Origin of the sequence: Sphingomonas sp. CARO-RG-8B-R24-01 (genome assembly GCF_022662295.1) — a bacterium.
Taxonomy (GTDB): domain Bacteria; phylum Pseudomonadota; class Alphaproteobacteria; order Sphingomonadales; family Sphingomonadaceae; genus Sphingomonas.
Window position 1 is genome coordinate 1 of record NZ_JAKNQI010000011.1, and the last position, 181,020, is coordinate 181,020.

153 protein-coding genes and 3 pseudogenes are annotated in these 181,020 nt (G+C 65.4%); 81 read left to right on the forward strand and 75 right to left on the reverse strand.

Going from position 1 to position 181,020, the window contains the following annotated elements; translation table 11 throughout:
• The first annotated feature begins 111 nt into the window (after nt 1-111).
• The 3 genes from L8G49_RS18475 to L8G49_RS18485 all read left to right on the forward strand — a co-directional run bounded on the left by L8G49_RS18475 (nt 112) and on the right by L8G49_RS18485 (nt 3,642).
• The gene (locus L8G49_RS18475) at nt 112-1,086 is read left to right on the forward strand and encodes a toll/interleukin-1 receptor domain-containing protein (protein WP_242187249.1); all 975 of its coding nucleotides are present in this window, start codon (nt 112-114) and stop codon (nt 1,084-1,086) included.
• Nucleotides 1,087-1,562: 476 nt separating this feature from the next.
• Entirely contained in the window at nt 1,563-2,282 is a 720-nt protein-coding gene (locus L8G49_RS18480; RefSeq protein ID WP_242187250.1) for a serine protease, read from the forward strand.
• A 49-nt stretch (nt 2,283-2,331) separates the two neighbouring features.
• On the forward strand, nt 2,332-3,642 hold the full coding sequence (locus L8G49_RS18485; protein WP_242187252.1) for a hypothetical protein: 1,311 nt from the start codon (nt 2,332-2,334) through the stop codon (nt 3,640-3,642).
• A 186-nt stretch (nt 3,643-3,828) separates the two neighbouring features.
• Here the strand turns inward: L8G49_RS18485 and L8G49_RS18490 are convergent, their stop codons facing one another.
• A complete protein-coding gene (locus L8G49_RS18490) occupies nt 3,829-4,032 on the reverse strand; it encodes a hypothetical protein (protein WP_242187254.1) in 204 nt (67 codons plus the stop codon).
• A 19-nt stretch (nt 4,033-4,051) separates the two neighbouring features.
• Between L8G49_RS18490 and L8G49_RS18495 the strand changes: the two genes are divergently transcribed.
• The gene (locus tag L8G49_RS18495) at nt 4,052-4,318 is read left to right on the forward strand and encodes an RNA 3'-terminal phosphate cyclase (RefSeq protein WP_242187256.1); all 267 of its coding nucleotides are present in this window, start codon (nt 4,052-4,054) and stop codon (nt 4,316-4,318) included.
• A gap of 25 nt (nt 4,319-4,343) precedes the next feature.
• A complete protein-coding gene (locus tag L8G49_RS18500; RefSeq protein WP_242187258.1) occupies nt 4,344-4,568 on the forward strand; it encodes a hypothetical protein in 225 nt (74 codons plus the stop codon).
• 304 nt (nt 4,569-4,872) lie between these two features.
• On the opposite strand, the gene L8G49_RS18505 is transcribed toward L8G49_RS18500, so the two are convergent.
• From L8G49_RS18505 to L8G49_RS18530, 6 genes are all read right to left on the reverse strand, one after another.
• Nucleotides 4,873-5,406 (reverse strand): hypothetical protein, encoded by a 534-nt coding sequence (locus L8G49_RS18505; protein ID WP_242187260.1) that lies wholly within the window; start codon nt 5,404-5,406, stop codon nt 4,873-4,875.
• On the reverse strand, nt 5,407-6,552 hold the full coding sequence (locus L8G49_RS18510) for a patatin-like phospholipase family protein (RefSeq protein WP_242187261.1): 1,146 nt from the start codon (nt 6,550-6,552) through the stop codon (nt 5,407-5,409).
• On the reverse strand, nt 6,549-7,037 hold the full coding sequence (locus L8G49_RS18515; RefSeq protein ID WP_242187263.1) for a hypothetical protein: 489 nt from the start codon (nt 7,035-7,037) through the stop codon (nt 6,549-6,551). The genes L8G49_RS18510 and L8G49_RS18515 overlap by 4 nt, the downstream gene beginning before the upstream one ends.
• Nucleotides 7,038-7,157: 120 nt before the next feature.
• Nucleotides 7,158-9,149: a hypothetical protein gene (locus L8G49_RS18520; RefSeq protein ID WP_242187265.1), complete on the reverse strand. Its 1,992-nt coding sequence runs from the start codon at nt 9,147-9,149 to the stop codon at nt 7,158-7,160.
• Complete coding sequence (locus L8G49_RS18525; protein WP_242187266.1) at nt 9,146-10,552, reverse strand: TIR domain-containing protein; 1,407 nt, start codon at nt 10,550-10,552, stop codon at nt 9,146-9,148. The genes L8G49_RS18520 and L8G49_RS18525 overlap by 4 nt, the downstream gene beginning before the upstream one ends.
• Nucleotides 10,553-11,036: 484 nt before the next feature.
• Nucleotides 11,037-12,407 (reverse strand): molybdopterin-dependent oxidoreductase, encoded by a 1,371-nt coding sequence (locus L8G49_RS18530; protein ID WP_242187267.1) that lies wholly within the window; start codon nt 12,405-12,407, stop codon nt 11,037-11,039.
• An 11-nt stretch (nt 12,408-12,418) separates the two neighbouring features.
• On the opposite strand from L8G49_RS18530, the gene L8G49_RS18535 reads away from it, so the two are divergent.
• From L8G49_RS18535 to L8G49_RS18550, 4 genes are all read left to right on the forward strand, one after another.
• A complete protein-coding gene (locus tag L8G49_RS18535) occupies nt 12,419-12,733 on the forward strand; it encodes a hypothetical protein (RefSeq protein ID WP_086011714.1) in 315 nt (104 codons plus the stop codon).
• A gap of 57 nt (nt 12,734-12,790) precedes the next feature.
• Entirely contained in the window at nt 12,791-14,308 is a 1,518-nt protein-coding gene (locus tag L8G49_RS18540) for a sulfatase (RefSeq protein ID WP_242187268.1), read from the forward strand.
• Between the two features lie 93 nt (nt 14,309-14,401).
• Nucleotides 14,402-15,244 carry a formylglycine-generating enzyme family protein gene (locus L8G49_RS18545; RefSeq protein ID WP_242187269.1) on the forward strand — a complete coding sequence of 281 codons (843 nt, stop codon included), beginning with the start codon at nt 14,402-14,404 and terminating at the stop codon, nt 15,242-15,244.
• Nucleotides 15,245-15,338: 94 nt separating this feature from the next.
• Nucleotides 15,339-15,587 (forward strand): hypothetical protein, encoded by a 249-nt coding sequence (locus L8G49_RS18550; RefSeq protein ID WP_242187270.1) that lies wholly within the window; start codon nt 15,339-15,341, stop codon nt 15,585-15,587.
• A 37-nt stretch (nt 15,588-15,624) separates the two neighbouring features.
• Here L8G49_RS18550 and L8G49_RS18555 read toward each other — a convergent pair whose 3' ends face one another.
• The 5 genes from L8G49_RS18555 to L8G49_RS18575 all read right to left on the reverse strand — a co-directional run bounded on the left by L8G49_RS18555 (nt 15,625) and on the right by L8G49_RS18575 (nt 18,611).
• Nucleotides 15,625-16,806, reverse strand: a complete 1,182-nt coding sequence (locus tag L8G49_RS18555; RefSeq protein WP_242187271.1) for a cellulase family glycosylhydrolase — start codon at nt 16,804-16,806, stop codon at nt 15,625-15,627.
• Between the two features lie 109 nt (nt 16,807-16,915).
• Nucleotides 16,916-17,329 (reverse strand): periplasmic heavy metal sensor, encoded by a 414-nt coding sequence (locus L8G49_RS18560; protein WP_242187272.1) that lies wholly within the window; start codon nt 17,327-17,329, stop codon nt 16,916-16,918.
• Between the two features lie 16 nt (nt 17,330-17,345).
• On the reverse strand, nt 17,346-17,750 hold the full coding sequence (locus tag L8G49_RS18565) for a hypothetical protein (protein ID WP_242187274.1): 405 nt from the start codon (nt 17,748-17,750) through the stop codon (nt 17,346-17,348).
• Complete coding sequence (locus L8G49_RS18570) at nt 17,740-18,297, reverse strand: RNA polymerase sigma factor (protein WP_242187276.1); 558 nt, start codon at nt 18,295-18,297, stop codon at nt 17,740-17,742. The genes L8G49_RS18565 and L8G49_RS18570 overlap by 11 nt, the downstream gene beginning before the upstream one ends.
• Before the next feature lie 38 nt (nt 18,298-18,335).
• Nucleotides 18,336-18,611 (reverse strand): EF-hand domain-containing protein, encoded by a 276-nt coding sequence (locus tag L8G49_RS18575; protein WP_242187278.1) that lies wholly within the window; start codon nt 18,609-18,611, stop codon nt 18,336-18,338.
• A 587-nt stretch (nt 18,612-19,198) separates the two neighbouring features.
• On the opposite strand from L8G49_RS18575, the gene L8G49_RS18580 reads away from it, so the two are divergent.
• From L8G49_RS18580 to L8G49_RS18605, 6 genes are all read left to right on the forward strand, one after another.
• On the forward strand, nt 19,199-19,867 hold the full coding sequence (locus L8G49_RS18580; protein WP_242187279.1) for a MucR family transcriptional regulator: 669 nt from the start codon (nt 19,199-19,201) through the stop codon (nt 19,865-19,867).
• Nucleotides 19,868-20,508: 641 nt separating this feature from the next.
• On the forward strand, nt 20,509-21,993 hold the full coding sequence (locus tag L8G49_RS18585; RefSeq protein ID WP_242187280.1) for a DUF4173 domain-containing protein: 1,485 nt from the start codon (nt 20,509-20,511) through the stop codon (nt 21,991-21,993).
• A 32-nt stretch (nt 21,994-22,025) separates the two neighbouring features.
• A complete protein-coding gene (locus tag L8G49_RS18590) occupies nt 22,026-22,727 on the forward strand; it encodes a response regulator transcription factor (protein WP_242187281.1) in 702 nt (233 codons plus the stop codon).
• 59 nt (nt 22,728-22,786) lie between these two features.
• Nucleotides 22,787-24,304 (forward strand): HAMP domain-containing sensor histidine kinase, encoded by a 1,518-nt coding sequence (locus L8G49_RS18595; protein WP_242187282.1) that lies wholly within the window; start codon nt 22,787-22,789, stop codon nt 24,302-24,304.
• Between the two features lie 91 nt (nt 24,305-24,395).
• A complete protein-coding gene (locus L8G49_RS18600; RefSeq protein WP_242187283.1) occupies nt 24,396-24,707 on the forward strand; it encodes a DUF2809 domain-containing protein in 312 nt (103 codons plus the stop codon).
• Between the two features lie 188 nt (nt 24,708-24,895).
• Nucleotides 24,896-26,061 (forward strand): IS3 family transposase gene (locus tag L8G49_RS18605; RefSeq protein ID WP_242187284.1). Its coding sequence is split into 2 segments (ribosomal slippage): nt 24,896-25,157 and nt 25,157-26,061, totalling 1,167 coding nucleotides; the frame shifts between segments, so codons are not numbered across the junction.
• 170 nt (nt 26,062-26,231) lie between these two features.
• On the opposite strand, the gene L8G49_RS21050 is transcribed toward L8G49_RS18605, so the two are convergent.
• Entirely contained in the window at nt 26,232-26,366 is a 135-nt protein-coding gene (locus L8G49_RS21050) for a hypothetical protein (protein WP_277923370.1), read from the reverse strand.
• Nucleotides 26,367-26,660: 294 nt separating this feature from the next.
• Here L8G49_RS21050 and L8G49_RS18610 point away from each other — a divergent pair, with 294 nt between their 5' ends.
• A complete protein-coding gene (locus L8G49_RS18610) occupies nt 26,661-26,912 on the forward strand; it encodes a peptidase S24 (protein ID WP_242187285.1) in 252 nt (83 codons plus the stop codon).
• 1,686 nt (nt 26,913-28,598) lie between these two features.
• Here the strand turns inward: L8G49_RS18610 and L8G49_RS21055 are convergent.
• The 6 genes from L8G49_RS21055 to L8G49_RS18635 all read right to left on the reverse strand — a co-directional run bounded on the left by L8G49_RS21055 (nt 28,599) and on the right by L8G49_RS18635 (nt 32,278).
• Nucleotides 28,599-29,009: a diguanylate cyclase gene (locus L8G49_RS21055; protein WP_277923371.1), complete on the reverse strand. Its 411-nt coding sequence runs from the start codon at nt 29,007-29,009 to the stop codon at nt 28,599-28,601.
• A 38-nt stretch (nt 29,010-29,047) separates the two neighbouring features.
• Nucleotides 29,048-29,251 (reverse strand): diguanylate cyclase, encoded by a 204-nt coding sequence (locus L8G49_RS21060; protein ID WP_277923375.1) that lies wholly within the window; start codon nt 29,249-29,251, stop codon nt 29,048-29,050.
• A 30-nt stretch (nt 29,252-29,281) separates the two neighbouring features.
• Nucleotides 29,282-29,494, reverse strand: a complete 213-nt coding sequence (locus tag L8G49_RS18620) for a hypothetical protein (RefSeq protein WP_242187287.1) — start codon at nt 29,492-29,494, stop codon at nt 29,282-29,284.
• Between the two features lie 105 nt (nt 29,495-29,599).
• Nucleotides 29,600-30,253 carry a Fic family protein gene (locus L8G49_RS18625; protein WP_242187289.1) on the reverse strand — a complete coding sequence of 218 codons (654 nt, stop codon included), beginning with the start codon at nt 30,251-30,253 and terminating at the stop codon, nt 29,600-29,602.
• A 249-nt stretch (nt 30,254-30,502) separates the two neighbouring features.
• Nucleotides 30,503-31,432, reverse strand: a complete 930-nt coding sequence (locus L8G49_RS18630; protein WP_242187291.1) for a LysR family transcriptional regulator — start codon at nt 31,430-31,432, stop codon at nt 30,503-30,505.
• Nucleotides 31,433-31,528: 96 nt separating this feature from the next.
• Nucleotides 31,529-32,278 (reverse strand): LuxR family transcriptional regulator, encoded by a 750-nt coding sequence (locus L8G49_RS18635; protein WP_277923376.1) that lies wholly within the window; start codon nt 32,276-32,278, stop codon nt 31,529-31,531.
• A gap of 1,101 nt (nt 32,279-33,379) precedes the next feature.
• On the opposite strand from L8G49_RS18635, the gene L8G49_RS18640 reads away from it, so the two are divergent.
• The 3 genes from L8G49_RS18640 to L8G49_RS18650 all read left to right on the forward strand — a co-directional run bounded on the left by L8G49_RS18640 (nt 33,380) and on the right by L8G49_RS18650 (nt 35,543).
• On the forward strand, nt 33,380-34,405 hold the full coding sequence (locus L8G49_RS18640) for a hypothetical protein (RefSeq protein WP_242187293.1): 1,026 nt from the start codon (nt 33,380-33,382) through the stop codon (nt 34,403-34,405).
• Nucleotides 34,381-34,785, forward strand: coding sequence for a hypothetical protein (locus tag L8G49_RS18645; protein ID WP_242187294.1), 405 nt, complete (start codon nt 34,381-34,383; stop codon nt 34,783-34,785). The genes L8G49_RS18640 and L8G49_RS18645 overlap by 25 nt, the downstream gene beginning before the upstream one ends.
• Before the next feature lie 254 nt (nt 34,786-35,039).
• Nucleotides 35,040-35,543 (forward strand): hypothetical protein, encoded by a 504-nt coding sequence (locus L8G49_RS18650; protein ID WP_242187295.1) that lies wholly within the window; start codon nt 35,040-35,042, stop codon nt 35,541-35,543.
• On the opposite strand, the gene L8G49_RS18655 is transcribed toward L8G49_RS18650, so the two are convergent.
• Complete coding sequence (locus L8G49_RS18655; RefSeq protein ID WP_242187296.1) at nt 35,481-37,223, reverse strand: adenylyl cyclase; 1,743 nt, start codon at nt 37,221-37,223, stop codon at nt 35,481-35,483. The genes L8G49_RS18650 and L8G49_RS18655 overlap by 63 nt on opposite strands.
• Nucleotides 37,224-37,402: 179 nt before the next feature.
• On the opposite strand from L8G49_RS18655, the gene L8G49_RS18660 reads away from it, so the two are divergent.
• Both L8G49_RS18660 and L8G49_RS18665 read left to right on the forward strand, forming a co-directional pair.
• Entirely contained in the window at nt 37,403-38,215 is an 813-nt protein-coding gene (locus L8G49_RS18660) for a glycoside hydrolase family 16 protein (RefSeq protein WP_242141166.1), read from the forward strand.
• On the forward strand, nt 38,212-38,892 hold the full coding sequence (locus L8G49_RS18665) for a DUF6445 family protein (protein WP_242187297.1): 681 nt from the start codon (nt 38,212-38,214) through the stop codon (nt 38,890-38,892). The genes L8G49_RS18660 and L8G49_RS18665 overlap by 4 nt, the downstream gene beginning before the upstream one ends.
• Here L8G49_RS18665 and L8G49_RS18670 read toward each other — a convergent pair.
• Nucleotides 38,889-41,141 (reverse strand): glycoside hydrolase family 3 protein, encoded by a 2,253-nt coding sequence (locus L8G49_RS18670; protein WP_242187299.1) that lies wholly within the window; start codon nt 41,139-41,141, stop codon nt 38,889-38,891. The two genes, L8G49_RS18665 and L8G49_RS18670, sit on opposite strands and share 4 nt — an antisense overlap.
• Nucleotides 41,142-41,361: 220 nt before the next feature.
• On the opposite strand from L8G49_RS18670, the gene L8G49_RS18675 reads away from it, so the two are divergent.
• From L8G49_RS18675 to L8G49_RS18700, 6 genes are all read left to right on the forward strand, one after another.
• Complete coding sequence (locus L8G49_RS18675; protein WP_242187300.1) at nt 41,362-44,427, forward strand: TonB-dependent receptor; 3,066 nt, start codon at nt 41,362-41,364, stop codon at nt 44,425-44,427.
• Between the two features lie 112 nt (nt 44,428-44,539).
• A complete protein-coding gene (locus L8G49_RS18680; protein ID WP_242187302.1) occupies nt 44,540-46,063 on the forward strand; it encodes a tryptophan 7-halogenase in 1,524 nt (507 codons plus the stop codon).
• The gene (locus tag L8G49_RS18685) at nt 46,063-46,785 is read left to right on the forward strand and encodes a SapC family protein (RefSeq protein WP_242187304.1); all 723 of its coding nucleotides are present in this window, start codon (nt 46,063-46,065) and stop codon (nt 46,783-46,785) included. The genes L8G49_RS18680 and L8G49_RS18685 overlap by 1 nt, the downstream gene beginning before the upstream one ends.
• Entirely contained in the window at nt 46,778-47,809 is a 1,032-nt protein-coding gene (locus L8G49_RS18690) for a cupin-like domain-containing protein (protein ID WP_242187306.1), read from the forward strand. The genes L8G49_RS18685 and L8G49_RS18690 overlap by 8 nt, the downstream gene beginning before the upstream one ends.
• The gene (locus L8G49_RS18695) at nt 47,806-49,284 is read left to right on the forward strand and encodes a tryptophan halogenase family protein (protein WP_242187307.1); all 1,479 of its coding nucleotides are present in this window, start codon (nt 47,806-47,808) and stop codon (nt 49,282-49,284) included. Before L8G49_RS18690 ends, L8G49_RS18695 begins: the two co-directional genes overlap by 4 nt.
• A gap of 5 nt (nt 49,285-49,289) precedes the next feature.
• Nucleotides 49,290-50,336, forward strand: a complete 1,047-nt coding sequence (locus L8G49_RS18700; protein ID WP_242187309.1) for a LacI family DNA-binding transcriptional regulator — start codon at nt 49,290-49,292, stop codon at nt 50,334-50,336.
• Between the two features lie 234 nt (nt 50,337-50,570).
• On the opposite strand, the gene L8G49_RS18705 is transcribed toward L8G49_RS18700, so the two are convergent.
• The gene (locus tag L8G49_RS18705) at nt 50,571-51,398 is read right to left on the reverse strand and encodes a DUF5694 domain-containing protein (protein ID WP_242187311.1); all 828 of its coding nucleotides are present in this window, start codon (nt 51,396-51,398) and stop codon (nt 50,571-50,573) included.
• Between the two features lie 255 nt (nt 51,399-51,653).
• Nucleotides 51,654-52,559 carry a subclass B3 metallo-beta-lactamase gene (gene bla / locus L8G49_RS18710; RefSeq protein ID WP_242187314.1) on the reverse strand — a complete coding sequence of 302 codons (906 nt, stop codon included), beginning with the start codon at nt 52,557-52,559 and terminating at the stop codon, nt 51,654-51,656.
• Between the two features lie 101 nt (nt 52,560-52,660).
• On the opposite strand from bla, the gene L8G49_RS18715 reads away from it, so the two are divergent.
• Together L8G49_RS18715 and L8G49_RS18720 are read left to right on the forward strand one after the other, a co-directional pair.
• Nucleotides 52,661-53,527 carry a LysR family transcriptional regulator gene (locus L8G49_RS18715; protein WP_242141155.1) on the forward strand — a complete coding sequence of 289 codons (867 nt, stop codon included), beginning with the start codon at nt 52,661-52,663 and terminating at the stop codon, nt 53,525-53,527.
• Between the two features lie 426 nt (nt 53,528-53,953).
• A complete protein-coding gene (locus tag L8G49_RS18720; protein ID WP_242187315.1) occupies nt 53,954-54,730 on the forward strand; it encodes a glycoside hydrolase family 3 C-terminal domain-containing protein in 777 nt (258 codons plus the stop codon).
• A 700-nt stretch (nt 54,731-55,430) separates the two neighbouring features.
• Here L8G49_RS18720 and L8G49_RS18725 read toward each other — a convergent pair.
• Entirely contained in the window at nt 55,431-58,358 is a 2,928-nt protein-coding gene (locus tag L8G49_RS18725; RefSeq protein WP_242187317.1) for a TonB-dependent receptor, read from the reverse strand.
• Nucleotides 58,359-58,883: 525 nt separating this feature from the next.
• On the opposite strand from L8G49_RS18725, the gene agaR reads away from it, so the two are divergent.
• Complete coding sequence (gene agaR, locus L8G49_RS18730) at nt 58,884-59,657, forward strand: transcriptional repressor AgaR (RefSeq protein WP_242140195.1); 774 nt, start codon at nt 58,884-58,886, stop codon at nt 59,655-59,657.
• Nucleotides 59,658-59,710: 53 nt separating this feature from the next.
• Here the strand turns inward: agaR and L8G49_RS18735 are convergent, their stop codons facing one another.
• A complete protein-coding gene (locus L8G49_RS18735; RefSeq protein WP_242187318.1) occupies nt 59,711-60,820 on the reverse strand; it encodes an amidohydrolase family protein in 1,110 nt (369 codons plus the stop codon).
• A gap of 146 nt (nt 60,821-60,966) precedes the next feature.
• Between L8G49_RS18735 and L8G49_RS18740 the strand changes: the two genes are divergently transcribed.
• From L8G49_RS18740 to L8G49_RS18765, 6 genes and pseudogenes are all read left to right on the forward strand, one after another.
• Nucleotides 60,967-63,048, forward strand: coding sequence for a glycoside hydrolase family 36 protein (locus L8G49_RS18740; protein WP_242187320.1), 2,082 nt, complete (start codon nt 60,967-60,969; stop codon nt 63,046-63,048).
• Nucleotides 63,045-63,974: a DMT family transporter gene (locus L8G49_RS18745; protein ID WP_242187321.1), complete on the forward strand. Its 930-nt coding sequence runs from the start codon at nt 63,045-63,047 to the stop codon at nt 63,972-63,974. Before L8G49_RS18740 ends, L8G49_RS18745 begins: the two co-directional genes overlap by 4 nt.
• Nucleotides 63,975-64,043: 69 nt before the next feature.
• Nucleotides 64,044-65,327: a D-tagatose-bisphosphate aldolase, class II, non-catalytic subunit gene (locus tag L8G49_RS18750; protein WP_242140199.1), complete on the forward strand. Its 1,284-nt coding sequence runs from the start codon at nt 64,044-64,046 to the stop codon at nt 65,325-65,327.
• Nucleotides 65,320-66,459, forward strand: coding sequence for an SIS domain-containing protein (locus L8G49_RS18755; RefSeq protein WP_242187323.1), 1,140 nt, complete (start codon nt 65,320-65,322; stop codon nt 66,457-66,459). Before L8G49_RS18750 ends, L8G49_RS18755 begins: the two co-directional genes overlap by 8 nt.
• Nucleotides 66,456-67,394 (forward strand): BadF/BadG/BcrA/BcrD ATPase family protein, encoded by a 939-nt coding sequence (locus L8G49_RS18760; RefSeq protein WP_242187325.1) that lies wholly within the window; start codon nt 66,456-66,458, stop codon nt 67,392-67,394. The genes L8G49_RS18755 and L8G49_RS18760 overlap by 4 nt, the downstream gene beginning before the upstream one ends.
• A 331-nt stretch (nt 67,395-67,725) precedes the next feature.
• A pseudogene (locus L8G49_RS18765) lies at nt 67,726-68,140 on the forward strand (transposase); the annotation flags it as partial.
• A gap of 126 nt (nt 68,141-68,266) precedes the next feature.
• Here L8G49_RS18765 and L8G49_RS21130 read toward each other — a convergent pair.
• Nucleotides 68,267-68,593: pseudogene (locus L8G49_RS21130) on the reverse strand (biotin/lipoyl-binding protein); the annotation flags it as partial.
• Nucleotides 68,594-68,786: 193 nt separating this feature from the next.
• Between L8G49_RS21130 and L8G49_RS18775 the strand changes: the two are divergent.
• Together L8G49_RS18775 and L8G49_RS18780 are read left to right on the forward strand one after the other, a co-directional pair.
• Nucleotides 68,787-69,515 carry a response regulator transcription factor gene (locus tag L8G49_RS18775; protein WP_242187327.1) on the forward strand — a complete coding sequence of 243 codons (729 nt, stop codon included), beginning with the start codon at nt 68,787-68,789 and terminating at the stop codon, nt 69,513-69,515.
• A complete protein-coding gene (locus L8G49_RS18780) occupies nt 69,499-70,893 on the forward strand; it encodes an ATP-binding protein (RefSeq protein ID WP_242187328.1) in 1,395 nt (464 codons plus the stop codon). The genes L8G49_RS18775 and L8G49_RS18780 overlap by 17 nt, the downstream gene beginning before the upstream one ends.
• Nucleotides 70,894-71,006: 113 nt before the next feature.
• Here the strand turns inward: L8G49_RS18780 and L8G49_RS18785 are convergent, their stop codons facing one another.
• The 5 genes and pseudogenes from L8G49_RS18785 to L8G49_RS18805 form a co-directional block, all read right to left on the reverse strand.
• Complete coding sequence (locus tag L8G49_RS18785) at nt 71,007-71,669, reverse strand: GNAT family N-acetyltransferase (protein WP_242187329.1); 663 nt, start codon at nt 71,667-71,669, stop codon at nt 71,007-71,009.
• A gap of 77 nt (nt 71,670-71,746) precedes the next feature.
• Nucleotides 71,747-72,961: a hypothetical protein gene (locus L8G49_RS18790; RefSeq protein ID WP_347272084.1), complete on the reverse strand. Its 1,215-nt coding sequence runs from the start codon at nt 72,959-72,961 to the stop codon at nt 71,747-71,749.
• 54 nt (nt 72,962-73,015) lie between these two features.
• Nucleotides 73,016-73,873: pseudogene (locus L8G49_RS18795) on the reverse strand (hypothetical protein); the annotation flags it as partial.
• Between the two features lie 2 nt (nt 73,874-73,875).
• Nucleotides 73,876-74,769: an AraC family transcriptional regulator gene (locus L8G49_RS18800; RefSeq protein WP_242187330.1), complete on the reverse strand. Its 894-nt coding sequence runs from the start codon at nt 74,767-74,769 to the stop codon at nt 73,876-73,878.
• Between the two features lie 154 nt (nt 74,770-74,923).
• Nucleotides 74,924-75,148, reverse strand: coding sequence for a hypothetical protein (locus tag L8G49_RS18805; protein ID WP_242140237.1), 225 nt, complete (start codon nt 75,146-75,148; stop codon nt 74,924-74,926).
• 138 nt (nt 75,149-75,286) lie between these two features.
• Here L8G49_RS18805 and L8G49_RS18810 point away from each other — a divergent pair, with 138 nt between their 5' ends.
• The 4 genes from L8G49_RS18810 (at nt 75,287) to L8G49_RS18825 (ending at nt 79,259) form a co-directional block, all read left to right on the forward strand.
• A complete protein-coding gene (locus L8G49_RS18810) occupies nt 75,287-75,676 on the forward strand; it encodes a DUF1622 domain-containing protein (protein ID WP_242187331.1) in 390 nt (129 codons plus the stop codon).
• A gap of 155 nt (nt 75,677-75,831) precedes the next feature.
• A complete protein-coding gene (locus L8G49_RS18815) occupies nt 75,832-76,833 on the forward strand; it encodes a LacI family DNA-binding transcriptional regulator (protein ID WP_242187332.1) in 1,002 nt (333 codons plus the stop codon).
• Between the two features lie 252 nt (nt 76,834-77,085).
• On the forward strand, nt 77,086-78,585 hold the full coding sequence (locus tag L8G49_RS18820) for a tryptophan halogenase family protein (protein WP_242187333.1): 1,500 nt from the start codon (nt 77,086-77,088) through the stop codon (nt 78,583-78,585).
• Nucleotides 78,582-79,259, forward strand: coding sequence for a DUF6445 family protein (locus L8G49_RS18825; protein ID WP_242187334.1), 678 nt, complete (start codon nt 78,582-78,584; stop codon nt 79,257-79,259). The genes L8G49_RS18820 and L8G49_RS18825 overlap by 4 nt, the downstream gene beginning before the upstream one ends.
• Nucleotides 79,260-79,359: 100 nt before the next feature.
• Here the strand turns inward: L8G49_RS18825 and L8G49_RS18830 are convergent, their stop codons facing one another.
• The 3 genes from L8G49_RS18830 to L8G49_RS18840 all read right to left on the reverse strand — a co-directional run bounded on the left by L8G49_RS18830 (nt 79,360) and on the right by L8G49_RS18840 (nt 85,165).
• Nucleotides 79,360-81,381: a hypothetical protein gene (locus tag L8G49_RS18830; protein ID WP_242187335.1), complete on the reverse strand. Its 2,022-nt coding sequence runs from the start codon at nt 81,379-81,381 to the stop codon at nt 79,360-79,362.
• 71 nt (nt 81,382-81,452) lie between these two features.
• Nucleotides 81,453-83,984 (reverse strand): TonB-dependent receptor, encoded by a 2,532-nt coding sequence (locus tag L8G49_RS18835; RefSeq protein WP_242187336.1) that lies wholly within the window; start codon nt 83,982-83,984, stop codon nt 81,453-81,455.
• Nucleotides 83,985-84,247: 263 nt separating this feature from the next.
• Nucleotides 84,248-85,165: a LysR substrate-binding domain-containing protein gene (locus L8G49_RS18840; RefSeq protein ID WP_242187337.1), complete on the reverse strand. Its 918-nt coding sequence runs from the start codon at nt 85,163-85,165 to the stop codon at nt 84,248-84,250.
• Nucleotides 85,166-85,350: 185 nt separating this feature from the next.
• On the opposite strand from L8G49_RS18840, the gene L8G49_RS18845 reads away from it, so the two are divergent.
• Genes L8G49_RS18845 through L8G49_RS18855 form a run of 3 tightly spaced genes read left to right on the forward strand, consistent with a single transcriptional unit; the run spans nt 85,351 to nt 91,103 of the window.
• A complete protein-coding gene (locus L8G49_RS18845) occupies nt 85,351-88,542 on the forward strand; it encodes an efflux RND transporter permease subunit (RefSeq protein ID WP_242140245.1) in 3,192 nt (1,063 codons plus the stop codon).
• A complete protein-coding gene (locus L8G49_RS18850) occupies nt 88,535-89,698 on the forward strand; it encodes an efflux RND transporter periplasmic adaptor subunit (RefSeq protein WP_242140246.1) in 1,164 nt (387 codons plus the stop codon). Before L8G49_RS18845 ends, L8G49_RS18850 begins: the two co-directional genes overlap by 8 nt.
• Nucleotides 89,685-91,103 (forward strand): efflux transporter outer membrane subunit, encoded by a 1,419-nt coding sequence (locus L8G49_RS18855; RefSeq protein WP_242140247.1) that lies wholly within the window; start codon nt 89,685-89,687, stop codon nt 91,101-91,103. Before L8G49_RS18850 ends, L8G49_RS18855 begins: the two co-directional genes overlap by 14 nt.
• Nucleotides 91,104-91,127: 24 nt before the next feature.
• On the opposite strand, the gene L8G49_RS18860 is transcribed toward L8G49_RS18855, so the two are convergent.
• Together L8G49_RS18860 and L8G49_RS18865 are read right to left on the reverse strand one after the other, a co-directional pair.
• The gene (locus L8G49_RS18860; RefSeq protein ID WP_242187338.1) at nt 91,128-91,937 is read right to left on the reverse strand and encodes a PhnD/SsuA/transferrin family substrate-binding protein; all 810 of its coding nucleotides are present in this window, start codon (nt 91,935-91,937) and stop codon (nt 91,128-91,130) included.
• Nucleotides 91,934-92,806: a fatty acid desaturase gene (locus L8G49_RS18865; protein ID WP_242187339.1), complete on the reverse strand. Its 873-nt coding sequence runs from the start codon at nt 92,804-92,806 to the stop codon at nt 91,934-91,936. Before L8G49_RS18865 ends, L8G49_RS18860 begins: the two co-directional genes overlap by 4 nt.
• A gap of 283 nt (nt 92,807-93,089) precedes the next feature.
• Between L8G49_RS18865 and L8G49_RS18870 the strand changes: the two genes are divergently transcribed.
• From L8G49_RS18870 to L8G49_RS18900, 7 genes are all read left to right on the forward strand, one after another.
• Entirely contained in the window at nt 93,090-94,463 is a 1,374-nt protein-coding gene (locus tag L8G49_RS18870; RefSeq protein WP_242187340.1) for an FAD/NAD(P)-binding protein, read from the forward strand.
• A gap of 117 nt (nt 94,464-94,580) precedes the next feature.
• The gene (locus L8G49_RS18875; protein ID WP_242187341.1) at nt 94,581-95,486 is read left to right on the forward strand and encodes an alpha-L-glutamate ligase; all 906 of its coding nucleotides are present in this window, start codon (nt 94,581-94,583) and stop codon (nt 95,484-95,486) included.
• Nucleotides 95,486-96,502, forward strand: a complete 1,017-nt coding sequence (locus tag L8G49_RS18880; protein ID WP_242187342.1) for an LLM class flavin-dependent oxidoreductase — start codon at nt 95,486-95,488, stop codon at nt 96,500-96,502. The genes L8G49_RS18875 and L8G49_RS18880 overlap by 1 nt, the downstream gene beginning before the upstream one ends.
• Nucleotides 96,499-97,233 (forward strand): ATP-binding cassette domain-containing protein, encoded by a 735-nt coding sequence (locus tag L8G49_RS18885; RefSeq protein WP_347272083.1) that lies wholly within the window; start codon nt 96,499-96,501, stop codon nt 97,231-97,233. The genes L8G49_RS18880 and L8G49_RS18885 overlap by 4 nt, the downstream gene beginning before the upstream one ends.
• Complete coding sequence (locus tag L8G49_RS18890; RefSeq protein WP_242187343.1) at nt 97,230-97,895, forward strand: methionine ABC transporter permease; 666 nt, start codon at nt 97,230-97,232, stop codon at nt 97,893-97,895. Before L8G49_RS18885 ends, L8G49_RS18890 begins: the two co-directional genes overlap by 4 nt.
• 16 nt (nt 97,896-97,911) lie before the next feature.
• The gene (locus L8G49_RS18895; RefSeq protein ID WP_242187345.1) at nt 97,912-98,709 is read left to right on the forward strand and encodes a MetQ/NlpA family ABC transporter substrate-binding protein; all 798 of its coding nucleotides are present in this window, start codon (nt 97,912-97,914) and stop codon (nt 98,707-98,709) included.
• A gap of 341 nt (nt 98,710-99,050) precedes the next feature.
• Nucleotides 99,051-99,950, forward strand: a complete 900-nt coding sequence (locus L8G49_RS18900) for an amidohydrolase family protein (RefSeq protein WP_242187346.1) — start codon at nt 99,051-99,053, stop codon at nt 99,948-99,950.
• Here L8G49_RS18900 and L8G49_RS18905 read toward each other — a convergent pair.
• Both L8G49_RS18905 and L8G49_RS18910 read right to left on the reverse strand, forming a co-directional pair.
• Entirely contained in the window at nt 99,923-100,309 is a 387-nt protein-coding gene (locus tag L8G49_RS18905) for a PAS domain-containing protein (RefSeq protein ID WP_242140256.1), read from the reverse strand. The genes L8G49_RS18900 and L8G49_RS18905 overlap by 28 nt on opposite strands.
• Nucleotides 100,306-102,858, reverse strand: coding sequence for an ATP-binding protein (locus L8G49_RS18910; RefSeq protein ID WP_242187347.1), 2,553 nt, complete (start codon nt 102,856-102,858; stop codon nt 100,306-100,308). The genes L8G49_RS18905 and L8G49_RS18910 overlap by 4 nt, the downstream gene beginning before the upstream one ends.
• 263 nt (nt 102,859-103,121) lie before the next feature.
• Here L8G49_RS18910 and L8G49_RS18915 point away from each other — a divergent pair, with 263 nt between their 5' ends.
• Both L8G49_RS18915 and L8G49_RS18920 read left to right on the forward strand, forming a co-directional pair.
• The gene (locus L8G49_RS18915) at nt 103,122-103,616 is read left to right on the forward strand and encodes a DUF427 domain-containing protein (protein ID WP_242187348.1); all 495 of its coding nucleotides are present in this window, start codon (nt 103,122-103,124) and stop codon (nt 103,614-103,616) included.
• A 94-nt stretch (nt 103,617-103,710) separates the two neighbouring features.
• Nucleotides 103,711-104,646: an FAD-dependent oxidoreductase gene (locus L8G49_RS18920; RefSeq protein ID WP_242187349.1), complete on the forward strand. Its 936-nt coding sequence runs from the start codon at nt 103,711-103,713 to the stop codon at nt 104,644-104,646.
• A gap of 33 nt (nt 104,647-104,679) precedes the next feature.
• Here the strand turns inward: L8G49_RS18920 and crtI are convergent, their stop codons facing one another.
• Nucleotides 104,680-106,299, reverse strand: coding sequence for a phytoene desaturase family protein (crtI, locus tag L8G49_RS18925; protein WP_242187350.1), 1,620 nt, complete (start codon nt 106,297-106,299; stop codon nt 104,680-104,682).
• A gap of 382 nt (nt 106,300-106,681) precedes the next feature.
• Between crtI and L8G49_RS18930 the strand changes: the two genes are divergently transcribed.
• The 4 genes from L8G49_RS18930 (at nt 106,682) to L8G49_RS18945 (ending at nt 110,254) form a co-directional block, all read left to right on the forward strand.
• Nucleotides 106,682-106,996 (forward strand): PAS domain-containing protein, encoded by a 315-nt coding sequence (locus tag L8G49_RS18930; protein WP_242187351.1) that lies wholly within the window; start codon nt 106,682-106,684, stop codon nt 106,994-106,996.
• Between the two features lie 8 nt (nt 106,997-107,004).
• Nucleotides 107,005-108,306 (forward strand): sensor domain-containing diguanylate cyclase, encoded by a 1,302-nt coding sequence (locus tag L8G49_RS18935; RefSeq protein ID WP_242187352.1) that lies wholly within the window; start codon nt 107,005-107,007, stop codon nt 108,304-108,306.
• Entirely contained in the window at nt 108,303-109,487 is a 1,185-nt protein-coding gene (locus L8G49_RS18940) for an AMP-binding protein (RefSeq protein ID WP_242187354.1), read from the forward strand. The genes L8G49_RS18935 and L8G49_RS18940 overlap by 4 nt, the downstream gene beginning before the upstream one ends.
• 95 nt (nt 109,488-109,582) lie before the next feature.
• Entirely contained in the window at nt 109,583-110,254 is a 672-nt protein-coding gene (locus L8G49_RS18945) for an EAL domain-containing protein (RefSeq protein WP_242187355.1), read from the forward strand.
• 4 nt (nt 110,255-110,258) lie between these two features.
• Here L8G49_RS18945 and L8G49_RS18950 read toward each other — a convergent pair whose 3' ends face one another.
• The 15 genes from L8G49_RS18950 to rimP all read right to left on the reverse strand — a co-directional run bounded on the left by L8G49_RS18950 (nt 110,259) and on the right by rimP (nt 126,609).
• Nucleotides 110,259-111,497 carry a histidine-type phosphatase gene (locus L8G49_RS18950; protein ID WP_242187356.1) on the reverse strand — a complete coding sequence of 413 codons (1,239 nt, stop codon included), beginning with the start codon at nt 111,495-111,497 and terminating at the stop codon, nt 110,259-110,261.
• A gap of 101 nt (nt 111,498-111,598) precedes the next feature.
• Nucleotides 111,599-113,737: a PAS domain-containing sensor histidine kinase gene (locus L8G49_RS18955; protein ID WP_242187357.1), complete on the reverse strand. Its 2,139-nt coding sequence runs from the start codon at nt 113,735-113,737 to the stop codon at nt 111,599-111,601.
• 169 nt (nt 113,738-113,906) lie between these two features.
• On the reverse strand, nt 113,907-116,303 hold the full coding sequence (gene pnp, locus L8G49_RS18960; RefSeq protein ID WP_242187358.1) for a polyribonucleotide nucleotidyltransferase: 2,397 nt from the start codon (nt 116,301-116,303) through the stop codon (nt 113,907-113,909).
• A gap of 247 nt (nt 116,304-116,550) precedes the next feature.
• The gene (gene rpsO, locus L8G49_RS18965) at nt 116,551-116,820 is read right to left on the reverse strand and encodes a 30S ribosomal protein S15 (protein ID WP_010160983.1); all 270 of its coding nucleotides are present in this window, start codon (nt 116,818-116,820) and stop codon (nt 116,551-116,553) included.
• Nucleotides 116,821-116,841: 21 nt separating this feature from the next.
• Nucleotides 116,842-117,810, reverse strand: a complete 969-nt coding sequence (gene truB, locus L8G49_RS18970; protein ID WP_242187359.1) for a tRNA pseudouridine(55) synthase TruB — start codon at nt 117,808-117,810, stop codon at nt 116,842-116,844.
• Nucleotides 117,807-118,511 (reverse strand): site-2 protease family protein, encoded by a 705-nt coding sequence (locus tag L8G49_RS18975; protein ID WP_242187360.1) that lies wholly within the window; start codon nt 118,509-118,511, stop codon nt 117,807-117,809. Before L8G49_RS18975 ends, truB begins: the two co-directional genes overlap by 4 nt.
• Before the next feature lie 15 nt (nt 118,512-118,526).
• Nucleotides 118,527-119,105 (reverse strand): thymidine kinase, encoded by a 579-nt coding sequence (locus L8G49_RS18980; protein ID WP_242187361.1) that lies wholly within the window; start codon nt 119,103-119,105, stop codon nt 118,527-118,529.
• Entirely contained in the window at nt 119,105-119,497 is a 393-nt protein-coding gene (locus L8G49_RS18985) for a type II toxin-antitoxin system VapC family toxin (protein ID WP_242187362.1), read from the reverse strand. Before L8G49_RS18985 ends, L8G49_RS18980 begins: the two co-directional genes overlap by 1 nt.
• Complete coding sequence (locus L8G49_RS18990; RefSeq protein WP_242140272.1) at nt 119,494-119,757, reverse strand: AbrB/MazE/SpoVT family DNA-binding domain-containing protein; 264 nt, start codon at nt 119,755-119,757, stop codon at nt 119,494-119,496. The genes L8G49_RS18985 and L8G49_RS18990 overlap by 4 nt, the downstream gene beginning before the upstream one ends.
• Nucleotides 119,758-119,788: 31 nt before the next feature.
• Nucleotides 119,789-120,190, reverse strand: coding sequence for a 30S ribosome-binding factor RbfA (gene rbfA, locus L8G49_RS18995; RefSeq protein ID WP_242140273.1), 402 nt, complete (start codon nt 120,188-120,190; stop codon nt 119,789-119,791).
• Nucleotides 120,191-120,330: 140 nt separating this feature from the next.
• On the reverse strand, nt 120,331-123,189 hold the full coding sequence (infB, locus tag L8G49_RS19000) for a translation initiation factor IF-2 (RefSeq protein WP_242187363.1): 2,859 nt from the start codon (nt 123,187-123,189) through the stop codon (nt 120,331-120,333).
• Nucleotides 123,186-123,935 (reverse strand): DUF448 domain-containing protein, encoded by a 750-nt coding sequence (locus tag L8G49_RS19005; protein ID WP_242187364.1) that lies wholly within the window; start codon nt 123,933-123,935, stop codon nt 123,186-123,188. The genes infB and L8G49_RS19005 overlap by 4 nt, the downstream gene beginning before the upstream one ends.
• 204 nt (nt 123,936-124,139) lie before the next feature.
• Nucleotides 124,140-124,370 carry a 4-oxalocrotonate tautomerase family protein gene (locus tag L8G49_RS19010; RefSeq protein ID WP_242187365.1) on the reverse strand — a complete coding sequence of 77 codons (231 nt, stop codon included), beginning with the start codon at nt 124,368-124,370 and terminating at the stop codon, nt 124,140-124,142.
• Nucleotides 124,370-126,016: a transcription termination factor NusA gene (nusA, locus tag L8G49_RS19015; protein WP_242187366.1), complete on the reverse strand. Its 1,647-nt coding sequence runs from the start codon at nt 126,014-126,016 to the stop codon at nt 124,370-124,372. The genes L8G49_RS19010 and nusA overlap by 1 nt, the downstream gene beginning before the upstream one ends.
• Nucleotides 126,016-126,609, reverse strand: a complete 594-nt coding sequence (gene rimP, locus L8G49_RS19020) for a ribosome maturation protein RimP (RefSeq protein WP_242187367.1) — start codon at nt 126,607-126,609, stop codon at nt 126,016-126,018. Before rimP ends, nusA begins: the two co-directional genes overlap by 1 nt.
• A 298-nt stretch (nt 126,610-126,907) precedes the next feature.
• On the opposite strand from rimP, the gene L8G49_RS19025 reads away from it, so the two are divergent.
• The gene (locus L8G49_RS19025; protein ID WP_242187368.1) at nt 126,908-128,155 is read left to right on the forward strand and encodes a PQQ-dependent sugar dehydrogenase; all 1,248 of its coding nucleotides are present in this window, start codon (nt 126,908-126,910) and stop codon (nt 128,153-128,155) included.
• Between the two features lie 4 nt (nt 128,156-128,159).
• Here L8G49_RS19025 and L8G49_RS19030 read toward each other — a convergent pair whose 3' ends face one another.
• The 3 genes from L8G49_RS19030 to L8G49_RS19040 form a co-directional block, all read right to left on the reverse strand.
• Nucleotides 128,160-128,537: a PaaI family thioesterase gene (locus tag L8G49_RS19030; protein ID WP_242187369.1), complete on the reverse strand. Its 378-nt coding sequence runs from the start codon at nt 128,535-128,537 to the stop codon at nt 128,160-128,162.
• Nucleotides 128,537-128,974: a PaaI family thioesterase gene (locus tag L8G49_RS19035; protein WP_242187370.1), complete on the reverse strand. Its 438-nt coding sequence runs from the start codon at nt 128,972-128,974 to the stop codon at nt 128,537-128,539. The genes L8G49_RS19030 and L8G49_RS19035 overlap by 1 nt, the downstream gene beginning before the upstream one ends.
• A 250-nt stretch (nt 128,975-129,224) precedes the next feature.
• The gene (locus L8G49_RS19040; protein WP_242187372.1) at nt 129,225-129,890 is read right to left on the reverse strand and encodes a nitroreductase; all 666 of its coding nucleotides are present in this window, start codon (nt 129,888-129,890) and stop codon (nt 129,225-129,227) included.
• A gap of 103 nt (nt 129,891-129,993) precedes the next feature.
• On the opposite strand from L8G49_RS19040, the gene L8G49_RS19045 reads away from it, so the two are divergent.
• From L8G49_RS19045 to L8G49_RS19070, 6 genes are all read left to right on the forward strand, one after another.
• On the forward strand, nt 129,994-131,166 hold the full coding sequence (locus L8G49_RS19045) for an acetyl-CoA C-acetyltransferase (RefSeq protein WP_242187374.1): 1,173 nt from the start codon (nt 129,994-129,996) through the stop codon (nt 131,164-131,166).
• A gap of 360 nt (nt 131,167-131,526) precedes the next feature.
• Complete coding sequence (locus tag L8G49_RS19050; RefSeq protein ID WP_242187376.1) at nt 131,527-132,309, forward strand: SDR family NAD(P)-dependent oxidoreductase; 783 nt, start codon at nt 131,527-131,529, stop codon at nt 132,307-132,309.
• The gene (locus L8G49_RS19055; RefSeq protein ID WP_242187382.1) at nt 132,310-132,735 is read left to right on the forward strand and encodes an acyl-CoA thioesterase; all 426 of its coding nucleotides are present in this window, start codon (nt 132,310-132,312) and stop codon (nt 132,733-132,735) included.
• A 330-nt stretch (nt 132,736-133,065) separates the two neighbouring features.
• The gene (locus L8G49_RS19060; RefSeq protein WP_242187383.1) at nt 133,066-134,502 is read left to right on the forward strand and encodes a DEAD/DEAH box helicase; all 1,437 of its coding nucleotides are present in this window, start codon (nt 133,066-133,068) and stop codon (nt 134,500-134,502) included.
• A 311-nt stretch (nt 134,503-134,813) separates the two neighbouring features.
• Complete coding sequence (locus tag L8G49_RS19065) at nt 134,814-136,349, forward strand: acyl-CoA synthetase (RefSeq protein ID WP_242187384.1); 1,536 nt, start codon at nt 134,814-134,816, stop codon at nt 136,347-136,349.
• Nucleotides 136,350-136,360: 11 nt separating this feature from the next.
• A complete protein-coding gene (locus L8G49_RS19070; protein ID WP_242187386.1) occupies nt 136,361-137,149 on the forward strand; it encodes a crotonase/enoyl-CoA hydratase family protein in 789 nt (262 codons plus the stop codon).
• A 127-nt stretch (nt 137,150-137,276) separates the two neighbouring features.
• On the opposite strand, the gene L8G49_RS19075 is transcribed toward L8G49_RS19070, so the two are convergent.
• Nucleotides 137,277-138,575: an amidohydrolase family protein gene (locus L8G49_RS19075; RefSeq protein WP_242140289.1), complete on the reverse strand. Its 1,299-nt coding sequence runs from the start codon at nt 138,573-138,575 to the stop codon at nt 137,277-137,279.
• Nucleotides 138,572-140,011: an amidohydrolase gene (locus tag L8G49_RS19080; RefSeq protein WP_242140290.1), complete on the reverse strand. Its 1,440-nt coding sequence runs from the start codon at nt 140,009-140,011 to the stop codon at nt 138,572-138,574. Before L8G49_RS19080 ends, L8G49_RS19075 begins: the two co-directional genes overlap by 4 nt.
• 298 nt (nt 140,012-140,309) lie before the next feature.
• On the opposite strand from L8G49_RS19080, the gene L8G49_RS19085 reads away from it, so the two are divergent.
• Nucleotides 140,310-140,747 (forward strand): c-type cytochrome, encoded by a 438-nt coding sequence (locus L8G49_RS19085; RefSeq protein WP_242140327.1) that lies wholly within the window; start codon nt 140,310-140,312, stop codon nt 140,745-140,747.
• A 51-nt stretch (nt 140,748-140,798) separates the two neighbouring features.
• On the opposite strand, the gene L8G49_RS19090 is transcribed toward L8G49_RS19085, so the two are convergent.
• Entirely contained in the window at nt 140,799-141,953 is a 1,155-nt protein-coding gene (locus L8G49_RS19090) for an acyl-CoA dehydrogenase family protein (RefSeq protein ID WP_242140291.1), read from the reverse strand.
• 137 nt (nt 141,954-142,090) lie between these two features.
• Between L8G49_RS19090 and L8G49_RS19095 the strand changes: the two genes are divergently transcribed.
• The 4 genes from L8G49_RS19095 (at nt 142,091) to L8G49_RS19110 (ending at nt 147,249) form a co-directional block, all read left to right on the forward strand.
• Nucleotides 142,091-143,092, forward strand: a complete 1,002-nt coding sequence (locus tag L8G49_RS19095) for a fumarylacetoacetate hydrolase family protein (RefSeq protein ID WP_242140292.1) — start codon at nt 142,091-142,093, stop codon at nt 143,090-143,092.
• Nucleotides 143,093-143,397: 305 nt separating this feature from the next.
• Entirely contained in the window at nt 143,398-144,696 is a 1,299-nt protein-coding gene (locus L8G49_RS19100; RefSeq protein WP_242140293.1) for a 3-methyl-2-oxobutanoate dehydrogenase (2-methylpropanoyl-transferring) subunit alpha, read from the forward strand.
• A gap of 163 nt (nt 144,697-144,859) precedes the next feature.
• Nucleotides 144,860-145,867 carry an alpha-ketoacid dehydrogenase subunit beta gene (locus tag L8G49_RS19105; protein WP_010162350.1) on the forward strand — a complete coding sequence of 336 codons (1,008 nt, stop codon included), beginning with the start codon at nt 144,860-144,862 and terminating at the stop codon, nt 145,865-145,867.
• Nucleotides 145,867-147,249, forward strand: a complete 1,383-nt coding sequence (locus L8G49_RS19110; protein WP_242187387.1) for a dihydrolipoamide acetyltransferase family protein — start codon at nt 145,867-145,869, stop codon at nt 147,247-147,249. Before L8G49_RS19105 ends, L8G49_RS19110 begins: the two co-directional genes overlap by 1 nt.
• On the opposite strand, the gene L8G49_RS19115 is transcribed toward L8G49_RS19110, so the two are convergent.
• Nucleotides 147,149-148,291, reverse strand: a complete 1,143-nt coding sequence (locus tag L8G49_RS19115) for an SDR family oxidoreductase (protein ID WP_242187388.1) — start codon at nt 148,289-148,291, stop codon at nt 147,149-147,151. The two genes, L8G49_RS19110 and L8G49_RS19115, sit on opposite strands and share 101 nt — an antisense overlap.
• Before the next feature lie 53 nt (nt 148,292-148,344).
• Here L8G49_RS19115 and L8G49_RS19120 point away from each other — a divergent pair, with 53 nt between their 5' ends.
• Nucleotides 148,345-149,544: a bifunctional alpha/beta hydrolase/OsmC family protein gene (locus L8G49_RS19120; protein WP_242187389.1), complete on the forward strand. Its 1,200-nt coding sequence runs from the start codon at nt 148,345-148,347 to the stop codon at nt 149,542-149,544.
• A gap of 491 nt (nt 149,545-150,035) precedes the next feature.
• On the opposite strand, the gene L8G49_RS19125 is transcribed toward L8G49_RS19120, so the two are convergent.
• Entirely contained in the window at nt 150,036-151,232 is a 1,197-nt protein-coding gene (locus L8G49_RS19125; protein WP_242187390.1) for an acetyl-CoA C-acyltransferase, read from the reverse strand.
• 300 nt (nt 151,233-151,532) lie between these two features.
• Between L8G49_RS19125 and L8G49_RS19130 the strand changes: the two genes are divergently transcribed.
• The 5 genes from L8G49_RS19130 (at nt 151,533) to L8G49_RS19150 (ending at nt 157,184) form a co-directional block, all read left to right on the forward strand.
• The gene (locus tag L8G49_RS19130) at nt 151,533-152,729 is read left to right on the forward strand and encodes an NAD(P)/FAD-dependent oxidoreductase (protein ID WP_242187391.1); all 1,197 of its coding nucleotides are present in this window, start codon (nt 151,533-151,535) and stop codon (nt 152,727-152,729) included.
• Between the two features lie 152 nt (nt 152,730-152,881).
• Complete coding sequence (locus tag L8G49_RS19135; RefSeq protein ID WP_242187392.1) at nt 152,882-153,280, forward strand: DUF559 domain-containing protein; 399 nt, start codon at nt 152,882-152,884, stop codon at nt 153,278-153,280.
• Between the two features lie 166 nt (nt 153,281-153,446).
• On the forward strand, nt 153,447-155,174 hold the full coding sequence (locus L8G49_RS19140; RefSeq protein WP_242187393.1) for a DEAD/DEAH box helicase: 1,728 nt from the start codon (nt 153,447-153,449) through the stop codon (nt 155,172-155,174).
• A 217-nt stretch (nt 155,175-155,391) separates the two neighbouring features.
• Nucleotides 155,392-156,486, forward strand: coding sequence for a histidinol-phosphate transaminase (gene hisC, locus L8G49_RS19145; RefSeq protein WP_242187394.1), 1,095 nt, complete (start codon nt 155,392-155,394; stop codon nt 156,484-156,486).
• The gene (locus L8G49_RS19150; protein ID WP_242187395.1) at nt 156,483-157,184 is read left to right on the forward strand and encodes a haloacid dehalogenase type II; all 702 of its coding nucleotides are present in this window, start codon (nt 156,483-156,485) and stop codon (nt 157,182-157,184) included. Before hisC ends, L8G49_RS19150 begins: the two co-directional genes overlap by 4 nt.
• A gap of 155 nt (nt 157,185-157,339) precedes the next feature.
• Here L8G49_RS19150 and L8G49_RS19155 read toward each other — a convergent pair whose 3' ends face one another.
• The 8 genes from L8G49_RS19155 to L8G49_RS19190 all read right to left on the reverse strand — a co-directional run bounded on the left by L8G49_RS19155 (nt 157,340) and on the right by L8G49_RS19190 (nt 168,402).
• A complete protein-coding gene (locus tag L8G49_RS19155; protein WP_242187396.1) occupies nt 157,340-158,581 on the reverse strand; it encodes an FAD-dependent oxidoreductase in 1,242 nt (413 codons plus the stop codon).
• Nucleotides 158,582-158,655: 74 nt separating this feature from the next.
• Nucleotides 158,656-159,318, reverse strand: a complete 663-nt coding sequence (locus L8G49_RS19160; protein ID WP_242187397.1) for a PilZ domain-containing protein — start codon at nt 159,316-159,318, stop codon at nt 158,656-158,658.
• Complete coding sequence (locus tag L8G49_RS19165; protein WP_242187398.1) at nt 159,315-159,845, reverse strand: hypothetical protein; 531 nt, start codon at nt 159,843-159,845, stop codon at nt 159,315-159,317. Before L8G49_RS19165 ends, L8G49_RS19160 begins: the two co-directional genes overlap by 4 nt.
• The gene (locus tag L8G49_RS19170; protein ID WP_242187399.1) at nt 159,845-164,857 is read right to left on the reverse strand and encodes a DUF11 domain-containing protein; all 5,013 of its coding nucleotides are present in this window, start codon (nt 164,855-164,857) and stop codon (nt 159,845-159,847) included. Before L8G49_RS19170 ends, L8G49_RS19165 begins: the two co-directional genes overlap by 1 nt.
• 75 nt (nt 164,858-164,932) lie before the next feature.
• Nucleotides 164,933-166,021: a hypothetical protein gene (locus L8G49_RS19175; protein WP_242187400.1), complete on the reverse strand. Its 1,089-nt coding sequence runs from the start codon at nt 166,019-166,021 to the stop codon at nt 164,933-164,935.
• A gap of 37 nt (nt 166,022-166,058) precedes the next feature.
• A complete protein-coding gene (locus tag L8G49_RS19180) occupies nt 166,059-166,535 on the reverse strand; it encodes a hypothetical protein (RefSeq protein ID WP_242140308.1) in 477 nt (158 codons plus the stop codon).
• 11 nt (nt 166,536-166,546) lie between these two features.
• A complete protein-coding gene (locus L8G49_RS19185; protein ID WP_242187401.1) occupies nt 166,547-167,515 on the reverse strand; it encodes a hypothetical protein in 969 nt (322 codons plus the stop codon).
• Nucleotides 167,516-167,706: 191 nt separating this feature from the next.
• Complete coding sequence (locus tag L8G49_RS19190; protein WP_242187402.1) at nt 167,707-168,402, reverse strand: response regulator; 696 nt, start codon at nt 168,400-168,402, stop codon at nt 167,707-167,709.
• 121 nt (nt 168,403-168,523) lie between these two features.
• Here L8G49_RS19190 and L8G49_RS19195 point away from each other — a divergent pair, with 121 nt between their 5' ends.
• Genes L8G49_RS19195 through L8G49_RS19205 form a run of 3 tightly spaced genes read left to right on the forward strand, consistent with a single transcriptional unit; the run spans nt 168,524 to nt 172,073 of the window.
• A complete protein-coding gene (locus tag L8G49_RS19195; RefSeq protein ID WP_242187403.1) occupies nt 168,524-169,159 on the forward strand; it encodes a response regulator transcription factor in 636 nt (211 codons plus the stop codon).
• Between the two features lie 32 nt (nt 169,160-169,191).
• Complete coding sequence (locus L8G49_RS19200) at nt 169,192-171,663, forward strand: ATP-binding protein (RefSeq protein ID WP_242187404.1); 2,472 nt, start codon at nt 169,192-169,194, stop codon at nt 171,661-171,663.
• On the forward strand, nt 171,660-172,073 hold the full coding sequence (locus L8G49_RS19205; RefSeq protein WP_242187405.1) for a response regulator: 414 nt from the start codon (nt 171,660-171,662) through the stop codon (nt 172,071-172,073). Before L8G49_RS19200 ends, L8G49_RS19205 begins: the two co-directional genes overlap by 4 nt.
• Here the strand turns inward: L8G49_RS19205 and pncB are convergent.
• The 5 genes from pncB to L8G49_RS19230 all read right to left on the reverse strand — a co-directional run bounded on the left by pncB (nt 172,070) and on the right by L8G49_RS19230 (nt 178,282).
• Nucleotides 172,070-173,374: a nicotinate phosphoribosyltransferase gene (gene pncB, locus L8G49_RS19210; RefSeq protein ID WP_242187406.1), complete on the reverse strand. Its 1,305-nt coding sequence runs from the start codon at nt 173,372-173,374 to the stop codon at nt 172,070-172,072. The genes L8G49_RS19205 and pncB overlap by 4 nt on opposite strands.
• A 630-nt stretch (nt 173,375-174,004) precedes the next feature.
• Entirely contained in the window at nt 174,005-174,841 is an 837-nt protein-coding gene (locus L8G49_RS19215; RefSeq protein WP_242187408.1) for an aldo/keto reductase, read from the reverse strand.
• Nucleotides 174,838-175,818 carry an aldo/keto reductase gene (locus L8G49_RS19220; protein WP_242187409.1) on the reverse strand — a complete coding sequence of 327 codons (981 nt, stop codon included), beginning with the start codon at nt 175,816-175,818 and terminating at the stop codon, nt 174,838-174,840. The genes L8G49_RS19215 and L8G49_RS19220 overlap by 4 nt, the downstream gene beginning before the upstream one ends.
• 165 nt (nt 175,819-175,983) lie before the next feature.
• Nucleotides 175,984-177,732: a ubiquinone-dependent pyruvate dehydrogenase gene (gene poxB / locus L8G49_RS19225; protein WP_242187410.1), complete on the reverse strand. Its 1,749-nt coding sequence runs from the start codon at nt 177,730-177,732 to the stop codon at nt 175,984-175,986.
• A gap of 31 nt (nt 177,733-177,763) precedes the next feature.
• Nucleotides 177,764-178,282: a hemerythrin domain-containing protein gene (locus L8G49_RS19230; protein WP_242187411.1), complete on the reverse strand. Its 519-nt coding sequence runs from the start codon at nt 178,280-178,282 to the stop codon at nt 177,764-177,766.
• Between the two features lie 189 nt (nt 178,283-178,471).
• On the opposite strand from L8G49_RS19230, the gene L8G49_RS19235 reads away from it, so the two are divergent.
• Entirely contained in the window at nt 178,472-179,935 is a 1,464-nt protein-coding gene (locus L8G49_RS19235) for a phospholipase D-like domain-containing protein (protein WP_242187412.1), read from the forward strand.
• A gap of 93 nt (nt 179,936-180,028) precedes the next feature.
• On the forward strand, nt 180,029-180,832 hold the full coding sequence (locus L8G49_RS19240; protein ID WP_242187413.1) for a universal stress protein: 804 nt from the start codon (nt 180,029-180,031) through the stop codon (nt 180,830-180,832).
• Nucleotides 180,833-181,020 lie beyond the last annotated feature (188 nt).

The window sequence follows — 181,020 nt, forward strand, 5'->3', positions numbered from 1 at the left end:
GTACCGGGCCTCCGGCTAGCGAACCGTTTCCATGCCGAGATCAGCAAAACCTTGTTCCCCTTGTGTACCGCCCGGCCGTCCCCCACTATCCTTAAAGAGTGGAGGAGCTAAATGGCCAAGGTATTCTTTTCGTACTCGCACGCTGACGAAGCGCTGCGGGACCAGCTGGAGAAACAGCTCTCGCTCCTAAAGCGGCAGGGGATCATCGAGACTTGGCATGATCGGCGGATCGGAGCCGGGCAAGAGTTTGCTCGCGAGATCGACCAGCATGTCGAGACAGACGACATAATCCTGCTTCTGGTCAGCGCCGACTTCATTGATTCCGACTATTGCTATGAGCTGGAGATGCGGCGGGCAATGGAGCGACATGACGCAGGCGACGCTGTCGTCATCCCAGTGATTCTTCGCCCATGTGACTGGCATGGTACGCCTTTCGGCAAGCTCAGCGCGACGCCACCCGACGGGAAGGCTATCACCACCTCGCCTGATCGTGATCAAGCGCTGCTGGAAGTTGCGAAGGCCGTGCGTGGCGCAGCAGACCGGCTCAGCAGTCGCTCGTCGCCGACTAGCGCTCCGGTCGCTCCTGTGACAACAGCTGTCATTATGGCGCCGCCGCTATCTACCAGAGGCCCGCGGTCAAGTGCCTTGGCTCTGGCCCGTACATTCACCGAACGGGACAAGGACACTTTCAAGCTCGAGACCTTTGAGTATATTTCCCGGTACTTCGAGAATTCGGCGACTGAGCTAACGGCTCGTAACCCGGGCATCGATGCGACCTTCCGCCGGATTGACGCGAACCGCTTCTCGACCATCATCTATCGTGACGGGCAGTCGATTGCACGCTGCTCAATATTCATGGGCGAACGTCCATACTCCTCTGGGATCGCCTATTCCTCGTCCGATATGTCCACGAATGGATACAATGAAGCGTTGAACGTCGAAGCGGACGACCAGAGCCTGTTTCTGATCAGCATGGGCATGGCAGCAATGGGCGGCAACCGCGGCGGGTCCGGCAAGCTAACCCAGGAAGGGGCGGCTGAGCTCTATTGGCAGATGCTTATAAGGCCGCTGCAGCCACGAATGTGACGCACGGCGCCCCGACGCCTAAAAGGATAAAACTCGGACACTCGCGCACCGGCATCACTTCGGAGTTTGACAGCAAGCTCAGGCTCCTCCGCTTTTCCACTGTGTCCCAAAACGATCAGCGTCTCCTTCCGCTGCTGCGATCGAAGCGCCCAGATGAATGAGCGTCCGGTATTGGGGGCGCCATCGACGAGATGGAATGTCGCATTGTGGGTCATTGCATCGGCGGACGCGGCGTCGCGGCCAGGCGGTGCGCCACCGCAACGCTAACCTCGGCGGCACTTCCTTCACCGAGATCCCGACAGTCGCCGCTATTTCACCGCCGTCTACTATGCGCGTGCGGCTTAACGGCCTAAGAGCGCTCTACGGTCCTACGCCAGGTTCCACCTCTGCCACATCGATAGCTTCCACTCCGGCGCTAATCGGATGAGGACAGACAGGGCGTTTTGATCTATACAGCTACGCGGGGGAAAACTGAGATGGCCGAGGATACGTCCGGTTCCGCTCATTTCGAACAGATCGCGCCTGCTGACGCGCCACATCGGCCGTTGAGCAATTTTCTGAAGTCAATTTTACGCCTGGGCAAGCAGCTCACGCGAAACGACGTACCCGATCCGAAACAAGAGCCAGCGCGGTCGATTGCGTTCCTATGCTTTTACGTGAATGGCGTCTACAAGGGGTTTGCGACCGGATTCTTTATTAAGCCCGACGTCGTCGTCACCGCTGCACACAACATTCTCATGGCGCAACCGACGGCGGTCGGTGCGTTTGCGGGATACGATGCGAAGCGCAATCCGGTGCAATCGGTCTCGGCACGAAGTTGGGCGTGGGACACGCAGCGCGACTTCGCCGTGCTCATCACCGCGCCGTCGAGCGCTGCGGGGCTCACGCTCAATGGCGCGCCCCAGCCGAAAATCGCTCTCGCAGGCTATGCCTTCGGTTATTTCGGTGAACTAACCGGCGCTACCGGTGCCGCGCAGGTGCAGGGTAACAAGCTGCGCTACGCGCTCGCGGCCGGTAAAGGCGATAGTGGGGCGCCAGTTTTCTCCCAATCTCCCCCGACCGCTTCGGTCGCGGGGCTTCATACCGATAGCTTCGACGGCGGGGGTCCGTTCGATGAAGGCGGCGAACTAGCGGATGCGGCGATGGTCACGCGCATCGCGGCGCTCGAGGCGCAAGCAAGGAACAATCACGGCTGAGAAGGGAGCGGGCATGCGCACGATTGCAGCGGGAACGGTGACGGCGAGCTTGTTGCTGTCGGGGTGTGCCAACGGTCTGCCTGGGTTGAGGCCGCTGACCTATCAACATCCCGCCGAGACCCGTTTGCTCGTGAGCTATGCGCCATGTCCGCATGCCTCACGGCAGGGCAAGAATTTCGCACCACTGATAGCAGCGATCGTGCTCGGCGCCGCGGGCAAGCTGCTCGATAATTTCGGGACGGCGCTTCAGAAGGGATCGGAAGGCGGTAACCTGCCCGCAAGCATCGCGAGCGCCAATTTCGAGCTCTACAACCAAGATCTGCCGCAATGCCTGATTGTGATTCGCGGCAACTTCGAGCATACCGAGAAGGCGAAGACCGAGGTGGCCTTGCCGACCGTCGAGCCGGTATCGGTTGGCGGCACTCCGGTGCCGACCATCTTGGTTCGCGACACGACCGGCAACTGCGTTGCCGGCACGTTGCCGGACGTTTACGAGCTCTCCCACTATATCGAGCTGTCGATCGCGCCTTCCCGAAATCAGACGGCGTTGACGTTCACGCCGGCCTACACCTGGATCGCCAAGTCGATGGACGGCGGCACGAGCGGGTCGCGCGGGCTTTCGATCGCCGTCAAGTTCAGCCGTCCGAGCGGGCAGGACACCGGCAGCGTTGTGCTCCTCGAGAATCGGGCGATTGGCAAGCAGGATACCTATCGCTCGATGCCTGACGGGCATTTCGCGCATGAGGCCGCATGGTTCGCCACAATCGGCGCCAACAACGGCTCCGGCGCGGCCGCGGCGAGGGCGACGAAGTCGGCCGATCCTGTTTCGAGCGGCACCGGGCACGCAACCGAGAGCGCGCCGGCCACCGCGCCTGACGCTGCGGTGGTGGCCACGACGACGCCCGCTCCGGCGGCCGCTGCCGAGGCGGCATCTGGCGCGCCGGTGCCTAACGAGCCGTTCCCATTCACGGCAACGGTGACCGTAGTCGAGAGCCGGCCGACCAAGGAGTTCGTCGCGTTCGTGGCAAGCGTGTTCACGGCCGCCCGGCCAGCAATCGATACCGCGCTTAAGAACGCGATTGATCCCGCGACGCAGCTCGCAAACCAGAAGACTGCGCTGGACAACGAGGGCGGCTACGGTGACGCGCTGGCCAAAGCAAAGGTGGCAGTGGTCAATTATTGTGCGCTAGACGCCACGAGCAAAGTTACCGACCGTATCTCGCAATCTGGCTCGGTTCGACAGCTGCAGGCCGCAGCCAACAAAGCTGCGCTCTCGGCCGATTATGGCGTGCCCTACAGCGTGCTGGCGACAGTCAGCGATGGCGATCCCAAGATCGCAAATCCCGCCACGTGCCCGTAGCGGATCGAAGCCATACCGCTTCGCTTGTCGCGAAGCGTCGTCATCAGTTTCCTACGCGTTCGGCGTAATACCCGCGGCTTATCAATACTAAGCGCACTGAATAGTCTGCGCGGGCTCGACCCGCAGGATCGCCGATCATTATCCTTGTACTATCGCGATATCGCTTCGATGCCAGACCCGCGATTGTCAGGTCAGCACTTTGTCGCCGCGCGCGGTGGAGGTCGTCTTGCTGGTTCGTTCCATGACCCAGCCGGCAGTCGTGTGCAGTTTAATCGCGCTGGCGCGCGGGTGCTTGTAGATATTCTTGTAGCCGATCGAGATGATCCCCCGGTTCGCTGTCGGAGTGGTTGCTGGCACCGTGCCGGTGAAGTCGGCGCCGTGATGAGTCACGACCAGATAGTCGAACGTCTTGCCTAAACTCGGCGTTTCGGCCGAGCATGTCGCAAAGACCGCCGCCGCGCGGATGGCTGGGTATCTCGCGTCGGATGCCTTCGCAGGACCATATCTCGCCGACCAGTTGCTGTTGCCGTTCGCGCTCGCAGGCGGCGGCAGCTTCACAACAGTCAAACCGAGCCAGCATAGCCTGACCGCCCGGGTGATCACCGAAGCGTTTCTCGGGCGGCGCTGCACCTTCCTGCAGTTGCCAACCGCCACACATCGCATGGAGGTCCGCTAAACCCAATTGTAGGTTAATTGATTCCGTGCGCGTCGAGCCAGGCGAGCGTTGCGGGCATAACCGTCTCGCTTCGCGCTTTATCGATCCCAAACCCGACGAGAGCTATCGGCGCTACGGTCCAGTCGCTTATGCCTTGTTTGAGGAAGCAGCCGGCAGCGGCGATGATGAGGAAATTCGCAACGCCCGCATCCTGCGCCAGCGCCGGGCGGCGGACATCATGAGCGCGTTCCTTCTGCCGCTGGTTGCCTAGATATAGGCATGGGATCGAAGATGAACGAGCGACCGCTTTCCAGGAAGGCCTCAGGTGCCCTTGAATGGCCGGATGTGGGTAAGCGCCGCCAAGCCGCCGCCGGCGGCTCTCGACCAGATCAAGACATTGGTCGGCGAACAGGTGAGCGTCCGCTCCTGTCGAAAGCCGCCGTTAGACCAGCATTAGGCTGCCAGCTTGCTTTGTGCCAGCTAAGCCGTTGGTGATGAGAGTTGCCGTTTATCGAGCCGGTCGTTCGTTCATCCGGGTCGCTGCAAGATGGTGCCGTTTGCCGGGAAGCCGCTACTCAGCCGATCGTCAGGATCGACCGGGTGCGGTGGCCGCGGGCTATCGCTGCATCAAGGAAGGCTGCGGTGTGATCGTGCTCCCCGCGCGCATGGCCTTCCCACGCCACCGCCGCGAGCACGGTGCCGCCGGCGGTTTCAGCTGCCTTGATGATCGTGGCGTTCGCCGCTGCATAGGCGTTTTCGTCGCCCTGCGCCGCATTGACGACGATCAGCGAACCCCGGGCCTTTGCGGCACCCGTTGCACGTTCGAAGATGTCACCCCAGCTCCCTGGTCTGTCATCGACCGAGCGCCGCCGGAAGATTGCCGGCGCGAAGGGCAGCACTATCGTGAACACCACCCCGCGCGCCATCGCCAGCCCGAGGCCAATCAGGTCGCTGCCGTTGGCGGCGGAACAGACCAGCCGCTCGACGCGCTCTTCGTCCATCAACGCCGCCAGCCGATCGCGTACGAGCGCAATGTTGGCGAGCGGCAGCGCGGGGTTTGGGGCATCGGCCGCATCAACGCGTCGCCCGGCGAGCGCCAGCACCGTCATTTAAGGCGCGAAACGAGCGAGACCGAGGTGCTCGGCATGGAGCTTCCGCTCAGCCACAGCGCGGCCGACGCGCCTGAGTTCGGGGATCGCCGCGACGGAATCGAGCCGCTGCACGCGCGCGGGATCAATGTCACCGCAGCCAAGCGCTTGGAGGCCGCCTGCTGTCAGTTCCGCATTGTAGCGCACGTAACGGAACAGCTTGCGACCGAGCGGCCCCTCCGATCCGATCAGCGTGCCGAGCTCGCGATCGATCTGGTCACCGGCGTGGCAATCGCCGAAGACGCGGCATAGTGCATCCTGCTCCTGCAAGGCAGAAAACATGAGCGCGGAGGGGATGGTCGAGGCGTTAAACAGAAGCGTCATGTCCTCTGCATCCAACCGGTCGTTGGCGCCGGGACTGGTGCCGGTACCCACCGAAACGAGCAGCATGTCGCCCACGTTCGCGCGCCACGGCGCCACCCCTGCCGGCGCAGCGCGCCAGTAGGCGTCCACCGTCATCATCAGAAAAAGCTGGAACGCCGGATTGTTGTACATGGTAACGCCGCCGTCCACGAACAGGAACGAACGATCGCCGACAATGATCTTCTCCGGCGGAAAGAAGGTCGGCGCCGCGGTGCTGGCGCGCACGAGCTGCCACAAGGGCAAGTTGAGGTTGCACCACGATTGGGAGAGGTCCCGATTATAGTAAGCGTAGGGATTATTGCTCACCGGCCAGGGCGAGTCGGTCGTTGCGTTGCGCATCACCAGCATCAGCACGGTTCTCAGATCGGCCGAGCCCAGCGTCCGATCGCCGAACGTCTCCTTCAGCTTCGCCGCGAGCGGCTCGTCGACGAATTTGTAGCGGACGCGGCGCAGGAGGCCTGAGCGCTGGAACATCGCCGCGCCACTGTCGACGTAGAAGTCGAGGAGCTCGGACACGCTCATGCCAAGCGCTAGCCCAGCGGCGATGATGCCGCCGGTGCTCGTCCCCGCGATCGCATCGAAATAGGTAGCAAGGCGATAGTCGGCGTTGCCGCTCGCCGCACGCAGTTCTGCTTCGATCTTCGCCAATATCTCGAGCGCAAGCACGCCGCGGATACCGCCGCCGTCGATCGCCAGCAGCTTCTTGGGTCCGGGCCGCGCCATCCGCTCGGCAAGCGCGCTCATGGGTGGCGGACCGCGGCCGCCAATGCCCGGGCCGCACCGATGCTTGCGGGACGGGCGACGCTGATCTCGACGTGGCAGGCTTTGCCCGTCCCCGCGACACCGCTGGAGACACCATGCACCTCGCTGATTACCCCGTTCCGCGATATGGACACAATCGTGCTCTGGTCATGCGCCTCCACCGTGGCATTGGACCGCTGCTTCAAGACCGCGACGAAGGCGTCCGGATCGAACGTCACTTCCAGGGTCGCGGCTGAGCCGTCGGCGAGCTTCGCCTTGTCGCCGCTCAAGGTCCAGCCGCCGGGAAGTGTGAGCTTGCAGCTGTCGCGCGCGAGGGCGCTGGCTGCGGCGGCCTCGCTCGAAACAAGCAGCGCCGCCGCAGCCAGGCAGAAGCCAGACGCGCTCAATTGACGACGCCGAGGATCGGCCCTTGCGGACCCGGGCAGAAACAGGTTGAGCCCGGCTGCGAGATCCGCGGCATCCAGCACCAGACGAGGGGCGTGTAACAAATAGTCCCCGGCTGATGCGGCGGCACTTGCGGAAGGGCGGCAGTGGGCGCGAGCAGCAACAGCGCTACCACCACGGCGCGAGCAAAAGGCTTCATCTATTCACCTCCGAGAACCGACGATGATCTGAGATGGAGCGGCCGTGCCGCCCTCACCTGTGGCTTGTTGGGTCGGCAGCGCGGTCACAGCCGTTGTCTTGGCGGCCTTCTCGATCTGGCGCAGATAGCTGGCAGCGCATTGCTCGCGGTCCTTTTCATCGACTCGGCCACAAAGCTGCGTTACAAACATAAGGGCCGCTCGCTGTGAGCTGAGGGTGGCAAGAACTAGTTGCTGGCGCGTCACATTCAGCTCGTCATTCCTGCGGGCAAGTTGCCAGTTCACGATGGCGGCGCCAATGAAGAGCGCTACCGCGATGCCCGCGGCGTAGCCGATGCGGCGGCGCACCTTGCGCCACCGTTCCTCCTGCTCCCGCCGCGCCTCGGCCTCTCGCTCCTGCAGCTTGCGCTCCGCCTCGCCCTGGCGCTTCTTCTCGCGCTCCTCCGCCGCGGCCTTGGTTTCGGCCTCACGCTGCTCGGCGACGCGCCGCGCTTCCTCGACGCTGCCCGCCAGGAATTGCGACAGCGCGTCATAATCCTTGCCGTATCGCTCGGCGGAGAAACGCGACGGCTGCTCCCGCTCCCACCAATCCCGGAAGCGCTCCAACGCGGCGCCGGTCGCGAATGCCGGCCGGTCGGAGCGATGGTCCTCAGCCGCATCTGCCAGCCGCTGCCACAAGCGGTCGGTCTCACTCTCGGCGGCGAACCATTCGGCGAGCTTGGGCCAGCGCCGGATCAGGCTTTCGTGGCTGAGGTCCACCACCACCTGATCGTCGAGTTCCGGCTCGGACGTGCGGAGAAAGCTGCAATCATCGGCGCGGAATGCCTCAATCACGGCGAGCACGTCGGCGCGGCGGCCTTCGCCTCCTCCCGCCGCAATCAGTTTCTCCACCTTGCGCGGACGGCGCACCGCCAGGCTCAGGCTCGGCCCGTCGAACAATGCACGAAATACCTGCTCGACCACCCGGTCGATCCGAGGACCGCACTCCTGTTCAAGCGCCTTCAGCACGTCCTCGCCGTGCCGCTCGATCGCGCCGCTTAGCTTGCCTGCAGCGTTATAGTCGTCCAGGTTGAGCTCCAGCGGCTCCCGCCCGGGCTGGTCCTTTGCGCTGCGCCACATTCGGTTCAGCACATGCTGCATCAGCGGCAACTGGTCCGCCTGGTGCGCCAGCACTTCCGCCTGATCGACGTTGGCCGAGCTTTCGAACGGCGCGAAGCACTGGATGTCGTTCAGCACCGCAGCGATCAGGTCTTCGGTGAGCGCGCAGTCCGCCACCGCCGAGGGTCCCTCAATCGCTTCCAGGCACTCGTTGCGCGTCATCCGTGGCGTCAGGAAACTGCCCGCACTGATCTGCTCGGCCAATCGGGGAAAGAGCGAGCAGGCGCCGAGATATTCGGAGCGCATCGTGATTACCACTTGGAGCGGCAGGTCGAGCTGCACCGTCTCCATCAGCAGGGCGGCGAAGGCTTCCGTCTCCTCGCGCTCGCCATAATCGCGGAAGCGGAACAGCTCCTCGAACTGGTCGACGACGATGAGGATGTTCCAGCCCTTCCGGAACAACGTCTCCGAGCCGGCAACCTCCGCGAGGCCACGCGGCCCACGGCCCAGCTGCGCGGCCAGTAGGTCGACGTCGTGGTCGGCATTCCCATGCGCCGATCGCGCCAGCGCCGCGGCAAGGTTGGAGATCGGTCGTCGCCCCGGATTGCACTCGGCGATCTGCCACCGCCCGCCGAGGCTGGGATGCAGCCCGAGCTTCAGCGCGTCGTATAGACCTGCACGGACGAGCGAGGATTTGCCACTGCCGGACGGGCCGAGCACGGCCAGGAAGCGCGTTGTCGCCAAGCGGTCGACCATTGCGTCGATCGAGGTGTCGCGGCCGAAGAACAATGGGCTTTCGTCGCGGCGGAATGCGCGCAGGCCCGGGTAAGGGACGGAGCCGGACGACGAGGGACTGACCGCGAGCAGCTCGACTTCCGTCGCCGTCTCGCCGGCGATCATGGCACCAGGGTCTTGATGAAGTCGCGCACCAGCGCGCTGTCATATCCGGCACTGCAATCGATCTCCTTAAGCAGCTTGCCCAGGAAATCCTCGGCGGGCCGCTCGCCCGGCGGAACGGTGCAGACTACCGCCGAGCGTGGCGGCTTCGCTCGCTTGCGGCTGATCGTATCGAACGTGCGTTTCTGGGTGTCGAGCCACGCCGGATCGTCGGAGCCGTTCACGAAGAAGATCACGCCGCAATCGTTGAATTGCGTATAGAGATGCTTGCGCGCCTCACCGGTCGAGCCCTCCAGTAGCGGCATCGAGACGGTATATTTGGCCTCCTCGAACTGGCGTCGGACGCTGCGGGCGGTGACGACGTTGTCGCGATCGGTGTTGACGAACACCTGGCTAGGCGTCCGCTCGGCGACAGCGACTGGTGTCCGCGCGCGCTCCAGCAGCGCCGCCTTGAACTCCTCGAGCCCGCTCACCACCACCTTCGGTTCCTCGACTAGGCTGCGGTAGGCCTCGTTAGTGATTGCCTCGGGGCGGAGGTGCGTTGAGCGCCACTGTACCACCGGGACCTTGGCCTTCTGCGCTTCCTCCAGCTGGAAACGCGTATAGCCTTGTTCAATCCCCCACGTTCTGCGGCCCGCGGCGTTGCCGAGCAGTTGCACGAAGAAGTCCGCGGTCGCGAGATCCTTAGCGAAGGCGGCGGCGAACTCGGCGCCACCCTGCGGATACTCGTCCGCGGGAAGCACTGTCACGAACTCCGGAAATTGCTGGAGATACCGGCGTACCTCGTCGATCTGGTCGACGACGTCGTCCGTGCCTTGGGCAATCAACACGCGCTGGGCCGGCTTGTCACCTGTGGCGACGCCAGCGGCGAGCTTCGCGTTCCTATCGGTCCGCAGCGGTTCCAGCTGCTCCTGCACACGCTTGGCGACGTCAAGCACCATCGCATTATAGCGTGGGTCGGTAGCACTGATCGGTACGTCGGCGGCCTCGAACTCCTTTTGCTCCCAGAAGCGCTTGCCGATTTTGCGATTCATCGGCGGCGGGTAGCCGGGCGTCTTCGGCACGCGCAGCCGCTCGATCAGGAACAGCCGCTCATTGTCCGTGCACGTGGCGCGGAAAGCGTCGAGCTCTTTTTTCAGCCATGGCCGCGCCGCATAAGAGGGCGATCCGATGCCGATGAGGATGGCCGAGTTGGCCGCGGCGCGTTCGAGCGCTTCGAGAGTGACGTTGCCCGAATTAACAATAGTATCGAAAAATATCTCGGCTTCCGCGCCAAGATAAGCGTTTAGCGCACGTCGCAGGCGTCGGACGAAGTCGGTGACCCAACCGTTCGCCCCCTCCTCCGGCTCGTTGTCGAGATGAGCATAGCTGATGAAAACGTCATACTGATGCGCTGTGCAGGGCATTTCACAGACACCTTCAATCCCGAGTCGGCGACCGTACGCACTAAGTAAGCAGGATGAGACTATGCCGTGCAGAGTTCAAGCGCGAAGTCGTAGCCTCCGACTCAGCAATGCCGCTTCTTGATCATGGCTTTCTCAGCAGAGTGTCATGCGGTTAACGCTAACGAGGCGCGCGAGACTGCCGGCCGGATTTTTGCATCGAAAGGCTCGACGGCATTGATCTAGGCAGCTGTCGCTGCTCTCCACCTGAGACCTGCCCGTCGTTCAAAGGCCAGGTTTGCCCGTTCAGACCTACGGCATGGCGACCGCGTAAATGGCCGCTCCTGCCGGAAGCTGTCGTTGGCCACGGCAGTCGAGAATGACGGCTAAGTCCCAGATCTCGCCGTTTACCACCGGGAGCGGCCTCGGCCTTCGGACCCGATGCGAAACATGAATGAATGGCATAAGTTGGGGAGCGGGGAGGGCGGCCTGAGTGTCTGCAACTGGGTCATTGCGCATCAACGGTGATGCGATGCCATGCTGTCGACAGATAGCCGGCGAAATTCCAAACGTCTTGCGCGCACTCGGGTTGTAACTGTCCGGCCTCGTCAATAGCACGCACCACCAGCTGATGTCTTCCGGGCGCCAATTCCGCGGTGCATTGCCAGCGCTGCCAGGCGTCCGGAGCGGCATCTTCGTCGATGAACTGGGCTCTGACCCAACAAGCGCCACCATCAAGTGACAAGTCGACGCGCGCGACCCGGCGGCCATAAGCGAGCGCGTAGCCGTAAATCGTGACCATCCCAGCGGGGAGCGTGTCGCCGTCACGTGGATCGCAGATGGCTGAGTTAACCGGCATGGCCTCAATCACGAGTCCGGTTCTCCAGTCGACATCACTACCGTCCTCGTCTGGCGGGAACAGCTTGTAGTCCTTGGCTTGGATCGGCGCGTCGCTGGGTTCATCGCGTAGCTCGATCCGGGTCAGCCACTTGGCGCTTCGCACCCCGGCGTAACCAGGCACGACTAGCCGCATAGGTGCGCCGTGTGCCGGGCTCAGCGGCTCACCGCCGATCGCCCACGCGATCAGCACATCGCCCGCCATAGCGCGCTTTAGCGAGATCGAAATGCCATAGGGGTGCGTCTCGCCGTCGATCTCGTCCACGTCGGCGGCGGTGCAAACCACATAACCGTCGCGGCGGTCACCGACGCCCAGAGCGAGCAACACGTCGGCAAGGCTGACGCCTGTCCAATCGACGTTGCCGATCGCACCGACATCCCACGGGTCGCCGTTGGTTTTGCGCACTGACTGAAGGTCGGCGCGGCGGTTACCCGCGCATTGCATAGCAGAAATAATGCGCCGTTCTGGAAAGCTAGCCTTCAGATCGGCGAGGGTGAGGGTGGCGGTACGCAGATCAGCGCCACTGACCTCAAGCGCGTGATCTTCGTCAAGTTGGGGGGTGGCGCCGTGGCTGCGGACGTAGAGTAGCGACTGCGGCGTGACATACTGCTCGATCAGGCGCTGCGAGCGTGGTTCGGCGTTAAATGGCTCGCGCTGCCGAACGATGAAGTCCGCTTCGTCGATATCGTGCAATCTACCATATCCCATTACTGCCGCTTGAAAACGCATAGCGATGGCGGCAGCGGCTGGCCATGAACGAATGATACTTTCTGGACGCCATTCGAAAGCGCTGAACGGCGGGAAGCGGTTCCTTCCAGCCGAACCGCCCACTCCTATGGCCAGGATGTTTCGCCAGCGATCCCACAGCCGGAGCATCAGCTTGCTTAGTATTGGTTCGAAATTGCGAAGACGGGAAATGGCAAAACTTAAAAATTCCCGCGACGGAAAGGGGCGGGTGCTGCGTTGAAGAAGCGGTATCAAGGAGATCCAAGATGATGAAACTACGTTTTGCTGTTGCCCTGACCGCCGCTCTAACGCTGGCTGGTGCCGCACAGGCACAGAGCGTCAACCAACGCCAGGGGCGCCAGCAGGAGCGCATCAACCAGGGCGTTGCAAGTGGACGACTCACTGCGGGCGAGGCGGTCCGCGACGAGCGCCAGCAAGGTCGGATCAATGCGTCCGAAGCGCGGATGCGAGCCAACAATGGCGGACATCTCAATGGCAATCAGCGCGCACGCCTCGAGAGCCGTCAGAACCGCGCCAGTGCTCATATCTACAATAGCAAGCACAACCGACGCCATTATTGAGCCATAAAGCCGGGGTGGTTCGCCGCCCCGGCACGCTTGGCGACAGGAGCAGGGCTTATGAACCGTCGTGACTTTCTTCAGGCCGGCGCCGCTGTAGCCGCGATCACGGTCGCCGAACCGGGCGCGGCGGCTCCGCGCCGCCATCCCAACTTGCTTTATGTTTTCAGCGATCAGCATCGCGCGGCCTCGCTGCCCGGCGAGCCCTTCAACCAGGCGGCCGCCCCGCACCTCAACGCGTTCCGTCACGCAAATTTCTCGATGGATCGGTGCGTCTCGAACTATCCGCTCTGCACGCCTTATCGCGGTATCCTGATGAGCGGGCGCTGGCCCTACCAGACGGGGCTAACCCACAACAACGTCGCGCTTCAATCGAACGAAATTTCACTTGGCAGAGTGTTTCGTGATGCCGGCTATCACACGGGTTATGTCGGCAAATGGCATCTCCAAGGCCGCGGGGCGGCGTTTATCCCGGCGGGCCCGGACCGCCAGGGGTTCGACGACTGGCATGTGTGGGAGCGGACCAACGCGCACTATCGTTCCTGGACCTATGACCCGGATACGGGTGCTCGCGTTGAGCCAGAGGGCTGGAATTGCACGACGATGACCGATCAGGCGGTCGCATTTTTCGAGCGCCAGCATAGCGCGACCAAGCCGTGGATGCTGATGGTTTCGTGGAACCCGCCGCACCCGCCCTACAATCCGCCAGCGCAGGATGCCAATCGGTATCCACCGGACCAGCTTAAGATGCGCCCGAATGTCGCCTTTCCGTTGCAAGGAAAAGCCGTCACCGGCGAGGCGCGGCCCCTTACAGGCTCCGAGCCATTGCGCGAGGCAATGCAGGGCTATTACGGCGCGATAACAGGGGTCGACACGGAGTTCGGCCGTTTGCTCTCCGCCCTCGAAACAAGCGGCGTGGCGGAGGACACTATCGTGGTTTACACGTCCGACCATGGCGACATGATGGGCTCGCAGGGCCGGATGGCGAAACAAGTTCCTTTCGAGGAATCATGTCGGGTCCCGTTCTTCGTTCGATACCCCGGTGTGACACCAAAGGGCGGTGCCTCTGACACGCTGTTCGCCGCGATCGACATCTATCCGACGCTGTGCGGGCTGGCAGGCCTTCCCGTACCACGCCACTGCGCAGGACGTGACTTGTCGGCGGTGATGCGCGGCGGCAACGTCACAGCATCACCGGCGGTGTTCCTGATGAATCAGATGCCGCAAACATCTGGTAGTCTGCAATCCGGCGGTGAAGACGGTGACGGCGGTGAGTCCGCACCAGCCCAGGATCGCTCGGCAGGGGCAGGCGAGCGAACTGGACATGAGTTCATCAACCAGCCGACATATCGTGGCTTGCGCACCGATACGCATACCTATGCCGTGGCTGAGACCGGCCGCTGGTGCCTCTACGACAATGTCGCCGACCCGTTCCAGATGAAGAACCTGGTCCGCGAGCCTGCGCAGCAGGCGCTGATGGTGGGTTTTGACACGTTGATCGCAGAGTGGCTGCGCTCCGCAGAAGACCCATTCCCCTTGGCACAGGCTGCGTTGCACATCTCCGACTTCCCGACCTGAATGCCGGCCAGCTGCTGCATCCCCGATCGTTCGGGAGGCGTTCCGCATCGGGCCAATATATGTGCCGCGGCTTCACCGGACGCGGACGACGCCATGGTGGAAATTCCCGGCGGCATCTTCCGCATGGGGTCCGATGATCCGCTTGGATTTCCGGGCGATGGGGAGGGACCAATACGCGCGGTGCGGCTTGATCCCTTCCTTATCGATGCGACTGCGGTAACCAATTCCTCCTATGCGCGCTTCGTCGAGGAGAGCGGCTATGTCACGGATGCCGAGCGGCTGAGCTGGTCATTCGTCTTCGTTGGCGAAACCCGTGAGGACGGTGCGGTGGTAGAGCAGGCGCCGTGGTGGTCTGCGATCCATGGTGCCGACTGGCGTCATCCATCCGGCCCCTCAAGCGATATCTCGGGTCTCGCGGATCATCCCGTAGTGCACGTTTCCTGGCACGACGCGGTCGCTTACGCGCGCTGGGCAGGGAAGCGGTTGCCGACCGAGGCGGAATGGGAGTGCGCTGCTCGCGGTGGTCTCGACCAGCAGCGCTATCCCTGGGGTAATGCTTTCATGCCGAACGGTGCGCGACGCTGTCGGATCTGGGAAGGACCATTTCCGGGCCGTGAACCCGGTGCTCCGCCGGCCGGTACCGGCCCTGTGCGAGAGTTTTCGCCCAACGGTTACGGCGTGTACGGCATGGCGGGCAACGTATGGGATTGGTGCGCCGACTGGTTCGATCCGGGGCATCACCTGTTCGCCTCGCGCGACAATCCGCGCGGGCCGGTCACCGGTGATCGGCGGGTGCTGCGGGGAGGCTCGCATCTGTGTCACCCGTCTTATTGCAACCGCTACCGGGTCGGGGCACGCAGCGCCAGCACGCCCGACAGCAGCACCGGCCATATCGGTTTTCGCTGTGTTCGAGACGCCCGGGCGGTCGTACAGTGATGAATTTTTAACGCGTTGCGCGACGGAAAACCGCGCTTGTCTCGTTAAACGTTCATCCAGCGGATGCTGGGTGCGTAGCAAATGAGAGGTCATCATGAAAAAGTATATTCTCGTTGCGCTTGCCGCCGCGACCGCGCTCGGCGCGGCCTCCACCGCTGACGCCGCTCAAGGGTGCGGTCGAGGATTTCATCGTGGCGGCTATGGTCGTTGCGTTCCAAATGGCTACGGCTATGGCCCGCGCGGCCCGGCGATCGGAGTGTTCTATCCCGGCCGGGGCTATTGGCATGGCGGACGCTATTGGGGCCATCGCTATGGCTGGCATGGCGGCTGGCGCTATCGCTGAAAAAACGGCGGGGCGCTTTCAAACGCCCCGCCGTTCTTCAAAGTCCGTCCGCAGCCGTGAGCGGACGGCCGTAATTCGTCGTAAAGAGTGTGTGGACGAGCTGGCCCGAATTGCCCATCGGATTCGCGGGTGTCGATCCATCGTAATTTGTCGGAGTCCAACCGGGCACGGTCTGGGTCATTACGCCGGGTACGTCGAATGCGCCGCCACCGAGCGGTATCGAATGCGCGCGCAGGTAGTTCAGCAAGTCGACCGCAACCTGATCGCTTGTCAGATTGCCGAGACCGATATCGGAACCGAATCCCGCGGACCATTCATCCGCCCATACCGGCAGCTTGCTGCTGGGAACGCCAAAATCCACATCCCAATTGCTCTCATCGTCGCTGCCGCGTTGATACGGGTGGACCGCGTAGACCACGCGGCTGAGCGGATCGCTGATCGTTGGCACCCCGTCGAGCGTGCGTCCAATCCCCAGGCCATCGAGCACCATCACATTCTGACTGCCGGCTGCCCGCAGATGCGCGAGCAGCGGTTGCATGCCAACCGCGACGGGATCGCTCGCGCCCGGGGCGTTGGTCCCGCCATTGGCCCATAGTGCCCAGTTCGCGTCGCTCTTTGCCGGGCGCGGCTCGTTGTAAAGTTCGTACAGCACGCCGCGATCTGCGCCGAACACCGCGTTGAGCAAGTCCCAGTCTCGCACCGTCTCGGCGCTGGCGAACGGATTGAATCCCGTCTCGCCGCTGTTGGTCTCATCCTGCATCGAAATCATGACGATGAAGCCAGCGCTACGCGCCTGCTGTATGGCTGTAGGGACACTTGCGGCATACGCTGCGTCATAAAGCGGCGATTGCGGGTCTAAAGATGGCTGACTGACCTGGAAGCGCAGAGTGTCGGCACCGAACGCAGACGCGGCCGCAAGCTCTGCCGGCCCAAAGTTTACGGTTCCCTTGTACGTTCCCGGTGCATTGATCTGGAGATAGGACGATGTCGCGACAAACCCGCGGATCACAACGCTGCGCGGTAGCCAAGTCTGGCCATTGAGCGTCATGTGAAGTCCGGAGACGCCGACGGCCTGTGTTGCAACGGGCGTAGGGGTCGGATTTGGAGCGGGTGTGGGCGTCGGCGTCGGCGTCGCGACCGGTATGACCGTGACCGGCGCTGAAGTGGCATCACCGCCGCTTCCGCAAGCTGCCAAACATAACAGGGCAACCGTTGCCATTAGACGTGCTGCCAAAATTGTTCTCATACTGCTCGACCTTCTGCCCGGATTATACCGGTTGAACGCAGCGTTTCAGCAAATCCGTCGCTTCCATTGTGGCGCCAGCCCGTCAGCGATCACGCCGCTGTATGCGTCCGACCAGGGAGTCCGCAATCCGACGGCGGTCGGCCTGCGGCAGCGTCGCCGCGAAATCCACGGCGCGGTTTTCAACCATCGCGCGGACACGAATATCGTCGGCACGCGCCTGTGCCAGCGACGCCTTGATCGACGTTGAATCTGGCGTCGGTTCACCGAGCAGCCGTGCGGCCTCGGCCTTAGCTGTGCTGCTATGCACGATCAGTGGCCGAACGGAGGCGCGCGCCTCTCGCAGATTTGCCCGAAACGCGCGGCGCTCGTCGCGCGGCAGTTCCGAGCCGATGACGCGCAACGCCCCGGCGGCGATCATGCGGTGGCCACCGCGCAGCCAGACCGTGCCGCCGATCAGCGCCCCTGCGAGAAACAGGTTGAGCAGCAACGACGCCACCAAGAGAACGCGGATCCTACCCATTGCTATCGCTCCCGGCTGGCAAATCGCCGAACACCGTCATGCTGTCCGCCGAGCCCGCCGGCGTCATGATCGTGGTAGCGGCGACGCCCGCGGTCGCGCCCGACAAGGCTACCGCAGTCCCGATTGCTGCCCACCATAATTTGGCCGAGCGTGTGATCGAGATTTTGGGCGCGCCGGCAAGGACACGGCTCGCGAGCGCGCCGCTCGGCGCTTGCAAGTGCCAGCAATCGAGCGTCTCATCGAGCGCCAACGCGTCGTCAAGGATCGCTTGTCCTTCTAGGGTCTTGGACCAGCGCACCGCTTCGTCTGCCACGGTATCCGGCCACCGTGCGATCACGCCCCCATAGGCATCCGCCAGCGCCTGAAAGCGCGCAATGCTCAAGGGCTCAGGTGTCATCGTTCGCTCCTGTCTGCGCCAGCCGTGCGCGCAACGTGCGTCGACCCCGCGCCAGCAAGGACTCCAGCGCCTCGACGCTGATGCCCAATGCCTCCGATGCCGCCGCTCCCGTCAGGTCTTGGTAATGCACGAGCAGGATCGCCTCGCGCTGCCGTTCTGGCAGCGCGGCGATCGCTGCCGCTACCGACTCTTCGCGCTCCGTTGCCATAAGAGTAGCCTCGGCATCCGGTGCGGGGTCCGCACTTTCGAGGATCGTATCGCTTGTCACGTCGCGGCGACGCCGCAGACGGTCGCGGCACAGATTGAGGACCACCGTGTGCAACCAGGTGTCGAACCGAGCACGCCCCGGCTGCCATTTGCGCGCCTGTCGCCAGACGCGTACGAACGCCTCTTGAGCGACGTCTTCCGCCTCCGCGGTGTCCCGCAACATCCGGTTCGCCAATCCGACGACACGCGGCAGCTTGCCCGCGACGAGCAACCGCGCCGCTGCGGCATCGCCACGGGCGAGGCGTGCGAGTAGCGGTACGTCGGGATCGGGATCCTCCACGTTTGGCGTGACCTACCGCCATTGGACCTTAGCCCATGTCATTCAGAATCGTCCCCAGACGATCTCATGGAACGATCGGACGACGGCGCACGACCAGCCTTTCGTTCCTTGTGGGTCAGCCGGCCGTCGCCATCGCTGTCCAGCCTGCGGAAGCGCTTGGCGGCGGCGTCGTCGATCTCGGTGCGGTCGACGAACCCATCACCGTTGCGGTCGAGATGCGCAAACCGCTTCCCGGGATCGCCCTTGCCGGTCGTCATCACCGCCATGAACTCGGCTTGGCTGACCCTCCCGTCGCCATTGGTGTCCGCAGCCAACACCTTCTGCTCGCGGCGCTGCTCGAATTGCTGGAGGCTCCATCCTACCGCCCCGGTGCGTCCGTTCGTAGTTCTACCAGTTTCAAGCACGTTACCGGCGGGGGAAGTCGCGGTCCCCGTGCCGACGGTCGATTGCGCCTCCTGTCGGTTTGGCTGCTGGGCACACGCCGCTGTGGGAAGAGCGCTCGCCATAGCCAAAGCCACCGCCGCGGTCCGACGTCCGTTCGTCTTCATAAGCTTGCTTGTCCCGCTTGATCTTGTGTCGTCAGGTTCAACGTCAAGCTGCCCCGCTTCCGTCGGTCGCGCGATCAAAAAAGAGAGCGACGGAAATTATGGTTGATTCGTAAACGCCGTCCTTTCCGCAGTCGTGAGCGAAAATGAACGGATGTCGGAAGTTGGGAAGCCGGAATGCGTCCCCGAATGGCGGGTTGTGGGTCTTGCTAGCCGCAAAACCGATCGGCAGATAGCGCGCACATTGGGTGATTCGCTGACTTATCTACGCTTCTCAACCTCGGTCATCTGTAAAGCGCGTTTCAGCGATCGCTTAGCCGTCTGAGCTTGCCAGGCGCAGTTGTCTGATCGCCAATGTGAAAAGCGCTCCTGCAAAGCGAGCCATCGCAAATCCTCAAGATTGCAATAATCAGCGGTATGAACGCGACCACCTTTCCCAAAAAGCTCGTGAGCAGCTTATAAAATCGCAGACGGATGGACCGGAAACATACGCCTTTGGTTGTCTGATCCTGCCATTTCAGACTAAGCTGTATTGGCCAACTGTATTTTGGCGCTCATTTACGGGAACGGAAATGCATTCTAAAATAACCTATGTTGGTCTTGCGGCAGAAATGACCATCGCATGGCTCAGCAATCCGCATAACCGGGCGACAGTAAATGAAGTGCCTGCTATAATAAAGTCCATTTACGACGGAATTGCTATTTTATCAGACAATTCGAATGGCAGAACGTTGGATAATTCGAAGTATACACCTGCCGTATCTGTGAGAAAGTCACTAGAAAGCAACGATTACATTTTAAGCATGATCGATGGTAAGCCTTACAAAGCGCTAAGGCGCCATTTAACAAGCCACGGTTTGACGCCTGAGAAATACCGGGAGCGTTATGGTCTCAAACCTGACTATCCCGTTGTGTCGAGAAGCTACAGTGCAGCGCGACGAGCTATGGCAATACGAATGGGCCTTGGTCGGAAGTCTGGTAAACCTTCGGTAAAAGTTGCTTTAAACATCGAGCCTTCCGCTTGACAGGACCTTTCGTCACCCGTTTGAATTGGTACCAGCTTTCACAAAGCTGGTACTGGCGCCGTTTACCGTCGTGGTTAGTCTCAATGGGGCTGGCGTGTCGCAGCTCCTTGCGGCGCTCAGAACGGCTACTCCGAATGCGACCTGCTCGAACATAATCGCGGGTGGTTCAACCGATCGACGCAACGCTCTGTGCGAACTTCTCAGCTGGCGTTTGGTACATCAAGGTCTTTCTCGGCCGCTTGTTGAGCTGTTGGGCAATGGCGCTGGGTTGGGCCTCCATGCGACAGATTAACGGTTTGACCATAACGAATAACGGGTTTCTGACCGAGTCCGCTCGCGCAATGGTTGGCTTGAGGACATTCCCGATCTGCTGCCCGCACGGGATCGAAGGCATGTTTCTACAAGAGCCGCGGTAAGCGAGCTGGACAGCGGCCTCCGGAAGGGCATCAGTGCCGCCATCACGACAGCTTTCGGTGCGGCCAGAAAGCCGTCGTGTAAAATACCTGGCTAATCGATCCGCGGCATTTGGAGGACCGACTGCATCGATCCTGCACGGGCTCTTGATCAAAACTCCTGCCGTGCGGGATCATCGATCCATAAGCCTCCCGTAAATTGTCTGCTCCCAACGCGAGGAGCAGATCGTGCGATTGAGTTTTCTGATCAAGGTTCCAATCGTTGTCGCCCTGATCATCCTGGTCGACCGGTTGTTCCCATCCAGCTTCGCAGGAGCCCGGATCGGGTGCCTCGCCATTACTTGGCTGATCGCTGTAGCCGTAGCGCGGCGGGACGTTCGCAAAAGCCCGCTCGCCCGGATCGGGCTCGGCGCGGCTGCGCTTTTCGCGGTGGCGCTGTTCGACGATCCCGGCCCGCTCGCCTGGGTTCTGTTCTGGTGCTCTCTATCTGCCGCTGCCTTGTTGCCGAAAGTCGTCCGCTTCGACGATGCGTGGCATTGGGCCGCGCGGCTTGCGCTTCATGCAGTAACAGGCGTGACAAAGCCCTTGGCTGACGTCTCGCGCGTTGCCAGGTGTCGGCGCGATGCCAATCCGCGCGCGATGGCGGCAACACTTGCGCTACCTTTGATCGGCGGCGCGTTGTTTCTAATCTTGTTCTCGGCAGCCAACCCGCTGATCGCGCGTGCGTTCGCGGCCATTCGGCTGCCGTCGCTCTGGCAGATCCTCGTTTGGACGTTCGTCGCCTTCTGCGCCTGGCCGAGCTTACGACCGCATGCGGCCGTCATCCGGCTGGCGGCACGCCTGCCCGATCCGGAACCGGCTCTTCCCGGCACGTCGCTACCCTCGGTGCTGATCGCGCTGGCTTTGTTCAACCTGATCTTTGCGGTGCAGAACGGGCTCGATATCGCCTTCTTGTGGAGCGGCGGCGCATTGCCTGCCGGAATGACGCAGACGGAATATGTCCATCGCGGTGCCTATCCGCTGATCGTAACGGCGTTGATCGCCGGCGCGATGGCGCTTGCGATGCTGCGTCCCGGAAGCGCCGGCGAACGCAACATTTGGGCGCGGCGGTTCGTGACCCTGTGGGTCGTACAGAACCTTGTGCTCGTCGCATCAAGTGCGCTCAGAACGATCGACTATATCGAGACGTCGATGTTGACGACCTGGCGCATCGCGGCGTTGGTGTGGATGGCGCTGGTCGCGCTTGGGCTGGTGCTGATCTGCTGGCGCATCTTGCGCGGCCGGAGTGCGCGGTGGTTGATCAACTGGAATGCGTTCGCCGCGACCCTTGTGCTCACGATGTGCTGTTTCATCGATCTGGCGGCGACCGCGGCGAGCTGGAACGTGCGCGCGACCACCCCCGACCAAGTCGACCTCTGTTATCTCAGCCAACTTGGCGACAGCGCGCTGCTGCCGTTGATCGCGCTGGAACAGCGGCAGATGGATGCGGCCACGCGAGACCGCGTGCGCTATATCCGCAATCAAGCCTTCACCGATCTGGCAGCGCGGCAGGATAGCTGGGCGGACTGGACGCCGCGCGGTGCGCGTCGGCTGACGCGCGCGCAGACCATGCTCGGTCCCAATCCGGCGCGCCCGTTACCGGTCGCGCAATCGGCGTGGCGCGCTTGCGATGGGACGATCGGGCAATCGCCCGTGATGCAAGTCCGGCCTTGACTGTGCGAGCAACGATCATGATCCAATGCCCGATGCCCCGCACGATCCTGATTGCCGATGACGACCCGCACATCCGGCAGCTGCTCGTCTTCGCGCTCGCCAAGGCCGGGTTGGATACTGTCGAGGTCGAGGACGGCGAAGCGGCGCTGGCGGCAGCGGAGACGCACCTGCCCGACCTGATCGTGCTCGACATCAACATGCCGCGAATGGACGGCATCGAGGTCTGCCGACGTCTGCGCTCGCAAAGCGACGTGCCGATCCTGTTCCTGTCGAGCCGTGACGATGAGATCGACCGGGTGCTGGGTATCGAGCTTGGTGCGGACGACTACGTAACAAAGCCGTTTTCCCCGCGCGAGGTGGTGGCGCGGGTGATGGCCATCCTGCGCCGGGTGGCGAGCTGTCCGCCCGCTGTCACCCACGCAGCGGGATCGCTCCGGCACGGCTGCCTGGCCCTCGATGCCGAAGGTTGGCAGGCAAGCTGGTCGGGTCAGCCGGTGTCGCTGACCGTCACCGAGTTCAGCATCCTGCGCACGCTTGCGACTATGCCCTCCAAGGTGTTCAGCCGCGACGTGATCATCGACCGGCTGCACGGCCCCGGCTTCGCGATCACCGACCGAACGATCGACAGCCATATTCGCAACCTGCGCGGCAAGTTCGCGCGGCTTGGGGCAAATGACGTGATCGAGACGCGCGCCGGCATTGGCTACCGGCTCGGCGCTTGCGGTGCGGGATGATCGAGCCATTCAAGCGCGTCGTTCGGCGCCACTGGCCGCGTTTGCGGTTACGAACGATCTTGCTGCTGACGTTCGTGTTCGTGGCGGCGCTGCCGGGCTTTGGCGCCCTGTTTCTACGCGTCTACGAGAACAGCCTGGTTCGTCAGACCGAGGCCGAGCTGATCGCGCAAAGTGCCGCGCTGGCCGCCATTGGTGCTACCGAATGGCCAAACTCCCGACCACAAGCGTCGATCGAAGCCCCGCCAAGCGAAGCACCCACGGTCGATCTGCGGATGAGCCATATTCTGCCCGAACGTCCTGCTCCACATTCGGTGGGCGAACCGCAAGACCGTTCAACCCTTGCATGGGCCAACCGCCTCGCGCCAATCTTGCGAACGACCGCACGCACAACGCTTGCTTCGATCGAGATATTAGATCCGCGGGGCCGCATCTTGGTCGGCCCTCAGGCCGGATACGCGTATGATGGCATGCCCGAGCTTCGGTCCGCGCGCGAAGGGCGACCCGCCACCACGCTACGCCGCAATGATGCCTATCGACCGCACTACGCGCTCGAATGGCTGAGCAGGGCGTCAGACTTGCGTATCCATCATGCTCGCCCCGTCATAGTCGGCGGGCACGTGGTCGGAATATTGCTGCTGTCGCGTTCGCCGCGCGCGCTTTTCGTCGGCATGTATGCCGATCGCGGCAAGATCCTGTTCGGTGTGGCGTTGATCTTCGGGACATTGGTGGTCTTGAGCGGGCTGCTGTCGCGCGGCATTGTCCGACCAGTCGAGGCGCTTGGCGAAGCTACGCGCGCGGTTGCCAGCGGGCGCGGTTCGGTGCCGACGGCACCGACGACCGCTGCCATCGAAATCCAGGCGCTGTACCGCGACTTCGGCAGCATGGCCGAGGCGATCGAGCGCCGCTCGCGCTACCTCCGCGACTTCGCCCATGCGGTCAGCCACGAGTTCAAGACGCCGCTGGCGGGAATCGGCGGCGCTGTTGAGCTATTACAGGATCATGCCGACATGGCGCCGGCTGACCGCCAGCGCTTCCTTGCCAATATCGGTGCGGATGCAGCACGGCTTAACTTGCTGGTTAGTCGTCTGCTCGATCTCGCACGCGCCGACATGGCGGAGATCGTCGAGGGCGCGGCCGCCGACGTTACCGACGTCATGCATTGCACCGCGGATGCTTATAACGGTGCCGACTTCCATGTCAGCATGACCTCGTCTCCAAGTCTGCCTAGCGTCGCCGTGCCGCGCGCGGTCCTTGAAACTGCCTTGACCGGGTTGATCGAAAACAGCCGTCAGGCGGGGGCATCGAATGTCTCGATGACGGCGGATGTCATTGGCGGTCGCGTAGCGCTTACCCTGCGAGACGACGGCTCTGGCATTCCGATCGGTGACCGCGAGCGGATCTTCGAGCCTTTTTTCACCAGCCATCGCTCGTCCGGCGGCACCGGGCTTGGCCTGCCAATCATTCGGTCGTTGCTTCTGGCGCATCATGGCACGATCGCGCTTGAAGAGAGGAAGGAATACGGGACGGCGTTCACGATGATGCTGCTGCCGTATATTCCCTCGGCAGGTCAGGTCTGAACCCTTGCCCCCCCGGCCAATCCCGCTGTCGTTGCTCCTTATCGCAGGAACGATTACTGCCGGTCTTACACTTCGGCTAGCGCACCTGGGCATGCCGTTTTTCGTGACGAAATACGGCGGTTCGGCGCTTTGGGCGCTCATGATCTACTTCATCGTATCGTCCCTGCGCCCCTGCTGGACACCGTACAGAAGCGCAGCAGCATCTGGGCTCATCGCGGGCACCGCTGAGCTATTCAAACTCTATCATATTCCCGAACTGGATATGTTTCGCCAATCCCTTCTTGGCGCCCTCCTATTGGGGCGTGTGTTCTCGGTTACGGATTTCATCGCCTATGCGTTTGGGATTATGCTGGGCGTATCTGGCGATCGTAAATTCCGATTGGCGAGCTTCTTACGCCTGTAGACGGCTTCGCCAAGCCATCTGGCGGCGCGGACGTCCAGTCACTCGCGTTCCGAGCCTGCGATCGCCTGCTACATGGATGTCCGGTGTTCACTAAGTAGATGCGTTCGCGCGATACGCAGCGATTGACATGACCGCCGTTTTTTCCTCCAGCTGGAGCTAGAGTCCGACCCGGAAGAAGGGACGGACAGATGAAGCGGAAGCAGTTTTCGGAAGAGCAGATCATCGGCATCCTGAAGGAGGCCGAGGCGGGCGCGGTTGTGACGGATCTGTGCCGACGGCACGGGATGTCGAGCGCGACCTATTACGCGTGGAAGGCCAAGTTCGGTGGCCTGGAGGTATCCGACGCGAAGCGGCTGCGGGCGCTCGAGGAGGAGAACGCCCGGCTCAAGCGGCTGCTGGCGGACACGATGCTCGACAACGCAGGTCTGAAGGACCTGCTGTCAAAAAAATGGTGACGCCTGCCGCGAAGCGGGAAGCGGTCGCACATCTCCAGACGGCGCTGGGGATGAGCGAGCGGCGGGCGTGTTGTGTCGTCGGGGCGGATCGCAAGAGCATGCGATATCGTTCGTGCCGGGCGGATGATGGCGACCTGCGGTCGCGTTTGCGCGAGCTGGCGCAGCAGCGCCGGCGGTTCGGCTATCGGCGGCTTCACATCCTGCTGCGCCGGGACGGCATCACGATCAACCGCAAGAAGACCCAGCGGCTCTACCGCGAGGAAGGTCTGACGGTGCGTCGCCGGAAGGGACGAAAGCGCGCCGTCGGCGCACGGGCGCCGGCCCCGGTGCTGGCGCTGCCCAACCAGCGCTGGAGCCTGGACTTCGTGCATGATCAGATGGCCACGGGCCGGCGGTTCCGCATCCTCAACATCGTCGATGATGTGACGCGCGAGTGCTTGCGGGCGGTGCTCGACACATCGATCTCAGGCCGGCGGGTCGTGCGCGAGCTGGCCGATCTGATCGTCGAACGCGGCAGGCCGAAGATGATCGTCAGCGACAACGGGACCGAGCTCACCTCGAATGCAGTGCTCGCCTGGTCCGGCGACGCCGGCGTCGAGTGGCATTACATCGCGCCCGGCAAGCCGACGCAGAACGGGTTCGTCGAGAGCTTCAACGGTCGCATGCGCGACGAACTGCTTAACGAGACGCTGTTCTTCACGGTCCGCCAGGCGCGCTCGATTCTCGCGCGCGGGGCCGATGACTACAACACCGAGCGGCCGCACTCCTCGCTCGGCTACGCCACACCGGCGGCCTTCGCCGCCGAACTCGAAAAGCAACGGGCGGGTTTAAACCCGCCCGTTGCTTCGCCCGCGCTCCTGCGCGACAACAACGGCCGGTCTCTGGTTGCCGCTGGATGAAAGACGGGGGTCAGGTCAGCGGTAGCCGGGGGATTGCGATCGCTCCGGTTCGATAGCCAGTTAGATCTACTTACGCTCAGATGGCCTTCGTGATAGGTGAATGCCCGGTAGGCGTGGTTGGCCGGGAAGGATCCTGGCGGTCCTTGGCAGCGAATTGCCAAGCACGGCGGTCAGCGCATAATCGCCTCATTTCCGACCTTATTGAGGGTAAAGCCGCTGGAAAATCCAGCGTTTAAAGTTGAAAATTTCGGCCATTGGCGTAGCGGTGTCATGATCAGGGGAATGATATTCTTGACTTCAGCCACGCGGCAATTTTCTCCGGCATTCGCGCGGCGCACTATTACGGTGCGGCTGGTTGCAGCACCACAATATTAGCAAAGAATTCGGCAAGAATGGCTGTCGACCGCATAGAGTTTGCTGCCCAAAACGCTCGGACGGGCGTTGGGGCAATTACATGCTTGTCGGTATGGTCAGTCCTTTTACCAACATGATTTGAGGTGAAGGCCGTGTTTTACAGAGGCCATCATTATCCTGGTGGTCTGAGTAAATATAGCTGGGGCTTCGGCGGGATCCCGGCAACTGTATGGTGGAATGTTGACATGAGCGATTTGGCGATACCCAGTGAAGTTCGAAAGACGCTAAAAGGGCTTGCAGTAGATGGGCGAATTACCTTGTCGGCTCTTTCTGCTATAATAAACCGCCCGCCGCGCTACTTGCGGGCGTTTGTCGAAAGTGACCAAGATGAGAGACTGTTTGCAGACGAGATAGATGTTCTGGCAAAGTTTTTTATGGTCGATCCGTCGTGTTTGGGAGCGCCCAAGCGATGGCGCCGTCCAAAGAATTGCAATTGACCATTCGTTAACAGGCCTCAGCCTTTTCGTCGCCGGAGGGGGCTACGTTGGAGGGATTAGCCTGAGTTGACCGATCGAAATGTTCACGCGGTCGAGACTCGTTCCATAAAATCATGCGCCGCGCGCGGTGAACTATGGCACGATTTTCCTTTTATGAACCGCGACCACAGGCGTTACTGGACCGCTTGATGTGCTTTGAACCATGCAGTCTATTTAAATCTGATCATTCATGATCGTCATGGTCCCATCATAGTTTTACTACAAAGATCTTAATGCTCGCTTGGCGCTGAAACCGTTAAACCCGTGCTATGAGCGCTTTGGCTTCCATAAAATGAGTGGGGGGGTCGCGTGACGGCGGGAAAGTATGCATGGCCTCGAAGTGATAGCCGACCGTGAACAGTCGTTACCCCACCACCTACCGTTGGTTGTCTGCCGACATGCGCTAATCCCCTCTAAAAGTAAGACAAGTCCCTCAATCCGCTAGCGCAGCCGCAACCTGCGACAAAGCCGCTAATTAACGAGTCAGTGGCCACGGCCGAGACCATCGAGCGGTGCATCAAGACAGCCGCTGCTGTTGCCTCTGCGTTGAAGTGTGCATGAGGCTTGCAACGGCCAGCAAGCGTTGTTCGTCCTGTCCCTACCGTGAATACGCTAATCTATGATAACTATCTCATGAATAAATAATGATTTGCATAACAAAATTATCTCATGCGGTCGATGCACCAAGCCGAATAGTGGAAGAATGTCCCGTCACGTTCGTCGGGCGAGTTCAAAGCGTATTTGTACCGATCAGAAGGCGTGTGGTGCATTGGGCACTTTAGTGCGGCTACGCTTGAGTTGGTGTAAATATGATAGCAGTTCTAGGTTTCGGCGCATTTGTCGCTACCGTACTTCTTGGTGTTGCGAGTATCGGCTTGGATCGCATGTATGCCGGGCCCCAGGAACCGAAATCCGTGTTGTTGCTGCGTAGCGGATCCGCCGGGTGCTTCCTTCTCATGGTTGGTGCAATCGTTGCCGCCTCAATTAGTGGTTCCTGACCCATCGCCCCGGGGCGGCTACGAAGCCCATCCTTCTTCGCTACACTTCATGACGACGTTTGACGCAGTGCTCCAATGGCAGGGCAAGTCGGGTGACCGGCGGAGCTAGTGCGCAGCCCGGTCGACCGCGTCCCGCTGGTCTGCGCACTCATCGATCCACATGCGGCGATTCACGCTCAAAAGGTAGAAGAAGCGCACCCAGCCGGGGCAACTTCGTGTGTAGGCAGCGCCGTTTGATCAGGCGATAATGCCGCCCCACGCGCCCGATCAAATCGCCGAGCTCAACATCGATATGTTTGCTACATTGGATATTGCACCAGCTACGGACGACAAGCCGACATCGCCCGTTCGACCGATAGTTTCGACCGGGTCAACCAGGGTACGTCCGGTCCGCCTCTCCAGCTTCGAGCATGAGCGGTAGCGTGTGTAGGAAAGCGACACGGGACGATCCATTGCTTTCCTCGCCTATAGGCCCAGCGTTGGCGCAACCGGTCTCGTCCCCCAAGTGATAGGATAGGCCGGGGTCGCGGCGCTGTTACCCGCCTTCGCGGCCCGCATCTCTCAGACTGACCAATTGCGCGGCGATCAGTCCCGGATTGGGCACAGCGCCTCGCAACCCAGCTTTAATGCATCAAGAACCGATCGATGGTCACTCGCTTCGGCGCACCGACCTGACCACCGTATCCCTGCGGTGCCCAGGACTACCCGAGGGTACCGTGACCTCTAACATGCTGCCGACACAGTCTTGGATCATGCCGGTGAGAACGGAGCTTATGTGCGCGGCGAGCGTTGGTCGCGGTATGCCTACGATGCAACACGTTGATGCGGACAGCACCTGATTACGTCCAATTTGCTTGGCACCGCATACCAGCCGATCGACATCATCACATAAGTCGGGTGTGCGCGCGCCCTCGCCGGGAAAAACGGTGCTAACGCCAACACTCATTGTCACGTATCTGCTGCAATCCGAAGCCTCGTGCGGAATGGCGAGAGCTTCAACGGCTTGGCAGCACTGGCACGGCAGACAAAGCGCGGTGCCCTCATCGGTGTCGGACAGCAATAGTACAGTTCCTCACCTCCGAAACGTGCGACCACGTCCTACGCACGGCCGATCTTCTTCAGTTCAGCAGCGACCCGGACGAGACACTCGTCGCCAGGGGCATGTCCGTATCGATCGTTGAAGCGCTTGAAATGATCGATTTTGAGTAGGATCATCGACAGCCAGTGAGCGTTGCGGCGCGCGCCTTCCCAATCGGCTTCAAACCGCTTGTCGAACCAGCGGCGGTTAACAGTGCGGGTCAGTCCGTCTTCAAAGGATAATGCCTCAAGCTTTTAATGCATTTTTACGAGTTCTTGCTCGATCCGTTTGCGCTCGCTGATGTCGAACATGAAGCCAATCAAGCTATCGACTTCGCTCGCTGCGTTCCGCACACTGTGCCCATGAAACAGGCGGCGGATCGAGCTCATCGACTCACCGCGCTGCCACCGGTCCCAGATCGCGGCTTGCTGTGCCGCCGAGTAATAATTTCGCTGACGCTTCTTCATCCCCACCCCCCTTTCTTTGAAGAATGAGGTGTTGCGACCACCGTTGAACCCACCGGTCTATTCGGCTAGCCACTGTGCTGTGCCGGCAGGGGACGCGCGGGCAAGTCATGCTTCCGTTCGAGAACGCGATTCGAGTTGGCTAGAGTGCGGAACCATTTCGGTAAGCATGATGGCTTCATCGACAATATCGATCAGCACCCGGGTTAGCGGGCGCCAATCCTTCGTTGCAGACAGCACGGACAGTGCGGTCGAGGCCCGCTGGGCATGGCGGTAAAATGACGGGGCAAGGGCAATGCAGGGCCGTGTCACGTTGAGTTGTCGCGCCAAGGCAAAAGCGAACAGAAAGCGCGCGAATCGACCGTTCCCGTCGATAAAGGGATGCGCCATGATCGTCTTTGCAAACAGATAGACCGGTTTGCCGAGCATCTCGGATTCCACCTCGGTTTCGAGGATTTGCGGCCAGTCGCGTGCGGCCTCCAGCGGCTCGAAATACACATCCCCGTCGCGAGATTCGCCTATTGCCCGCGTAGTCCGATACTGCAGCGGATAGCCGGTCAGCAGGGATGCTACCCGCAATGCCTCGTTTGGCGTCAGTATCAGCGATGCCGTGCGCTGCCACAACGACGTCATGACCGGTTCGACGGCCGGTCTTTTGAACAGATTGCGCACTTTCGCACCCCAATAATCATTGTCGGCAAGAGGAAGGGTGTTGGCTGATTGAAGCGTTAAATAGGCAGTCTGCAGTTCAAGCCCGAACATGCTCGGCCGCTGTCTGTAGGCCGCGGCCAGTGGGCGAACCCGTTCGGAGAGGCGGTCGGTCTCGCGGCTCCATTCCGGCCAGCTGGCTGCCGGCGGAGGGCATAGCCAGTGTTCCGGTCGGCGTCTTTGAGCTTCGTCACCACTCATCGAGGCGCCCCGCTGTGCAAGAGTGCGATGGTTGATCGCGTACGGATACTGTATCGGCATTCGGCAAGCCGCGCGACGCTGGCCTGTCCGCGTCTCCGAGGCTCATTGTATATCATCCGAATGCGGGATTGGCAGAGGTCGAGCGTAGCGTGCCGACAGCAGTTGTAGGAAGGATTTGAGCGCGGGACTGCCGTTGCTCGGGCGCCAGTGAATCCCTTGGTCGAGCGTGGTTGGTCCGAAAGCGTCATGTACCTCTCGAAAAGAGATACCGCCGGGATAGACCCGTGGATCGGCCGGCGCGCCCGCGAGGACCGCAAGATGTTGGGCGGTGCCGAAGGAGGTCAGGTTTTCGCGGCTCACACTTTGCACGATGATCGAGGGAAGGTGGCCTGGGCCGGACATTCGGGCGACAATCATCGCGGAAATGTCCGGGCCCGGATCGTCGGCGGTGACGAGGAAGCCGTGATGCCGAAGGTCGGTCCAGTAGAGCGGGTTGCGGGCGGCGAGGGGATCTTGCGCCGGCAGAGCGACGGTGAGCGGCTCCCTCCAGAAGCTGAGCGAACGTAGGCCGGTGCGCCGGATCTGGCCGGCGAGCACGACGACATCGAGATCCTCCCCCTCCAGGCTGTTCAGAAGGCGCGCCTGTCCGCCTTCGCGCGCCTCGATCTCGATGTCGGGATAGGTATCGCGGAAACTTGTAAGCGCGGCGGACAGGTCGCCGGTGGCGAGCGAGCCGCAAAACCCCAAGCGGAGCATTCCGGCTTTGCCCGATGCCAGCGCTCGTGACGAATGCGCCAGGCCATCAATATCGGCGACGATCCGCCGTGCCTTCGCAAGGAAGTGATCGCCCGGATCGGTCAGTGTGACACCCCTTGTCGACCGCCTGAACAGCGGCAGGCCCAGTCTCGCCTCGAGATGGTGTATGCGCTTGCTAAGGGTCGATTGCTTGATACCGAACTGGCTCGCGGCGCGGCTGAAACTTCCGGTCTCTGCGGCCGCCAATGCATAGCGCAGCAAATGTACGTCGATCATCGTTGACCTCCGATCGTGACCCCTTTCAAGCGGGTGTCATCGGTCATCAGAAATGGCGTCGTCGCGGACAAAGCAACATTCCAAGAAATGGGGGTGTCAGGGTTTGAGGATGTCCGAGAAACTGATTAATCCATCGAACAAGGCGCGTACCGCAAGCATCGCGCGCTTCTGTACACCGTAGCGTTCACGGGCCAGTTTAAGGTGCTGGATAACGGTTTCGTGGCTGATGCCGAGGATCACGGAGATTTCCCAGTCGGTCTTCCCACGCGCGGCCCAAAGGACGCAGTCGACTTGCCGGTCCGTCAGCGTCGCCCTGCCATCCACCCAAAGGTCGTGACTGTGCGAGATGCGTCTCGCCGCCTCAAAGGCAAAGCCCCCGATCAGCTGGGCGGTCGAATGAAGCTGCTCTGGAAACTCCTCCCCGGCTGCTACGGCGAACGAGCAAGACCCGTTGATTTCTCCCGGGACATGCGCAGGCACGGTGAAGCCGTCACCGATACCGACAATTCTGGCTTGAGAAAGGACGCTATGGTCAGAGGCAGTGAGCTTGATCATTCCCGGGACGGCTGACCATGCGAAACCGATGCTTGCCAGGTGGCTTGCCCGGAGAATGGGGTCCGATATCCCCAATCTGTTTTCATCGAACCAGCCTTGCCAGGAAGATGGATAATTGTGCAGGCGCACCACCTCGGAACGAACCGTTAAAAAATCAACGTGATGCAGCAGGGCGAAATATTTCAGCTTCATGTCCGAGCAGCACTGAAGTAGGCTGGCATAAAGTTGGTCGAGCGTCTCTGCACTTCGAGCGCATTGGATGAAGGCCTCTGCAATCAAGAGTCTTGGCATTGAACGTTTGTCGCGGGCAGGAGCGCTCCCAACCTGCCGGATCTGCACCGCGTCCTTCTACGTCAGCTACCGCGCAATTTCTCACGATTGGCGCAGCGACAGATTGCTTATCCTGGGCAGCGAAGCTGCGGTGAAGTCTTACCGGGTGTCTGCTTCGTTCGTAGCGAAGCCTGCGCAAAGTATCGGCATTGCAAATTGAAGCATGTTCATACGCCCCTCACAGCTAAGGGATATGCCGTCCGGCTAGTCGATCCCACAATCCATGCTTTGCCGTCCATCCTCCCGTAAGGACCTGGCGCCCAATCGGCCACGAGGTCGCGTATGCTTAAACGAATCTAATCAGACATCGCTCCATAGAAATTACGCTTCTGACAGTGGCGATGTGGAAAAATGTGTTGAACGGCTGTACTGACTCTGCGGGAATCAACAGGGATTTTACAAATTACGCCCGCTGAGATGGAAAGTACCTGAAACAACTAAACAATCTACGATGCCGACTGGTTCATGGATGCTCTGCAAACTAATTGGACCTCGTCCGGTGTTCCGGTGCATGGATCCCGGCTCGGACCGGTGAATACGAGAAGCGACGATACGGACCTCGCAGGCGCACCGAGATCATGTATGGGGGCCCGAAAGAATGGCGCCCCGTGGCCATCCGTTACAACTGGTTCCCTGCGGTCTTCCCCTCCGCCGTCGCCCTCCCGGCCGTTATCTTGTGGCTATGACCAATGGGTCCTGACCCTAACCTATAAACCCGTGCTCAAAGATCGCAGGTCACGTCAAAAGCGCAAGACGGTTCGTGCCTTCGGCGAGCGAAACACAGTCAACGATTCCCTCTTTTGGCGCGGGTTCGAGTCCAGTTTTTGAGAAAAACTGGATGTGGGCCACGTCGGGGCCATGGGTTTGCCTGATCGTCAAAAGTTGTGTTTTTACAGTGCGTAAGCACGTTGCTGTGAGTCCTGTAAGCGGCACCATTCGCTAGACTACTTAACCTCGTACAAGACGACGAATGGTATCCGTTAGGGGCGCCATGACGTTAATCTTGACATGTTGGAAAATGCTGCTCAAATGTTCTCGTCGTATCGATGGGGGCGAGGCGGCATGGCACAGTCTGCAAATGACGAGCGACAGACAGCGTTTTCTCGATGGTTGCGAACAGGCAGACTGCCACGTATCTCAAACCCGGACGTCGTCGAGTCCAAATTCAATCATTGGCATGATCCCACCAACGGTCGGTTCACCTTCGCGGGTTCTGGGCATGACCATGGCGGTGCCGCGCAGAAACCAAAGCGCCGCACCAGCGACCGTTCACCAGGCACGGATCACAGCGGGCAGTCTGGTGCGGCATCGCGCGGCGCGACGATGCCGCGCAGGGAAACTCCATCTTCCGAAAAACCGACACGCGTTGGCGAAACTCCGCGAAGTCGCTTAACGGCTGAGCCTGAGTCGGTAGCCGCGGCATCGCGACGGATCGATCGGCCAAATCCGGTTGCAGAATTCGCCGGAGGCGTCGGCGAGGGTCTGTACCGCGTCGGCGCGGGTACAGTAACAGGTGTGTACTCCGTACTCACGACCAATCCTATCACAACTGTCCAGAATGTCGGGATCGGAGTTGCGAGTACGATCGACGCGGCGCTCGTGGCCGATGCTACGCCGATGACCGTCCACATCGCGCGTGCAGCGAATGCCGTTACGAATGCCTCGGCGCGCGATTGGGGGAGGGCAACCGGGTTAGCCGCCGGCCATGTTGTGGTGGCAGCAGTCCCAGGAGCAGTGATAGCTAAAGTCTCCGCATTGCGTGCGGTGGAAACGGTGACGTCGGAAGCTGTCTTCAACCCGCCACCAATTCATTGGGTAAAGGAAACCTCTAGAAGCACGAAGGCCTGGAAGGCATACAATGATGCGGCAACCGGAACGCGGCCAGGTTATGCACCGGCGTTGACCCGAAAGATGGCGGACGGCTCGACAAGGTTGGTGAAGTTCGATGGCATACATGGGGACCATGTAATCGATCGAAAGTGGAAAGTTACGGACGCTCCGAATGCGCGAGCACAGGTATTACGGCAATCCGAAGCGTTGGCGCAGCACGGCAAGAATGGCATGTGGGAAGTCCCTACTGCAAAATAGAAAATAAGAGCTCAAAAGCTTCTGCAGAGAATGGGGGTTACCAATATCAAGGTAAGGGTAGTCAAGCCATGATAGCTAGACAGATAGCAAGCCTCATTGGGAGTGTTGTTGTATTTTTGGAAACGTCGGGGGACGATATCGTTGATCCTGACGCTGCGGTACAGCTTATGGAAGTCATTTGCGGCGATATAGAAGAACTCGACAAAAGGTTCCTACGGGAACTGGTTGACGCCTTTGAACTGGTTGCTTCAGATTACAGCGGTGAGACGGCGGAGTTGGTGCGGAGAATACCGCATTACTTTTATCTCGAAGAAGTACTCGCAGTTGACGATCCGATACGGTTGGCAGAATTGGAGGCATTGCGTGGTGCGATGGATTGAAAGGTCAAGGCTACGAAGCTTAACGTCGATATGAAACGGATTGCGTAACGATCGCCTACCAACGACGTGGAATTGAAATTTGCCAATAGTTTGAGTGCCCATCTTCGACCCCTTTGGGGCACCAGTACATAAAGAGAACATGCTGGAAAACCGCAAAAATATGCGGTATATTGCCTCTCGGCTGTCCCATTATTTCTCACTTTGTTCCGCTAAGGCCCGGCAAAAAGTGGCCACGAATCATGGGACCACGAACTTTGCAGAAGGCGTGGCCCCCGGCCACCATCAAGAAGGCACGCTGGTTCCTCGAACTCCTCGGCGGCATCGCCAATCGTCCCATCGCCCTGGTGACGCCGCACGAGCTTCTCGACGTGCTCAAGCGGGTGGAACGCCGCGGGCATCACGAGACGGCGCGCAGGCTTCGGTCGTTTGCGGGCCGAATTTTTCGCTATGGTTTTGCCACGTTGCGGACCGAGCGTAATCCCGCGGACATTCTGCGGGGCGCGTTGACGGTCCCGAAGGTGAAGCATCACGCCGCCATCATAGAGCCGAAGAAGGTCGGTGAGCTCCTGCGAGCGATCTACCCCCGCTGTAGCCTATCCAACGAACTGCCGAGTTGGGTGGAAAGCGGACGGCCCGCCTTCGGGTGGTCCTCGCTGTTTGTTCATATCGTGAAGCAGCGACCGTACCAGGCCCGGTTATTCCCGGTATCGCCGCAGCGTTTGCCGGACGCTTCCAGGTCGCGCGGCCGATCCGGCTGAATTGACGGGATGCGCGATCGTGCCCTTGCCGCCGCCGAGCGAGATCGTGGTAACATTGCTGATCCGCACGCCGGGAGCATCAGGCACTTCGATCGCGCTCGCCAGGACGATCGAAGGATCGGCGGTGAAGTTCGCATATACGCCGAGGCCGACCGCCTCATGGTGACGGACGTGATCCGCAACCTTGTACGCCGCCCAACCGCGATCCGAATCCGCGCGCCATGCGTGCTGGCTCGGGGGATCGTAGGGCAGTTCGTTCTGGTAGAAGAAGGTCCGGCCGTTCTCGCCATTCCACAGCGTCTGCCAGCCCTGGAAATGTTCGACGAACAAGCCATAACAGGTGACATGGTCGCCGTTGACGACGAGCCCGTGCTCGCCGCGGCTTTCGGCCCAGCCGACATGCACCCGGCTACCCTCGCGATCGCCATGATCGGCGCGCCAGATCCACAAATGATCGCCGATCACATGATGGCTGTTGATTTCCAGGCAGGTCCCGACGTTGCCGACCGCCGCCCCGCCGACGCGGAAGAAGACATCTGCGAGAAGCATCGGATTGGCATGATGGTCGCCGCGCGCGCCCTTTGGTCCCACCTGCAGCAGGACGGGCGACAGCTGCGCGCCGGCATCGATCAACACGCCCGCGAGCGACACGCCGGGCACGTCGTCTATCATCATCGCCGCATTGCCCGCTTCGCTCAGCAGCGTTGCCAGCCCCAGCCCGAGCACGATCGTATCGGCGCGGCGCACGCGGATCGGTTCGTGCAGCCGATAGACTCCGGGGGTGAGCAGCAAATGGCGGCCGCTCGCCAGCGCGCGGTTGATCGTCGCGATCGGGGTGGTCGGATCGGCGACGAGGAAGCGGTCGAGCGACACGCTTCGGCCCGTTTGCCGGCCCTGCCACGAGACACCGGTCGCCGCCCGCCGCAGCGCCGGAACGAACACGCCCCACACGCCATCGGACTGGATGTGCAGGAACGGCTTTTCGCGGATGACCGGCACGGTCGGCAACGTCGTGTACGGGGGCTCGGGGAAGCTCGTCGGCGGGGCGCCGGCCACGCCCATGAACATCATGTTCCAATTGGCGCCCTGCCAGCCGCCAAGCTGTGAGCTGCGCGTGAACCATTGTTGCTGCGTGCCCGAGCGCACCACGCCCTCGACCTGGCAATCGGCCATGAACCCTCCGCTCGACCAGCCGCCATCGTCGAGCGCGAGGTCGCCGACGAGGTGCATCCGACGGTACGGCGCCGCCTGCGACACCGCCCAGCGATCGGCGCGATCCGGCGGTCGCACTGCCATGTTCTCGACCGATCGCCAGAAATTGACGAGCGCCATGCCGTTTTCCCAATCGGCCTCGGCATGGACATGGCCGGCGACGGTGACCGCGTCGGGTGTGAGGCCAAGCCCCGCGACCTGCGTGAAGAAGCCGACGTTAATGTCGAGCCGGTGGACGCCCGGCTTGAGCAGCACGGCGTAGCGACGATCGGTGAAGTGCGCGCGTTCCTGCTGCGCGAACCAGCCGTCGATACGCGCCTGTGCGCCCGGCATGCCGGGATCGACGATCAGCACGTTCGGCAGGAGATCGGGATCGCGCGGTGCTGGCAGGGGGCGTGCCGCAATCCCAGTCGCGCTAACGGCGGCGATGCCCGCCAGAACCCCGCGGCGTGTCGCTTCTCTCGTCAAACTCTCGTCCTCATTTCGTCCGCAGGATCTCGCTATCGTCCGATCCTAATCTACCGAGACCGGGAATGGCCACCGCCAACGCGGGCGCTTTTCGCGGCATTTTGCTGGTGGTCTCGAACGCGCCCGAGCTTTAAGCCGGTGCGACAATCGGTTGCTCATAAGCGGGATGAGGTGATGCGGTGACGAGTGTCGTGACGCTGTTCGCGCAGGCCGTGAGCCTGGCAGCGACCAATTATTCAGTCGACGTGCCGATGCGCGCGCCCCCGACGCGCCCGGCCTTCGCGGACGAGTTCGACGGTGCGATCGATTCCTCGCGCTGGCGCTTCGACACCACGCGCAACCGCGAAGGTTGGGCCAATCATGAGCAGCAATATTACGCCGCCGATCGGCGCGAGAATGCGCGGATCGATAAGGGCGCGCTGGTGATCGAAGCGCGGCGCGAGGCACTCCGTTCGGAAGCTGACTGGGGCGGGCAGGGATATAGCTCGGCCAAGCTCGTCAGCCGCCAGGCGCTTGGCTATGGCTTCTACGAGGTCCGCGCCAAGCTGCCGTGCGGTCGCGGCACCTGGCCCGCGATCTGGTTGCTGCCGCAGACCGGGAACTGGCCTGACATGGGCGAGATCGATCTGATGGAAATGGTCGGCTGGCAGCCGTACGTCGTCCACGCGACGCTCCACACCGCCGCATTCAACCACAAGCTCGGAACGCAGCGCGGCGCCGAGACGCGCGTCGCGAGCGCGTGCACCGCCTATCATCGCTATCAGCTTGACTGGCAGCCGCACAGCATCACGTTGGGCGTAGACGGGCATGGTTATATGCGCGTTCGTGACGACCAGCCCGGCGGGCATGCCGCTTGGCCGTTCACCGTGCCGTACCAGCTAATCCTCAATCTCGCGGTCGGCGGCGATTGGGGCGGTGTGAAGGGGATCGACGACGCCGCGCTGCCACAGCGTCTGTCGGTCGATTATGTCCGCTACTGGCGCGCGCCGTGAGCGCCCCCGCGATCTCGCTCCACCGGGTCGGGCGCGAGGCGCAGCCGCTGGTGGTGATCGACGACTTCGCGGCAGATCCCGATGCGCTGCGGGCCGCAGCGCTTTCATCGACCTTCGGCCCGGCGTTGCAGCATTATCCGGGGATACGCGCTGCCCTGCCGGACGCCTATGTGCCCACCCAACTCGCGGTGCTGGCAGACGTGCTGGGTCCGCTCCTGGCCCGCGCGGGCGCGGTCGAAGTGGTCGATGCAAGCTTTTCGATCGTGACGACCCAGCCCGACGCGCTCGATATCCGCCAGCGCATTCCGCATTGCGACGCGTTCGGGGCGCACCGGATTGCGCTGGTGCATTATCTCACGCCGGGAGACGGTGACGGTACGGCATTTTTCCGCCATCGCTCGACCGGGTTCGAGACGATCGACGAAGACCGCGCGCCGATCTTCTTCGGGCAACTCGAGGCTGAATTCCGCCATGGCGGTCTGCCCCCCGCACGCTATGTCACGGGGGACACTTCGCTGTTCGAGCGCACCATGGCGGTCGAGGCGCGCTACAATCGCGCGCTGATCTACCCGAGCTATCTTCTCCACAGCGGTTCGATCGCGCCCGATGCGCTGCTGTCGAGCGATCCCGCGAGCGGGCGGCTCACCGTGACCGCCTTCCTGTCGGTCACGGCCTAGGGCTTCATCGTTGCCGCCGCCACGGTCGCGCTCGATACGAGCGCGCGATCTGTCGCATCATGCGCCAGCGCGACGCGATACCGGCCCCCCGCGATGCGCCAGCCGGGCAGCGCGATGTCATAATCGGCGAGGATGCGCGGCTCGGCGACGAGCGTCACGCGCGTCGCCTGACCCGGCTTGAGCGTCACGCGGCGGAACGCGGCGAGCCGCATCGGCGTCGCCGACCCCTCGCGCGCGACATAGACCTGCGGCACGTCGGCGCCGGCAATCTTCCCGGTATTCACCACTTCGAAGCTGATGCTGAGCTTCGCGCCGCCCGTCACCACGGGGTTGCGATACGCGAAGCGGGTGTAGCTGAGCCCGTGGCCGAACGCGAAGAGCGGGGTGGCGCGGGTCTTTTCGTACCAGCGATAGCCGACATCGGCGCCTTCGGCATAGTCGACCGGGAAGCTCGCCAGTTGGTGATCGCCGGCATGGCCGGGGTCGGCGGCCGCCTGCGCCTCTGCACTCGTCAGGCGATCGAGCCCGACCGGGGCGGCGCGCGGGGCTTGCACCGCGCTCGCCGGGAAGGTGATCGGCAGGCGGCCCGACGGGTTGACGCGGCCAGTCAAAATATTGGCGATCGCAGGGCCGCCGCGCTGGCCGGGATACCAAGCCTGCAGGACCGCAGGCACCTTCGCCAGCCACGGCATCAGCACGGGGCCGCCTGTCTCCATCACCGCGATCGTCTTGGGCTGTGCCGCGGCGACTGCGGCGATCAGATCGTCCTGGCGATCGGGCAACGACAGATCGGGCACGTCCTGCGCTTCGGTCGTCCATTGCGTTGCGAACACGATCGCGACGTCGGCGGCCTTCGCCGCAGCCGCCGCGGCGGCGGGATCGCTGCCATCGATCCAGGTGACCTGTGCCTGCGGCATCGCGGCGCGGATCGCGAGCAGTGGTGAGGATGCGTGCCAGGTGACGCGCGCGAACGACGAAGCAGCGCCGCTGGTAAGCGGGATTTCGACCGGCGCGCCGCCGACCGAGCGGACCTGGCTCGACCCGCCGCCCGACAGCACCCCTACATCGGCACGACCGCCGATCAGCACCACGCGCTTGGCTGAGCGCGCCAGCGGCAGGAGATCGCCATCGTTCTTGAGCAGGACGATTCCGGCCTCGGCGGCGCGCTGCGCAACCTCGGCATGCGTATCATAGGGGATCGCTTGGGCATCTTTCGCGGGCGCGTCGTAGGCCCCGGTTTCGATCAGCCCGGTCAGATAGCGGATCACCATGTCGTCGAGCCGCGCCATCGGCACGCGGCCCGCGGCGATCTCGGCCTCGAGCGCGTCGGCGAAATAGATCGCGTGGTCGAGCTCCTGCCCCGATTCCTGATCGAGCCCGGCATTCGCTGCCTTGGCAGTCGAATGCACCGCGCCCCAGTCGCTCATCACCCAGCCGCGATAGCCCCAGTCGCGCTTGAGCACGTCGTTCAGCAGATGCGCATTCTCGCACGCCCAGTCACCATTGACCTTGTTGTACGCGCACATCACCGAGCCCGGCTTGCCTATCTCGATCGCGATCTGGAACGCGAGCAGGTCACTCATTCGCAATGCCGCTTCGCCGATCTTCGCATCGACCACGGTGCGGCCGGTTTCCTGCGCATTGAGCGCAAAATGCTTGATCGTCGAGACGATGTGGTTCGACTGGACGCCCGCGATATGCGCGCCCGCCATCGTGCCGGCGAGCAGCGGATCTTCGCCGAGATATTCGAAATTGCGCCCGTTCCATGGGTCGCGCGTCAGATTGACCCCACCCGCGAGCAGCACGCTGAAGCGCTTTGCGCGCGCCTCCGCGCCGATCATCGCGCCGCCGTCGCGGGCGATCGCGGGATCGAAGGTTGCTGCGGTCGCGAGGCCGGAGGGCAGGGCGGTGGCCACGTCGCCCTTACGCTGCTCGATCTGGTTGGCAACGCCGAGCGACGCGTCGCTTTCGCGAACCAGTGGAATGCCAAGATGCGGGACGCCATCGATGTGACCGGCCGACGGAATGAGCTCGTTCAGCGTCTTGCCCTTGGCCATCGGCGGGAAGAGACCGTGGACCAGCGCGATTTTTTCGGCGAGTGTCATTTTGGCAACGATCGCCGCCGCGCGGGCCCTGGCGCCCTGCGCTGGCGCCTGTGCAGCCGTGGGTCGCCCTGCCGCGGGTACGGCGGCGCCGATGCTCGAGAGCAGGGTTGCGCCGAGCAGTACGCGGTGAAGTGCCCTAACCATTTCGAAATTCTCCCAACCTTTAGCGGCAATGCCCCTCGCCGGTGCGAATTTCCGCTTCGCTCTACCGCCGCCTTTACGGCACAGACAGCACATCCTGGGAACGTTCACAACATCGCGTTTGTGCCACTCCGCCGACTTGACAATCCATCTGCTGCGGAACAAGTGAACGTTCTCAAACAAGAGGGCGCAGGGGTAACGCGCCGATACCAGGGAGGATGACATGGGGGGCTTCAGCACCCGTTTGGCTACGCGTTTGACGCTGGGCGTATCCACGCTCGCGCTGGCGGGCTATCCGATGATCGCACTGGCGCAGGACGCTGCATCGACGATGGGCAACACCGGTCCGTCGACGACGCAGGACCAGCCGACCAGCACCACGACGACACAAAGCACCGCGACCGCCGACGGTACGGATACGAGCGGCGAAATCGTCGTCACCGGGATCCGCGCCTCGCTGCGCAGCTCGATCAACCTCAAGCGCAATGCGCAGGGCATCGTCGATGCGATCTCGGCCGAGGATATCGGCAAGTTCCCCGACACCAACCTCGCTGAATCGCTCCAACGCATCACTGGCGTGTCGATCGATCGTTCGAACGGCGAAGGCCAGTTCGTCACCGTTCGCGGGTTCGGCCCCGAATATAACCTCGTCACGCTCAACGGCCGCCAGCTCGCCACCTCGACGATCGGCGACGGCAACAGCGCCCCCGTGTCGCGCTCGTTCGATTTCGCCAACCTCGCATCCGAAGGCGTCGCGGCGCTCGAAGTCTACAAATCGGGCCGCGCGAGCGTGCCGTCGGGCGGCATTGGCTCGACCATCAACATCCGGACCCCGCGGCCGTTCGACAAGCCAGGCCTGCGCGGGTCGCTGTCGGCGCGCGGCGTGGTCGATACGTCGCAGAACGGCGGCAAGGACGTGACCCCTGAAGTGTCGGGGATCTTCTCCGACACCTTCGCCGACGACCGCATCGGCGTGCTCGTGCTCGGCTCGTTCCAGGAGCGTCATTTCAGCGCAAACGCGGCCAATGTCGGCTTCCGCGACGGCTATCTCGGTGCCGAGAACAATTGGGGGTCGCTCGCGCAACCTGGCGACCCGCGTGCCGCCAACATCACCAACCGTCCGGGTGCGACCGACGTTTATCAGGTGCCGCAGAATGCGGGCTATGACGTCGTCAACGGCAAGCGCAAGCGCATCAACGGACAGGCGGTGCTGCAGTTCAAGCCGACCGACACGCTCACGGCGACGTTCGACTATACCTATTCACGCAACACCGTCGACATTCGCGATAACAGCGTCGGCATCTGGTACAATCACAACGACACGTCGAGCTCGTGGACCAACGGCCCGGTCGCCGGGCCGAATTTTTACACCGAGCGGTTCGGCGCGGCGGAGACCAAGGATCTCGCTTACTCGGCGTCGCAGACCTCGGCGCGCAGCGAGAACAAGGCGATCGGCGGTAATCTGACCTGGAAGGGGCCGGGCGGCGTCACCGTCGTGCTCGACGTCAACCACTCGACGGCGGAATCGAAGCCCAACAGCCCGTATGGCAACAGCAATTCGGTCGGCACAGCGGTGTTCGGCATCCAGAATCAGACGGTCAATTTCCAGAATCAGCTGCCCGTGATCTCGTACAACATGTATTCGGGCATCGATCCGCTCAATGCCGCGAACATCGTCCCGACCGGCAACGCGTTCCGCAATTCCTACTTCCGCGACGAGATCAACCAGATCCAGCTGAAGGGGCATTACGACCACAGCCACGGCTTCCTCGAGAGCCTCGACTGGGGGGTGCAGTACACTGACAACAAGGTCCGCTCGGCCTATAGTGTGCTGCAGAACGACACCTGGGGCGGCACCGGCGGCGACAGCGCGGCGCAGCGCGCGGCGGCGGCGGCATTGCTTCCCGACAGCCTGTTCACGCTGACCAGCATTCCCGACAAATTCTCAGGCATCAGCGGCGCCAATTCGGCGGACATCGTCAAGTCGTTCTACACGTTCAACCTGCCCAGCGTCGTCACGCTGCTCGATCAAGCGTACAAGATCTGCGGCGGCAACGGGCAGTGCCTGATCCCGTACACCACGGACTCGCGTGTGCGCGAAAAGACGATCGCGCCGTATTTCCAGTTCAACGGCAAGTTCGACGTCTTCTCGATCCCCGGGCATGTCATCGGTGGCCTGCGCTACGAGACGACCGACGTCAGCGCGACCGCCCTGGTACCGGCCCCATCCGGTGCACGGCAGAATTCGCAGAACGAGTTCAACATCCTGTTCAACGGGACCAGCTTCACCACGTTCAAGGGCAGTTATCAGAACTGGCTGCCGTCGGTCGATTTCGACATCGAGCCGACCAACACGATCAAGCTGCGCGCGTCGTACAGCCACACCATCACGCGGGCCGACTATGGCAGCCTGCAGGGCGGCCGTCGGCTCGACACGCTGTTCCGCGTCGGTGGTGGCACGGGCTCGGTCGGCAATCCCAATCTGATCCCGTTCAAGTCGAAGAATATCGATCTGTCGGCGGAATGGTATTACAACAAGGAGAGCTACATCTCGATCGGCTATTTCCATAAGAACGTGTCGAACTATATCAGCAGCACCGTCGTCAACCAGACGATCCAGGGGATCACCTCGCCGACCACGACCTTCAACGGCGTGACGCAGAACGGCCCGCGTTATCAGGCGGCGCTCAACGCCTTGGGGGCGAACGCCACCTATGCGCAGATTCGCGACTATATCGGCGCCAACTATCCGGGCGGCGTGGTCAACGGGACGATCGTCGCGCAGCCGAACGATCCGCTGGTCAACTTCGTGATTACGACGCCGTTCAACAGCGCGCAGACCGCCAACGTCGACGGGTTCGAATTCGCGATCCAGCACAATTTCTGGAACACCGGGTTCGGCACGATCCTCAACTACACGATCGTGCGCGGAAATCAGAACTACAACAACCTTCTGCCGGCGAGCGTCTCGCAGTTCGCGATCACCGGGCTGTCGGACAGCGCCAACGCGGTGCTGTTCTACGACAAGAACGGGCTGCAGGCGCGTGCCGCGTATAACTGGCGGAAGGGGTATCTGTCGGGGGCGGGGGTCAACCCGTTCTATGTCGATACCTATGGCCAGCTCGACGTCAGCGCGAGCTATGCGCTCACCAAGAACATCTCGGTGTTCGTCGAGGGGATCAACGTCAACAGCGAGGATCGCAGCGGCCATCTCCGTTCGGATCGCAACGTCGCGTTCGTAACCAAGCAGGATCCGCGTTATTCGGCGGGCGCGCGGATTACGTTCTAAGAGCGCGGAAAAGCGCCATCCTCGCGATGCGAGGGTGGCGTTTCTCGGGTCCGCACGGCACAAGCGCTGTCGAACGGGTTTCCGCGCACGGACCACCAACAGGACGGGCCAATTGGATACGGCCATCACCAATGTCGTCATCGTCGGCGGCGGCACCGCAGGCTGGCTTGCCGCCTGCCGGATCGCCGCGGCGGCGCGGCCAAGCGCGGCGCAGCCGATCACCGTTACGCTGGTCGAATCGCCCGATGTGGCGACGATCGGCGTCGGCGAGGGCACGTGGCCGACGATGCGCGCGACGCTCGAGCAGATCGGGATCGGCGAGGCCGAGTTCCTGCTGGCGTGCGATGCGTCGTTCAAGCACGGCTCGCGCTTTCGCGGCTGGGCGACCGGCGCGGCCGACGATGTCTATTTTCATCCCTTTACCCCGCCCGCCGAAGCCGACGCACGCGCGCTGCTGGCCGTCTGGCAGGCCGAGGCCGCCGGGGCCGCCTTCGCCGACGCCGTCACGCCGCAGCCGCACGTGGCCGGGCAGGGCCTGGCGCCGCGCCAGCGGGCGATGCCCGATTATGCGGGCGCGTTGAACTATGGCTATCATCTCGACGCGGCCAAGCTCGCCGCGCTGCTGCTGCGGCACGCGACCGAGCGGCTCGGCGTGCGGCATCTACGCGATCACGTGATCGCGGTCGATCGCGCGGAAAACGGCGACGTGCTCGCCGTCCGGACCCGCGACCAGGGCGCCGTCGCGGGCGACCTGTTTCTCGATTGTACCGGCCATGCGGCCTTGTTGGTCGGTGACGTGCCGTTGATCGACCGTAGCAACGTGCTGTTCAACGATCGCGCGCTCGCGGTGCAGGTGCCCGTCGCCGCCGATAGTCCAATCGCCGCGCAGACCGACGCGACCGCACATGCCGCGGGCTGGATCTGGGACATCGGCCTGCCGACGCGGCGCGGCGTCGGGTGCGTCTATTCCTCCGCGCATATGAGCGACGATGCCGCGCTTGAGACGCTGCGCGCGTATCTCGGGACGACCGCGCCGATCGCGCCGCGCCGGCTGACTTTCCGCTCGGGGCACCGAGCGGAATTCTGGCGCGGCAATTGTCTCGCGGTCGGATTGTCGGCGGGGTTCCTGGAGCCTTTGGAAGCGTCGGCGATCGTGACGATCGAGCTGACGCTCGACGCGCTGCTTGACGACTGGCCGACGCGCGAAACGATGCCGCTGACGGCGGCGCGGTTCAACCGGTTGTTCCGCTATCGTTGGGACGGGATAGTCGAATTCCTCAAACTGCACTACGTACTCAGCCGACGCGACGAGCTTTATTGGCGGGATCATCGCGACCATGCCTCGATCCCGCCGCGCCTTGCCGAACTGCTGGCGCTGTGGCGGCACCGGCCGCCGCTGCGGGCCGACCTGCCGATGCTCGACGAGCTGTTCCCGGCAGCGAGCTATCAGTATATCCTCTACGGCATGCACGCGCAGCTCCCCCGGCCGGGACCGTTCGGCACGCGCCGGGCGGCGTCGCTCGCACAGATCGCGCAGCGCACGCGTGGCATGCTTGCGACGCTGCCGCCAATCCGCGTCTATCTCGATGCGTGCCGGGCGGACCATCGATCGATCGCTATGGAGCAGATTCCCTGATGACCAACCACGTTCTGCTCACCAGCGAGGAGCACCGCACGCTGCGCATCCGGCCGAGGCGCGGTGCGGATCTGGGCGATGCGGTGATGTCGTGCCTGATCGTGCCGAGCGAGTTTCGCCGCGTGCAGAACGTCTATCCGATCCTTTTCCGGCTGACCCCGCAGCGCGATCGCTTCCAGGCGCTGGCGATGTTCGGGTTCGAACCGGGCGAGAACCTGTTCCTCGATGGCGATCGCTGGGATGCGCGCTATCGTCCGCTCGCGCTGGAGATCCAGCCCTTTCTGGTCGGCCACCCCGCGACCCCCGGCGGCGACAAGCAAGTGCATCTCGACCTCGACAGCCCGCGCATCGCCCCGGGGGGCGAGGGGGTGCGCGTGTTCGACGATCTGGGCCGCGCGACGCCGTATCTCGAGACGCTCGCCGCGCAGCTTGGCGAGCTCGATGCGGGGTGGCAGGCGAGCGAAGGGTTCTTTGCGGCGCTCGCGCGGCACGAGTTGCTCGAGCCGCTGACGCTCGAGATCACGCTGCCCGATGGGAGCATCAATCGCCTGGTCGGCTATCACGGCATTGCCGAGGAACGGCTGCAACAGCTTGACGCGAGCGCGCTCGGCGAATTGCATGCCGATGGGCATTTGCTGCCGATCTTCATGGCGCTCGCCTCGCTCGCCAACGTCAGCGAACTTATCGACCGCAAGAGCCGGCGGGACATGCCGCTTGGCTAAGGCACATCCCGGTATCTTCCACGATCTGGCGAAGGTGCCGGAAATCGTTGTGGCGGACGCGGCCGAGCTCGGCGCGCGGTTGCATGACGCCGACGCGCCGTTCGTCGTACGCGGGCTGGTCAAGGATTGGCCGCTGGTCGCGGCGGGTCGTCGCTCGTCGCGCGAGACGCGCGCATATCTGCTGCGGCATCACCGCGACACCGCCTTCACCGTCGCGGTCGGCGAGCCGGGCGGCGACGGGCGCCTGTTCTACGATGCGGCCATGGCGATGAATTTTCGCACACTGCGTGCCAAGCTGCCCGACATCTTCCAGCGGATCGACGCGATCGAGGGGCAGGCGGGGGCGCCGCCGGTCTATCTCGCGTCGATCGACATGCACCAGTTCTTCACCGGCCTGTACGAGGCGAACCAGGTCGATCTCGGCGACCGCACGTGCCTCGCGAGTATCTGGATCGGCACCAGGACGCGGATCGCCGCGCATAACGATCTGCCCAACAATCTGGCGTGCGTGGCCGCGGGGCGGCGGCGCTTCACGCTGTTCCCCCGCGAGCAGTTCCGCAATCTGCACCTCGGGCCGATCGACAACACGCCCGCGGGTCGCGCGATCAGCATGGTCGATTTTCACGCTCCGGATGCGCAACTCCACTCGCGATTCCCTGAAGCGCTAGCACATGCGCAGGTCGCAGACCTCGAAGCGGGCGATGCGCTCTACATCCCAGCGTTATGGTGGCATCACGTTGAGGGGCTCGCCGATTTCAACGTACTGGTGAACTATTGGTGGCGCGAGACGCCGCGCTGGATGGGCTCGCCGCAGGATGCGCTCAATCATGCGCTGCTCGCAATCCGCGATCTGCCCGCCGATCAGAAGCAGCATTGGCGCGACATGTTCGACTATTACGTTTTCAACAATGGCGACGACGTGACCGCACATATTCCAGTGGAGGGCCGCAGTATTCTCGCCCCGCTAACCCCGGAAAGCGCCGATCGCATCCGCGCCTTCCTGCTCAGGAGCCTCAGCGCATGACCGCCAGCCCGCGCCGGATCGTCGTCGCCGGGGGCGGCACCGCAGGGTGGATGGCCGCCGCAGCGATTGCGCGGACGATGGGCCGCACCGCCGCGGTGACGCTGATCGAATCCGACGCGATCGGAACTATCGGGGTGGGCGAGTCGACGATCCCGCCGCTCGTTACCTATAATCGGCTGCTCGGCATCGGCGAGGCCGATTTCATGCGCGCGACGCAGGCGACCTTCAAGCTTGGCATCCTGTTCGATGGATGGAAGGACGGCAGCGACCGCTATTTCCATTCGTTCGGCACGACCGGACAAGACCATTGGTCGGCGGGCTTCCAGCATTTCTGGCTCAACGGCCGCGAGCGTGGGCATGACGCGGCGTACGACGCCTATTGCCTCGAGCTGGTCGCGGCGATGGAGGGCAGGTTCGCGCATCTCCCCGACGAGCGGATGAACTATGCGTATCAGCTCGATTCCTCGCTCTATGCGCAGTTCCTGCGGCGGATGGCGGAAGGCGACGGCGCGCGGCGGATCGAAGGGCGGATCGCGCATGTCGCGCTCGATGGCGAAAGCGGCGACGTCGCTGCGCTGCATCTCGAATCCGGAGTCGTCGTCGAAGGCGACCTATTCCTCGACTGTACCGGTTTTCGCGCGCTGCTGATCGAGCGGGCGCTGCATGCCGGGTTCGACGATTGGAGCCACTGGCTGCCGTGCGATTCAGCGATCGCAGTGCAGACCGAGAACGTCCGCCCGCCCGTACCCTATACGCGAGCGATGGCGCACGACGCCGGGTGGCAGTGGCGCATCCCGCTACAGCATCGCACCGGCAACGGCATCGTCTATTGCAGCCGCTATCTCGACCGCGACGTAGCGCTTGCCCGCCTGCTCGGTAACGTCGAAGGGACCGTGCTGACCGAGCCGAACCATATCCGCTTCGTCACCGGCGCACGGCGGCGGCAATGGCACCGCAACGTCGTTGCGATCGGGCTGTCGGGCGGGTTCATGGAGCCGCTCGAATCGACCAGCATCCATCTTATTCAGCGCGCGATTTTGCGGCTGATCCGGATGATGCCGGCGGGGGCGATCTCGCCGCGCGATATCGCCGAATTCAACGACCAGCAATTCGCCGACATGGAGCAGATCCGCGATTTCCTGATTCTACATTACAAGGCGACCAACCGCCGCGAGTCCGCGTTCTGGCGGCAGTGCGCGGCAATGGACGTACCCGAGACTCTCGCGCAGAAGATCGCCTTGTTCCGCGAGACTGGTCGCGTGTTCCGGCGGAACGAGGAACTGTTCGCGGAAAATAGTTGGGTGCAGGTGATGATGGGGCAGGGGATCGAACCCGCCACCCACCACCCGATTGCCGCGAAGCTCCCCGATGAGGAACTGGCGAGGTTCCTCGCGACGCTGCGCGACAATGTCACGCGCACCGTGGCGGGGTTGCCGCCGCACGCCGCCTATGTCGCGCAATATTGCGGCGGCTGAGCGGAATGGCACGCCGGCGCCAGGCCGTCACGATCAAGCACGTCGCGGCGGATGCAGGGGTTTCGCTGCAGACTGTCAGCCGCGTCATCAACAAGGAGCCCGGCGTACGGCCTGAGATGGTCACGCGCGTGCAGGAGGCGATCGACCGGCTCGGCTACGTCCCCTCGATCGCGGCGCAGCGGATGGGCGGATCGCGCTCCTATCTGATCGTCGCGCTCAACGACCGCGAGCGCACGCTCGCCGACTGGCGCGCGCGCCAAGGCGTCGACTGGGTCGATCAGATGCTGCTCGGCGGGATGCTGACCTGCGCGACCTACGGCTATCGCATGATCGTCGAGCTGGTCGATACGCACAGCGACCATATCGCGCGCGAACTGATGGGGGCGATCGCCGCGCTCCAGCCCGACGGCGTGATCCTGACCCCGCCGCATTCGGAGCATCCGCTGATCATCGATCTGCTCGAGGCGCAGCGGATCAGCTTCGCGCGGATCGGGTCGCGGCGCGCGGGCGCAGGCTTCGCGCTGTCAATGGACGAGGAACGCGCGGCGCAGCTTGCGACTGAGCATCTGATCGCACTGGGCCATGATCGGATCGGCTTCATCGGCGGACCAGACGATTATACGCTGAGCGGGTGGCGTATTGACGGCTGGCGGGCGGCGATGGCCGCAGCGGGCTTGCCTGACACCCTGCTGGCACGCGGCGATTTCGGCTATGCGTCGGGGCGTGACGCTGCAGCCACCTTGCTCGATGCGGCCGATCCGCCGACCGCGATCATTGCGAGCAACGACCAGATGTCGCTCGCCACGCTAGAGTTGTGCCGTGAGCGCGGGATGGTGGTGCCGCGCGACGTGTCGCTGATCAGCTTCGACAATACGCCGATCGTGCGCTTCACGCACCCACCGCTCACCGCGATCGATCAGCCGATCGCCGACCTCGCTGCACGCGCCGTCGAACTCATCATCGGCGAGCTCGCCGGACGTGATGCCCCCGAGCAGCCTATCATCGTGCCGGCCAAACTCGAATTGCGCCAATCGACCGCTCCGCGCCGCTAGCGCAGCGCATCCCGGTGGCTGTCGCGGTGCTCAGGCGCCAGATCGCGGCCGCACTGGGCAATGCTTCTTGCGGGGTCCTGGTATCTAGCGCGCTCGGCTATGCCGGGCGTTGGCGCCGGTCTGCCACTGTTGACGCTGTTCTCCGCCAATCTGCGGTGTAATGGGAAACGAACCGATGTCCGCTGTTGGTGAGCCGAAAACGGGGCGCGAGTGGCCGGGATTGGGTCTCTCCGATCATCGTATCTGATCCGCTGCCCTTTGGAGATAGGGTGTTACATCGACCAATTCGTAGCCTGGCGTGGTGGCGGCGAAGTGCCGCAGCCAGTAACCATGGCCTGCTCCGTACACGACCAGGATGCGATCTCCAGGCTTCGCCACATTGATGAGCTTGGCAAAGATTTTGGCGTTGCGCAGGTACCACATGGCGTTGAGGTCCGCCCCCGGCTGGTCATCGCCATCACCGAACCGGAGCATTGAGTAATAGGAGTCCTGACCGCCCATCGGGGTTGAGGGGTCGTTGTAGCGGATCAGCATCTTTGGGATGCTGGTGGTCGCCTGTTCTTTCTCGAACTGATGCGCAGAGGCTTGAACTCGTGCGAAAGCCGCGTCGAGGTAAGCCTGTTCACCATGTACCTTCGCATAGGTTTCGACACGGCCGATTGGGAAGTAGTCGGGCTCGCCTTTGCCAGGCTGTTCGTCGATGCCTTGGACCGATCGCAGACCAACGCGGGACGCGACACGGTAGCCAATCTGCGTCGTTTCGTCCCTGTCGGTGCGGAGCAGTGCAGGTGAGAAGCTCGTGAAATCTGCAACGTCGTAGGACGGGCCAGGACGTTGCACCTCAACCATGACCCGCGTCGGCTTGAACGTCGCGATAGATTCCGCCAGCGCTTCGAGCTCGCGCTGACGGTGCGGTGTAGTGACATCGTCGACGCGGACATTGACCTTGTCGCGACCAGGGTTCCCGAAGTGGTAGGTGCCTAGAACCATGACTTGGATCGGGGCGGGCTGTGGCGCGGGAGTGACCGCAATCGCCGCGGCAGCAAGCATCGTCAACATCATACAAGGCATCCTCAAGGTGTGTTGCCATAATAATACACACTGATTGAAGGCTGTCTATGGGATCATAGCGGTTGGCGAGAAGACTGCTCAGCTCAGTAGAACCGCATCCCTCTGGGTAAGCCGGCGGGCAGTAGGTCGAAATCCTCTGGCGCAACCGTCACGCTACCAACCCGAATGGATGACAGAAACGGAGAAGCTGGAACCAGGTTACGAATGGGCGGCATTGGGTCGTATCCCTTCAACTCGACGAGCAAACTATTTTGCCTGGCCGGCCTTCTCGTCCGCGATCCGCTTCTCGAACAATGCCGCATATTTTTTCGCATAAATTCGGCAGGCTTTGTCGTCGATAAACGGATTAGGGATTCGCGATACCGCCAGCTTGCGCGCTTTGACATCGCCGTCGGACTGCCCGGGGTGCGGCGTCAGGAGGATGTTGCAGGGCAGCGCGCGTAAGGTGGCAAAGCTGCGGCGGAAGGCGTCGGCTTCTTCGGGATGTCCTGTGTAGCGATAGCCCGGCCCGGCGATCGGGTTAAGGCTGGAGGCAAAGACCGTGTTCAAACATCGATCGCCTTCGCAGGATCGCCACGTCCAACTCATGCTGCCGGGGGTGTGTCCGGCGGTAATATGAGGAGTCACGATGGTGTCGCCAAGGCGGATCGGCGTGCCGTCGGCAATGGCACGCACACGTCGGACGCCGGGGTATGCGACACCCCAGGCGATCTGCGGATCATCGGAATCGGGCTGCCCCGAGCGCAGCACGGCGGCGGCGGCGGCGCTGGCAATCACGGTCGCGCCACTGTCGCGGGCGAGGGCGGCGATGCCGCTGGCATGATCGAAATGCGGCTCGGTATTTAGGATCAGTTTCACGTCGGCAATGCGAAAACCGAGCCGGCGGATATTGGCCTCGATCGCGCGCACCCCTTGTGGCACCGCACCGTCAATCAGGATCAGACCGGCCGACGTCCGGATCAGAGCCACATTGAGCGCGCCAAAACCGACGAGATAGGTGTTGCCGTAAATGTGCAGAGGCGCTTGCGGCGTGATCCACGCAGCCGCGCCGGCGGGCTTGATCGGACGCAGCAGCGGATCGTCGGCATGAGAAATTCCGGGTGCGCAGACCATTCCCGCTAGACCAGCCATAGCCGCCATAAGTCGTTTCACGCCCAATCTCCCTTAGCTCTTAAAGTGGATGCGACAAAGATCGGTCATGGCGCAAAGCATCATATCTCGACAGAGGCATGAGTCCCGTTCATGCGTAACGAATGGACCGTGCCCACCTTCCTTTAAACGCGCTGCGCGCTTTCGAGGCGGCGGCGCGCCATCTCAACTTTACCCGCGCCGCGATCGAGCTGCGGGTCAGTCAAGGCGCGATCAGCCATCAGGTCGCGGCGCTCGAGCGGCGACTCGGCATGCCGCTGTTCCGCCGTTTGCCGCGCGGTCTGGCGTTGACCGACGAGGGCCATGCGCTCGTGCCGGTCGTCGCTGGCGCTTTCGATGCAATCGGCGCCACGCTCGACCGCTATGCCGGCGGGCGCCTGCGCGAAGTGCTGAGCGTGGGAGTCGTGGGTACGTTCGCGGGCGGTTGGCTCCTGCCTAGACTGACCGACTTCGGTCGAGCCCATCCACATGTCGATTTGCGGCTGATGACCAACAACAATCGCGTCGATCTTGCAGGCGAAGGTCTGGATCTGGCGATCCGCTTCGGTGACGGCGCCTGGCACGGCGTTCACGCAGAACCGATCCTTGACGCACCGCTGTCGCCTTTATGCACGCCCACCATGGCTGATCGCCTAACGATGCCCGAATCGTTGGCGCGCGAGACGTTGTTCCGGTCCTATCGGCCCGACGAATGGCCGTCCTGGTTCGCAGCGGCTGGTGTGCCACCGCCGCCGATCCGCGGACTGGTGTTCGACACATCGATCCTGATGGTTGCGGCCGCGAAGGCTGGGCTCGGTGTGGCCATCGCGCCGCCTGCGATGTTCGCGGACGATCTGACGACCGGGCGCCTCATCCAGCCGTTCGCGATCGAAATCACAACAGGGCGCTATTGGCTGACTCGGCTGATGACGCGGCAAGACACACCAGCGATGCGTGTCTTCAGAGAGTGGCTGATGGCGGCGGCGAGCTAGGATTCCATCCAACTCGCAATCCCTAAAGGCGGACCGACGACGATTTTCGCAGGGAGATGACCATTAGGCACCTATGCCGCCCGGGCGTTCATTGCGCCGGCAACTGCCGTTCAAACCATAATCGACAGCTTCGTTAGACCTTAACGAATGGCCGTAGTCGAGGAGCCGAAAAAGTGCAGTGAATGGCTGATTATAGGTCACGCTAAATCGCAAATCCAGAATCTGGCGAGGGAGCGATACGCGCGGCTTGGTGGCTGGCGTGCACCTTCGTCCAGGAATTGTTTACGTCACACTTGCGCAGCCTCGTATTGCTCGATACCTGCCCTCGTGTAGTAGACGCGCCCCACCTTTTCGTCGACGATGCAGTAACGCGGCCTGTTCGACAATCCCTATCGCTCGCTCGACCTTGCACGAGAGCAGCGCGACGTGCGCCTGCCGCGAGCGATCGCGCTCGCGCGCGAGGCGGCGGGCAAGTCGATCGTGCTGCTCAAGAATGACGGCGGCCTTCTGCCATTGGCGAGGTCGACCAATATCGCGCTGGTCGGCCCTTGCGTGTCTGACAAGGGCGATATGCCAGGGCCGTGGGCGAGCTTTCCAGATTTTACGACCTGCGTTACTCCAGAGGAGGGGTTTCGCGCCGCACTAGCGGCGGGCGCGACCCATCGCGTTGCACGCGGCGCAGATTACGAGGCGCCGCTCGCGGGTGGGATCGAGCAGGCGGTTTCCGCTGCGCGCGCGTCGGACGTAGTCGTGCTGGTGATTGGCGAAAGCGCGCGGATGTCGGGCGAGGCGCAGGCGCGCGTCGAAGTGACGATCCCCGAGGCGCAAATGGCACTAGCCGAAGCCGTCGCTGCGACCGGCAAACCGGTCATCGTGTTGCTGCGTCACGGGCGTGCGCTCGTGCTGAGCGGAGCGGTTCGCGCGGCGTCGGCCATTCTGGCCACCTGGTTCCTTGGCTCCGAGACGGGCCATGCGCTGGCCGATATCGTGTTCGGCGCCGTCGCGCCGCAGGGACGCCTGCCAGTTAGCTTCCCACAGAAATCAGGACAGGAACCGTTCTATTACGACCATCGCAGCACAGGTGGCCCACAACTCGGCGCGGACCCGGCATGGAAAGCGCGCTACAGGGAAGTGACAAACGAGGCACTTTATCCGTTCGGTTACGGGCCGGGATACTCAACCGCCAGCTACTCGCGCACCTAGGCCGAGCGAGTATTTATTGTCGGCCATTCCGGTCTCAACGGTATGCACCCCGTCCAGTGCGTCCTTGAAATCGCCGAAGGTCGGCAAGCCTTCTGGTCAAAGCCGCGGAAATAGAGACCACTGCGCGTTGCGAGCAGTGTGTCGCAGGGCGGGTAGATGCGCGTACCCGTTTCTAGGGTTCGCGCACGTTTCGCACGGCGCCCAGCTGTTCGCTTAGTATACCGATGCGTCGGAGAAGCCATAATTATGCACCGAAAGCCCCGCCCTGATCGCCGCTTCCCAAAGAAAGCGGCGATTGCGACGGTCATCATCGTCGCCATCCCCATCGGGCGTGTTGAGGAGGGCGGGGCCAGCGAGAAGATCGGGGTCGGATTAGAGGGCGGGGTTGGTTGCGCGGCGCTCGACCGCCGTCTACTGCTCGTAGACGAAGCGGTCTGTCTCCTCCGCCTCGTAGGCAAGGCCGCGTGCTGAGCGTTCTCGGCGCGCAGGTCGCGCGGCAAACCCGGCTGGAGGCCCCTGTGCAATGGCTTTCGCATCTCCGGCCGTGGATCGCCTGAAATTCGTGGCCGTGCTTCGCGGAAGTCAGGGGATGCTGCTTCCGGAACGCGCGCCTCAGTTGAGCGACGTTTAAGCGTGTTGAAGCAAGGCTTCACGGCATCCCCTCGCCCGGTATTAATCCGGGCGGGAGGACTAGATTCGTTCACAGCCGGGCACGCACGCCGAAGAAGAATGCACGACCGGTATATTCGTAAAAAGCCGGCACGTTGCTGTATGTCGAGTAGCGCTGCGTTGCCGAATCCAGGAGGTTCGACCCCTGCACATAGACGGTAAGCTGCGGCAGGATATCGTAGGAGATGCTGCTCGCCAGTTCATGATATGGCCGCTGCTTGATCGATAGCGTGTTGATGTAGCTGTATTGCGATGAAGTGAAGCTGGACTGATATTGATACGATACCGACGCGTTGATGCCGTGCTTTTCATAAAAGATCTTGGCATTGGCAGAAAAGGGCACGGCATCCTGCAGGTCGGTAGTCGGCAGGCCAGCGGTCTTTGCGCGGGAGCGGTTGTAAGTCGCGTTCGCTTGGAAACCCAGGCCGTTGTCAAAGAAATACTGGCCGCCGGCTTCGATGCCGTACACGGTCGCGCTGTCACCGTTAACATAGGTCAGTTCGGTGAACGGGAAGCTTGTCGGCGCTCCCGCCACCTGGTTGGTCGGGACCAGGTTGAACGCAACAGCCTGTGTGGTGACAAAGTTGGTGAGGTGTTTGTAAAATCCAGCCAAGGTCAGCGCGATGCGCCTATTGGGGTAATATTCGAACGAGATATCGCCCTGGTCCGCCGAAACCGGCTGGAGGTTCGGGTTGCCCGCATCGGTTACGACCGGGGTATTCGACTGCGCCGCCGAGTAATCCTTGGCTGACGACAGCTGCCCGAAGGTCGGCCGAGAGATCGCCTGGGAGGCCGCCAGACGTACTCGGAAGCCTTTGGCGATATCATAGGAGAAGTTCACCGAGGGCAGCAGGCGTTGATAACTGCCGCCGCCAGTGATCGGGGCGATCGGATTGAAGACGACATTGGCCGTGCCGACCCCGATCACCTGATAGCTCTGCACGGTCGCGCCATAGCCGAGCGAGTTCACGCTCGTATTCACGTAGCGAAGGCCAAAATCGCCTTTCCAGCGTGACCCGCCGACGTTCATCTGAACATAGGCGTTATAAGTCCGCTCGGTGATGGCATATGACGCGAGTTGATCCGGCACGACCTGTTGCGTGGCATAGCCTGTGGGGTAAGGCTGACCGGTGCGCGGATTAATGACGTTGGGGTTGTTCTCTGCCTTCGAAAGCGATGCTAGATACGTGTTGATGTCAAAGCTCGGGATCGCGCGCGGAAAGTTACCTGTTAGATTGGGGAGAATATTGGTAAATTCCGGCGACTGCACTACGTTCGCGCCGATCGCTGAAAAGGGGAAGGGATACCCACCGAAATTGTTGGCGGTGGTGTATTGGTTGTCGATAACGTCGACCGTTTTCTTCCGGTCGGTATAAGCGCCGCCGAATGCGATCGAGCGCAGCAGGCCGTTGTTCGCTTCGTATAGCAAATCGAGTTTTCCGCTGGTGCTGCGGTCGGCAATATTCTGGCCCTGGATGCCGATATAGTGGACACGCAGATCCTGGTTAGTGGCTTGATCGATCGAACGATTGGTAAGTGTGCCATCGGCGTTGGGGATTGTCAGGATGAGATCGGGCAGGCCGCCATCGCGTGTGGCTATCTGTGCGCTCGACCCGGGAATTCCCGCCACGACGAAGCGGTTCTGCCCACCGGTATTGTTGGTCGCCTTGCCGTAGGACAGGTCGGCGGCAACCTTCAAGTTAGCCAGCGGTCTCCAGTCGACATGCCCGCCGACTTGATACGTCACCGAGTTGCGCGGCTCGTCGGTCGCCAGTACATCGATCGTTGCGGGATTGACGGTATAGTTGGTGAGAACCTTGTTGCTGTCGATCTTCACGTTGTTGAGATCGTAGCGCACGCTGCCATCGTCGGCAAACGGCGTCAGTCCGACCGAAACGCGGTGGTTGTGCTCAGTATCGGTATAGTTGCTGTAAATGCCATCAAGGCGTAGCTCGAAACTGTCGGAAGGCTTCCATTGATAGGCGGTCGATCCACCCCAACGTTGCCGCTCGCCGAGCACATAGCCTACGCTGTAAAAGTACGGTTCGATTACGCCACCGCCGTTCGGCGCATTAATGACGCTGCGCTGGCCGTTCGGCGACGTTGCGATATCGTAAACGTCGTTGCTGGAATATTCTCCGAGATTGTCGGTACGGAACTTGTATTTGTTGTATGTGCCGGAAATCAGGAAGCCCATCGTATCGTGGGCAAAGGTGGTGCTAACCACGCCCGACGCCTTGATGCCGCCCTTCTCCGCAAACTGATTATACTGTCCTTCGAGCGAGCCGGCGGCGTGGAAGCCGCGATGGTCGAACGGGCGCGACGTGCGTAAGTCGATATTGCCGCCGATGCTGCCCTCGAGCTGGGAGGCTTGTGCGGCTTTCTGAATTTCAGCGCCGGAAATCACTTCCGACGGCAGTACGTCGAACGCGAAGGAGCGGTCCGGACCATCAGTCGGCAAAACACGGCCGTTGAGCGTGGTAAGCGCGAAATTTTCGCCGAGCCCGCGGACCGTGACGCTGCGCCCTTCGCCGCGACCGTCGCGACCGACCGTCACGCCTGGGATGTTGGACAGGGCCTCCGCCACGTTGCGGTTGGGGAACTTGCCAAGTTCTTCCGCCGAGATCGCATCGACGATAGTCGAGGCGTCGCGCTTGGTGTCGATCGAGCGCAGCAAACTCCCGCGTACGCCGCGAACGACGATGTCAGGGCCTCCCGTTCCGATTTCCGCCGTGGTCGCCTCGCCGCCGGTTCCAGGGCCGGACTGGATCGTCGAACCGGAGTTCACTTGATCGGTGGGCGCCCCGGCAACCGGACCGCGTTGAGGAGTCTGACTGGTCGACGCGTTAGTAGGAACATCTTGCGGTTGCGTTTGCGCGAAGGCGTGCGACCCGGCGACTAGCGCGGTCAAGCTGACACCTGCACGCACGAGATGCCGCCAGCGGTTAAGATCGACCATGCTAGTCCCCTCTATAAAATCCACGAGCCATGCCTGACGATGAACACTTTGTTGCGCTTTGCTACCCCGGGGCAGTTTTAAATGTCAAACGCTTTGAAACGAAACTTACCTATGTGATATTTTTGCTGCTCCGCATCCTGATCGAAGAGGCTTGTGGATGCAGGGCGGGGCTATTTCGACGAACTGAAGGATAGTTCGGCTACAACGGACGCGAAGGTTTCGGTTCGCTTCGCTTGCTTGCAACCACCCCATTTTCTGATAGCTCAGGGCGCGGCGGAACGGCGCTGCTTGTCGGGGAGGAATATTCCATTGCGACATCGCTGACGCGCGCTGGAGCGTGGTACGTACCGTTGCCACGGCTACTCTCGTTGGCAGCACCGCCGCCGCCGGCGGTCGGACGTTTTAAGGCGACCGTAGTTGTCGCGCTAACGCCCGCCACAAATGCACCGTAACGAAACGTAAGTGTGATTGAAGCAAGCAGGCGGCGCTGATACCGCAACAGCTTCCGGGAAAGGGAATGAAGACATGATCCGGGACACGAGTGAACGGCGGCAACGGATCAGCACGCTGGTGCGTGAACGGGGCAGCGTTCAGGTCGCGCCGCTTGCTGAAAGTTTCGGCGTTTCGATGCAGACGATCCGTAAGGATCTGCGGTTCCTCGCGACGCGCGGCGTTATGGAACGCTCCTATGGCGGCGCGATCAGTGCGGACGCGGTCAACGTCACCGCCGAACCGCCGGTCGAGGTCAAACGGTCTAGCCATGCCGACGAAAAGATACGGATCGGCAAGCTTGCTGCCGCAATGGTCGCGCCGGGCGAGTCGATCGTGCTTGATTCGGGCACCACGACCTTACAGATCGCGCGGTTCCTGCCTGATGACGAGGATATCACCGTCCTCACCAACGATCTCGATATCCTGTCGGTGCTCGCGGCCAAGGAACATCTCAATATCGTAATGCTCGGCGGCATGTTGCGCCGCAAGAACCGCGCTTTTTACGGTGCTCAGACGCTTGCGGCATTGGAGCATCTGCGCGTCGACAAACTGTTCCTGGGTGTTGACGGCTTCGATATCGAATGTGGCATCACGACGCATTACGAGCCCGAAGCGATGCTCAACCGGAAGATGGTCGAGGCGGCGCGCGAGGTCATCGCAGTGACCGACGCCTCGAAATTTGGCCGCGTCTGCCTGCATCGTATCGTTACGGTCGAGAATATCCATCATCTCGTGACTGACGGCCCGGTGCCAGGCGGCATTCGCTTGGCGTCCCAGCGGCTGGGGTTCGACGTTCGGGAGGCGTGACGCCAAATGCGGCCGGGTCGCCCGGGGACCGGCCTCGAGCGACGGCATCGGCGTCAACCCTTCAGATGAAAGAAGCGGCGCGCATTGGTGTAATAGAGCTTGTCTATGACACCGCGCGGTAAGGCGAGGCCACGCGCATCGGCCTTGATCGCCGGTACCGGCTGCGACAGCGCAGTCGCGAGGTAGCGCCAATCGGAGCGCCATGCATCGTCGGCTTCCTTCTTGAAATTGCCAGTCGCGGGCGGGTTCTGCGCCCGTGCGTTGGGATCGATCGGGCTGTCGGTCAGGTCGGTCCCGTACATCAACCGATCCTGGTATTTCAGGAAAAAGCCGCGCACCTTGGCGGGGTTGGCATTGGACTGAACCTGGACCTGCGTCATTCGGGCGGCGAGATCGACCATAGCGTTGGGATTGCGATCGAGGAAGCGTGCGAGCTCGTCGACACTCCATTCCAGGCTCGCCATGTGAGCCCCGTCGAACGCGAGCTTGGGATGCTGCGCCACGAAGCGGTCGCGCGCCGCCATCAGCTCTTCGTAGCTTGGTTCTTCGGGGTGCTTGAACATGTAATATTCGGGGTGCTCGCTGAAGTAGCTGCGATCATTCTCCGTCGTCATTTGATCGAGCGGCAGCCAGCAATTCTTGGGCTCGCCCTGATGCGCGATCAGTGGCAGGCCACGCGCCTGAATATGCGCCATCACAGGGTCGAAGCGCGGATCGTCGAGAAACACCCGTTTGCCTGCGGAGTCCTTGGCAATCATGCCGATGTTCTTCCACACCTTCACTGCCACTGCTCCATGCGCGAAGCCCGCATCGACGGCGCGTTCCGCCTGCGTGGTCCAGCTCTTGGTGCCGAAGCCCTGCATCGAGAAGGTCGTGGCGAAGTGGAAATGCTTCGGATCGGCGGCATGCATCTCATAGGCGATGGCTGCCTGTTTGGCGAGCGGCGGAAAGTCGGGATAATCGACGTTGATCGACAAGAGCTCGAACCCGTCCTTGCGTGCGATCTCGGCGAAGTCGGTGCTGTCGCGATTGGCGTGAACGTGTGCGTCGAGCTTCGCGACCCTGGCAAAGTCGGCTTCGGTGTAGAGGGAGGGCGCGGGTGCGGCGCCGATCAGCGCAAGCGTGGCCGTCGCTGCGAACAAAGCCGAAAATGTGCGCATCATACTCTCCAAAGGAAACGTAACGAAATTGATCTTATGTTGCGTTTTGGTTTGCGCAAGCGATAACGATCAGGCACATCTCGTCCGGGACTGCTCGTCGTGCGATGCGGCAGCCACGTTTAGGGGAGGCTGATCTGCCCAGTTTCATCATGTCGCGCCGGCGGCTCCTTGCCCGACTGTCCGGCACCGCCGCCGCTTTGTTCTTTGCGCCGCCCTTCGTTGCGCGGGTCGCGGCCAAGGGCGCGCCCGCCGTGCGGATGAGCGACGGCACGCTCACACTCGAGTTCGACTCCGGCCTGCATTCGCGCATTTCGCATGGGAACATGGTGCTGACCGCGATGGAACCGGGCGAGGCAATTCGATTGGGCGATAGGGTGGTCGATCACTTCCTGCTCCTCGATCAGACAGGCGGGCCGATTTCGGGCGTGCATGGTCCGGGGCGAGCCCATCATCTGCGCGGTACCGCGGGCGGAGCGGTCGAAAAGCGCGTTTCGGTCACGTTCCTCGACCGCTATCCCGGTCTCGCCTTGCTCGACATCAGCTATGGCAATACCGGTGATGCACCGCTTTCCGTCACTGGCTGGCAGGCCGCGACGCACGATCTGCTCTCGCACCCCGACGGTGCGTGGAGTTTCTCGGGCGCCTCCTACCCGGACCGGCGTGACTGGGTACAGCGCGTCGTGCCAGGCTTCGGCCAGCGCAATTTCATGGGCATGAACGCGGCAGATTATGGCGGCGGAACGCCGGTCGCGGTGGTGTGGCGGCGTGATGCAGGGCTTGCAGTGGGGCATATCGACACCGTGCCTCGGCTCGTGTCGCTGCCGGTTGCTGGCCAGCCGACCGGTACGCGCATCGCGATCGCGGGCGACCAACCCGTAATGCTCGCACCGGGTGCGACGCTCGAGCTCCCGCCGGTATTCGTGATGGTACACCAAGGTGATCACTTCCGTCCGCTCGATGCTTATCGCCGGCTCATGGCCGAGCGCGGCCTCAAGGCGCCCGTAATTCCCGAGCCGAGCTACGCGCCGGTGTGGTGCGCCTGGGGGTATGGGCGAGACTTCTCCATCGCTGAAGTGCTCACCGCAATGGGCAAGGCCAAAGAGATTGGCCTCGAATGGGCCGTGCTCGACGACGGCTGGCAGACGTCGGAAGGCGACTGGAAGCTCAACCGCAAGAAATTCCCGCGCGGCGATGCCGACATGAAGGCGTTCGCCGACCAGATCAAGGCGGGAGGAATGCGACCGCGGTTGTGGCTCGCCCCGCTTGCGGCCGATCCGGGCACTGATCTGCTGCGCGATCATCCCGACATGTTGCTGCTCGACAAGAATGGCGCGGCGCAGAATGTCAGCTTCTGGGATGCGTTTACCTTGTGCCCGGCCTATCCGCCGGTGGTCGACTATTTCCGCGGACAGATACGACGCATTCTTGGCGATTGGGGGTTCGAGGGGCTGAAGCTCGATGGCCAGCATCTGAACGGCGTGGCGCCCTGTTACAACCCGGCACACAATCACGCCCGCCCCGAGGAATCCTACGAGAAGCTGCAGGAATTCTGGAAGGCACTGTATCAGGAGGCGATGACGATCAACCCGAATGCGGTGATCGAGATCTGCCCATGCGGCGACTCCTTCGCATTCCACAACATCGCCGGCATGAACCATACGCCGGCATCGGATCCGACCTCGTCGTGGCAGATCCGGCTCAAGGGGAAGACCTTCAAGGCAATGATGGGGCCATCCGCGCCGTTCGCGGGCGACCATGTCGAACTCAGCGACCGCCACAATGATTTCGCTACCCATTATGGGATCGGCGCGATCGTTTCGACCAAATTTACCTGGCCGCACGACCCGGTCAACACGGTCGATCCGCTGCCGCCCGGCGGCATTGCCCTGACGCCCGACCGCGAGGTGCTGTGGCGCAAGTGGATCGCGCTGTACCGCGCCAACATGCTGCCCAAGGGCGAGTATCTTGGGGGCCTGTACGACATCGGCTTCGACAAGCCCGAGGGCCATGCGATCCGCGCCGGCGGGCAGATGCATTATGCCTTCTACGCGGACAGCTGGGCCGGACCGGTCACGCTGCGTGGTCTGGCGTCCGGGCGGCATCGCTTGACCGACAGTTTCACCGGCCGCTCGCTCGGCACCGTCAGCGGCCCCGTGGCTACCATTCCGGGGCGCTTCGAGCATTTCCTTCTCGTCGCTGCCACACCGATCCAGGAAAACACCGCGACATGAGCATGAACACGATGCCCGGCAGCCGCACTTGGCTATTGAACGCTTTGGCAACGGTTGTCCTGTGGGGGATCTGGGGCGCGTTTTCCGGCCTGTCACCGCAGCACGGCTTTCCCGAGACCCTGGTCTACTGTGTGTGGGCGCTGACGATGGTTCCGCCGGCGCTGATCGTACTGGCTCAGGCCAGGTGGAGGCTCGATACCAACCCGCGCGCCATCGCTTACGGTCTTACCGTCGGCCTACTTGGCGCAGGAGGGCAGATGGTGCTGTTCTACGCCGTCACGCGCGGTCCGGCCTACCTGATCTTCCCGGTCATCTCGCTCTCGCCAGTGGTGACGATCGCACTCTCGTTCCTCTTCATGGGCGAGCGCACCGGGCGCCTTGGTGCGGTCGGCATCGTGCTGGCACTGCTCGCTTTGCCGACATTCGATTTTGCGCCGGGCGGTGACACCTCGGGCGGCACATGGCTGTGGATGGCACTGGTCGTCATGGCTTGTTGGGGGCTTCAGGCCTACTTCATGAAGTCGGCCAACCACGTGATGTCTGGCGAAAGCATCTTCTTTTACATGACCGTGACCGGGCTCGCCCTCGTGCCCGTCGCGCTGACGCTGACTGATTTCAGCCGCGCGATCAACTACGGAGCCGACGGCCCGTGGCTGGCGGCAGGGATCCAGGTGCTCAACGCGATCGGCGCGCTGACCCTCGTTTTCGCGTTTCGCTATGGGAAGGCGATCATCGTTGCGCCGCTGACCAACGCCGGCGCGCCGCTGGCTACTGCAATCATCTCGCTGGTCGCGCTTGGCGTGATGCCGGGTTCGATCAAGCTGGTAGGAATCGGCCTCGCGCTGGCCGCCTCGCTGATGCTCGCGTTTGAACCAGATTCGGTTGACGACGAGGAGATTGCATCCGAAGCCTTCGCATCTCAGTAGATTTCGTTTTGCTTCGCTTCGTTGCGAACCACGCGATATCGCGCTACAAAGTGGCGACAGGAGAATTTGGTGCAATTGATTCGAAACATCGTCGCACGACATAAACAGGGCGAGACCATCGGTGTGACGTCGGTCTGCTCGGCGCACCCTCTGGTCATTGAAGCGACGTTCGCGCACGCGCTTCGGCATGATACGGCCGTGGTGCTGATCGAAGCCACCTCGAACCAGGTAAATCAGGACGGCGGCTATACCGGTATGCGACCGGCCGACTTTCGCGTGTTCGTCGAGGGTATTGCCGACCGGCTCAGTTTCCCGCTGGAACGGCTCGCGCTCGGCGGCGATCATCTCGGGCCCAATGCGTGGGCCAGTCTGCCGGCCGAGAACGCGATGGCCAAGGCTGAAGTCATGGTTGCCGACTATGTTCGCGCGGGATTTACCAAGATCCATCTCGATTGCTCGATGTCGTGTGCCGACGATCCGACGCCGCTGCCCGAGACGCTGATCGCCGAGCGCGCCGCGCGCTTATGCCGTGCGGCTGAGAACGCCTTTGGCGGTGATCCTGCTGATGCTCCGGTTTATGTGATCGGAACCGAAGTCCCCGTGCCCGGCGGCGCGGCGGAGGATCTCGACACCCTTGCGCTGACTACGCCCGAGGCGGCGCTGGCGACGCTCGACATGCACCGTAGCTTGTTCATCGAGAGCGGTCTGGCCAGCGCGTGGGATCGGGTGATCGCCACCGTCGTTCAGCCCGGGGTCGAATTCGACCACATGAAGGTCGTCGATTACCGACCGGAAGCCGCGGTCGGGCTCAGCGCCGCAATCGTGCCGGTCGACCATGTCGTGTTCGAGGCGCATTCGACCGATTATCAGACCGCGGCAGCGTTACAGGCTTTGGTGCGCGACCATTTCGCGATCCTCAAGGTCGGCCCTGGCGTCACCTTCGCGTTGCGCGAAGCCTTGTGGGGCCTTGACGCGATCGAGCGTGAGACCGTCGCGTCAGGCGAACGCGCAACCCTTCGCGACGTCGCCATGACGCGGATGAAGGCCGAACCGGGCAACTGGCGCAAATATTATCACGAGACGGGCACCGCGCTCGATCTGCAGCTTCAATACAGCCTGAGCGACCGCATCCGCTATTATTGGCCCGACCCAGCAATCGTCGCTGCGCAAGCCAAACTGTTCGACAACCTTCGCGCGCACGTACCGCCGCTGCCGTTGCTCAGCCAATATCTTCCCGTCGCTTATGCCGCCGTTCGCGCGGGCACCGCAACGCTCGATCCAGTTGATCTGATCGTCGCGCAGATCGCCGCGACGCTCGACGCCTATCATGGAGCCTGTTTCCCCAATGTCTGACGCTCTGGTTGCCCCCATCCGGCCAATTGCCACCGACGACAGCTGGACCCGGCGCGAAATCCTGCAACAGCCGACGACGCTGCGTGCGACCCAGGCAGTGCTTGAGGCTACGCGCGCCGAGATCCTCGCGTTTCTCGCGCCGCTGCTTGCCCAAGCCGATCTGAGCATCATGCTGTGCGGCGCGGGGACGTCGGCGTTCATCGGCGAGTGCCTCGCGCCGTGGCTGACCGCGACGCTAGGCCGTCCGGTTGAGGCGGTGGCAACGACCAACATCGTCGGTGCGCCCCATCTGTATCTAAACTCGAAAAGACCCACCCTGATGGTGTCGTTCGGTCGGTCGGGCAACAGCCCGGAAAGCATCGCGGCGGTCGAGCTGGCCAATGCGCGAGTGTCGGTACGGCACCTCGTCATCACCTGCAATCCGGATGGCGCCTTGTCGCGCATGGCCGGCGCGAACGGCCATGTCATCCTGTTGCCGGAGGAAACCCACGATCGCGCATTCGCGATGACGTCTAGCTTCAGCGCAATGATGCTCGCCGCGCTCGCGATCTTCACCGGAGTCGAGATGATGCACGACCGGGTCGCCGCGATTGCGGATGCGGTCGCCGCAACGATCGTGCGATCGGATCGCTTGGCGGAAGCCCTTGCTGCCCAGGACTTCGATCGCGTGGTGTATCTCGGCAGCGGCGTCTTCGAAGGGCTCGCGCGCGAGGCGGCGCTGAAACTGCTCGAACTGACCGACGGAGCGATCCCGACCGCGTTCGATACCGCACTCGGCTTCCGGCACGGCCCAAAGACGATCGTCACGACGCGCACGCTGGTTGTCGTGTTCGTTTCGAACGACCCGCTGACCCGACTCTACGACGTCGACATGATCGAGGAATTACGCGCCGACGGGCGTTGCGCCGCGGTGTTGCCAATCGTGGCGCGCGACGGCACCGCCGGTGCGTTGCTGGTGGAGGGCGCCAGCACGCTGGCGGACGCCGATCTGCTGTTTCCCTACATCGTTCCCGCCCAGCTGTTCGGGTTGCATTGCTCGCTCCGGCTGGGCCGGACGCCGGACCAGCCCAATGCCAGCGGCACCGTCAACCGCGTCGTGCAGGGCGTGCGCATCCATACGCCCGCCGCATGACGTTCTTCCTCGGCGTCGATGGCGGCGGCACCAAGACCGAATTCGTATGTATCGATGCCTCAGGCACGGTTGTCGCGCGCGCGCTGACGGGGACGACCTATCATCTCCAGGTCGGCGTTGACGTAGCGGTGGCCCGGATCGGGGAAGGCGTCGCCGCGATCTGTCATCAGCTCGGCACGACATCGGCCGAGTTGGCCTATGCCTTTTTCGGGCTGCCGGCTTACGGCGAGGATGCGGTGATCGATCCGTTGCTTCATGCCGCCTGCAGCGGCGTTCTTGGTCATGACCGCTACGTTTGCGACAACGACATGGTATGCGGCTGGGCGGGCTCGCTGGGCTGTGCCGACGGGATCAACCTGGTCGCGGGCACCGGCTCGATCGGCTATGGGGAGCGGCAGGGCCTCAAGGCCCGTGCAGGCGGTTGGGGAGAGATGTTCAGCGACGAAGGCTCGGCCTATTGGATCGCGATCCAGGGCCTGAACGCTTTTTCGCGGATGAGCGATGGGCGCCTCTCGCGTGGCGCTTTGCATGGAGCGTTCATCGATGCGCTGGGACTTGTCGACGATCTCGACATCTGCGCACGCGTGATGGGTAAGGCGGGCATGACCCGCGACGGTATAGCCGGCCTCGCGCCGCTCGTCTCGCAGGCGGCCGAGCTCGGCGATGCGATGGCGGCGGACATTCTCGATCGCGCAGGGGCGGAGCTCGCCGCCATCGCGCAGGCGCTACGGCGTCAACTCCGCTTCGCCGAAGAGGAGGTGGTACTCCTGTCCTGGTCCGGTGGCGTCCTGACCAACCAAGAAGCTGTGCAGGCGGCACTTGGCCGTCATCTGCGGGACTACGGACTGTACGAGATCGTAGCGCCACGCCACGCGCCCGGGATGGGCGCGGCGCTCTATGCCGCTATGCTCGAGCGATCAGCGCGAGGAACGTAGTGGTTCTAGTGTCGCGCTCCGGGGCGATCGAGGTTGAGATCGCCCTACGCAAGGCGCCGGAACACCAGGCGAAGAGCTTCGCCGATCCTGCCGGGTCGGGCATGCTATGCGCAACGCTCTGCCCACAGCTCGGCCGCCCATGGGCAGTTTCATTTTCAAGCTGCCAAAGTACCTTTTTCTCAATTTCAGGCGCTCTGGGCGCTGGGCCGAGCGTTGGCCTGCTTCCCAGAAATCAGGCTCCTGGTAGGTAGCTCGTCAGATGGAGACTGACGTGACCCCCTTTTTTCCTCCAGCTGGAGCTATAGTCCGCCCCGGAAGTAGGGACGGACAGATGAAGCGGAAGCAGTTTTCGGAAGAACAGATCATCGGCATACTGAAGGAAGCCGCAGCGGGCGCGGTCGTGACGGATCTGTGCCGGCGACACGGTAGTCGAGCGCGACCTATTACGCGTGGAAGGCCAAGTCTGGGGGCCTGGAGGTGTCCGATGCGAAGCGGCTGCGGGCGCTCGAGGAGGAGAACGCCCGGCTCAAGCGGCTGCTGGCGGACACGATGCTCGACAACGCAGGTCTGAAGGACCTGCCGTCAAAAAAATGGTGACGCCTGCCGCGAAGCGGGAAGCGGTCGCACATCTCCAGACGGCGCTGGGGATGAGCGAGCGGTGGGCGTGCAAGGTCGTGGGGGCGGATCGCAAAAGCATGCGATATCGTTCGTGCCGGGCAGATGATGGCGACCTGCGGTCGCGTTTGGCCCGCCGCGGCGATGACATCGTCCTTGTCCTGCTTGCTCACCGCCTCGATCTCGGTCAGCCGGCCATAGCGCGCCGCCTTGGCGGTCGCGGTCACGGCATTGGCCTGCGCGTTGGCCAGCGATGCCGCCGCCTGCTGGACGGTCGCGCGGTAGAGCGACGGGTCGATCTGGTAGAGGGGCTGCCCCGCCTTCACGAGCGCGCCTTCGGTGAACAGCCGTGCCTTGATCAGCCCCGAAATCTGCGGCCGGACTTCCGACGACATGAACGCCGCGGTCCGCCCGGGGAGCTCGGTCGAGAGCGTCACCGACCCGGCGGCCAACGTCACCACGCCGACCTCGGGCGTCGGCATCGCGGGCGGCCCTGCCTGCTTGCCGCACGCGCCGAGCCCCAGCAGCAGCGGCGCGACAAGCAAGGCAGCCGAGCGGGCTGGCATCGAACGGGGCATCGTCATCTCCGGGGCAGTCGACCGCGCTGTCACACCTGCGCAGCGTGCCCTGCACCTCGCCGGAGGGTGCAAACAGGCAAGGTTGATGTCGCGACCAGTGGATCGGTATTGCCGTGTAGCCGCGCACGACGCGGTGTATCGACGTGTATCAGCGCCCCGGATTTGAAGACTTGGTCATCACGCGATGCTATCGACAGCCATGGTCCCAAGCCTCGATCCCGCTCAGAGCCGCGTCCTGGTCGTCGATGATGACGAGGATATCCGCGAGCTGATCATCGCCCAGTTGTTGCGCGACGGACATGAAGTGGTCGGCGTCGGCACGGTTGCCGATATCCGCCCTGCGCTCGCCGAACGCCCCGCCGACCTGATCGTGCTCGATCTCAACCTGCCCGATGGCGATGGCCTCAATCTGTGCCGCGAGCTGCGCGCGCAGGGCATCACGATCGGCGTGATCATGGTGACGGCGCGCGACAGCGCGATCGATCGCGTGCTCGGGCTCGAACTTGGAGCCGACGACTATCTCACCAAACCGTTCGAACCGCGCGAACTCGTCGCGCGAGTGCGCAACCTGCTGCGCCGGACGCGGGACGAAGCGAGCAACAAGTCGCGGAACGCGCGCACCGCGACCTTCGGCGGCTGGCGGCTCGATCTGGTCCAACGCCGCCTCGTCGCGCCCGACGATCGTCTGGTGATGCTGTCCTCGGCCGAGTTCCGCTTGCTCAGTCGGTTCACCGAAGCGCCCAACGTCGTGCTCACGCGGGAGGAATTGCTTCCCGAACGCGCCGCGACGGTCACCTTCGATCGCTCGATCGACCTGCAGATCAGCCGCTTGCGCCAGAAGATGGCGAGCGTGCCCGGCGGCGACGCGCTGATCCTGACCGTGCGCAACGAAGGCTATGTACTGGCGAGCGATGTCACCTACGCCTGAACCCCCGACGCTGCTCGCCCGCGCGCGCGATTTCGTCGGGTCGATGGCGGGGCGAATCTTCCTGATCCTGGCGATCGGCATGTCGGTAGCATCGATCGGATCCTTGTTCGTCGCGGAACAGGCCCGCCTTCACGATTTCGAGCATGTTCGGTTGGAGCGCGTAGCGCTGAGCACGGTCGACGTGGTCAATCGGTTGCAGCAATCTCCCGATGTCTTTGGCAAGCTGCTCGCCGAACGGCGGATTTTCGGTGCGATCCCCGCCCCGGCCAACATTGCGAAGGTCCGTTCGAATTCCGATCTGTCGGAGATCTTGCGGCTGCGCCTTGGCGCCGCGGCCCGGCCTGAGGCGGGTCAAGTGCCGAGCCGTCTGTGCTTGCCGCAACCAACGCGCGACATCGGCCGACTCGCTGCCGGAATCGCCGACCTGCCCGAGCCGGATTGCTGGGTGATCCGCTTCACCGACCATGCAGGCGTCGCGCACGCCCTTGCGATCCTGCTCCCGGCCTTGATCCTGCCGCGCAGTTCGACGCTCGACCCCGCGTACCTTTCGATCGTGATCGGTGCGAGCGCCTTGCTCGCGATGATCGTCGGGCGGCTCGCCGCAGCGCCCCTGCGGCGGCTTGCCGAAGCCGCACGTGCGATCTCGATCGCGTCCGAACCGGAACCCGTCGTCGAGCGCGGCCCGACCGAGGTGCAGGCGGCGCTGCATTCCTTCAACGTGATGCAGCAGCGGGTGCGCGACGGCGTGCGTGATCGAACGCAATTGCTCGCGGCGATCAGCCACGATCTGCAGACCCCACTGACCCGCCTCCGCTTGCGGCTGGAGCAAGTCAGCGACGAAACGCTGCGCGAACGGCTGACTGCTGATCTCGTCGCGACCCAGACCCTGGTTCGCGAAGGGCTGGAGCTGGCGCGTAGCAGCGAGAATCGCGAGCCTTTGTCGAGCGTCGATATCGATTCCCTGCTTTCGAGCATCGTGGAGGATTCGCGCGACGTCGGGTCGGATGTGCAATTTGTCGGCGGCTGCAACGCCGTTACGCGCGTCAAGCCCAACGCGCTCGCCCGCACGATCGTCAATCTGGTCGACAACGCCGTAAAATATGGCGGTAGCGCGCGGATCGACTGTTGGGAAACGCCGGGCAAGTTGACGATCACGATCCGCGACTTCGGAACTGGCATTCCAGACAGTCGTATCGAAGCGATGTTCGCACCGTTCGAGCGCGGCGAGGCAAGTCGCTCGCGATCGACCGGCGGAACCGGCCTGGGCCTGACGATCGCGCGTGCGCAAGCACGGACGTTCGGCGCGGAAGTTACGCTGTCCAACCATCCTGCGGGAGGTTTATTGGCAACGATTGTGGTCCCTCGGGTCACGCGATAATCTTTGTTGATGAACACCGCCGTTGCGCAGCGCCATGCCCGCGGCCAAGCCGAGGGCACGGCGTGCGCAGATCAGGCCTTCAACTTTATCACAGGTGCGATCCTGACAGCGCCTTACCCCGCATCACGCGGCATGGTACGTCGATCACGTCGAAGATCACGTGCGCCAAGCCATAGGACGTCGTCCGTGACGGTCGCGCCGGCAGGAGACAGCCGGTCCAGTCCCATCGCCTCGTAGAAGCCGATCGCCGAAGCGTTCCTCGGATCGACGCCAAGGTGAAATCCGGTGGAGCCCATCGCACGGGCGCGCGCATGCCAGGCGATCAACAACGCGCGACCGTGACCCCGGCCTTTGAGGCGCGGGAGAAGGTTGATGTGAAGATGGGACGGGTAGGCATCCACCAGCCAATCGGGGGAACGGGGCGGATGGTGGATCATCTGGATGATGTTGGAGTCCCGCGCCGTACGCCAATCTGCGCCGCTGACCGGTGACAAGGGATAGCGCCGCCGCAACGCTGGCCACCATCGTAGCTCTAGCAGAGCCTCAAACGTTCGGCTGTGCAGTGCACCCACGCAGTATCCCGCCACTCCGTGCTGATCCTCGACCACCAATGCGAGTTCGGGCTCGAAGGTGCCGTATGGGGCAGCGTAGACATGCCCGAGCAGATCACGGTCGTTGAACAAGCGAGAGGCGTCAGAGCCACTATCGCCGGTTGCGATAGCGATGGCGTAGAGGGCGTCGATGTCGGTCGACGCATAATTCCGGATGATCGGCATGGGCGGGGCGTAGACTTATCGCTTCAAATGGACCGAGGACAGCTCGGCCCTGGTCAAGCTGACCCTCCACACGAGCGTTACCCTCTCGGCCGATACAATGCATCGAGCGTGCTCGGCCCTTTGCCCGTTCGTACCAGATGCGGGTAGCGCAGCCCCCCGGTCCACGTCACGGCGACGGTGCGGTAGGTCTTGCCCTGCTTGATCAGGAGCGCGATCGGCTTCCCATCGTTCTTGGCCCGCGTGATCGCCGCCTTCAGCCCATCATCGTCATAGGCATCGCCATCGACCGCGGTAATCTTACTGCCGACGCTGAGCCCGGCCGCGAACGCCGGGCCGTTCCAGATCACCCCGGTCACGGCGCCTTCCTTGCCGACTTTCAGGCCGAGCGAGTAGCTCAAGTCGAGGGTCTCGCCGGCCTTTTCGCGCGCCGTCCAGACATGGCCAGGTTGGTCCGAATAGGTCAGCGCGTAACCACCGCGCGCCAGCCCGTCGAGCGGTGGCTGCGGTGCGAGCTCATTCACGCGGGCGTGAAGAAAACTCGCCCAGTCATAGGGTTGGACCTTGTTCAAGGTCGCGACGACATCGTCGAAGGTATAGGTTAATTCGCCCCAATCGCGGTCGCGCACGCCGAAAAAGGCCTTGGCGAAATCGTCGAGCGAGCGCTTTCCGCCCGACTTTTCGCGGATCAGGCTGTCGGCGTCGAGCCAGATCAACTGACCTTCTTCGTAATAGGCTTCATCGCGCTGGTAGCTCGGGAACGGCTCGGGCCGACGGTTGGACAGGATTTCCTCGTTGGTCGTGTCGACCAGCGGACGCCAGTTGCGCCCGACCTGCGCCGCATATGCGGCCGCGGTCTGCGCCAGGGAATCATAGGCATCGTCGCGCGAGATCAGCCCGGCGCGGGCGGTCAGGACCTTGCCCCAGAATTGCGTCTGGCCCTCATAGACCCACAACAGGCTGTTGCGCATCGGCGTGCGGTAATCCGGCGTCCAGAGATCGGCGGGCCGACGAAACTTGCCATTCCAGCTGTGGGTGTATTCGTGCGCCAGCAGATCGCGTTCGGCGACGCCGTCGGTCCAGTTGAGGAAGCTGTCCGGTGCCATCTGGTCTTCGGACGAGCGGTGATGCTCGAGCCCGACACCGGTCAGCACGCGATCGCTCAGCGCGACGAGGAAGTCGTAGTGACTGTAATGCTGGGCGCCGTAAAGTCTGGTCGCCTGCTCGACCAGCGCGCGTTCGAGCGCGAGCTGGGCCGGGGTGATGGCCAGCTGATCCGGGCGGTCGGCGACCATGTTGAGCGTGACGTCGGGCGATAACTGCTCGCTACGGGCGAAGCGGCCCGCGAACACGGGGGAATCGGCCAGCGTATCGAGCGCGACCGGCTTGTAGTGAACCGTTCCGCCCGTGGCTGGCTGGACCGGGCGCAGCGCGGTCGCGGCGGACCAACCGGCCGGAAAGGTCGCGCTAGGCTCGACCACGATCTGACGAACGTAATGGCCGGCCGGGTAGAGCATCGTCGAGATCCACTCGAGACCGAGGAGATTTGGGGACGTCACGACCTGACCCTGATCGGCGTCGGTCGCCGAAACGAAGTCGAACGTCACGTTGATCTCGCTCACGCCCGCCGGCACGTCGACGTGGAATGCATACATGTCGGTCTGGTCGCGTCGCTAGGCGAGCACGCGGTCACCGGCATGAAACGTCAGGCCCGCGACCTTGTCGATCTGCCCCTGCGGCGCATGCGCCCCGGGCAACCATTGCGGATAGAGCAGGACGATCGGCCCCGGCTTGACCGGAATGGTTTCCGACACGCGGAACACGCCATGCGCGACGTCGGTGGCATCCACGGCGAGTTTCAGCGCGCCCGCATACGGCAGATCGCGCGCCGCCGGTATGCTGTCGGTTGGCAGCGTCGGTGTCGGCTTGCTCGTGCCGGTGGTCGCGGACGAATCCTGCGCGACGGCGGAAGCCGAAACGAACGGTGCGACCATCAGGAGGGATAGGCGGGCGATCGAAAATGGGCGTGGCATGGCAAGGTCCTGCGCACGAACGGCGACATTGTCCAGTGCCGCGATCGGTCGGCTGGCGCACAAACTCGGACGGTCGTGCGCCTGCCGGAAGCGTCGGGCAATCCGCTTCCGGGCGACCGCTGCCGAACGCTTCCAGCAAGCCGACGGCAGCTGTAGCGAGGGAAGGCGGACCATGCTTACCGCAGTGGCAGGAACAGGTCCGTGATCGCTTCATGGGCTGGCACGACTGGGAAGAATTTCTTGCGTTCACAATAAAGCGGAAAATCGCGCAGGTCCTCGCCACTTCCAGGCAGCCAGTCGCGGTATAAAAAGAGCGCTGCCGGCTCGAGGTCCTCGCCAGCCGTGCCCAACACCCGCAGGGCGGCTACCCTGCCGCCGGGGATGGTTGCGGCTTCTACGCCATCGTCATTGGGGGCGATCTCGCGATCGGTGGCGACGCAGATCTGCATCCGGAACTCCGCCGGTGCGGTGACACGTGTGTCGGTCGGGAAGATCCCGTAAATCGGCAAGTCGGGATCGGTCAGGCCGTTCGCTTGGCGCCACGCGATGAAGCGCGCCACCGTGGCGGGGATCGTCGCGGGGTCGCCAACATGTGTCATGCTCGCCACCGTCGTTGACGGCAGCTCGCGGATGGTCACGTCGTCGGGTGAAAAGCTCGGCATCAACTGGCTCCTCGCGTGGTGGAAGGTCGAGAACGCCGCGTCCAGCGCGGCCCAGTCCGGGGCCGCACGAAAGGCCGATGGGGCTTGTCCAAAGCGCTGACGGAACGCGCGGGCGAACGCGTCAGGCGCGTCATAGCCCGCCTCCAAGGCGACATCGGTCACGCTCGATCCACGCGCCTGTGCCAGACGGTGCGTGGCGCGCTTGAGGCGGGCAAGCTGGACGTAGCGGTGCACCGTCAAGCCGAACACTGCCGTGAACTGGCGGTGGAAATGGTATTTGGAAAACGCCGCGATCCCGCTCAGCACATCAAGGTCGAGATCGTCGTCCAGATGCCGATCGATGTGGTCGAGCACGCGCACCATGCGAGCGCGGTAGCGTTGAGGCGGATCGACCAGGGCGTTCTTCATACGTGTTCCGTAGCGCGGGTCGACCACCGGGCGCTCGACCAATCTTGCTATTCTGCGGGAAACGCGCGCGCGGGCTCGGCAGCGCCGCTTGCCTCACGGGACGGATGTCGGCTGACCGGCAGCGCAGATGACCCCTGCGGGGGTGGACTGTGAATCATTCGGGCGTTGACGGCGCGTGACTGAACCGCGCCACGGGATCCTGGTCGGTCCCCCGCGCGAAGATCACCGTGTCGATCGGATGCATGTCCTGCTGCGCCCAACGGTCCCAGTCGCGGTGGATGAAGTCGGGTTTGCCCCATATCCGTACGGCGGAGTGATATTCCTCGCCTCGGAAGCCAACGAAGTGGAGGGCGGGCGTAATCTCGAACAGCTCTGCCATGACGTTCGTTCGCGCTCCTTCGGCGAGCTCGGTTTCCCGCAGGCGTCGGGAATGGCGGGGCTTGGATTGCAGGCACGTCCGGCCAGCGACTCCACCCGGGCTATAGCAATAGGACGCTTTTTCCGCGTAATCAGCAGAATGATCGAGCAGGCGCACACTGTCGTGGATGCCCTCGCCAAGCTTCTGGAGCTGGTGGGGGCGGCGATAATCCTTGGCGGTGTCGTGCTTGCCTCGGCAAAATTCGCTGTCGACGGCCGTAGGACGAACTGGAGCGACGCGTATCAGCGGTATCGGGCAGGGCTGGGGCGTGGCATTCTCCTGGGGCTCGAGCTCCTCGTCGGGGCGGACATCATTTCGACGATCACTGCGCCGCTCACCTTCGCGAGCGTTGGGCTCCTTGGTGCCATCATCGCGATCCGCACCTTTCTGAGCTTCTCGCTCGAAACCGAGATTGAGGGGTGCTGGCCATGGCGGCGAACGGCGCGTGACGCGGATCGCAACAGGAGCCGCGAGCAGGGGCACGGCTAGCGTCTCGTGGCGAGGGTCCGCGCGCCGCATGGCGAGCGCTGCCGTCCGCAGGCGTCGCTGGCAATATCCGCGATGACCCGATACGGCGGAAGCAAAGATCAGTGGGTGACCGACCCACGCGCCAACGCCAGAAACGTCAACTCGATCGCGGTGTCTTGACCAAAGTAAAAAACATCACGGATCTCGCCAAGCTTGCCGGGGTCAATCCCGCTACGGTCTCGCGGGCCTTGTCGAACAGCACGCTGATCAAAGCCGCGACCAAGGCACGCATCGTCGCCTTGGCGGAGGAGCACGGGTTTCGCGTGAATCAGATGGCGCAGCGCTTGCGCACGCAGAAGACCGGGGTGATCGGCGTCGTCGTCCCCCTCGGCCACGAGCGCCGCCAGCATCTGTCCGATCCGTTCTTCATGGCCATGATCGCGAATTTGGCCGATGCGTTCGAGGAATCAGGGCATGATCTGATGTTGTCACGCGTCATACCCGATGCGGACGACTGGCTGGAGCGGGTCGTCGATTCGGGCATGATCGACGGGGCCTTGTTATTGGGCCAGTCGGATCAATTCAGGGCGATCGAGCGGGTCGCCGCCCGGTATCGTCCGCTCGTGGTCTGGGGGCGGCACTGGCCGGAGCAGGTCCACTGTTCGGTGGGCAGCGACAATGTCGTGGGCGGCCGGATCGCGGGCGATTGCCTGATGGCGACGGGCGCGCGCAAGATCGCGTTCCTGGGGCAGCTCCGGGCGCCGGAAATCGCGCTGCGCTATCAGGGGCTTTGCACGGCGCTGGCGGCGGCGGGGGTGGACGCGCCGCGTCATCTGGCGGTTCCCATGGCATCCGAAGGGATGGAGCAGGAGATCGCTGACCATCTGGACCGGGTCGGAAAGGATATCGACGGGATCTTCGCCGCCACCGACGTGATCGCCATGCAGACGCTGCGGTTGCTCGCCGATCGCGGTTTTGGCGTTCCGGACCAAATCCGCGTGGTCGGCTATGACGATCTGCCGATCGCGATCCAGACCGTCCCGCGGCTGACGACGATCCGGCAGAACATCGAGGAGGGAGCCAAAATCATGGCGGGAGCGCTGCTCGCCCGTCTGGCCGGGGAGGATACCCCATCCGTCCAGATGCAGCCCCTGCTCGTGCGGCGGGACACGGCGTAGCGCGCGATCCGGAAGGCGGCGTCCGCGCGGACCGACGACGCACCGTGGGACGCGTTGCAATCGTTTGATTCGCGCCATATTGCGCTCGGGCCTGGCGACCTGCGACAGCGGGTGCCTGGCGTGGGACATGACCCGCGTGGGGACGCTGCCGCGCGCGAAAGTGAGCAAGCCGATGGGACGACCGATCATGCCGATGACGGCACGGGACCTTGATCCCGATGCGCACGCAGCCGTCGGCAGGCGGAATGCCGCGTGACGCGGGTCCGCAAGGTCGTCATCCTCGGGGGTGGAACCGCCGGCTGGATGACCGCCGCGGCGCTCAGCGCCACCTATGGCCCGTCGCTCGCCATCAGCGTGCTCGAGTCCGACGCGATCGGCACGGTAGGGGTCGGTGAGGCGACGATCCCGACGATCCACTGGTTCAACGAATTGATCGGCCTCGACGAAGCCGCCTTCGTTCGCGAAACCAAGGCGAGCTTCAAGCTCGGGATCGAGTTCGTCGACTGGACTCGTCCCGGGCATCGCTATTTCCATCCGTTCGGACGCTTTGGGGTCGATCTGGGGACGGTGCCGTTTCACCAACGGTGGCTCCGCGCACGAGCCGACGGGCTGGACCGGCCGCTCGCGGCCTATTCGCTGGCGACGCAACTGGCGGAGGCGGGGCGCTTCGCCAAGCCGGTGGGCGATCCGCGCTCGATCCTGTCGACGCTTGGCTACGCCTATCATTTCGATGCGGGGCTGTACGCGCGACACTTGCGGGGATTGGCGGAGGCGCGCGGCGTCACGCGGCACGAAGGAATGCTGACCCGGGTCGAGCGCGATCCCGCGACCGGGTTCGTCAGTGCGCTGGAGACCGACCGGGGCAATACGCTGCGCGGCGATCTGTTCGTCGACTGTTCCGGCTTTCGCGCCCTGCTGATCGGTGGAGAGATGGGCGCGCCATTCGAGGATTGGTCGCACTGGCTGCCGTGCGACCGCGCGGTCGCGGTGCCGTGCGCGCGGATCGCCCAGACGACGCCGTTCACGCGCTCGACGCGGCGGGAAGCCGGGTGGCAGTGGCGCATCCCGCTACAGCACCGCACCGGCAACGGTTATGTCTATTCCAGCGCATTCCTGTCCGACGATGCGGCGATCGCGACGCTCCTTGCCAATCTCGATGGGGAACCGCTTGGCGATCCGCGCCTGCTCCGCTTCACGGCCGGGTTCCGGCGCGAGGCGTGGCGCGGCAACGTCGTTGCGATCGGGCTGTCGTCGGGGTTTCTCGAGCCGCTCGAATCAACCAGCATTCACCTGATCCAGAGCGGCATTGCCAAGCTGATCACGCTCTTCCCCGATGCCGAATGCGATCCCGCGCTGGCGCGGCAGTATAATGCGCTGCTGGGGCGCGACATGGATGGCATCCGGGACTTCCTGATCCTCCATTATCACGCGACGCACGGGCACGACGCGCCGCTGTGGCAGCATACGCGGACCATGGCGGTTCCGGAGACGCTGGTGGAGAAGATGGGGCATTATGCGCGGACCGGTCGGCTGATGCTGGACGCCGAGGAACTGTTCCGCGAGGCCAGTTGGCTTGCCGTGCTCGATGGTCAGGGCGTGCACGCGCACGGCCATGTACCGCTCGCGGATACGCTCGATGGCGCGACCAACCGGCGGCAGCTCGACCAAATCGAAGCGGTCGTCGCGCGCGCCGTGCCGACGCTGCCGATGCACGACGCGGCGATCCGGACGCTCACTGGCGCGGCGACATGAGCGGGCCGCGCGTGGTTGCGCGCCGCGTCGGCAAGGAAGCCGAGCCGGTCGTGATCATCGACAACTTTGCGCCGGATCCGCAAGCCCTTCGCGACTTCGCGGCCGGGCAGCCGTTCGCGCCGGCGGGGCGGCATTACCCGGGGATCAAGGCTGCGCTGCCGCCGGACTATATGCGGTCGCAGGGGCCGCTGATCGGCAAGATCCTGCGGGAGGTATTCGGCGTGCTGGGCAAGGTTTCGGTGCTGGAAGCCGACTTCTCGATCGTGACCGCCGCGTCCGACCAGCTGTCGATCGAACAATGCCTGCCGCATGTCGATGCGCTGGAGCCCGGGAGGCTCGCGCTGGTCCAGTATCTGGTCCCGGAGGGGACCGACGGCACGGCGTTCTACCGGCATCGCGCGACCGGGTTCGAGACGGTCGATGCCGGGCGCAGCACGGCCTATTTCGCCAGTCTGCAGCGGAATCTGGCTGCGGCCGAAGCGGCACCCAGGTCCTATATCGCGGGGGATACCGCGCTATTCGAACAGACGGCGCTGGTTCCCGGTGTTTTCAACCGGGCGCTGCTGTATCGCGGCCGGATGCTCCATTCCGGTGCGATTGCGCGCGATGCCGCGCTGCCGGCCGATCCCGCACGCGGCCGGCTGACGGTCACCGGGTTTTTCGCGGCCGCCTGAAAACGGGCATCGTTCGTCCTGGTCCGCCCCGTGTGATCCGCCGACACCGACCGGGAGCGGAACGGTGGAGCGGGCGTATCGCGGATGCCAAGGCGCGCGCTTACCCCCGCTTCGGCGGCTGGACCGCGAGATAGACCGTGCTCCACAGTTGCGCCGCGTTGGACTCGTCGACGTCCGCCTTGCCCGCGCCGAACGGAACCACGGTGTAACGGCCGTCCCGGTACGCCCAGGACCACAGCTCCGAACTCTGTACCGCGCGGGTTGCGCCGATCGCCTTCCACAAGGTGGTCTGCGCGCCCACGAGCCTTGCGCGCGTTGCCGCGGGAAGGTCGGCGCGCATCAATTGCCGTTCGAGCCCGGCCGCCAGCAAAGCCTGCTGCCACGACCATACCACCGCCCCGTGATACGCTCCGGCGGTAAAGCGCGCCTGCGTCGCTGCATCGGCAAAGGCGGCGTTGGCGACGACGAGCCCCACGTCGGTCATCAGCCCGGCAGGGAAGGGGCGCGTGATCGCACCCACGAAGGTGTCGAGATCCGCCGGCGATGGCTGGCCGAACAACAGCGCGAACCCTTCGTCGGAATTGACGATCGGTACCGGGCTGCCGTCCGCGCGCAGCGACAGCGCATGAAAGACCAGTGATCCCTGCCCGAGTGCCGCAACCGGCGCGGCAGCGGGGACGCCGAGCGTCGTGGCATAGCGCCGGACCTGCGCCGCCGCGGTCGCCGCGGGAATCGAGACCTCGAACAGCCCGGGTGCCTTTGCCCGCCACGTCTGCGCCATTGCACTGGCCTGCGCGAACAGCGTCCGATCTGCGGGGGTCACATAGGCGTCGAGCAGGCCGGCGCGCTGCAGCCGATCCGCCGCCTCGAGCGCGGCCGGAACCAGCGTCGCATTGACGTCATAGGCATAGATGCCGCCGCCCAGCCCGTCATTGCTGTCCCGCCATTCGCCGGTCATGCGGCCGGGCTTGATCGCGACCAGATTGCGCCAGGCCGGCGCTGCGGCGAACGCCCGGCCTTGCGCGAGCACGAAGCGCAGGTTGCGGACCAGCGCCCTGCCGACCGGCTCGGTCTTGCCCGGCTGGCCCTCGCTTGCGAGGGGGGCGGCAAGATAGGCGCGTGCGCGTGCCTGGCCAGGGCCGAGCAGATAGTCCGCCGTGATCGGCCCGAGCATGTAATCGTCATCGACCATGCCATAATCGAGATCGGCGGAGGCACCGGCGCGGCCGGCCTTGCGGTTCTCGAGCACGGCGAACTCGCCGATCCCCTCCTCATGCGCGACCTCGCCACCCGGCGACAGCCGCGCGATGACCGCGTTGAGCCCTGCTTCGATCGATCCCGTCTGGAGCGCGGGCATCAGCAGCCGCACCGACATCAGCGTATCACGTCCGAAATACGTGTCGAAACGCCACGACCCGGCCAGAAACTTCTCGCGGTAGCTGAGGAAGGCGAGCGCATTGCGCGCAGCGGCGTCCTTCGCTGCCGTATCGTTGAGCAATTGCGCGAGCGGGATCGGCGTGAGCGGGGTTTCACCGGTCAGCGCGGTAATCTCGATCCGGATCCGGCCGTCCGCGCCGGCAACGATCGCGCCTTGCTCGATCCGTCCGCCGAGAACGCGCACCGCAAGCGCATAGCCCGGCGCGCCGTCGAGCCGCTGGCGACGATAGGTCAGGGTATTGCCGCTGATCTCGGGCGCTGTCGCAAGCTCCGCCGGGAAATGCCCGACCGCCTGATAGTCCCGCAGAAAGCGGATGTTCGACAACACCGCCTGCCTGGGCACCAGGCGCGCCGCGTCGATGCTGGCGACCGCAAGGATCCCGTGCATCGCGCCACGAGTCAGCGGCACGGGCGCAGTATCGAGCTGCCAGGTCGCTGCCTTCCGCGTCGGTTCGAACCACAGGCCCACGCCGCTGTTCCCGGCCGGGAACGCCACCAGGATCCGCGGATCCGTGCCGTCGCGTAGGAGCAGATGCGCGGCAACGGCCTTGTCGCGGACGAACGCGTTGAGGTTCTTCCCCTCGACGACCTGATAGGCAAGCTCGGGGCGGGGGGCCTGTTGCGCGACGCTCCCGCTGGCCAGCGTAAGGAGCGCAGCGGTCGACAGCTGCAGGATCTTGTTCATTTCGCCATTCCCTCAGCAAACGGGCGGGTGACGCGTTGCCACGTCCCCGCCCGCCGGTCTTGCCGTATCGTTCAGAACTTCATCGTGATCGTGCCGCCGTAGGTCGTCCCGACGATCCCGCGGGCGTAGAAATAGCCGTCGTTGATCGCCTGCGTCTGGCCCTGGCGCGGGTTGCCTTCGGTCAGGCCGATGACGTTGAAGATGTTGTCCGCGTTGAAGCTCGCCTGGAGCTGCTTGGTCAGGTTGAAGGTGATCCCGGCGCTGGTCACGCCATAGCTCGGCAGCGCGACCCCATTGCCCGCGTCCGCGAAGATCCGGCCGATGTACTTATAGCGGCCGTACACTTCGCCAAGACCGTGCGGCAGCTTGATCGACGGCGTGATCGTGAACAGCTTGGCCGGGGTGCGTTCCGGACGATTGCCGGTAAAGCCCGACTGGTTGGCGCCGTTGATCTGCAGGTTGACCAGTTTGGGTTCCTGCACCACGCCCTGCAGATCGAGCGAGAACCAGGCGATCGGACGGATGCTCGCATCCAGCTCGATGCCGCGGGTCTTGAGATCGGCGTTGATGTTGCTCTGCACCGCCGGGTTCAGCGGATCGGCGAAGTTGTAGTTCTGGTTCTTGAAGTTGGTGCGGAACACCGTGGCCGACCCGCTGAACAGACGGCCGTAATTGTAGCGGACGCCTGCCTCGTAGAGCTCGATCGTCGTGATCGGATCGGTGGTATTGGTCTGGAACCCCTTGGCGTAGCGCGCATACAGCGCGAAGCGCGGCGTGATCAGATAGTTGGCGCCGACCGTATAGGCGGCCTTGGCGCGCGTGCGGTGGAGCGTCGTATAGGTGCCGTCGAAGGTCGATCCGACCGTGCGCACCACGCCGACGACGCCCGGCTGGACCGCCTGGTTGACCAGCGCCGCATTGCCGTCGATCGCGGTCGCGTCGTCATTCTCCCAGCGGATGCCGCCGTCGATGTGCAGATCGCCGAACGAGAGTTCGTCGTTCGCGTAGAGCGAAACCGCCGAATTTTTGCGGACGCGGATGCCAGCGCCCCAGTCGCCATAGGAGACCAGGCCGTTGTCGCTCAGCGTGCCGACCACCGCATTGGCCGCGTTGAGCGCGACGATGTCGTAGATGTCGCTGTTGGTCTTGACGTCGTTGACGACGCTCGCGGTCGCGGACTGGTCCTGCGAAGTCTTGACGTTGTAGTACATCACGCCGACCGTGAGCGAGTTCTTGAAATTGCCGTGGTCGACGTCCCAGCGGCCACCGACGTTGAGCCCGAAATCGCGTCCGTCGATAGAATCGTGGTTGAGCGTCGTACGCTGCAGGAAGCCGTTGCCGTTGAGCGCGTTGAGCGTCGCGGCCTGATCCGATCCGATCAGCACGCCGGTGCGCAGGTCCTTGATCCCGAAGTGGGTCGCGGTCGGGAAGGCGGCCTGTCCGGCGGTCAGCAGGTCGTTGATCGGCGAGGAGGCGCCTGGCGTCAGATAGGAGAGCGCGCTGGCGAGGCCTGCGTTACCCGTCCCGGACCCGGGGAACAGGCCGTTGAAGTCATACGAATACTTCAGATAGCGCGTGTGCAGGAACAGGTTGATCGAATCGCTCGCCGGCTTTTCGATGTCGAACCGGACCTGCGCGGTCTTGGCGACGATCCCCTGGTCGTAGCGGAACGGGCGGAAACCGCTGGCGTGCGCATTGGTCGACACCGGTACCGCGATGTTGGTGAAGGCGTCCCCGCCGACATTGCCGAACTGTGTGTCGAGGCTGGGGATGCCGGCGGGCTTGCCGTTGGTGAAGCGATAGGGCTGGTCGGCATAATAGGCGTTCTTGACCTCGCCACCCTTGGCCGAGAGGCTCATGTAGCCGCCACCGTCGAACTTGTATTCCAGCGTGCCCTTGATCCGCCAGCCCGGATAATCGAACGGATTGTCGCGGACGCCGGGGCTCGACTGGACATAGCCGCCCACGTTGAACGCGAGCTTGTCGCTGATCGGCTGCGAGTAATAGAAATCGCCGCGCTTGAGGCCGTAATTATAGGCGGTGACGCGCGCCATGCCCTCGGCATGGTCGAAATTGGGGCGCTTGGAGACGAAGTTGATCGTCGCGCCGGCGCCATTGACGGTAAGCACGCCCGACGACCCGCCCTTGACCGCCTCGAGCCGGTCGATCGTCAGATCCTGATCGAAGAAGAAGTCGGCGCCGCCGCCGCTGTAGAGGATCGGCAGGCCGTCTTCCTCAAGCTGGACGAAGCGTTGCCCGCCGCCCTGCAGGCCGCGGACGGAATAGTTGTTCGAGACCGAACCCGCCGTGCTCTCGACGAAGATGCCCGGGACGAGCTCGAGCATGTCGGCGGTCGAGCGCGGCGCCTTGCGGTCGATGTCCGCGCGCGAGGCGAGCGTGATGTCGGCGGATGCGGTGATCAGCGGGCGGTTCCGGCTCGTCTGGCCGGTCACGACGATATCCTGATTGTCCGCGGGGGCAGCTTGTGCCGCGTCCTGGACTGGAGCGGCGTCCTGCGGTGTTGCCGTTTGCGCAAGCGCCGGAACGGCGATCGTTGCGCTGCCTGCGAACAGGAGGCTGCGGATGGTACGACGGTTACGCAACGGGAATCCCCTCAAACGATCGGCCTTCTTGTGAAGCCGGTGTAACGATGATGGCGCGCAAATCTCAAAACCGGCAATCGTTTGCAACTTGCGCTTCCGTAATCTTTACCATTTGTGCAGGAGGGTGACATTTGCGTCACACCCAAGCGGGTTGCGCGGCGTCTTTCACAAGGAGGGCGTTTCGGCGCGCCGGGTCGCCCGCGGGTTGCGCTACCGGAATGCAGGCCTGCGGTACGGATCTCTCGCCAGCCGTTTTGCGAGCGTCACGCGGCCGGATGGGCGTCCGTTTGTGCGCTACCGGAGGTTCGGACGATCTTGAGGAAATGCTCCCCCGACAGCGACGGCGTGTCCGCATGGACCAGCCACATCGCCGACGTCGCGCGATCGTCGAGGAGCGGGACGTATACCAGGCCGGCCGATTGCAGCGCGGAAAGCGATTCCGCGACGATGGTGATCCCGACCCCGGCCGCGACGAGCCCGAGCAGGGTCGACACTTCCCGCACGCTTTGCGCTACCAGCGGTTCGACCCCGGCATTGCGCATCAGTGCGAAGAGCGCCTCGGTAAAACCCCCGCTGCGGTCGCTGGCGTAGACCACCAAGGAATGATCGCTCAAGTCGGACAGGCGCAACCCCGCACGGTTGGACAGCGGATGGTCGGGCCGCATCGCGACGACCAGCCGTTCGCTGAGGATCAAAGTAGCGGTAAGGCCCTGCGCCAGAACCGGGCGGGCTGCGCTGCGCAGGAACCCGAGGTCGAGCAGCCCGTCGACAAGCGCTTCGATCTGCGCGGGACCCGCGACTTCGGTCAGCGATAGCTGTACGTCGGGATAGTGCTGCCGGAACGCGTGGATCGCCGCCGCGACCTGTGGAATGAACGGCGCGGACGCATTGAAGCCGATCCGCAGGTCGCCAAGCTCCCCCTGCGCGGCGCGGCGCGCGATCAGCACCGCGCGATCGGCTTCCTCCAGCGTACGCCGCGCCGCTTCGAGAAACAGCGCCCCGGCGGGGGTCAGCGCGACTCGTCGGCTGGTGCGTTCGAGCAGCAGCACCCCCAATTCCTCCTCGAGCAGGCGGATCTGCTGGCTGAGCGGTGGTTGCGAAATACCGAGATGCGCGGCCGCCCGGGCAAAGTGAAGGTCGGTGGCGACCTGAACGAAGTACCGAAGGTGGCGCAATTCCATCAATAGCTTTTACGTCTCAATCATGTGGGAAACAATATTAGACACACCAGCAACATTGGCCGAATGGTGCAGTGCCGCATCGGTCCCGGTGATGGTCAACGCATAGCTCAGGTGTCCTCCCCAGGCATGAACGATCGTTCCAAGCACGGGCCCGCCCAGGCCCCGACCCTTCGCAGAAGCGCCGCATGATCGGGATCGTCCGCGTCGCGTTGATGCGTCCGTTGACGTTCATCGTCATGGCGATCCTGATCGCGATCGTCGGCGTGCTCGCCGCGATCCGGACGCCGGTCGACATCTTCCCCGACATTCGCGTGCCGGTGATCGCGACCGCGTGGCAGTATAGCGGGCTTTCGCCCGACGAGATGTCGGGCCGGATCATCACCCCGTTCGAACGCGTGCTGACGACGACGGTCAACGACATCGACCATATCGAAAGCCAGTCGCTTCCCGGCATCGGCGTCGTGAAGATTTATTTCCAGCCGGGCGCCGACGTCCGCACCGCGACCGCGCAGGTCACCTCTGTCTCGCAAACAGTGCTCAAGCAGCTTCCGCCTGGCGTCACGCCACCGCTGGTGCTCAACTACAGCGCGTCCACCGTGCCGATCGTCCAGCTCGCTCTGTCGGGAACGGGGCTGTCCGAGGGCAAGATGTTCGATCTCGCGGTCAACCAGGTCCGCCCCGGGCTGGTGACCGTGCCCGGCGCGGCGATCCCCTATCCGTCGGGTGGCAAGACGCGGCAGATCCAGATCGATCTCGACCCGGAGGCGCTCCAGTCGAAGGGACTGTCGGCGCAGGACGTCGGCAATGCGATCGCCGCGCAGAACCAGATCAACCCCGCGGGTTTCGCCAAGATCGGTGGGTTCCAGTATAGCGTCCGGCTCAACAACGCGCCGGGATCGATCGAGGAACTCAACAGCATCCCGGTCAAGGTCGCCAATGGCGCGACCATCTACATGCGCGACGTGGCGCATGTCCGCGACGGTTCCGCACCGCAGACCAACGTCGTCCATGTCGACGGATCGCGCTCGGTGATCATGACCGTGCTCAAGAACGGTGCGACCTCGACGCTCGCGATCGTGCAGGGGATCAAGGACGCGCTGCCCAGGATTCAGGAGACGCTGCCGGCGGCGCTCAAGATCGTGCCGATCGGCGACCAGTCGCTGTTCGTGAAGGCGGCGGTCGAGGGTGTGGTCAAGGAAGGCGCGATCGCGGCGGCGCTGACCTCGCTCATGATCCTGCTGTTCCTCGGCTCGTGGCGCTCGACCGTGATCATCGCGATCTCGATTCCGCTCGCGATCCTCGCGGCGATCATCGGGCTGGCGGTGACGGGCAACACGCTGAACACCATGACGCTCGGCGGGCTCAGCCTCGCGGTCGGCATCCTGGTCGACGACGCGACGGTTACGATCGAGAACATCAACTGGCACCTCGAACAAGGCAAGCCGGTGATGCAGGCGATCCTCGACGGCGCGGCGCAGATCGTGACGCCCGCGTTCGTCTCGCTGCTGTGCATCTGCATCGTGTTCGTGCCGATGTTTTTCCTGCCCGGCGTCGCGGGGTTCCTGTTCGTGCCGCTCGCGCTCGCGGTGGTGTTCGCGATGATCGCGTCGTTCATCCTGTCGCGCACGCTCGTGCCGACGATGGCGATGTATCTGCTCAAACCGCACGCCCCGGGGCATGAGCATGAGGCGGGAACGCCCGGATCGCGCAACCCGCTGGTCCGCTTCCAGCGCGGGTTCGAGCATCGCTTCGAACGCTTCCGCCTGAGCTACGGGGGGATGCTCGAGCGGGTACTGGCGACGCCAAAGCCGTTCGTGATCGGCTTCCTCGCGGTCGTGCTGCTGTCGTTCCTGCTGACGCCGTTCCTCGGGCAGAACTTCTTCCCCGCGGTCGATGCGGGGCAGATGGCGCTGCACGTGCGCGCGCCGGTCGGCTCGCGGATCGAGCAGACCTCCGCGCAGTTCGACCTGATCGAGCGACGGATCCGCCAGATCGTCCCGGCGAACGAGCTCGTCTCGGTGGTCGACAACATCGGGCTGCCGGTCAGCTCGATCAACACGACCTACAACAATTCGGGCACGGTCGGGCCGCAGGATGGCGACATATTGATCCAGCTGTCGAAGGACCACGCGCCGACCGCCGAGTACGTCCGCCAGCTGCGCGAGCGGCTGCCGCGCGATTTCCCGGGCTCGACCTTCTCGTTCCTGCCCGCCGACATCACCAGCCAGATCCTCAACTTCGGTGCACCGGCCCCGATCGACATCCAGATCTCGGGCAAGGATGCCAAGGCGAACCAGGCCTATGCGCGGATGATCCTGCGGCGGATCGCCGCGATCCCGGGCGTGGCGGACGGGCGGATCCAGCAATCCGCGCGCTATCCCCAGCTCAACGTCAACGTCGATCGCAGCCGGATCGGGCAATACGGCCTGACCGAGCGCGACGTCACCACCAGTGTCGCAAGCTCGCTCGCGGGGACATCGCAGACCGCGCCGGTGTTCTTCCTCAGCCCCGAGAATGGCGTCTCCTATCCGGTCGTCGCGCAGGCGCCCGAATATCGCGTCGGGTCGATGGACGACCTTGCGAGCATCCCGGTGACGGGCGCGGACGGGACGTCGCAAGTGCTTGGCGGGATCGGCACGATCGTCCGGTCGAACGGCGCGGCGGTGGTCTCGCATTACAACATCGCGCCGGTGACGGACATTTACGCGACCCCGGCGGGGCGGGATCTCGGCGCGGTCGCGGGCGACATCAAGGCGGTGCTCGCGGAGCTGAAGGACAAGGCCCCCAAGGGCGCGACCGTCACGCTGCGCGGGCAATATGCGACGATGAACGGGGCGTTCTCGGGCCTGGGCTTCGGGCTGCTCGGCGCGATCGTGCTGATCTATTTGCTGATCGTCGTCAATTTTCAGAGCTGGCTCGATCCGTTCGTGATCATCACCGCGCTGCCGGGAGCACTTGCCGGGATCGTGTGGATGCTGTTCGCGACGGGGACGACGCTGTCGGTCCCGGCGTTGACCGGCGCGATCATGTGCATGGGCGTCGCGACCGCCAACGCGATCCTGGTCGTCAGCTTCGCGCGCGAGCGGCTGGCCGAACTGGGCGACGCGACCGCGGCTGCGCTGGAGGCGGGGATGACGCGCTTCCGCCCGGTGCTGATGACCGCGCTCGCGATGATCATCGGCATGTTGCCGATGGCGCTCGGGCTGGGCGAGGGCGGCGAGCAGAACGCGCCGCTCGGCCGCGCGGTGATCGGTGGGTTGCTGGTCGCGACGTTCGCGACACTGTTGTTCGTGCCGGTGGTGTTCAGCCTGGTTCACCGGCGCAGGGCGGACGTTGCGACGTCGCCGACCCCCGAATTGGAGAAAGTGCATGTCTGAGCGCGGCCAGGGCGGATCGCTGAAAACGGTCGGGATCGTCGCGGTGGTGGTGGCGGTCGGCGTCGTCGGCTTCGGCATCGCCAACCGTTCGCATTCCGAGCAGAAGCTCGCGGGGTGGACCAAGGCGCAGGCGACGCCGACCGTTACGGTGATCCACCCCAAGGCGGCGGGGAGCGCCGCCGCGCTGACGCTGCCCGCGAACCTCCAGGCGCTCAACAGCGCGCCGATCTTCGCGCGGACCAGCGGCTATGTCCGCAAATGGTATGTCGACATCGGCGACAGCGTGCGCGCGGGCCAGACGCTCGCGGTGCTCGACGCGCCCGAGGTCGACCAGCAGCTTGCGGCGGCGCAGGCGGATCTCGAGACGGCCAAGGCGAACCAGATGCTCGCTGCCTCGACCGCGACGCGCTGGCGCAACATGCTGAGCAAGGATGCGGTTTCCAAGCAGGAGACCGACGAGAAGATCGGCGACCTTGCCGCCAAGACCGCGGTGGCGAATGCCGCGCGCGCCAATGTCGCGCGGTATCGCTTCACGCAGGGGTTCACCCGGCTGATCGCGCCCTTCTCCGGCGTCGTGACGACGCGCTCGACTGATATCGGCGCGCTGGTGACGGCAGGGACGGCGGCGTCGACCCCGTTGTTCACCGTCGCCGACGTCAGCCGGATGCGCGCCTATGTCCGTGTGCCGCAATCCTATTCGGCGCAGGTCCACCCTGGGCTGCACGTCGGGCTGACGCTCCCTGAATATGCCGGGCGCAAGTTCGATGCGGTGCTGACGCGGACCGCGGGTGCTGTCGACCAGCGCTCTGGCACGGTGCTCGTCGAACTGCAGGCTGCCAATGGCGACCGCGCGCTCAAGCCCGGCGCCTATGCGCAGGCGAGCTTCCCGGTCGCCGGCGCGACCGGTGCGATGACGCTGCCGGCCAGCGCGCTGCTGACGGGCGAGCACGGGACGCAGGTCGCCCTGGTCGGCACGGACGGCAAGGCGCATCTCAAGACGATCGTGATCGGCGAGGATCGCGGCGAGACGGTCGAAATCCGTTCGGGCCTGACTCCGCAGGATCGCGTGATCGACAATCCGCCCGACGCGCTGGCGGATGGCGATGCGGTTACGGTCGGGCGCGGCGGGGCGGGGGCTGCCAATGCCGCGCGCTAAGACCTGGCTGCGGCGGATTGCGACGGTCCAGGCGTTACTGGCGACTGCGGCCTGTTCGGTCGGGCCGGCCTATGTCCGTCCGTCGGTCGCTGCGCCCGCGGCCTTCAAGGAAGCCGCCACCCCCGGCTGGCAGACCGCCGGAATAGCGGTGCCACCGGCCGGGCGCTGGTGGGAGGCGTTCGGCGATGCCGAATTGAGCACGCTCGAAAGCCGGATCGAGGCCGCCAACGCCAATCTCGCCGCAGCGGTCGCGCGCTATGACGAGGCGCAGGGCTTGTTGCGGCAGGCGCGGGCCGACCGCTTCCCGCAAATCAGCGCCGGTGCGGATGTCGCGCGCCAGCGCGTCTCGGCCGGTCGGCCGCTGTCGCCCGGCTATGCCGCGACCTATTCGGCGGTCACGATCGGTCCGTCGGTCGAATATGAGGTCGACCTGTTCGGCCGCGTCCGCAATTCGATCCGGGCGGGGCAGGCGAATGCCGCCGCCAGCGCCGCCGATCTCGCCGGAGTCCGCCTCGGGCTGCAGGCGCAACTGGCGAGCGTCTACTTCGACATGCGCGGGCTCGATGCGCGGATCGTGCTGCTGCGCCAGACGGTGGACGCCTATCAGCGCGCCTTTACGCTGACCGATACGCGCCATGCCGGCGGGATCGCGTCGGGGATCGACGTCAGCCGGTCGCAGAATCTGTTGTCGAGCGCGCGCGCCGAATTGCAGGCGGTGTCGATCGACCGCCAGCGCGACGAACATGCGATCGCCGTGCTGGTCGGCGAGGCACCCGCCGCGCTGGCGATTGCCGTTGTCGAACGGCAGACCGCACCGCCGGTTCTTCTGGCGGGGCTGCCATCGGGACTGCTCGAACGTCGACCGGATATTCTCGCGGCGGAGCGTCGCGTTGCGGCAGCGAATGCGCGGATCGGTGTCGCGCGGGCGGCCTTGTTCCCGAGCATCACGCTCGGTGCATCGGGCGGGTTCGAGGCGGCAAGCGGTGCATTGCTGAGTGCAGCGAACGGGTTCTGGGCGCTCGGTCCCTTGTCGACGGCGCTATCGCTGCTGGATGGCGGCCGCCGCCGCGGCGGGGTCCAGGTCGCCCGCGCGCAATTCGACGAAGCCGCCGCCAACTATCGGCAGACCGTGCTGGTCGCGTTCCGCGAGGTCGAGGATGACCTCGTCAGCCAGCGGTTACTGGCAGCGCAGGAGCGTGATCAAGGCGTCGCGGCGGCCGCTGCGGAACATACTCGAGAGCTTGCGCTGATCCGGTATCGCGATGGTGCCGCGGATTATCTGGAAGTCGTGACGGCCCAGACCGCCGCGCTCGATGCCGAACGCGCGCTGCTCGATGTGCGGAACCGGCAGCTGCAGACGGCGACCGATCTGGTCCGCGCGCTGGGCGGGACGTGGCAGCCCTGAGCTTCCCGTCGGGCGCTCGCACATTCACTTCAGCACGGGATAACCCGCCGCGATCGCGTCGTCCTCCAGCGTACGAACCACGGCGAACCGCTCGACCCCGGCGGGAAGCACGTCCTTCAGAAACAGCGCGTCCCGCGCGCCCGCTAGCGTGGGATCGGCGATCATATCGGCAAGGGCGATGCGCAGCGCGGCGACCGTCTCGATCGGCGTGGAGCGCGCGGTCACGAACGGGAGCGCGGGCGATGCGGCGGTTCGCGCCACGATCCGGAGACCGTCGACCGCCGCCGGCTCGAACCGGCACAAGGCGGCATAGCTCACGGCATCGATCGCCGCGATGTCGGCGATGCGGTCACGCACCGCGGCGACGCTCGCGCGATGTGAACCGGTTTCCACGACGCCGGCGAAGAACCGTCCGTCACGGGCGAGCCGCGCGATCGCCGCACGGAACAGGTTATGCCCGCTGTTGGACGTCCGCGCGTTGATCGCCGCGCGTCGGGCACGATACGCCGCAAGTCCCGCCGGCGCGTCCTCGCGCCGGCCGATCAGGTAGCTCAAATGGGTGCCGATGCCGCAATCCGGTAAGTCGTAGACGGGGATTCCGACGGCGCGGAGCGCCAGCCTGGGATCGGTCACCAGAGGATAGCCGCAGGCCTGCGCGAGCAACAGGCGCGGGTCGCGCCAGATCGCCTCGACGGAGCGTGCTCGGTCGAGCTGTCGAGGCGCGGCGATCCCGCGTGCGACGAGGCGATGGGCGAGCGCGCTCCAGAGCCGGTCGTTGGCCGCATGCTGGGCGGGATGGTCGTACATGCCGAGCGATGCGACAGGTGTGCTCACGGATGGGGACTCCTGTCGCCGGGGTAGAGCAGGGCATCGTGCCGCCGGACGGCGAACCGCCGGAAGACCGCGCCATACCCGCGATATATTGCGCCGTCGTCGGGTGCGAGCCGGGCACGATGCCGGGCGTGATAGGCGGGCAACCGATACCAGGCGAGCTCCGGTCGATCGTGGTGCGCGGCGTGCAGATTGTTGTTGAGATACAACAACCCAAGCACGCCCCCGCGTTCGACCGTGGCCGCCCGGCCCGGTGCCCGCAGATCGGCGCGATGTTCGACGAAGGATCGCAGCAGGGTCAATGCCATACCGGGATAGACGAACAGCAGGCAATATCGTCCCATGCCGACCCCGGTCCACGAGAGCCATGCGACTAGGATCGCCACCCCGGCGGCGTGCGGCAACCAGTCGCGCGCGACAGCCAGGGGGGTCTTGCGCGCCCGCTGCGCTTCCTCGAGGATCAGGCGCGCAATGGCGATCGGCGGGCCGAACACCAACCGTCCCAGCAACGGCGCCTGCATCCGCGCGGCCACGGCCGCGAGCCCCGAATGCCGTGTGACGTACCGCGATTCGGGATCGTGGTCCGGGTCGGTGATCGAAACGCTGCGATGATGCGCGACGTGGCTCCTGCGATAGAGACTATAAGGCAGCCACAAGGCGAGTGGTGGAAACCCGATCGCGCCGTTGATCGCGGCGACGCGGGTCGGATGCCCGTGGATCGTCTCATGTTGCAGGGATCCATGCCAGGCGATCAGCCACGCGCCGATGGCAGCAAGAGCCGCATCCGGGATCACCGCATGCCACCATGTCGCGGCCAGCCACGCGGCATAGAGCGTCACCGCAACCAGCAGGGTCGGCCATTCGATTGCCATACGCTGCCGCCGAATTGCGGGAAGCCGGCGCGTTGCAATCCTGGGGAGGAATGCGGCGTGGGGGGAATGCTGTGGCGACATTGGCAATCTCCGACGGATACGCCATAGTCTATCTATTCAATGGGAATTGAACCCGGCTAAATCTATCCACCGGATAAGCTGCGCTATTTGCCGGACCTTGGGAGGGAACGGCGGAACTGACGACACGGTTGGGACGTCCGGGCAGGGTGCGGCAAGACATGGGGACGGCGATGGACGGACGACAAGAAACGCAGCTGGCCGAATGTCCCCACCTTGGGACCGTGACGTGATCGAGCATGTCGCAATCGTCGGGGGCGGGTTCTCGGGCTCGCTCGCCGCGATCAACTTGGTTCGCCACGACGGCCCGCGCGCGACGTTGATCGATCGTCAGGCCGATGCCGGGACGGGGCTCGCTTACGGCGCTGCCGACCCGGCCCATCTGCTCAATGTCCGCGCGTCGAACATGAGTGCCTTTCCCGACGATCCGGGACATTTCGTCCGGTGGCTCGAGGAACAGGGATATGCCGCGGTCGCGCAGACCTTCGTGCCGCGGCTCGTGTATGGCGATTATCTGAAGGCCGTGCTCGCCGGCGTGGCCACGCAAAACCCGGATCGTCTGCGGATCGTGCGCGGGGAGGTTGTCGACGTCGTCGACTCGGCCGGCGTGCAGGTCGTGCTCGCGGACGGAACTCGCCTTGCCGCCGATGCCGCCATTCTTGCGGTCGGCAACCTGCCCCCGCACGCACCGGCCGGGCTCGACCTCGATGCGATCGCGCCGTCTCGCTACGCCGGGGATTGCTGGGCGGCGTCGGCTACCGAAGGATTGGGCCGCGACGATACCGTGCTGGTGCTCGGTACGGGGCTGACGATGGTGGATGTCGCCCTGCTGCTCGACGCCAAGGGGTTTGCAGGCCGGATCGTCGCCCTGTCCCGGCGCGGGTTGTTGCCACACGCGCATACCGCGCCCGGGGCACCGTGGGTCGCGATCAAGGATCGTCCCGGGACGCGCCTGTCTCAGCTCGTCCGGACGTTGCGCATGCGCAGCACGGTGATCGGCTGGCGCAGCGCGGTCGATGAGTTACGGCCGTTCACGCAGCACATGTGGCACGCCGCGTCGGCCGCGGAACGCGCGCGGTTCATTCGCCATGCACGACCCTGGTGGGACATCCATCGGCACCGCCTGGCGCCCCCCGTGGCCGACCGGATCGCCGCGCTTCGGTCGACCGGTCGCCTTGCGCTCGTCGCGGGCAAGATCGAGCGCGTCGCGATGGGAGCGACCGGCGTGGACGTCACGTGGCGGCCGCGGGGAAGCGCCGCGTCGCAGCCGCTGAACGTGCAGTGGATCATCAACTGCACCGGGCCACAGGGCGACTTGCGCCGAACGGGCGAGCCCGTACTTCGCCAACTGACCACGCGCGGCGCGATCCGTCCGGATGCGGCCCAGCTCGGGATCGACGTGGACGAGCAGATGCGCGTGATCGGACGCGATGGCCGACCGAACGACCGCCTGTTCGCCTTGGGCCCGATGACCCGCGGCGCGTTCTGGGAAATCGTCGCGGTTCCCGATATCCGGACGCAGGCCTGGACGCTGGCCCGACGACTGTCCAATGCGCATTGGGTCGCGGAAGGATTATGACGTGACGAGCCAGCTCGTCATAGAATTGCTTGGTTTGCCGCAAGCAGGTGTTTGCCGACGCCAGAACGTGCAGACGGCATTGGCATCACTACCGTGCGCCCCGGTACAGGAGACCCCGTGACAGATCTTGCTTTGCTCTACGAACACCCGGTCTGGTTTGCGCCGCTATTCGACGCACTCGATCGGCGCGGGATCGATTACGTCGCCGTGCGTCCCGACGGGCATTTCGATCCTGCCGACGGTACGCCACCGGCGCGCGTCGTGTTCAACCGGATCGCGATGTCGAGCTTCCTGCGCAGCGACGAACATCCGATCTTTCACAGTATCGCACTGCTTGATCACTGGCAGCGCGGGGGTGCGCGAATCGTCAACGGTCCCGACGTGCTGGCGGTCGATTCCTCCAAGGCGCGGCAATTGTCGCTGATCGCAGGCCTCGGACTCGCCATTCCGGAGACTCGCGTCGTCCACCGCGCGGCGGACGTGCCGGCGGCCGCCGCGACGCTCGCCTTCCCGCTCGTGGTCAAGGCGAACATCGGCGGATCTGGCGCGGGAATCGTTCGCTACGACTCGATCGACGAACTGCGGGCCGCGGTTGCCGACCGGACATTGCCGACGAGTGTCGACGGCGTGCTGCTGGTGCAGGATTATGTGCCCGCGCGGAACGGCACGGTCACGCGGATCGAGACGCTCGACCGGGCCTTCCTCTATGCGCTCGACATTGCCGGCGGCGGGACGTTCGATCTGTGTCCGGCCGATGCATGCCAGGTGCCCGGCGCCCCGATCCCGATGGTGGCGGCCGATCCCGGACCGCATTTGCGCCAGGCGGCCGAGGCGATCGCCCAGGCGGCCGGGCTCGACGTCGGGGGTATCGAGGTGATGATCGACGATCGGGACGGCGTGCCGCGCTTTTACGATATCAACGCGCTGTCCAATTTCGTGGCAAAGCCGCTCGACGTACTCGGCTGGGATCCGCACGAACGGCTGGTCGATTATCTCGAGACCGTGATCAAGGAAGCGCGCTGATGCGATTTGGCTATTGGACACCGGTGTTCGGGGGCTGGCTGCGCAACGTCGCTGACGAAGGCATGGAGGCAAGCTGGGACTATACCCGGCGCCTGACCCAGCGCGCGGAACGGATCGGCTATGATCTGACCCTGATCGCCGAACTCAACCTCAATGACATCAAAGGCGTGGAACAGCCCGCGCTCGACGCCTGGTCCACCGCGGCGGCGCTGGCCGCGGTGACCGAGTCGATCGAGCTGATGGTTGCCGTCCGCCCGAACTTTCACCATCCAGCCCTGTTCGCCAAGGCGGCCGCCAATATCGATCGGATCGCGGGCGGCCGATTGGCCCTCAATGTCGTCTCGTCCTGGTGGGCCGACGAGGCCAGGCAATACGGCCTGCAGTTCGACGAACACGACGATCGCTACGCCCGCACCGCCGAATGGCTGACCGTCGTCGACGGACTGTGGAACGAGGAGCGGTTCAGCTTCGCGGGACGCTATTATCGGACCGAGGATGCGATCTGCGCCCCAAAGCCCGCCAAGCGTCCGACGGTATATGCAGGCGGTGAAAGCGAAAAGGCCAAGGCCATGATCGCGGCGCAATGCGACGCCTATGTCATGCACGGGGACCCGGTGGCGGCAATCGCCCCGAAGATCGCGGACATGGCCGCGCGCCGCGCGGCTGCCGGCGGCGCCCCGATGCACTATGGCATGGCGGCCTATGCCATCGTGCGCGATAGCGAGGCCGAGGCGCAGCGGGAACTCGAACGGATCACCACCGTCACCGATCTGCCCGCGGGATATGCCAATTTCGACCAATGGCTGTCGGGCACGCAATTGGAACGCGATCTCAAGATTCAGGAATATTCGGTCTCCAACCGCGGCCTGCGCCCCAATCTGGTGGGCACGCCCGAACAGATCCGGCAGCGTATCGCGGATTACGAGGGGGTCGGGCTCGACCTGCTGCTGCTGCAGATGAGCCCGCAGGCGGAAGAGATGGAACGCTTCGCCGCGCAGGTGATCACCCCGCGGTGATCGCGCTCGTCGACATCCACAAACGGTTCGAGGGAAACGGCACGGCTGCGCTCGACGGCGTGACGCTGTCGGTCACGCGAGGCGAGGTGTTCGGCGTGATCGGACCGTCCGGCGCAGGCAAGTCGACGCTGATCCGGCTGATCAATGCGCTGGAACGGCCGAGTTCTGGGCACGTCGAGATCGAGGGGATCGATATCGGTACGCTACCCGCCGCCGGGCTGCGGACGTTGCGGCGCCGGATCGGCATGATCTTCCAGAATTTCGGATTGCTGTCGTCGCGGACCGTGGCGGACAATGTCGCCTTCCCGCTGAAGCTGGCCGGCGTTCCTGCGACCGAACGTGCGGTGCGGGTGGCCGCGTTGCTCGATCGCGTGGGGCTGGCCGAGCATGCGGCGAAATATCCTGCCCAGCTCTCGGGCGGCCAGAAGCAACGTGTCGGGATCGCCCGCGCGCTCGCCACGGGACCGGACGTCCTGCTGTGCGACGAGGCGACCAGCGCCCTCGATCCGGAATCGACTCGCAGCGTGCTGGCCTTGTTGCGCGAACTGAACCAGGATCTGGGACTGACGATCGTGCTGATCACGCATGAAATGGATGTGGTCCGCGCGGTCTGCGACCGGGTCGCGGTGCTGGAGCGCGGGAAGGTGGTCGAAACAGGAACGGTGGACGCCGTCTTCGCCGCGGCACGTCATCCGGCGACGCGGCAGATGCTCGCGGGGCTGCACGCATGAGCGGCTGGTTTTCCAACGTCAATTGGGCGGACATCGGGACGGCCTGTATCGACACGCTGGTGATGCTGGGCGCGTCGCTCGCGTTGACCATCCTGCTCGGGTTGCCGCTGGGCGTGTTGCTCTACCTCACGGGCAAGCGGCAGATCGGCGCCAACCGGGTCGTGCATGGGATGCTCGGGATCGTCATCAATATCCTGCGGTCGGTGCCCTTCATCATCCTGCTGATCGTGATGATCCCGTTGACGGTCGCGCTGGTCGGAACGTCGCTCGGCGTCGTCGGCGCGATCCTGCCGCTCGTCGTGGGGGCTGCACCCTTTTACGCACGGCTGGTCGAAGGCGCGCTGCGCGAGGTCGACCGGACCACGATCGAGGCGACCCAGGCGATGGGCGCCACACCGCTCCAGATCGTCACCGGGACACTGATTCCCGAGGCGCTTCCCGGCCTGATCTCGGGCGCGACGGTGACCGCAGTGGCGCTGGTATCGTTCACCGCTATGGCCGGCGTGGTCGGGGCAGGGGGGCTCGGCGACCTCGCGATCCGCTTCGGGTATCAGCGCTTCCAGACCGATGTGATGGTCGTGACCGTTGCCTTGCTCGTGCTGCTCGTCCAGGGGATCCAGTTCGCCGGGGACCGGCTCGCCCAGTCCGTCACGCGTCGCTGAATTCAGGAAACCCCGCATGAATCGTCGCCTCTTGCTTGCAGCCCTTCCGTTCCTGGCGATCGCGGCCTGTTCGCGGGGCGGTGTGCCGACCGACGGGGCCACGCTCACGATTGCCGCCACCGCGGTGCCGCATGCCGAGATCCTGGAATCGGTGAAGCCCGCGCTGGCGAAGCAAGGGGTCGACCTGCAGATCCGCGTCTTCAACGATTACGTGCAGCCCAACCTTCAGGTCGACCAGAAGCAGATCGACGTGAACTACTTCCAGACCAAGCCGTATCTCGACTCGTTCAACGCCGCGCGCGGGACGCATCTGGTGCCCTATGCCGGGATCCACGTCGAACCGCTCGGCGGTTATTCCCGCAAATGGAAGACGATCGCGGCCCTGCCGGCCGGTGCCACGGTCGCGATCCCGAACGAGCCGAGCAACGGCGGCCGGGCCCTCCTGCTGCTGCAGAAAGCCGGGCTGATCCGATTGAAGAACCCGGCAGACCCGCTGGCGACCCTCAACGACGTGGCAAGCAACCCGCGAAAGCTGCAGTTCAAGGAACTCGAGGCGGCGACCCTCCCGCGCGTGCTCGACCAGGTCGACCTTGCGCTGATCAACACGAACTACGCCCTCGACGCGAAGCTCAACCCCGTGCGCGACGCGCTGGTGATCGAGGACGCCAAATCACCCTATGTCAATTTCGTGGTGGGGCGCGCGGGTGGGGACAAGGATCCTCGTGTGATCAAGCTGATCGCGGCGTTGCAAAGCCCGGCGACCCGCGCCTTCATCACCACGCATTACAAGGGCGCGGTGTTGCCCGCTTTTTGAGCGGTCGACCCGCGGCCGGCCCGGGAGCGTGCTGCCCGCCCAGATATTTGGCGTTGGTGACGTGCAACCGCGGGGTGTTGCGGGGTACGAAGGTCCTGACCAGCTGGTCCTGTTCCCCCCGGATCCGCATGACGGTGTAGCCGCCCGTCGCCTGCAGGCCCGACCAGATGGTGCGTTGGGGAACACCAGGAAATTTTGACAATGCCCGTGCATGCGTGAAAACAATCGCGCAGCAAGTAGAGTCAGGACTCCAATGGAGCAGGCGTGGGCACCTTGATCCTATCACCAACGGATGTCTGCCGATCATCGGAGGCGATGGCGCGCGCGGGCGGCACCGCAACATGACCCGGGTGATCGACGCGCATCAGCACTTCTGGTCCCTGACGACGCCCGGGCACAGCTGGCCGACAACGGCCGAGGTGGCGATCCATCGGGATTTCCTCCCGCAGGATCTGACGGAAGCGACAAGCCCCGCACTGGTGGGCACCATCCTGGTGCAGTCGCAACCCACCGACCAGGATACGGACTGGCTGATTGCGCTCGCGGATCGCACACCGCTGGTTCGGGCGGTGGTCGGCTGGGTCGATCTCACCGCGCCGGGGGCGCCGGACCGGATCAAGGCACTGGCCGCCGCCCCGAAGTTGCGCGGACTGCGCCCGATGCTGCAGTCGATCCCCGATACGGATTGGCTGTTACAGCCCGCCATCGTCCCCGCCCTGGAGGCGATGCAGGCGGCCGGCCTGCGGCTCGATGCGCTCGTGCAGCCGCGCCATCTCGAGATGCTCGCGCGTTTCGTCGAGCGCTGGCCCGATCTTCCGATCGTGATCGACCACGCGGCCAAGCCCGATGCCGCCAACGGCACGCTCGACCCATGGCGCGCCCGGATCGCGACGCTGTCGCGGCTCGGCGTCCATTGCAAGCTGTCGGGACTTCGAACGGAACAGGCGCGGGGACAGCCCGCGGCGGCGCTCGCGCCCTATGTCGATCATCTCGTCAGCGCATTCGGCGAACGGCTGATGTGGGGCAGCGACTGGCCGGTCGTGCTGATGTCGGGTGACGATTGGCACCAATGGTACGCGGATGCCCGGCACCTTGCGGTTCAAGCCGGGGCGGACGTCGCGAGCCTGTTCAGCGGAGCCGCAACGCGTTTCTATGGAATTGCCACGGACGACGATGCCGCCCCGGGCCTCCAGCCGCATCGATGTGCCGGGTTTCAGTCGCGCCGGAGGAACATCCAATAGCCACCCGAACTGGCCGACTGGATCCGGATGCTCATCTCGCGGTCGCGATCCTCGAAGTCGCCGACATGGCTGAATTCGAGGTCGAGCGTTCCAGCCGCCCGTGCGCGTTCCACCCGACCGCGGAACTCCGGATTGTCCATGCAGGGGGCGATGCGCGCGAAAAAGTCGAGTCCCACCCGGTCGCGGTCCCCCGACCCCGACAGCCGCCGTTCCGTCGCGCTGTAATATTCGACCCGGCCATCGTTGCCGATCCGGATGACGCCGAAGGGAAGTCGATCCACGATGTCGCCGGGCAGCGCCTCGATCGCGCTGGCCAGATGCCGCGTTTCGAATTCTGGTAGATCGCGATCGATGATCATGTCCGCCCCCCAGCCGTTTCGCGGTCGATGACGATCGCGCCCACGATCCGGTCTACCACCGTCCCGTTGGTCGAAAAAGGCAGCAGCAGCCGTTCGAACGTTTCGACCTGTCCGTCGCCGAGATCGATCCGCGCATATTCATAGGACGGTTTCCCGGTCAACGCGCACCGCTGGTACGCCGCCGTCCGCGCCGCCAGGCTGTCGTCCCCGCTGATCGGCAGAGCTGCTATGCTGGCGCCGTCCGCGCCGGTGTCGCGCAGGGTCGTGCCGACCAGCGTGAAGTCGAACGCAATCGGGACCCGGCCCAGGTCGACCGCGGCGACGACGATGCGGTGCGGCTCGCTGCAGGCGGTGAGCGTGAAACGATCGAACGGTGGGACGGTCGGGCTGGTGCGGATCGCGCGCCAATGCTCCATCAGGGTTCGCGCGCAGTCGGACTTCAGGCGGAGGGCCAGCCGGTCGATGCGAGCGGCGTCGGAGGTGCGCTGGTTGTGGATCGCCAGCATGCGACGGATTGCATAATGCAGCACGGCCGGGCTGAACGGCTTCTGCACGACCGTCTCGCCATCCAGCGTGCCGAGGTCGTTGACGGCAGTCATGAAAAGGCAGGGCATGTCGAAGCCCGCGGCGCGTACCGCCGCAACCAGCTCGGCTCCCGACCCGTCGGGCAGATCCACGTCGGTGACAAGGACGTCGATCGCGCGGGTTCGCGTTATCTCAAGCGCGGTCGTGCCATCGTTCGCGACGCGGACATCGAACCCATAGTCGGACAGGCCTTCGCGGAGAATTGCGGATAACTCCCGATCGTCGTCGACGATCAGCACGGTTTCGAAGGCGCGACTGGAAAGATCGGTCGCGCTCGGCGCTGCCTCCGGTGGCAAGTCCGCCGGGTCGCCGTTCAACGCGCGTGGCAGGTAGAGCGAAAAGGTCGTGCCCCGGCCGACCTGGCTTTCGATCCGCAACGCGCCGTTCGATTGCTGGACGAAACGCTGTACCATCGCCAGGCCCAGGCCGGTCCCCTGGCCACGCGCCTTGGTCGTGAAGAACGGCTCGGTAATTCGCTGCAGCGTCTGGCTGTCCATGCCCGGGCCATTGTCGGTGACGACGATCAGGACCGCGTCCTGCCCCGCCAGTTCTGCCGGATGGTCGGCGGCGGTGGCGGGGGCATTGCCGATGTCGATGCGCAGGTGCCCGCCGCCGCTCATCGCGTCGCTGGCATTGTTGACCAGGTTGAGCAGCGCCGACTGCAATTGCGTCGGATCGGCGAGCGCGGGCCACGCGTCCTCGGCACATTGGATGTCGAGCGCGACCGTGCGGCGGATGCCGTGAGCAATCAGGTCGGAGATCTCGCCGATCGCGGCTGCCAGGTCGACCTGCTGCGGCACGACGTTCTGCAACCGCGCAAACGCGAGGAGTTGGCGGATCAGCGCGGCACCTCGCTCGGCGGCGCGCTGACCCATGCCGGCGACCTGACGGATCCGCGGGTCGTCGGTGCGGTTTTCGATGATCGTGAACCCGCCGATCACGGCACCCAAGATGTTGTTGAAGTCATGCGCGATGCCCGAGGTCAGTTGGCCCACGGTTTCCAGTCGCTGGTTCTGCAGTTGCGCCGCCTGCATCGCCTCGCGCCGTTCGATTTCGGCGGACAGGCGTTCGTTGGCCTGGTTCAAGGCAGCGGTGCGGACGCGGACGCGGCGTTCGAGGTCGGTGGTCAGGTCGCGGAGCTGCGCCTCGCGCTCGGCCAAGGCACGGGTCCAGTGTTCGCGTTCGGTCAGGTCGTAGAAATAACAGACCACGCCGTGGCGTTCGTCGGGCAGCGTCATGCGTTCGATGCGCCAATCGTAAGCCTCGCGCACGGGTACGTCGGCACGGCGCTCGAACGTCGTCGGCGCCTCATAGGCGGTCCCCGTCTCCAATGTCTGCCGAAAGTGGCCGATCGCCTCGCTCGCGAACGGTTCTGGCCAGATCGCGCGCAGAACATCCGCGAAGGGCCGTCCGATCAGCGGACGGACGTTTTCGAACACCTTCTGCGCGCCTCGGCTGACAACCCTCAGTGTGAAGTCCGCATCGACCAGATATACGCCGAACGGATTGTGGGCGATCAGGGCCTCGAACGTTTCGACCTGTCGGCGCAGCTGATGCTGTTCGCCCTTGATCTGGGTGATGTCCCGCATCACCGAAACGAAGCCGGTGACGTCGCCCGGCGGCGAGCGTAGCGCGAAGGTGGAACGCCGGGTCTCGATCACCGCGTTGGTTTTGCGATGGATCAGGCGCATCTCGCCCTCCCAGACGCCATCGCGCTCGGCCGTGGGGAGAATTTCGCCCTCGACCAGCGATCGCTGTCCGGGGTCGACATAGTCGGTCAGCCGCAGCGGGAAGATATCGGCATCGTCGATCCCGATCAGCCGACGGCCGGCGGGATTGAGATAGGACAGCGTGCCGGTGGCATCGCAAAGCCCGATCAGGTCGCCGGCATATTCCGCGATCTGCAGCAGCGCGGCGAGGCCGTGCGATCCCGTGTCGCCCGGGCCGTCGCGACGGTCGGCCAATGGCGGTTCCGGCGACGGGGAGCGATCCTTTTCCCTACCATCCATCTGGAACGTCCCCCCATCCGGGCGCGTTGAACCTGCTATACGACAATGACCAGATCGGGCCTTTTTACCATCACGGATCGTCGCCCTACAACCAATGAACGACCAGTGCCGACACCGCCGGCGGCGAAAATGTGTCGCGGCGCTGGAAACGTGGCGTCCTTTCAGCGCGGCAGGAGCGGGAGCCGGCCATGGCAAACGAACGATCCTCAGGCGGCGTCATGAGGCCCCGCCCCGATCCGGCGGGTGCCGGCCAGGAGAGTGTCTGGGCCTACCCGCGCCCCGCCATTGCCGAACCGAGCCCTGCCAGGATCCAGATCGAGCATCACGGTCGCATCATCGCGGATACACGGGCGAGCATCCGGACGCTGGAGACCAGCCACCCGCCAAGCTATTACATACCGGTCGATGCCATCGCGCCCGGTGTATTGCGGCGGGCGCAGGGGAGTTCGTTCTGCGAGTGGAAGGGCGCCGCGACCTATTGGGACGTTCTCCTCGACGGCATCGTGTTGCCTGCGGTCGGCTGGAGCTATGCCAGCCCGACAGCGGGCTTCATGATGCTGCGCGATCATGTCGCTTTCTATGCTGGCCCATTCGATCGTTGCAGCGTGAACGGAGAAACCGTCGTGCCGCAGCCAGGGGGTTTTTATGGCGGCTGGATCACCAGCGCGCTGGCCGGTCCGTTCAAAGGCGTGCCGGGCAGCCGCGGTTGGTGAGCTTGCCCGATGCCGCGCGGGGCCGTGTGGCGTATCCTGCCGGGGGGCGAGGCGATGGCGAGCCTCCCGAATGCCGATTTCTGGTGGAGTGCGCATGAAAATTGCTGTGGTTGGAGCCGGCATTGCCGGCCTGTCCTGTGCCGAGGTGTTGCAGGCGCAGGGGCATGTGCTCGAGGTGTTCGACAAGGGACGCGGCGCAGGGGGACGGATGGCGACCCGGCGGGTGGCCAGCGCAGCGGGCGAAATCGCGTTCGATCACGGCGCCCAATATTTCACGGCGCGCGATCCTGCCTTCGCGGCGATGGTCGAGCGCTGGCATAGCGAAGACGTCGTGGCGCGCTGGCCGAGCGCTGGGGACGACGCCTGGGTCGGCACTCCGGGGATGAACGCCGTGGTCAAGGCGATGGCGCAGCGGTTCGACGTGCAGTGGAACAGCCGGGTCGAGACGATCCGACGCGTGGGCGCGGGCTGGGCGCTGGAGCCGCTGTCCGATGCGACGTTCGATGCGGTCGTGGTCGCGATCCCGGCCGAGCAGGCCGCCGTTCTGCTGGAAGCGCCCGACGCGACCTTGGCGGCCGCCGCGCGCGCGTGTTCCTCCGCGCCGTGCTGGACCGCGATGGTCGCGTTCCACCAGCGCGTCGCGATCGCCGCCGACATCGTCAAGCAGTCCGGCATCATCGGCTGGGCTGCGCGCAACAGCGCGAAACCGGGTCGCGGCGGGCCCGAGGCCTGGGTGATCCAGGGGAGCCCGCAATGGTCGCGCGACCATCTCGAGGACGCGGAAACGGATGTCGTCGATGCCCTGCTGGCGGGGCTTGCCGCCGAAGCGATCGATCCGCTTCCCGAACCGATCCTGCACATCGGTCATCGCTGGCGCTATGCGCGCGTCGCCGCGGGTGATGCAGGCGCGCTGTGGAACGACGCTGCGCGGATCGGCGCGGTCGGTGACTGGCTGCTTGCCCCCAGGGTCGAGAGTGCCTGGCTGTCCGGACGGAAGCTGGCCGAGCGGATCGGTGCGGCACACGCGTAACGCGGCGGCCGTCACCGTCCGTTGGAGCGCCCGCTAGGCCGGCATGCCTTCAACGATCCGACGTTCCACCTGATAATCGCGCGCGATCTCGCGCGCGGTCATCTTGGCGGACATCATCACCGACGGCGTGCCGCCGCCCGGCTGCGTGCCCTGTCCGACGAGGTAGAGGTTGGCGATATCCTCGCTGCGATTGTGCGGGCGGAAGAACGCGGTCTGCGTCAGCCGTGGCTCGACGCCAAAGCCGTTGCCCGCATAGGACCCGAGCGTCTGCTCGAAATAGTCGGGCGTGACGAAGCTGCGATACACCAGCCGCTCGCGCAGGCCGGGGATGTAGCCGCGATCGTCGAGGAAATTCAGCACCTTCTCGGCAAACCCTTCGCCGACCGCGTCCCAGTCGATATCACCCAGCGTGTTGGGGACGGGGATCAACGTATAGGCGGCATGATGGCCCGGGGGCGCGAGGCTCGGGTCGGTCAGCGTGGGGACGTGCAGATATTGCGAGAAATCCTCGGCGAGGATCTTGCGCTCGAAGATGTCGGTCAGCAGTTCCTCGTAGCGCGGCCCGAGGATGATGTTGTGGTGCCGCACATCGGGATCGCCCTCGCGCTTTTCATAGCCGAAGTAGATCACCATCAGCGACATGCTCTGCTTGCGGAACTTGACCACGGCATCGCGATTGATCCGCCGGTGCGCCTTGTCGATCAGCTTGAGATAGGTGGTGGCATAGTCGCCGTTGGACACGACCAGATCCGCCGCCAGCGTTTCGCCCGAGGCGAGCGTCACGCCGGTCGCGACCCGCTTGCCGCCGCGCTTTTCGACCTCGATCCGCTCCACCTTGGCGTTGAGCTGGACCGTCCCGCCGAGCTCCTCGAGCTTGACGACGAGCGCCTTCACCAGCGCGCCCGTGCCACCCATGGCATAGTGGATGCCCCAGGTCTTCTCGACGAAGTGGATCATCGCATAGATCGCGGGGACCTTGAGCGGATTGCCGCCGATCAGCAGCGGCTCGAAGCTGAACACCTGCCGCATCTTGTCGCTCTTGAAATATTTGCTGATGAGCGAGAACAGCGGCTGGATCGCGCCTAGCTTGAGCAGATCGGGCACGACGCCGACCATCGAGCCGAGGCTGCCGAAATAGGTGTAGCCGAGTTCGAGGAACCCGCGCTGGAAGATCGCGCGCGCCGCCTCGTGGAACCGCTCGTACCCCTCGAGATCCTCGGGCGCGAGCCGCGCGATCTGCGCGCGGACGTTCTCCGGATCGGCGTCGTAATCGAAGAAGGTGTCGTCGTCGAAATAGATACGGTAGAACGGCAGGACCGGGACGATCTCGAGATAGCGGCTGGTGTTGGGCCCGCCGCTGGTGCCCGTCAGGATCCGCTGGTGGTCGCCCAGCACGTCCTCGGGGAAATCGGGGGCGGCCAGCATCGCCACGTCGCGTTCCAGCGAGAAAAGCTCCTCGATGAAATGCGGGACGGTCAGCACGGTCGGCCCCATGTCGAAGGTGAAGCCTTCCGCCCGCCGGACATAGGCGCGGCCCCCCACGTCATCCAGCTGCTCGACGATCCTGGTGTCGAAGCCAAGGCTTTGCAGGCGGATCGCACAGGCGATACCCCCGATACCGGAGCCGATTACGATCGCTGTTCGACGGGTCATAGGGGCGCTGTCTTTTCTCGGGATCGCAGGCACCGGCATGATGCTGATCGATCCATCTCCTCTCCCGGACGCACCGCACACGGGATGCGGTACGACCAGCGACACGAGCCTCGGGAAAGGTCGCGTCGACACACACCGTACATGTGGCACGGCCGTGGCATCCGCAACCCCGGTGTGCCCCGTGTGGACCGAAGCGCGGTGGGTTTTGGCGGTTTTCGCCGCGCGTCCCCGCGCGACAGCACGATCGTGCCGGCAACCCGCGCAAACGTCCCGCATATGGTGGATGTCGTTAACCTTCAGAGGGTAAGCCACCATCGTCAAGAAGATGGTGGTGTCCGTGTTAACATCGTTCGAAGAGATTCCCCTTGCTGGTCTTGCAGGCATGGACGCGCCGGACCGCGACCAGCTGCCGTTTGGCGTGGTGGGGCTGGATGCCTCGGGGATCGTGGTCGTGTACAACGCCACCGAAGCCCATATGGCGGGACTGGATCGCGACGCGGTGATCGGCGTGTCGTTCTTCGACGCCGTGGCGCAGTGCATGAACAATTTCATGGTCGCTCAACGCTTTGAGGACGAAGCGCTACTGGATGAGATCGTGCCGTACGTGCTGACGTTGCGGATGCGACCGACCCGCGTTCGGCTGCGCTTGCTGGCCGCCCCGACGGAACCGCTGAACTACATCCTGATCGAGCGATAAGGCGCGGCATGCGAGACGATCTCGAGCGCGATCATCAGCAGTTGCTGGAGTTTCTGTACGCCTGTCCAGTGGGCCTCGTACAGTTCGACAGCGCTGGGGAGATCCTGATGATCAACCCCTATGCGATGAAGCATCTGCTGCCGATGGCGGGCACGCGGGATCCCGCGAACCTGTTCGCGATGCTCGAGGGGTGCGCGCCGGAGCTGCGTAATCTGTTCGACGACTATGGCAAGGAGCGCGGAACAGTCTGTGATGGCCATCGTATCGCCGTCGACATCGGCGCGGTTCGGAAGGGCAAGGATCCCAAGGTGCTCGCCTGTACGCTGGTCAAGCTGGGGGCGGACCGAGCGATGGCGACCTTCACCGAAATCACCGTCCAGGTCGCGCAGGAACGACGGCTCAAACAGACCGAGACATGGTTCGGCTCGCTGATCAGCGGCGTCAACGACTACGCCGTCCTGTCGCTGACGCCCGAAGGGATCATCGACGGGGTCAACGCGGCCTTCGCCCGGCAGACCGGCCGCCGGATCGAGGATGTCGCGGGGGAGGCGCTCGACGCGATCCTCAACACCGACACGGCGTCCGGAACGCTGTCCCTATCCGATCAATTGCGCCTTGCCGAACGCGACGGCTGGTATCTCGACGAAAGCTGGCAGCAGCGCAGCACGGGCGAGCGCTATTGGTGCCAGCGGTTGTTCGCGGTACGCCCGGCCGGCGAGCGGGGGGCCTGCGGAGGCTATTTCGTCGTGTTGCGGGATGTCGCGCGCGATGAGTCGGACACGTCGGATCTGCGTCGGATGCTGCTGTGCGATCACCTGACCGGCGCGGCCAATCGCACGCATTTCCTGCAGGCGTTCGAGCGCGAGCAACGGCGGTGGCGCCAGGATCGCCAGCCGCTGTCGCTGATCCTGCTGGACGTCGATCACTTCAAGGCGGTCAACGATACCTACGGGCATCCGACCGGCGACGTGGTTCTGAAGCAACTGACTCAGGTTTGCAGCGCGATGCTGCGCCCCGCGGATCTGTTCGCCCGACTGGGGGGCGAGGAATTCGCGGTTCTCTTGCCGAACACCCCGCTCGACGAAGCGGCGCGGATCGCGGACCGCCTGCGCCAGAGCGTGGAAGCGATGGTCGTTACGGCCGACGCCGGGCCGCTGCGGATCACCGCGAGCTTCGGGTGCGTGACCGCCTCCGATGCCTGCTCCAGCGTCGAAGGGCTGATCGGGCTCGGGGATGCGCAGCTCTATGCGGCGAAGCATGCCGGCAGGAACCGCGTCTATACGCGCGCGGCCCTGCCCGCCGCCGCATGACAGGATCCCCCCTGCCGCGCGAGGCGCTGCGCCGGATCGTCGCATCGCTCGTAACCGCCGAGATCGCTCGCACGCGCGGCGGTGCTGCGGCCGGGATCGCCGTGGATCCGATCGCATGGAGCGATGCGCGGACGCTCACGGTCGGATCGATCGAGCTGGATTCGCTCGAACTCGTGCATGCCGCTGCGGCGCTGTACGAGATGTTCGACCTCGATGCGCTTCCGTCCGATGGCGAACGCGAACAACCGGCGACCGTGGGGCAGTGGCTGGACGCGATCGCTGCGGTTCAGCGTCGCGGCGACGCGACGCTGAACGTCATGACATCGGGATCGACCGGCCGGCCGAAACGCTGCCCGCACGCGCTTCAGGACCTCCGGGACGAAGCCGCGCATTTCGCTTCGGTGCTTCCCCCGGTCCGCCGCGTCATCGCGCTCGCTCCGGCCCATCACATCTACGGTCTGCTGTGGACAGCCTTGCTGCCGGCCATGCTGGACGTTCCTGTGGTGTCGGCGTCGGTCGCGGCATTGCCGCGGCTCGAGACCGGCGATCTTCTCGTCGGGGTTCCGGATCATTGGGCCGCGGTGGCGCGGTCGATCACGCGCTGGCCGGATCGCGTCTGTGGCGTCAGCGCGGGCGCGCCGCTTGACGATGGCCTGGCGGGCGACCTGCGGTCGGCCGGTCTCGCTGCGCTGTACGATGTCTATGGCACGTCCGAAACCGGCGGTATCGCGGTTCGCCAGGCTCCGGACGCCCCATATGCCTTGCTGCCGAGATGGCAATTCGTCGCGCCGATCGGTGCGGACGCCGCGACGATCGTCGACCAGCAGGGCTCGGCGCGCGTGCTTCCGGATCGCCTGGCAATGACACCCGACGGTCGGTTTGCCATCGGTGGCCGTAACGATGGCGCGGTACAGGTCGGCGGCGTCAACGTCTGGCCCGAACAGGTCGCCGCGGTTCTGCGACGAGGCCCCGGGGTTTCGGAGATCAGCGTAAGGCTCGGCGAGCATCATCGGCTGAAGGCATACGTCGTTCCGTCCGGGACGGAGGATACGGACATTCTGCACGACCGGCTGCGACAGCATGCGCACCGACTTTTGCTTCCCGAACAGCGCCCTACGGCGTACACCTTCGGGTCTGCCCTTCCGCGTAACGCGATGGGCAAGGTGTGTGACTGGTCATGACGTTTATGCAGCCGAACGCCTTTTTCAGCGAAGCCGCGTTTCCGGCCGGTTGTCGCGGGTGCCGAGCGGGCACTACCTTGCCGTTCGACTTCACCATGGCGTTTCAACCCATCGTGGACATCGCGGCCGACCGGGTGTGGGGGTATGAAGCCCTGGTCCGGGGCATGGCGGGCGAAAGCGCCGGCTTCGTGCTCGACCAGGTCGATCCCGATCTCGTCTACGGGTTCGATCAGGCGTGTCGGGTCAAGGCGGTCGAGTTGGCCGCCGCGCTGTTGCCGGCCGATCCCACGCTGAAGCTGTCGATCAACTTCATGCCGAACGCGGTGTACGAACCCAACGCCTGTATCCGCGCCACCCTCGCGGCGGCGGGGCGTGCGCGGTTCGATCCCGGCAGGCTGATGTTCGAATTCACCGAAAACGAGAAGATGCGCGATGTCCCGCATCTCCGCCGGATCGTCTCCGCCTATCGCGAGCGGGGCTTCACGACCGCGATCGACGATTTCGGGGCGGGCTACGCCGGGCTGGGCCTGTTGGCCGAGCTGCGCCCCGATGTGCTCAAGATCGACATGGCGCTGATCCGCGATGTCGATCAATCCGCCACCAGGCGCGCGATTGTCGCGGCGATCGTCGCGATGGCGCAGGCCATCGGGATCGAGCCGCTCGCCGAGGGGATCGAGACGGTGGGAGAGCTCGAGACCCTCCGCGGCCTCGGGATCCGGCTTTGCCAGGGGTTTCTGCTGGGACGGCCGGTGTCGGCAGCGGCGTGATCCGCTAGCCGTTCAGCTTCGCGGCGAACGCGTCGAGCGTGCACAGGCCGGGGATGCCCCGCGCGGTGCATCCGGCGATCGGCAGGCGCTGGCGATACGGTGCCCGGGCCGTGCCGGCGCGGAGTTCGTCCAGCGATTGCGCGCGATATGCTGCGCGGATGAAATGATTGCCCGCGGCGTCGCTCAACCGCTCGATCAGGATGGCGCCGCCCGGAACCGGATCATCCACCGCAATGCCGGGGACGCGCCAGTGCAAGCCCAGCAGGCCGGCCAGATTGGCGATGTTGGTATCATGCCCCGCGATCATCGCGAGCGTTGGTGCATCGGGCGATGCGTCCGCCAGCCATCCGATGATTCGCGGCGACAGGCCCGCCATGTTGCGCGCGGCGAGATAGGGCGGCCGCGCCAGCATGGCGAATTCGAGCGCATGGAACGCTCCGAACGCGGTGATCTCGTCAGCGGTGACACGACCCCAGCCGACGTCCGCGGCGGGTTTTCCGTCCGCATATTCGAGGAGCAGGATCTGGGCCGCGGTCGACGCGCGATCGAGTGCCCCGCGGAGTTTCGGGCGGCCGCGTTCGGTGGCGGGCGCGATCGTCGTGGGCTCCCGTGCAATCCCGCAACTCGTGGCGCTCGCTGCGCGCCCGCAAAGCACCTGGTCGAGCCGCGCGAGCAGCGGCCGCACCCGAGCCTCGATCGTCGCGATGCCGCCCGGGCCCACGGCTGCCGCAACGGCCGCCTGCGCGCGCGCCGGGTCGAGCGGGGCATGTCCGCCGTCGATCTGGTCGAACAGGGGATCGGGGGTATCCTGTGCGTGATGCTCGATCGACAGGGCGCAGCCGGGGGCTAGGCCATCGGCATAGGACCGGGCGGTGGCGATGGTGCGCTGGTCGCTGTCGGCGAGAAGCGCGATGCGCGTCGGACAGGCGTGCGCCGGCAGCAGTCGTGTCTCGAGGAACGCTGCGCGATCGGCCGACGCGATCGCTTCCACCGCGGCGGCGCCATGGGGGGTGAGCCAGCCGGGGGCGACCGGCCAGCGTGGCCAGGGATCGCGTGCCACCCCTTCCGGCATCGGCTGCGCCTTGGTCGGCGGCCGCACGCCGTGGCGCATCACCACCACGGTGCGATCGACCGTCAACCCGGCGGGCGCGACCAAGCGCTCGTCCGCGGACGCACCGGCCGGAAGCGAGGTGGCGGCCATGGCAACCCATAGAAGCGTGCGAAACCGGCGCATGATCGTCATTCGAAATCCCCTTCGGAGCGCTTTTGCCCGCGAGATATGACACGGGTGCGGCGGACGACTTCGCTGCACCGATGCCGCAGAGCCCCCCGGGCGTCAGGGCGTCAGGGCAGGCGGGGCGGGGTCCGAAGCATCGGGTCTTCGGGTACAACTGGCATCATGCTGGCAACCTTGTCGATCAGCTGGTGCAGGCTGAACGGTTTGGTCAGCAGCTCCATCCCGGTTTCGAGGTGCTTGTCGCCGAGCGCCGCATGCTCGGCATAGCCCGTCACGAACAGCACCTTCAGATCGGGTCGCAGCAGCCGCGCCAGATCCGCCACCTGTCGACCGTTCATCCCGTTGGGCAAACCCACGTCGGTAATCAGCAGATCGATCTTCGCACCCGATTGGAGCACCTTGATCCCAGCGGCGCCATCCGCCGCGCCGATCACGGTATAGCCGAGCTCGTCGAGGATTTCGTCGATAAGATGGCGAATGCTGGCTTCGTCATCGACCAGCAGGATCGTGCCGCGACCCTTGACCGGAATCGCGCCGCTCACGGGGGGCTCGTCGTGCGGTACGGCATCGCCGACATGCTGCGGCAGATAGAGGCAGATCGTCGATCCCTGCCCAAGCTCGGAGGTGATCCGCACCTGCCCCCCGGACTGGCGCGCGAACCCGTAGATCATCGACAGGCCAAGTCCCGTGCCCTGGCCGATCGGCTTGGTCGTGAAGAAGGGTTCGAACGCATGGTCGATCGTGTCCGCCGACATGCCCGTGCCCGTGTCCGTCACGCATACGGTGAGGTAGGGGCCGGGGGGCAAGTCGCGCTCGCGCGCGCCAGCGGCGTCCAGCCAGAGATTGTCGGTCTCGATCGTCAGGTCCCCGCCGTCGGGCATGGCGTCGCGCGCGTTGATGCACAGGTTGAGCAACGCATTCTCGAACTGCGCGGGGTCGATCATCGCGGTCCACAGGTCCGGCGTCCCGACGATCCGGATCGCGGTCGCTGGCCCCACGGTCCGGCGCAGCAGATCTTCCACGCCGGTGATGAGGCGGTTGACGTCAGTCGGGCGCGGGTCGAGCGTCTGGCGCCGGGAGAAGGCCAGCAGGCGCTGAGTCAGGGACGCGGCGCGCCGGCTGGCTTGCTGCGCGGCCGCGATGAAGCGTTCGGCATCGTCGGTCTGACCGCGTGCGATGCGCAGTTCCAGCAATTCGAGGTTGCCCATCACGCCGGTCAGCAGGTTGTTGAAGTCGTGCGCGATGCCGCCGGTCAATTGCCCGACGGCTTCCATCTTCTGCGCCTGGCGGAGCTGTCCCTCGGCTGCTTCGAGCGCGCGGGCCTGTGCCTGCTCCTCGGTCGAATCTCGCCCCACCGCAATGATCTTGCCGTCGCCCGGCCCGGCGTTCCAGACGATGTCGCGGTAGCTGCCGTCCTTGTGGCGATACCGGTTGCCGAAGCGAGCAAAGGCACGACCTTCGCCGATCCCCTGCGCGGCCGCGATCGTGCTGGCAAGGTCGTCGGGATGGATGAAGGCGAACAGGGGGTGCCCGATCAACTCGGTATCCGCCCACCCCAGGGTCTGGGTCCATGCCGGGTTGACCGCCTTGATCGTGCCATCGAAGTCGGCGACGAGCATGATGTCGGAGGACAATTGCCAAAGACGGTTGCGATCGGCCGTGCGGGCGGCGACCTGCTGCTCCAGCGTGGCGTTCAGCTGGATCAGGTCGGCCTGCGCCCGCAACAAGGCGGCGTCGCTCAGCACGCGATCCGTCGTCTCGTTGGTCAGGATGAACAGGCCGGCGATGTCGCCCTTCGCATCGAGGATGCGGGAATAGGAGAAGGAAAACCACGTATCCGCCGCGCCGCGATCGGTATCGAGTTTCCACGGAAGGTCGCTGAAGCGCTGGCTTCGTCCGGCGAAGGCATCGTCGATGATCGGCTTGGCCTGGTCCCATCCGTCCGCCCAGACCTCCTTGAACTGGCACCCCATCGCCCACGACACGCGCGGGCCGAGCAAGGGGATGTACGTCTGGTTGAAGAAAAAGCTCAGCCGGTCTTCGCCCCATGCAAGGATCATCGATTCCGGCGAATTGAGAATCGTGCTCAGGTTCGATTTGAGAATGTCGGGCCAGCCGGCGGGATCCCCCAACGGATGATCGGACCAGTCGCGATCCAGGATCAGCTGCGTCGCCCGGCCACCACCGGCGAGAAACCGCAAGGCCGGCGCCAGCACGGCCGGGTTCCGAACATCTTCAGAGATCATGGAAAGCTCATACAGATCAACGACGTCGATCGCTCGTAAAAACGTGAACGGTGCCGCGCGGCGGTTGGATGGCCGTCGACGACAGCGATCGTGCCGCATTTTTCCGGCACATGCAAAAGGGGCCCGGATCGCTCCGAGCCCCCCTTGTGCCTGCGCCCTGGTACGGGTGTCAGTCGCGATCGCCGGTCAGGAAAGCCGGCGCGAACTCGGGCGCGGGGCCGTCGTCGTCGCTCTGCTTGTCGCTGCGCGGGGCGCGCTCTGCGCCACCGGCACCGCCGTCCCGACGCGGACCGCGACCACCGTCGCCGTCACGGCGCGGGCCACGACCTTCGCCACGACCACCGCCGTCACCACGACCGCCACCGCCTTCGCTGCGCGGCGGACGACCACCGTCGCCATCGCGACGCGGGCCACGATCGCCACGGCCTTCACCGCGCGGACGCTCTTCGCGCGCCGGACGGGTGTCCTCGATCTCGGCACCGGTCTCCTGGTCGACGACGCGCATCGACAGGCGAACCTTGCCGCGCGGATCGATCTCGAGGACCTTGACCTTGACGTCCTGGCCTTCGCTCAGCGCGTCCGAGACCTTCTCGACGCGCTCGTTCTTGATTTCGGACACGTGGACGAGACCGTCCTTGCCACCCATGAAGTTCACGAACGCCCCGAAATCGACGAGGTTGACGACCTTGCCGTCATAGATCTTGCCGACTTCGGCTTCCTCGACGATGCCCTTGATCCACTTGATCGCGGCTTCGATCTGCGCGGTGTCGGACGAGCTGATCTTGATCAGGCCCTCGTCGTCGATGTCAACCTTCGCGCCGGTCTGCGCGACGATCTCGCGGATCACCTTGCCGCCGGTGCCGATCACTTCCCGGATCTTCGACTTGTCGATCTGCAGCGTCTCGATCCGCGGCGCGTGGGCCGACAGCTCGGTCCGCGTCGAATCGAGCGCCTTGTTCATCTCGCCGAGGATATGCGCGCGGCCTTCCTTGGCCTGTGCCAAAGCGACACGCATGATCTCGTCGGTGATGCCGGCGATCTTGATGTCCATCTGCATCGTGGTGATGCCGGCTTCGGTCCCTGCGACCTTGAAGTCCATGTCGCCGAGGTGATCCTCGTCGCCGAGGATGTCCGAGAGAACCGCAAAGTCCTTGCCCTCGAGGATCAGGCCCATCGCGATGCCCGAAACCGGACGCTTCAACGGGACACCAGCGTCCATCATCGACAGCGAACCGCCGCAGACCGTCGCCATCGACGACGAGCCGTTGCTCTCGGTGATGTCCGACAGGACGCGGATCGTGTACGGGAACTCGTCCTTCGACGGCAGCACCGGATGCAGCGCGCGCCAGGCGAGCTTGCCATGGCCGACTTCACGACGACCCGGCGCACCGAAGCGGCCGACTTCACCGACCGAATAGGGCGGGAAGTTATAGTGGAGCATGAAGTTCTCGTACGACAGGCCGGTCAGCCCGTCGATCATCTGCTCCGCGTCCTTGGTGCCGAGCGTGGTCGTGCAGATCGCCTGCGTCTCTCCGCGGGTGAACAGCGCCGAACCATGTGCGCGCGGCAGGAAGTGCACCATCGCTTCGATCGGACGGATCTGCGTGGTGGTGCGGCCGTCGATGCGCGTGCCATCCTTGAGGATCGCGCCACGGACGATCTCGCCCTCGAGCTTCTTGACGAGCTTGCCGGCTGCCATCTGGTCCTGCGGGGCTGCATCGGCGAACGCCTCGCGCGCCTTGGCGCGGACTTCGTACAGCATCGTCGAACGCTTGGACTTGTCGGTCACCTTATAGGCGGCGGCAATGTCGGCACCGACGAGCTTGCGCAGCTTGTCCTTGGCGGCGGTCAGATCGCTCTGTGCCGGCATTTCCCACGGATCCTTGGCAGCCTGCTCGGCCAGATCGATGACGAGGTTGCAGACTTCGCGGCACGCCTTGTGCGCGAACTGGACCGCGCCGAGCATGACCTCTTCCGAAAGCTCCTTGGCTTCGGATTCGACCATCATCACGGCATCGCCGGTCGCAGCGACGACGAGATCGAGCTCGCCTGCCTTGATCTGCTCGACCGTCGGGTTGAGGATGTACTCGCCATCGATGTAGCCGACGCGTGCCGCGCCGATCGGGCCCATGAAGGGGACGCCCGAGATGGTCAGCGCAGCCGATGCTGCAACCATCGCCAGCATGTCCGGCTCGTTCTCGCCGTCATACGACAGGACCTGGCAGATCACGTTGATCTCGTTGTAGAACCCTTCCGGGAACAACGGGCGGATCGGGCGGTCGATCAGGCGGCTGGTCAGCGTTTCCTTCTCGGTCGCACCGCGCTCACGCTTGAAGAAGCCACCGGGGATACGGCCGGCAGCCGAATATTTTTCCTGATAGTGAACGGTCAGCGGGAAGAAGTCCTGGCCTTCCTTCACCGACTTCGCGGCGGTCACGGCGCAGAGCACCACGGTCTCGCCGAGCGTTGCCATCACGGCGCCGTCAGCCTGGCGCGCGACGCGGCCGGTTTCCAGCGTCAGCGTCTTGCCACCCCATTGGGTGGTTACGGTCTTGGTATCGAACATGCTTTTTCCTTCAACACCGCCGGCCGGATGCCGACGGGGCCACTGTGCGGACTAACCGGTCCGCGCGGTCTGGAGCGCTTGATCGCTCCCGACGGAAGGGCCGAATTGCCGTTCCCTCTGCACTTCCCCGGCGAAGGCCGGGGTCCAGGTGCGCAACGTCGCTTAAAGGGCCGCTGCGCCCGAACTTGTTAGGCCCGATGTCGGGCCGGAATGCCAAAAGGGGCGACCTTTCGGCCGCCCCCCGGTGTTACTTGCGAAGACCGAGCTTCGCGATCAGGTCGAGATACCGCTGACCGTCCTTGTGACGGAGATAGTCGAGCAGCGAACGCCGCTTGTTGACCATCATCAGCAGACCGCGACGCGAATGGTTGTCTTTCTTGTGGCCCTTGAAGTGCTCGGTCAGGTTGCGAATGCGCTCGGTGAGGATCGCGACCTGGACTTCGGGGCTGCCGGTGTCGCCTTCGACGCGGCCATGTTCCTTGACGAGCGCATCCTTGCGCTCTGCAGTGATCGTCATTTCAGTCTTCCTTCGACATCGTCACAGGTTGAAGCCACGAACGACGCGGACCTCGCGGTCCTGAACCTCCACCAAGGCAACCGGACTGTCGTCCAACGTCGCGAAGTAGGGGCCATCGTCTGCGGCAATCCCGACCAACACCCGCCCCTGTCGGAGCAGCCCTGCCTGATCGGGGGTGAGGGATAGAGCCGGGATGTCGTCCAGCCCCGCCCTCAACGGCAGGAGATTGTGTTCAAGGGTGCGCGCTTGACCGAATTCGGCCAGTTTGTCCAGCGATATCGCGTGGGACAGGTCGAACGGACCGGCCTTGGTGCGGCGAAGCATGGTGACATGCCCGACCGTGCCGAGCGCGATCGCGATGTCGCGCGCAAGGGAGCGGATGTAGGTGCCCTTGGAGACGTGCGCGGTGAGGGTGACCTCCGTCACCCCGGCGGAGGCCGGGGCCGTCACGTTTGGGGCAGCCGGCTCGCCAGATAACCCAGCGGCCCCGGCCTTCGCCGGGGTGACGGTGAGGGCGTGGATCGTCACCCGGCGGCTCGCGAGCACCACCTCCTCGCCCGCGCGGGCGCGATCATAGGCGCGTTCGCCATCGACCTTGAGCGCGGAGTAGATCGGCGGGACCTGGTCGATCGGTCCGGTAAATTGCGCCAGCACCGCCTCGACCGCGGCGCGGGTCGGGCGCACGTCGGACGTCGCGATGACCTTGCCCTCGAGGTCGAGCGTATCGGTCTGCGCGCCGAAACCGATCGTAAAGTCGTAGATCTTGTCGCTGTCGAGCATCCGCCCGGCCAGCTTGGTCGCCGCGCCGAGCGCGATCGGCAGCACGCCGGTCGCGAGCGGATCGAGCGTGCCGCCATGCCCGACCTTGATCCCGCGCTTGCTTGCATCATAGCCCGCCGCGCGCAGCGCGCGCTTCACGGCGGTCACGCCGTCGGTCGACCCGAGCCCGAGCGGTTTGTCGAGGATCAGCCAGCCGTTGATGCCGCTCACAGCCCGCCCAGCCGCGCGAAGCCAAGGAAGAAGTCCGCGACCGCGCTCGCGATCGGGCCGATCAGGCGGCGGACGATATCGGCCTGCGGGCTGATCATCGGCAGCACGAACAGCAGGAACAGCAGCAGCGGGAAACCGAAGCGCGCGAGCTTCGAATATTGGATCGCGGCGGCGCGCGGCAGCAGCCCCTGCACGACATGCCCGCCATCGAAGGGCGGCAGCGGGATCAGGTTGAACACGCCGAGGAACACGTTGACCAACACGAAGCTGTACAGGCTGTCGAACACGAACCCCGCCACCGTATGCGGTGCGCCTTGCGCGGGGATCCCGCCATGCAGCCCGACGAACGCGCCGAGCGCCAGCGCCGCGAACGTCGCCAGCACGAAATTTGTCGCCGGGCCCGCCAGCGCGACCAGCATCATGTCGCGCCGCGGGTTGCGCAGCCGCGACGCATCGACCGGCACGGGTTTGGCCCAGCCGAAGATCGGTGCATGTGCGATCGCAAGCACCATCGGCAGTACGACCGTGCCGATCGGATCGACGTGGCGGAGCGGGTTGAGCGTCAGCCGTCCGAGCCGGTCCGCGGTCGGATCACCGAAGATCCGTGCGACATAGCCGTGCGCGACTTCGTGGAAGACGATCGCGATGACGAGGGGAATGAGCCACACCGCGATGGTGTAGGGCAGGTTGGGGTCGGTCATTCAGGTCCGTTCGGGTCAGGAGGCGGCAAGCGCTTCCCGGAAATGGCGACGACACAGCGCGATGTACAGGTCGTTCCCGCCGATCTCGGTCTGCGCGCCCTCGGCGACCGCGCGACCGTTCGAGTCCATCCGCAGGTTCATCGTCGCCTTGCGCCCGCACGCGCAAACCGATTTGATCTCGATCAGCGAATCCGCAATCGCCAGCAGCCGCGCCGATCCCTCGAACAATGCGCCGAGGAAATCGGTACGCAGGCCATAGGCGAGCACCGGAATACCGTGGTCGTCCGCGAGTTCGGCGAGCTGGTCGACTTGCGCGGCGGTCAGGAACTGCGCTTCGTCGACCAGCACGCAGGCGGGCGGCGTCTCACCCTCGCGCACGACGACCGCGACCAGATCGGTATCGCGCTCGAACGCGATCGCATCCGCGGCGAGCCCTATGCGCGAGGTGATCGTACCCGCGGCAAAGCGATCGTCGATCGCCGCGGTGAGCAGGACGGTGCGCATCCCGCGCTCGCGATAGTTGAAGTCGGCTTGCAGCAGGTTGGTCGATTTGCCCGCGTTCATGCTGGCGTAGTAGAAATAGAGCTTGGCCATCAGGAAAGGGTTTCGATTGCGATGGGGGTATCGGGGCCGGCCTGGGCGACGATGCCGCGATCGAACGTAACGAACGTCTCGGCGACACCGCGCGCCGTGATCAGATGAATCATGTCGGCCCAATCGGCGCCTGCACGGTAGCGCTCGATCGCCCAGCCGATCCCGTCGCGGTCGGCGGTGTGGACGGTCTCAATCAACAGGATCGTGCGAAGGGCGTCGCTGACGACTGCGCGATCCAGTCGCAACCGCTTGCTCAGGACCCAGCCCAGTTCGATCCACACCGTGGTCGGAACCCAAACAGGTTGGCCGATCAGCGCGATCGCCGATGCATATTGCGCGTCGTCATCGGCCAGGATCAACCGCGCAAGAATATTGGTATCGAGTGCTTTCACAGATCGGCATCGTCGACAGCCGCCGACCAGTTCAGCTGTTCCAATGGGACAGGCGCGCCTTCGTGCCGATAGAGGCTCCTCAAGCGTGCGACTGCGGCGTCGACCGTCAAAGTATTGGGCATGGCGCGACGGCGCAGCATTATACCGTCGCCCGTCTCGATCACGTCAAGATCTGTTCCCGGTTGCCAGCCAAGCCGGTCGCGCGTCGCCTTGGGAACGACGACCTGACCCTTTTCAGAAATGCGCGTTTGCAATGTCATTCCTGTAAGATACGTCTTACCGGCGCAAGGGTCAATCTTCGGAGGGCTCCCCCAGGTCGCGCGCAACTTCGGGCTTGCGCAGCAACGCGTCGATGTGGCTGCCCTCGTCGAAGCTGTCGTCAGCCAGGAACTTGAGCTTGGCGGCGTATTTCATCCGCACCTGCGAGGCGACCTCGCGTTGAAGGTACGCGGTATTGGTGCGCAGCGCCTTGAGCACTGCTTCCTCGTCCTTGCCGAGCAACGACTTCATGAACACCGTCGCGTGGCGGAGGTCAGGCGACATGCGGACTTCGGTGATGGTCACCGGATGCTTGGCCAGCGTCTCGTCGTGCACGTCGCCGCGCGCGAGGATCTCGCTCAGCGTGTGGCGCATCTGTTCGCCGACGCGGAGCAGGCGGACGTTGCGGGATTCTGGGGTATCGGTCGGGCGCATATTCTTCTTCCTCCCTCTCCCCTCCGGGGAGAGGGTCGGGGAGAGGGGCAGTCCAGCAGACCAACGTCCGCGTCACTGCCCCTCTCCCGACTTCGCTTCGCTCGTCTGCCCTCTCCCCGCTAGCGGGGAGAGGGAGAAGATTACAGCGTGCGTTCGCGCAGTTCGACTTCGAACGTTTCGAGGAAGTCGCCCGGCTTGATGTCGACGAAGTTCGACGTGAAGGTCACGCCGCACTCCAGACCTGCGCGCACTTCGGCGACATCGTCCTTGAAGCGACGCAGCGAGGCGATCTCGCCCTGGTAGATGATGACATCCGCCCGGGTAATACGCGCCTTGAGCGCCTTGCGGATATTGCCCTCGGTAACCAGCAGACCCGCCGCCTTGCCGTGCTTGCCGGCCGAGAAGACGTCGCGGATTTCGGCGCGGCCGACGACCGTTTCGAACGCCTCGGGTCCAAGCTCGCCCGCCATCCCGGCGCGGATCTCGTCGGTCAGGTCATAGATCACGTCATAATATTTGAACGCGACCTTCTGCCGTTCCGCGATCTCGCGTGCCTTGGCGTTCGGACGGACGTTGAAGCCGATGATCGGTGCGCCCGACGCACCCGCCAGCGTCACGTCGCTCTCGGTGATGCCACCGACGCCCGAATGCAGCACGCGCGCCTTGATGAGATCGGTCGAGATCTTGTTGATCGCGCCCACGATCGCCTCGACCGACCCTTGCGTGTCGGCCTTGACCACCAGCGGATATTCGATCGCCTGCTTTTCCTTGAGCGCCGAGAACATCGACTCGAGGCTGGCCGGGCCACCCCCGGTGCGCTTGTCGGTGATGACGCCCTTGCGGTATTCGGCGACTTCACGCGCACGCGCCTCGCTCTCGACCACCGAGAGTGGATCACCCGCACGCGGGACACCCGAGAGACCGAGCACCTCGACCGGCATCGACGGACCAGCGACCTTGATCTGCTGACCCTTGTCGTTGGTCATCGCGCGGACCTTACCGCTCTCGGCGCCGACGACGAATATGTCGCCGACCTTGAGCGTGCCGCGGTTGACGAGGATCGTCGCGACCGGGCCGCGGCCCTTGTCGAGCTTCGCCTCGATCACGGTGCCCTCGGCGGTACGGTCCGGGTTGGCCTTGAGCTCGAGCAGTTCGGCCTGGAGCTGGATCTTTTCGATCAGCTCGTCGAGACCGGTCTTCTTGAGCGCCGAGACCTCGACGTCCTGGACGTCGCCCGACAGTTCCTCGACCACGACCTCATATTGCAGCAGCTGCTCGCGCACCTTCTGCGGATTGGCGTCGTGCTTGTCGACCTTGTTGATCGCAACGATCATCGGCACGCCGGCGGCGCGCGTATGGTTGATCGCCTCGACGGTCTGCGGCTTGATGCTGTCGTCCGCCGCCACCACGAGGACGACGATGTCGGTCACGTTGGCGCCGCGCTGGCGCATCTCGGTGAACGCTTCATGGCCCGGGGTGTCGAGGAAGGTGATCTTCGACTTGTCCTTCAGCGTGACCTGATAGGCACCGATATGCTGGGTGATGCCACCGGCCTCGCCGCGCACGACATCGGTCCCGCGCAGCGCGTCGAGCAGCGAGGTCTTGCCGTGATCGACATGACCCATGATCGTCACGACCGGCGGACGCGTGACCGCGTTCTCGTCGTGATCCTCATGCGTGTCGTTGGTCAGATCGATGTCCGAATCGCTGACGCGCTGAATATTGTGGCCGAATTCGGTCACCAGCAGCTCGGCGGTATCCTGGTCGATCGTCTGCGTCATCGTGACGGGCATCCCCATCTTGAACAGCGTCTTGACCAGGTCCGCGCCCTTTTCCGCCATGCGGTTGGCGAGTTCCTGGACGGTGATCGCCTCCGGCACCACGACGTCACGGATCTGCTTGGCCTGCACCTCGCGCGGGCCGCCCATCCGGCGGTTTTCCTTCTCGCGAGCGCGCTTCAAGGCAGCGAGCGACCGCGCACGTGCACCGTCGCCATCGTTGAGGGCGCGGTTGACGGTCAGCTTGCCGCCGCGACGCTCGTCACCCTTGCGGTCACGCGGACCGGCACCGGGACGCGACGGCGCTTCGGTCGGGGCAGCCGAGGGCGACCCCGGACGCTTGACGGTGCCAGCGGGCGTCGGCGTTGCCGAAGCCGTGGTTGCAGCAGGCGTCGGCTCGGGTGCCGGCGCAGGCGCGGGCGGCTTGGGCCGCTCGGGCCGCGGAACCGGCGTGAACAGGCGCGGTGCCGGCATCGACGGATCGCGCTCGAGCGACAGCGGGCGCAGCACGGGGGCTGGCGCTGGCGCAGGGGCGGGGGTCGGCTTGGCTGCGACCGGCGCAGGGGCTACGGGCGCCGGTGCGGCCGGCGCAGGCGTTGCCACCGGAGCAGGCGTTGCGGCGACCGGCGCTGCCGGGGCGGCGGGTGCCGCGACCGGAGCAGGCGCTTCGGGCGCTGCAGCTTCGACCGGAGCCGGGGCAGGAGCCGCCTGCTCTGCGACGGGCTCGGGCGTCGGCTCGGGAGCGGGCATCGGCTCAGCCGTCGGCGCAGGCGCCTTGGCGCGTTCCTCGGCGCGGCGACGATCTTCCTCGAGCGCCTCGGCGCGAAGACGCTCGTCGCGACGACGATTCTCTTCCTGCGCCTGCATGCGCGCCTCATCGGCCTCGCGCAGCAGCTTGGTCTGGAGTTCTTGCCGCGACAGCAGCGAGTTGGCGGGCGAAACCGGCGCGGGCGGAGGCGCGCGGCGGGGTTCCGGCGCGCGCGCGGCCGGGGTTGGTGCCGGTGCGGGGGCCGCAGCCGGAGCCGCTGCTTCCTCGACGACGGGCGCATCGACCGGGGTGCCGCCCGGGCCGAGCACGCGGCGGCGCTTCACCTCGACCACGACGGTGTTCGACCGTCCATGGCTAAAGCTCTGCTTGACCTGGCCGGTCTCGACCGTACGCTTCAAGCCCAAAGGCGCGCGCATGCCCAGCTTCGGCTTTTCGTTCTCGGTATCGCTCACTCAAATTCCTCGTGTACGTCGTCTGTCGGCACTCGGGCCAGATCGGCCAGCGGACCGGCGTCTTGGTGAGACGCCGATGCCCCCTGCGAGGCCGTTTCGCAAGGCGCGGGAGTTGGGTCAGGGCCGATGAAATGCAGCCAGCGGTGTAGCGAATCGCGTACGCGTCCGGCGGCATCGGGATCAGTCAGGCCTATATGTACCACATTCTGGCGGCCTAGTGCCACGGCCAATATGGTGCGCGGGACCGGCAGAACCAACCCCCTCAAATCACTTCCTTCTTCATCGTTGCCGATGCGCCAGGCCTGATCGAGTTTACGGTTGCCGTCCGCGCCCGCATCGCAGGCGTGGAGCAGCATGTGAAGCTTGCCGCTGCGCGCCGCGGTCTCGATCTTTTCCGCGCCCGTCAACAGGTTGCCGGTGCGCGCTTCGAGTCCGAGGCGGTCGAGCACGGCGCGTTCGAGCGCGGTGGCGATCTTGTCGGACAGGTCCTCGGGGATCGCGATCGGGCCGGTCTTGAACGCCCGCGCGAGCGCGGCCTTGAGCTTACCCTTGGCGATTGCGGTGTCCAGCTCGGTGCGGGTCACGCCGATCCATGCGCCACGGCCGGGGGCCTTGGCGCGTACGTCGGGGTGGACCGCGCCGTCCGGGGACAGCGCGAGGCGGACAAGCGTCTCGCGCGGGGCGCGCTCACCGAGGAGGATGCAGCGGCGGATTGCGCCGGTGGGATCTTCTGGAGTGTCGTTCATTACTTAAGCCCCTCCCCTTCAGGAGCGGCGGGTGAACAGCGCCCCGCGCTGTTCAGGTCATGCTGGGAGCATGACCGACCCGACGCTGGGTTGGGGGTGGGGCGGGCCTCGCAGAGACCTGCGCCCGGTACAGCCCCACCCCAACCCCTCCCCTGAAGGGGAGGGGCTAAGAAGAGGCCCAGGACTAAGTGGATCGCTAGCGAGTCATTGCGAGGATTCCGCATGTGCGTCCTCCTGCAACTTAGGGACATCGCGGTCGGCGATCAGAAGCCCGCCCGCGCCGTAATTCTCGGTCGACACTTCCTCGATCACGATCTGCACCGCAGCCGGGTTCTTGCCCAGCCGCTCGACCAGCGACCGGGTGACATCCGCGACGATCCCGGACTTCTGGTCCTTGGTCGCGGTGCCCGAAATGCGGATGCTGACGAACGGCATCAGGCGTCCTTTTCCTCCGAAGCGTCGGCAACAGGCGCTTCTTCAGCCTCGACCTCGGCTTCCTCATCCTCGAACCAGTGCGCGCGTGCGGCCATGATGATCTCATTGCCCTGCGCTTCGCTCAGGCCATACTCGCCGAGCACGCCACCCTTGTCCTCGACGCGCTTGGGTGCATCCTCGGCGCGGCGGCGCTGTTCCTGGCGCTTCTTCTGGATCAGCTCGTCGGTCGCCAGATCGGCGAGGTCGTCGAGCGTCTTGATCCCGGCCTTGCCGAGCGTGACCAGCATCGCCTCGTTGAGATGCGGCAATGCGGCAAGCGCGTCGTCGACGCCGAGCGAACGGCGCTCGTCGCGGTTGGTCTGCTCGCGGCGATCGAGCGCCTCGGTCGCGCGGCTCTGGAGCTCGGCGGCGAGATCGTCGTCAAAGCCTTCGATCGACGCGATTTCGTCGACGCCGACATAAGCGACTTCCTCGAGGCTGCCGAAGCCTTCGGCGACCAGCAGCTGCGCGAGCGTCTCGTCGACGTCGAGTTCCTTCTCGAACAGCGCCGAGCGCTCGACGAATTCCTTCTGGCGCTTCTCGGAGGCATCCGCCTCGGTCAGGATGTCGATCGCCTTGGCGGTCAGCTGCGACGCAAGCCGCACGTTCTGGCCACGACGCCCGATCGCGAGCGACAGCTGATCGTCGGGAACGACGACCTCGATGCGATCCTCTTCCTCGTCGATCACGACGCGCGACACGGAGGCCGGCTGGAGCGCGTTGACGACGAAGGTCGCGGTGTCGGGCGACCACGGGATGATGTCGATCTTCTCGCCCTGCATTTCCTGGACGACCGCCTGGACGCGGCTGCCCTTCATGCCGACGCACGCGCCGACCGGATCGATCGAAGAGTCATGCGAGATGACGCCGATCTTGGCGCGCGAACCCGGGTCGCGCGCAGCGGCCTTGATCTCGATGATGCCGTCGTAAATTTCGGGGACTTCCTGCGCGAACAGCTTCTTCATGAAGTCGGGGTGCGCGCGGCTGAGGAAAATCTGCGGCCCGCGGTTCTCGCGGCGGACGTTGAGGATCAGCGAGCGGATCCGGTCGTTGACGCGGACGACTTCGCGCGGGATCTGCTGGTCGCGACGGATCACGCCCTCGGCGCGGCCAAGGTCGACGACGACATGGCCGAACTCGACGCGCTTGACGACGCCGGTGATGATCTCGCCCATCCGGTCCTTGAATTCTTCATACTGACGCTCGCGCTCGGCGTCGCGGACCTTCTGGAAGATGACTTGCTTGGCGGCCTGCGCGGCGATGCGGCCGAATTCGATCGGGGGCAGCGGATCGACGATATAGTCGCCGACGACCGCACCCTTCTGGAGCTTCTCGGCTTCCTTCAGATTGACCTGCTTGAAATAGTCATCGACCGCCTCGACCACTTCGACGACGCGCCACAGGCGGAGATCGCCGGTATTGGGGTCGAGCTTCGCGCGGATGTCGTTCTCGGCACCGTAGCGCGCGCGGGCGGCGCGCTGGATCGCGTCCTCCATCGCCTCGATGACGATGCCCTTGTCGATCATCTTCTCGGTGGCGACCGCGTTCGCAATCGCGATTAGCTCGGCGCGGTTGGCGGTGACGCCGGAGGTTGCTGGGGTGGCCATCAGTTATGTCCTTCTTCGCGGTCGGCACCCTCGGGCGCGTCCATAGCTTCGTCGTCGTGTTCGATTTCTTCTTCGTCCGCGCCGTCCATCGACAGCGGGCGAGTCGCGGCGATCAGCGCGTCGGTCAGCACCAGCTTGGCGGTGTTGACCTGCGCGAACGGCACGTCGAGCTCGCCATGCTTGGCGAGATAGATCGCGATGCGGTCGTCGGTCACGCCCTTGAGCGTGCCGGTCAGCACCTTGCGGCCCTCGATCGGCGCGAGCAGCACGATCCGCGCCTCATGCCCCGCCCAGTCGCTGAAATCCTTGAGCCGGGTCAGCGGCCGGTCGATCCCGGGGGACGACACTTCGAGCCGATATTCGTCCTCGATCGGATCCTTGCCCTCGAGCTCGAGCGCATCGAGCACGTCCGAGATGCGGCGCGACAGTTCGGCGCAATCGTCGATCGTCAGCTGGCGCGTGTCGGGGCGCTCCGCCATCACCTGGAGCGTGAGATCACCCTTGCCGCCGAACAGCTTGACGCGCACGAGATCGAATCCGAGGGCCTCGGCTTCGGGGGCGACGAGCGCGGTCAGGTCGGGCGTTTCGGTCAAGCGTGCGATATCCTTGGCAATGGGCTTGGCAATGGTCAAAGCGGTTCGGCGCCGGAACCGGGGGGCTCCAGCCTCTTCATCCAATGATGTAGAGAATAGCGGCGATATAGTCGGATTGCGGGGGGCTGGCAAGCGGCTGTGATGCGCGATCGTGCGCGGAGCGGTTAGCGTTTCGGGAAGCCACGCACGGGATTTCGATCGACCCGTCCCGGCAGTCCCGTGTAGCAAGACCCTGTACAGGCGTGGAACCACTCCGCGGCGACGACAGTATGTGTCTAAGACCCCAGGAGAATCGCCGATGCTGACGTCCCGTGCACCGCTTGCCCTGCTGCTGGCGGCCACCGCCTGTTCGGGGTCGCCGCAGCAATCCACCGCCGCACCCGCCGCGACCCAGTCTTCGCCGACGTCGCCCGCATCGTCCGCACCGGCACCGGCATCGACCATGGCCCCCGTCACGAGCCTGCCCGACGACGCGCCCGACGCGACGGTCAAGAATGTCGCGGCCACGACAGGCCACGCCAATACCAAGGAAACCGCACCACCATTCGCGATGCAGACACTTGGCCAGTTCGAGGATCCGTTCGCGATCGCGTTCTTGCCCGACGGGTCGGCGTTCGTCACCGAGAAGGCGGGCAAGATTAAGCTGCGCCGCCCGGACGGATCGATCGCCGACATCACGGGGGCGCCCAAGGTGCTGTTCGACAATCAGGGCGGATTGCTCGACATCGCGCCCGCCCCTGATTTCGCGACGAGCAAGCTGGTCTATATCAGCTATTCCGAACCGCGCCCGGGCGGGAGTAGCCTGGCGCTCGCACGCGGGCTGTTTACCGGGACCGCGCTGGTCAACCTGCAGGTGCTGTGGCGCGCGGGGAGCGACGGGGTCGGTGGCCAGTTCGGTGCCAACATCCTGTTCGCGCCCGACGGCAAGTCGCTCTACCTTTCCTCGGGCGAGCGTCAGCGCTTCACGCCGGCGCAGGATCCGGACCAGGCGATCGGCAAGATCCTCCACTTGACGCTCGACGGCAAACCAGCGCCCGGCAACCCGATGGCATCGGCGGGCGGGGTCCGTGCACAGACATGGAGCAGCGGGCATCGCAACCCGTACGGCATGGTCTTCGCGCAGGACGGTACGCTGTGGGAAGTCGAGATGGGGCCCCGCGGCGGCGACGAGCTCAACGTGATCCTGCCGGGGAAGAATTACGGCTGGCCGATCGTCTCGAACGGCGACAATTATTCGGGCAAGCCGATTCCCGATCACCCCAGCCGCCCCGATCTCGAGGCCCCCAAGCTGTGGTGGAACCCGTCGATCTCGCCCGGCGGGATGATTGATTATACCGGCGCGATGTTCCCCGAGTTCCGCGGCAATTTGTTCATCGGCGCGCTGTCGGGCGAGGCGCTGATCCGCGTGACGCTGGCGGGCAATACCGCGAAGGTCGCGAACCAGTATAAGATCGGCGAGCGCGTCCGCGATGTCGCGCAGGCCCCCGATGGCGCGATCTGGCTGCTCGAGGATGGCGGCAAGCTGGTACGGCTGGCGAAGAAGTGAGGCGTCAGGCGCGCGCGATCAGATAGTTCATCCGAGCCGCGGCGATCGGCTTGGCGGGATCGTCCTGCCAGGCGGTCGCCTCGACATTGGCGACGCGTCCGCCGAGCCGAGTCACGACCCCGCGCGCATAGGTCGGCTTGTCGCGCCCGCCGCGCATGTAATCGACCGTCACGTTGATCGGCTTGATCTGCCCGCCGCCATCGTCTTCGAGCGCCTGGCGCACTGCGACGATCGCCGCCATCTCGAGCAACCCGCCGATCGCGCCACCGTGGAGCCAGCCGGGGCGTCCGGTCAGCGCCTGTCCGAATGGCATCGTCAGCAGGATCGCATCGTCGCCGGGCGCGATTTCGATTCCGAGCGTCTGGGCATAAGGCGGGAGCATCAGGCGGCGTCCGTGAACATGAAGGTGCCCGCGACATGCGCGAGCGGATCGGCCGGATCGCCGTCATGCGCCTGCCCGCGCACGAACGAGATCGAGCGCGTGATGCGATAGCATTCGCCGTGGCCGATCACGGTCTTGCCTGGGGTGGCGGGGCGCAGATAATCGATCCGGAGATCCAGCGTCGCGTGCGGGCGGAAGGTGCCGAGCCGGGTCCACACCGCGAGGCTGGTCGCCATGTCCATCATCGTCAGGATCGGGCCGGACGCGAGCACGCCGCTGTCGGGATCACCGATCAGGTCCGCGCGATACGGGAGCTGCAGCTCGCACCAGTCGGGACCGTGCGCAAGATAGCTGAGGCCCAGCAACCCGCCATGGCCGCCGACACCGAGGCGGCTGAAACGGGCGGGGTCGAAGGCGGGGAGGGGGGCGGGCGGCATGGGCGCGCGCTGTATCGCAATGCGGGACGGGTGCAAACCAACATCCGTCCTTCCCCGCGCGGGCGGGACCTCTGCGAAAGTCGGCTTACGCACCCGTCATTTGCCGCTTTCCCGCGAAGGCAGGAATCCAGAGCCAAGCAGAACAACGACTTACAGTTCTCGCGACGCTTGGACTCCCGCATTCGCGGGAGAACATCGACGGTTTCGCAGAGGCCATGCCTGAGGGGGGATGACGGACGCGGCGGGGACCTTAGCCATGCACCGTCAGCCATTCCGCCGGGTCCGCGCGCTGTGTACGCAGCGCATTCGCCGGATCGGCGATGTCCTCCACCCCGATCGCCATGCCGCAGAACAGCATCCGCTCCGGCGGCAGGTCGATCGCCGTGCCGACCGTCTCCGGAAACATCGCCCAGCATTCCTGCGCGCACGTCGCCAGTCCGGCCTCGACCGCGAGCAGCATGACATTCTGCAGATACATGCCGAGGTCGGCCCATTGCGGCGGCCCCATCCGCCGGTCGACGCTGCAGAACAGCGCCGCGGGCGCGCCGAAGAACTGGAAGTTGCGCGCGAACCACAAGCGCCGCGCCGCCTTGTCCTCGCGCGGGATGCCGAGTTCGCCGTACAACGCCTCGCCGACCGCGAAACGCCGGTCGCGATAGGGTGCGACGAGGTCGGGCGGGTAGATGGCGTAGGCGGGCTCCTCGGTCTCGCCGCGCCACAGCTTCGCGGCGATCGTCTGCTTCAACGCGGCGAGCGGCGTGCCCGTCAGCAGGTCGACGTGCCACGGCTGGAGATTGCCCCCGGTCGCGGCGCGCGCAGCCTTGGTGACGATGCCGGACAGCACCGCCGGATCGACCGGCGTCGGCAGGAACCCGCGGACCGAGCGCCGCGCCGCGATCGCTTCGCTGACCGTCATGGAATGTCCTTTCGAGCCTCGGGTATGCAACCGCACTCTTGCCCGTCGCGGCCATTCGGGGCAAGACAGTTGCAAAATACAACCTTCATTAGGGGAGTCGAGCATGGCCGAGGCCTATATCGTGGACGCAGTGCGCACCGCTGGCGGCAAGCGCGGCGGAAAGCTCGCCGGCTGGCATCCGGTCGACCTGGCGGCGTCGGTGCTCGACGCGATCGTCGCGCGCACCGGGATCGACGGCGCGGCGGTCGACGACGTGATCATGGGCTGCGTGATGCAGGGCGGGCAGCAGGCGGGGCAGGTCGGGCGCAACGCGGTGCTCGCGGCGAAGAATTTGCCCGACACCGTCCCCGCGGTGTCGATCGACCGGCAGTGCGGTTCCTCGCAACAGGCGATGCAGTTCGCCGCGCAGGCGGTGATGTCGGGAACGCAGGACATCGTCATCGCGGCAGGCGTCGAGAGCATGACGCGCGTGCCGATGGGCACCACCGCGACGCTGTTCATGAAAGAGGGGCTGGGCAACTACAAGTCGCCGCTCCTTGAAGAGAAATATCCCGGCGTCATGTTCAGCCAGTTCATGGGCGCGGAGATGATCGTCAAGAAGCACGGCTTCACCCGCGAGCAGCTCGACACCTTCGCGGTCGAAAGTCACCGCCGCGCCGCCGCCGCGACCGAGCGGGGCGCGTTCGACAAGGAGATCCTCGCGCTCGACGTCGAGACGCCCGACGGTGTGATTAGTCACCGCACCGACGAGGGCATCCGCGCGGATGCGACGCTGGAGAGCATCGGCGCGGTCAAATTGCTGCAGGAAGGCGGCAACATCAGCGCGGCCAACGCCAGCCAGATCTGCGATGGCGCGTCGGCGGTGATGATCGTCAGCGAGCGCGCGTTGAAGGAGCATGGGCTCACCCCGCTCGCGCGGATCGTCAACCTGACCGTGACCGGGGGCGACCCGGTGATCATGCTCGAGGAACCGCTGTTCGCGACCGACCGCGCGTTGCAGCGTTCGGGGATGAAGATCGAAGATATCGACCTGTACGAGGTCAACGAAGCGTTTGCGCCGGTGCCGCTCGCGTGGCTCAAGCATACCGGGGCGGATCATGCGCGGTTGAACGTCAACGGCGGCGCGATTGCGTTGGGGCATCCGCTCGGCGCTTCGGGGACGAAGCTGATGGCGACGCTGGTCCATGCGCTGCACGCCTCGGGCGGGCGCTACGGGTTGCAAACGATGTGCGAGGGCGGCGGTATTGCCAACGTCACGATCATCGAACGGCTTTGATTATTCTTAGCCCCTCCCCTTCAGGGGAGGGGTTGGGGTGGGGCAGTCCAGCAGAGCGCGTTCTCTGCGAGGCACACCCCACCCCCATCCCCTCCCCTGAAGGGGAGGGGCGTTCTCGTTCCAAGGGAGGGACCCTAACATGATTCTCGATTCCACCACCGCCGCCGTCGTCACCGCCGGCGCCGCCAAGTGCGTCGACGCCGCGATTATCGAACGGCGCTGATCTCACTTAGCCCCTCCCCTTCAGGGGAGGGGTTGGGGTGGGGCGGTCCAGCAGAACGACCTCTCTGCGAGGCACGCCCCACCCCCATCCCCTCCCCTGAAGGGGAGGGGCGTGCTCATTCCAAGGGAGGAAACGCCATGAACCTAGACTCCACCACCGCCGCCGTCGTCACCGGCGGAGCCTCCGGCCTCGGCGCCGCGACCGCCCGCGCGCTCGCCGCCAAGGGCGTCAAGGTCGCGATCTTCGACATGCAGACCGAGAAGGGCGAAGCGATCGCCGCGGAGATCGGCGGCACCTTCTGCGAAGTCAACGTCACGTCCGAGGACTCGGTCGACGCGGGCTTCGCCAAGGCGCGCGCGGCGCATGGGCAGGAAGCGATCCTCGTCTGCTGCGCAGGCACCGGCAATGCGATGAAGACCGCGAGCCGCTCGAAGGAAGACGGCAGCATCAAGCATTTCAGCCTCGCCGCGTTCGACTGGCTCATCCAGATCAACCTCGTCGGCACGTTCCGCTGCGTTGCAAAGTCGGCCGCCGGGATGCTCACCCTCGATCCGGGTGAAGACGGCGAACGCGGCGCGATCGTGATGACCGCGAGCGTCGCCGCCGAGGACGGGCAGATCGGCCAGGCCGCCTATTCCGCGTCCAAGGGCGGGGTCGTCGGCATGACCCTCCCCATCGCGCGCGACCTGATGGGCGAAGGAATTCGCGTCAACACGATCCTCCCTGGCATTTTCGAGACCCCGTTGATGCAGGGCGCGCCACAGCAGGTGAAGGACAATCTCGCCGCTTCGGTCCCCTTTCCCAAGCGGCTGGGGAAACCCGAGGAATATGCCAAGCTCGCGCTTGCGATGGTCGAGAACAGCTATTTCAACGGCGAGGACGTGCGGCTCGACGGCGCGATCCGGATGGCGCCGCGCTGAATGGCGCGGCCCGATCCGGCGCGGCAGGACTCCGCGCACTATCCGCACACCACGACGATCCAGACGCGGTTCCAGGACCTCGATGTCCTCGGCCATATTAACAACGTCGCGATGGCGGCACTATTCGAGAGCGCGCGCGTGCGGTTCAACCGCGCCCTCGGGCTGGCGGGCTGGTCGGGGCATCGCTGGCTCGTCGCGCGCGTCGAGGTCAATTATATCGCCGAGGCGTATTTTCCCGATGACGTCGCGGTCGCCACCGGGATCGGCGAGGTCGGCAATCGCAGCTGGCAGATCCTGTCGGCGGCGTTCCAGAACGGCACATGCGTCGCGACCTGCGACGTCGTGATCGTGATGAGTGCGAGTGGCGGGCTGACGACGCTGCCGGATGATTTCCGCGCGGGGCTGGAGGCGAACCGGGTCGGGTGATCGATACGCCGCTCGTGCTCCCGCGAAGGCGGGAGTCCAGGAGTCGCGAACGCAACGAGGCGTTGTTCTGCAAAACGCTGGATTCCCGCCTGCGCGGGAAAACGGATAGCGCACACGCGACCGCCCCACACCCAACCTTGACTTCCGCCCCCGCCTCGGCCATATGGCGCTCATCGAAGCGTCATGCAGCGTGATCGGACTTTATCGTCCCAGCTCCGCCTCGGTCGTTACCAAACGGACTTCCCTTTTCACGCGGGGTGTCAAATCCTCCCCCCGCCATCCGCGCGTCGAGAACGTGCGTCCATGGCATATGCAATGGAATACACTTTCATGTCTTTCGCCCATCTCGGCCTTGCCGAGCCGCTCGTTCGCGCGCTCGAAGCAAAGGGCTATACCACCCCCACCCCGATCCAGGCGCAGTCGATCCCGATGCTGCTCGAAGGCCGCGATCTGCTCGGCATCGCGCAGACCGGCACCGGCAAGACCGCCGCGTTCGTGCTGCCGTCGATCCAGCGCCTCGTCGCCGCCGACAAGCGCGTCCTGCCGACGCATTGCCGGATGCTGGTTCTCGCGCCGACGCGCGAACTCGCCAGCCAGATCGCCGATAGCGCGCGCGATTATGCGAAGTTCTCGAAGATGACCGTCGCGACGGTGTTCGGCGGGACCAGCATCAACAAGAACCGTCAGGACATGAGCCGCGGCGTCGACATCCTCGTCGCCACGCCGGGCCGTCTGCTCGACCTGATCGAGCAGCGCATGGTCAGCCTCGCGATGCTTGAGATCCTCGTGCTCGACGAAGCCGACCAGATGCTCGACCTCGGCTTCATCCACGCGCTGCGCAAGATCGTGAAGATGCTGCCGCGCGTGCGCCAGACGCTGTTCTTCTCGGCCACCATGCCGAACGCGATCCGCGAGCTCGCCGACCAGTTCCTCAACGATCCCGCGACCGTCAAGGTTGCCCCGGTGTCGAGCACTGCCGAGCGCGTCGAGCAATATGTCTATTTCGTCAACCAGGGCGAGAAGCAGGCGCTGCTGACGATGCTGCTGGCGGACGGCGCGATCGAGCGTTGCCTCGTCTTTACGCGGACCAAGCATGGCGCGGACCGCGTCGTGAAGCTGCTCGGTGCGAACGGCATCCCGGCGAACGCGATCCACGGCAACAAGAGCCAGCCGCAGCGGGAGCGCGCGCTCGGCGAGTTCAAGAGCGGCAAGGTCAAGGTGCTGGTCGCGACCGACATCGCGGCGCGCGGGATCGACGTTTCGGGCGTCAGCCACGTGTTCAACTTCGAGCTGCCCAACGTGGCAGAGCAATATGTCCACCGCATCGGCCGTACCGCACGCGCCGGCGCATCGGGCATCGCGATCAGCTTCTGCGCGGATGACGAGCGGAGCTACCTGCGCGACATCGAGAAGCTGACGCGCGTCAAGCCCGACATGGTCAAGCTCCCCGAGGGCTTCATGGCCGAAGCAGCCCGCATCAAGGCGGCGCGCCCGGCGGGTTCCGACGTCAGCGATCGTCCGCGCGACGAGAGCGGCCGTCACCGTGCGCCGCCGCGCGCAACCCACGCCGCGCGCCCGACCGGCGAGCGTCCTGCCGGCGGCAGCCGTCCCTATAGCGCCGGTGGCGCGCGTCCGGCGGGGGGCGCTGGTCGTCCTGCGGGCGCGGGTCGTCCGGCCGGTGGTGGTCGTCCGGGTGGCAGCGGCCGTCCGGCGGGCGGTGGTCGCCCGGCTGGCGGCGGCGGTCGGCGGTCGCCTGCGGCTGGCTGAGGCTTTCCGGTTTCTGGCTAATGCACGAGCGGCCGGTCCTTCGGGATCGGCCGTTTGCGTGTGTGCAGAGATCTTTGCGGCCACGCCTAACCAAGCCACTTCCCCGGCGAAGGCCGGGGCCCAGTAGAGATGGCCGGGGTAACGAAGCGCAGCGCTCAAGGCTCTTCTGTCTCCCTACTGGGCCCCGGCCTTCGCCGGGGAAGCAATGAAGGGCCGCGCACCCCCTGGAAAACGCCCCGTTGCCGCGCGCTTCGTCCCGCGCTAGCTTCCCGTTGCAAAACAAAACGAATCTACAGGGGAGAGGCCGGCGAATGTCGCACCCATGCGTCCACGCGCGGAGTGATCCGGGCAAGCCTGCGCTCATCGTCGCCGAAACCGGCGAGACGATCAGCTTCGCCGAACTCGACCAGCGGTCCAACCGCGCCGCGCGGCTCTTTCGAGCGCATGGCCTGGAAGCGGGCGATACGATCGCCTTGTTCTGCGAGAACATGCCGCAATTCTACGACGTGGCCTGGGGCGCGCAGCGCAGCGGGCTGTTCTTCGTCTGCATCTCGACCAAGCTGACCGCGCCCGAGGTCGGCTATATCCTCGCGGACTCGGGCGCGAAGCTGGTGGTCGCGTCGGCGGGGCTCGCGTCGGTGGCCGAACACATCGCGCCCGAGCTTCTGCGCTTCGCGGTCGGTGGCGTCATCCCCGGCTGGCAGGACTGGGACGCTGCCGTGGCCGCCATGCCCGCCGACCCAATCCCCGACCAACGCGCCGGAGTCGACATGCTTTATTCCTCGGGTACGACCGGCCGCCCCAAGGGCGTCCGCGTCGCCTTGCCCGTAGATCCCGACATCGAAGCGATGACCGTGCTCGAAATGCTCGCGCGCGGGCTTTACGGGCTTGGCCCCGACAGCATCTATCTCAGCCCCGCGCCGCTCTATCATGCCGCGCCGCTTCGCTGGTCGATGACGGTCCAGCGGCTCGGCGGCACCGTCGTGATGATGGAGCATTTCGAGCCCGAAGCCGCGCTCGCTGCGATCGAACGCTATCGCATCACCGCGAGCCAATGGGTGCCGACGCATTTCGTCCGGCTGCTCAAGCTTGATCCCGCGGCGCGCGCGCGGCACGATCTGTCGAGCCTCAAGGTCGCGATCCATGCCGCCGCGCCGTGCCCGGTTCCGGTGAAGGAAGCGATGATCGACTGGTGGGGACCAGTGCTGTTCGAATATTATGCCGGGTCGGAGGGGAATGGCCTGACGACGATCGCCTCGACCGAATGGCTCGCGCATCGCGGATCGGTTGGCAAGGCGGCGTACGGCGTGCTCCACGTCTGCGGCGAGGATGGCGCGGAGGTCGCGGCGGGCGAGGAAGGGCTGATCTATTTCGAGGGCGGCGGCGCGTTCGAATATCACAACGATCCCGAAAAGACCGCCGAGGCGCGCAATGCGTTCGGCTGGTCGACGCTCGGCGATATCGGGCGGATCGACGCGGACGGCTATCTGTACCTCACCGACCGCAAGAGCTTCATGATCATCTCAGGCGGCGTCAACATCTACCCGCAGGAGATCGAGAACCGGCTGATCACGCACCCGCGCGTCGCCGACGTCGCGGTGATCGGCGCGCCCGATGCGGCAATGGGCGAGCGCGTCGTCGCGGTGGTGCAGCCGGTCGACATGCGCGAAGCGGGGCCGGAGTTGGCCGCTGAACTGATCGCCTGGTGCCGCGCCGAATTGTCGGGGGTGAAGACGCCGCGGCAGATCGATTTCACCGCGGAACTGCCACGCCATGCGACGGGCAAATTGTACAAACGGCTGCTGCGAGACCACTATTGGGGCGAGACGGGCAGCCGGATCGTCTGATGGAGAAGAGCATGAACGACCGGGTTTCGATCACCGTCACCGATCACGTCGCCGACGTGCGGCTGACGCGCGCGGACAAGATGAATGCGATCGACCCCGCGATGTTCGAGGGGATCGGCGCGGCGATCGATTCGCTCCACACGCGCAAGGACGTGCGCTGCGTCGTGCTGTCGGGCGAGGGCAAGGCGTTCTGCGCGGGGCTCGACATGACGAGCATGGCGGGGGGCGGATCGGGGCTGAGCACGGTCGACCGCAACGCGCAGGGCAGCATCCTGCCGCAGCATGTCACCTGGGGGTGGCGCAACCTGCCGATGCCGGTAATCGCGGCGGTGCACGGGGTCGCGTTCGGCGGCGGGTTCCAGATCATGTCGGGCGCGGACATCAGGATCGCCGCGCCGGGGACGCGTTTCGCGATCCGAGAGAGTTATTGGGGGCTGGTCCCCGACATGGCGGGCTTCCCGATCTGGCGCGGGCTGGTGCGCGACGACGTGCTGCGCGAGCTGGTCTATACGTCGCGCGAGTTCGATGCCGACGAGGCGCTCCACCACGGGTTCGTCACGCGGATCGCCCATGCGCCGCATGCGGCGGCGCTGGAACTGGCGCATCTGATCGCTGCGAAAAGCCCCAATGCGATCCGCGGGGCGAAGCGGTTGTGCAACCTGGCGTTCGATGCGGATGCGCGGACGTTACTCGAAGCAGAGACCGCCGAGCAGGTCGCGGTGATGGGCAAGCCCGCGATGATGGAACAGGTTGCGGCGAACATCCAGAAACGGCCTGCGGTGTTTCACGACGCGGATTGAACCGGTTGGCCTTCTTCCCCGGCGAAGGCCGGGGCCCAGTCGCGGGCCGCGGGTAGCTCCGTAGCTGCCCTCTACATCGACCTTCGCTACTGGGCCCCGGCCTCCGCCGGGGAAGTGTTAAAACCTGCTACCGCTCGTACGCCTTCGGCAAAGCGCCTTCCTGCGGGACCATATACCGGTCGCGCAACGCATCCTGCCGGGTGCGCAGCGGCTGTTTCACCCCGTCGATATAGACCGCAGCCACCCCGGTCCCCAGTTCCAGCGGATCGCCATCCCACACCACGACATCGCCGCGCCGCCCCGCCTTGAGCGAGCCGATCTCGTCACCCATCCCGATCGCTTCCGCCGGCACCGAGGTGATCGCCGCGAACGCCGCATTCCAGTCGAGCCCGGTCGCGCCCGGCAGCTTGGTCAACGCGACCAGATTGCCCGCATATTGCTTTTCGAGCCGCGCCTGGCGCGCGTCATTGTCGTTGATCGTGCCCAGTCCGACGAGCACCCCCGCCGCCTTCATCCGCCCGACGTTCGACTGGGTCGAGCCCAGTTGATCGAACGAATTGGGCAGATCGGTCAGCGCCGACGCAATCACCGGGATGCGCGCCGCGACGAGTTGCGGCGCGACCATCCAGCCCTCCGCCGCGCCGACGAAGACCATCTTCACCGCGGGGAAATCCCGCTTGAGGTCGATCAGCGCGAGCATGTCCGACGCGCGCTCGACATGAACGAGCAGCGGCATCCTGCCGTTCGCCACAGGAACAAGAGCCTCGGCATCGGCGCGAGTCAGCAGCGCGCCCTTGCCCTGGTCGGCATAGTGATTGGGGTCGCGCGCGAAGTCCTTCGCCTGCGCCATCGCGTTGCGGAACATCGCGATCGCGGCGGGCCGGCTCCCCCCGGCGGCGCGCCCGCCGTCCACGCCATATTCCATGAACTGGAACGCGCGCGGCCGGGTGACCGGCGAACGGTCCGCCCCGAGATCAATCACCGCGCCCATCCCCGCGAAGATCGACCCGGCGTTGTCGGGCGCGACGATCGCGCGTGTCACCCCCTCGGCGCGGTTGAGCGGGATCGCGCTGGTGCTCGAATTGACCGCCGACGCGATGTCGATCGCGGCGTGGAACGGGCTGGTCTTCGCGCCAGCATCCGCGGTCTCGTCGACGCCGTCGACTTCGATGATCCCCATCCGTGTAAAGCCGGCGACGATCCCGGGGGTGACCCAGCGCCCGCCCGCATCGACCGTTTCGACCCCGCCGGGAACCGCGACCCCGCGCCCAGCCGCGACCACGCGACCGTCGCGCACGATCACGGTGCCACCCTCGATCGGCGCGGAGCCGTCACCGATGACGAGCTTGGCGTTGGTGATCGCGACGGTCTGCGCCGCCACGGGGGTTGCCAGCAGCGCGGCGGAGAGGAGGAGCAGGCGCTTCACTTCACATCTCCCGAGCCGGGCTGGCCAAGTTCGAAATCAGAAACCGGTCGGCGTTTCGGGTCGTTCGCGTCGTAAAGCAAAGCGCCGTCGATCCACACCTTCTCGGGCCGGGTATAGACGCTGAACGGGTTGCCGTTCCACAGCACGACGTCGGCCATCTTGCCGGGCTTGAGGCTGCCGGTCTTGTCGGCGATGTGGAGTGCCTTGGCGGGGTTGTAGGTCAGCCATTCCCACGCGACCGCGTCCGAGATCTGGATCCCCGCGCGCCGCCCGGCGGCGAGCGCCTTGGCGACTTCCTGGTTCAAGCGCTGGATTCCGTTCTCGTCATCCGAGTGGATCATCGCGCACGCGCCGTTCTTCTGGAGCAGCGCGAGATTCTCGCCGATCGCGTCGTACGACTCCATCTTGAAGCCCCACCAGTCCGCCCAGACCGCGGCGCAGGTCCCGTTCTGCTTCAACAAATCGGCGATCTTGTACGCCTCGACCGCGTGGTGGAACGCGCTGACGTGGTAGCCGAACTCCTTCGCCATATCCATGACGATGGCCATTTCGTCCGCGCGGTAGCAATGGTTCTGGACGAGGATCTCGCCCGACAGCACGCCTGCGAGCGTGTCCATCGCGATGTCGCGGCCGGGGACCTCGCCGCCGTCCTTCTCGTATTTGTCCCATTTGCGCTTATACTCGACCGCCTTCGCCCAGGTCTGGCGGTCGACCGCGATGTTGCCCATCCGGGTCGAGGGCTCGCGTCCCTTGCTGCCATAGACGCGCTTGGGGTTCTCGCCGCACGCCATCTTGAGACCGTAAGGCGCGCCGGGGAACTTCATCCCCTGCTCGGTGCGCGCATAGACGTTCTTGATGACGACCGAGCGGCCGCCCATCAGGTTCGCCGAACCGGGGAGGATCTGCAGCGTCGTCACCCCGCCATTGACGAGCGCACGGCTGAAGCCGGGGTCCTGCGGCCATACGCTGTGCTCGGCCCAGACTTCGGGGGTGGTCGGGCTGGTCGCCTCGTTACCGTCCGAATTGGCCTCGACCGCGGGCGTCGGATAGTCGCCGAGATGGCTGTGAATATCGATGATCCCGGGCGTGAGCGTCTTGCCGGTGCCGTCGATCACGGTCGCGCCGGCCGGCGCATCGATGCTCTGGCCGAGCGCGACGATCTTGCCGTCGGCGAACAGCACCGACCCATTGTCGATCCTGCCGCCTTCGCCGTCGAAGATGGTGACGTGCGTGACGAGCGTCGGGGTGCCCGGATAGCGCTTGTAGGTCGATGGGAAGGGATCATGGCTGAACCCCTTGCCGACGCCGGGACCCTTGCCCGAGCCCTTGGCGGCATCCGCCTTGGTCGAAACGCTTGCCGGATGGCCACCCCCATCGCTCGCGCAGCCCGCCAGCAGGGCGGCGAGCGCCACCGTGGCCAAACCGATATGCTTCATGCCCAACCCCCTTCGCGCGTTTCGCGCTGTATTGGTGGAGTAATCCGGCAGGATGGGGAGGCTGTCAACAGCCTTGCCGATCGCGTGTGGCGGTTCGATATCCCGTGCGCGCTACCGTCGGTCGGACTTGGAAGGTTAGGGGAAAGTTAGGCGAAAACGATCGCGAAGCGGCGCTTCTTTCCTGCCCCTTCCAGACTTTTACAGGCGGACGGTGGCATGCAATGCTGTCAAAGAGCGAAGCGGGATCCTAGCAGCAATCCGGTTTGTAGGACAGGATGCCGCCCTGTACGGTGGCATGATGGTGTCCCGATCGATGATCCTTGCGCTCGCCGCCGCGCTGGTGCTCGCCGCCTGTTCGCCCGACGACAGGGAAGCGCGCCGTCGTGCGGCGGGGCCGATGCCGTCGGTGGCGGCGCTCGCGCGGGTGGCCAGCGCCGCTGCGGGCGCCAGGCTCTTCACCCGGTGCTCCGCCTGCCATTCGATCGGCCGGGGCGCACCCGATCTCGGGGGACCCAACCTGTACGGGGTAATGGGACAGGAGATCGGCCAGAACAGTCCGCGCTTCGCCTATACGGCCGCATTGCAGGCGGTCGGCGGACGCTGGACGCGCGCGCGGATGGATGCCTGGCTCGCCAACCCCCGGCGCTTTGCGCCCGGCACGGCGATGGGGTTCGCGGGACTGGCCGATCCGCTCGATCGCGCGGATGTCATCGCCTATCTGGAGACGCAGCGGTGATGACGCCCTGGTGCGGCTAGGGGCGGCGCTCCCGCTCCGTCGCGTCGCGCGCTACAGCGAGCGCCCGATCAGCTCCTTCATGATCTCGTTCGTCCCCCCGAAGATCCGCGTCACCCGCGCAGCGCGCCACGCGCGCGCGATCGGATATTCGTTCATATAGCCAGCGCCGCCGTGGAGCTGGAGGCAGGCGTCCATTACCTCCCATTGCAGATCGGTGTGCCACAGCTTGGCGGCGGCGCCTTCCTCGTTGGTCAGTTCGCCCTTCAGATGCCGCGTGATCGCCCAGTCGAGATGCGCCCAGCCGACCTGCAGCTTGGCTTTCAGGTCCGCGAGCACGAAGCGCGTGTTCTGGAAATCGAACACCATCCCCGCAAAGGCCTTGCGCGTCTTGGTGAACTCGACCGTCTCGTCGAACGCCTTTTGCGCCGACGCGTGGACCGACACCGCGATCGACAGGCGTTCCTGCGGCAGCTGGCTCATCAGATAGATGAAACCCTTGCCCTCTTCGCCGAGGCAATTGGTCATCGGCACGCGGACATCCTCGAAGAACAGCTCGGACGTGTCGGCGGCGTCTTGCCCGATCTTGTCGAGCTTGCGGCCCTTGCTGAACCCCTCGCGGTCGCTTTCGACCAGGATGATCGACATGCCTTTCCACGCGGGCTTGGCATCGGGGTCGGTCTTGGCGACGACCAGGGTCAGGTCGGTGTTCTGGCCGTTGGTGATGTAAGTCTTGGACCCATTGATGACATAGTGATTGCCATCCTTTTTCGCGGTCGTGCGGATCGCCTGGAGATCGGATCCAGTGCCCGGCTCGGTCATCGCGATCGCGGTGATCACCTCGCCCGAGACGAGCTTGGGGAGCCACTGCCCCTTCTGCTCTTCCGACCCATAGGTTTCGAGATAACCGCAGACGATGTCGGACTGGAGCGAGAAGCCCGCGGGCACGCCATTATACGCCATCTCCTCGTCGACGATCGCATTATAGCCAAAGTCGAGCCCCAGCCCGCCGTAAGCCTCGGGCACGGTCGGGCAGAGCATCCCGATCTCGCCCGCCTTGCGCCAGAAATCCTTGGGGACGAGCCGGTCTTCCTCCCAGCGATTGACGTGCGGGACGCCTTCCTTCTGCAGGAAGCTCCGCACCGTCTGGCGGAATGCCTCGTGATCTTCGGTATACGCAAAGCGGCCGGCGACGGAGTCGAGCGTCATCAGATCAGTCCTCTCTTGCAACCTTCTTTTGTCGAGATGTGCGGGGGGATGACGCGAACGTCAATCACTATCGCGACAGCCCGCGCTCGACACGCCCGGGCAGGGGGGTATGCTAGGGGAAAATCGCAGGAGAGTTCATGAAACTGGCAAGCCTCAAGTCCGGCCGCGACGGTGCCCTCGTCGTCGTGTCGAACGATCTCGCCTGGTATGCCGACGCCAGCCACATCGCGCCGACGCTGCAGGCGGCGCTCGATGACTGGGACCGGCTCGCCCCCGATCTCGCGAATCTCAGCACCGATCTCGAGCATGAGATGATCCCGATGCGGCGGTTCCACGAACATGCCGCCGCCGCGCCGCTGCCGCGCGCGTATCAGTGGGCGGACGGCTCGGCCTATGTGAACCACGTCGCCCTGGTGCGGCAGGCGCGCGCGGCGGAGATGCCCGACAGCTTCTGGCACGATCCGCTGATGTATCAGGGCGGGTCCGACGGGTTCCTCGGCCCGCGCGATGCGATCCCGCTTGCGGACGAAAGCTGGGGCTGCGATTTCGAGGGCGAAGTCGTCGTCGTGACGGGCGACGTGCCGCAGGGCGCGAGCCGCGAGGACGCGCTGGCGGCGGTGCGGCTGGTCGGGCTGACCAACGACGTCTCGCTCCGCAATCTGATCCCGGGCGAGCTCGCCAAGGGCTTCGGTTTCTTCCAGTCCAAGCCAGCGAGCGCCTTCTCGCCGGTGTTCGTCACGCCCGACTCGCTCGGCGACTGGTGGCAGGACGGCAAGCTCCACCGCACGCTGATGATCGACCTCAACGGCCAGCCGTTCGGGCGAGTCGCGGCGGGCGAGGACATGACCTTCGATTTCGGCACGCTGATCGCGCATGCCGCCAAGACGCGCGCGCTGGGGGCAGGGACGATCGTCGGGTCGGGGACGGTCTCCAACCGCGATTCGGATGGCGGACCGGGCAAGCCGATCGCGGCGGGCGGCGTCGGCTATGCGTGCCTCGCCGAGGTGCGGACGGTGGAGACGATCCTCGAGGGGGGCGCGAAGACGCCGTTCCTCAAGGCGGGCGATACCGTGCGGATCTGGGCCGAGGACGACAAGCGGCACCCGATCTTCGGGGTGATCGAACAGACGGTGGGGTAAGGGGGCGAGGCGCTACCTTTTCTTCCCTCATCTCATCCCTCATTTCTTCCCCGGCGAAGGCCGGGGCCCAGTAGCGCAGGTTGCTGTAATCTTGCGCAGCGTCAGACAACAACGCGCCCTCGACTGGGCCCCGGCCTTCGCTGGGGAAGGAATAAAGAAGACCGGAAAAGCGACGGAACCCACGGAATTTGCGTCACCCGGCGCAGACCCCCTCGCCAAGCCCCGCGAAATTTTATAACAACGCCGCGCATAGAACGAATCTGCCCGCTGGCCATCGGCCGGAGAGGCGTCCGCTTGGAGAGTATATGGCACGCGACCCGGTCCCGGCCCATCTGAAGAAGAACCTGCCACCGCTGTCGCTCTATGTGCCCGAGCCCAAGTTCCGGCCCGGCGACGCGGTCGACTTCACGCAGGTTCCGATTCCCGCAGCGGGCGAAACCCGCCGCCCCGACATTGGCGATGCGGCGCAGAGCTTTACCGATCTGGCGTATCAACTCGTCCGCGTGCTCGACGAGGATGGCCAGGCGGTCGGCCCGTGGAACCCGCGGCTCTCCCCCGATACGCTGCGCGCGATGCTGCGCAGCATGGCGCAGGTCCGCGCGTTCGACGAACGCATGTTCCGCGCGCAGCGGCAGGGCAAGACGAGCTTCTACATGAAGTGCACCGGCGAAGAGGCGGTCGCGGTCGCGGCGGCCTATGCGCTCGATTACGAGGACATGTGCTTCCCGTCCTATCGCCAGCAGGGCCTGCTCATCGCGCGCAACTGGTCGATGGTCGACATGATGAACCAGATCTATTCGAACAGCGCGGATCGGTTGCAGGGCAAGCAGTTGCCGATCATGTATTCGGTCAAGGAAGCCGGCTTCTTCTCGATCTCGGGCAATCTCACCACGCAATACCCCCAAGCGGTCGGCTGGGCGATGGCGAGCGCGGCCAAGGGCGACACGCGGATCGCGGCGACCTGGTGCGGCGAGGGTTCGACCGCCGAGGGCGACTTCCACTCCGCCTGCACCTTCGCGAGTGTCTATCGCGCGCCGGTGATCTTCAACGTCGTCAACAACCAGTGGGCGATCTCGTCCTTCTCAGGCTTTGCGGGCGCCGAATCGACGACCTTCGCGGCACGTGCGGTCGGCTACGGGATCGCAGGGCTGCGGGTCGACGGCAATGACGCGCTCGCGGTCTATGCCGCGACCGCCTGGGCGGCGGAGCGCGCACGGACCAATCAGGGGCCGACGCTGATCGAGCATTTCACCTATCGCGCCGAAGGTCATTCGACCTCGGACGATCCGGGGCAATATCGCTCGGCGGGCGAGCCGACCGCATGGCCGCTCGGCGACCCGATCGCGCGGTTGAAGGCGCATCTGATCGCGCTCGGCGAATGGGACGAGGAGCGCCACGCGACGCAGGACAAGGAGTTGGCCGAAATGGTCAAGGCCGCGCAGAAGCAGGCCGAAGCCAACGGCGTGCTCGGCCACGGCCTGCACCAGCCGCTCGACTCGCTGTTCGACGGCGTGTTCGAGGAGATGCCGTGGCATCTCAAGGAACAGCAGGCGCAAATGATCGCCGAGGAAACCGCCAGCGGCCGCCCATGGGCGCGCAAGTGATGGGTGCCCGGCCCAGCGGCGCAGCCACCATGTCCTCCTTCTTTCTTCGTGGCTTAGTGTCTTCGTGCGAGTCAAAATTTCTCGCACAAAGCCACAAAGCCACGAAGAAGGTTTTCAGAGCCGCAGTCGCGGCGGGTGCAGCAGCATGACTGAATCGACTCGCATGAACATGATCCAGGCGATCAACTCCGCCATGGACGTGATGATGGACCGTGACCCCGACATCGTCGTGATGGGCGAGGACGTCGGCTACTTCGGCGGCGTGTTCCGCGCGACCGCTGGGCTCCAGAGCAAATACGGCAAGACCCGCGTGTTCGACACGCCGATCACCGAGTGCGGCATCATCGGCGTCGCGGTCGGCATGGGCGCGTACGGCCTGCGCCCGGTCCCCGAGATCCAGTTCGCGGATTACATCTACCCCGCGCTCGACCAGTTGGTCAGCGAAGCGGCACGGTTGCGTTATCGTTCGGCGGGGGAATTCACCGCGCCGATCACGGTGCGCTCGCCGTTCGGTGGCGGGATCTTCGGCGGGCAGACGCACAGCCAGAGCCCCGAGGGAATCTTCACCCACATCTCGGGCGTCAAGACGGTGATCCCCTCGACCCCCTATGACGCCAAGGGCCTGCTGATCGCGGCGATCGAGGACAATGATCCGACGATCTTCTTCGAGCCCAAGCGGATCTACAACGGCCCGTTCGACGGCCATTGGGACAAGCCCACGCAGAACTGGTCGCAGCATCCCGCGGGCGAGGTGCCGACCGGCTATTACAAGATCGAACTCGGCAAGGCGAAGGTCGTGCGGCCCGGCGAAGCGCTGACGATCCTCGCCTATGGCACGATGGTCCACGTCGCGCTCGCGGTGATCGCGGAAGCGGGCGTCGACGCCGAAGTGATCGATCTGCGCACGCTGGTGCCGCTCGACATCGAGACGATCGCGGCATCGGTGGAGAAGACCGGGCGCTGCATGATCATCCACGAGGCGACGCGGACCAGCGGGTTCGGCGCGGAACTGTCGGCGCAGGTGCAGGAGCGCTGCTTCTATCACCTCGAAGCGCCGATCGAGCGCGTCACCGGGTTCGACACGCCCTATCCGCACAGCCTTGAATGGGCGTATTTCCCGGGTCCGGTCCGGATCGGCGAGGCGCTCAAGAAGATCATGAAGGACGCATAATGGCACGCTTTACCTTCAAGCTCCCCGACATCGGCGAAGGCATTTCCGAGGCTGAGATCGTCGCCTGGCACGTAAAGGTCGGCGAACGCGTCGAGGAGGACCAGCAGGTCGCCGACATGATGACCGACAAGGCGACCGTCGAGATGGAATCGCCCGTCTCGGGCGTGGTGGTCGAACTCGCAGGCGAAGTCGGCGACCAGGTGTCGATCGGCGCGGCGCTGGTGGTGATCGAGACCGATGCCGACGTTTCCGCCGAGGAAGCGCCTGCGTTGCGGAGCGACGAACCGGCGGAGCTGAAGGCCGCACCGGCGAGCGCGGAGCAGGTCGAGGTCGCGCAGCAATATGAGGCGGAGAATCCGGGGGTGGAGGAGGTCACTTCTTCTCCCTCGTCCGCTTCTTTTTCTTCCCCGGCGGAGGCCGGGGCCCAGTCGAGGCCGGCTGGTAACGAAGCGCCGTCCTCACCAACCTCGACCTCCGCGACTGGGCCCCGGCTTTCGCCGGGGAAGGAAGATCACGAGAAGAAGAGCGTTCTCGCGTCTCCCGCGGTCCGCGCGCGCGCGGCGGACCTCGGCGTCGACCTCTCCCAGATCAAGGCCGAAGGCGACCGCATCCGCCACAGCGATCTCGACGCTTTCCTCCGCTACGGCGGCGCACAGGGCTATCACGCCCCACACGCCTCCAACGCCCGCGCGGACGAGGCGATCAAGGTCATCGGGATGCGCCGCCGCATCGCCGAGAACATGGCCGCGTCGAAGCGCGCGATCCCGCACTTCACCTATGTCGACGAGATCGACGTCACCGCGCTGGAGGCAATGCGCGCGGACCTCAACGCCAACCGCGGCGGACGCCCCAAGCTGACGCTGCTCCCGCTGCTGATCGTCGCAATCTGCAAGACGATCCCGGCCTTCCCGATGCTCAACGCGCGTTATGACGACGAGGCGGGCGTGGTCACGCGCCACGGCAGCGTGCACTTAGGCATGGCGACGCAGACCGACGCGGGCCTCACCGTCCCCGTCATCCGCGACGCGCAGGACCGCAACGTCTGGCAGCTCGCGACCGAGATCGTGCGCCTCGCCGAAGCCGCCCGCGCGAACAAGCTCGCGCCCAGCGAAATGGGTGGCGGCACGCTGACCGTCACCTCGCTCGGTCCGCTCGGCGGGATCGCGACGACGCCGGTCATCAACCGCCCCGAGGTCGCGATCATCGGTCCGAACAAGATCGTCGAACGCCCGATCTTCGTCGGCGACGAGATCGTGCGCGCCAAGCTGATGAACCTGTCGATCAGCTGCGATCACCGCGTGGTCGACGGCTGGGACGCCGCGAGCTTCGTCCAGGCGCTGCGCAAGTATCTGGAAACGCCGGTCCTGCTCTTCGCGAACTGAGGGGCGCGGGCGGGGCAGGGCACAGGCGCGCCTTGCCCTCGCCAAATTCCGTCATCCCCGCGGAGGCACAAGTGTTCTCCCGCGAAGGCGGGAGCCCAGGAGTCTCGAGAGCTGTAAGATGGCGTTTTGCTTGGCCCTGGATTCCCGCCTTCGCGGGAAAACAGCAAGCGGGGGACACAAACTGACTTTCCGGGGGTCTCGCCTGCGCGGGGGAGGTAGGAGAGGAACCCCTACTTCCCCGCGTCTTCTGCAACGACCCCGCCATCGATCGCGCCACGCCGCGCGGCGTGAAGCGGATCGCGCCCGCCATCACGCTGTTGAGCAGCCCCGAAACCGCGACCGCGCGGTTCGCCGCCAGCGCGCGCAGCCCGTCGCGGACCACCACGTCGGGCTCGGTCGCGAACCGCTTGAACAGCTCGCTATCCCCCATGTCCGCCACCTCGGCGAATTCGGTCCGCGTCGGCCCGGGGCACAGGGCCGACACGCGCACGCCGCCCGCCTTCACTTCCTCGTGCAATCCTTCGGAAAAGCTCAGCACGAACGCCTTGGTCGCATAATAGACGCTCATCCACGGCCCCGGCTGAAAGGCCGCGGTCGAGGCGACGTTGAGGATCGCGCCGTCGCGCCGCTGGAGCATCCCCGGCAGCACCGCATGGCACAATTCCACCAACGCGCGGCAGTTGAGGTCGATCATCCGCGCCTGCATCGCGCCATCCAGTTCGGCGAACGCGCCGCGCGCGCCATAGCCCGCGTTGTTGATCAGCGTGGTGACCGCAAGCCCGCGCCGCGCGACTTCGGCGATCAGCGCTTCGGGCGCGCCCGGCGCGGCGAGATCGCTCGCGATGACGTCGGCGGCGACCTGATGCTCGACCCGGATCCGCTGCGCGAGCGCCTCGAGCCGGTCGGTACGGCGCGCGACCAGGATCACGTTTTCCCCCGTCGCCGCGACCGCGAGCGCAAAGCGTTCGCCAAGGCCGGCGGACGCGCCGGTGATCAACGTCGTGCCGTGCGCCTTGCGATTTCCCCCGATGTGCCCGCGCATGATAGAGCGCGCGCCGGGTGCGGGCAATCGTCCCGCCGGCACGGAGACAGACGATGAAGCGCGAGGTTCGGTTCCCCAATGCGGAAGGCGTGATGCTGGCGGGATCGCTCGAGCGCCCGCCGGGGCGGGTGCGCGCGGTCGCGCTGTTCGCGCATTGCTTCACCTGCACCGCGCAGAGCCATGCCGCGCGCCGCGTCAGTCTCGCGCTCGCCGAACAGGGGATCGCGACGCTGCGGTTCGATTTCACCGGACTGGGCGCGAGCGAGGGCGCCTTCGCCGATAGCCACTTCAGCGCGAACGTCGCGGATCTGGTCGCGGCGGCGGATTTCCTCGCGGGCGACATCGGCGCGCCCGACATCCTGATCGGCCATTCGCTCGGCGGCGCGGCGGTGATCGCGGCGGCGGAGCATATCCCGGCGGCGCGCGCGGTGGTGACGATCGCCGCGCCGTTCGATCCGCGCCACGTGCTGCATCTCATCAAGGGGGCGGACGACCTTGCCGACGACCCGCGCGAGGTGTCGATCGGCGGGCGGCCGTTCCGGATCGGGCGCGAGTTCCTCGCCTCGGTCGAGGGGCAGGACCAGGCGAACCGGCTCGCGCATCTCAAGCGCGCGCTGCTCGTGCTGCATTCGGCGACCGATGCGACCGTCGGGGTGGAGAATGCGCGCGCGATCTTCGAGGCGGCGAAACACCCCAAGAGCTTCGTCGCGCTCGACGGCGCGGACCATCTGCTGACCGATCCCGCGCAGGCGAGCTACGCCGCGCAGCTCATCGCCGCCTGGGTCCAGCCGTTCCTCGGCGCGGCGATGCCGGTGGGGGAGGTGCCCGAGGGCCATGTCCGCGTGAGCTCGACCGAGGCGAAGTTCGTCCAGATCGTCGAATCGGCGGGGCACAGCTTCCTTGCGGACGAGCCGCTCAGGACGGGCGGGAGCGATCTCGGGCCGACGCCGTACGACCTGCTGCTCGCCGCGCTGGGGACATGCACCGCGATGACGCTCCGGCTGGTCGCGGCGAACGAGGGGATCCCGCTCGACGGTGTCGCGGTGACGTTGCACCACCGCCGCCATCACGCCGATGATTGCGCCGCGGCGGCGGGCGGGCGGCCGCAGATCGAAGTGCTCGAGCGGGTGGTGACGCTGCAAGGCGCGCTGACCGACGCACAGCGCGCACGAATGCTGGCGATCGCGGACAAATGTCCGGTGCATCGCACGCTCGCAGGCGACCCGCGGATCGAGACGCGGCTGGCGGAGTGAGGGGAGACTGGAGTAGCTGAACGCGTTACCCAGGCGGAGGCGAGACCTTTGCGAAAGTCGCTCGATCCCACATCCGTCACCCCGGCGAAGGCCGGGGCCGTGTAATTATCCGGGCGCGGCGAGGCGGCCGGGTGCGGTATCACCGGTTTTGCCCCCTTACATGGCGGCCCCGGCCTGCGCCGGGGTGACGGGAAGGGGCAACAGAGCGACTTTCGCAGAGGTCTCGCGAAGGCCGGGGCCGCCATGTCCGGCGCCCGCGACCGGCGATACGGCACTCCGTCGCGCCCGATAACCACACGGCCCCGGCCTTCGCGAGACCATAGGTGTTCTCCCGCGAAGGCGGGAGTCCAGGAGTCACGAGAACTGTAAATCGTTGTTCTGCTGGGCTCTGGATTCCCGCCTTCGCGGGAAAACAGGGGATGACCGGTCGGTAACCCAAGTTTCGCAGACGTCCCGTCTTCGTCGGGGTGGTCGCGGGTCGGGCTGGCGCGCTACACGATCTCGAACAATCCCGCCGCGCCCATCCCGCCCGCGGTGCACATCGAGACCACGACCCAGCGCACCCCGCGCTTGCGCCCCTCGATCAGCGCGTGGCCGACGAGGCGCGACCCGGTCATTCCGAATGGATGCCCGATCGCGATCGCGCCGCCGTTGACGTTGTACTTCTCCGGATCGATCCCGAGCGTGTCGCGGCAATAGAGGCATTGCGAGGCGAACGCCTCGTTGAGTTCCCACAACCCGATATCCGCGACGCTCAGCCCCGCGCGCGCGAGCAGCTTGGGGATCGCGAAGACCGGGCCGATCCCCATCTCGTCGGGCGCGCACCCCGCCGCCTGGAACCCGCGGTACAGCCCGAGCACGTCGCGGCCCTCTGCCTTGGCGGTGGCGTGATCCATCACGATCTGCGCCGATGCGCCGTCCGAGAGCTGGCTCGCATTGCCCGCGGTGATCGTCTCGCCCGGACCGGTGAATGCGCCCCCCGGCCACACCGTCTTGAGCCCCGACAGCGCTTCCAGCGTCGTCCCCGGGCGAATGCCCTCGTCCTGCGCGAGGGTGACGGTCTCGCTGCCGGTGCGGGTGCCCGCCTTGTCGAACAGCGCCTTCTCGACCGTGATCGGCGCGATCTCCTCGACGAACGCGCCCGTCTCCAGCCCGCGCGCGGCGCGTTGCTGGCTCTGCGCCGCATAGGCGTCCTGCGCCGCGCGGGTGATCCCGTAGCGTTGCGCGACGATCTCGGCGGTCTCGATCATCGGGATGTAAGCGGCTGGCTCGCGGTCGGTGACCGAGCTGTTGACGAAACGCGGCGCATCCCTGGTGACGGTAAGGCTCACCGATTCCATCCCGCCCGCGAGCGCGACGTCGATCTCGTCGCACAGGATCGACCGCGCGGCGAGCGCGATCGCGGTCAGCCCCGAGCCGCATTTGCGATCGAGCGTGAAGGCGGGGACGGTCTGCGGCAGCCCCGCGGCGAAGGTCGCCATCCGCCCCGCGTTGCCGCCCTGGCTGCCCCATTGGTTGCCGACGCCCCAGAAGATCTCGTCGATCCGCGCGGGGTCGATCCCGGCGCGGGTCACAGCGGCGTTCATCACGTGCGCGGCGAGCACCGGCGCCTCGGTCACGTTGAACGCACCGCGATACGCCTTGCCGATCGGCGTCCGGGCAGTGGAAACGATCGCGGCTTCACGCATGACGGGGGACCTTTCGAGGATCGGGTATGGTGGGGTTGTAGAGGGGGAGGCGTCGTGGCGTAAAGAGCTTCCGTTTGTTTGTGCGAGGGCGAGCGTATTTCCGAAGGGGCGGGAGGGCACTCCAAAGCCGGCGTCACCCTGAACTTGTTTCAGGGTCCACCGTGCCACAATGGCTGGCTGCCCGAGAGGAAAGGTGGATGCTGAAACAAGTTCAGCATGACGGCGGGGGCGGGTCGGGCTGGCCCACGTCCCAAACGCACCGGGTTCTGTTTCCAGCCCGCCGGCTCTATGGCAGCCCACATGACCTCTCCCCAAACCTATGATGCCATCATCCTCGGCGCCGGCGCGGCCGGGCTGATGACCGCCGCGATCGCGGGGCAGCGCGGGCGGCGCGTGCTGTTGATCGACCATGCCGACCAGATCGGCAAAAAGATCCTGATCTCGGGCGGCGGGCGGTGCAATTTCACGAACGTCAACACTGCGCCCGACCGCTACATCTCCGCCAACAAGCATTTCGCCAAGTCCGCGCTCGGGCGCTACACCGCCGCCGATTTCATCGCGCTGGTCGATCGCCACGGGATCGCTTGGCATGAGAAGACGCTCGGGCAATTGTTCTGCGACGGTTCGGCCAGGCAGATCGTCGCGATGCTCCAGGACGAATGCGATGCAGCCGCGCGGGACGGGGGCGCGGTCGAGATCGCGCTCGGCGGCGCGGTGCGGGACGTCGAGCATGCCGATGGGCAGTATCGCGTCAGCGTCGGCGCACGCACGGCGACCGCGCCCGCGCTGGTGATCGCCACCGGCGGCCCGTCGATCCCGCAAATGGGCGCGACCGGCTTCGCCTATGATCTCGGCCGCCGCTTCGGGATGAAGATCGTCGAACCGCGCCCCGCGCTGGTGCCGCTCACGCTCGGCGGCGAGGAAACGCTGTTCCGCTCGCTCTCGGGAGTCGCCGCCGAGGTGGTCGCCAAGGTCGGCAAGACGCACTTCCGCGAGGCGGCCTTGTTCACGCACAAGGGGCTGAGCGGCCCCGCAATCCTCCAGGTGTCGTCCTATTGGCGGCACGGCGAGCCGGTCGGGATCGACTTCCTGCCTGCGCTCAAGCCGGGCTGGCTGGTCGCGGCGAAACATGCGCGCCCGCGCGTGTCGCTGGCGTCGGCCTTGTCGAACCATTTGCCCGGGCGGCTGGCGGAGACGCTCGCGGACCGGCTCGGGGTCGAGGGGGAGATGGGGGCGTCGACCGACAAGGCGATCGACGCGGCCGCGCGACAGCTCGCGGACTGGCGCTTCACGCCGAATGGCACCGAGGGGTTCGCCAAGGCCGAGGTGACGGCTGGCGGGATTTCCACGGCGGAGCTTTCCTCGCAGACGATGGAGTCGCGCAAGGTGCCGGGGTTGTATGCGATCGGCGAAGCGGTCGACGTGACCGGGTGGCTTGGCGGGTATAATTTCCAGTGGGCGTGGGCGAGCGGCTGGGCGGCTGGGATGGCGCTTTAGGCAACGGGCGCACGCTGCCTCGAACCGACCCACCCCCAGCCCCTCCCTTCCAGGGAGGGGAGGTGTGCGCGGCGGTCGTCCTTCTCCCCTCCCTGAAAGGGAGGGGTTGGGGGTGGGTTGCTCTCCGTATTTTCCACCGCCAGTCTCGCGATATGCCGCGCGTCCCGCCCCTCATGACAGACCGCGCCCGTGACTTGCGGACCAACGCCACCGAGGCTGAGCGGCTGATCTGGCTTCGGCTACGGTCCTACCGCCCGCGATTTACACGGCAATTGGTAGTGGGCCACGCCATCCTAGATCTCGCCTGCCGCAGCGTTCGACTGGCGGTAGAGCTCGACGGCAGCCAGCATATCGAGTCGGCCCGTGACGCCGAACGCACCGAATTTCTCGAGCGCATCGGATGGTCGGTGCTCCGCTTCTGGAATTCGGACGTCGTTGCGAATCCCGACGGCGTCGCCGAAGCGATCCTGATCGCGGTCGCCGACCGCCTCGGGGCGACCCACCCCCAACCCCTCCCTTCCAGGGAGGGGAGGAAGAAAAAGCCAACGTAACTCTCCTCCCTGGAAGGGAGGGGCCGGGGGTGGGTCGCTCTCCGCATCACGCTGCCCGACAAACCACAAGAAAACCCCTTTTCCACACCCCCCGTGCATTTTCCGCACGCCCGTGCTAGGGGCCTGATTTGGCGCGCGCCCCCGCCGCCCCCATATTCGGAATACCATGCCCTTTACACATCTCCCCACGCTTCTTGCCGAAGCGCTCTCCGCCCGTGGCTATGCCGCCCCCACCCCCGTCCAGGCGTCGGTCATCGAACCGCAGGCCGAGGGCCGCGATCTGATCGTGTCCGCGCAGACCGGCTCGGGCAAGACCGTCGCCTTCGGCCTCGCGATCGCCCCGCAATTGCTGACCGAAGACGAAGGTCGCTTGCCCCCGCCGCGCGCGCCGCTTGCGCTCGCGATCGCACCGACGCGCGAACTCGCGCTCCAGGTCAGCCGCGAGCTCGAATGGCTCTACGCCAAGGCCGGCGCGCGCATCTCGACCTGCGTCGGCGGCATGGACGCCAGCCGCGAGCGGCGCTCGCTCAGCCACGGCGCGCATATCGTCGTCGGCACGCCGGGCCGCCTGCGCGATCATATCGAGCGCGGCGCGCTCGACCTGTCCAACATCAAGGCGGTCATCCTCGACGAAGCCGACGAGATGCTCGACATGGGCTTCCGTGAGGATCTCGAGCTGATCCTCGACGCCTCGCCCGAGGGTCGGCGCACGCTGCTCTTCTCGGCGACGATGCCCAAGTCGATCGTCGCGCTGGCGAAGCGCTACCAGAAGGATGCGCTGCGCATCTCGACCGTCGGCGAGGACCGTGGTCACGGCGACATCAGCTATCAGGCGGTCACCGTCGCGCCCGCGGATATCGAGAACGCCGTCGTCAATCTGCTCCGTCTCCACGAAGCCGAGACCGCGATCCTGTTCTGCGCGACCCGCGACAATGTCCGCCATCTCCATGCCGGGCTGATCGAGCGCGGGTTCGCCGCGGTCGCGCTGTCGGGCGAGCATAGCCAGAACGAGCGCAACAGCGCGATGCAGGCTTTGCGGGATAAGCGCGCGCGCGTCTGCGTCGCGACCGACGTCGCCGCGCGCGGGCTCGATCTCCCGTCGCTCAGCCTCGTCATCCACGTCGAGCTGCCACGCGACGCCGAGACGCTCCAGCATCGCTCGGGTCGGACCGGTCGTGCGGGCAAGAAGGGCACTGCGATCCTGATCGTGCCGTATCAGCGCAAGCGCCGCGTCGAGATGATGCTGCGCGGCGCGCGGATCGCGGTCGAATGGATGAACGCGCCGACCGTCGACGACATCCGTCAGGCCGACAAGTCGCGCCTGATGACGATGCTGATGGAAGACGTCGAGATCGACGAGGACGATCGCGCATTGGGTGCACAGCTGCTCGAGAAGAAGAGCCCCGAGGAGATCGCGGCTGCGCTCGTTCGCAGCTATCGTGCGCGGATGCCCGCGCCCGAAGAGATGATCGAGGCGAGCGGCAGTGCCGGGTCGTCGCGCGAGGCGGGGAAGGAGCATCATCGCGATGGCTTCGACGACGTCGTCTGGTTCCGCATGGACATCGGACGTCGCCAGAATGCCGATCCGCGCTGGATCCTGCCGCTGATTTGCCGTCGCGGGCACATCACCAAGAACGAGGTCGGTGCAATCCGCATCGCCGCGAACGAGACGATGTTCCAGGTGCCGAGCGCGATCGCGAGCAAGTTCATGTCCGCGGTCAAGCGCACCGAAGGCCAGGAAGCCGAAGGCGCGGTCCAGTTCGAGGCGGTCCAGGGCGGCCCCGAACAGGCCGAACGCGCCCCACGTCGCGCGAACGGCCCCGCGCCGGTCCGCCATGCACCACGCCCGACGCTGCGTCCGGCGGGGGGCGCGACGCGGCGTCCGCGGTCGTAAGGTCGGTTCTCTCCAAAAGCACTTCCCCGGCGGAGGCCGGGGCCCAGTCGCGAAGATCGCCGTAACGAAGCGCAGCATGCGCCGATCGACGGCCCGCGACGGGGCCCCGGCCTTCGCCGGGGCGCCACCTGTTTCGGTAAGGGCGATCTAACGTATCCGTCTCCGTGCGACCGCCCAACCCTTCCCATCCCGCGCGCCAAACGCTAACGCGCTCTCCATGAACGCACCGCTTCCCAAGGCCTGGGTCATGGCCATCGCTCCCTATGTCCCGGGTCGCTCGACCACGGATGGCGATGCCCCCGTGATCAAGCTATCGTCGAACGAGAACCCGCTCGGCACCAGCGCGCAGGCGGTTGCCGCCTTCTCGCGCCACGCGGGCGACCTCGCGCGCTATCCCGATGCGGGCGCGATCGCGCTGCGCGAGGCGATTGCGGCGCATCACGATCTCGACCCCGCGCGCGTCATCTACGGCACCGGGTCGGACGAAGTGCTCCACCTGATCGCGGGCGCCTATGCCGGCCCCGGCGACGAGGTGATCCAGGTCCGCTACGGTTTCGCGGTCTATGAGATCGCGACCCGCCGCGTCGGCGCGACGCTCGTCACCGCCGACGACAAGGACCATGCGACCGACGTCGACGCGATCCTCGCCTGCGTCACCGACCGGACGCGTGTCGTGTTCGTTGCCAACCCCAACAACCCGACCGGCACCTTCGCGCGCAAGGACGAGATCGCCCGCCTGCACGCCGCGCTCCCGAGCCACGTCATGCTCGTGCTCGACCAGGCCTATGCCGAATATCTCGCGCCCGAGGACGACGACGGCGGCCTCGAGCTCGCGCGCACCCAGCCGAACGTGATCGTCACGCGCACCTTCTCCAAGATCCACGGCCTCGCCGCCGAGCGGATCGGCTGGGGTTATGGCTCGGAAGAGGCGATCGCCGCGATGCACCGTATCCGCGCGCCGTTCTGCTGCACCACCGCAGGGCAGGAGGCGGCGATCGCCGCACTCGGCGCGGCGGATTTTATCGCCCAGTCGCGCGAGCATAATCGCGTGTGGCGTGCGTGGTTCGCCGACGAGATGGCGAAGCTCGGCAACGCCGGCCTCCGTCCCGTCCCGAGCGAGGCGAACTTCGTGCTCGTCCTGTTCGAAGGCAGCGTCACCGCCGAGACCGCGTACAAGGCGCTGCTCGAGCGCGGCTATATCGTGCGCTGGTTGCCGGGGCAGGGGCTCGCCAACGGGCTGCGCATGACGATCGGCACCGAAACCGAAACGCGCGGGCTCGCCGCCGCGTTGCGCGAGATCGTCGCGGGGTGATCAAGGCACTCGCCTTCGACGTGTTCGGGACCGTCGTCGACTGGCGGACGAGTATCGCGCGCGAGGCGAGCGCGTTCTTCGCGGCGGCGGGGGTTACGGGGATCGACCCGCACGCCTTCGCCGACCAGTGGCGCGGGCTGTATCAGCCGGCGATGGAGGAGTGCCGCTCCGGCCAGCGCCCCTATACCCGGCTCGACGTGCTCAACCGCGAGACCCTCGAGACGCTGCTTACGGATCACGGGATCGTTGCCGATCCCGAACGCGTCGCCGACTTCGCGCTGGCGTGGCGACGGCTCGATCCGTGGCCGGATTCGGTCGCGGGGCTGACCCGGTTGAAGGCGCGGTTTCCGATCGTCACGCTGTCGAACGGCAATGTCGCGCTGATGCTCCACCTCGCGCGCTTCGGCGGCTTGCCGTGGGATGCGATCCTCGGCGCCGAGGCGACGGAAGTCTACAAGCCGTTGCCCCAGGCATATCTCGGCACCGCCGACATCCTCGGCATCGCACCGGAGGACCTTTGCCTGGTCGCGGCGCATCACAGCGATCTCGCGGCGGCGCGCGCGTGCGGATTGCGGACCGCTTACGTCGACCGGCCGCTCGAACTGGGCGGGGCACCCAAGCCGGATCGTCGGGCGGCGCAGGACTGGGACTTTGCGGCCGACTCATTGACCGAACTGGCGGACAAGCTCGAAAGCTGACGCCCGTCACCCCGGCGGAGGCCGGGGCCGGCACGTTGGTCGCGGAACCGCCGATACGCAGAATACGATCGCGGCCCCGGCCTGCGCCAGGGTGACGGGAGGGGGGTATAGCGACTCTCGCAGAAGCCCCGGCCTGCGCCGGGGCGACGGGCGTATCACGCCGCCAGCATCTCCTTCAATGGCACGGCCGCATCCGCCAGCAGCGCAGGATCCACCACCGCGCGTGCCACCACCAGCGCGCGGCCCTGCACATAGTCGCGCGTCGCATTGACGCAGTCGAGCGCGATCACCGCGCCGTCGCGCAGATACACCACCGAAAAGCTCCGCGTCGCCGGATCGCCGCGCACGACGGTCGCGTCATAGCCGGTCGACAGCCCGACGGTCTGGAGCTTCAGATCATATTGGTTCGACCAGAACCACGGCACGGCATCATAGGGCGCCGCCTCGCCGCTCAGCAGTCGCGCGACCGTGGTCGCCTGGTCGTTGGCGTTCTGGACCGATTCCACCCGGATCACCGCACCGTCGGCGAACCCGTTCGCATGCGCGGCGCAATCGCCGATCGCGAATACGTCGGGGAGCGAACTGCGGCAGAACGCATCGACCGTGACCCCGTTGCCGCCCTCTGCGCCCGCCGCGAACAGCGGCGCGACCGCGGGAACGATCCCGATCCCGACCACGACCATCTCGCCCGGCACGACCGTCCCGTCGCCGAGCCGAACCCCGGTCGCCGCGCCATCCCGCCCTTCGATCGCGGTCACCGTCACACCCGTCCGCAGGTCGACGCCGTGGGCACGATGCTCGGCCTCGTAAAAGGCCGACAGCGGTTCACCCGCGACGCGCGCCAGCACACGCGGGGCCGCCTCCAGCACGGTGACCTGCTTGCCGAGCCTGGTCAGCACCGCCGCCGCCTCCAGCCCGATATAGCCGCCGCCGACCACGACCACCCGCGATACGGAGGGAAGCTCCGCGATCATCCGGTCGACGTCGGCGCGCGTGCGGACGCCGTGGACACCGCGCAGATCGTGCCCGGCACAGCTCAACCGGCGGGGCGCGCCGCCCGTCGCCCAGATCAGCGAGCGATATCCGATCGTCGCGCCGTCCGCGGTCGTGACACAGTGCGCCGCCGGATCGACCGCGACCACCGTGCGCCCCGGCAACAGCGTGATCGCGCGGTCGGCCCAGAAGGCGGCGGGCCGGATCAGGATCCGCTCGAACGGCTTGTCCCCGGCGAGATAGTCCTTCGACAGCGGCGGGCGTTCATAGGGCAGCTCGGGCTCGTCGCCGAGCAGCGCGATCGTCCCGTCGACCTTGCGCTGGCGCAGCGCGATCGCCGCCTGCGCGCCACCATGGCCCGCGCCCACGATCAGCACGTCGAACGGGGCGGTGGCTTCGGTCATGCTACGGCTCTCCTCGGGACAGGGTTCGCCACCGCATGCCCCGCTCCGCGCCATCGATCAATCCGCGCCGCGCATCAGGTCAGGATCTGCATCAAGGTCGGCAGGTCGAGGATCGGCGTGAACTTCAACCCGACATCGCCGTCCCGCGCCCAGCGGATATAGCCGGCGCGGGGCGCGATGCCGTCGAGGATCAGGCAGGCCGCCGTATCGACCTTCAACACGCCCGCGCCCCGCAACCGCGCGCCGCCCGCGCTGAGGTCGATCAGCTCGATCGCGACGGTCGCCCCAGCGACCCGCAATTGCGCGAGACGGTTGGTCGCGAAGCGGGGCGCGCGCGCGCAATAGCCCTGCCGTGTTCCCCGGTCGGCGACTTTCGCCAGATCCTGCGGCTCATCGAACGCGAGCCCAACCAGAAACCCGCGGTTCCACACGACGCGCGCGAAACAGGGACCGAGCCCGCGCATCTCGAACGTCAGGCGTTGGCCGATCATGGGAACGGTCAGCGTCTCGATCTTGGCACCGCCGACCGACAGGTCGCGGACGAAACAGAACATCTCGCAATCGTCGAGCATCAGCTTGCCGGTCGCCAGCACGCGGCGATACCGCTCGTCCTCGCGCCGTTCGGTGACGACGCGGGGGGCGGCGGGGGCGGCGACGGGGGGCGAGACGGGGGAAGCGGCGAGGGGCGTGGTGAAAGAGGTAGGGAGAGGGGTGGAGACAGGCGCCAGATAGGTCATCGGATCTTTACCCTGTAGCGGATCTGGAACGAGCCGCTGGTTGCGAAAGTGGTGGTCGGCTTGAGGCGGATCGCGCTGACCCGCGAGTCGAAGCCGTCCGCGTCGGGAGTCGGCACGTAGCCCCAGCTCGTCCCGTCGAAGAAATCGACGCAATCGGTGGCGCTGGCGAGCGACGTGAAGGTGCAGCTGAGGTTGCTGCTCCCGAGGCCCAGGCCGAGCAGGCTGCCGTCGAGGAATTCGACCGGTCCCTTGCCCGTCCCCGCGAGATCCGCGACGCGCAGGATGACGCGGGCGGGGAGCACGTCGTCCACCGTGATGTTGCGGACCGGGAGCAGCGCGTTGGTCGCCGGGTTGGTGAACAGCACGCGGTAATCGACGATCGCGCCGGGAATCGCCTTGGGTGCGATCGTGTTGACCGGGTCGGACACGACGCTCGCGGTCTTGGTCACGCTGAGCTGGTCGGCCGCCGCCATGCCGGGAAGCAGCATCGCCGCGAGGCCGGCGAGCAGGATGGTCGCGCGCCGCATCACTTCGCCCCTCCGAAGATCGCGCGGCCGGCGCGGCCGAGCGACCATTGGTCGAACTTGAGCCGCGCGGTGACATAGAAGCCCGAGCGGGTGTAGCGATCCGCCTCGAAATCGCGGTCGCGGTAGCCGGCGATGTTGTAGCCGACCGAGATCCACACGTTCTGCGCGGGCGACACCCCCGCCGCCGGCCCGCCGCTGAACGCGATGCTGCCGCGGTCCCACGCGTGCTGGACCGAACCCTGCACCCCGACGTCGAAGCGGCGGCCGAGATCACGGCGCAGGTCGAACCCGAGCACGTCGATATAGCCGGTATAGTCGTCGGTGCCGAAGCTGCCGCGGACCCACTTCGCGCCGTAATAGACCGTCGCCTCGAACCCGTGGCCAGCGCCTTCCGGCCCGCTGCGGTAATTGACCGCGAGATTGTTGATCAGCCGCAGCGTCGCCTGGAAGCCAGCGCCATATGCGGGGACGCCGATGACGTTGCCGTCGGTGATCCCGGCATCGGCGTGTTCGTTCCGCGCCTGGAGCCGCTCGAGCAGCGACCAGTGGCTGTCCTGCGGGCGGAGCGCGAGCGCCAGGTCGGCGGTGCCGAACGATGCCCGCGCGCCCTTCTTGTCGGTCAGGTCGGAATAACGGACGCTGGCGGCGAGCGTGCGGCCCGCGCCGAGCGCGCGAAGCACGTCGCTGTTGATCGTCCAGCGGTTGCTCTGGTCCGACCGGCGATATTCGAGGCGGCCGTTCCACGACCAGCGCTCGGCGCGGTATCCGCCGCCGACGGTTGCCGCGACATAATCCCCGTCATTGCCATATTGCCCGGCGATCGGCGTGTTGGCGGTGCTGGCGAAGGCGTTGACCAGCGCGCCGGTCGGCACCTTGCCGCGAAGCGTCGAATTGGCGTCGAGCGTCAGGTCGAGGTTCCAGCGCTTGCTCAGCTGGAGCGACTGGTTGAGGCCATATTGCGCATAGGTGCGCTGGCCGTTCTCGCCGCCGGTGGTCGCGGTGTTGCCGATCTGGTTCGCCGCCTGCTGGTTGATCGTGCTCATCAGCTTGGCACCCGACCAGGGGGCGACGTCGAAGCCGACGCGCGCGGTGTTGGCGGTGAAGGCCTTGCCCTGCGAGATCTCGTAGCCCGCGAGCAGCCGCACGCTCTTGCTGATGCGGAGTGCGGCGGTGACCTGTTGGCGCAGCGGGAAGTCGACGCTTTCCTTGTCGCCGCCGGGCGCGACCTGCGCCTGCGCGCCGATCGTCAGCGTGCCGCCGAGCAGGTCCTGCGTGCCGCCAAGCGTGAGCAACCGCGAGTGGCGCGCCTTGCCGTCGATCCCGGTGTCATCGGCATAGGTGCCGCCGACGAACAGCGTGCCGCGCACGCGGCGATATTCGAGCCGCGTCTCGGCCGCGTTGCGCGATCCGGGCGCGTCGAGCTGGGTCGCGTTCCAGGCGGTGAGCGTCAGCGCGAGCCGGTCGGCGAGTGCGACGCGCCCGTCGATCCCCACCTTGCGCGTGCCCGCGTCGACCACATTCTGCTGGCCGAGCCCGAAGCTGCGATCCTGGCTGCGCGCATAGACGAGGAGGTCGGCGCGGCGGGTGTGGATCTCGCCCTCGCCGAGCCATGCCTTGCCGGTGCCGATCCCGAGCTTGCCGCCGGTGGCATATTCCGCGCGGATCTCGGTGTTGCCGGTCGGCTTGGCCTTGAGGTCGAGTCCGGCGACCGTCGCGCGGCCGATCGTCTCGTCGCGCAGCAGGCTCGCGCCGAGCTGCGCACGGCCACGGGCGAGGCGGACGGCGGCTCGGCCACCCGCGGCGAGCTTGCGCGTGGCGCCCTCGGTTTCATAATCGACGACGATGAACACCGGATTGTTGCTCGCATCGCGCCCGAGCACGGGTTCGCGGAAGCGGATCGTGCCCGCGCTGGTGTCGATGTCGTAATCGATGTGGCGGGTCAGCTGCCGGGTCGACAGGATCAGCTCGGGCCGCAGGCGGTCGCGCGTCTCGATCCGGAGCTTGTCGCTGTTCGGCACGATGTCGCGGCCCGACAGGCGATACGGGCCGGACAGGCCGTTGCCCTGGATCTCGTCGCGGCCATACAGCTGGTCGGTATCCGCCGCGAACGCGCTGAACAGGATGCGATTGCCCTGATACTCCGCCTTCACCCCGTTGAGCGTGCGGCTGTAGCGGGTGAGCTGCGTGTCGGTCAGCCCGGTCTCGAAATCGCCGAGCAGCGCATACAGGTTGCGGCGTTCCAGCCGCAGATACAGCTTGCGCTGCGTCGCGGCATCATAGGCCTGCTGCGCCCCGTCGCCGTACACGGTGTAATAGCGGTCGGGATCGATCGTGCCGAGCAACCCGCGGGTGCGGTCGATCGTGCGGGCGCTGTCATAGGCGATCGTGGCCAACCACGAGCCCTTGATCCGCCCCTTGGCATAGAAGGCGATCTGCCCGTCCTGGACCATCCCGCCGCGCATCCCGCGGGGCAGGGTGCTGGTGTGGGTCCTGAGCGTATCGTAGCCGAGCGTGCCCGCGCCGAAGCCGACGATCATCCAGTCGCGTGCCGCCCCCGACAGCCAGGCGCGAATGTCGCTGGTGCGCACCTGCTTGTCCTCGGCGAGCGCGACCGAGAGGTGCACCGCGCCCGCCTGCGTCGTCGGTTCGAGCGCGATGAACGCGAGGCCGTCGTCGCCGGTGACACGCGCGGTGGCCGAGGCGCGGCCACGCCCCTCGAGCGGGCGGCGCTGCGCGAGTTCGGCATCGACCGCGGCGGTATAGGGCTGGTCGACCGTGAACGGGATGACCGTCCCGTCGCGCACCGGGCGACCGGCGGCATCGGTGACGCGCACCGCGATCAGCGGGCGGGTCAGGCCGTCGGCGGTGAGGCGGCTCTTGTCGGCGGCATAGGTCGCGCGGACCGCTGCGGTCGAGGAATGGACGATCCGCTCCAGCGTCGTGACGACCGCGCCATTGGCGTCGAGCACGCGCGCGACGATCCGGTTGTCGCCGTCCTTAAGTCCGATCCCCGACCAGCGCGACAGCGCGATCGTCCTGGCGGGGTTGGTCTCGGTGGTGTCGAAGGCGAGCGCTTCCGCGAGCTGCCCGTTGACGCTGAGCGCGACGCGCTGACCGGGGGCATGCTTGACGACGACGCGGGTGACGGGCGCGCGCGGGTTGGTGTCGGCGGCGGGGAACAGGATCTCGGTGCCCGCGGTCTGCCCGGCGAACCAGTCGCGGTCGCCCGCCGCGATGCTGTCGCTCGCGACCGCGATCGGCAGCGCGTCGGCGACGGCGGCCTTGACCCCGGTCGGGCGGAGCTGGAAGTCGACGCGCTTGAGCAGCCCGCCCTGCGCCTCGACGAAGCGCGAGATCGCGCTGCCCGCGGTCCGCGTGTCGCTGTCGCAGGCGACCGGCTCGTGCGAGGCGGGAAGGCTGTTGGTGTCGAGCTGGACGACGTGGCGACCCGGGCGAATGCCCTCGACGTGATAATAGCCGTCCTTGTCGGTGACGACGAAGGTGCCGTCCTCGAGCATCAGGCGGATCCCGCGGAGGCCGATCCGTCCGCTGTCGGGATCGCCGCACCCGCCCTCGGTCACGCGGCCGATCAGCGTGAAGCCGCTGGTGAACAGCAACGGAGTGATCCGCACCGATGCCGCCGCCTCGTTGCTGGTCGCGCCCGCGCTGCCCGCCGCGAGCACGCGGTTGAGCGCCTCCCCGGTCGGCGCGCCGGGCGCCACCGAGACGACGTAGCGGATGTCGACACGCTGGCCGACCGGGATCGCCGGCACCGCGAAATCGAGGTTGCGGCCGTCCGCCGAGGGTACCGCCTCGCTCGCGCCGCGCGTCGATCCGCGTTCGTAGCGCAGGCCGTTGGGGAGGATGTCGGTGAGGTGGACGTTGCGCGCGGTATCGCTGCCGCGGTTGGTGACGCTCACCAGATATTGCACGAAATCCCCCGGCGACGCCTCGCGCACCGAGGCGGTCTTGGCGATCAGCAGCGCGCTCTGGCCCGCGCGATCGAGCGGAATGTCCGAGAAAAACGGCTTCGGCGTGTCGATCGTGAAGCGTTTGCCGAAGGACGCGTCGTTGAGGATGAACGGCAGCCCGGTCGGGTCGCGCAGCGCGGTCAGGTCCGCCAGCGACCGCGTGCTCGGCGCGGTATAGGCGCCGGGCGGGGTGATGCGCAGGTGGTAATTCCCCTGCGCGACGAACGGGAAGCGATAATTGCCCTGCGTGAACGTGTAATTCCGTCCGCTCGCGTCGGTCGCCTGCGTCCCGCTGACGACGGTCGAGGGGTAGCGGCTGGTGCCGTCGTCGCCGTACACGACCGCGGGCTGGTCGGCGTCGTCGAGCAGCGCGACGGTCGCGCCGTCGACCAGCGCGCCGGTGCCCGAATCGAACACATAGCCGGCCGGATCGACCAGGACCGACGCGCTCGACGCCAGGCTGAAGTCGTCTTCCTGGAACGACAGCGTGAAATTGGCGCCGCGCCCGCGCGTCACGTCGCAGGGGGCGATCTCCGGGCTGCCGCCGCCCTTTTCCGGAACGCCGCCGGCGAACACGCCGGTGTCTGGCCCCGTTTCGAGCAGCTCGATCGTTCCGGTCGTGGTCGGCGTCGTCACCGTGATGTGCGACAGCTCGCGGACGTTGGGATCGTGATTGCCGCCGGCATTGTCGAGCACGAGGATCAACGGCTCGCTGGTATCGAGCGCGGCGAGCCTGGGGGCGGTGGCCAGTGCCGCGGCGTCGATCGGCGCCGGCGTGAACTTCTGCGGCGACGTCTCGCACTTCAGTCCCGTCAACTGATACCCCACGGGCAGCAGGCGGAAACTGAGCGTCGTCGGGCGCTTGGTCCGGTTGACGTCGAGCGTCACCGTATTGGAGGATATCGATTGCCGGCCGCTCGAGGCATCGAAGCCGAGCGTCGCCGTATTGGCAATGCGCGTCACATCGGCCGCCATTCCGGGAATGGCGGCGGCAAGCCCGAGAAGGGCGCCAAAGTGCGCGAGGTGCCTGAATCTGGACATGGCGGGGCGTTCCCCGGCGCGCGGGTTTCGCGCGCCGGAGGGACACTTCTCCTGTAATGTTGGGCGGTACGGCGGCTAGTTGATCGTCACCTTGAACGCGACCGCGGTCGACGCGCCGCCGGCGACCGTGCCGACGGTGACGCTCACATTCTTGGTCGTGCTGTTGAAGCCGGTCGAATCGCTGACCGGCGCCCCGGACAGCGCGCAGGTTCCGCCCGGCAGCCCGACGACGATCGATCCCGGGACGTAGGTGGTGTTGGCGGGGATCGTGTCGTTCAGGATCACGCCATTCGCCGCGGTCGACAGCGTCGCGTTGCGGACGAGCAGGCAATATTGCACCGTCGCGCCGGGCAGGGCCTTGGGATTGAGCGTGTTCACGCCATCCGACAGGACGAGCGCCGATTTCGTCACGGTCAGCGCGACGTTGCGCGTGCCGATCTCGAACGACGCATAGGCGCGGCCCTGGCCGTTGCGCAGGATATCGACGCCGATGCCGTCGTCATCGTCGTCGGCGAACACGATGTCGACGGTATTGTCGGCGTTGGCGAGGTTGAGGTCGGTTGCGACCAGCGCGGTGCCCTGCAAGCCGGTCTGGCCACCGGCCGCGGCCGTCACGTGCAGGTCGACGTTCGCCTGGCTGATCGTCCCCGCCGCCGGCACGTTGCCGACGATGAACACCTCGACCGAGGCATCGGGCGCGAGTTCGTCGATGAAGGTCGCGGTATCGACGCCGGGATCATACACGCCGTTGTTGTTCGAATCGACATAGGCCTTGACGTTCAGCATGTCGAAATCGTCGATCCCGGCGACCAGTCCGTTGGCGATCTGCGACTGGTCCGGATCGAGCAGGAAGTCCTGCGTCCCGTTGGTCGTGTTGGTCACCTTGAACTTGGTATAGACCTGCGTGTCGCCCAGATTGACCTGGGTCTTGGTCGTCTGGTCGACGACCACCGTGAAATTGACCTTGCGATCGACGACGAAGGTCGCGGTCGTCGAATTGGTCGTCTGCGCGGTGCCGTTCACCGTGTAGGCGACCGATGCGGTGTTGCTGATGCTGGTGCCGGCGGCGGTGCTTTGCGATGCCGTCTGCGCCTGCGCCGTTCCGATGCTGGCGACCGCTGCCGATCCGGACAGCAGCAGGGTTCTTACGCGATTACTCAACATTACTGGTCACTCCCTGTTGTACACGATGCTTGGTGGGTCACTTGAGGATGGCGTTGAAGGCGAGCTGCCCTTGCCCGCCCGGGCTGATCGGACGGGCGAGCCGCCACCGGACGTGGGTGACATCGTCGGGCGTCGCGGCGCGCAGCGTCCCGATCGGGTTCATCACGCTCAGCGCCGCGAGCGAGGCGCCGTAGGTCTTGCCGTCGATCGACAGTTCGGGCGCGGCGGAGGCGGCGGCAGGGCCGCGGTACGCCATCCCCTTGGGCACCGGATTATCCAGCACGATGTTGGCGATCGGCTGGGTGCCCGTGTTGCGATAGGCGAGCACGAAGGTGACGCGGTCGCCCGGCACGACCTTGCGCGGCGGACCGAGCACGACCCGCACGGTGCCGTCCGCGGCGCGGATCTTCTGTTCGACCAGGACCTTGGATTCGACTTGCAACGGTCCTGCCGCAAGGGCTGGCGTCGCCATCGCCGCGGCCAGCACGACCGCAGCGCAGACAGGTTTGAACATCGACTTGCTCCTCATTGGATCTTCACGCTGAACTGGATGGTGCGGGTGCCCGCGCCCGGCATGTCGCCGAGCGCGACGCGGATCGCGGCGGCGGTCGCGGTGCCGGCGTCGCCGTCGCTGGCGTCGGACAGCGTCGCCTCGTCGAGCCGCAGGCTGCCGGGGACATACAGGGTGCCCGCAGGGATGGGATCGTCGATCACCACGCCGCGCGTCGCGCCGACGAAGCCGGCGACCAGGCGATAGGTGACGATCGCACCGGGGATCGCACGCTGGCTGCCGTCGGGGGCGAACACGCTCTGCGTCTTGACGAGCGACGGCAGCCCGCCGGTCGGGACGAGCTGCGTCGTGGCGCTGGCGGTTGCTCCGGTCGCGCCGACGATCGCGTCGCTGCCGCCGTCGCCGGCCCCGGGGAATGCGGTGGCGGGGGCGCCGCTGCCGGTGCGGGCGGTGACGCCGGCACGGACTTCGAGCGCCGTGCCGACCTGGCTGCCGTCCACCAGGACGAAGACGCGAACCGTCTCGCCGGGGGCGAGCGACAGCGCTGCGCCCGGCGCGAGCGGCGTGTCGACCGCGGCGGAATAGGCACCGTCCCGGTCACGGTCGATCGCGAGCCGATCGACCGTGACCGGGGCTGTGCCGCTGGTGACCGCCAGCGCATAGTCTTCCTGGCCATTGCCGGTATTGGTCACGACGAAGCCGACCGCGACCGTTTCGGTGCCGCGCGTGGCGATCGTGGGGCGATCGGCGGCGATCGTGACGTTGAGCAGTTCCGCGGCCTTGAGCGTGACCGTATTCGACGGAATCGCCTGTGCGGCCCCGCTTCCGTCCCCGGCAACGGTCAGCGTGGCGGTGTTGGCGATTGTGGTTCCGGCCTGGGTCGACGCCAGCGCCGGCGCGGTCGCCACCAGCGAACAGGCCGCCAGAACGCACCGCGATGCGCCCCGCCCGATCCTCCCGTTGCTGTTACGCTCACCCTGCACGTCGAATGCCCGCCCGTTGCTGTGGGAGCACTCAAGCCGGCTGCGGTTAACGCGATCCTACTTCCGGATGTGGCGGATATCCAACTGCGACCAAAGTCTAACAGGCGGGATCGATTTGATATTTTTATCATCCAGCGCAGCGGCGCGCGGTGTAATAAAACTGCCGGCGCGCGCGGCGACAGGGTTAAGCGTCAGGGATGGCGCCGGACGTGCCCGGCCCGGTCGATCGCCTGCAGCGCCACCCGGGCATCCCGCCGCGCGGCATCGCGCACCGTTTCCCGACCTTCCGACAGGGCCAGCCAGCTGGCGCCGACCCGCTCGAAGCCGAGCGTGCCGGCAAGGCCGGCGATGCGATGCGCGACGTCCCGGTCGATCGCGATGTCCAGCCCGTGCACCGCCTCGGCGAGCTGCGACCGGAACCGCGCCACCAGCGCGGTCATGTCCGGGGCGCCGAAGATCGCGGTCAGTCGCTCGACCCCCGCGAGGGTGTCCACCGGGTTCCAAGGTGCGATCGTCGCCAGGACCAGCGCACCATCGTCCGCCAACGGCAGATCGCCGTCGAACCCGGCGGCGTACAGCGCCTGTGCCCCGTGGCGCTGCGCGGCGCAGGCGAGCACCGGGACCCGCCCGGCGGGGGGCGGTAGCGCGCGCAGCTGTCGTATCACGTCCCCGCCGCCGCGCACGGACGTGTCCGCGGCCAGGATGATCAGGTCGGGCAGATCGTCCCGCGCGTGGATCAGGGCATCCGCGACCCCGGTGGACCAGCATATCCGATACTCTTCCGCCGCGAGCTGACGGCCGATCGCCGTGCAGTTCGCAGAACCGTCCGAGACGACCAGAATAGTAAAGCCCGGAGCCTGAATTTTGTCACCTTTCGACATGAACATGTTGATCGCGATGTGAAATCTTCATACGCTGAAAAGAGCGTAAGTTAAAGGCACACAGGCGCGAGACCTGGCCGCGGGAGCAACAGTTCACATGGTGTCGGGACAAATGGTATCGGGCCACGTGTTGATCACGGACGACCATCCGCTGACACGCGAAGGACTGGGTCTGGCAATAAAGAGCGCGATCCCCGGGGTTGCGATCGATGTTGCTGGATCGATCGGCGAGGCCGAGCAGGCCATTTCACTGCGGAAAAAAGGCTATCGGCTGGTTCTGCTCGACTTTGTTTTGCCGGATTCCCGCGGATTTTCGGGATTGTTGCGGTTGCAGCACCTGTTGGGGGCGACCCCGATCGCCTTTGTCTCGTCCAATCGCGATCCCGCGGTGATCGAGGCGGCGCAGATGCTCGGCGCCGTCGCCTTTCTGTCGAAGAGCCTGCCGCTGGATGATCTCGCGGCGGCGTTGCGAGAGGTCGTTGCCGGTCGATCGGTCTTTCCGCCGCCCGACGGTGCGGTGCGGTCGGCGCAATCGGCACGCGTGCTGATCGGGACGTTGTCGGGCGCGCAGCTCAAGGTCATGCTCGCCTTGGCCGACGGGCGGCTGAACAAGCAGATCGCGGGCGATCTCGGGATCACCGAGGCGACCGTCAAGGCGCATATGTCCGCGATCTTCCGCAAACTCGGCGTGACCAACCGGGCGCAGGCGTTGCTCGCGATGCAACCGTTGCTGGGTCAGACCGACCCGATCGCGCAGTCGTGAGCCCGTCCCGTACGGCGCGACCGGATCCCGCGATGCCGGTGCGTCCGGACCCGCTGCGCTACCTCGGGCTGGCGTTGCCCGGTCCGCTTCTGCTGGCGATCATGGCGGCGGGGTTGCAGCATCAATATGCGCTGAGCGAGACCTTGCGGCACGAAGCGCGCGCGTCGTTCGAACGCCGCGCGATCGCCACCACGTTGATTCCGCGGATGGCGGATGCCGAATCGGGGCAGCGCGGCTTCATCATCACGGGTGACGGCCGTTTCCTCCAGGGGTACGCCCCCGCCCGTGCCGCCGTGTTCGCGGGCTTCGCGGCGCTGGAACGCGATCTCGCGGCGGACCCGCGCCAGTTCGCGCGGCTGCGCACGATGCGCGTCCTGGCGGTCCGCAAGTTTGCCGAGATGGACGCCGTGATCGCGGCACGCCGCCGGAACGGGCTGCGCGGGGCGGCGCCGCTGGTCGAACGCGGCGACGGGGCCGCGGTGATGCAGCGTATGCGCGCGCTCTCGGCGGAGATCGTGCAGGCGGCGGGCGTCGCCCGCGACAACAGCGTCGCCGCGTTCCAGCGCCGTACGAATGCGAACCTGCGCAGCATCTGGGTCGGCATCGCGACGATGGGGCTGATCGTCCTGGCGATCGCGGCCGCCTTCTGGCGCCAGAGCGTGGCGCGCTACAACGCGCGATGCGAGGCGTTCGAGAATGCCGAGCGCAATCGCACGATCCTGGACAGCACGATCGATGCGATCGCGATCATCGATCCCGTCGGCACGATCGAGACGATCAATCGCGCCGCGTCCGAACTGCTCGGCTATCCGCCGCACGAACTGGTCGGCCGGAACGTCACGACGGTGCTGCGGATCGACGATACCAGCCTCCCGCTGCACGAGCGCGTCCGCATGGTCGGGGGGCGGCTGGAACAGCCTTACCGGCCCGACCGGACGCTGCTCCACCGCGACGGGCATGAAGTGTCGGTCGATGTCGCGCTCGGCGTGATCCATCTTCCCGACGGACCCCATATCGTCGTGTCGGCGCGCGACGTTTCCGAACGCAGACGTGTCGAGCGGCTGAAGGATGCGCTGATGTCGACCGTCAGCCACGAACTGCGCACGCCGCTCACCTCGGTCGTCGGGGCGCTGGGGTTGTTGCGGGCGGGGTCGGCGGGGCCGTTGCCGGACCAGGCCACCCGGCTGATCGAGATCGCCGAGAACAATTCGCGCCGCCTGATCAGGCTCATCAACGACATGCTCGATATCGACCGGATCCAGTCGGGCATGCTCCATCTCGCGCGGATGCCGATCGACCTGGCCGACGTGGTGGATCGCGCGGCGGTCGGCAGCCAGGGGCTGGGGGTGGCGGAGTCGGTGCACATCGCCTCTACCTTGCCGAACGGGGAGGTTCCCGTGCTCGGCGATCCGGACCGGTTGCTCCAGGTGATCACCAATCTCGTGTCCAATGCGGTGCGCGCGTCGCCGACCGGCGGGGTCGTGCGGATCGGGCTGACCCGCTCCGAGGCGGGGGGCAAGGCGATCGTGACGGTCGACGACGAAGGCCCGGGTGTCCCGACCGCATTCCGCACGCGCATCTTCGGGCGTTTCGAGCGGGCCGACGGGGAGCAGGGCGTCGGCACGGGTCTCGGCCTGGCGATCTCGCGCGAGATCATCGCGCGGCACGACGGCCGGATCTGGTTCGAGGATCGGCCGGGCGGTGGATCGCGCTTCGCCTTCGCGCTGGATCTTCAGCGAAAGGCCGTACCTTTGGTGGAGCCGTCCCCCGCGCCGTGCGTTCTGATCTGCGAGGATGATGTCGACATGGCATGCGCGCTCGAAACGATGGTCGCAGACCTTGGCTACCGGGCCGAACCGGTCGGGACGGTCGAAGCCGCCCGGGCGGCGCTGGCCCGGCGCAGCTTTGCCGCGCTGCTGCTCGATGTCGAGCGCGCGGACGAGAGCGGATGGGCGCTGGTCGAGGGATTGCGCGCGGCGGACGGCGCGGCCGTCCCGCCGATCATCGTGGTTGCCGCGCGTGATCCGGAGGCGCTTGCCGATCCGATTGCGGACGAACTGATCGACTGGCTGGTCAAGCCAGTCGATCCGCAGCGGCTTGGACGGGCGATCGAGACCGCGACCCGCCGGTCGGGCGGCACCCGCGCCACGATCCTGCACGTCGACGATGACCCGGACGTGCTGTCCGTCGCCGAAACCGCGCTGCACCGCGACGCCCGCATCCTGAAGGCAACCGATCTCGCCACCGCGCGCGCATTGCTGGAAACCGAGCGGCCGGACATCGCGATCCTCGACCTGCATCTGCCCGAGGGCTCCGGGTTGCAATTGCTGCCGATGCTGATCGACGCCGACGGGCTTGCCATCCCGACGATCATCTTCTCGGCGCACGAGATCGCGCCCGATGCGGCGGGGATGGTCGATGCCGTGCTGGTCAAGTCACGGGAATCGCTGCCGGACCTTACGGCAACGGTCCGCAGGATCCTGGCGGCGAGAGGACGGCCATGACCGATCCGGTGCGGATCCTGTACGTCGACGACGATGCCGACATCCGCACGATCGTCGAAATGGCGCTGTCGCTGGACCCGGCGCTGCAAGTGCGCTCGGCCGGTTCGGGCGCGGCGGCGCTGCGACTGCTGGCGGACGACCCGTGGCGGCCGGATGCGATCATCCTGGACGTCATGATGCCCGGGATGGACGGCATCGCGCTGCTGGGCGCCTTGCGCACGCAACCCGATCTGGCGGCGATCCCGGCTGTGTTCCTGACCGCGCGCGGGCATGATTCCGCTGCGATCCACGCGGGCGTACACGGCGTGGCGGGGGTGATCCTCAAGCCGTTCGACCCGATCGATCTGGTCGGCACCGTCCGCAAGCTGATCGCGCGCGCGCGGGGTGACGGGGCGGGCGCTGGTGCCTAGACGCTGACGGTCGTCGGAACATGGCCCGCGGTGCCGAACACGCGCAGATAGCGCGCGATCTCGGCGGGGTCGCCGGTCGCCTTGGCGGGATTGTCCGACAGCTTGACCGCCGGACGCCCGTTCGCCTGCGTCACCTTGCAGACCAGCGAGATCGGCTCGAGCGCAGCCCCGCCGCGCGGGTCGCAGCCGCGGAAGTCGTTGGTCAGGTTGGTCCCCCAGCCAAAGCTCATCCGCACCCGCCCGTGGAAATGGCGATAGACCTGCTCGATCGAATCGACGTCCATCCCGTCCGAGAAGATCAGCAGTTTCTCGCGCGGGTCGACGCCGTGGCTCTGCCACCAGGCGATGATCTGCTCGCCCGCCGGGATCGGCGGCGCGCTGTCGGGGCGGAACCCGCTCCAGTCGGACAGCCAGTGCGGCGCGTTGGCAAGGAACGCGGTGGTGCCGAACGCATCGGGCAAAGCGATCAGCAAATTGCCCGCATAATGCCGCCGCCAGTCCTCGAGCACCTGATAGGGCGCGGCAGCAAGCTCGGCATCGTCGCGCGCGAGCGCTGCCGCGACCATCGGCAGTTCGTGCGCATTGGTGCCGATCGCCTCGAGGTCGGTATCCATCGCGAGCAGCACGTTGGACGTCCCGATGAAGCGCTCGCCAAGTCCTTCCTTGAGCGCCTCGACGCACCAGCGCTGCCACAGGAACCCGTGCCGCCGCCGCGTCCCGAAGTCCGACAGGACGAGGCCGGGGAGGTGCTTCAGCCGCTCGACCTTGTCCCACAGCCGCGCCTTCGCGCGCGAATAGGTGATGTCGAGCTCGAACCGCCCGTGCCCACGCAAAGCGGCGCGCGAGCGCAGTTCGTTGAGGATCGCGAGCGCGGGGACTTCCCACATGGTGGTGTGCGTCCACGGGCCATCGAAATGCAGCTCATATTGCCCGTCGACCACGCGCAAATCGTAGGGCGGCAGCTGAAAATCGGCGAGCCAGCCGAGGAAGTCCGACGCGAACATCCGCTCCTTGCCGTAGAAGCTGTTGCCCGCGAGCCAGATCAGCTCCTTTTTCCCGAACCGCACCGTGCGTGCATGATCGAGCTGTGCGCGGAGCTCTGTTTCGTCAATCACCTCGGCGAGGCGGACCGACTTGGTGCGGTTGATGACCGAGAAGGTGGCTTCGACGTCCGGGTGGAGATGCCGGATCATCTGCAGCATCAGCAGCTTGTAGAAATCCGTATCGAGCAGGCTGCGCACGATCGGGTCGAGCCGCCAGCCATGGTTATAGGTGCGCGTCGCGATATCGGTGAGGATCATGCGGGCGCTTGTTCCGGGATTGTGGGGGAATGTCCATCGTCGGCTGGAGGATGCCCGTCACCCCGGCGTAGGCCGGGGCCGCCATGTTGGTCGGGCACGCGAGGGTAACGCAACGGCCCCGGCCTCCGCCGGGGTGACGGGCGGAGTGGGGGGCGACGTTCCGTCACGCCCGTCATTCCTCGAGAGCGAGAGTCCCGTATCGCCGTCGCCCGCCTCCTGCACGGTCGCCAGTAACACCGGATTCGAAGGACGAACCTTAGAGCACGAAAGCCCCTCCCCTTCAGGGGAGGGGTTGGGGTGGGGCAGTGCAGCACCCCTGCCGTCGGAAGGAGGCACGGCCCCACCCCCAGCCCCTCCCCTGAAGGGAAGGGGAGGCGCCCGGTTTCGCCGGGGAAGCGCGCGTAGGGCGGTGCAACAAACCGTGGCGGCAAGGAAGATCCGCCCCCCCGATCACTTCCCCGGCGAAGGCCGGGGCCCAGGAGCGAAGGTCGGCGTCATCGAAGCGCAGCGCCCGCCACTCCCCGCCCTCGACTGGGCCCCGGCCTTCGCCGGGGAAGCGAGTGGGGGGAGGAGGGTGTTGGAAAGCGCATGTAGGGAGGAAACCCGTACGGACGCCGCAGCACCCCGCCATCACAGCATCTCGAGCGCCCTGCGTTTCTTAGGCCGCGGAAACGCCGCCTCCAGCCGCTCGAGCAACACCCCATCCAGCAGCAGATCGAGCGCCGCATGATTGTCCCGCACATGCGCGACCGATCCCGCCTTCGGAATCGCGATCACCGACGGATCGCGCAGCACCCACGCCAGCGCCACCTGCGCGGGCGTCGCATCGAACTCCGCGGCAATCGACCGCAAGGTGGCATTCCCGAGCAGCCGCCCCTGTTCGACCGGGCTGTACGCCATCACCGGGATCCCATGCGCCCCAAGCCACGGCAGCAGATCCAGCTCCGGCCCGCGCCGCGTCAGATTGTAGAGGATCTGGTCGGTCGCACACGCCGCACCCCCCGCGGCGACCAGCTCCGCCATGTCGTCGGCATCGAGGTTGCTTACCCCCCAGCGCGCGATCAGCCCGTCCGCGACCAGCCGCTCCATCGCCTCGACCGTCTCCGCCAGCGGCACCGGACCCCGCCAGTGGAGCAGATACAGGTCGAGCCGGTCCACCCCGAGCCGCGCAAGGCTCGCCTCGCACGCGCCGCGCAACCGTGCGCGCGACGCATTTTGCGGCAATGCCTTGCTGACGAGGAAGACCTGCTCGCGCACCTTCGCGATCGCTTCGCCGACGAGTTCCTCCGACCGGCCATCGCCATACATTTCGGCGGTGTCGATCAGCGTCATCCCGCGCTCGATCCCCTCGCGCAGCGCGGCGATCTCGGCTGCGCGCGTGCTTGCGGAATCGCCCATGTTCCACGTGCCCTGCCCGAGCGCGGGGACCAGCGTGCCATCGGGCAGCGCGACCGTCTTCGCGCTCATGCGAAGCCGACCACCGCATGCGGCACATAGGGTTCCTCGAGCCGCGCGATCTCGTCCTCGGTCAACCCGATCTCAAGCGCCGCGATCGCATCGTCGAGATGGCCGGGCTTGGACGCGCCGATGATTGGCGCGGTGACTTCGGGCTTGGCGAGCACCCACGCCAGCGCAATCTGCGCGCGCGGGACGCCGCGTTCGGACGCGATCTCGGCGACCCGCTCGACCACGCGACGGTCCGCGTCGGCGGTGTGGCTGTAGAGCGTCGCGCCGAACTGGTCGGTCTCGGACCGGTTGGTCGCTTCGTCCCAGTCGCGCGTCAGCCGTCCGCGCGCGAGCGGGCTCCACGGGATCACGCCGATCCCTTCCGCCTCGCACAGCGGCAGCATCTCGCGTTCTTCCTCGCGGTACAGCAGGTTGAGATAATTCTGCATCGTCGAGAAGCGCGTCCAGCCGTTCGCGTCCGACACGTGGAGCATCGTCGCGAACTGCCAAGCATACATCGACGACGCACCGATGTAGCGCGCCTTGCCCGCCTTAACGACGTCATGCAGCGCCTCGAGCGTTTCCTCGATCGGCACCTCGGGATCGAAGCGATGGATCTGGTACAAATCGACATAATCGGTGCCGAGCCGCGTCAGACTGGCGTCGATCTCGGTCATGATCGCCTTGCGGCTGAGCCCCGCGCCATTGGGTCCGGGGCGCATCCGGCCATGCACCTTGGTGGCGATCACGACTTCTTCGCGCCGCGTGAAATCCTTGAGCGCGCGTCCCACGATCTCCTCCGACGTGCCGTCCGAATAGACGTTGGCGGTGTCGAAGAAATTGATCCCCGCCTCGACCGCCTTCTGGAGGATCGGGCGGCTGGTTTCCTCGTCGAGCGTCCAGGCGTGGTTGCCGCGGTCGGGAATGCCGTAGGTCATGCACCCGAGGCACAGCCGCGAGACGTCGAGGCCGGTCATGCCGAGCTTCAGATAATCCATCGCTTTTTCCTTCAGATTGAGACGGTCGTAAGGGGTATTCGGGACGCGGGACGGGGCAGCCCGTCCGAGAAACGTTCTCCCGCGAAAGCGGGAGCCCAGGAGTCGCACGCACTAACCAGCGTTGCCCTGCGCAACCCTGGATTCCCGCTTTCGCGGGAAAACGGTTCAGAACAGGGTCTTCAACAGCCCCACGTTGGTCTTCCCCAGTTCGATCACCGAGTCGCCACGCCCGCTGAGGATCGCCTTCGCCATATACAGCGTGAACCCCTTCATTTGCTCGAGCGTGATCTTCGGTGGCATCGACAGCTCGTCGCGCGCAGTGACCGCGTCGAGCAAGGCAGGCCCTGGATGATCAAGCACCTCGCGCACACCGCGCGCGAGATCGCCCGGGTCGGTAACGCGCACCGCGTGCATCCCCATCGCGCGCGCCATCGCCGCGAAATCGGGGTTGTCGAGCGTGACGCCGGTTTCGACCAGCCCAGCCGCCTTCATCTCCATCTCGACGAACCCGAGCGTCCCGTTGTTGAAGACGACGATCTTGACCGGCAGCCCGAGCTGGCGAACCGTCAGCAACTCGCCCATCAGCATCGCGAGTCCGCCGTCCCCCGACAGCGACACCACCTGCCGCCCCGGCGAGGCCGCCTGGGCGCCGATCGCCTGCGGCAACGCATTCGCCATCGACCCGTGGTTCCACGACCCGATCAGCCGACGCCGCCCGTTCATTTTCAGGTAGCGCGCGGCCCATACCGTTGGCGTACCGACATCGGCGGTAAACACCGCATCCTCGCTCGCCATCTCGCTCACCAGCCGCGCGACATGCTGCGGATGGAGCACCCCGCTGCCGGGCTTGCCATCCGCCAGCTCGTCGAGATCCTCCCGCGCTTTAGCGTAGTTTTCCAGTGACTTATCGAGAAAGTCCCGATCCCGCCCATCACGCAATTGCGGCAACACCGCCTCGATCGTCGCGGCAACATCGCCGACCAGCCCCAGGTCGATAGCGGTCCGCCGCCCGAGGTTCTCGGGCCGGAGGTCGATCTGTGCAACCTTCGCCTCGTTCGGCAGGAACTGGCGATAGGGGAAATCGGTGCCGAGCATCAGCAGCGTGTCGCACGCCATCATCGCATCATAGCCCGAGGCAAAGCCGATCAGTCCGGTCATCCCGACGTCATAGGGGTTGTCATATTCGACCCATTCCTTGCCCCCGAGCGCATGGACCACCGGCGCCTGCAATGCAGCCGCCAGCCGGATCAGCTGCGGATGCGCGTCGCGGCAGCCGCGCCCGGCCAGGATCGTGACCTTGCCCGCATCATTGAGCAGCGCCGCCAGCTTGGCGATCTCGCCCGCGGCCGGGGTAATGACGGGGGTGGCAGGCAGCAACGCATCCGCCGATCGCGCAAGCGTTCCCGTCGTCGTCCGCAAGGCAACGTCGCCCGGAATCGCGACGACCGAAACCCCGCGATGCCCCACCGCCGCACGGATCGCGGTGTCGAGCGTCCGCGGCATCTGGTCCGCATCGCTGATCGTCTCGCAATAGACGCTGCACTCGCGGAACAGCGCCTCGGGCCGCGTCTCCTGGAAGTAGTTCGATCCGATCTCCCCACTCGGCACCTGCGCCGCGATCGCGAGCACCGGCACGCGCGTCCGGTTGCAGTCATACAGCCCGTTGATCAAATGCATGTTCCCCGGCCCGCACGATCCCGCGCACGCCGCGAGCTTGCCCGTCAGCTGCGCCTCCGCCCCCGCCGCAAACGCTGCCGCTTCCTCGTTGCGGACGTGGATCCACTCGATCTTGCCCTGCGCGCGGATCGCCTCGGTCAGTCCGTTGAGGCTGTCGCCGACCACGCCGTAGATCCGTTCGACCCCCGCAAGATGGAGCGTCTGGGCGAACAAATCTGCGATCGTGGTCTTCGACATCGGGTTTCTCCTGGGGAGGGAGGGCAGGGGGTTACTTCTTGGCGTGGTCCGCGAGCCACTGGTCCGGGTCCTTGTCGACCGGCTTGACCCCGGTGATGTGCGCCGCGCTGAACGCCGCGAACTTGACTGCGAGATCGTGCCGTTCCTCGAGCGTCGCATGTTCGCGGAAGTCGGTCAGGCCCTGGCGTTCCTCCTCGGCGAGGTGGTCGCCATTTTCCTCGTTCGCCTTGCCGATCGCCTCGAACCAGGCGTCCGACCCGACCTCTTCCTTGTTGACCGCAGCGGCGGCGTCGCGGATCTCGTTATGATCCTCGATCGCGTCCTCGGTCTCCTCTTCGGCGCTGTCCGCGTCGTTGCCGCCGGTGCCGATCTGCATCAGCCGCGGATAGAAGAACCGCTCTTCCGCCTCGGCATGGGTATCGAGCAGCGCGTTGAGCCGCCCCCAGATCGCGCCGAGCGACTCGGTGTCCGTGCGGTCGATCTGTTCGATCTGCGCGAACAGCTTGCGCATCTGGGCGTGGTCATCGAGAATCAGGTCGGTGATGTCCATGGGAAATCCTTGGGGAAGGGTAACGGGTCGAGCGCACAAACCCGCGACGGCCCGATCCGGTCCCTGCATGAAACGGTTATTGTGGCGTGCGTGGCGGGGACTGAGGGAAAGCCTTGACTTGCGAACGCGCCTTTCGCGTAAGGGCGTGATGCACCTGCAGCCTCGTCTCGCTCCGGCCGCGCGCCGCTCATGACCGACGGCGGGCACGATTCACTGCGTCCGGGGGACACGTGCTGGCGCGTCGAGTCGGCGACGGCGGCATCGGTAATCGTCGATGCCGCCGATTATTTCCGCCATGCCCGTTCGGCGATGCTCAAGGCGCGCAAGCGGATCATGCTGATTGGCTGGGACTTCGACGCTCGGATAGACCTCGGCACCAGCGAGGAGGCGCGCGACGCCCCTTCGCGCGTCGGTGACTTCATTCTCTGGCTGGTCGAGAACAACCCCGATCTGGAGGTGTTCCTGTTGCGCTGGGATCTCGGCGCGCTCAAGACGCTATTCCGCGGGTCGACTCTCTTCACCGTGCTCAAATGGATGCGGCACCCGCGGATCCATACCAAGCTCGATGCCAGGCATCCCCCCGCCGCGTCGCATCATCAGAAGATCGTCGTGATCGACGACTGTTTTGCCTTTTGCGGCGGCATCGACATGACCGGCGATCGCTGGGACACGCGCGCACACCATGACGACGAACCCGGCCGCCGCCAACCGAACGGCAAACCGTACAAGCCCTGGCACGATGCAACGACCGCGCTGACTGGCCCGGTCGCCGCGGCGCTCGGCGACCACGCGCGGATGCGATGGGAGCGTGCCGGCGGTCATCCGCTCCAGCCGGTCGGCGGGGTGAGCGATTGCTGGCCAGAGGCCCTGGAGCGCCACTTCGATGCCGTCACGGTCGCGATCGCGCGGAGCGCGCCGGAAATGCCGGACTGTGCACCGGTGATCGAGATCGAACGCCTGTATCTTGACCAGATCGCACGCGCGGAACGGTTCATCTACGCCGAGAGCCAGTATTTCGCCTCGCGCAAGATCGCCGAGGCGATCGCCCGTCGGCTCGACGAGGCCGATGGGCCCGAAATCGTGCTGATCAACCCGGTTGCCGCGCAAGGCTGGCTGGAGCCGCTCGCGATGGATACCGCGCGGGCGCGACTGTACGAGACGCTGCACCGGCGCGACCCGCATCATCGGTTTCGCATCTACCATCCGCATACCGCGGGCGGCGCGCCGATCTACGTCCATGCCAAGATCATGATCGTCGACGATCGCACGCTGCGCGTAGGATCATCGAACATGAACAATCGCTCGATGCGGCTTGATACCGAATGCGACGTGACCATCTCGACCGCGAGTGCGGGCAACGGGGACTATGGCCCGGTGATCACCGGCATCCGTGACGGATTGATCGCCGAGCATCTCGGGCTGGAGGTCGCGGCGGTGACCGCGCATCTTTCCGAAACGGGGTCGTTGATTGGAACGATCGAGGCATTGCGGGGAACGGGGAAGACATTGGTGCCCTATGAGACGCCCGACCTGAACGAGGTCGAGGCATGGCTTGCCGATAATGAGGTACTCGATTCCGAGGGCCCCGGTGCAACCCTGGAAGGCATTGCCAAGGGCGGCCTGTTCCGCCGGCTACGGCGGCACAAGCGCTGACCGGCGCGGGGGACGCTTGCTCCGTACTATTCCCGATTCTCCGTCCTGACCCTTCGTCATAGCATGCGTCACGAGCAACGCTGGAGACGATCGATGAAGAATGTCCTGGTTCTGGTGCATGACGACGAGGGGCAGGAAGCCCGGCTTCAGGCTGCGTTCGATCTTGTCCGTGGTGTGCGGGGGCATTTGACCTGCGTGGACGTCGTCGCGGTCCCCGTCTTCATCGGCGACTATCTGGGGGCAGGGGGCGACGCCCTGTTGCTCACGGACGAAAAAGCCCGCGAGTCGCGCAACGCCGCTGCGGTCAAGACGCGCCTGGCGCACGAGGACGTTCCGTACGACTGGGTGGATGCGACCGGCGATCCTGCGGCGTGCGTCCGCGATGCGGCGAAGCTCGCCGATCTGATCGTCGTGAACCGTAAGCTGGACGGGGAATGGTATCCCGACATGACGGAGATCGCAGGCGAGCTTGTCCTCAAGAGCCGGAAACCGGTCTTGGCCGTTCCCGAGGGGGCAAGACGGCTCGACCTGACGGGCAATGTCGTCATCGCATGGGACGGTTCCGACAGCGCTGAGGCTGCGATGCGCGCCGCGCTTCCATTGCTCGCGCTGGCGCAGTCGGTGACGCTGCTGCAGATCAACGACGGTTCGATTGCGCTTCAGGCATCGGAGGCGGCGCAATATCTGGCGCGTCATGATATTCGAGCCGACGTCCAGATCGAGGAAGGACGCGGCGCAAAGGTTCACGAGATCCTGGCGACGGTCCTGCGCAGCCGCAATGCCGCGTATGTGGTCATGGGCGGGTTTGACCATGCACGCTGGGTCGAATCACTCTTTGGCGGGGTCACGCGCGCGATGCTGGAGCAGAGCCCGGTGCCAGTCTTGCTGGCGCACTGAGGTGGCAGGGGGCGTTGCAACGGCGCACCAAGTCCCACCCGGTGGCCGGGCGCTGGATCAAAAAGACAGTTGTGCCGCGCGATTGAAAGAAAAGTGCAAAAAAGCGTTTGACCGAATCAACGGCCCTGCCTAGAGGGGTGTCACCGCAGCGACGAACCACACGGTTCGCTTCTGCAGTCACCAGATCC

What these genes read in the sequence shown, in the direction of transcription:
- L8G49_RS18700 (WP_242187309.1), top strand. Translation starts at nt 49,290, where the DNA reads ATGGCACGCCGGCGCCAGGCCGTCACGATCAAGCACGTCGCGGCGGAT.
- L8G49_RS19215 (WP_242187408.1), bottom strand. Translation starts at nt 174,841, where the DNA reads ATGAGCGCGAAGACGGTCGCGCTGCCCGATGGCACGCTGGTCCCCGCG.
- L8G49_RS19220 (WP_242187409.1), bottom strand. Translation starts at nt 175,818, where the DNA reads ATGGATTATCTGAAGCTCGGCATGACCGGCCTCGACGTCTCGCGGCTG.
- L8G49_RS18685 (WP_242187304.1), top strand. Translation starts at nt 46,063, where the DNA reads ATGACCAACCACGTTCTGCTCACCAGCGAGGAGCACCGCACGCTGCGC.
- L8G49_RS18625 (WP_242187289.1), bottom strand. Translation starts at nt 30,253, where the DNA reads ATGTTCGGGCTTGAACTGCAGACTGCCTATTTAACGCTTCAATCAGCC.
- L8G49_RS18870 (WP_242187340.1), top strand. Translation starts at nt 93,090, where the DNA reads ATGTCCCCACCTTGGGACCGTGACGTGATCGAGCATGTCGCAATCGTC.
- L8G49_RS18790 (WP_347272084.1), bottom strand. Translation starts at nt 72,961, where the DNA reads ATGGTCGCCGACCGCCCGGATCAGCTGGCCATCACCCCGGCCCAGCTC.
- L8G49_RS19055 (WP_242187382.1), top strand. Translation starts at nt 132,310, where the DNA reads ATGGCGCGGCCCGATCCGGCGCGGCAGGACTCCGCGCACTATCCGCAC.
- L8G49_RS19120 (WP_242187389.1), top strand. Translation starts at nt 148,345, where the DNA reads ATGAAGCGCGAGGTTCGGTTCCCCAATGCGGAAGGCGTGATGCTGGCG.
- L8G49_RS18915 (WP_242187348.1), top strand. Translation starts at nt 103,122, where the DNA reads ATGAGGCCCCGCCCCGATCCGGCGGGTGCCGGCCAGGAGAGTGTCTGG.
- L8G49_RS18555 (WP_242187271.1), bottom strand. Translation starts at nt 16,806, where the DNA reads ATGGCAACGGTTGCCCTGTTATGTTTGGCAGCTTGCGGAAGCGGCGGT.
- L8G49_RS19095 (WP_242140292.1), top strand. Translation starts at nt 142,091, where the DNA reads ATGAAACTGGCAAGCCTCAAGTCCGGCCGCGACGGTGCCCTCGTCGTC.
- pncB (WP_242187406.1), bottom strand. Translation starts at nt 173,374, where the DNA reads ATGATCCTCACCGATATCGCGACGCGCACCTATAACCATGGCTGGCGG.
- L8G49_RS18545 (WP_242187269.1), top strand. Translation starts at nt 14,402, where the DNA reads ATGGTGGAAATTCCCGGCGGCATCTTCCGCATGGGGTCCGATGATCCG.
- L8G49_RS19065 (WP_242187384.1), top strand. Translation starts at nt 134,814, where the DNA reads ATGTCGCACCCATGCGTCCACGCGCGGAGTGATCCGGGCAAGCCTGCG.
- L8G49_RS18705 (WP_242187311.1), bottom strand. Translation starts at nt 51,398, where the DNA reads ATGATGTTGACGATGCTTGCTGCCGCGGCGATTGCGGTCACTCCCGCG.
- L8G49_RS18775 (WP_242187327.1), top strand. Translation starts at nt 68,787, where the DNA reads ATGGTCCCAAGCCTCGATCCCGCTCAGAGCCGCGTCCTGGTCGTCGAT.
- L8G49_RS19180 (WP_242140308.1), bottom strand. Translation starts at nt 166,535, where the DNA reads ATGTTCAAACCTGTCTGCGCTGCGGTCGTGCTGGCCGCGGCGATGGCG.
- L8G49_RS18855 (WP_242140247.1), top strand. Translation starts at nt 89,685, where the DNA reads ATGCCGCGCGCTAAGACCTGGCTGCGGCGGATTGCGACGGTCCAGGCG.
- L8G49_RS18725 (WP_242187317.1), bottom strand. Translation starts at nt 58,358, where the DNA reads ATGGTCGATCTTAACCGCTGGCGGCATCTCGTGCGTGCAGGTGTCAGC.
- L8G49_RS18935 (WP_242187352.1), top strand. Translation starts at nt 107,005, where the DNA reads ATGCGAGACGATCTCGAGCGCGATCATCAGCAGTTGCTGGAGTTTCTG.
- L8G49_RS18610 (WP_242187285.1), top strand. Translation starts at nt 26,661, where the DNA reads ATGAGCGATTTGGCGATACCCAGTGAAGTTCGAAAGACGCTAAAAGGG.
- L8G49_RS18475 (WP_242187249.1), top strand. Translation starts at nt 112, where the DNA reads ATGGCCAAGGTATTCTTTTCGTACTCGCACGCTGACGAAGCGCTGCGG.
- poxB (WP_242187410.1), bottom strand. Translation starts at nt 177,732, where the DNA reads ATGTCGAAGACCACGATCGCAGATTTGTTCGCCCAGACGCTCCATCTT.
- L8G49_RS19135 (WP_242187392.1), top strand. Translation starts at nt 152,882, where the DNA reads ATGCCGCGCGTCCCGCCCCTCATGACAGACCGCGCCCGTGACTTGCGG.
- L8G49_RS18845 (WP_242140245.1), top strand. Translation starts at nt 85,351, where the DNA reads ATGATCGGGATCGTCCGCGTCGCGTTGATGCGTCCGTTGACGTTCATC.
- L8G49_RS19090 (WP_242140291.1), bottom strand. Translation starts at nt 141,953, where the DNA reads ATGACGCTCGACTCCGTCGCCGGCCGCTTTGCGTATACCGAAGATCAC.
- L8G49_RS18600 (WP_242187283.1), top strand. Translation starts at nt 24,396, where the DNA reads ATGCCGTTTTTCGTGACGAAATACGGCGGTTCGGCGCTTTGGGCGCTC.
- L8G49_RS19240 (WP_242187413.1), top strand. Translation starts at nt 180,029, where the DNA reads ATGAAGAATGTCCTGGTTCTGGTGCATGACGACGAGGGGCAGGAAGCC.
- L8G49_RS18945 (WP_242187355.1), top strand. Translation starts at nt 109,583, where the DNA reads ATGGCGTTTCAACCCATCGTGGACATCGCGGCCGACCGGGTGTGGGGG.
- L8G49_RS18805 (WP_242140237.1), bottom strand. Translation starts at nt 75,148, where the DNA reads ATGGCAGAGCTGTTCGAGATTACGCCCGCCCTCCACTTCGTTGGCTTC.
- L8G49_RS19010 (WP_242187365.1), bottom strand. Translation starts at nt 124,370, where the DNA reads ATGCCGTTCGTCAGCATCCGCATTTCGGGCACCGCGACCAAGGACCAG.
- L8G49_RS19160 (WP_242187397.1), bottom strand. Translation starts at nt 159,318, where the DNA reads ATGACCTATCTGGCGCCTGTCTCCACCCCTCTCCCTACCTCTTTCACC.
- L8G49_RS18950 (WP_242187356.1), bottom strand. Translation starts at nt 111,497, where the DNA reads ATGACGATCATGCGCCGGTTTCGCACGCTTCTATGGGTTGCCATGGCC.
- L8G49_RS19200 (WP_242187404.1), top strand. Translation starts at nt 169,192, where the DNA reads ATGCCGGTGCGTCCGGACCCGCTGCGCTACCTCGGGCTGGCGTTGCCC.
- L8G49_RS18620 (WP_242187287.1), bottom strand. Translation starts at nt 29,494, where the DNA reads ATGAAGAAGCGTCAGCGAAATTATTACTCGGCGGCACAGCAAGCCGCG.
- L8G49_RS19040 (WP_242187372.1), bottom strand. Translation starts at nt 129,890, where the DNA reads ATGACGGTCAGCGAAGCGATCGCGGCGCGGCGCTCGGTCCGCGGGTTC.
- L8G49_RS19045 (WP_242187374.1), top strand. Translation starts at nt 129,994, where the DNA reads ATGGCCGAGGCCTATATCGTGGACGCAGTGCGCACCGCTGGCGGCAAG.
- pnp (WP_242187358.1), bottom strand. Translation starts at nt 116,303, where the DNA reads ATGTTCGATACCAAGACCGTAACCACCCAATGGGGTGGCAAGACGCTG.
- L8G49_RS19080 (WP_242140290.1), bottom strand. Translation starts at nt 140,011, where the DNA reads ATGAAGCATATCGGTTTGGCCACGGTGGCGCTCGCCGCCCTGCTGGCG.
- L8G49_RS18830 (WP_242187335.1), bottom strand. Translation starts at nt 81,381, where the DNA reads ATGAACAAGATCCTGCAGCTGTCGACCGCTGCGCTCCTTACGCTGGCC.
- L8G49_RS18535 (WP_086011714.1), top strand. Translation starts at nt 12,419, where the DNA reads ATGATGAAACTACGTTTTGCTGTTGCCCTGACCGCCGCTCTAACGCTG.
- crtI (WP_242187350.1), bottom strand. Translation starts at nt 106,299, where the DNA reads ATGACCCGTCGAACAGCGATCGTAATCGGCTCCGGTATCGGGGGTATC.
- L8G49_RS18940 (WP_242187354.1), top strand. Translation starts at nt 108,303, where the DNA reads ATGACAGGATCCCCCCTGCCGCGCGAGGCGCTGCGCCGGATCGTCGCA.
- L8G49_RS19105 (WP_010162350.1), top strand. Translation starts at nt 144,860, where the DNA reads ATGAACATGATCCAGGCGATCAACTCCGCCATGGACGTGATGATGGAC.
- L8G49_RS18990 (WP_242140272.1), bottom strand. Translation starts at nt 119,757, where the DNA reads ATGACATTGCAAACGCGCATTTCTGAAAAGGGTCAGGTCGTCGTTCCC.
- L8G49_RS18785 (WP_242187329.1), bottom strand. Translation starts at nt 71,669, where the DNA reads ATGCCGATCATCCGGAATTATGCGTCGACCGACATCGACGCCCTCTAC.
- L8G49_RS19025 (WP_242187368.1), top strand. Translation starts at nt 126,908, where the DNA reads ATGCTGACGTCCCGTGCACCGCTTGCCCTGCTGCTGGCGGCCACCGCC.
- L8G49_RS19140 (WP_242187393.1), top strand. Translation starts at nt 153,447, where the DNA reads ATGCCCTTTACACATCTCCCCACGCTTCTTGCCGAAGCGCTCTCCGCC.
- L8G49_RS18480 (WP_242187250.1), top strand. Translation starts at nt 1,563, where the DNA reads ATGGCCGAGGATACGTCCGGTTCCGCTCATTTCGAACAGATCGCGCCT.
- L8G49_RS18695 (WP_242187307.1), top strand. Translation starts at nt 47,806, where the DNA reads ATGACCGCCAGCCCGCGCCGGATCGTCGTCGCCGGGGGCGGCACCGCA.
- L8G49_RS19030 (WP_242187369.1), bottom strand. Translation starts at nt 128,537, where the DNA reads ATGCTCCCGCCTTATGCCCAGACGCTCGGAATCGAAATCGCGCCCGGC.
- L8G49_RS18670 (WP_242187299.1), bottom strand. Translation starts at nt 41,141, where the DNA reads ATGGTTAGGGCACTTCACCGCGTACTGCTCGGCGCAACCCTGCTCTCG.
- L8G49_RS18510 (WP_242187261.1), bottom strand. Translation starts at nt 6,552, where the DNA reads ATGAGCGCGCTTGCCGAGCGGATGGCGCGGCCCGGACCCAAGAAGCTG.
- L8G49_RS19115 (WP_242187388.1), bottom strand. Translation starts at nt 148,291, where the DNA reads ATGCGCGGGCACATCGGGGGAAATCGCAAGGCGCACGGCACGACGTTG.
- L8G49_RS19060 (WP_242187383.1), top strand. Translation starts at nt 133,066, where the DNA reads ATGTCTTTCGCCCATCTCGGCCTTGCCGAGCCGCTCGTTCGCGCGCTC.
- L8G49_RS19230 (WP_242187411.1), bottom strand. Translation starts at nt 178,282, where the DNA reads ATGGACATCACCGACCTGATTCTCGATGACCACGCCCAGATGCGCAAG.
- L8G49_RS19125 (WP_242187390.1), bottom strand. Translation starts at nt 151,232, where the DNA reads ATGCGTGAAGCCGCGATCGTTTCCACTGCCCGGACGCCGATCGGCAAG.
- L8G49_RS19005 (WP_242187364.1), bottom strand. Translation starts at nt 123,935, where the DNA reads ATGAACGACACTCCAGAAGATCCCACCGGCGCAATCCGCCGCTGCATC.
- hisC (WP_242187394.1), top strand. Translation starts at nt 155,392, where the DNA reads ATGAACGCACCGCTTCCCAAGGCCTGGGTCATGGCCATCGCTCCCTAT.
- L8G49_RS19205 (WP_242187405.1), top strand. Translation starts at nt 171,660, where the DNA reads ATGACCGATCCGGTGCGGATCCTGTACGTCGACGACGATGCCGACATC.
- L8G49_RS18755 (WP_242187323.1), top strand. Translation starts at nt 65,320, where the DNA reads ATGTCTGACGCTCTGGTTGCCCCCATCCGGCCAATTGCCACCGACGAC.
- agaR (WP_242140195.1), top strand. Translation starts at nt 58,884, where the DNA reads ATGATCCGGGACACGAGTGAACGGCGGCAACGGATCAGCACGCTGGTG.
- L8G49_RS19085 (WP_242140327.1), top strand. Translation starts at nt 140,310, where the DNA reads ATGGTGTCCCGATCGATGATCCTTGCGCTCGCCGCCGCGCTGGTGCTC.
- L8G49_RS18880 (WP_242187342.1), top strand. Translation starts at nt 95,486, where the DNA reads ATGCGATTTGGCTATTGGACACCGGTGTTCGGGGGCTGGCTGCGCAAC.
- L8G49_RS18980 (WP_242187361.1), bottom strand. Translation starts at nt 119,105, where the DNA reads ATGGCCAAGCTCTATTTCTACTACGCCAGCATGAACGCGGGCAAATCG.
- L8G49_RS18955 (WP_242187357.1), bottom strand. Translation starts at nt 113,737, where the DNA reads ATGATCTCTGAAGATGTTCGGAACCCGGCCGTGCTGGCGCCGGCCTTG.
- L8G49_RS19175 (WP_242187400.1), bottom strand. Translation starts at nt 166,021, where the DNA reads ATGTTGAGTAATCGCGTAAGAACCCTGCTGCTGTCCGGATCGGCAGCG.
- L8G49_RS19035 (WP_242187370.1), bottom strand. Translation starts at nt 128,974, where the DNA reads ATGCCGCCCGCCCCCCTCCCCGCCTTCGACCCCGCCCGTTTCAGCCGC.
- L8G49_RS18550 (WP_242187270.1), top strand. Translation starts at nt 15,339, where the DNA reads ATGAAAAAGTATATTCTCGTTGCGCTTGCCGCCGCGACCGCGCTCGGC.
- L8G49_RS19155 (WP_242187396.1), bottom strand. Translation starts at nt 158,581, where the DNA reads ATGACCGAAGCCACCGCCCCGTTCGACGTGCTGATCGTGGGCGCGGGC.
- L8G49_RS18840 (WP_242187337.1), bottom strand. Translation starts at nt 85,165, where the DNA reads ATGGAATTGCGCCACCTTCGGTACTTCGTTCAGGTCGCCACCGACCTT.
- L8G49_RS19130 (WP_242187391.1), top strand. Translation starts at nt 151,533, where the DNA reads ATGACCTCTCCCCAAACCTATGATGCCATCATCCTCGGCGCCGGCGCG.
- nusA (WP_242187366.1), bottom strand. Translation starts at nt 126,016, where the DNA reads ATGGCCACCCCAGCAACCTCCGGCGTCACCGCCAACCGCGCCGAGCTA.
- L8G49_RS18540 (WP_242187268.1), top strand. Translation starts at nt 12,791, where the DNA reads ATGAACCGTCGTGACTTTCTTCAGGCCGGCGCCGCTGTAGCCGCGATC.
- L8G49_RS18850 (WP_242140246.1), top strand. Translation starts at nt 88,535, where the DNA reads ATGTCTGAGCGCGGCCAGGGCGGATCGCTGAAAACGGTCGGGATCGTC.
- L8G49_RS18900 (WP_242187346.1), top strand. Translation starts at nt 99,051, where the DNA reads ATGACCCGGGTGATCGACGCGCATCAGCACTTCTGGTCCCTGACGACG.
- L8G49_RS18675 (WP_242187300.1), top strand. Translation starts at nt 41,362, where the DNA reads ATGGGGGGCTTCAGCACCCGTTTGGCTACGCGTTTGACGCTGGGCGTA.
- L8G49_RS18635 (WP_277923376.1), bottom strand. Translation starts at nt 32,278, where the DNA reads ATGCCAAGACTCTTGATTGCAGAGGCCTTCATCCAATGCGCTCGAAGT.
- L8G49_RS18920 (WP_242187349.1), top strand. Translation starts at nt 103,711, where the DNA reads ATGAAAATTGCTGTGGTTGGAGCCGGCATTGCCGGCCTGTCCTGTGCC.
- L8G49_RS18505 (WP_242187260.1), bottom strand. Translation starts at nt 5,406, where the DNA reads ATGACGGTGCTGGCGCTCGCCGGGCGACGCGTTGATGCGGCCGATGCC.
- L8G49_RS18930 (WP_242187351.1), top strand. Translation starts at nt 106,682, where the DNA reads ATGGACGCGCCGGACCGCGACCAGCTGCCGTTTGGCGTGGTGGGGCTG.
- L8G49_RS18760 (WP_242187325.1), top strand. Translation starts at nt 66,456, where the DNA reads ATGACGTTCTTCCTCGGCGTCGATGGCGGCGGCACCAAGACCGAATTC.
- L8G49_RS18890 (WP_242187343.1), top strand. Translation starts at nt 97,230, where the DNA reads ATGAGCGGCTGGTTTTCCAACGTCAATTGGGCGGACATCGGGACGGCC.
- L8G49_RS19100 (WP_242140293.1), top strand. Translation starts at nt 143,398, where the DNA reads ATGGCACGCGACCCGGTCCCGGCCCATCTGAAGAAGAACCTGCCACCG.
- L8G49_RS18825 (WP_242187334.1), top strand. Translation starts at nt 78,582, where the DNA reads ATGAGCGGGCCGCGCGTGGTTGCGCGCCGCGTCGGCAAGGAAGCCGAG.
- L8G49_RS18640 (WP_242187293.1), top strand. Translation starts at nt 33,380, where the DNA reads ATGGCACAGTCTGCAAATGACGAGCGACAGACAGCGTTTTCTCGATGG.
- L8G49_RS18735 (WP_242187318.1), bottom strand. Translation starts at nt 60,820, where the DNA reads ATGATGCGCACATTTTCGGCTTTGTTCGCAGCGACGGCCACGCTTGCG.
- L8G49_RS18975 (WP_242187360.1), bottom strand. Translation starts at nt 118,511, where the DNA reads ATGACCGACCCCAACCTGCCCTACACCATCGCGGTGTGGCTCATTCCC.
- rpsO (WP_010160983.1), bottom strand. Translation starts at nt 116,820, where the DNA reads ATGACGATCACTGCAGAGCGCAAGGATGCGCTCGTCAAGGAACATGGC.
- L8G49_RS19235 (WP_242187412.1), top strand. Translation starts at nt 178,472, where the DNA reads ATGACCGACGGCGGGCACGATTCACTGCGTCCGGGGGACACGTGCTGG.
- L8G49_RS18630 (WP_242187291.1), bottom strand. Translation starts at nt 31,432, where the DNA reads ATGATCGACGTACATTTGCTGCGCTATGCATTGGCGGCCGCAGAGACC.
- L8G49_RS18905 (WP_242140256.1), bottom strand. Translation starts at nt 100,309, where the DNA reads ATGATCATCGATCGCGATCTACCAGAATTCGAAACGCGGCATCTGGCC.
- L8G49_RS18745 (WP_242187321.1), top strand. Translation starts at nt 63,045, where the DNA reads ATGAGCATGAACACGATGCCCGGCAGCCGCACTTGGCTATTGAACGCT.
- L8G49_RS19070 (WP_242187386.1), top strand. Translation starts at nt 136,361, where the DNA reads ATGAACGACCGGGTTTCGATCACCGTCACCGATCACGTCGCCGACGTG.
- L8G49_RS19165 (WP_242187398.1), bottom strand. Translation starts at nt 159,845, where the DNA reads ATGCGGCGCGCGACCATCCTGCTCGCCGGCCTCGCGGCGATGCTGCTT.
- L8G49_RS18740 (WP_242187320.1), top strand. Translation starts at nt 60,967, where the DNA reads ATGTCGCGCCGGCGGCTCCTTGCCCGACTGTCCGGCACCGCCGCCGCT.
- L8G49_RS18780 (WP_242187328.1), top strand. Translation starts at nt 69,499, where the DNA reads ATGTCACCTACGCCTGAACCCCCGACGCTGCTCGCCCGCGCGCGCGAT.
- L8G49_RS19190 (WP_242187402.1), bottom strand. Translation starts at nt 168,402, where the DNA reads ATGTTCATGTCGAAAGGTGACAAAATTCAGGCTCCGGGCTTTACTATT.
- L8G49_RS19050 (WP_242187376.1), top strand. Translation starts at nt 131,527, where the DNA reads ATGAACCTAGACTCCACCACCGCCGCCGTCGTCACCGGCGGAGCCTCC.
- L8G49_RS18520 (WP_242187265.1), bottom strand. Translation starts at nt 9,149, where the DNA reads ATGATCGCCGGCGAGACGGCGACGGAAGTCGAGCTGCTCGCGGTCAGT.
- L8G49_RS18525 (WP_242187266.1), bottom strand. Translation starts at nt 10,552, where the DNA reads ATGCCCTGCACAGCGCATCAGTATGACGTTTTCATCAGCTATGCTCAT.
- L8G49_RS18565 (WP_242187274.1), bottom strand. Translation starts at nt 17,750, where the DNA reads ATGACACCTGAGCCCTTGAGCATTGCGCGCTTTCAGGCGCTGGCGGAT.
- L8G49_RS18895 (WP_242187345.1), top strand. Translation starts at nt 97,912, where the DNA reads ATGAATCGTCGCCTCTTGCTTGCAGCCCTTCCGTTCCTGGCGATCGCG.
- L8G49_RS18715 (WP_242141155.1), top strand. Translation starts at nt 52,661, where the DNA reads ATGGACCGTGCCCACCTTCCTTTAAACGCGCTGCGCGCTTTCGAGGCG.
- L8G49_RS18865 (WP_242187339.1), bottom strand. Translation starts at nt 92,806, where the DNA reads ATGGCAATCGAATGGCCGACCCTGCTGGTTGCGGTGACGCTCTATGCC.
- L8G49_RS18810 (WP_242187331.1), top strand. Translation starts at nt 75,287, where the DNA reads ATGATCGAGCAGGCGCACACTGTCGTGGATGCCCTCGCCAAGCTTCTG.
- rbfA (WP_242140273.1), bottom strand. Translation starts at nt 120,190, where the DNA reads ATGCGCCCGACCGATACCCCAGAATCCCGCAACGTCCGCCTGCTCCGC.
- L8G49_RS19110 (WP_242187387.1), top strand. Translation starts at nt 145,867, where the DNA reads ATGGCACGCTTTACCTTCAAGCTCCCCGACATCGGCGAAGGCATTTCC.
- L8G49_RS18590 (WP_242187281.1), top strand. Translation starts at nt 22,026, where the DNA reads ATGCCCCGCACGATCCTGATTGCCGATGACGACCCGCACATCCGGCAG.
- L8G49_RS18800 (WP_242187330.1), bottom strand. Translation starts at nt 74,769, where the DNA reads ATGAAGAACGCCCTGGTCGATCCGCCTCAACGCTACCGCGCTCGCATG.
- L8G49_RS19170 (WP_242187399.1), bottom strand. Translation starts at nt 164,857, where the DNA reads ATGTCCAGATTCAGGCACCTCGCGCACTTTGGCGCCCTTCTCGGGCTT.